This window comes from Vibrio sp. VGrn 2 (assembly GCF_009361695.1).
GTDB lineage: Bacteria > Pseudomonadota > Gammaproteobacteria > Enterobacterales > Vibrionaceae > Vibrio > Vibrio diabolicus.
Genome location: NZ_RBWD01000010.1, coordinates 1 through 196987, shown reverse-complemented (window position 1 = coordinate 196987; position 196987 = coordinate 1). Strand labels below are relative to the sequence as shown.

The 196987-nt window shown below is 44.1% G+C and carries 170 protein-coding genes, 6 tRNA genes and 2 pseudogenes; 116 read left to right on the top strand and 62 right to left on the bottom strand.

The window, feature by feature from the left end; translation table 11 throughout:
- Positions 1–7: 7 nt before the first annotated feature.
- Positions 8–6238: pseudogene (locus tag D8S93_RS17045) on the top strand (VCBS domain-containing protein); the annotation flags it as partial.
- A 161-nt stretch (positions 6239–6399) separates the two neighbouring features.
- Here the strand turns inward: D8S93_RS17045 and D8S93_RS17040 are convergent.
- Positions 6400–8061 (bottom strand): electron transfer flavoprotein-ubiquinone oxidoreductase, encoded by a 1662-nt coding sequence (locus D8S93_RS17040; RefSeq protein WP_152814416.1) that lies wholly within the window; start codon positions 8059–8061, stop codon positions 6400–6402.
- A gap of 138 nt (positions 8062–8199) precedes the next feature.
- On the opposite strand from D8S93_RS17040, the gene D8S93_RS17035 reads away from it, so the two are divergent.
- Positions 8200–9165: an electron transfer flavoprotein subunit alpha/FixB family protein gene (locus D8S93_RS17035; RefSeq protein ID WP_152814414.1), complete on the top strand. Its 966-nt coding sequence runs from the start codon at positions 8200–8202 to the stop codon at positions 9163–9165.
- A gap of 66 nt (positions 9166–9231) precedes the next feature.
- Here the strand turns inward: D8S93_RS17035 and D8S93_RS17030 are convergent, their stop codons facing one another.
- Genes D8S93_RS17030 through pdhA form a run of 3 tightly spaced genes read right to left on the bottom strand, consistent with a single transcriptional unit; the run spans position 9232 to position 12447 of the window.
- Positions 9232–10380 carry a dihydrolipoamide acetyltransferase family protein gene (locus tag D8S93_RS17030; RefSeq protein ID WP_047009272.1) on the bottom strand — a complete coding sequence of 383 codons (1149 nt, stop codon included), beginning with the start codon at positions 10378–10380 and terminating at the stop codon, positions 9232–9234.
- Positions 10377–11360, bottom strand: a complete 984-nt coding sequence (locus tag D8S93_RS17025) for an alpha-ketoacid dehydrogenase subunit beta (RefSeq protein ID WP_005395620.1) — start codon at positions 11358–11360, stop codon at positions 10377–10379. The genes D8S93_RS17030 and D8S93_RS17025 overlap by 4 nt, the downstream gene beginning before the upstream one ends.
- Positions 11353–12447 carry a pyruvate dehydrogenase (acetyl-transferring) E1 component subunit alpha gene (gene pdhA, locus D8S93_RS17020; protein ID WP_152814412.1) on the bottom strand — a complete coding sequence of 365 codons (1095 nt, stop codon included), beginning with the start codon at positions 12445–12447 and terminating at the stop codon, positions 11353–11355. Before pdhA ends, D8S93_RS17025 begins: the two co-directional genes overlap by 8 nt.
- A 657-nt stretch (positions 12448–13104) precedes the next feature.
- Here pdhA and D8S93_RS17015 point away from each other — a divergent pair.
- The 3 genes from D8S93_RS17015 to yegD all read left to right on the top strand — a co-directional run bounded on the left by D8S93_RS17015 (position 13105) and on the right by yegD (position 15839).
- Positions 13105–13425, top strand: a complete 321-nt coding sequence (locus D8S93_RS17015; RefSeq protein WP_005375836.1) for a DOPA 4,5-dioxygenase family protein — start codon at positions 13105–13107, stop codon at positions 13423–13425.
- Between the two features lie 325 nt (positions 13426–13750).
- Positions 13751–14374 carry a hypothetical protein gene (locus tag D8S93_RS17010; protein ID WP_005395624.1) on the top strand — a complete coding sequence of 208 codons (624 nt, stop codon included), beginning with the start codon at positions 13751–13753 and terminating at the stop codon, positions 14372–14374.
- 112 nt (positions 14375–14486) lie between these two features.
- Complete coding sequence (gene yegD / locus D8S93_RS17005) at positions 14487–15839, top strand: molecular chaperone (protein ID WP_152814410.1); 1353 nt, start codon at positions 14487–14489, stop codon at positions 15837–15839.
- A gap of 339 nt (positions 15840–16178) precedes the next feature.
- Here yegD and D8S93_RS17000 read toward each other — a convergent pair whose 3' ends face one another.
- Both D8S93_RS17000 and D8S93_RS16995 read right to left on the bottom strand, forming a co-directional pair.
- Positions 16179–16652, bottom strand: a complete 474-nt coding sequence (locus D8S93_RS17000; RefSeq protein WP_152814408.1) for a copper chaperone PCu(A)C — start codon at positions 16650–16652, stop codon at positions 16179–16181.
- A gap of 93 nt (positions 16653–16745) precedes the next feature.
- Complete coding sequence (locus D8S93_RS16995; protein ID WP_114322962.1) at positions 16746–17207, bottom strand: hypothetical protein; 462 nt, start codon at positions 17205–17207, stop codon at positions 16746–16748.
- 485 nt (positions 17208–17692) lie between these two features.
- Between D8S93_RS16995 and D8S93_RS16990 the strand changes: the two genes are divergently transcribed.
- Positions 17693–18742 (top strand): hypothetical protein, encoded by a 1050-nt coding sequence (locus tag D8S93_RS16990; RefSeq protein ID WP_047009268.1) that lies wholly within the window; start codon positions 17693–17695, stop codon positions 18740–18742.
- Positions 18743–18900: 158 nt separating this feature from the next.
- On the opposite strand, the gene D8S93_RS16985 is transcribed toward D8S93_RS16990, so the two are convergent.
- Entirely contained in the window at positions 18901–20100 is a 1200-nt protein-coding gene (locus tag D8S93_RS16985) for a DUF5666 domain-containing protein (RefSeq protein WP_152814406.1), read from the bottom strand.
- A gap of 90 nt (positions 20101–20190) precedes the next feature.
- Between D8S93_RS16985 and D8S93_RS16980 the strand changes: the two genes are divergently transcribed.
- The 3 genes from D8S93_RS16980 to D8S93_RS16970 all read left to right on the top strand — a co-directional run bounded on the left by D8S93_RS16980 (position 20191) and on the right by D8S93_RS16970 (position 23090).
- Positions 20191–20859 (top strand): response regulator transcription factor, encoded by a 669-nt coding sequence (locus D8S93_RS16980; protein ID WP_047009266.1) that lies wholly within the window; start codon positions 20191–20193, stop codon positions 20857–20859.
- Entirely contained in the window at positions 20831–22072 is a 1242-nt protein-coding gene (locus tag D8S93_RS16975; protein WP_152814404.1) for a sensor histidine kinase, read from the top strand. Before D8S93_RS16980 ends, D8S93_RS16975 begins: the two co-directional genes overlap by 29 nt.
- A gap of 88 nt (positions 22073–22160) precedes the next feature.
- Positions 22161–23090, top strand: coding sequence for an SRPBCC family protein (locus tag D8S93_RS16970; RefSeq protein ID WP_152814402.1), 930 nt, complete (start codon positions 22161–22163; stop codon positions 23088–23090).
- A 147-nt stretch (positions 23091–23237) separates the two neighbouring features.
- On the opposite strand, the gene D8S93_RS16965 is transcribed toward D8S93_RS16970, so the two are convergent.
- From D8S93_RS16965 to D8S93_RS16940, 5 genes are all read right to left on the bottom strand, one after another.
- Entirely contained in the window at positions 23238–23693 is a 456-nt protein-coding gene (locus tag D8S93_RS16965; protein ID WP_012842506.1) for a hypothetical protein, read from the bottom strand.
- 12 nt (positions 23694–23705) lie between these two features.
- Positions 23706–25484 (bottom strand): S8 family peptidase, encoded by a 1779-nt coding sequence (locus tag D8S93_RS16960; RefSeq protein WP_152814400.1) that lies wholly within the window; start codon positions 25482–25484, stop codon positions 23706–23708.
- 249 nt (positions 25485–25733) lie between these two features.
- Positions 25734–26075 carry a hypothetical protein gene (locus tag D8S93_RS16955; RefSeq protein ID WP_012842508.1) on the bottom strand — a complete coding sequence of 114 codons (342 nt, stop codon included), beginning with the start codon at positions 26073–26075 and terminating at the stop codon, positions 25734–25736.
- A gap of 7 nt (positions 26076–26082) precedes the next feature.
- Positions 26083–27996, bottom strand: a complete 1914-nt coding sequence (locus D8S93_RS16950; protein ID WP_152814398.1) for a tetratricopeptide repeat-containing diguanylate cyclase — start codon at positions 27994–27996, stop codon at positions 26083–26085.
- A 616-nt stretch (positions 27997–28612) separates the two neighbouring features.
- Positions 28613–29869: an aromatic amino acid transport family protein gene (locus D8S93_RS16940; RefSeq protein WP_319803031.1), complete on the bottom strand. Its 1257-nt coding sequence runs from the start codon at positions 29867–29869 to the stop codon at positions 28613–28615.
- Positions 29870–30250: 381 nt separating this feature from the next.
- Here D8S93_RS16940 and D8S93_RS16935 point away from each other — a divergent pair, with 381 nt between their 5' ends.
- The 11 genes from D8S93_RS16935 to nirD (D8S93_RS16880) all read left to right on the top strand — a co-directional run bounded on the left by D8S93_RS16935 (position 30251) and on the right by nirD (D8S93_RS16880) (position 43669).
- Entirely contained in the window at positions 30251–30685 is a 435-nt protein-coding gene (locus tag D8S93_RS16935; RefSeq protein WP_047009260.1) for a GNAT family N-acetyltransferase, read from the top strand.
- Between the two features lie 292 nt (positions 30686–30977).
- Positions 30978–33623 (top strand): nitrate reductase, encoded by a 2646-nt coding sequence (locus tag D8S93_RS16930; RefSeq protein WP_152814394.1) that lies wholly within the window; start codon positions 30978–30980, stop codon positions 33621–33623.
- Positions 33624–33643: 20 nt separating this feature from the next.
- Positions 33644–34549 carry a uroporphyrinogen-III C-methyltransferase gene (gene cobA / locus D8S93_RS16925; protein WP_152814392.1) on the top strand — a complete coding sequence of 302 codons (906 nt, stop codon included), beginning with the start codon at positions 33644–33646 and terminating at the stop codon, positions 34547–34549.
- Positions 34546–35499 carry a glycosyl transferase family protein gene (locus D8S93_RS16920; protein WP_152814389.1) on the top strand — a complete coding sequence of 318 codons (954 nt, stop codon included), beginning with the start codon at positions 34546–34548 and terminating at the stop codon, positions 35497–35499. The genes cobA (D8S93_RS16925) and D8S93_RS16920 overlap by 4 nt, the downstream gene beginning before the upstream one ends.
- Before the next feature lie 170 nt (positions 35500–35669).
- Positions 35670–36587 (top strand): dienelactone hydrolase family protein, encoded by a 918-nt coding sequence (locus D8S93_RS16915; RefSeq protein WP_193621633.1) that lies wholly within the window; start codon positions 35670–35672, stop codon positions 36585–36587.
- 74 nt (positions 36588–36661) lie between these two features.
- Positions 36662–37243 carry an ANTAR domain-containing response regulator gene (locus D8S93_RS16910; protein WP_193621632.1) on the top strand — a complete coding sequence of 194 codons (582 nt, stop codon included), beginning with the start codon at positions 36662–36664 and terminating at the stop codon, positions 37241–37243.
- A 265-nt stretch (positions 37244–37508) separates the two neighbouring features.
- Positions 37509–38873, top strand: a complete 1365-nt coding sequence (locus tag D8S93_RS16900; RefSeq protein ID WP_104970777.1) for a CmpA/NrtA family ABC transporter substrate-binding protein — start codon at positions 37509–37511, stop codon at positions 38871–38873.
- An 80-nt stretch (positions 38874–38953) separates the two neighbouring features.
- Positions 38954–39919: an ABC transporter permease gene (locus D8S93_RS16895; protein ID WP_134645734.1), complete on the top strand. Its 966-nt coding sequence runs from the start codon at positions 38954–38956 to the stop codon at positions 39917–39919.
- 11 nt (positions 39920–39930) lie between these two features.
- The gene (locus tag D8S93_RS16890) at positions 39931–40767 is read left to right on the top strand and encodes an ABC transporter ATP-binding protein (protein ID WP_104973758.1); all 837 of its coding nucleotides are present in this window, start codon (positions 39931–39933) and stop codon (positions 40765–40767) included.
- A 10-nt stretch (positions 40768–40777) separates the two neighbouring features.
- Complete coding sequence (gene nirB, locus D8S93_RS16885) at positions 40778–43306, top strand: nitrite reductase large subunit NirB (protein ID WP_152814383.1); 2529 nt, start codon at positions 40778–40780, stop codon at positions 43304–43306.
- The gene (gene nirD / locus D8S93_RS16880; RefSeq protein WP_152814381.1) at positions 43307–43669 is read left to right on the top strand and encodes a nitrite reductase small subunit NirD; all 363 of its coding nucleotides are present in this window, start codon (positions 43307–43309) and stop codon (positions 43667–43669) included.
- Between the two features lie 71 nt (positions 43670–43740).
- Here the strand turns inward: nirD (D8S93_RS16880) and D8S93_RS16875 are convergent, their stop codons facing one another.
- Positions 43741–44145 (bottom strand): PPC domain-containing DNA-binding protein, encoded by a 405-nt coding sequence (locus D8S93_RS16875; protein WP_152814379.1) that lies wholly within the window; start codon positions 44143–44145, stop codon positions 43741–43743.
- A 1-nt stretch (position 44146) separates the two neighbouring features.
- Positions 44147–44722: a TetR/AcrR family transcriptional regulator gene (locus D8S93_RS16870; RefSeq protein ID WP_140066583.1), complete on the bottom strand. Its 576-nt coding sequence runs from the start codon at positions 44720–44722 to the stop codon at positions 44147–44149.
- A gap of 145 nt (positions 44723–44867) precedes the next feature.
- Here D8S93_RS16870 and D8S93_RS16865 point away from each other — a divergent pair, with 145 nt between their 5' ends.
- The 4 genes from D8S93_RS16865 to D8S93_RS16850 all read left to right on the top strand — a co-directional run bounded on the left by D8S93_RS16865 (position 44868) and on the right by D8S93_RS16850 (position 47700).
- Complete coding sequence (locus D8S93_RS16865; RefSeq protein ID WP_145535219.1) at positions 44868–45482, top strand: glutathione S-transferase; 615 nt, start codon at positions 44868–44870, stop codon at positions 45480–45482.
- 213 nt (positions 45483–45695) lie between these two features.
- Positions 45696–45956: a hypothetical protein gene (locus D8S93_RS16860; RefSeq protein ID WP_005395662.1), complete on the top strand. Its 261-nt coding sequence runs from the start codon at positions 45696–45698 to the stop codon at positions 45954–45956.
- Positions 45957–45985: 29 nt separating this feature from the next.
- Positions 45986–47179 carry a PP2C family protein-serine/threonine phosphatase gene (locus D8S93_RS16855; RefSeq protein ID WP_152814377.1) on the top strand — a complete coding sequence of 398 codons (1194 nt, stop codon included), beginning with the start codon at positions 45986–45988 and terminating at the stop codon, positions 47177–47179.
- Positions 47180–47286: 107 nt separating this feature from the next.
- Complete coding sequence (locus tag D8S93_RS16850; protein WP_264674659.1) at positions 47287–47700, top strand: ATP-binding protein; 414 nt, start codon at positions 47287–47289, stop codon at positions 47698–47700.
- 50 nt (positions 47701–47750) lie between these two features.
- On the opposite strand, the gene D8S93_RS16845 is transcribed toward D8S93_RS16850, so the two are convergent.
- From D8S93_RS16845 to D8S93_RS16835, 3 genes are all read right to left on the bottom strand, one after another.
- On the bottom strand, positions 47751–47942 hold the full coding sequence (locus D8S93_RS16845) for a hypothetical protein (RefSeq protein ID WP_012842175.1): 192 nt from the start codon (positions 47940–47942) through the stop codon (positions 47751–47753).
- A 34-nt stretch (positions 47943–47976) separates the two neighbouring features.
- Complete coding sequence (locus D8S93_RS16840) at positions 47977–48312, bottom strand: Hpt domain-containing protein (RefSeq protein ID WP_005395669.1); 336 nt, start codon at positions 48310–48312, stop codon at positions 47977–47979.
- A gap of 429 nt (positions 48313–48741) precedes the next feature.
- Entirely contained in the window at positions 48742–50892 is a 2151-nt protein-coding gene (locus tag D8S93_RS16835; RefSeq protein ID WP_152814373.1) for a serine/threonine-protein kinase, read from the bottom strand.
- A gap of 312 nt (positions 50893–51204) precedes the next feature.
- Between D8S93_RS16835 and tagH the strand changes: the two genes are divergently transcribed.
- The 22 genes from tagH to D8S93_RS16725 all read left to right on the top strand — a co-directional run bounded on the left by tagH (position 51205) and on the right by D8S93_RS16725 (position 80121).
- Positions 51205–52398, top strand: a complete 1194-nt coding sequence (gene tagH, locus D8S93_RS16830) for a type VI secretion system-associated FHA domain protein TagH (RefSeq protein WP_152814371.1) — start codon at positions 51205–51207, stop codon at positions 52396–52398.
- An 11-nt stretch (positions 52399–52409) separates the two neighbouring features.
- Entirely contained in the window at positions 52410–52865 is a 456-nt protein-coding gene (gene tssJ / locus D8S93_RS16825) for a type VI secretion system lipoprotein TssJ (RefSeq protein ID WP_005395676.1), read from the top strand.
- Positions 52866–52886: 21 nt separating this feature from the next.
- Entirely contained in the window at positions 52887–54212 is a 1326-nt protein-coding gene (tssK, locus tag D8S93_RS16820; protein WP_152814369.1) for a type VI secretion system baseplate subunit TssK, read from the top strand.
- Between the two features lie 11 nt (positions 54213–54223).
- Positions 54224–55516, top strand: coding sequence for a type VI secretion system protein TssL, long form (tssL, locus tag D8S93_RS16815; protein ID WP_152814367.1), 1293 nt, complete (start codon positions 54224–54226; stop codon positions 55514–55516).
- Between the two features lie 16 nt (positions 55517–55532).
- Positions 55533–59051: a type VI secretion system membrane subunit TssM gene (gene tssM / locus D8S93_RS16810; protein ID WP_152814365.1), complete on the top strand. Its 3519-nt coding sequence runs from the start codon at positions 55533–55535 to the stop codon at positions 59049–59051.
- A complete protein-coding gene (gene tagF, locus D8S93_RS16805) occupies positions 59033–59728 on the top strand; it encodes a type VI secretion system-associated protein TagF (protein ID WP_048625112.1) in 696 nt (231 codons plus the stop codon). Before tssM ends, tagF begins: the two co-directional genes overlap by 19 nt.
- A 9-nt stretch (positions 59729–59737) precedes the next feature.
- Complete coding sequence (locus D8S93_RS16800; RefSeq protein WP_005398381.1) at positions 59738–60532, top strand: PP2C family protein-serine/threonine phosphatase; 795 nt, start codon at positions 59738–59740, stop codon at positions 60530–60532.
- Positions 60525–61643, top strand: a complete 1119-nt coding sequence (gene tssA, locus D8S93_RS16795) for a type VI secretion system protein TssA (protein WP_152814363.1) — start codon at positions 60525–60527, stop codon at positions 61641–61643. Before D8S93_RS16800 ends, tssA begins: the two co-directional genes overlap by 8 nt.
- A gap of 15 nt (positions 61644–61658) precedes the next feature.
- The gene (gene tssB / locus D8S93_RS16790; protein ID WP_005396385.1) at positions 61659–62189 is read left to right on the top strand and encodes a type VI secretion system contractile sheath small subunit; all 531 of its coding nucleotides are present in this window, start codon (positions 61659–61661) and stop codon (positions 62187–62189) included.
- The gene (gene tssC / locus D8S93_RS16785; RefSeq protein WP_005396386.1) at positions 62189–63682 is read left to right on the top strand and encodes a type VI secretion system contractile sheath large subunit; all 1494 of its coding nucleotides are present in this window, start codon (positions 62189–62191) and stop codon (positions 63680–63682) included. The genes tssB and tssC (D8S93_RS16785) overlap by 1 nt, the downstream gene beginning before the upstream one ends.
- 52 nt (positions 63683–63734) lie before the next feature.
- Complete coding sequence (gene tssC, locus D8S93_RS16780; RefSeq protein ID WP_152814361.1) at positions 63735–65246, top strand: type VI secretion system contractile sheath large subunit; 1512 nt, start codon at positions 63735–63737, stop codon at positions 65244–65246.
- Positions 65247–65256: 10 nt separating this feature from the next.
- Positions 65257–66051, top strand: a complete 795-nt coding sequence (locus tag D8S93_RS16775) for a type VI secretion system accessory protein TagJ (RefSeq protein ID WP_152814359.1) — start codon at positions 65257–65259, stop codon at positions 66049–66051.
- A gap of 7 nt (positions 66052–66058) precedes the next feature.
- Positions 66059–66523 carry a type VI secretion system baseplate subunit TssE gene (tssE, locus tag D8S93_RS16770; RefSeq protein ID WP_012842186.1) on the top strand — a complete coding sequence of 155 codons (465 nt, stop codon included), beginning with the start codon at positions 66059–66061 and terminating at the stop codon, positions 66521–66523.
- Positions 66520–68343, top strand: a complete 1824-nt coding sequence (gene tssF / locus D8S93_RS16765) for a type VI secretion system baseplate subunit TssF (RefSeq protein WP_012842187.1) — start codon at positions 66520–66522, stop codon at positions 68341–68343. The genes tssE and tssF overlap by 4 nt, the downstream gene beginning before the upstream one ends.
- Positions 68340–69305, top strand: coding sequence for a type VI secretion system baseplate subunit TssG (gene tssG, locus D8S93_RS16760; RefSeq protein ID WP_114322985.1), 966 nt, complete (start codon positions 68340–68342; stop codon positions 69303–69305). The genes tssF and tssG overlap by 4 nt, the downstream gene beginning before the upstream one ends.
- A 10-nt stretch (positions 69306–69315) precedes the next feature.
- Complete coding sequence (gene tssH / locus D8S93_RS16755; RefSeq protein ID WP_152814357.1) at positions 69316–71883, top strand: type VI secretion system ATPase TssH; 2568 nt, start codon at positions 69316–69318, stop codon at positions 71881–71883.
- Between the two features lie 208 nt (positions 71884–72091).
- Complete coding sequence (locus D8S93_RS16750) at positions 72092–72571, top strand: Hcp family type VI secretion system effector (RefSeq protein ID WP_005375967.1); 480 nt, start codon at positions 72092–72094, stop codon at positions 72569–72571.
- A 48-nt stretch (positions 72572–72619) separates the two neighbouring features.
- Positions 72620–74455 carry a type VI secretion system tip protein TssI/VgrG gene (gene tssI / locus D8S93_RS16745; RefSeq protein ID WP_104970760.1) on the top strand — a complete coding sequence of 612 codons (1836 nt, stop codon included), beginning with the start codon at positions 72620–72622 and terminating at the stop codon, positions 74453–74455.
- Between the two features lie 11 nt (positions 74456–74466).
- Positions 74467–74757 carry a PAAR domain-containing protein gene (locus D8S93_RS16740; protein WP_005375969.1) on the top strand — a complete coding sequence of 97 codons (291 nt, stop codon included), beginning with the start codon at positions 74467–74469 and terminating at the stop codon, positions 74755–74757.
- Positions 74758–75597 carry a hypothetical protein gene (locus D8S93_RS16735; RefSeq protein ID WP_046875363.1) on the top strand — a complete coding sequence of 280 codons (840 nt, stop codon included), beginning with the start codon at positions 74758–74760 and terminating at the stop codon, positions 75595–75597.
- Positions 75598–75921: 324 nt separating this feature from the next.
- A complete protein-coding gene (locus tag D8S93_RS16730) occupies positions 75922–77055 on the top strand; it encodes an exonuclease SbcCD subunit D (RefSeq protein WP_012842192.1) in 1134 nt (377 codons plus the stop codon).
- A gap of 9 nt (positions 77056–77064) precedes the next feature.
- Positions 77065–80121, top strand: a complete 3057-nt coding sequence (locus tag D8S93_RS16725) for an AAA family ATPase (protein ID WP_152814355.1) — start codon at positions 77065–77067, stop codon at positions 80119–80121.
- A 56-nt stretch (positions 80122–80177) separates the two neighbouring features.
- Here D8S93_RS16725 and D8S93_RS16720 read toward each other — a convergent pair whose 3' ends face one another.
- Positions 80178–80558, bottom strand: a complete 381-nt coding sequence (locus D8S93_RS16720) for a cystatin family protein (RefSeq protein WP_005396397.1) — start codon at positions 80556–80558, stop codon at positions 80178–80180.
- 315 nt (positions 80559–80873) lie between these two features.
- On the opposite strand from D8S93_RS16720, the gene D8S93_RS16715 reads away from it, so the two are divergent.
- The gene (locus tag D8S93_RS16715) at positions 80874–81407 is read left to right on the top strand and encodes a lipocalin family protein (protein ID WP_152814353.1); all 534 of its coding nucleotides are present in this window, start codon (positions 80874–80876) and stop codon (positions 81405–81407) included.
- A gap of 196 nt (positions 81408–81603) precedes the next feature.
- On the opposite strand, the gene D8S93_RS16710 is transcribed toward D8S93_RS16715, so the two are convergent.
- The 5 genes from D8S93_RS16710 to D8S93_RS16690 form a co-directional block, all read right to left on the bottom strand.
- On the bottom strand, positions 81604–82599 hold the full coding sequence (locus tag D8S93_RS16710) for a succinylglutamate desuccinylase/aspartoacylase family protein (protein WP_152814351.1): 996 nt from the start codon (positions 82597–82599) through the stop codon (positions 81604–81606).
- A gap of 108 nt (positions 82600–82707) precedes the next feature.
- Positions 82708–84240 (bottom strand): putative basic amino acid antiporter YfcC, encoded by a 1533-nt coding sequence (gene yfcC, locus D8S93_RS16705; RefSeq protein WP_152814349.1) that lies wholly within the window; start codon positions 84238–84240, stop codon positions 82708–82710.
- A gap of 203 nt (positions 84241–84443) precedes the next feature.
- Complete coding sequence (locus D8S93_RS16700) at positions 84444–84764, bottom strand: c-type cytochrome (RefSeq protein WP_005396401.1); 321 nt, start codon at positions 84762–84764, stop codon at positions 84444–84446.
- Positions 84765–84843: 79 nt separating this feature from the next.
- Positions 84844–85848 (bottom strand): low-specificity L-threonine aldolase, encoded by a 1005-nt coding sequence (gene ltaE / locus D8S93_RS16695; protein WP_152814347.1) that lies wholly within the window; start codon positions 85846–85848, stop codon positions 84844–84846.
- Between the two features lie 22 nt (positions 85849–85870).
- Positions 85871–86386 carry an NUDIX hydrolase gene (locus tag D8S93_RS16690; protein ID WP_152814345.1) on the bottom strand — a complete coding sequence of 172 codons (516 nt, stop codon included), beginning with the start codon at positions 86384–86386 and terminating at the stop codon, positions 85871–85873.
- Positions 86387–86654: 268 nt separating this feature from the next.
- On the opposite strand from D8S93_RS16690, the gene D8S93_RS16685 reads away from it, so the two are divergent.
- The 6 genes from D8S93_RS16685 (at position 86655) to dld (ending at position 93403) form a co-directional block, all read left to right on the top strand.
- A complete protein-coding gene (locus D8S93_RS16685) occupies positions 86655–88316 on the top strand; it encodes an ATPase RavA domain-containing protein (RefSeq protein ID WP_152814343.1) in 1662 nt (553 codons plus the stop codon).
- A 9-nt stretch (positions 88317–88325) separates the two neighbouring features.
- Positions 88326–89780, top strand: coding sequence for an ATPase RavA stimulator ViaA (gene viaA, locus D8S93_RS16680; protein ID WP_046875377.1), 1455 nt, complete (start codon positions 88326–88328; stop codon positions 89778–89780).
- 206 nt (positions 89781–89986) lie between these two features.
- A tRNA-Cys gene (locus D8S93_RS16675) sits at positions 89987–90060 on the top strand.
- A 37-nt stretch (positions 90061–90097) separates the two neighbouring features.
- Positions 90098–90173, top strand: a tRNA-Gly gene (locus tag D8S93_RS16670).
- A gap of 236 nt (positions 90174–90409) precedes the next feature.
- Positions 90410–91312: a LysR family transcriptional regulator gene (locus D8S93_RS16665; protein WP_046875378.1), complete on the top strand. Its 903-nt coding sequence runs from the start codon at positions 90410–90412 to the stop codon at positions 91310–91312.
- 384 nt (positions 91313–91696) lie between these two features.
- Positions 91697–93403 carry a D-lactate dehydrogenase gene (dld, locus tag D8S93_RS16660; RefSeq protein ID WP_046875379.1) on the top strand — a complete coding sequence of 569 codons (1707 nt, stop codon included), beginning with the start codon at positions 91697–91699 and terminating at the stop codon, positions 93401–93403.
- Between the two features lie 60 nt (positions 93404–93463).
- Here the strand turns inward: dld and D8S93_RS16655 are convergent, their stop codons facing one another.
- The 3 genes from D8S93_RS16655 to D8S93_RS16645 are packed head-to-tail and all read right to left on the bottom strand — an operon-like array spanning position 93464 to position 96007.
- On the bottom strand, positions 93464–93937 hold the full coding sequence (locus D8S93_RS16655) for a GNAT family N-acetyltransferase (protein WP_046875380.1): 474 nt from the start codon (positions 93935–93937) through the stop codon (positions 93464–93466).
- Positions 93930–94853, bottom strand: coding sequence for an ornithine cyclodeaminase family protein (locus D8S93_RS16650; RefSeq protein ID WP_046875381.1), 924 nt, complete (start codon positions 94851–94853; stop codon positions 93930–93932). Before D8S93_RS16650 ends, D8S93_RS16655 begins: the two co-directional genes overlap by 8 nt.
- Positions 94854–94855: 2 nt before the next feature.
- Complete coding sequence (locus D8S93_RS16645) at positions 94856–96007, bottom strand: alanine racemase (protein WP_046875382.1); 1152 nt, start codon at positions 96005–96007, stop codon at positions 94856–94858.
- Between the two features lie 112 nt (positions 96008–96119).
- Between D8S93_RS16645 and D8S93_RS16640 the strand changes: the two genes are divergently transcribed.
- Positions 96120–97031 (top strand): LysR family transcriptional regulator, encoded by a 912-nt coding sequence (locus D8S93_RS16640; protein ID WP_046875383.1) that lies wholly within the window; start codon positions 96120–96122, stop codon positions 97029–97031.
- Positions 97032–97118: 87 nt separating this feature from the next.
- Here the strand turns inward: D8S93_RS16640 and D8S93_RS16635 are convergent, their stop codons facing one another.
- The 4 genes from D8S93_RS16635 to D8S93_RS16620 form a co-directional block, all read right to left on the bottom strand.
- Positions 97119–97427 carry an AzlD family protein gene (locus D8S93_RS16635; protein WP_012842209.1) on the bottom strand — a complete coding sequence of 103 codons (309 nt, stop codon included), beginning with the start codon at positions 97425–97427 and terminating at the stop codon, positions 97119–97121.
- Positions 97424–98155 (bottom strand): AzlC family ABC transporter permease, encoded by a 732-nt coding sequence (locus tag D8S93_RS16630; RefSeq protein ID WP_046875384.1) that lies wholly within the window; start codon positions 98153–98155, stop codon positions 97424–97426. Before D8S93_RS16630 ends, D8S93_RS16635 begins: the two co-directional genes overlap by 4 nt.
- 317 nt (positions 98156–98472) lie before the next feature.
- Positions 98473–99702 carry an alanine racemase gene (gene alr / locus D8S93_RS16625; protein ID WP_046875385.1) on the bottom strand — a complete coding sequence of 410 codons (1230 nt, stop codon included), beginning with the start codon at positions 99700–99702 and terminating at the stop codon, positions 98473–98475.
- A gap of 199 nt (positions 99703–99901) precedes the next feature.
- Complete coding sequence (locus tag D8S93_RS16620) at positions 99902–101533, bottom strand: methyl-accepting chemotaxis protein (RefSeq protein WP_152814341.1); 1632 nt, start codon at positions 101531–101533, stop codon at positions 99902–99904.
- Positions 101534–102094: 561 nt separating this feature from the next.
- Here D8S93_RS16620 and D8S93_RS16615 point away from each other — a divergent pair.
- The 4 genes from D8S93_RS16615 to D8S93_RS16600 all read left to right on the top strand — a co-directional run bounded on the left by D8S93_RS16615 (position 102095) and on the right by D8S93_RS16600 (position 104509).
- Positions 102095–102181 (top strand) — tRNA-Leu (locus D8S93_RS16615).
- 37 nt (positions 102182–102218) lie between these two features.
- Positions 102219–102292, top strand: a tRNA-Cys gene (locus tag D8S93_RS16610).
- Positions 102293–102600: 308 nt separating this feature from the next.
- Positions 102601–104124, top strand: a complete 1524-nt coding sequence (amyS, locus tag D8S93_RS16605) for an alpha-amylase (RefSeq protein WP_152814339.1) — start codon at positions 102601–102603, stop codon at positions 104122–104124.
- Positions 104125–104254: 130 nt separating this feature from the next.
- Complete coding sequence (locus tag D8S93_RS16600) at positions 104255–104509, top strand: hypothetical protein (RefSeq protein WP_012842214.1); 255 nt, start codon at positions 104255–104257, stop codon at positions 104507–104509.
- 74 nt (positions 104510–104583) lie between these two features.
- Here D8S93_RS16600 and D8S93_RS16595 read toward each other — a convergent pair whose 3' ends face one another.
- Both D8S93_RS16595 and D8S93_RS16590 read right to left on the bottom strand, forming a co-directional pair.
- Positions 104584–105372: a lipase family protein gene (locus D8S93_RS16595; protein ID WP_005396419.1), complete on the bottom strand. Its 789-nt coding sequence runs from the start codon at positions 105370–105372 to the stop codon at positions 104584–104586.
- 68 nt (positions 105373–105440) lie between these two features.
- Positions 105441–106370, bottom strand: a complete 930-nt coding sequence (locus D8S93_RS16590; RefSeq protein WP_152814337.1) for a CHAD domain-containing protein — start codon at positions 106368–106370, stop codon at positions 105441–105443.
- 301 nt (positions 106371–106671) lie between these two features.
- On the opposite strand from D8S93_RS16590, the gene D8S93_RS16580 reads away from it, so the two are divergent.
- The 3 genes from D8S93_RS16580 to D8S93_RS16570 all read left to right on the top strand — a co-directional run bounded on the left by D8S93_RS16580 (position 106672) and on the right by D8S93_RS16570 (position 109533).
- A tRNA-Leu gene (locus tag D8S93_RS16580) sits at positions 106672–106758 on the top strand.
- 36 nt (positions 106759–106794) lie between these two features.
- Positions 106795–106868 (top strand) — tRNA-Cys (locus tag D8S93_RS16575).
- A 982-nt stretch (positions 106869–107850) separates the two neighbouring features.
- Positions 107851–109533, top strand: coding sequence for an Ig-like domain-containing protein (locus D8S93_RS16570; RefSeq protein ID WP_152814434.1), 1683 nt, complete (start codon positions 107851–107853; stop codon positions 109531–109533).
- Between the two features lie 77 nt (positions 109534–109610).
- On the opposite strand, the gene D8S93_RS16565 is transcribed toward D8S93_RS16570, so the two are convergent.
- The gene (locus tag D8S93_RS16565; protein ID WP_227484000.1) at positions 109611–110897 is read right to left on the bottom strand and encodes a DUF11 domain-containing protein; all 1287 of its coding nucleotides are present in this window, start codon (positions 110895–110897) and stop codon (positions 109611–109613) included.
- Positions 110898–111577: 680 nt separating this feature from the next.
- Between D8S93_RS16565 and D8S93_RS16560 the strand changes: the two genes are divergently transcribed.
- A complete protein-coding gene (locus D8S93_RS16560) occupies positions 111578–113173 on the top strand; it encodes a DUF11 domain-containing protein (RefSeq protein ID WP_152814335.1) in 1596 nt (531 codons plus the stop codon).
- 64 nt (positions 113174–113237) lie between these two features.
- Here D8S93_RS16560 and D8S93_RS16555 read toward each other — a convergent pair whose 3' ends face one another.
- From D8S93_RS16555 to rnk, 3 genes are all read right to left on the bottom strand, one after another.
- On the bottom strand, positions 113238–115022 hold the full coding sequence (locus D8S93_RS16555) for an Ig-like domain-containing protein (RefSeq protein WP_152814333.1): 1785 nt from the start codon (positions 115020–115022) through the stop codon (positions 113238–113240).
- A 479-nt stretch (positions 115023–115501) separates the two neighbouring features.
- Positions 115502–116455 carry a diguanylate cyclase domain-containing protein gene (locus D8S93_RS16550; RefSeq protein WP_104970831.1) on the bottom strand — a complete coding sequence of 318 codons (954 nt, stop codon included), beginning with the start codon at positions 116453–116455 and terminating at the stop codon, positions 115502–115504.
- Between the two features lie 238 nt (positions 116456–116693).
- The gene (gene rnk, locus D8S93_RS16540; protein ID WP_005394604.1) at positions 116694–117101 is read right to left on the bottom strand and encodes a nucleoside diphosphate kinase regulator; all 408 of its coding nucleotides are present in this window, start codon (positions 117099–117101) and stop codon (positions 116694–116696) included.
- 529 nt (positions 117102–117630) lie between these two features.
- On the opposite strand from rnk, the gene nirB (D8S93_RS16535) reads away from it, so the two are divergent.
- From nirB (D8S93_RS16535) to cobA (D8S93_RS16520), 4 genes are all read left to right on the top strand, one after another.
- On the top strand, positions 117631–120195 hold the full coding sequence (nirB, locus tag D8S93_RS16535; protein WP_152814331.1) for a nitrite reductase large subunit NirB: 2565 nt from the start codon (positions 117631–117633) through the stop codon (positions 120193–120195).
- 13 nt (positions 120196–120208) lie between these two features.
- Positions 120209–120532, top strand: coding sequence for a nitrite reductase small subunit NirD (nirD, locus tag D8S93_RS16530; RefSeq protein WP_046875391.1), 324 nt, complete (start codon positions 120209–120211; stop codon positions 120530–120532).
- Positions 120533–120728: 196 nt separating this feature from the next.
- Entirely contained in the window at positions 120729–121580 is an 852-nt protein-coding gene (locus D8S93_RS16525) for a formate/nitrite transporter family protein (RefSeq protein ID WP_005394601.1), read from the top strand.
- 173 nt (positions 121581–121753) lie between these two features.
- On the top strand, positions 121754–122512 hold the full coding sequence (gene cobA, locus D8S93_RS16520; RefSeq protein ID WP_152814329.1) for a uroporphyrinogen-III C-methyltransferase: 759 nt from the start codon (positions 121754–121756) through the stop codon (positions 122510–122512).
- Positions 122513–122525: 13 nt separating this feature from the next.
- Here the strand turns inward: cobA (D8S93_RS16520) and D8S93_RS16515 are convergent, their stop codons facing one another.
- Positions 122526–122966, bottom strand: a complete 441-nt coding sequence (locus D8S93_RS16515) for a DUF4174 domain-containing protein (protein ID WP_012842228.1) — start codon at positions 122964–122966, stop codon at positions 122526–122528.
- Positions 122967–123083: 117 nt separating this feature from the next.
- Here D8S93_RS16515 and D8S93_RS16510 point away from each other — a divergent pair, with 117 nt between their 5' ends.
- Positions 123084–123572: an NYN domain-containing protein gene (locus D8S93_RS16510; protein ID WP_005394594.1), complete on the top strand. Its 489-nt coding sequence runs from the start codon at positions 123084–123086 to the stop codon at positions 123570–123572.
- A gap of 88 nt (positions 123573–123660) precedes the next feature.
- On the opposite strand, the gene D8S93_RS16505 is transcribed toward D8S93_RS16510, so the two are convergent.
- Complete coding sequence (locus tag D8S93_RS16505) at positions 123661–124992, bottom strand: anaerobic C4-dicarboxylate transporter (RefSeq protein WP_005394592.1); 1332 nt, start codon at positions 124990–124992, stop codon at positions 123661–123663.
- 423 nt (positions 124993–125415) lie between these two features.
- Here D8S93_RS16505 and D8S93_RS16495 point away from each other — a divergent pair, with 423 nt between their 5' ends.
- Positions 125416–126153, top strand: a complete 738-nt coding sequence (locus D8S93_RS16495) for a siderophore ferric iron reductase (RefSeq protein WP_104970740.1) — start codon at positions 125416–125418, stop codon at positions 126151–126153.
- 89 nt (positions 126154–126242) lie between these two features.
- Complete coding sequence (locus D8S93_RS16490; protein WP_152814327.1) at positions 126243–128414, top strand: TonB-dependent receptor; 2172 nt, start codon at positions 126243–126245, stop codon at positions 128412–128414.
- Positions 128415–128467: 53 nt separating this feature from the next.
- Here D8S93_RS16490 and D8S93_RS16485 read toward each other — a convergent pair whose 3' ends face one another.
- Complete coding sequence (locus D8S93_RS16485; protein ID WP_012842232.1) at positions 128468–128659, bottom strand: DUF2986 domain-containing protein; 192 nt, start codon at positions 128657–128659, stop codon at positions 128468–128470.
- A 136-nt stretch (positions 128660–128795) separates the two neighbouring features.
- On the opposite strand from D8S93_RS16485, the gene D8S93_RS16480 reads away from it, so the two are divergent.
- Both D8S93_RS16480 and D8S93_RS16475 read left to right on the top strand, forming a co-directional pair.
- Positions 128796–129305, top strand: a complete 510-nt coding sequence (locus D8S93_RS16480) for a GNAT family N-acetyltransferase (RefSeq protein WP_150916495.1) — start codon at positions 128796–128798, stop codon at positions 129303–129305.
- Between the two features lie 13 nt (positions 129306–129318).
- The gene (locus tag D8S93_RS16475) at positions 129319–129708 is read left to right on the top strand and encodes a nitrous oxide-stimulated promoter family protein (RefSeq protein ID WP_152814325.1); all 390 of its coding nucleotides are present in this window, start codon (positions 129319–129321) and stop codon (positions 129706–129708) included.
- Between the two features lie 48 nt (positions 129709–129756).
- Here the strand turns inward: D8S93_RS16475 and D8S93_RS16470 are convergent, their stop codons facing one another.
- A complete protein-coding gene (locus tag D8S93_RS16470) occupies positions 129757–130917 on the bottom strand; it encodes an MFS transporter (protein WP_012842235.1) in 1161 nt (386 codons plus the stop codon).
- 176 nt (positions 130918–131093) lie between these two features.
- A complete protein-coding gene (trxC, locus tag D8S93_RS16465) occupies positions 131094–131528 on the bottom strand; it encodes a thioredoxin TrxC (protein WP_152814323.1) in 435 nt (144 codons plus the stop codon).
- 162 nt (positions 131529–131690) lie between these two features.
- On the opposite strand from trxC, the gene D8S93_RS16460 reads away from it, so the two are divergent.
- Positions 131691–132785 (top strand): ketoacyl-ACP synthase III, encoded by a 1095-nt coding sequence (locus D8S93_RS16460; protein WP_152814321.1) that lies wholly within the window; start codon positions 131691–131693, stop codon positions 132783–132785.
- A gap of 86 nt (positions 132786–132871) precedes the next feature.
- Here the strand turns inward: D8S93_RS16460 and D8S93_RS16455 are convergent, their stop codons facing one another.
- The 10 genes from D8S93_RS16455 to D8S93_RS16410 all read right to left on the bottom strand — a co-directional run bounded on the left by D8S93_RS16455 (position 132872) and on the right by D8S93_RS16410 (position 146306).
- Positions 132872–134197 (bottom strand): DUF1501 domain-containing protein, encoded by a 1326-nt coding sequence (locus D8S93_RS16455; RefSeq protein WP_152814319.1) that lies wholly within the window; start codon positions 134195–134197, stop codon positions 132872–132874.
- Between the two features lie 9 nt (positions 134198–134206).
- A complete protein-coding gene (locus D8S93_RS16450) occupies positions 134207–135775 on the bottom strand; it encodes a DUF1800 domain-containing protein (protein WP_152814317.1) in 1569 nt (522 codons plus the stop codon).
- Between the two features lie 407 nt (positions 135776–136182).
- On the bottom strand, positions 136183–137445 hold the full coding sequence (locus D8S93_RS16445; protein WP_152814315.1) for a hydroxymethylglutaryl-CoA reductase: 1263 nt from the start codon (positions 137443–137445) through the stop codon (positions 136183–136185).
- Positions 137446–137799: 354 nt separating this feature from the next.
- A complete protein-coding gene (gene manA / locus D8S93_RS16440; protein WP_152814313.1) occupies positions 137800–139017 on the bottom strand; it encodes a mannose-6-phosphate isomerase, class I in 1218 nt (405 codons plus the stop codon).
- A gap of 124 nt (positions 139018–139141) precedes the next feature.
- Positions 139142–140482, bottom strand: a complete 1341-nt coding sequence (locus D8S93_RS16435) for an MFS transporter (RefSeq protein ID WP_069489007.1) — start codon at positions 140480–140482, stop codon at positions 139142–139144.
- A gap of 6 nt (positions 140483–140488) precedes the next feature.
- Positions 140489–141991 carry a signal transduction histidine-protein kinase/phosphatase UhpB gene (gene uhpB, locus D8S93_RS16430; RefSeq protein ID WP_152814311.1) on the bottom strand — a complete coding sequence of 501 codons (1503 nt, stop codon included), beginning with the start codon at positions 141989–141991 and terminating at the stop codon, positions 140489–140491.
- Entirely contained in the window at positions 141991–142599 is a 609-nt protein-coding gene (uhpA, locus tag D8S93_RS16425) for a transcriptional regulator UhpA (RefSeq protein ID WP_152814310.1), read from the bottom strand. Before uhpA ends, uhpB begins: the two co-directional genes overlap by 1 nt.
- 138 nt (positions 142600–142737) lie before the next feature.
- A complete protein-coding gene (gene uhpT, locus D8S93_RS16420) occupies positions 142738–144132 on the bottom strand; it encodes a hexose-6-phosphate:phosphate antiporter (protein WP_152814308.1) in 1395 nt (464 codons plus the stop codon).
- A gap of 405 nt (positions 144133–144537) precedes the next feature.
- The gene (fdhD, locus tag D8S93_RS16415) at positions 144538–145368 is read right to left on the bottom strand and encodes a formate dehydrogenase accessory sulfurtransferase FdhD (protein ID WP_074545336.1); all 831 of its coding nucleotides are present in this window, start codon (positions 145366–145368) and stop codon (positions 144538–144540) included.
- Between the two features lie 53 nt (positions 145369–145421).
- Positions 145422–146306, bottom strand: coding sequence for a LysR family transcriptional regulator (locus D8S93_RS16410; protein WP_046875405.1), 885 nt, complete (start codon positions 146304–146306; stop codon positions 145422–145424).
- Between the two features lie 667 nt (positions 146307–146973).
- Between D8S93_RS16410 and D8S93_RS16400 the strand changes: the two genes are divergently transcribed.
- From D8S93_RS16400 to D8S93_RS16385, 4 genes and pseudogenes are all read left to right on the top strand, one after another.
- Complete coding sequence (locus D8S93_RS16400; protein WP_319803024.1) at positions 146974–149298, top strand: FdhF/YdeP family oxidoreductase; 2325 nt, start codon at positions 146974–146976, stop codon at positions 149296–149298.
- A 297-nt stretch (positions 149299–149595) separates the two neighbouring features.
- Positions 149596–150072 (top strand): DM13 domain-containing protein, encoded by a 477-nt coding sequence (locus D8S93_RS16395; RefSeq protein ID WP_046875407.1) that lies wholly within the window; start codon positions 149596–149598, stop codon positions 150070–150072.
- A gap of 155 nt (positions 150073–150227) precedes the next feature.
- A pseudogene (locus D8S93_RS16390) lies at positions 150228–151013 on the top strand (PhzF family phenazine biosynthesis protein); the annotation flags it as partial.
- Positions 151014–151144: 131 nt separating this feature from the next.
- Positions 151145–151840, top strand: coding sequence for an aspartate/glutamate racemase family protein (locus D8S93_RS16385; RefSeq protein ID WP_047009206.1), 696 nt, complete (start codon positions 151145–151147; stop codon positions 151838–151840).
- Between the two features lie 76 nt (positions 151841–151916).
- Here the strand turns inward: D8S93_RS16385 and D8S93_RS16380 are convergent, their stop codons facing one another.
- On the bottom strand, positions 151917–153620 hold the full coding sequence (locus tag D8S93_RS16380) for an FAD-dependent oxidoreductase (protein ID WP_152814304.1): 1704 nt from the start codon (positions 153618–153620) through the stop codon (positions 151917–151919).
- Positions 153621–153690: 70 nt separating this feature from the next.
- Positions 153691–153876: a DUF2892 domain-containing protein gene (locus D8S93_RS16375; RefSeq protein WP_193621631.1), complete on the bottom strand. Its 186-nt coding sequence runs from the start codon at positions 153874–153876 to the stop codon at positions 153691–153693.
- A 178-nt stretch (positions 153877–154054) separates the two neighbouring features.
- Here D8S93_RS16375 and D8S93_RS16370 point away from each other — a divergent pair, with 178 nt between their 5' ends.
- Genes D8S93_RS16370 through D8S93_RS16350 form a run of 5 tightly spaced genes read left to right on the top strand, consistent with a single transcriptional unit; the run spans position 154055 to position 159669 of the window.
- Positions 154055–154363 carry an ArsR/SmtB family transcription factor gene (locus D8S93_RS16370; RefSeq protein ID WP_012842251.1) on the top strand — a complete coding sequence of 103 codons (309 nt, stop codon included), beginning with the start codon at positions 154055–154057 and terminating at the stop codon, positions 154361–154363.
- Positions 154364–154391: 28 nt separating this feature from the next.
- Positions 154392–154811 carry a YeeE/YedE family protein gene (locus tag D8S93_RS16365; protein ID WP_047725566.1) on the top strand — a complete coding sequence of 140 codons (420 nt, stop codon included), beginning with the start codon at positions 154392–154394 and terminating at the stop codon, positions 154809–154811.
- Between the two features lie 10 nt (positions 154812–154821).
- The gene (locus D8S93_RS16360) at positions 154822–155280 is read left to right on the top strand and encodes a YeeE/YedE family protein (RefSeq protein WP_152814300.1); all 459 of its coding nucleotides are present in this window, start codon (positions 154822–154824) and stop codon (positions 155278–155280) included.
- Positions 155281–155308: 28 nt separating this feature from the next.
- Positions 155309–158617, top strand: a complete 3309-nt coding sequence (locus D8S93_RS16355; protein WP_152814298.1) for an efflux RND transporter permease subunit — start codon at positions 155309–155311, stop codon at positions 158615–158617.
- Entirely contained in the window at positions 158614–159669 is a 1056-nt protein-coding gene (locus D8S93_RS16350; protein WP_152814296.1) for an efflux RND transporter periplasmic adaptor subunit, read from the top strand. Before D8S93_RS16355 ends, D8S93_RS16350 begins: the two co-directional genes overlap by 4 nt.
- A gap of 88 nt (positions 159670–159757) precedes the next feature.
- On the opposite strand, the gene D8S93_RS16345 is transcribed toward D8S93_RS16350, so the two are convergent.
- Positions 159758–160624 carry an endonuclease/exonuclease/phosphatase family protein gene (locus tag D8S93_RS16345; RefSeq protein ID WP_152814293.1) on the bottom strand — a complete coding sequence of 289 codons (867 nt, stop codon included), beginning with the start codon at positions 160622–160624 and terminating at the stop codon, positions 159758–159760.
- Between the two features lie 309 nt (positions 160625–160933).
- On the opposite strand from D8S93_RS16345, the gene nrdD reads away from it, so the two are divergent.
- Positions 160934–163054: an anaerobic ribonucleoside-triphosphate reductase gene (gene nrdD, locus D8S93_RS16340; protein WP_319803023.1), complete on the top strand. Its 2121-nt coding sequence runs from the start codon at positions 160934–160936 to the stop codon at positions 163052–163054.
- Between the two features lie 84 nt (positions 163055–163138).
- Complete coding sequence (nrdG, locus tag D8S93_RS16335) at positions 163139–163609, top strand: anaerobic ribonucleoside-triphosphate reductase-activating protein (RefSeq protein WP_005394529.1); 471 nt, start codon at positions 163139–163141, stop codon at positions 163607–163609.
- An 84-nt stretch (positions 163610–163693) separates the two neighbouring features.
- Here nrdG and D8S93_RS16330 read toward each other — a convergent pair whose 3' ends face one another.
- Positions 163694–165079: an MATE family efflux transporter gene (locus D8S93_RS16330; protein WP_152814291.1), complete on the bottom strand. Its 1386-nt coding sequence runs from the start codon at positions 165077–165079 to the stop codon at positions 163694–163696.
- A 120-nt stretch (positions 165080–165199) separates the two neighbouring features.
- Here D8S93_RS16330 and D8S93_RS16325 point away from each other — a divergent pair, with 120 nt between their 5' ends.
- From D8S93_RS16325 to D8S93_RS16315, 3 genes are all read left to right on the top strand, one after another.
- The gene (locus D8S93_RS16325) at positions 165200–166057 is read left to right on the top strand and encodes an AraC family transcriptional regulator (RefSeq protein ID WP_152814289.1); all 858 of its coding nucleotides are present in this window, start codon (positions 165200–165202) and stop codon (positions 166055–166057) included.
- A gap of 155 nt (positions 166058–166212) precedes the next feature.
- Positions 166213–167400, top strand: a complete 1188-nt coding sequence (locus D8S93_RS16320; RefSeq protein WP_193621630.1) for an aromatic amino acid transaminase — start codon at positions 166213–166215, stop codon at positions 167398–167400.
- An 11-nt stretch (positions 167401–167411) separates the two neighbouring features.
- Positions 167412–168095, top strand: a complete 684-nt coding sequence (locus D8S93_RS16315; protein WP_152814285.1) for an ATP-dependent zinc protease — start codon at positions 167412–167414, stop codon at positions 168093–168095.
- Between the two features lie 113 nt (positions 168096–168208).
- Here D8S93_RS16315 and D8S93_RS16310 read toward each other — a convergent pair whose 3' ends face one another.
- Both D8S93_RS16310 and D8S93_RS16305 read right to left on the bottom strand, forming a co-directional pair.
- The gene (locus D8S93_RS16310) at positions 168209–168745 is read right to left on the bottom strand and encodes a hypothetical protein (RefSeq protein WP_005394515.1); all 537 of its coding nucleotides are present in this window, start codon (positions 168743–168745) and stop codon (positions 168209–168211) included.
- Positions 168746–168898: 153 nt separating this feature from the next.
- On the bottom strand, positions 168899–169273 hold the full coding sequence (locus D8S93_RS16305; protein ID WP_012842261.1) for a YgiW/YdeI family stress tolerance OB fold protein: 375 nt from the start codon (positions 169271–169273) through the stop codon (positions 168899–168901).
- Between the two features lie 155 nt (positions 169274–169428).
- On the opposite strand from D8S93_RS16305, the gene D8S93_RS16300 reads away from it, so the two are divergent.
- The 4 genes from D8S93_RS16300 (at position 169429) to modC (ending at position 173525) form a co-directional block, all read left to right on the top strand.
- On the top strand, positions 169429–170880 hold the full coding sequence (locus D8S93_RS16300; protein WP_152814283.1) for a cobyric acid synthase: 1452 nt from the start codon (positions 169429–169431) through the stop codon (positions 170878–170880).
- A gap of 69 nt (positions 170881–170949) precedes the next feature.
- The gene (gene modA / locus D8S93_RS16295) at positions 170950–171705 is read left to right on the top strand and encodes a molybdate ABC transporter substrate-binding protein (RefSeq protein ID WP_005394502.1); all 756 of its coding nucleotides are present in this window, start codon (positions 170950–170952) and stop codon (positions 171703–171705) included.
- A gap of 27 nt (positions 171706–171732) precedes the next feature.
- Positions 171733–172419 carry a molybdate ABC transporter permease subunit gene (gene modB / locus D8S93_RS16290; RefSeq protein ID WP_046875453.1) on the top strand — a complete coding sequence of 229 codons (687 nt, stop codon included), beginning with the start codon at positions 171733–171735 and terminating at the stop codon, positions 172417–172419.
- Positions 172419–173525, top strand: coding sequence for a molybdenum ABC transporter ATP-binding protein ModC (modC, locus tag D8S93_RS16285; RefSeq protein WP_152814280.1), 1107 nt, complete (start codon positions 172419–172421; stop codon positions 173523–173525). The genes modB and modC overlap by 1 nt, the downstream gene beginning before the upstream one ends.
- A 71-nt stretch (positions 173526–173596) precedes the next feature.
- Here modC and D8S93_RS16280 read toward each other — a convergent pair whose 3' ends face one another.
- Complete coding sequence (locus tag D8S93_RS16280) at positions 173597–174034, bottom strand: DUF3069 domain-containing protein (protein ID WP_005394495.1); 438 nt, start codon at positions 174032–174034, stop codon at positions 173597–173599.
- 273 nt (positions 174035–174307) lie between these two features.
- Between D8S93_RS16280 and D8S93_RS16275 the strand changes: the two genes are divergently transcribed.
- Together D8S93_RS16275 and D8S93_RS16270 are read left to right on the top strand one after the other, a co-directional pair.
- Positions 174308–175267 (top strand): diguanylate cyclase, encoded by a 960-nt coding sequence (locus D8S93_RS16275; protein WP_193621634.1) that lies wholly within the window; start codon positions 174308–174310, stop codon positions 175265–175267.
- Entirely contained in the window at positions 175264–176256 is a 993-nt protein-coding gene (locus D8S93_RS16270; RefSeq protein WP_047009190.1) for a Solitary outer membrane autotransporter beta-barrel domain, read from the top strand. The genes D8S93_RS16275 and D8S93_RS16270 overlap by 4 nt, the downstream gene beginning before the upstream one ends.
- Positions 176257–176280: 24 nt before the next feature.
- On the opposite strand, the gene D8S93_RS16265 is transcribed toward D8S93_RS16270, so the two are convergent.
- Positions 176281–177519: a GGDEF domain-containing protein gene (locus tag D8S93_RS16265; RefSeq protein ID WP_053808401.1), complete on the bottom strand. Its 1239-nt coding sequence runs from the start codon at positions 177517–177519 to the stop codon at positions 176281–176283.
- A 254-nt stretch (positions 177520–177773) separates the two neighbouring features.
- Between D8S93_RS16265 and D8S93_RS16260 the strand changes: the two genes are divergently transcribed.
- From D8S93_RS16260 to D8S93_RS16215, 10 genes are all read left to right on the top strand, one after another.
- Positions 177774–178142 carry a late competence development ComFB family protein gene (locus tag D8S93_RS16260; RefSeq protein WP_005394489.1) on the top strand — a complete coding sequence of 123 codons (369 nt, stop codon included), beginning with the start codon at positions 177774–177776 and terminating at the stop codon, positions 178140–178142.
- 41 nt (positions 178143–178183) lie between these two features.
- Entirely contained in the window at positions 178184–178465 is a 282-nt protein-coding gene (locus D8S93_RS16255) for an HlyU family transcriptional regulator (RefSeq protein ID WP_005394488.1), read from the top strand.
- A 435-nt stretch (positions 178466–178900) separates the two neighbouring features.
- Positions 178901–180457, top strand: coding sequence for a Re/Si-specific NAD(P)(+) transhydrogenase subunit alpha (locus D8S93_RS16250; RefSeq protein WP_152814276.1), 1557 nt, complete (start codon positions 178901–178903; stop codon positions 180455–180457).
- A gap of 8 nt (positions 180458–180465) precedes the next feature.
- The gene (gene pntB / locus D8S93_RS16245; RefSeq protein WP_134645671.1) at positions 180466–181842 is read left to right on the top strand and encodes a Re/Si-specific NAD(P)(+) transhydrogenase subunit beta; all 1377 of its coding nucleotides are present in this window, start codon (positions 180466–180468) and stop codon (positions 181840–181842) included.
- A 155-nt stretch (positions 181843–181997) separates the two neighbouring features.
- The gene (gene vxrA, locus D8S93_RS16240; protein ID WP_005394482.1) at positions 181998–183452 is read left to right on the top strand and encodes a sensor histidine kinase VxrA; all 1455 of its coding nucleotides are present in this window, start codon (positions 181998–182000) and stop codon (positions 183450–183452) included.
- Entirely contained in the window at positions 183427–184089 is a 663-nt protein-coding gene (vxrB, locus tag D8S93_RS16235) for a response regulator transcription factor VxrB (protein ID WP_005394480.1), read from the top strand. The genes vxrA and vxrB overlap by 26 nt, the downstream gene beginning before the upstream one ends.
- Before the next feature lie 6 nt (positions 184090–184095).
- Positions 184096–184977, top strand: a complete 882-nt coding sequence (locus D8S93_RS16230) for a DUF2861 family protein (protein WP_005394478.1) — start codon at positions 184096–184098, stop codon at positions 184975–184977.
- 60 nt (positions 184978–185037) lie between these two features.
- On the top strand, positions 185038–186159 hold the full coding sequence (locus D8S93_RS16225; RefSeq protein ID WP_012842270.1) for a conjugal transfer protein TraF: 1122 nt from the start codon (positions 185038–185040) through the stop codon (positions 186157–186159).
- A gap of 42 nt (positions 186160–186201) precedes the next feature.
- Complete coding sequence (locus D8S93_RS16220) at positions 186202–186363, top strand: YoaH family protein (protein ID WP_005394474.1); 162 nt, start codon at positions 186202–186204, stop codon at positions 186361–186363.
- 926 nt (positions 186364–187289) lie between these two features.
- Entirely contained in the window at positions 187290–187679 is a 390-nt protein-coding gene (locus D8S93_RS16215; protein ID WP_012842271.1) for a universal stress protein, read from the top strand.
- Positions 187680–187781: 102 nt separating this feature from the next.
- Here the strand turns inward: D8S93_RS16215 and D8S93_RS16210 are convergent, their stop codons facing one another.
- On the bottom strand, positions 187782–187994 hold the full coding sequence (locus tag D8S93_RS16210) for a hypothetical protein (protein ID WP_152814274.1): 213 nt from the start codon (positions 187992–187994) through the stop codon (positions 187782–187784).
- A gap of 306 nt (positions 187995–188300) precedes the next feature.
- Positions 188301–189140, bottom strand: coding sequence for a LysR family transcriptional regulator (locus D8S93_RS16205; protein WP_152814272.1), 840 nt, complete (start codon positions 189138–189140; stop codon positions 188301–188303).
- An 81-nt stretch (positions 189141–189221) separates the two neighbouring features.
- Here D8S93_RS16205 and D8S93_RS16200 point away from each other — a divergent pair, with 81 nt between their 5' ends.
- Positions 189222–189578 (top strand): hypothetical protein, encoded by a 357-nt coding sequence (locus D8S93_RS16200; protein ID WP_152814270.1) that lies wholly within the window; start codon positions 189222–189224, stop codon positions 189576–189578.
- A gap of 467 nt (positions 189579–190045) precedes the next feature.
- Positions 190046–190306 (top strand): hypothetical protein, encoded by a 261-nt coding sequence (locus D8S93_RS16190; RefSeq protein WP_152814268.1) that lies wholly within the window; start codon positions 190046–190048, stop codon positions 190304–190306.
- 40 nt (positions 190307–190346) lie between these two features.
- Here D8S93_RS16190 and D8S93_RS16185 read toward each other — a convergent pair whose 3' ends face one another.
- The gene (locus D8S93_RS16185) at positions 190347–190613 is read right to left on the bottom strand and encodes a helix-turn-helix domain-containing protein (RefSeq protein WP_005388732.1); all 267 of its coding nucleotides are present in this window, start codon (positions 190611–190613) and stop codon (positions 190347–190349) included.
- Positions 190614–190755: 142 nt separating this feature from the next.
- Here D8S93_RS16185 and D8S93_RS16180 point away from each other — a divergent pair, with 142 nt between their 5' ends.
- The 12 genes from D8S93_RS16180 to D8S93_RS16125 form a co-directional block, all read left to right on the top strand.
- On the top strand, positions 190756–190947 hold the full coding sequence (locus tag D8S93_RS16180) for a hypothetical protein (protein ID WP_005457445.1): 192 nt from the start codon (positions 190756–190758) through the stop codon (positions 190945–190947).
- The gene (locus D8S93_RS16175; RefSeq protein ID WP_140367336.1) at positions 190944–191240 is read left to right on the top strand and encodes a hypothetical protein; all 297 of its coding nucleotides are present in this window, start codon (positions 190944–190946) and stop codon (positions 191238–191240) included. Before D8S93_RS16180 ends, D8S93_RS16175 begins: the two co-directional genes overlap by 4 nt.
- 13 nt (positions 191241–191253) lie before the next feature.
- Positions 191254–191604 carry a hypothetical protein gene (locus D8S93_RS16170; RefSeq protein WP_140367337.1) on the top strand — a complete coding sequence of 117 codons (351 nt, stop codon included), beginning with the start codon at positions 191254–191256 and terminating at the stop codon, positions 191602–191604.
- The gene (locus tag D8S93_RS16165; protein WP_152814266.1) at positions 191601–193457 is read left to right on the top strand and encodes a hypothetical protein; all 1857 of its coding nucleotides are present in this window, start codon (positions 191601–191603) and stop codon (positions 193455–193457) included. Before D8S93_RS16170 ends, D8S93_RS16165 begins: the two co-directional genes overlap by 4 nt.
- The gene (locus tag D8S93_RS24845) at positions 193432–193668 is read left to right on the top strand and encodes a hypothetical protein (RefSeq protein ID WP_162564178.1); all 237 of its coding nucleotides are present in this window, start codon (positions 193432–193434) and stop codon (positions 193666–193668) included. Before D8S93_RS16165 ends, D8S93_RS24845 begins: the two co-directional genes overlap by 26 nt.
- Before the next feature lie 3 nt (positions 193669–193671).
- Positions 193672–193983, top strand: coding sequence for a hypothetical protein (locus D8S93_RS16155; protein ID WP_152814264.1), 312 nt, complete (start codon positions 193672–193674; stop codon positions 193981–193983).
- A complete protein-coding gene (locus D8S93_RS16150) occupies positions 193976–194521 on the top strand; it encodes a hypothetical protein (RefSeq protein ID WP_152814263.1) in 546 nt (181 codons plus the stop codon). Before D8S93_RS16155 ends, D8S93_RS16150 begins: the two co-directional genes overlap by 8 nt.
- On the top strand, positions 194511–194966 hold the full coding sequence (locus D8S93_RS16145) for a hypothetical protein (protein WP_140094434.1): 456 nt from the start codon (positions 194511–194513) through the stop codon (positions 194964–194966). The genes D8S93_RS16150 and D8S93_RS16145 overlap by 11 nt, the downstream gene beginning before the upstream one ends.
- On the top strand, positions 194938–195696 hold the full coding sequence (locus D8S93_RS16140) for a hypothetical protein (protein ID WP_031380913.1): 759 nt from the start codon (positions 194938–194940) through the stop codon (positions 195694–195696). The genes D8S93_RS16145 and D8S93_RS16140 overlap by 29 nt, the downstream gene beginning before the upstream one ends.
- 112 nt (positions 195697–195808) lie before the next feature.
- On the top strand, positions 195809–195937 hold the full coding sequence (locus D8S93_RS25290) for a hypothetical protein (RefSeq protein WP_005457441.1): 129 nt from the start codon (positions 195809–195811) through the stop codon (positions 195935–195937).
- Entirely contained in the window at positions 195937–196764 is an 828-nt protein-coding gene (locus D8S93_RS16130; protein WP_152814261.1) for a major capsid protein P2, read from the top strand. The genes D8S93_RS25290 and D8S93_RS16130 overlap by 1 nt, the downstream gene beginning before the upstream one ends.
- Before the next feature lie 9 nt (positions 196765–196773).
- A partial coding sequence (locus D8S93_RS16125; RefSeq protein ID WP_152814259.1) for a hypothetical protein occupies positions 196774–196987 on the top strand: 214 nt, incomplete at its 3' end.

Genomic DNA, 196987 nt, shown 5'->3' with positions numbered 1-196987 from the left:
CGGCAAGGTGATCGAAGGCAATCTCGGTGATGTCGCGACCGCAACCGGCACCCTTGCTATCTCTGATGTTGATAATGGTGATGAGCCAGTGTTCAGCAACACTACCGTTACGGGCACCTATGGTGAGTTGGTGTTGGTGGATGGAAAGTGGACGTATACGCTGGATCAAAGCCAGGTTCAGCAGTTGGACGAGGGTGAGCAGGTACAAGACACCATCACCCTGACGGCAACCGATGGCACCCAACAAAAGATCGTGATTGATATTACGGGCACCGAAGACATGCCAGCCGTGACGGGCACGTTCACCGGCAAGGTGACTGAAGGCAATCTCGGTGATGTCGCGACCGCAACAGGCACCATCACCATCTCTGATGTTGATAATGGTGACGATCCGATTTTTGCAAACACCACCGTTACGGGCACCTATGGTGAGCTAGCATTGGTGGACGGGAAGTGGACGTATACGCTGGACCAAAGTCTGGTTCAACAGCTGGACGAGGGTGAGCAGGTGCAAGACACCATCACCCTGACGGCGACCGATGGCACCCAACAAAAGATCGTGATTGATATTACGGGCACCGAAGACACGCCTATTGTTGACGGTACGTTCACGGGGTCGGTGACCGAAGGCAACCTCGGTGATGTCGCGACCGCAACAGGAACCATCACCATCTCTGATGTTGATAATGGCGACGACCCGATTTTTGCAAACACCACCGTTACGGGCACCTATGGTGAGCTAGTATTGGTGGATGGGAAGTGGACGTATACGCTGGATCAAAGCCAGGTCCAACAGTTGGACGAGGGTGATCAGGTGCAAGACACCATCACTCTCACGGCGACCGATGGCACTCAACAAAACATCGTGATTGATATTACGGGCACCGAAGACGCGCCAGTCGTGACGGGCACGTTCACGGGCAAGGTGACCGAAGGCAATCTCGGTGATGTCGCGACCGCAACAGGCACCATCACCATCTCTGATGTTGATAACGGCGACGATCCGATTTTTGCAAACACTACCGTTACGGGCACCTATGGTGAGCTAGCATTGGTGGATGGGAAGTGGACGTATACGCTGGACCAAAGCCAGGTTCAACAGCTGGACGAGGGTGAGCAGGTGCAAGACACCATCACCCTGACGGCAACCGATGGCACCCAACAAAAGATCGTGATTGATATTACGGGCACCGAAGACACGCCTATTGTTGACGGTACGTTTACTGGCAAGGTGAGCGAAGGCAACCTCGGTGATGTCGCGACCGCAACAGGCACCATCACTATCTCTGATGTTGATAATGGCGATGAGCCAGTGTTCAGCAACACTACCGTTACGGGCACCTACGGTGAGCTAGTATTGGTGGATGGGAAGTGGACGTATACGCTGGATCAAAGCCAGGTTCAGCAGCTGGACGAGGGTGACCAGGTACAAGACACCATCACTCTCACTGCGACCGATGGCACCCAACAAAACATCGTGATTGATATTACGGGCACTAATGATGTTCCTGAATTTGTTAGTGGGAGTAATGACAACTTTGGTCTGGATGCCCAAGGTAAAACCGACATCGATAGTTACCAGTTTAGCGTTGATGAAAACAGTCAATCGGGTGTAATTGGAAAAGTAAATGCATTCGATGTCGATCAGGATGGTCAGATAACGTATCACTTAAACGGTCATAGCGAACTGTTTGAAATCAACAGTCTTACCGGTGAGATCAGTGTCAAAAATGGTGCAAATCTGGACCATGAATCTATCGATAACTACCAGCTAGAAGTAGAAGCTCGTGACCAATTTGGCGGTAAAGACACAGCTCAGGTCGAAGTGTTGGTTCGCGATATTAATGAAGCCCCTATTGCTGAAGATGATAAGGGCATTGAAAAAACAACCAAGACACTTGACCAGAGCAACTGGGATGACAGTGCTGATATCACAGTTGATTATTATGTGATTGATACTCGATCTGGAAACAAGGTTTCTGATGCATCGAAAGCTGATTATGTTGGTGACGGCGACCACAAATATGGCATTAGTTCTGCGCTAGACAGCGGCTCTGACCGGGTTCAAGATGGTCAGATTCGATATGATGATGCAACTGGACAAAGTGAAGCAATGCGCTTCTCCTTCGCTAATGGTCAGGTTGCCGATCATGCTGAAGTTGAAGTGAAAAACCTATGGACAGACACTTCGAACGGTAGCTGGGAGCCTGGTATTGAGCGCGGTGTTTGGAAGGCTTACTACAAAGGTGACTTGATTGCGACAGGTGTGTTTGAAGGTACCCGTGGTGGTAATCAAGTAGTCAACATCAATGCAGATGGGCGTTTCTTCGATAGTATTGAAATGTCTACTACCAGCTATAAAGACGGTGTCATTGATCCTAAAGGCTCAGAGTACTTTATTACTCAGGTATCAGCGGACCTGACGACCTTTGATGAAGCTTACCAGACCAACGGCTCAGGCACTTTAGAGCTGGATGTTCTAGCGAATGACAGCGACCCGGATGGTGACGCTCTGACTATTATCGACTATCCATCAGAAAGCTTCCTTAGTCTGCAAGATGGTAAATTGGTCTTTGATGCGGCCAAGTACCTAGAGTCACTGCCAGCTGATCAACAAACCCTGAAAACGGGTGAAGTGAAAGATTATACTTTCGAATACACCATCCGTGATGACGACGGCCTGACTGATAAAGCAGAAGTTACCGTTAGTGTGATGGGTGAGCCTATGTCGCTCAGTGATGCACACGCAGCATTGGATGAATCTCAAGTTGGTACGGATACTGGCGTACATGCTGAAGGCAACTTTATCGCAAACCTCGGGTCTGCAACGGAGGCTGAATATCACTTCAACGCCGAGCAAAACCTAGGTGGTTTCACCAGCGATGGTAAAGAGGTCGTGTTTGAAGTGAGTGCAGATCAGAGCACTCTAACTGGTTATACTGGAACAGGTGCCGACCGCATCAAAGTGGTTCAAGCCAACATAGATAGCAAAACGGGTCATTTCACAGTTGATCAACATATGCCTCTTGATCATGCGGAGCAGGGGGCGGACATGCTGGATATCCGCGCTAGCGTCGAGGTGGATGCCGGAGGTCAGTCTGAGAGTGCCACCTTGCATCTGAATGTAACGGATTCATTACCGTCATCGTCTTCAGCTCACTACGAAATAAATGATGTTGATTCACAAAGTAATAGTGTTGTGATTGCACTTGATGCGTCAGAATCAATGCTCGACTGGGTAACAGATGCAGACGGACAATATGTTACTCGCTGGCAACTTGCTCAGGACTCTATTAAGTCAATGTTTGAGCAATACCAAGATTTGGGTCCAGTAAGTTTTAGAATTGCAACTTACAGCGGACAACCATCTGGCCAGATTTCTGAGTGGCTAGATTCTGCCGAGGCCATTGATGCCTTTATCTCTGGTATACATCCATATGCATCGACGCCATATAACCAGGCCGTTGACCAAATAAATGAAATACTTAGTGATCCAGAAGATGACGCATTGCTTAGTAATACCGATACCCAGCTTTACTTTATCTCAGATGGTCGACCTTCCGATTTTACCTATTGGACAAATCAAACGAACGTGGGAGAAATTCAAACCCGTGAAAACTTGATTAAGTGGTCAACATCAGATGATTTTGAAAGTGAACAGCGTTATCAGGACATAGTGAATGGTCGGGTTCAGCCTACTTCTGAAGAAGAGGGCATCATTCTGCAAAATGCGATGGAAAATGGCATCAGCAGTAGCGGTCAGGATGTTGAAAATATCTGGTCTGTCGGTATCGGTAATGGTGCGTCTCTGGAACATCTGGAGTCGATCGCGACAGATAAAGGTAGTGCTATTGTCGTTGTAGATGATTCTCAGATTGGGGATTTGCTTAGTAAAACGGTCTCAGGCCAGTTGCAAGGCAACCTTCTGGATGACAATGGCGGTGATGCTCAGTGGGTAGATCACATCACTATCGATGGCGAGATATATTACTACAACAAAGTAAACGGTGATGTCACTACCAGCGATGGCACGAAAATATCGGATCATTCTCTGGCGCAGATTGATACCAACCACGGCAAGCTGACCATTAACTTTGAAAATGGTCACTACGACTATCAAGCGAGTAATGTTGTAGGTCATCAACAAGAGAAGCTTGACGTTACGGTTATCGATGCTGACGGTGATACTACAAATAGTGAAGTTACCATTGATATCCGAGATCGCGCACCAGAATTCATCAGTGTCGGTGATACAGACCAAACCCATGGCACCGATGCCAACGGTATGCCAACAGAAGATACAGCAAGCTTTGACGTCGCTGAGCAAGAAGTTGGGGTATTAGTCGGCCAGGTGGAAGCGTTTGATCCGGATGGCAGTGACACCATAAAGTATGAATTGAGTGGTGGTGATGCTGATCTATTCCGTGTTGACTCGAATAGCGGTGAGATTTGGCTGAAAGATGGTGTAAAACTGGATCACTCGACTCAGCAAACGTATCAGTTGGAAGTGTCTGCAAGCGATGGTGTTGATACCGATACAACTCAGGTTATCCTGAATGTCACTGAGAACCATGCCCCAACCTCATCTCCAGTTCAGGGCTTTGCTCAGATGGAAGACTTACCGATCAATAAAGTGACGGTAGTGTTCGACCACTCGAACAGCATGACCCGTACCTTTGACGGTGAGAATACCGTGGGTCGTGATGCAACCGCACCGAAAACTGAATCGAGAGCTTACAAAGCAGCAGCAGCGTTACATTCCATGGTTGAAAACATGATTGCCGATGGAGGAGAATCAAATACCTATATCCGCCTGGTACGTTTCGACGGAGATACATCCACACATAGCTGGCTGACCTTGAGTGAAGTTGAGTTGATGACACGCCCACCAGAGATGAATGGCCGTGATCCAAACGATTTAAGTTTCCAAAATGAAGTGTCAGAATATGTGCGCAACTGGTGTGACGTAGAATACGGTACCAATACGGATTACGATAAAGCTTTAGAGGCTGTAATGGAGCCTGGTGAGGCAAGTAATGCCGTTTACCCTTGGCAGGATGGTTGGGACTATTTCGGTCCAGAAAAACCGTCAGAGAGTAAGGACACCATATTCTTTATCTCAGATGGCGAACCCAACCCTAGCGTGGGCGCTGTTACTTCTCCTGATCTAGACGAGCGCTGGGAGGATTACAAACAGACTCATGACGCCAAGGTATATGGGATTGGTATTGCTCTCTCTGATAATGTCAAAGCCGCAGAGGCTCTAGATGAGCTTAGCGACAAAGTGGTGTTTATCGACTCAGGTGAAGACTTGGGGCAGTACCTAAACCAGTTCTCTCCCGATCCAATTGCCGGCGAGTTACTGGCGGGAAGCCAGGACGCTGATGGTGATAGCATGACCATTTCTTTGGCAGAAGGCGATTTCACTCTGTTGGGCGCAGATCTGCACGGTGTAACCGTAAATCAGCCGTTAGTTTCTTCAACCAGTGACGTAGATGGTCAACTTCATATCCAGACAGCGTTCGGTACTTTGGAAGTGTCATCCAATGGCAGTTATAGCTTTACTCAAAGCGATGAACTTACTCTACAGGGTGACCAGCAGGCGGATATGCATTTCTTGTTTAAAGTGTCTGATGGTAAAGGTGGCATAAGTGAAAACGTCTTTACACTTACATTGAACGATTCTGGCACCGATATTGTGCAAACTGAGCGCCATGCGTCGGTGGGAGATGAGTTTGCGAATAGCATCACTGGTGGCGAAAGCATTGATATTTTGCTAGGACAAGCAGGTGAAGATACGTTGAGTGGTGGCGCAGGCGATGACATTCTGGTTGGTGGGCTCGGAAACGATATCCTGACGGGAGGTCTAGGCAGTGACATCTTGACAGGTGGAGAGGGTATTGACACCTTCACCTTTACTCAAGAATCACTGGACATGACGTCATCAAGAGATGTGATTAAAGACTTTAGGCTGGATGAAGACAAGTTGGATTTGAGTGACATTCTTGAGTTTGTCGGTGACGACACAACGGATATGGATAATCTGTTGGAACACGTAAGCGCAGACTACGATAGTGCCCAAGATACTCTGAACTTGACGATTACTGGAGAAGGCAGCAACACAATGTCCGTGGCATTAGAGAACTTTGATTTATCAGGGTTGGAGCTAGGGTCGTCAGCGACATCTCATGAAATCGTTGATCAGCTGTTCCATCACCAAGTTTTTAGCGTGGATTAATATTACCTGAAGATAAAGTTATTTTAGTAAATAGCACCTGATTGAATCATCAGGTGCTGTTTTTCTTTATCTGCCGCTGTTAGCTACCGACTTTTTGCTTAACCACTTTACAAATTAGCAGTAGTAAATGCACTGCTTCTGCACTTTAAGTGGTTCTTTGGTTACATGTTTTGATAGCTTGGTCCGCCACCACCTTCTGGCGCTTTCCATGTGATGTTCTGTGAAGGATCTTTGATGTCACAGGTTTTGCAATGCACGCAGTTGGCGGCATTTATCTGAAACTTCAACTTACTCTCAACTTCCACCACTTCGTAAACCCCTGCAGGGCAATAGCGCTGGCTCGGCTCGTCATACATACCCAAATTCACATCAATTGGAATGTGAGGATAAGTCAGAACAAGGTGGCAAGGTTGGTTCTCTTCGTGCTGTGTTCCTGATAAAAATACCGACGAAGGCTTATCAAAACTGATTTCACCATCTGGTTTTGGGTATGCAATTGGTTGGCACTCTTGTTTAGGTTTTAACTGTTCGTGATCGTACGAATAGTCCTTGATAGTCCAAGGTAACGGCTTCTTAACCAGTGGTTGCCATAGGTTATGCTCAAAGGTCGAAAGTGCACCGCCCAGTATGCTGCCAAACTTGTGGATGTTCGCACCAAAGTTACGTGTTTCGGCGAGCTCGTCATACAACCATGATGATTCAAATAATGACTGGTAGCCTGGCTCAGAAGCCCCAGTTTGTAGGGCAGTATGTACTGCTTCTGCTGCAATGATTCCGGACTTCATGGCTGTGTGGCTGCCTTTAATTTTAGCGACATTCAAAGTCCCTGCATCACAACCAATCAATAAACCGCCGGGGAATTGCTGTTTCGGCAGAGAAGAAAGTCCACCTTTTGCAATGGCTCTTGCGCCATATGCGATACGTTGGGCACCTTTAAGATGTTGCTTGATAGCTGGATGGTGCTTAAAGCGTTGAAACTCGTCAAACGGGCTTAAGTAAGGGTTGCTGTAGTTTAAATCTACGATCAAACCGACCGCGATTTGGTTGTTCTCCATGTGATAGAGAAAACCGCCGCCAGTGGTATTTGTTTCGCTCAAGGGCCAACCAGCGGAGTGGATAACACTTCCAGATACATCCTTACTGTCAGTGGGTAATTCCCATATCTCTTTTAGGCCAAGCGCGTAGTGCTGAGGTTGCTTGCCTGCGTCTAGGTCGAACCTTTGAATAAGTTCTTTACCCAGATGTCCGCGACAACCTTCAGCAAAAAGGGTGTATTTTGCCTTTAGCTCGATACCTGGCTCAAAGTTAGGTTTGGCTTGGCCGTTCTTATCTAGTCCCATGTCGCTCGTATTAATGCCTGTCACGGCGCCAGTCTGATCATAATTGATGCTTGCAGCGGCAAAGCCAGGAAAAACTTCCACCCCAAGACTTTCTGCTTGGTTAGCGAGCCAACGGCAAAGGTTGGCAAGGCTAATTACATAATTATTTTCGCCATTTATCATTGGACGTGGCGTAAGGAAATGAGGGACGCAAATATGGTTTTGCTCAGTAGTAAGATAAAGGAAATGGTCTTGCTGAACTGAGGCTGATAGCGGGGCATCCATTTCTTTCCAATCGGGGAAAAGTTCATCCAAGGCATTGGTTTCAAAAACAGCGCCAGATAAAATATGTGCGCCCACTTCTGAGCCTTTTTCTACAACGCAAATTGAAAGTGCGTCACCTTCACTATCTTGGTTGAGTTGAGCTAGGCGACAAGCGGCACTTAAGCCCGCAGGTCCGGCTCCCACGATCACGACATCAAACTCCATGCATTCTCGTTCCATCTATCTGCTTCCTTTCTATTATCGTCATCTGCGTGACAGGTTTTTGGTTTCTATACAGAAAACTATAGCTCAGTTGACGTTAACGTGAAGTGAACTAAGCTCAAGTAATGGATCTGACGTGTTATACGAGGCATGACCATGGACGACCGACCATTTGCAACACTTGTCATTGCGGAACATGACAACCAGTCGTTGGCTGTAGGGACGCTGTGTGCAATTAAAGCGGCATTTGATATCAAGGATGATGCTAAATCGCTTCCTATTTCTGTATTGCTTATTGGTTATCAGTGCCAATCGGTTTTGGATGAGTTGAAGTGCGTTAAGGGCGTTGCAGAAATTATCTGGGTTGACGCGAAGGAATACGAGCATGGGTTAGCGGAAAATATCGCGTCTTTGATCTCACAAGTAGCCAAAAATTACTCACACATTCTTTCTCCTGCCAGTACGTTTGGTAAGAATGTGATGCCTCGCGTGGCGGCGTTGCTCGATGTAGGGCAACTTTCGGACGTGATGACCATCGAGTCTATCGATACGGTGATTCGTCCAATTTATGCCGGGAATGCATTGGCGAGAGTCACGTCGAACGACCCCTTTAAAGTGATGACCATACGAAGTACGGCTTTTGATGCCCAAGAGCTGTCAGATACGCCAGTTGTCCCTAAGGTTACTCAAGTCGATACAGTGATTATCAACAAACTTAATGAGTTTATTTCGCAGCAAACGCCAGAAAGTGAGCGACCAGAATTGCCAGCGGCTAGAGTGGTGGTATCGGGTGGTCGTGCATTCGGGAGTAAAGAGAAGTTTGCTTTAGTCGAACAATTGGCTGATAAGCTAGGTGGAGCGGTAGGAGCGTCCCGAGCGGCGGTCGATGCGGGTTATGTGTCTAATGACCATCAAGTCGGGCAAACCGGTAAAATTGTTGCACCTGAATTATACATTGCCGTCGGAATTTCTGGTGCTATTCAACATTTAGCGGGAATGAAAGACTCAAAGGTGATTGTCGCAATTAACAGCGATCCCGATGCGCCTATTTTTGATATCGCTGACTATGGGTTGGTCGGCGATTTATTTGAGGTGATGCCGGAGTTGCTAGAGAAGCTGTAGATATAATCTGTTCTCTCAAACAAAAGGCTTCCGAACTGGAAGCCTTTATCATTTGGTTTTTACCAGTTACTTTTCGCTCGGGCGTTGCAGGTGCTCTGCAAGTACTTTCGTAAACCTTGCAGCTTCACCACCAGTACAAGCGCGATGATCAAACGTTACTGATAGCGGCATTGCTTTCACCGAAATTGCTTGACCATTTCTTATCACCACTCGGTCGAGTATTCGACCAGCACCAACAATAGCGACTTGCGGAGGTGTGACGACAGGTGTCGCGTAAATGCCAGCAATCGCCCCGAAGTTGGAAAGCGTAATCGTCGCGTGCTGTAATTGCTCTCGACCGATTTTTCTCTCTCTGATCCCTTCAACAGTTTGATCGAGCCAACGACGAACATCTTGTGGCTCGTATTCATCTGCGTGGCGCAATACGGGTACGTACAAGCCATGACGGCTATCTACAGCAATACCAAGGTTAACCGTATTGTGCACGCAACGCGTCATGGTTTCTGCATCAAACCAAGCATTTAAAGCGGGCTCTTCCTGACACGCATGAACAATCGCTTGAACTAGACGGATACTGATGTCTTCGTTCGGCAGCCAGTCTTCCAGCAACGCTTCTTCTGTAATGGTCACGGCAGCAACGTGCTCGTGTGACTCAGTCATCGACGACACCATGGTGCGTCGAGCACCTTTCAATACTTCTGTGCCCGGACGCTGTTTTCCGGCTTCGTCGTAAATGTCGGCATCAACGATAAGACCGTTTGGACCACTGCCTGACACGAGATTAAGATCTACTCCAAGTTTTTGTGCCAATAGACGAGCCGACGGTAGAGCAGTAACTAGATTACTCTCAGTCGTGTTGTGATTGCCTCCAATCCAGAAGTCATCGACGTTAACGTGATGCGCTTGATGAGAAACGTTGCCGACAACGGTCGCGGCGTCAGCGGTCTCTTTTTTCTCTACCGTAGCCCCGCGCTCTGCGCCAGTTTCGTCAATTTCGAGTAGCAATGCGCCAATATTGACGATATCACCTTCTTCCCCATGGCGGCTGACTACACGGCCCGAGTAGGGGGCGGGAACATCGACCGTCGCTTTTGCTGTCTCGACAGTTAAGATCACTTGATCCAACTTAACCATGTCACCGACATTAACGTGCCATTTTACAATTTCTGATTCAGCGAGGCCTTCGCCGAGATCGGGTAAGTTAAACGTCTTCATTTCCAATCCTCCACGAGTTCGCGCGCTGCGGTCACAATGTCTTCTTCCTGAACCATGAAATAATCTTCGTTACGGTAATAAGGCATAATGGTGTCCATTCCAGTTACTCGTTTAGGCGGGGCTTTTAGTAAGCACATGGCGTGTTCGGCTGTTCGAGCTAAAAGCTCAGAGCCCACACCACAAGTTTTACTCGCTTCATGAACAACGAGTAAACGTCCGGTTTTTTCTAGTGAGCTGAAAATCGTTGCGGTATCAATTGGCTTAATGCTCGCCAAATCAATCACCTCGACTTCAATCCCTTGACTAGATAAGGTCTGTGCGGCTTGAAGTGACTCTACGACGCATGCGCCCCAAGTAACAAGCGTGATATCGCGCCCCTTACGTAAGGTGAAGCAGGTGTCGAGTGGAAGTGCTTCGCCATTATCAACGACTTCAGATTTTACGGTTCGATAAATGCGTTTCGGTTCGAAGAACATGACAGGATCATTACTTCGAATCGCGGCGAGAAGCAGGCCGTATGCGCGTTGAGGTGAAGAAGGAATCACTACTTTAAAGCCAGCAGTGTGCGCAAATAGCGCTTCTACACTTTCTGAGTGGTGCTCTGGAGCGTGAATACCGCCACCAAATGGCGCACGAAAAACCGCAGGGCAAGTGAGGCGACCGCGAGTTCGGTTACGCATGCGTGCCGCGTGGCACATTAAGTGCTCCATTGCAGGAAAAACGAAACCTTGAAATTGAAATTCGGCGACAGGTCGTAATCCTTGCGTTGCCATACCGACCGCAACACCGCCGATTAACGCTTCAGCGAGTGGCGTATCGATCACTCGTTTGAGACCAAACTCTTGTTTGAGCCCTACGGTGGCACGGAATACGCCACCATTATCACCTACGTCCTCACCTAACACGACAACATTTTGGTCTTGTTGCATTTCGTGGTGCAGAGCGAGGTTTACTGCTTCAACTAACGTTAGCTCAGCCATGTTTGCCTCCCTGCATTCGCATTGCTTTGTTGATGAGTTCATCTCTTTGAGCGTGAAGCTCTTGGGGAAGCGATTCATACAAATAATCGAACCCAGTTTCAGGTGCTTGTGACGGTAAGCTGAGGTAGCGCTCAACTGCCAGTTCCACTTGTTCCTTGCAGTATTCTAGCCATTGTTGCTCTTGTTCATCGCTCCAAGCCCCTTGATTAAGGAGATACGTTTTAAGACGTGCTATAGGTTCGTATTGCCATGCGGTTTGAACATCGTCCTCTTTACGATAACGAGTCGCATCATCGGCCGTAGTGTGGTCACTTAATCTGTAACTGACCGCTTCGATGAGTGTTGCGCCTTTCCCTTTTCTCGCTCTCTCAAGTGCGGTCTTAGTTGCATCATAAATGGCGACTACATCGTTACCATCTACCGTAATGCCCGGGATGCCAGCGCCTTGCGCTTTTTCTGATAAGAAATCGGCAGCACATTGAAGGCTACGCGGCACTGAAATTGCCCACTGGTTGTTATTCACAACGAAAACAAGTGGAATATTCCAAGCACCCGCACAGTTTATTGACTCTAGAAAATCCCCTTTGGATGTACCGCCATCGCCACACATGACTAGCGCAGCTTCATGGTTACCTTGAATTTTCAGTGCGGAAGCCACCCCGACAGCGTGCGTACATTGCGTCGCAATGGGGACACAGAATGGAAGATCTCGGCTAGGAATTGGGCTGCCCTCAGGCGCAAAATCACTACCGCGCTCATCACCGCCCCAGTATTGAAGATTCTTCTCCATGCCAATACCACGACACCACATTGCAGGCATATCGCGATAATAAGGGACAAATACATCATCGGCTTTCAGCGCTCTGCCGACCGCAATACCGATGGCTTCAGCACCTAGGTGCGAAGGGTAGGTCCCTAACTTGCCGGTGCGTTGCAACGCAACGGCTTTGTTGTCGTAAGTGCGAGTTAATACCATGTCTCGGTAAAACCCGACCAAAGTTTCAGTGTCAGCCCAGTTGGGTAGTTGGCCGACTAGGTCCCCATGATGGTCGATAAACCGATGCATGGGTAATGCCTGAACGTTCATCTCAAGCTCCTTTTGACGCTGCGTGTCTTTTGGACTGCAGCTGTTCATATCAAACCAGAGTTTGTATGGGTACTCAAACTCTGATATCAGCGCAAAGGCCATACCTAAGGTTGCTTGTGTTTTCTATAGCTGTAGGCATCTGTACGTCCTTTAAACTATTTTTCGATAACACCGCTGCGGCTATTTCATCGCAAGACACAGAGAAACATTTTTTCTGCATCTAACCCTCTAACTAAATCGTGGTATAGCCAGATACAATAAGTGTAAACAAATTGTTAAATTGTGCTTCATTTTGACTTTTGACCAGTAGTAAAGTTTTGCTTGCACCCTAATTTGGCAGAGTAATGTGCTGTTATTTTGCTATTGGTATTTTTAAATTCGAATTTAATTACTGGTTAATGAAACATATTTGCAACAAAATTTGGCTGTAAAATTTGACAAAGTGAGTCATTATTAATGAATCAACTCAAGTAGTTGTTATGTGTTGTATTGAGATTTTTTGTTGTGCCCGAAATTCCGGCCTTATGAGAATACATAACTTCTTCCCAACAGATTGGAATCAGGGTAGGGTGACGGCATTACAAATGTATACCCTCGGCGGTCCTTGAGCTTATCAACAGTAGAAGGTGCTCAAGTCGAAGTGATTATGGAGAAATTATGTATCACGCTCATGTTTATTTTCCTTTAAGAGAACAAGATAAAGCGCAAGCCTTGAACGAGATCATCCGTCAAGAGCGTCAAGATGTGCTGCGTGTGTTTCCTTTGGTTGGAAGATTGGTTGGCCCACATAAAATGCCGATGTTTGAAATTCACCTAGAGTCATTGAGTGAAGAGTTTTTGGCTTGGCTCGATACGATTCGAGGTGATTTTTCTGTGCTTATCCATCCTGTGAGTGAAGAAGAGTTGCTCGATCATACGGAACGCGCGATTTGGCTGGGTAGAGAGATTGGTGTATTTGAAGAGAAGCTAGAGAAATAGCTGTTCCTCCCGCATGTATGACCGCTTTGAATGCTTCTCCCCTCATCGCGGTCACCGTAGCAAGTTAGCGTCTTCATGTTCGTTAATAAGTTGCGGTTTCCTTTTCTCCATTCTGCAGGCCCTGTTTTTGTGTGCTAAACCTACAAGTAGGCTTTTGAGCTTAAACATCAAGTGAGACCATGTTTCTGTTTAGCATGTCGTTAAATAAGTTTTGGCAGCAATAAAATAATAAGTTCAGATAAATGAAATAGGTATAGCAGGGAAGTGCAGTTTACGACCCCAACGCCATTGGCAGTGGAGCCGATAATTTCTGAGGGGGAAGGGTATGTTTTCGATACTCTTGGTCATACTTTCACTGTATATATTTTGGTTGTTGTTTCGCAACGGACCTGCATTCGCCGAGCGCGTCGCTCATCAAAAACGTAACTGGGTTGGACCTACCGCCAACAAAGAAGAATGGCGAGGATATTGTACGGATGTATTTCAGCCGTTCAGTTCTCAAACGACTTTTTACGCCATCGCTTATTTTGCGAATTATATTGCAGCAGCAAATGCGATATCTTGGTCAACAGTATATGAAGGGGATTACCCGATCATCATAAGCCGATTTGGTAGCTACTTTATTTTAAATACTCACGATTCACTAGTGGTTGCTGGGTTTATTGCGCTTGCTTTCTTTATCATCAATTGGCAGCTTGCCATGCACTGTTCTGGTATTCTTAGTCAGTATCTAGTGCGGATTCTTATTATCAATCGAACGCGCTTTGTTGCAATTAGCTTAGTATTTTGCAGTTACTTTGCGTATCTCTTGACTGTTGGTATTTTCTGGTTGTTCCATGACGGTTATTCGATCTGGCACGGGTTAACGCTTACTCCTGTATTCTTATTATTAGCGTTATTGGTTGCGGTTGTTTTGCCATCTATGAAAAAAGAGAGCAATAAACCTTAGATAGACTTGCCACGTTAAATTACACACGATTTTAGGATAGTAATTCCTATGCCATTAAGTTAGCATTGCCGGCTTTTTAACGGTCTACAGGCCCTTATTAGTGGGAGGAACTATGTTTATCGGCTTTGACTATGGCACTGCAAACTGTTCAGTGGCAAAAATGGAATCGGGTGAGCCAGTAATGCTTAACCTAGAAGGGAACAGTCCATTTATTCCTTCCACCCTTGCTGCACCGACTCGTGAATCGGTATCCGAGCACTTATTTCGCCATCGAGATATTAAACCATTAGATCAAGTTGGTGAGCAGGTTTTACGCCGGGCAATCAATTTAAACCGAGAAGAAAGTATTGATCTCGAATCTGACGACATTGCATTTGGTCAGGCGGCGCTTAATCTCTATTTGGAAGATCCTCGTGATATCTATTACGTAAAGTCGCCGAAGTCTTTTCTTGGCGCTTCTGGCTTGCGTGACGTGCAATTGGCTTTCTTTGAAGATCTTGTCTGCGCGATGATGGACAATATTAAGTCGCAAGCCGAAAACGATGCGCAGCAAAGTATTACCGATGCTGTTATCGGCCGGCCAATTAACTTCCATGGGCGTGGCGGTGAAACGGCTAACATTCAGGCTGAACGCATTTTGTTGCGGGCAGCGAAACGTGCGGGCTTCCAAAATGTGGAGTTTCAGTTTGAGCCTGTCGCGGCGGGCCTAGAGTATGAAGCGACACTCAGCGAAGACAAAACCATTCTAGTGGTCGATATTGGCGGTGGTACAACGGACTGCTCGTTGATTCAAATGGGGCCGTCTTGGCGTGGCAAAGCGGATAGGACCGCAAGCTTGTTAGCTCATAGTGGCCAGCGCGTCGGCGGGAATGATCTTGATATCGCGTTAGCATTTAAGCAGCTCATGTTCCCGTTTGGCATGGAAAGCAAAATGGAGTCAGGTATTGTGATGCCGACCACCCAATTCTGGAACCCGATAGCAATCAACAATGTAGAAGCGCAGAGTGATTTCTATTCGCGAGAGAACCTATCCGCGTTGAAGTTGCTTCAAAAGCAGGCTCAAGAGCCAGAAAAGCTTGCTCGTTTGCTAGAGGTGTATCATGAGTCTTTAGGCTACAACATTGTTCGCCGTGCCGAAGAAGCGAAAGTGGCGCTTTCAGAACAAGCTTCTTACCGAACTGGCATCAACTTACTGTCAGAGCTGATTGAAGTCGATGTGCAACGAGACGAAATGATCGAAGCGATTCAGTCGCCGAAGAATAAAATGACGGCGTTGGTGACAGAAGCGGTAGAGCAAGCTGGGGTGAAACCCGATGCTATCTTTATGACTGGTGGTTCGGCACGCTCGCCAATTTTGCGCGATGCGGTGCAAACCGTACTGCCAAATATTCCGGTCGTCAGTGGAAATTATTTTGGCTCGGTAACTGCTGGCCTAGCTCGTTGGGCTGAGGTCTGTTTCAAGTAGAAAGAAAACTAATTGCGCTATGGGCATTGTTACCAAATTTATGACTTCGCTTAGGCTTATCAAATGATGGTTGGAAGACTTCGCTGAGAGATTGAGTTTCATGCGAGTAGGGAACCTTGTTAGGGTTCTTAAATCTTTCAATGTCATTCTGAACAATGAGGGACGAGCGTGATTCAGATCTATTGTCCGAGCATGCTGTTATGTATATGACTTCGTCTCGCTAAGCGCAACTCGCTGCCATTATTCTCAAGAATCGGGTTATGATCTATCGGAATAATGATTTTTACTAAGCTGAAATAAAAATGCCCGCTAAATCAGCGGGCATTTTTGTTTACGTCATTAATGGTGCATGTGTTTTTCCATGTGACCTTGTTTTTCAACCGCCATTTCTACTTCCACTTTACCCGCGTTTTTGAATGTTAACGTCATAGGGAAGCGGTCACCTTCTTTGAGCGCTTGTGTTGGATTGAAAATCATTAAATGGAAGCTGCCTGGCTTAAACAACACTGAGTCATTGGCGGGAACGCGCACTTCGTCAATCTTAATCATTTTCATCACACCATCTTCTTTCTTATGCGTGTGAATTTCGACATGTCCTGCGATTGGGCTTTCTGCTGCGATCAATGCATCTTCACTGTTACCGTGGTTGGTTAATTGAAAAAAACCACCGATAACAGGTGCGTTTGGTGGCGCTTCGCGGCTCCATGGATGGTCGATATGAATTTTCCCTGCTTCATAATCGTGCGCTAAACTCAGCGGGCTAGCGATGACAGCAATAAGCGCGATAGCGGCGGTTTTTAATGATTTAAGCATGTGTTTTTCCTTTTGAATGAATAGCTTCTCTGAATGGACAACAAACAGAGTCATCGTTATTTTTGAATAAAGTTGTTAATGATTAGATGCCTGTTAGGCAGGAAAAACACTCGGCGGAGAGTGCTTAGGCGCGATGTGTTTGTAAACGAGCTTATCGCATTTTGAAAATCGGTAAGGCGTCAGAGCTTTCTTGACTCGGCGCTGCCAATGGATGGTAGTCAGGTATAGCCCAATCGCAACCAAAAGAAAGAATTGAACCGCTTGAAGAAGCGGACACTCAAACTGAAAGCCTTCATGTAAATTAAGATTTTGAATGAGCGTAGAAGAAGGTTGAGCGTTAGCTTCAATCAGCGTATTGATATCCACCCATTTGAAACCATCTGCGGTACACAGTAAGACCTTTTCACTTTGAACTTTGTTAAGCCAGGTTGTGCTGTGAACTTGTGTTGGGTTAAGAGTCGCTGTGGACGCTAAATACAACTGAAACAACACCGCGATAATAACCGCAATAGCGTGCAAGCGATGGTGTTTATGCTGTATTAGAGTGTTTTCCATACAATTGAGTGCTTATCTTCTTCGGCGCGGGATACTAACAAATTAACCAAACAATGTAATTATCAGTTTACTAAAAGGTGATGCAAGTGTGCATTATTTGTTTTGTTGCCTATTTTTAACGCTTTAATAGCTTGGCTCTTTACGATTTAAAGCAACGTGTTACGGCAGATGGCATGTCTTGATTAGGCTGGCATTCATAACCTCCAATTCAGCTTGTCTGTCTTGCCTAGTCGCTTTTGAAGATATTGAATAAATCTCTCTTATATGTCACTGAAGCTTCGGTTAGTGGGTGTCGTGGTGGTGTTTTTACGTGCTAGATTTGGCTGATATCGATTCAAAGTGCACACCGAATCTTCACTTGTTTTCCATTAACGGAATTATGACAGTAATTTAATAAAGGATACGGTATTCTGCGCTCCTTTGTACATGCCAGAACGTCCGTCCTACTTAGTCGGAGGGGCGATTAATCTTAAGAAATTTCTCAAATGAAATACGAACAACAGATTGGATATCGATACCCTAAAGGTCGATTTGCCATGGTGAGTGTATACGCATTCACTGGTGCTGCGATTTTAGCATCGACTATTTTTTCTCTATTGCTGTTTTTGTCGATCGACGAAAACCCGATGATGCAAACCTTATTTGGTGGTTTAGCGATTATTTTTGAAGCGGGTAAGTTCTACGCTTGGTATGAATACGGTGAGCGCCGAGCCCATCGCAACTATACAGGGGCGGCAACCGCTCTCGTGTTTTATTTAGTCTTAGCTGCGATCTCCATTGGCGGTAGTATTGGTGGCATTAACAGTGCAACAAACAGCGCACAAAGCCATATTTCGGTAGAGCAGGCGAAAGTGGAAGCGTTTAATCGCCAAATTGCGGCAATCGATAAACAGATTGAGCTCAACAATATGGCAGCGCAGAAATACATCGAGATGGAGCGTATCGCGACTGGTGTAACTCGCATTCAGGAGCAAAACAAAACCTTACGCGAAGAGCAGCAACGCTTGGCTATGGAACGTGATAGTTTGCCACCGGTCACGCAAGGCTCAGTGATTGGTTTGATTGATAGCCTAGCCAACGCATTTGGTACCACCTCTCAGCAAGCTCAGCTTGGCTTAGTTGTATTTCTTTCGATTCTGTTGGATTTCTTTGCTGCATTTTTTGTCGGCCTGATTGGTGAAGAGCAACGGTTCAGACATTTCTATCGCCGAAATGAGGGCATGATACTGAAAACGGTTCGCGATATCGATCCAGAGCCAGCGGGATATCTTCCTCATATCAAAGAGGAGGAAGAGCAAGAAATACCAGTAACGCCGGAGCCTGAAGAGCCAAAAGAACCGAAAACTCTGTTAGAGCAAGTTAGCGATGCACTTAAAACGCATCAAATTACGTGCACAAAAAAAGCCGTTGCCAAACAATTTAGGCTATCTGCGGAAGAGGTAGACAAGGTGTTTGAGGAATTGGCAGAGCTCGGTTTAGTGGGTAAAAAAGCCAACCACCATTATCATTGGATAGGTCAGACAGAGGCCGCATAATTGGTTATCAATTAGAGATCGGAAAGAGCGTCAATCGGCGCTCTTTTTTTACTGTAAGGTTTCGCTACTAAAGTAAGCCAAAAGAAGAGAGAGGATTTAAAAATAGAAAAACAAAAAAGTGCCACCGAAGTGACACTTTTTCTTTAGCGTAGAAGGGATCAGTTGTCGTAAACGTCCAACTCCACTTCACGGGCAATATTTTGGTCGTTGATGATTACACCATCGACTTCGACACGAGCACCATTTAGGTTAAGTTCTTCGATACCTTGGAAGCGTGTGTGTGCATCAATTACAACGGTCGTGTTGTTTAGCAATTGATCTGCGTCGTTTTCGCAACGCTCGATGTCAAATGTTCTTGCTTCAGCATCGTAGTTTGATACGTATCCTTCACATTCAAATTCTTTACCTTGCCATTGGTTGTTATCGTCAAAGTCTGGTTGCTCAAACTCAATAACGGTAGCGATGCGTTTGCCATTTTTCATGACAGACGTTACTTCCACTTCTTGGCCTTGTTTTAGGTTCGCTTTGCTGCCATCTTCAAATCGTGTTGCGTTATCGATGAAGAATGCACCTCGGTAGTTTAATGAAAACTCACTGTAATCATTTGCAACCCAAGTCACGATGCCTTCCACATCGCTGTCATTGCTTATGACGTCGTAGCCTTCAACTTCTACCTCATTTGCCATGAAGACGCCGTTTTGCATTTCACCTTCTACTTCCACCCATTGGCCGATGCTAAGTTGGCTAATGTTGTCGTAAGATACGGTTATATTTGTACCAAGCTTAAACGTGCCAGCATTTTCATCGATACTAGTAATGCGACCTTCCAGTTCGTAGTAGCTTTCAAGAGTTGGGTAATCGTTATCTACGTCGATTTCGACCACAGACAACACTCGATAACCCGCATCAGCAGTCGGCAAGGATGACACCATCACCCAGTCGTTGATCTCTATATCATCACTTAAACCGTCAAACTGCAGATCTACGCCGTTTACCGTAAATGTTTTCTTCACATAATCAATTGCTGTAACACGTCCGGTAATGGTTGGCTCAAGTGTTACTAAGAAGCCATCGTCAGACGCTTTACGAACATCTGTTCCTACTTGAACCATCATTTTGGGTTCTACATCGGCTAATTGCATTGATGTATCGCCATAAACCACCCCAGACACATGGTATGTATATCCATTGACGGTTAACGTGTTTTCTTCAGCGTTGACCGCTTCAACAGAGCCAATCGCTACACTTGGTTTCACTACTGGTTGAGTTGGTGTGCTATCGCTATTGCTGCCACCACCTGAACCACCACAACCAGACAATGCCAAACCTACTACAGAAATAAGAGCGAGTTTTTTCATTGTATTAACCTCAATTTACGAGCTAGTTTAGGAAATTGCCTGTATCTTATTGGGCATATCGTGAAGAGATCGTGAAGAAATGTGATTTTTATGAAAATTTTAATTGTAGATGACAACCACAATGTCTCGGAGACGATTGCGGACTATCTTGAGCTTGAAGGCATGATTATCGATTGTGCGTATCATGGTGAGGCCGCACTGAAGTTAATCGAGGATAATCATTACGATGTAATCATCATGGATATCATGATGCCTAAGCTCGATGGCATTAGTACGGTACAGAAACTGCGACAAGATGAGCTCTGTGGAACGCCAATCCTCTTCCTAACCGCAAAAGATACGTTAGATGACAAAATCGCGGCATTTAAAGCGGGAGGCGATGATTATTTAATGAAGCCATTTGCGATGGAAGAGCTTAGTTTGCGTGTTCATGCTTTGGCTAATCGCGGTCCAAGGCAAGATATTGGCACGCTCAAGTTTGCGGACATTTGTTTAGATGCGCGCACAGGCAAAGTGACGAGAAAAGACAAAGAAATTAAGCTGAGCCGAATTCAAACCAAGATTTTAAAGTTACTTCTCCAACGTGCTCCAGCATCGGTTTCGCGCACAGAAGTGATCGATAGTGTGTGGGGAGACGAACCACCCGGAAGTGATGCACTTCGTAGCCATATTTATGGTTTAAGAACCGCGTTAGACAAAGGTTTTGAAGAATCACGATTAGAGACTATTCATGGACAAGGTTACCGACTTAAAGCATAACGAATATCCAAGTATTTATCGCAAGATCCGTTGGGGTTTTGGGGGCATGACGTTTGTGATGTTTACTCTTTTTTGGTCGCTGATTTATGTGGCAGAAAACAAACTCGAAGTGCTGAGTTTACATCACTGGCTTGATACTGAAGCTGCGCTTTATAGTGAAAATTTCGAGAAACAGGGCTGGGATGCGCCATTGCCAAACGTATTGGAGTTCAACTCATATTGGAGTGAAGCACCGACACCGGATTGGTTGCTCTCTTTTACTTCGCCCGGTTTTTACGAATATCTGCTTGGTGAAGAAGACAAACACTTTGTCGTATTGAAACACCCCTCAGGGAAGGGGCTTATGTACATTGTGTTTCAAGATGACTCCGATGATTACCTCGACGAATACGAAAGCTCGCTGCATCAGTTTACGCTACTGCTCGGTGGCTTATTTTCATTTGTTATGGTCGGGTATGGCATTTATATGGTGCGAATATTGTCTCGACCACTAGCGCAAATCGAAGACAAAATCAGCCAAATGTCACCGGATCAACCCGCTTTCCAAGTTGAAACCAAGTTCAGCGAGACACGCCAAATAGAGCAAACTTTGCTGGATAATAAAAACGATATCGCGGGCTATTTCAAACGAGAACAAGAATTTAGTCGTTTTGCATCGCATGAGTTGAGAACGCCAATCATGGTGATCAAAGGCTCAACAGACATTCTAACGCGTATTCCAGAACAACCTCGAGTCGCGCAAAAAGCCATCGCGAGAATGCAGTCAGCTTGTGAAGACATGCGCGTACTAACAGAAGCGTTTCTCTTGCTCGGTAAAGAGAAAATAGAGCCTCAGCATTACGGAGAGCATCAGCTTCTCACTTGTTTACAAAAACAGTTGGAAGAGCTAGCTCCTTTATTTGCCAAGCAAGATTCGAATTACGCTTTGCACGAACAACATAGTGGTGTAGTGACGGCTCCAGAGAGTTTTGTGACCATTGTTATCAACAATCTGATTAAAAACGCCTTTAGCTATAGTGTAGGGGATATTGAAATTGAGTTGAAAGGTCATGCTCTTAAGATCCTGAATCGTCACGATGGTAACGAGACGTACAACGCCGGCTACGGTTGTGGTCTTGTTATCGTACAACGCATATGTGAACGGATGGGATGGGCGTTAATACTGGACGATGATGGTGTTCGATTTAGTGCGAAAGTGGAATTCTGTTCCTAGCTTTGTGCGTCTAACCCACAGTCAAACAAGAAAAAACCGGAATTTGAATTAGACTGAAGTTAGTGACGCGGAAACTTGAGGAACCGTTATGCTTTCTTATCAGGTCAGCAGAAGTATTGAAATTAATAAGAATCAAAGCGAGATTATTGGCTATCTCAAGGATTTTAATAACTGGCCTGATTGGTCACCTTGGATCATTCTTGAACCGAGTTGCGAGCTGACATTCAGCGATAATCAAGGTCACGTTGGAGCCGGTTACCAATGGAATGGTCAGCGTATTGGGACTGGTGCCATCGTACTTGAAAGCACTCAAGAACATCGGTTAGATATGGAGCTTCATTTCTTTCGCCCAATCAAGAGTCACGGAAAGGTGACTCTAATAGTGACACCGTCACAAGATGGTTGTTTAGTCGAATGGCAAATGCAATCACGCGTTCCTTGGTATCTGTTCTTTTTGAAAAGTATGTTTAAGTTGATGATAGAGATGGATTATCAACGTGGGCTGCGCATGCTCAAAAGCAAACTTGAAACCGGGCAAGTGCTCTCAGACTTGGTTGAAATTGGTAATCGAACCCTGCCTCAGGTTCACTACATCGGAATAAAAGGCGAGGCCACCATTCCAGAATTAGGTCCGGTAATAGAAGAACAAGTTCACAAGTTAAAGCAGATAGTTGATGACAAGGGCTTATCTGTGAACGGCGAGTTATTTTGTTATTACCAGTCGATGGATATGCAGAAAGGCACGTTTGAGTTTATCACTTGCTTGCCACTTGATAATGCAGTAACTGCGCCAGAGGGAGCGGTTTCCGGTACCATACCTGAGAGTGAAACATTTGTCGTCGAGCACCGTGGGGAATATCAGTTTTTGGGAAATGCATGGGCTTTAGCGATGAACTTGGTTCGTCAGAGTGGTATGAAAGCCAAAACCAATCCATTAGGGATTGAGCGCTACTTAGATAACCCGCAAGAAACCACGCAGGATAAACTAAGAACCGAAGTTATTTTATTTAAGAAATGACAGGCGTTGCCGGACACGCTCCCCTAAATATCATGCTAGTTCCGTCGTAATCTACAAAAGAAAAAGAGGGTTTCTATACTCACCTATAAAAATGCCTCAGCAATTGCCGAGGCATGGTTTTATCAGCCAACTTCTCTTGCTAGAGAATTATTGTGCACGGTACTTACCGCTGTTTAGTTCAATTTTAGACGCTTTTACCCGGCTGTCTGCGTTTAGATAGTCGCTAATGCTCAGTAGATCTTGATCTTGAGATGCTTTTAACACCGCAGACTCTCCCTCTGCGAAGACAACTTCCAGCTTTAGCTCTTTGGCGACCGCTTTCGCTTCGTTAGGGTTGTTTACCGTGATGTAAACCAGTCCAGTGGCCTTGGATACATTGCTAAACGCATTCTTAAACACTTCATCACCGGCTTGAAGTTTTACTTCTTCGGATAGGCTCCTAGCTGTACCTGTTTGCACCTTGCGATAATCTTGGCCATTAATCTCAACCGCTTCTGAAGGCACGAACAGTTCAGGTGCGGGTTGTTGAGAAAGTTGTTGCTCAGCGTATGCGCTAGCTGTCATCATAGAAAGAGCCAGCATAGAAAATGATATGTATTTCATGTAATTGACTCCTTAGTGTCCAAAGATGCGCATCGACCAGTTCTTAATAGCACCTGGCTGAGCGTTGTTTGCCATCGGAACGTCATAGCTGGTTGAAGAGTTAAAATATGCAATGTAAGAAAAGACTTCGTCGCCATTCGTATCGATTGCTCGTAATGTCCATTCGCCTTTTGCATCTTCGCCATAGAATTGGTTAGACAACATTAATTGGTCTTTGTAGCCAGTAATCGTTGGGTCAAGAGATTGACCAACAAGACCATTACGTGGTGTTTGCAAAACGGAACGAGTCCCTGATGGCGAAACGAGCTCGATAGCTAAGTCGGGCAGGCGAGAGTGGTCTAATGTCAATTTTACTTGAACGGATTCTACCTTCAGATCATCGGCAATAGCGATACTTGATGAACCGCCAGCCAGACTTGCATCGGGTACACTTACTTCTTTAGCATTATTAACCCAAGGCGTAATAACTTGAGGCGGTAAAACACGATTCGTCATGCGAGCACGTTGCATTGCTTCATCCAAATCGACAGCGCCGAAGCCATAAAAAGTATGGAAATCTACGCCTGCAGCGTTTTTCTGCCAAGGAGAAATGGCCTCGTAGCTAACCTGTTCACCTTTGTGGTTAGTAAATTCAAGTTGTACGCCTGAATGCGTTTTATCCGTTACTTTTGCTGTCTCTGCTAGCAAAGCACGTACATCACGAGCAGAAAGTGCATGATTCGTGGACATAATTGCCGCTATGGCACCGGACGTATTTGGCGCAGCCGACGAGGTTCCGTTCATTGTACTGGTATAGTTACAGTTCGGGTCTAGCTCCGTACCGCCGTGTAAGCCATTGATACCAAGGCCGTCGCGGGTATTTTGCCCTTCTTCACAACCCATCAAATCGGTGGTGACCATGGCAGGGAAGTCTTGCCCATATTCACCTGCTGGTGCGGCAACCCATACGTTAGATCCCACCGATGAGTAACTCGCTCGCGTGCCATCCGCACGTAGTGCACTGGTGATTAAATTAAAGTAGTTGGCGTTGTCATAAGACTGAGCGGAGTTGTGCATCGGCAAGCCTTGGTTGTCTCCACCAGCAAAGAAGTTACTTGGCAACACGAAGAATCTTCCCGCATTGAAATAGCGATAACCATTGCCGGCTGACTTAACAAATACAGCACCGCGTCCCCATGAGTTACTCTCGCTGACATTTTTTATCACGTCCATTTCAAGTTTAAGTTGAGGATCACTTTCATCAAAAGTTATTGGGTTGATCGGGCTGAAACCGTAGCTTTGGTTAAATACACGAACATCGCGTGTGGCAGGGTCCATGCCGTGAGAGATTAGCCAGCCTTCTAATGTCTGGTTGGCTAACCAGTTAAAACCAATAAGAGAAGAGTGAGAAGCAACACCGCGTCCACCTTCACCATTGTTGCCGACTGCGCTGATCAAACCGGCTACAGCAGTGCCGTGACCATTGGTATCAACCGGATAACTTAATGGGAAAGAAGAGTCTTCGACGAAATTTCTGCTACCTGTAACTATATTACCTGCAAGATCTGGGTGATCGATCTGCACTCCAGAATCAATGACCGCGACTTTTACACCAATACCCGCAATACCCATTGCTTGAGTGAGCTTGGTGTTTAGGTCGTTCCCAGCAACAGCTGGGTTAGCTGCAAAAGCAGTTTGCCCTGTGTTGTCTAAGTGCCATTGTTCAGAATAGAGTGGATCAAACGCCGAGACGGCAGGTGCAATGCCTACTGCCAACATAGCAGCAAATAGGCGGTTAATGCGTATTTCCATTTTTGACCTCATGTCTTTGTTTGGAATTTTTTAGCTCCTGTTTCATATTCCTCTAACAGGAATAAACAAAGCTAACGACAAATAATAAGGACGAAAACCATTTACAACTTGTTTACATCAAAAGTTCGACGAACAACATGAGTCAGTGTTAATTCACTGAAATTATAGGGTTTTTTAATGTCGAATAGCGCACGCATGAAAAGTAAAAAGCAGAAAATACGGTCGTACTGTCTGCTTTGAGAGGAAGGATTATTTAGTTGAAGCGGGTTGAATTGTCGCCATTGGTTTCTTCGGTTTGGCCTTTTCTTTGGGTAACACGTTATCAATCCACTTTTTGATGTATAGCTTATTGAACTCACTATCACACCACTTCTTGTTTAAACCACGTCGGTTAAACTCAGCGCCAATCGCAACTTTGGTTTGGTTGGTTGCACGGTTGTAGTAGAGGGTCTCGCACAACTGAGTGTTACTCATTTGCTGGGCATATACGTTAACACTGCTGCTGCGCATTCCCAGTTGAGAGGCTTGATGGTTACTACACGCAGTGAGAAGTGCAGGCGCAAAAATAGCGATGGTTAGGATTTTTTTCATTTTGCTCTTATGACGTCGGGTGAATAACGAAGCGATTTCTTCCTGCTTGCTTTGCGTCATACAAAGCTTGATCTGCGAAGAAAAACCATTGATCCCATTCTTGTTGAATAGCTTTTACGGACAGTCTGTCGACAGCCCCGAGAGAAATTGTCGCGTTTAATGACTTAGAGTCAACCACTAGTGGCGTGTTTTCCACGATATATCTCAATCGATCCAAGAATTTAGCGCAATCTTCAGTTCTGTTTACTTCAAATAATAAGACAAACTCCTCTCCACCCCAACGGATGAGTAGGTCCCCAGAGCGAGTCGATTCATTAAATAACCTGGCAATATGAATTAACATCTTGTCGCCAATATCATGCCCATATTCATCGTTAAACGTTTTAAAATGATCGATATCTAATACGGCTAAGGCAAACGTTCTATCTGGGCTTCTACGAGCCATTTTATCCAGCCAAATGGGAAGGTAGCGACGGTTGTGCAATTGAGTTAATGGATCGGTAGTATTTTCTTGAGTGAGTGCTTTATTAATACGCCTAACGCGCAGTACGTAACGAAAGCCAACGACACCAATCGCTGCGATAGCGATAAAGTAGAACATTTCTCTATAGCGTTGTGAACGCAGCTCTGAAGCTTGCAACGCATTTTTCGTTTCTAGTAGCTTGAGTTCTTTCTGGGCTAACTTAGCTTCGAGGTCAAACTTAATGTTAATCATCTCTTCGCCGTGAATATGATGAGAAAATTCAGCTTCTAGCTCTCTTAATTGAGTTAAGTAACGAAAAGCCGCTTCAAAATTATTAAGGGTTTGATTCGCGTTTACTAGGACCGACAGCATATCAATGCGCTGTCGTATTTCTAGCTCATCGGTTGATTTAGTTTGCTCAAGTACGTTGATAGCTGTCGAAATAGCTTTATCGTATTGTTCATCTGCGAGGTATGCTTCTGCATATGCTTCATAACAAGGCATTTTCTTCGCCTCTACGTTTCCCGTGATAGGGAGAGCTACGCAACGCTGTGCAACCATCAACGCTTCATCAATTTTCCCTATCGAACTTAACATTTGTGAGAAGCTGGATAATGAATAATGTTTGATGACGTCTGACCCCGTTTGCATTGATAGTCGGATCGCTTCATTAAAATAGTATTCTGCCTTTTCGCTATCTCCACTGCTTAAGTGAACAATACTTAAGTTTGCGTAGATAACTCCAATGAAAAGGCTGTTGTCATATTGATATTTGCTGTTTAAATAGGTATCGAGTGCTTGCGTAAGGTAGCTACTGGCGCGAGCCCAATCGGATGCATCGATATAGACGGTACCGATATTATTCAGCGTCATGGCAACTTGCATTTCAAATACGGTTCTCTCTAACAACTCATAGGCGGTTCGGTAATACTTGAGTCCGCTACGTAGTTGATTCCGTGAGACCTCTAAGTTCCCTAGCCAGCGATATGCTCTTCCTTCTAGCGCTAAGTAGCCGAGATCGCGGGCTTCAGCGATGATGTCATGGAGTACAAGTTCTGCATTCCAATTGTCGTCTAGTTCAATCATGGTTACCGCTTTATTAAGCTGTGCTTCAGCGACTACCCACGGTAAATGATGCTCTGTCCCAAACTCAATTAAATCAGGCATATCTTTGGGCAGCGGAACGCCTTCGTAGCGCTTTAGGTAAAGGCGCGCAAAGTAATAAAGCGCAAGAGATTCCGCTGACGCATTCTGTGGCGCAACTAATTCATCTTCTTCAATTGAGCGCGGCTTACCCATTGAACGAAAATAGAGATTGAGCATGGAGCTGCTTTGAGGAGAAATGTGTTCTTCCAGATAGCTCTGTTTTAATGTGTTGGCAAGTACATGGGTTGGATGGAAGAAGAATCCAAGTACTGAGAACAGCGCGCAAGTTAGCGTTTTAATCGGAAAGTGCATGAGCTTATTAATAAAATGTGATCTCGTTTAACCCTAATACTAGGTAAGTCTATCACTTCTTATTGGCTAAGTGCGGATGGATTCCGAGTTACAAACGGCTTGTGAAGAAAGTTTCGCGAAAGGTGAGGCTAATATTATGATTTATAATGATAAATATGCTCAAAAGTGGAAAGATTGATTTAACGACAAGATAAACAGTGCGACGAATCTAGTGTGTCGAACATTGTTAGTGGTGTAAATTTCATCATTTAGTCGGTGCGATTCGCATCTCGAAAGATGGCTGGTTCGCTAAAAAATTATCTTTCTGTCATAAATATTTAATGTTTGTATGGGTTGTTAAAAAACTCGATATTAGACATAGTGTTATTAAGCCAATAAAAAATGGCTTTTATAATAAACAGGAGATTAACTATGCATAATGAAATGATTCAACCTTTACACTTCGGTATTATTGGCCGCACTTGTATCGCTTCAGTACTTATGATTGCGGGCGTTTTTGCTCTTATTTAAGAGTCAATGGTAACGATGGTTACCCGCTTAAGAGTAAGAAAATTCAGGGAATCACCTTAATCTCGTATAAGGTATTCCCCTGAAAATCCAACCTAATAACTACTTTTTAGCTGAAGAAGCTAAAAATCAATGCACTTACCGCTACAATGCCCGCAGTTAAAACAAAGTAAGTTGAGCCATTCCCACGATATTGTTTCAATGCATCGATTTTGTATACCGCTAACATTGGCATAATAAATAAGATCATCGCGATAACAGGCCCTGACAACGCTTCCATCATACCAAGAATGCTTGGGTTCATGATCGCTGCTGCCCAGATTGAAAAGAAAAGTACTGCAACGCTGATACGATCAACTCGCTTTTCAGACAGTTTAGAGTGTTTAGTAATTAAACCATTTAAGCTTTCGCGTGCACCTAAAAAGTGCCCAAGAAAAGAGGAAGTGATAGCAACAAAAGCCACCAAAGGACCAAGCGTTGCGATAAATGGGTTGTCTGTTGCATTGGCTAAATAAGACAGCACCGACACGTTTTGTTCTTTAGCTTGAGCCAATTGCTCTGGTGACAGCGCTAATACACACGAAAAGACAAAAATAAGCACAAACGCAATTAACATGATGCTAGTGCGTCGAAGAATTATTTCGGATTTCGCATCCGCTTGATCGCCATAATGGCGACGTTGCACATTTGCAAAGCTTGAAATCGCAGCAGCGTGACTAAACGAGAAAATAACCACAGGAACCGCTAACCACATAGTGCTAGCAAAAGCAGACGCTTCAGGGGCGTCCATGATTGGCATGGTCCAGTTTGGTATCAAGTAAAATGAAAGAAAGGCAAGAATAGCCACTAATGGGTAAACCATAATGGCAAAAGCCCGTAGCATGACTTTTTCGCCCGCCATCATAATGGCAATTAATGCAAACACCAGTACACCTGAAAGCAGAGGGCGAGGCAAAGAAGCCATATCAGCTTGGTTAACCATAAAACTGTCTACGGTATTGGTAATACCGACACCGTAAATTAACAGGATCGGGAAGATCGAAAGAAAATACAGCAGTGAAATAGAGCGACCCGCTTTTGCGCCAAAGTGCTCTTCTACTACATCAGTAAAGTCTGCATTTTTGATCTTGGAAGACAGTACAAAGCGAGCTAAACCACGGTGGGCAAGATAAGTCATTGGGAAAGCAAGCACAGCCATTGCGACTAACGGCCAAAACCCGCCAATACCAAGGTTGATCGGCAGAAATAGAATGCCTGCACCAACGGCTGTTCCAAACAGACTAAGGACCCAATGTGTATCGTGTTTTGACCAAGATGTTGTTGTGTTTAATTCACTGGAATTTAACGCATTTCGAGATTCTTTCACTTAAAACTCGCTTTTATAAAAATAATAATGCGGAGAATGGTATAGGTTTTGGTGTTTGTTATCACATCGGAAGTGTGGTGAATCATGCTGAATATAAGGGGGGGGTGTAACTTATCAAACTATGAATTTTTTTAAAAACTAGAATTTTAATCTAAAAATTAAGCAATAAATCGGTGTTATATTTCAAATTTTTACTAATGGGTGGTTTTTGATTTTGTGGTTAAAACTTAATCATGGATGTATATGCTAAAGAAGCGTGCTCTTACTTAATGAGCCATGGTGCATATTGGAGGGCTAGCAAGTGGCAGGTCTATGAGTCCTGCATTTAGATGAGTTTTAGGTATATACTGCCGCCACAAATGTTAAAGGAGGAATCATTGAATGGACATTCTGTCTGCACATAAAGACGACTTATTGGCTGTGTATACGCTTGAAAATACTTTATTTGGAGAACATGCCTATCCTCAATTTTTCTTTCGACAAGCTTTTGATTGTTGGGGGGAAAGCTTACTAGTGGCGAAAGAGGGGGAGCAAGTCGCAGGATATATTTTGCTGACGACAAGCACAAATGCGCAGCAATATTGGATCATGTCACTGGCTGTCGATACTCAACATCGTGGTAAGGGTATTGCGCGTTCTCTGATTGAAAGTGCCATCGCGCCGTTGAAGTTGGGCTCAAGTGTGAAGTTGACGGTCGATCCGAATAATCAGCCTGCATTGTCTTTGTATCTCTCCCTTGGCTTCAAAGTATTAAAAGAAGAAGCGCATTATTTCGGTGACGACGAGTCTAGATTGGTCATGGAATTAGTAAAGTAACCCTGCACGATAATGAACGAAACTTGCACTCAATCAGTGCGCGGTATTACTTTGCAATAGTTGTTTACGTTCTAACGTTTTGTAAATTAAAGATTTTCAATCTTGGCACCTCGTTTGCTTTGATATAAATGTTCATCGTTAACTCGATGCACCGCTCTCTATAGCAGGCGAGAGCGGGATAGGGTATTACTTTTGAAAATGTACTAACAGCGTTAAAGGCATTGCTGCCTCTCTCGATTCGGGAGAGGCTTTTTTTTGCCTGTAATTTAGGATTAGTCGCGCAGGAGGCGTTATGTCACAAGGGTGTAGAAAGACAACTTGTCCGTATTGCGGAGTAGGCTGCGGAATTGAAATCAGCAATAACAAGATTATTGGAGATGCGCTTCATCCGGCCAATTCCGGTTCACTGTGTGTAAAGGGTGTCGCATTAGCAGAAAGCTTACAAATGCCTTCAAGATTGCTCTACCCCAAGCTAAGGGAAAAAGAAGTGTCATGGCAGTCGGTCACAGACTTAATTGCACAAGAGATCCATCAAGCAAAAGCGGAGTTTGGACCTGATTCTGTCGCGATGTATGTTTCTGGTCAGTTGTTGACGGAAGACTATTACGTCGCCAACAAACTCATGAAAGGTTATGTTGGCAGCGCAAACATCGATACTAACTCCCGTTTGTGTATGTCTTCGGCGGTTGCGGCTCATGTACGAGCATTTGGTGAAGATGTCGTTCCCGTCAATTACGATGACATTGATAAGACTGAGCTATTGATCATTTGTGGTGCCAATACCGCTTGGACGCACCCTGTTCTATTTCGACGTATTCAACAAGCGAGAGAAAACAATCCTAACCTCAAGCTGGTGGTCATTGACCCGCGTGAAACGGTCACAGCGCAGCAAGCGGATTTGCATCTACCGATTAAAAACGATGGGGATGTGTCACTTTTTAATGGGCTGCTCAAGTTTCTTATCGAGCAGCAATGTATTGATTCTGAATATATAAATTCCCATACCGAAGGGTTTGCTGCGCTTGCAGAAGAAGCTACTGATTTTCGTTACGATGTCACTAATCTAACGTCTTCCATTGGCATTTCAGAAGAAAAGCTGACCACCTTCTTCCAATGGTTTGCACAAAGCCCAAGCGCAATCACGCTGTTTTGCCAAGGGGTTAACCAAGCCGAAAATGGTGTTGATAAAGGCAATGCCATTATTAATGCACATTTGGCGTCAGGTAAAATTGCCAAGTCAGGTTGTGGGCCGTTTTCTATTACAGGTCAGCCGAATGCGATGGGTGGGCGAGAAGTCGGTGGTTTGGCAAACCAACTAGCGGTTCATCGCGCTTTTGACGCAGATTCTATCAAGCAAGTGCAGGCGTTTTGGGATTCACCAGAAATTGCCACTCAGCCCGGTTTAAAAGCCGTTGAACTGTTTGAGGCGGTAGAACGTGGGGAGATTAAAGTTCTGTGGATCATGGCAACCAATCCCGTGGTTTCTTTGCCTGATAATCAGATGGTTAAGCGCGCGTTAGAGGCTTGTCCTTTTGTGATTGTGTCTGATATTACTGCGGAGTCGGACGTTGCTAAATATGCAGATGTTCTACTGCCAGCAGCTGGTTGGGGTGAAAAGCAAGGGATGGTGACTAACTCTGAACGTAGAATGTCTCGTCAACGTCAGTTTCAAATACCACCTGGTGAAGCAAAACCAGATTGGTGGGCGATAAGCCAAGTCGGACAAGCTCTGTGTACATTGGAAAAAATACAAAATGGCTTTGCGTTTACTTCTGAGCGGGCGGTATTCAGGGAATATGCGGCGATGACAGGCATGAATACTGATTCGCCATTGAAGCTCGACCTGTCTCAACACGCAAACTTAACCGAGCAAGAATACGAAGAGTGGGTGCCGACACAATGGGGAGGAGAGCGCCCTTTTGCTGATGGAATCTATTCGCACCCAGATGGTAAAGCGCGTTTTGTCGTGACCAGTGAATTGCCTCAACGCTTAGAGAGAGCAAAAGGCTGGTGGCTCAATACGGGTAGACAACGCGACCAATGGCATACAATGACGCGTACAGGGCATATCGCACACCTTGCCGCCTCTGAGTTAGAGCCAACCGTGTACATGAACACACTCTCCGCCACTCAAAATCGCTTAAAATCCGGACAGCTCATCAAGCTGTTCCAGCCTACTTCAAACACTGGTATTTATGCCAAAGTTGCCATTGATGAAGGTTTGGGGTTTCAGGAGCTGTTTATGTCAATGCACTGGGCTGGTCGATATGGAGGTGAAAGCAGTGTTAACGCGATAGTAAACAGCGTAAAAGACCCTATTTCTGGGCAGCCTGCGTTTAAGTCGTCTTATGTTGAAGTGCAAGACGCGGCGGTAAAAACCTACGGTATGTTTATCGGTACACAGTTTGATTCTGGCAAGTTTCTCTACAGCGCATTTCAAGCAGAAAGTAATTTGGGCATCTGGCGCTTTGCACACGATAAACGACCAAAAAAGCAGAGTTTTTGTCGAACGGAAAAGAGTCGCAGGATTACGATAGATATTGCCCTAGGTTGGCTAGCGGTGGATTACGACCTTGTTGGAGACGTTCGTATCATTCGTTCTGTTTTGGTGGTGTCTAGTGAACCGATTCAAACCGACTACACCAACTTTACGCACTTGATTGGCAAGCCGATGGAGTTATCGCAACTGCTTACCATCACTCAATCGCAAAGCAGCGCCAAACTGGTTTGTAGTTGTTTCCGTGTCACCGATAAACAAATACATGACGCGATGGAGAAACAAGACTGCACTTCACTGACCCAACTTCAAAACAAACTCAAATGCGGTACCAACTGTGGCTCATGCGTCTCTCAAATCAAACAAATGGTCGACAGCCATCAGCATCAAAAGGGCAAACAGCAAGCGAGCCAGCAAAGTCTGGCGATGCAAATAAAGTAAATCATTAAGAGGATAAGCACATGGAAGCGCCTTATCAAAAGTCTTGGTTTAAGAAAGGACAAGCGGACCAGAATCAAGATCGCTCGTCTCGCTTTTCTAAGCATGACCAAGCAAGCAAACTGAACCAACTTTTAGAAGACCACTCAGTAGACCTCGACGCGAACCACAAAGGTTTTGTGTCGATTGTCGGAGCAGGACCGCACGATCCAGACTTGTTAACCGTGAAGGCAGTGAAAGCGATTATGTCGGCAGAGGTGCTGTTGTACGACCGTCTGGTAAACAAAGATATTTTGGAGTTGGCCTCGCCACAAGCCGATTGGATTTACGTGGGCAAACGATGCGGACAACCTAGTATTGGTCAGGAAGAAATCTGTGATTTGTTGGTGTCGCTCGCTCAGCAAGGAAAGCGAGTTGTGCGCTTAAAAGGGGGAGATCCTTTTGTATTTGGTCGTGGAGGCGAAGAAGCATTAGCACTCGTCAAACACTCTATCGCTTACGAAGTCATCCCCGGTATTACTGCTGCGATTGGATGTTCAGCAAACAGCTTGATTCCGCTGACTCATCGTGGCGTTGCTCGCAGCGTTACCTTTGTTACAGGGCAAGTGGTAACAGGCGCATTTGAAGCGTGGAGCCAACTGATGCAAAGCGGACAAACATTGGTGTTCTACATGGGATTAGAAAAATCGGAAGACATACAAATCGGTTTAGTCGGCGCTGGTTTGAACCAAGATTTCCCTGTTGCGGTCATCACTCATGGTTGCAGCCCTCAGCAACAAGTTCATGTTACCCAACTCAATCAGCTCAATGAGTTATCGATTGCACTTAAACGCATCAGCCCAGCATTGATTGTGATGGGAGAAGTTGTCAAACTGCGCGAACAACTAATAGAAACCGTACAGTCAGTGACGGAATACGAGGGAATATGAGCAGCATTTTGGAGTGTATCAGAACAGTCGGTCGTGGCGAACGTGGTAGAAAACCACTGAACTTTGACCAAGCGTTTCGAGTTATGGATGAATACCTAAACGGAGAGTGCGATGATGATCAAATGGCAATGCTGCTGATGCTGATCCGCGTACAAAACGAGACTCAACAAGAAATCGCTGGCTTTGTGAAAGCATTCCAATCCCGCATGCCTGCTATTGGTGCAGACATCGACTGGCCATGTTACGCAGGCAAACGTGAAGCGGCAGGTCAGCCTTGGCACCTGTTGGCAGCGAAGATCCTTGCCGATAATGGTCATAAAGTGCTGATGCATGGTTATCACGACCGTCAATCTGGACGTTTACACGCCGAAGATTACCTCGACAAGTTTGCTATCGAGAAAGCGGAATCAGCAGAAGACGCAAAACGTGTGTTAGAAACACAAAACATCGTTTATCTACCGCTGAGTGCGTTTGCTCCACAAGCAGAAACCATGATCGGTTGGAAGAATCGTTATGGGCTTAGAACGCCGATTAATACCGTGGTTCGAGCATTGAATCCGGGGCAAGCAACGGTTGGTATTCGTGGTAGCTTCCATCCTGGTTTCCAACAACTTCATGCAGAAGTCGAATATGAAATCGGTCAAACCGCTCACGCCGTTGTGTCATTCAAAGGGCAATCGGGCGAATCAGAATACAACCCGAAAGTAAGCCAAACAGTATGGTTAAGCCAAACAAGCGGCGTGACATCGCACTACTGGACGGAGCAAATGCTGTCTGAGGTGCCAATGCCTACGAACTGTCCGTTTGGGACGTCAGAAGATGACATGAACCAAATGGCGAATACGGTTTTGGCAACGATGACCGTTGTGCTCTTTGCTCAAGTGCACGATAGGGAACAGGCCTTTGAACGTGCGTTTGCTTATTGGGAAAACTATTGTTGTGGCAGTTAATCCTGTGACGAGCTAACCGCGAAACGTTGTTGGATCGGAATCCTTTATCTATTGTTTGTTTAAGCTTGTCAGTGATGTATTTATCACTTGAAGTGTCTCACAGCTGGTTGGGGCAAACATCAGTGAGGCCTGATGAGTTTACTTTTCGATAAGAAATGAGGACAAGGATAATGGTTCTAAAGCACTCAAATTCTAAAAACAAGGCGTCACATCCCATTCCACAAGAAGCTTTCGATTGGTATGACGAATACGCGCATGGCAAAATCTCTCGCCGAGAGTTTCTCAACCGTCTTGGTGGCCTCGCTGTTTTAGGTTTTAGTATGACGGCCCTGGTTGATGCCCTGACTCCAAATTATGCGCTCGCAGAGCAAGTTTCCTTTAATGATCCTGAGATCAAAGCAACCTATGAAACCTTTGCCTCGCCCAATGGACATGGGGAAGGTAGCGGCTATTTGGTTGTGCCACAAAAGAAGACCTTAAAATCGCCGACCGTGTTGGTGATTCATGAAAATCGAGGTCTAAACCCATACATCAAAGATGTCGCCAGGCGACTCGCGAAAGATGGCTTTATTGCTTTTGCTCCTGACGCGCTTTATCCACTCGGTGGCTATCCGGGGAACGACGATGAAGGTCGCGCCATGCAGAAAGAGATGAACAGAGCCAAGATCGAACAAGATTTTATTGCTGCTGCTAATTTCATTAAACACTACGAGGGTGGGAACGGTAAATTGGGCGCAGTTGGGTTCTGCTTCGGTGGATACATCGTCAATATGCTTGCAGCGGTAATGCCAGAAGAGCTGGATGCAGGTGTGCCTTTCTACGGAACACCAGCGGCGCAAGAGATTCAAAAGCAGGTCAAAGGGCCGTTGATGATTCACTTCGCAGGGCTCGATAAGCGCGTCAACGACACATGGCCTGCCTATGAGCAGCAATTGATCGCGAACGATGCGCAATATCAGGCGTTAATGTATGAAAACGTCAACCATGGCTTTCATAACGACTCAACGGCTCGCTACGCACCAGAAGAAGCGGCGCTCGCGTGGGAACGCACACTAGGTTTCTTCAAAGAACATCTCGCCTCTAGTTAAAACGCTTCAACTTTAATTGGCACATTCCTTGTTTATGTCTCTCTTAGTGAGTGAGATATAAACAAGGAATGTGCATGACTCGATCAACGTCAAAAACACCCATCATAGTGTGCTGTGATAGCCTTCAAGAGCAGGCTCGACTGTCCGGCTTGTTGAGCAAAGATTACGACAACATCGTTGGCTGCCAATTGGCACAACTAGAAAAGCTGATGCAGAGAGAGAGCACTGCAAGCGTTGTAGTCGGATGGCAGCAGCCGACGGCGGAACTGCGTTTGATTGTCGATTTCTGTCGCAGAAAATCGGCACCACTCCTTATCGTGCTGAAGCAACTATCATCCAATGATATCACTCGGTTATCAGAAAAAATGGACTATGTTCTCATGCCACATGATAGTGAGTTTGCACTTCAACCCTGGATTGAACATGCGACATTAGTGAGAGCGAAATTCGAAAGTATGCAATCGGAAATTGAATCGCTGACCCACAAGATTGAAGAGCGCAAGCTGGTGGAAAAAGCCAAAGGTCTGCTGATGAAGATGCACAGTGTTGATGAAGATCAGGCTTATAAAGCGCTTAGAAATTCAGCCATGCAATCGAGCCAAACGCTCTCACAAGTGGCGAAGAATCTGATTACGGCATTGCAGTTAATGGATTAACTTCTCTACTACTTTGGGGTTATGGCAGAAATTCTACCGTGGTGCGTGTTGCACTAACAGCAAGCAAAAACAGTTGCTTGGTTACGAGGGTAGACTCTAATATGCTGTATTTAAAGTAGAAAATAAGTTGGCACAGTACTTGGATTAGTTAAAACGGGTTTATTGTTGAATCGCTTATCTCAATTATCAACGGCGGTAATTGTAGACTTAGCAACGGCGCTACTGCTCTTCGGAGTAGTGGCGCTTTTTTTATGGGAGCAAACCAATGAAATGGAGTTCGATGCTGAAAGTGTCAGCAATTTCGTTATCGGTATTCACCACGGTCAGCGTAAAGGCAGAGTTGGGTGAGCCAGAAATTGAAGACCTGAAGTTTGGTTTTATTAAGTTAACCGATATGGCACCGCTGGCGGTTGCTTATGAGAAAGGCTTTTTTGAAGACGAAGGCTTGTATGTAACTTTAGAGGCGCAAGCAAACTGGAAGGTGCTTTTAGACCGAGTTATCGATGGTGAGCTTGCTGGTGCGCACATGCTTGCTGGTCAGCCATTGGGCGCAACGATTGGTGTCGGCACAAAAGCGGAAGTGATTACCGCGTTCAGTATGGATTTGAACGGCAACGCAATCACGGTTTCCAAGGATACTTGGGAGCAGATGAAGCAATACATTCCAAAACAACCAGATGGCAAACCTGTTCACCCAATCAAAGCGGATGCCTTAAAACCAGTTGTGGACAGCTATCTGGATAAAGGTAAACCGTTCAACATGGGTATGGTGTTCCCTGTATCGACGCACAACTATGAGTTGCGATACTGGTTAGCAGCAGGTGGGATTCATCCAGGCTTTTATGCTCCAGAATCCGGTGACAACAGTGGCCAGTTGGATGCTGACGTTCTTTTGAGTGTTACACCGCCACCACAAATGCCAGCGACAATGGAAGCGGGCACGATCAAAGGGTACTGCGTAGGCGAACCATGGAACCAACAAGCCGTATTCAAAGGCATTGGTACGCCCGTCGTGACCGACTACGAAATCTGGAAGAACAACCCAGAGAAAGTATTTGGTGTTTCCAAAGCTTGGGCTGAGAAGTATCCAAACACGCACATTCGCGTAGTGAAAGCCTTGATTCGAGCTGCACATTGGTTGGATGAAAATGACAATGCCAACCGCCAAGAAGCAGTGAAGATGCTATCAAAAAGCGAGTATGTGGGAGCCGATGCCGAAGTTATCGCTAACTCAATGACCGGCACATTTGAATACGAGAAAGGTGATAAACGCGACGTGCCAGACTTCAACGTGTTCTTCCGTCATAACGCCACGTATCCGTATTACAGCGATGCGATTTGGTACCTGACCCAAATGCGTCGCTGGGGACAGATCTCAAGCGAGAAATCCGATGATTGGTACATGGATGTGGCAAAAGAGGTTTACCGTCCAGATATCTACCAACAAGCAGCTCAAGCGCTAATTGAAGATGGTGTGTTGAGCAAAAAAGACTTCCCAGATTTCAGTGCTGAAGATGGTTTTCGTGCGCCACAAACACACTTTATCGACAACATCGTTTATGACGGTCGCGAGCCAAACAAATATCTAGAGAAGTTCTCTATTGGGCTTAAAGGAAAAGACAAAGTTTAGGATGAGCAGTCCTACTAAAAATACAGCGGGCAGGAGAGTCTGCCCGCAATAACAAGGATGTAAATTTCTTAGGAGTGAGTATGTCTAGTAATGTCATTTCCCTTTTTCCTGCAAAGCAGGTAGTGAACCGAAGTCGGCTGGTGCTTTTGCCCGTCATTGGCTTGCTGATCTTTTTGGCAATGTGGCACTTAGCGGCGAGAGAAGTGCAAACCTCATTAGGTACGCTACCGGGACCTGTGCAAACTTTTCAGCAGTTCAGCAACCTTGTCGATGACCATTGGCAAGAGCGAGAAAAAGAACAAGCGTTTATCGAGCGTCAGGAAAAGCGCAATGCTGCGAAGTTAGCCAAGAATCCGGACGCGGAAGTGAAGATTCGTCCTTACACAGGTAAGCCGACGTTCTTCGATCAAATCATAACAAGCTTAGTGACTGTGACTGCGGGCTTTTTGCTGGCGACGGTCATTGCGATTCCGCTTGGTATCGTGCTTGGTCTTAATCAAGGGCTGTATCAAGCGTTCAACCCAATCATTCAATTGCTCAAGCCTGTATCACCTTTGGCTTGGCTGCCTATCGTTACCATGGTGGTGAGTGCCACTTATGTGAGTGATGATCCGATGTTTGCTAAGTCGTTCATTAACTCTCTGATCACAGTGGCGCTGTGTAGCTTGTGGCCGACGCTGATTAACACCGCTGTGGGTGTGACGAGCGTTGATAAAGACTTAATCAACGTGAGTAAAGTGCTTCAACTTTCGTGGTGGCAGCACATTCGTACCATCGTTTTACCTTCTGCCATTCCAATGATTTTTACCGGCTTACGTCTCTCTTTGGGTATCGCTTGGATGGTGTTGATTGCGGCAGAGATGCTCGCGCAGAACCCTGGGTTAGGCAAGTTTGTTTGGGATGAGTTCCAGAACGGCAGTTCAGCATCATTGGGTCGCATCATGGTGGCAGTCATCACTATTGGTTTTATCGGTTTGATGCTCGATAGAGGCATGCTGCAACTTCAAAAGGGGCTGTCTTGGAATAAACAACAAGCATTGAGATAAAGGAAAAGATCATGGAAAAAGCATTATTAGATCTAACGCGTTTAGGGATGCGATTCCCAACGCCAGATGGCGAGTTCATCGCGCTTAAGAACGTCGATTTACAAATCAATAAAGGTGAGTTTGTATCTCTGATTGGCCACTCTGGCTGCGGTAAATCAACGGTATTGAACTTAGTTGCGGGTCTGCACATGCCAACAGACGGCGGCGTGATCGTCGATGGACGAGAGGTGGCAGGGCCGGGGCCTGACCGCGCAGTGGTGTTCCAAAACCATTCATTATTGCCTTGGTTAACCGTGTATCAAAACGTTGAGCTCGCAGTAAAACAAATCGCCGGCAAAAAGGGCAAAGCGTGGATTCAGGAACAAGTGAATCACTATTTGGAGTTGATTCAAATGCAGCATGCCGCGCACAAAAAGCCGGATGAAATCTCTGGTGGTATGAAGCAGCGAGTCGGCATCGCCAGAGCACTGGCACTTCAACCAAAGGTTTTATTGATGGATGAACCATTTGGCGCGTTGGATGCGTTAACACGTGCGCACTTACAGGATGCACTGATGAAGATTCAAGCCGAGCTAAACAATACCGTCATCATGATTACCCATGACGTGGATGAAGCGGTGCTGCTATCTGACAAAATCGTGATGATGACTAACGGACCGGCAGCAACCGTTGGTGAAGTGTTAGAAGTGAATCTACCGCGTCCTCGTGAGCGTGTAGCACTGGCGGATGATGCGCAGTATCAGAAGTGTCGACAAGCGGTGTTGAAGTTCCTTTACGAGAAGCAATCCAAAGTCGAGATTCCTGCTTCGAAAGAAGACAAACCCAAAACCGCAGCGCAAACGGCATAAGGAGGCAGCAATGAACAGTCCTTTAACGATCCCAGTAAAGAACGCATTGAGTCACATCGTTGTGGTAGGTAACGGTATGGTCGGGCAGCATCTCGTCGAGCAATTAGTGCAGAAAAACGCGCATATGGAGCACAGAATTACCGTGATTGGTGCAGAGCGTTTTATCGCGTATGACCGTGTACAGTTGTCCTCTTTGTTTGCGGGTAAGTCTCATGATGATTTGATGCTGAGTAACCAAGAATGGTACGACATGCATGGCATCCAACTCGTACTTGGCAGCCAAGTAACAGACATCAACAGAGAGCAAAAGCGCATTCTGCTTGATGGTGAAGATGTGCTGGGTTACGACCAACTCGTGCTCGCGACCGGTTCGTACCCATTTGTGCCGCCAATTGAAGGTAAAGACCGAGACAACGTGTTTGTCTACCGCACGCTTGATGACCTTTCACAAATCAAAAAAGCATGTGAAGGCGCAAGAACAGGCGCAGTAATTGGCGGTGGCTTGTTGGGTTTAGAGGCGGCAAACGCACTCAAACTATTGGGGGTAGAAACTCACGTTATTGAATTTGCACCCCGCCTGATGCCCGTGCAGTTAGACGATGGTGCTGGCTTAGTGCTAAAAGAGAAGATTGAAGCGCTAGGGCTAACCGTGCATACCTCAACGGGGACGGAGCGAATCTGCGATGGTGAAACGGCTAAGCATCGTATGGTTTTTAAAGACAAAGATCCTCTCGAAGTGGATGTGATTGTCTTTTCCGCAGGTATTCGCCCTCAAGATGAGTTGGCACGGCTGGCTGAGCTAGAAGTAGGCGAGCGAGGCGGCATTGTGATTAATAACCAATGCCAAACCAGCGATGAGAACATATACGCGATTGGCGAATGTGCGCTGTGGGAACAGAAGATCTTTGGTTTGGTCGCTCCCGGTTACACCATGGCGAGAACCACTGCCGATGTTTTGACTGGTATGCCGAGCGAAGGTTTTAAAGGTGCTGACATGAGCACCAAACTCAAACTACTTGGGGGAGATGTGGCGTCTATCGGCGATGCACAAATGCAAACCGAAGGCGCACAAGAAATGGTCTTGCAAGATTCGGTTGCAGGCATCTACAAAAAGCTGGTGGTTAATGCGAGCGGCACCCAATTGCTTGGTGCGATTCTCGTTGGTGACAACAGTGACTACGATGCGCTTTTGCAGTGTTATTTGAACAAAACGGTCCTGCCAGACCACGCCGCGAACCTGCTGTTTGATACCGGAATGCTGGATGGAGAGATGCCAGACAGCGCCATTATCTGTTCTTGTCACAACGTCACAAAAGGCGACTTAGTTGCCGAGATACAAGCTGGCACCACCAACCTGACGGACCTTAAAGCAAACACCAAAGCCGGTACTGGCTGTGGTGGGTGTAGCAATATGGTGAAGTCGGTGTTGGATACTCAACTGGCAGCTATGGGGGTAGAGGTTAACAACCACCTTTGTGAGCACTTTGAGTTAAGTCGCCAAGAGATGTTCCATATTTGCCAAGTGGAACAAATCAAAGACTTTGACACCTTAATTGCACTGCATGGCAAAGGGCATGGGTGTGATATCTGTAAGCCGACAGCAGCATCTGTATTTGCTTCTTTGTGGAATGAACACATCATGGAGCCACAGCATCAATCTCTGCAAGATTCCAACGATGCTTTTATGGCGAACCTGCAAAAAGATGGTTCTTACTCTATTGTACCTCGTGTTCCGGGCGGCGAAATCACACCAGACAAACTTATCGTACTAGGTGAAGTCGCTCAGCAGTACGATCTGTACACCAAGATCACTGGCGGTCAGCGCGTGGATTTATTTGGTGCGCAGTTAGAACAGCTTCCTGAAATCTGGCAAACCTTAATTGATGCTGGTTTTGAAACAGGGCACGCCTACGGCAAATCGGTGCGCACCGTGAAATCGTGCGTGGGTTCTACTTGGTGTCGCTATGGTGTTGATGATTCAGTTGGATTAGCCATTGAGTTAGAGAACCGCTACAAAGGATTGCGAGCGCCCCATAAGCTTAAGTTTGCCGTATCGGGCTGTACTCGCGAGTGTGCAGAAGCGCAAAGTAAAGACATTGGGGTGATCGCCACTGAAAACGGCTGGAATCTATATGTGTGTGGTAATGGCGGCATGAGACCAAGACACGCTGATTTGTTTGCATCCGACTTATCTAAATCAGAGTTGATCACCATGATCGACCGAGTATTGATGTTCTACGTCAGCACCGCAGATCGCTTGCAGCGTACGTCGGTGTGGATGGAGAACATGGAGAACATGGAAGGGGGCTTAGATTACCTTAAAAAAGTGATTTTGGATGACTCTCTGAATCTATGTGATTCTTTGGATGAACAAATGGCGCGAGTCGTAGATACCTACCAATGTGAGTGGAAGAGTACGTTGGATAACCCTCAGAAACTGCAACGCTTCCGTCCTTTCTTGAACAGCACGTCGGGCAGTAAAGTCTTGCCGTACCAACGTGTGCGCGGTCAGCGTATTCCCGTGAAACAGGAGGTGTAAATGGCAGCTTTAACCAAAGTGAAATTGTGTCAGCTTGATGACTTAATGCCGTTTATCGGTGCCACGGTGTTGATTGAAGGCGAGCATGTCGCGTTATTCTACATTCCAGATAGCGGTGTTTACGCCGTTCAAGATTGGGATCCAATTGGTAAGGCTTATGTGATGAGTCGAGGGATTGTCGGTGATATCGATGGTGAGATGTGTGTTGCGTCACCACTGTACAAACAGCATTTCAGCCTAAAGAGCGGGCAGTGTTTGGAAGACGAAGCGCACTGTCTAAAAACGTGGCAAGTAACGGTCGACGATAATCAGGTTTGTTACTTAGTCGAAGAATGTTCCTCGAAATTAGCTTGCTCGATATGAATAAATTCTTGGCGTAAGAGACAAGCGAATAAAGCTCCAGAGGCAGCACAGTAAGGCTCTGGAGCTTTTTGCTATTTGGAAGGGTTCACTTGTAGTTCGGTATAGCCAGTCGAGTCGTCCATCGTTCTGGTGAACTCAAGTTCTGAGTAAGAATGGATGATCAATTCTGCGGTAGTATCAATCACTGTGCCTTCCAGCAAATGCCCACCCCAAACTAGTCCATCACGATCAGACACCGAGATATGAACGTGTTGATGTTCAGGCGTTAGGGTTCCCATCATAGAGACGATTTCAAATGGCTCTTGTTTGGTTAACGTACTCTCTGCACCTGCCAAACGAAGGTTGAGGTCAGAGATACAGCCAACGCATGAAGCAATTGAACCCGCTTTGATACCGTGCTGCTCGACCAATTTCGCTAGGCTCAGCTTTAAGTCCATGCCTTTGGTAAGACGTACTGCTATCACTTCAATCGACATGTCACTTCCTAATCAAAACCAGCAAGCAGGAAAGCGCCGTATCCAAGTCGGCATAACGTTTGGCTTTACCAAGTACGCGCATGCCTTGCATGTTGTTGAGAACAAAACGAGCAAGCTCTTCTGGTTTCAGCGTTTTTGGCACTAAGGTTTCTTTTTGCGCATTGGTCAGCGCATCTGCAATGATGTCGATAAGATGGTCAAACAAAAAATGCCCTTTACGCAGTACATCATCGTCTTCACCAGCGTGCTCAATCAACGCATTTTGGATAAAACACCCACAGCTGCGTTTGCGTTGGAGCTCAGCAAAAGATTTGAGGAACGATTCCAACTCAGGTAAGGACGCGTCGTCTTTTTCCAAATCATTCAGTGACGGTAGCGAGACCTTTTTCAAGTAGGTATCGAGCGCTTCGTAGTAGAGCTGTTGCTTGTCACCATAGGTGTTGTAAAGACTGAAGCGGTTGATGTTCAACTCGTCGGTGAGATCAGAAATGGATGTATTAGCGAAACCTTTGCGCCAAAAAACGTCCATAGCGACTAATAGTTTTTCTTCTCGATCGAAGTTGGCTTTTCTTGCCATATGCGTACCTACCTGAGCGGTTTTTCTCAAACCACTCCTAAACTTATTGAACAACTTTTGGGAAATGAAGTTCTTGACTGATCGTTTATAAACTGGCTACAGTATATCCTAACCAATCGGTTAGAAAAAGAAAAAAGGATATAAAATGAAGCTCTACGAAACCGCGATAACTCCAAGTTGTAAGCGAGTTAGCATTTTTTTAAAGGAAATTGGTGGCGATGTTGAACGCATCGCTTTAAATGTGCGTGACGGCGAAAATCTAGCGGAAGATTTCAAGCAAAAAAGCGTCAATGGAAAAGTGCCATTGCTTGAGCTTGAAGATGGCACGACGATTTGTGAGAGCGTAGCAATTTGCCGCTATCTCGATGAAGCGTTTGAAAACGATTTGGCGTTGTTTGGGGCAAACCAACTTGAGCGTGCGCAAGTGGAAATGTGGCATCGCGTGGTGGAGTTTCAAGGTCTGTATGCTGCTTTTCAAGCATTTAGAAACATCACAGCTATCTACGAAGATAGAGAGCGTTGCGTTAAAGAGTGGGGTGAAGAGTCCAAGCAACGCGTGCAAGAGTTTTTACCGTTGTTAGATAAGCGACTTGGTGAAAGCGAGTTCATTGCCGCTGACCATTTTACTATCGTCGATATTACAGGCTTTATTTTGATTGGTTTTGCAATTAAAGGCCTAGAAATCGATGTGTTTACTACTGCACCAAACATTGCGCGTTGGTATGAGCAAGTTTCAGCTCGGCCTGCATTTCTAAGTTGATGTACCAGCAGCGAGTAGATCATTGCTCGCTGCTATTGCCTTTCGAATTCACAAGGATATTCAAATTCTTCAGCTTTTTTCTTATTTTGTCTCCTATCGCCTATAATTGGAAAAACAACCTCAATGGGCTTCAATGCGTTTTAGAGCCTAGCGCTCTTAGTCTGTAGACGTTCTTTTCATAGTGGGAAGTCTATTAATAGACAAGGAGAGGTCATGCGTATTCAAGTTAAAACTATCAATAATGTTCTTATTGCTCTTTTAATGGTTTCGGTCTTTGGTCTCGTCGCGCTGTACCTCAATAACACACAGCAGAATGAACAGATTGAAAAACTGCAAAGTCAGTTAATAGAGAAAGAGCATCAGATATTAATCTCCAATGAGGCGCTGTCTTACACTCGATATCAACACCAGTTATTAGCTGAAGATTATAGTCGTTTTAGAAATGAGCAATCAGTGACTAGTGTTCTACGTTAGCGTGCCCGACTACCGTCTTAAGGAGGCGAATGAAATCCATTCTTTTGGTCGATGACAGTAAAACAGTACTACTTTATATCAGCAGTGCATTAGAAAAGCAGGGATATGAAGTTATTGCTGTTGAAGACGGACAATCCGCACTTGAAGTGCTGACTTATCGCAAAGATATTCAGTTTGTACTTAGTGACTTAATGATGCCTGGCATTAATGGTATTGAGCTGTGTCGGCAATTAAAATCACAAGTTAGCGAACGTTACATTTTCTTTGTTTTATTGTCCTCTAGAAATGACCAAAGCTCGATCGTGAAAGGCATCGATGCTGGCGCAGATGACTTTGTGGATAAGAAGACGTCTGTAGAGGAACTTCAGGCCAGAATCCGCGCGGGGTTTCGTACTTTAGAACTGCACAACAAACTCGTTGAGAGAAATAAAGAGTTAGATGCAGCCTATCGAATGATCCATCAAGATTTACAGTCTGCTAGTCACCTGATGGAGCAACTACTCCCAGCGGAGTCGTCGATCCAGAACATGCAATTTAGTTACGCCTACAAACCGTGCTCCCAGATTGGTGGTGACATGTTGGGGTATTTTGAGCTTGATGAACAACATGTCGCATTTTATGTTTTCGATGTTTCAGGTCATGGTGTTTCGTCTGCTTTGATGGCTTTTTCTATCCAACAGACGTTATCTCAAAATCTGGGACCTGATTCGATAACCATGGAGCTAAGAGATGGCGACTACTGTATCAGTGAACCAGCAGCCGTTATTGATCGGCTAAACCGACGGTATCAGCAAACTAGGAACAGTCAGCTTTATTTCACCATGGTTTATGCCATTCTTAATACAGAATCAGGACAACTTCGCTATTGTACTGCTGGTCATCCTAAGTTCCTTGTTTGGCGAGCGAGCACCGAAACTACAGAGCTGGCGGGTGAAGACAACTTTATGATTGGCGCTTTGCAGCCGATGGAGTACGTTGGTAATCAAATTATTCTGAGTGAGGGAGATGTAGTATGGCTTTATTCGGATGGTTTGATAGAAGCAAGGAGAGGTGAGGAGATGTTTTCAGTACAAAGGTTGGCATCAAGTATAAAAGCTGTTTGTTCTTCGCAATTAGAAGTAGAAGTGCAGGCTAGATGTGTCTTTGAACAAGTACAATCTTGGCAGAACAAAGATGAGTTTGATGATGATGCGAGTCTTTTACAAGTAAGGTGGCGTGGCTGATAGCCTAGGGATAAAGGAAAAGAATGTTCCAGAGCGAGTTTAAACGAACTTACGGTGGATCCCTTACTCACTCTCGAAGTGCGAGCAAAGAGGTTGCTAAGTTTTTAATGGATAATCAAGTATCGTTAAGTACGGTTCAGTCGTTGGAGCTTTGTGTTGTTGAGCTTATGAACAATGCTTACATCCATTCTTACAGTGAAATTGAAGGCAAGCCGATAGACGTGGAGTGTAGGATTAGATGTGACCCAATGTCAGATTTCATTGAACTTAGGGTTTCTGACTACGGAGCGTCAATCAATGAAATGACATTCAACCAACATAAAAATAAACAGATTGAGGCTCCTAACTTAATGGATGATGATAGTTGGTCTGCTTCAGGTCGTGGACTGATGTTAGTCGCTCAATTATCTGATCAGTTCAAGTTAGAAAAAGAGATTGGAAAAAACACGTTTGTTTTAGTGAAGAGGAACGGCGAAAAACTAACAACCAAGCAAGATCTATTCACCCCACCTGGTCCCTAGCGTTAATCTGACGGTTACGTTGTATGTTATTGTTACGTTGTATGTTATTGTTATTTTGTATTTGTGGTTGGTGCAGGCGACAATAATGCTTCCAACTCTTCTGGTGTCAGTATATCACTGATGTTTAGCATATTGCTCTCATCATCTAACGCCATCTTTGTACGACTAAGCAAGTACCTCTTTTGAGTTGGCGTTAAGTCTTTGAGAGACTCAATCAGCTCCTTGAAATTGCTATTGTTCATTGCCATATTTCCCCCAGTTAAGCCTTAATTTGTTTTATTGCATATTCTTCAAGTAAGCAAAGATTTGTTGATTAATGGCAGCTAGCTCTTTAGTAACTATAGCTATATCTGAGCTATCTGGCTCGTTATCGTTTCTTGTTTCTGCTTCTATTTTTGTGAAAACAATGACAGCGGTTTCTTCCCCAAAGCTTTCTAGAATGCCCTTTAGACTGTGAGCCAATAAGTAGAGTTCCGGCCAACATTTGTTTGCGTACAACTCATTGATACGCTGTATGTCATTGGCGTGGTCTTCTAAGTATGTGGAAAAAACGGTGACGATAAGATCTACGTCGTTCTCCATGTATTTATTGAGAACATCAAAATTAATCATGTTTACCTCTGACTAACCGCGAGGTAGAAAAATGTATCGGATAGGAACGTTGAAGTGGGGGGAGTTGAGCGCTGAACAGTGTGCTTATCACTTGAGCTAGACTCATAAAAACAAAGTTATTGTTCGGTACACTTTGACTTATATACAAGTGTCTATGATCTAATCTTTTGTGCAAAGCATTTTGCACTCGTGTCGTGGCAACACAAGTTACGTGATAGTGGGTTACAAATAAAATGCTGGGTTGGGAACAGTCTTGTCTACCTAGTTTAAAGCAATCATCAAACAAGTAAGCCAAGCGCTCGCCAACTTTGACTATTCCTTCAGTCAAGGTTAACTCTCCTAATCGAGTACAAATACAAGTTAGCAACCTAGTTGCATAATGGCAAGTAGCTTGACGCAAAAAAGGGGCCTTGCGCCCCTTTTGTACAATTAGCTTTGCTTGGAGTCCTGTTCTACCTGCCTCATTAACTCGTTCGCTTTCTTCATTGCGCGCCTTGCGCTTGTGGTCCTTCTCTTATTGAGCAGTATGTCGGAGAAGCGCAGGTATTTATCTGCAGTTTTGAATCTCAAATCGTTAATATCTTGAAAACCGATAGGAAAGTTCTTCGAAAACTGATCAACATCTTTCACTAAGTTATCGAGGTGAGTTGTTGTTCTTGCCTTTTCTAGGCGGTAATAGAAGTTTTCAAATTCCTCTTGGAACAAAATTCGAGCAGCCTCGTCCGGAAATGGTAGAGGATCCTTAGAGTCTAGCGCGGTCTCATACAGTTTCATTTCGAGAACTGCATCTTTCATCGCGTTGCTTATTTTTAAGTTGTTTTGATGCTCTTCAACGTTTGAGAAGAAAGTATTCCCAACCTTAATTAGCGCAACAAGTGCTGCAGCATCTTTATTTTTGAGTGCTTCAGTTAGGTGTTTACCAAAAATATCGCTAGATAATGAGCTTGGTGTAAATGGGTAATCCTGATGAATTTGATTTAACTCATCTTTCAGTTCATAGATGGACTTACTGTCTTCTTCTTTACTGTATCGAGACTTTTCCAGTTGGCTATTGATTTGTCTGGCTATCGAAAGCAATGTGGAGTGCTTGCTTGATTGAATATCTAACGCCAGAACTTCAATTTTATGTGAGTCAGGGTAGTAGGCTTTTGCTTTGTTTAGTACAGACTCGATTTCATCATAATTTGGATAGTTGTTAGCATCAGAATTCAGAACCTGATCAATTTCAGATTCAAACTCACTTAGAAGGTAGCTCTTGTGCTGACGTAGTAAGCCAGCTTTAATCACCGGGTGTAAGTTTTTCTCACTATTAATCAGTGACAAGCTTTTTTCTGGCGGTGTATCAAGCAACCATTCCTGCCCATTAATCTGATCATTTTGCTTGTTAATCGCTATTTCTAAATCAGAGATGGTTTCTTGTTGTTGTTGATAGCCAAATACGATTCCGGTAACCAATAGTACGCTTGCAGCTACACCGCTAACGATAGGCCAATATCGCATGTTCAACTTTTGTTTTAACTGCTCTGGGGTAAGGTCTTTGGGGATGATGCCAGTTGAAAACACGCGTGCAAAGATAGGCCACTTAGATGCTGGCATATTAGCAGGTTTCGAGACCTTCATTTTCTTTTTGAGAGCTTCATTAACAGGAGTTCTTGAATAAGGATGCTTGCAACTCAATAACTCGTAAGCAATACAAAATAGCGCAAACATATCGTCGCTTAAGTTTGGTTCTTTACCCGACAACAAGTTGAGCGATGCGTAGTTTGGAGTATAACCAAGAGTCTCCACATTTTCGGATTTACGTTTAGCTGCGTATTGATCTTGCTTTAATTGATGAGTTTTAGATACACCAAAGTCGAGTAATTTAACATTACCTTCAGACGTTAAAATGACGTTAGCGGGCTTTAAATCGGCATGCACGACACCAAGTGAATGGGCGTAAGACAGCGCGTCAAATACCTGATTTAGAATCGATAAAGTTGCATTAAACTTCAGCCCATGCGGCCTAGAGCGTTGTATTAAATTCTCTAATGTTTCCCCATTAATATATTCCATCACTAAGAAATATATTTCGCCATCGACACCAAAATCAAAAACCCTAATAATATTAGGGTGACTTAATCTTTGTGTTTGCTGAGCTTCACGTATCAACATGCGTGCAGTCTCTGGTTGAGATGCAAACTCTTTTTGTAAAATCTTTAATGCTACGTAAGGGGTTTCTGAACCTGAAGATTCTAATATCTTATCTTTTGCCAAATAAACATCACAAAGTCCGCCATGGCCAAGAACCGACTCGATTTCATATCGATTTTTGACAGTTGTGCCTATTAAATTCTCATTAATAACATCTTTGTCATTATTTGATGTGTTATTTTTATTGTTTATTTTCTTATTAACTAACGGAGTGTTTTCTTTTTGAGACAGTTTTGTATTTGTTTCATTTTTATTTTGAACGGAGCCTTCATTGCTAGCAACTTTATTTGATTGAATTGCATTGTCTCGTTTTTGAGTCTTTACAATTTTAGTTTTGTCTCCGCTATCTTTATTATTTATAGAATTGTTTTTATTGCTGTCTTCCATCACAAGAACTCCGTATAAATGATGGGGGAATATATACCTTTCTGCTCAATGAAAAGTCATTATGTTAGAATTTCGCGGCCAAACTAACATTCGTTTTTTTATTGATGAAAGTCTAAGTGTCAAAAATTTGAACTTGGTTGGATAATTAAAATTGTTGAACATTACGTGATTGCTTTGATAAAAAAATGATTCATTATTCCGTGCATGATTTTCAATGGCAGGTTTAAGGTTTTTATTAATCTTACTGTTAATAAGAAAGTGACTAATAATAAAATTAAAAATAATATTTAGCAGGTCTTTGGCGAGGTTTACATGAAGTTGGTTTTAACCATAACAAGTTTTCACAAATTTACTCCAGAGATTGAGAGTGAGTTTGTGTTTGAATCAAGTGATGAGCATGCCAAAGTTACGTTTGGTCGGTCTGAGCAATGTGATTGGACACTGCCAGACCCTGAAAGAGTAGTATCCGGAACTCACGGAGAGCTCATCAAGTTTGGTGATAAATACTTGATAAAAGACTTATCAACTAATGGCACGTTTGTTAATAACGCTGTGACACCTGTGGGCCAAGGAAATGAGATTGCACTAAGTGACGACGATACGGTTAGTTTAGGGGATTACCAAATTTCAGTAAGTATTCAAACTAGCACTGAGGCATTCAATAATCAGGAAAGTAACTTTCGTTCCAGTTCAGAACCTGAAGCATTCTCGAGTTCATCTGAAGCAGAGTTTGTAGACCTCGGCCTTAGTGCCAGTGAGCTTTTGAATGAGAGTGTTCCTTCTGACTTTCAATTAGATATTGGATTAGTCGATGATTTTATTGATATCCCCAAACCAGAAAAACAGAGTGTAGATTCTACACCTGTACCGGAAACCCCACGACAGCTAGAACGTCAACCAACTCCCAAATTTGATAGTAAAGGGAGCGAGCTTACGGCGTTCATTAAAGGAGCTGGTATTGATCCAACGATGATTCCCAGCGATAACAGAGAGCAATGGTTTGAACAGCTGGGGGAATCATTTTCTTTGATGTTAGTTGGTTTAATGGAAACGCTGCACAATCGCGCGGTATTTAAACAAACAAATCGACTTAGTCATACTGCGTTTCGGAAGTCAGAAAATAATCCTCTGAAGTTCTCTGCGAATTTAGAAGATGCAATTCATAACTTATATAACCGTCAAACTGCAAGTTTCCTAAAGCCAAGTGCAGCCATTAAAGAAGCGTTTAGTGATATAAAAAGTCATGAACAAGCGTTAATGAAAGGTGTTGAGGGTACGGTTTCAAGTGTTATGTCGCTTGTTGAACCTACGTCGATATACTCAGAAGCTTTAGCTAAAGACACGGTTATTAATAAGGTTATTCCAGCAAGGAAATATGCTCAAAGTTGGAAGCGGTTTGAGGATATTCATGAAAAGCTATCCGATGACATTGTCAATAAAGAATCTCCATTTTATTTAGAAGATTTCGCTAAACACTATGAGTTAGCATTAAAAAATAAAAGCTAGGAAATAGGGTGATGAAAAGAGTTTATCAGTACATTTTGTTATTAATTTCAATGGTTTTATTTGGATGCTCAGCAGCCAATTTAGTTGTTGACCCATATTCAGATTTAGAAATAACAGCAAATCACAATATTAACCCTGACTCCAATGGTAGGCCATCCCCTGTAGTAGTGTATGTTTTTGAGTTAACATCAAATACCCTTTTTGAAAGTCAGGATTTTTTTTCAATTTATGAAGAAAGTGAAAAAGTATTAGGCCCTGATTTAGTGAATAAATATGAAATATCATTAACTCCAGGTCAGAAAGAAACATATCAGGCAAGTATGTCTCCAAAGACTGAATACTTAGGCATTGTGGCAGCGTTTCGAGATATTGAAAATTCAAATTGGCGACAAGTCATTGAAGTGGATAAGACCGGTTACAACACCTATCAAATTCTGTTAGAAGATCTGTCTTTGGTCGTAAAATAACGTTTAGTTGGCTAATTATAAATGACGCAATACTCCAAGACGGCTTGGTGCGAAGGGATGTTTTTACGTCCCCAGCACTTTCAACAACATGAACGCGCAACCTCTCTAGAATTCAAAGGCTTACATCAGTTTGGTGGGGCTTATAATTGGGGGGTTTGGAAATGTCGAGTAAAAGAACATGCATTAAAAGATGGTCTGATTGAATTAGATCACTTTGAGGCAGTTTTGCCAGATATGACTCTGGTTAATACCTTAACAGCCAGCGATTCGGTTGTGCCTTTATTTATTGATAAAGACGTAGAAAATACGTTAGTAAAAATCACTCTTCCCCTTTCAAATGTCAAAGGTAAAAATGTATCTGATGTAAGTGAGGCGATCGTTTCTCGTTATGTACTTAAAGACGTTGACGTTATAGATAATCTCACTGGGCAGGATGAAGAAACGATTCAAGTCGCAGCCCTAAACCTGGAACTGAAAGCCAGCAATGACAAATTAGCGGGTTATGTTGAGTTACCGATTTTGAAAATAAAAGAGGTAACGGCAGAAGGCGAAGTAATACTAGACGATTCGTATGTTCCACCGCTTATCAATTTACTTAGCGACAAAGTTATGTCGGCTTACTTGCGTAACGTTATTGCGATGACAAAGATGCGTGCCGACGTTATTGCGCAGCGATTGATTAAGGGCAAAGCCGCATCTGCATCTGCTGTTGATTTCATCATGCTACAAATGTTGAACAGGTATGAGGCGATGTTAAAGCACTTTAGTGACCTAGACAGGCTACATCCATTGGAATTAGCTACGACCCTGAAAGGTTATATTGGTGAATTAGCTACGTTTTCTGACAAAACCAAGAGGATGCCAAGCTTACTTACATACGATCACTTAGATGTATCAAGTGTTTATAGCGAATTGAATCAAGTTCTGAGTCAATATCTGAGCGTTGTCCTTGATCAAACAGCAAGCAAACTTCCTTTGGAGCCACGACAATATGGAATTCAAGTGACGCCACTTCCAGATAAGCGTTTACTTGAATCATGCCAGTTTGTGCTTGCGGTCAAAGCTGATACGACAACAGATGAAATCAGACGTTTAGTCCCGGCGCAGCTCAAGTTTGGACCAGCGGAGCAGATTCGTGATCTGATCAACAATCAGATTAATGGCATAAACGTAGCGCCATTGAGTGTAGTACCGAGGCAGATCCCTTACCAAACGGGTTATGTCTACTTCGAAGTAGTCAAGAAAGGCCCGTTTTGGATGAGGCTGAAAGACAGTGGTGGTATTGCGCTGCATTTATCGGGGCATTTTCCGAATGCTGACCTTGAGCTGTGGAGTATTAGTCAATAGGTGTGCTCAGTATGGAACAAACGATCATAAAACCAACACCGGGTGGAAGAGCACCCGCACCGAAACCACAATCAGAAAAGTCAGCAGATAATACGGTAGTTATCTCAAAAAGTCCTGAATTGGTGAATAACGATTCAGTGGTTGCTTATGGGAACAACCCTTTATTGGCAGAAGCGAATGGTCTTTTATCCATTATTGGTCAAATTCGAGCGACAGCGACTCATTCTGACCCGTTGTTTCTAAAAGAGACGTTGGCACAAAAACTTAGAGATTATGAGAACCGACTACGCCACCACGACGTTGATTTGGACACTATTGATACGGCTCGTTACTGTTTGTGTTGCTCGTTAGATGAAGCGGTGCTCAATACTAATTGGGGGGGGCATTCATTTTGGAGCCATGACTCATTGCTTAGTTCTTTCTATGCCAGCAGCCAGGGTGGGGAAGCGTTCTTTAAGTACCTTGATAAGTGCATGGCACAACCAGATACAAATTTAGATTTGCTTGAATTGATGTACGTGTGCCTATCGCTTGGGTTTCTCGGCCAATATCGTTTGGAAAAAAACGGACTGGAGTCTCACCGAAAACTGAGAAGGCAGATTATCGCTATTCTTAAGTCTTACGGAAGAGGGATACCTCAAGAGCTAAGCAATAGTATCGAACAACACATTTTGAATGGCTCTAAGGCTTCCGACAGAGCTCCTCTCTGGGTTGTGTGCTCCGTAACGGCTGCATTATTGGTTTGTATATTTATGTATTTTAGCTATGAGCTAAACAAGGCTTCCAACCGCACCTTTTCTCAATTAGTCAATTTGGTTCAACCGCAACAGCTTAACCAAGATACAACGTCAGAATCAAAATCAGCGCCAATTGCAGAAAGGATCTCTATGTATCTGGCAACCGAGATCGGGAAGGGGCTAATTAACGTCGAGCCGTTGCAAGACAGGGTAAGAATTTCGTTAAAGTCGCAAGATCTATTTGAATCAGGTAGTGCTGATGTTGTTGCGTATATCCAACCCGTAATTTCTAAACTCGCTAGAACGTTGGAGTCGACCCAAGGCAAGATCATTGTGACAGGTCATACCGATGATAGGCCAATTTTCACGAGTAAATATCCTTCGAACTGGCATCTATCACTAGCTCGAGCTACTGCTATGTCTGAACAACTTATCTCGAATAGCGCACTAGAAGGTCGAGTCATACCAGAAGGTCTGGGTGATGCAAGACCATTGGTTGAAAACAATAGTGACGAAAACCGAGCTATTAACCGTCGAATTGAAATCGACCTCCTTGTCGCGAATTAATAACAGGTAGATAGAGATGCGTATTAAAGAAATTGGCAGAATATTTACTCAAAGGTGGTTTCTCGGTCTTATCGGTGTCGCTGCTTGTTCAATTTTTATTTGGGTTGTTGGTCCACTTATCACGATAGCGGGATATGAGCCACTAAAGAGCGACTTCCAACGACTCGTCACGATTTTGGTGCTGGTGTTTGTGTGGGCTTTATTCAACGTGACTAAGCAGCACAAGCAAAAAGTTAAAGAAGACGAAAGTATTCAAACGTTACTTGAGGTTGATAGTCAGTCAGATAAAGAAGCGGCGAGTGAAATTGACTTAATGCGCGAGCGTATTGAGCAAGCTGTCAAAGTAGTAACGAAAACACATAAAGGAAAGCGAAGCTTATATGACTTGCCTTGGTATGTGTTGATCGGCCCTCCAGGGACAGGGAAAACAACAGTGCTAAAGCAGTCAGGGCTGGAGTTTCCGTTAGTGGATAGCCTTGGTTCTGACTCTATTGCTGGTGTCGGTGGAACTCGTCATTGTGATTGGTGGTTTGCAAATAAAGCCGTTCTGATTGATACGGCCGGTCGATACACGACACAAGACAGTCAAGAAAAAGTCGACTCTAAAGCATGGCACGGTTTCTTAGGGTTGTTGAAAAAATATAGAACGCAAAGGCCAATTAATGGTGCAATTGTCACGATCAGTTTAGCCAGTGTGATGTCGCAGACAAGAACCGAGCGAAGCCTTCATGCCCGAGCTATCAAGTCGCGCCTTCAAGAACTGAAGAATCAGTTAGGGATGCAATTTCCTATTTACGTACTACTGACCAAAATGGATTTAGTTGCGGGTTTCAATGAGTTCTTCTCTGATCTAAGTAAGGAAGAGCGTGAGGAATTGTTCGGTTTCATGTTTCCGCGTGAAGTGGCTGATGAAAGAGGGGTTATTTCTTTATTCAATAAAGAATTTCATGGCATGTTGGAGCGCCTTGATGCTCGAATGCTGAGAATCCTTGAAACTGAAGATGATTTAGAGAAGCGAGCACTTATTTTTGAATTTCCTAAACAGCTAAGGGTATTGCAAGCTAACCTTGATGAATTTTTAGCGGAAATATTTGCACAAAATAGTTTTGAAGAGCCAGCCTTGATTCGTGGTGTGTTTATGTTGAGCTCGGTCCAAGAAGGCTTACCAGTCGATAAGTTAATGAATGAATCGACCAATGGACTTGGACTAAATCGCCTCGCTCTAGCAAAGAGCCCAACAGGGTCTCATAGTTATTTCGTGAAGAACTTGTTTGATAAGGTTATTTTCAAGGAACAACTGTTAGGAACGGTTAATCGTCACTATCAAAAGCAGTCAGGGTGGATGCGCCGAGGTGTTTACATTGGCTGTACTTCTCTACTGCTAGGTGCGTCTGCACTTTGGCTTATGAGCTACAAGTGGAATTCTCAGTTGATTGTCGATACCAATGAGCAAGCCGGCCATATTGAAGCAATGATTGGTGCTGAGAGCCTAGATTTTGAGGCGGATATTATTTCAGCCGTAGAGACATTAGATCGATTGATGACGCTTCCTCTAGGAAAGCAAAGCAACTACGGCGATGCTGATTCCGTAAAAAGGTTTGGTCTCTATCAAGGAGATAAAGTCTCACAGGCGGCAAACAATGCATATTCTGATGCGTTGACCCAATATTACGCTCCCTTGCTTCTTGATAGCTTGGTGACGGAAATGGAAAGTAATCAACAGCATCGAGAGTATTTGTATGAAACGTTGAAAACTTATTTGATGTTATTTAATCCAGACAAATACCAACAAGATGAAGTGTTGGCTTGGTTTAACTTCTATTTTGAACGTCAATATCCGGGTGAACTAAATATAGACTTAAGAAAAGGTCTGTTACAGCACACTCAAAATTTATTAGAGAATGATGGACAAGGCTTTTCTTATAATACTGCTGCCGTGACTAATGCTCGCGAGGTTTTGACACAAATGTCTCTACCAGAACGTGCTTACCAGCGAATGAAGATACAATTTTCGAAGAGTCATGTTCCTTCATTTCGTTTGACTGATGTCTTGGGACCTAAAGGGCTTGAGCAGTTTGAACGAGCGAGTGGAAAGCCGTTATCACAAGGCATTTCGGGCTTTTATACGTACAATGGCTTTCATAGCATTTTTCAGATTCAGATCAACCGTACAGTAAAAAGCCTAATGGAAGAGAACTGGGTTTATGGTGACGATCTTAAGGCTCATGAAATTGATCAAGATAGCGCTATTCAAGGAGTCCAATCTCGATACTATCAAGATTATGTGAATGAATGGAAAACTCTGATCGAAGATATTCAACTTAAGCAGGCTCCGAGCCTAGAGCTTGCAACAGAACAAGCTAGAGTTCTATCTGGAGTTGAAAGGCCAATCGAATCGTTGTTGAAGGCAATCCAAAAAGAAGTTGGTTTGTCGAAAGTATCATTGTCAGAAAATCAGAAGGCCACTTCTGAAGTCGCAGGTAAGGTTGCCAAAGTTAAATTTTCGAATACGGCAGATAGACTAGACATGTACTTGCCTGAAGAAAATGGTTTCAATGTTGCACTGCCAGGTAAAGAAGTCGAATCTCATTTTTCGGAGATCTTACGTCTCGGCGAACAAGACTTTGATGATATTCAACAAGCTATGGTTAACTTGCGCTCGTATTTAAGCGATTTATCAAGCTCAGGTAATAATCAGAAAATTGCTTACAAAAGTATTTTAGATGGGACCGTTACACAAGATGTGGCTGCTTCCTTTGCTCGCGCTAAAGAACTTTTGCCTAGGCCATTTAATCAATGGCTAGGTGAACTTTCTCAAGAGTCAGTTAAGTTTGCGGAGAGCGGGTCGAAAGATCATCTAAATCAGCTTTGGGTAACGCAAGTGGTGCGCCCTTATCAGCGGACGATTGCGGGTAGATACCCATTCGAGCCAAATGCGAGCAGAGAAGTAAGGCTGAAGGACTTCAAACGTTTCTTTGGTTATGGAGGTACGCTTGACTCATTCTTCCAAGAGTATCTTGAACCGTTTGTCGATACGTCGAAAAGTCGTTGGCGATTAGAAAAGGAAATTGGAGTTCGTCCAGAAACGCTGATGGTCTTTCAAAGAGCGAAGCGTATCAGGCAGTCTTTCTTTGAATCTGATAATTCATTGCGCGTAGAGTTCGGTATGAAACCAGTGTATCTGGATCAGCACATTACTCGGTTTGTTCTAGAGTTAGGTAAGCAAGATTTGGTTTATAAGCATGGACCAGCACGAGCTAAATCCTTGACCTGGCCTGCGGGTCAAGACCAGACTCGAATAGTGTTCACACCACCTGAATCTAAACGAGAGATTGCCCATACTTATGAAGGTGAGTGGGGCATATTCAAACTGCTAGATCAATCACTTAAAGCAAGACCAGAATCACGTAAAGACAACATAGTTATGATTGATTTAAAGGGAAATAAGGTGCAACTAGAGCTTATTCCGTCTAGTGCTATTAATCCGTTTTGGTCAAATGAAATGGAGAGGTTCAGATGTCCACGAACCTTGTAACATCAGCCTGGGGTTATATCGGTAAAATGCCTGCAAAAGGCGACTTTGTGAAAGATGGCTTATCACAAGACTTTTCAGAGCGCTGGCATGACTGGCTGCAGGCTGTTATTGCAGTCAGCAGAGAACAATTGGGTGAAAGTTGGAATGAGCACTTTTTAACCGCGCCTGTGTGGCACTTTGCTCTGGATGTTAGTTACTTAGAAGACTCGACATACATTGGTAGCATGATTCCTAGTGTAGATGCATGCGGTAGATACTTTTTCTTTACTATAGCTCGTGCCGTAAAAGGTGAAGCTGCGCAATATTGGGAGGACAAAGCTTGGACCGAGGACAGTGCATCTCTTGCCCTAGCAGTACTTGAGGACGACTTTGTATTTGATGTTTGGCATAAGAGCATGCAAGAAAAAAACGATTTAGTGGCGAATGTAAAAAGTGAAGTGCGGCCTCTTAAGTTTCTTTATCAAAGCCAAATATCTACGATTTTTCATGATCAAGGTGGAGCAGATCAAAGCGCACTTTTGAATTACCTCATTAAAGAAAAATTGAGTAAGCCATGCTTTTGGTGGACTGAAGGCTCTACTCTAGTTGAACCATGTATGTTTATGACCAGCGGTTTCCCTTCTATTGGTCAATTTTCTGCCATGCTTGATGGCGGTTGGAAAAAGTGGAATTGGTAGGATAGAAGAATGAATTGGAACTATTTTACCTTTGCTAAATCGCACGCAGGAAAAGTACGCCCTTATAACGAGGATGCTCTTTTAGATATGACAGAGCAGCATATTTGGGTTGTAGCCGATGGAATGGGTGGGCATAGTGCTGGCGACATAGCAAGCCAGATGCTAGTGGATAGAATCGCGCGCCATATGCAGGATGTCCCAAATACCAATATCGATGATATCCGGAGTGTGGTTCAAGCCGCGAATTTAGAAATTTATCAATACGCACAAAATCACTTAGACGGTAAAACGATGGGAACAACTCTCGTTTTGTTGTTTATCCAGGACGGGTATTACCACTGTCTTTGGGTCGGTGATAGCCGAATTTACCAGCTTAGAAATGGTCATTTTTCTCAAAAAACACGCGATCATAGTCAAGTTATGGATTTAGTCGATCAAGGGTTATTGGCATTTGAAGATGCTGAGTCACATCCTCTCGCAAATGTTATTACCAGAGCTGTTGGGGTAGATGAGAGTATCACTATTGATCAAGTTTCGGGGCAGTTGGCTGACGGAGATCAATTTCTTCTGTGTAGTGATGGGCTTTCTAAAGAATTAACGAGTGATGAAATTCACCGGACATTGTATGCGGACTCAGTAAATCAAGCAGGATTAGCGCTCATGCATTCGGCGTTAGTGAGAGGTGCAAGTGATAACGTTACTTGTGCGTTAGTCAAAGTTCGCCAAGCGCAGACAGAATTTGAAGCAGTAACGAGAGAAGACGCGACGATCCCCGTTTTTCTTAGAGGGAGGTCTTATGAATAGTGAGATGTTCGATTGGTATGAACAAGCGTTGGCTCCGATATCTCAAGAGAATCCCACAGGTGTTGACCCTAGAGAGGATGTATCGCCACAGTCTGCTTATTACCGATTAAAAGATCAGCGTATGGCTGCGCGAAATGCAGAGCGCAATGCACTTATAGAAGAAGAAAGTATTTATACCCACAGTAACTTATGGCGGGTATTTATAGAAGAAGTACCAGAGATACTTACGAATCAATCTAAAGATTTAGAGTTTGTTGCTTGGCTTATAGAGGCTCTAACTCGATTGTATGGTTTTCGCGGTATGGGCGTTGGGTACAAACTCGCTACTGAGTTCATCGAGAAGTTTTGGGATGATCTCTATCCAATGCCTGATGAGGATGGCATTGAAACAAGAATATCGGCGATTACTGGCCTCAATGGTATCGATAGCGAAGGAACACTTATTTTCCCTATTGCTTGTATCCCGCTTACTGACGTAGGCGTTGAGCAAGCGTATGCCTACTGGGAATATCAGCAAGCTATTGAGTTGGAGCGTTTAGATGAAGATAAGCGCCGAAATCGAGTCGATCTTGGCGCTACAGAGTTATCTGATATTACAACTACAGTTAAATCTACCTCTGATGCTTTTTATCGTGAGCTAATCGCTGATCTGGAGTTCGCCACAGAGTCATTTAATGAATTCAGTCAGCGATTAGATGAAGCGGTAGGTGATGTTACTCCTAGCTCTTATATATCAAAAAGGCTTGAATCAATACACTCGGCATTAAAGCATCTCCTTGGAGAGCGTTTTAATCAACCACAAGCTGTGTTTGAAGAACTGGAGGAGGTGGATGAATCTACTTCTTCGGAACAACAAGTGAGTTCACAAAGTTCTGATGCACTATTAGCGACAAACATGAAATCACGAGAGCAGGCGATTAGACAATTGCAGCAAGTGGCTGATTTCTTCAGAGAGAGTGAGCCTCACTCACCAGTTTCTTACTCCATCGAACAGATCATTCGTTGGTGTGGAATGCCTCTGCCGGAGTTACTGGCGGAACTTATCTCCGACGGAGATGCAAAGAAAAGCTACTTCCGTTTGGTTGGCATAGCAGAACAAAATGAAAATTAATAAAGGGAGAATGGTATGACGAGTATCCACTCGAAACTGTCACGAGTACGGAAGCCTCGTGTCCACATTACCTATGATGTTGAAACTGAAGGTACAACTCTTAAGAAAGAGCTACCTTTTGTTGTAGGTGTAATGGGTGACTTCGCTGGTCAAAACACTGAAGCGTTGAAGCCTTTGAAAGACCGCCGTTTTATTCAGATCGATCGAGACAACTTCGATGATGTGCTCAAAAAGATGAACCCATCGGTTAAGTTCAAAGTTGCGAACAAGCTTGCGAACGACGATTCACAGTTTGAGGTGGATTTGAACTTTAAATCAATGCAAGACTTTGAGCCCGCTGCGATCGTAAATCAAGTTGATCCACTGCGCCAACTGATGGAAACGCGTAATAAACTGCGTGATTTGATGACAAAAGTTGACCGTTCTGAAGAGCTTGAAAACATCTTAGAGGATGTTTTGAACAACACGGACAATCTGGCAAAACTTGCGGGCGAGTTAGATCTTGGCAAGAAAGCGAAGTCAGACAGTACTGAAGGAGCGGAATAATGACGACTGAAGCTGAAAAGCAGTTAGATCCAACTGTTAATGAACAAACAACTTCATTTTTAGATCAAGCTATTGGTGCAACTAAGCAGACAGAAGCCTCTCGTGCTGAAGAGCTAATTAAAACGCTCACTGAAGAAGCGATGAAAGGGACGGTTACTTGGAACAAAAACCTAACGGTAACTTTTCGTGAAGCGATTAATTTACTTGATAAACAGATTTCTGATCAGTTGTCTGAAGTAATGCATCATCCTGAATTACAGAAACTTGAAGGTTCTTGGCGTGGTTTAAATTATCTAGTGATGAACTCAGAGACGAGCTCTACTCTGAAAATTCGCATGATGAGTATGACCAAGAAAGAGTTACATAAAGACTTGAGTAAAGCGGTTGAATTTGACCAAAGCCAGATCTTTAAGAAAGTTTACGAGTCTGAGTTTGGCAGTGCAGGTGGTGAACCTTATGGTGCATTAATTGGTGACTATGAGTTTACCAACCACCCAGAGGATATTGAGTCGCTGCGCCTAATGTCAAATGTAGCCGCTTCAGGCTTCTCCCCATTCTTGTCCGCGGCCTCACCAGCACTATTTGGTTTTGATGAGTGGACTGAACTGTCAAAACCACGCGATCTAGACAAGGTCTTTGAGTCTTTAGAATACGCTCAATGGCGTTCGTTCCGTGAGAGTGCTGATTCACGTTTTGTTAGCCTGACTATGCCGAAAGTTCTGGCTCGTTTGCCATACGGACAAGCCACTGCTCCAGTTGAGGAATTTGGATTTGAAGAGTTCGAAGTAGATCCAGTGTCAGGTATTGCTGTCAATGCTGAGCATAATGACTACTGTTGGATGAACTCTTCGTATGTTCTTGGTGTTAAGTTAACAGACGCCTTCTCAAAATATGGATTCTGTACAGCTATCCGTGGTGCAGAAGGTGGTGGTCGAGTGGATAATTTGCCAACACATTTCTTCATGAGTGATGATGGCGATCCTGATATGAAGTGTCCAACAGAGATTGGTATTACCGACCGACGTGAGGCAGAGCTGGGTAAACTTGGTTTCTTACCGCTTTGTCACTACAAAAACACAAACTATGCGGTGTTCTTTGGTGCGCAAACCTGTCAAAAACCGGCGAACCACGAATCTCCAGAAGCAACGGCTAATGCGGCGATTTCAGCACGTCTACCTTACATGATGGCGACATCTCGTTTTGCGCATTATTTGAAGGTAATGGCTCGAGATAAAATCGGTAGCTTTATGGAAGCAGAAGACGTTGAGTCTTGGTTGAACCGCTGGATTCTAGGCTATGTAAATGCTTCAGAGGGTGGTGGTCAAGAGATCCGAGCGAAATACCCTCTAGCAGATGCTCGTGTCCAGGTTAAGGAAATCCCTGGCGCACCAGGTTCTTACAATGCTGTAGCATGGCTTAAGCCTTGGCTGCAAATGGAAGAATTGACGACATCTTTGCGACTTGTTGCAAAGATCCCTCAGTCGGGTGGATAAGAAATGAATTGGCTGGTCGTAGGGCCAGCCATACCAAATCGTTATGTTCTAGATGGAAATAGCAGTGTCACTTAACTTTCGCGATCCCAGTAAGCTAAAGCATGAATTCAGCACAGGAGGCTATGCTGAGCTTGATAGCCCGTGGTTGACTCGATTCAATGAATCTTCTGATCTTTTAGAGTCAGCTCGAATTTGGCTAGAAGGTACGCGTTCAAGAGATTTGGACAGTTTTCGTCATAGTGTGATGAACACGATAAACCGAATTGATGAGCTATTAGAATCTCAATTAAACGAAATAATACATCATCCTGAGTTTCAACAACTCGAAAGAGGTTGGATCGGCGTGAGGTATTTATGCGAACAGGTCGACACTCGCTCATCAGACTCCGTCAAAGTCAAGGTGTTGGCGGCAACATGGAATGAAGTCAGTAAAGATGCACTAAAAGCCATCGAGTTTGACCAATCAGCACTATTTAAGCTGCTCTATCAAAATGAATATGGCATGGCCGGGGGAGAACCCTTTGGCGTGGTAGTTGGCGATTATCAACTTCGTTGTGATGCGAGTAAAAATTATTTTGATAGAGATCTGTCTGTGCTCAGCAAGATCTCTCAGTCTGCAGCGGCAGCATTCAGCCCGTTCATTATGTCAGCATCGCCGGAGATGTTTGGTGTTGACAGTTTTTCACAGCTTTCTGCGATAAGAGATATTGCGGCCCAATTTGAACAGGCAGATTACGCAAAATGGCGCAGTTTGAGAGACAACGATGATACCAAATTTATTGGCCTGACTGCGCCGAATGTTTTATTCCGTCAGCCATATAAAAGTGATGGTTCACGCAACGATCAGTTCGACTTTCAAGAGCATGTCTACGACTCTAATCGCGATTTGCTATGGGGGAGTAGCGCGTATTGTTTTGCGGCCGTATCAATTAGAGCGTTTCAGGAGCATGGGTGGTTTACGCACATGCGAGGCATTAAGCAAGGGGATTATAGTCAGGGTATTATCGTTGCTCCTACTAGGAACAAAATGCGTGTTAATGGCAAGAATGACCGTGAAAGATGTCCTTTAAACTTAAAGATCTCTGAGAGAAAAGAACAAGAGTTGTCTGAATGCGGTTTCATTTCTATTTCTCCTGTACCTGAAACCGATATGGTAGGGATGACCTCGAATGTATCTCTCTACAAGCCTAAGCAATATGCAGAAAAACACATTTCAACGAATGCAAAGCTCACGTCGATGTTGCAATACACGTTGTGTGTGTCGCGAGTCGCACATTATCTCAAGGTTATGGGGCGTGACAAGATTGGTGGATATCAAGATGCAGAAAGCCTTGAGCGAGACTTTCAACGATGGTTGCATCAGTACACTACCGCGTCGGATGAAGCATCTGATGAACTTAGGGCGAAGTACCCCTTAAATGAAGCGAAAATTACGGTTCGAGAGAAAAGAGAAACTCCAGGACACTATTACTCTGTTATCCATTTGCGACCGCACTTCCAGCTCGATCAAATGGTATCTAGCATTAAATTAATTACTGAATTATCACCAGAGCACTTGGTGTAAGGAAATAACAATGACCCAATGGAAAAATGCTTTGTCCCAAGGCCAATTGCAACAAGCTCTAGAGCTATTAATTGATGAAATTAAAGCGGCGCCTAAAGATGCAAGCTTGAGAAGCTCGTTCATTGAGCTGCTTTGCATTGATGGAGACTTCGAGCGTGCGGATGAGCAACTTATGCAATCGATCAAATTGTTTCCTGAGTATCTACCTGGTGCAAGTCAGTTGCGACATTTAGTGAAAGCGGCCCAGGCTAGAAAAGATTTTATCGACGGTGCGGCTAGTGCCAAGGTATTAGGTGACGAGGAATTCACTAAAGAGCTTGTTCGCTTTAACCTCGCTCTCAAAAATCAAGACTATGCAGAAGCGTCACACCTAGCGCATAGCATTGAAGAGCATCGTACTATTAAAGGCTTTTACATAAACGGTACAAACTATGAAGATGCTAGGGATATTGATGATCGTTTAGGTGGTTACATTGAACTGTTTTCCACCGCGGGTAACTATTTTCTTGTTCCAATTTCTAGCATTCAAGCGCTAGAAATAAAAGCACCTACCTCTTTATTAGAAAGTATTTGGCGACCTGTAGAGTTTGATATTGACGGACTTGGCGAAGGAGAAGGCCATATGCCATTGACCTATGTTGACTCAGAAACTGACGCACAAAAGCTAGGTCGAGAAACAGATTGGAAACAGCTTGGTGAGCAAGAATCCTTCGTGGGTTTAGGCCAAAAATGTTGGCTAGTTGGTGATTCAGCCCTCCCAATCTGTGACTTGATTACATTGTTAGAGTCGAAACAAATAGCGTAACAATAACATGTCTTTAACCGTTTCTCTGCTCGACAAATTGATGGATAGTGATCCTTCAACTAGAGATGAAAAAGACTTCCCTACGAGCCAACAACAGATGTTGAACAGCTTGCTTAGAGATCTGGAGTCTATGTTAAATAGTCGTATCGGATGGAAAAACATTCCTGATGACCTTTTAGAGGTTCGCTATTCAATATTGAATTATGGTCTGCCAGATTTTTCCTCGATGCCTTATAGCAGCCAAGAGGGGCAGAATCAGCTTTGTGACATTGTTCATGATGCAATTAAAGAGTTCGAGCCTAGGTTAAGGAATCCTTATGTCCAGATTTCGGACGAGAAAAACGCTATTGATAGGGTGTTGAGGTTACAAATTAGCGCCACTTGCTTAATCGATAACAGCATTCATGAAGTGCGATTCAATTCTGAAGTAGAGCCGGTAAATTTAGGTATGAAACTGAGTAGAGCGAAATGAGTGAAGAGTTTCTCAAATACTATAATCGCGAGTTAGCTTATTTACGTCACAAAGGACAAGAGTTTGGGGAGCAGTATCCTAAGATCGCTGCGAGACTCCGTATCAGTGAGGAGCAGGTTGACGATCCACATGTAGAAAGATTGCTAGAAGGCTGTGCATTTCTAACGGCAAGGATTAGACAAAGTTTAGACAATAGTTATCCTCAGTTCACTGAATCTTTGATGGGGCAATTATATCCGGATTTTCACGCACCAATTCCATCAATGTCCGTCATTAAGATGAACTGCTCTAGCTCCACTTCCTCTTTTTTTGACGTAGAAGAAGGTGAGCGAGTCGTTATCGGTGCTCCTGGATACCACGAATGCGAGTTTAGAACCTGTTATCCGGTCAGAATGTACCCTGTTGATGTGACCTCTGGCGCTTTCAAAAACGCACCGCTTAAATCGGTGGGCTCCCAATGGGAAAGCCATGCTCATTCAGTTTTGAAAATCCAGCTCACCGCCCAAGATGAAGAGACATCTCTGAGTGACATGGGATTAGAACGGTTGCGCTTTTATTTAAACGGGCACTCTCAGTTGACGTTTAAACTTTACCAAATGCTATTTCAAAATCTAATTGGTTTATCTGTCGTTGCGGGTGGCAAAGAAGTTCGTTCTTTAACGAAAAGGCATCTTATTGAAGTGGGATTTTCAGAAGATGAGAAGGTTGTTCCATACAGTAAGAGAAGCTTTTCGGGAGCAAGATTACTTGTTGAGTATCTGCACTTTCCTGAGAAGTTCATGTTCTTTGATATCACTGAACTCGGATTATCAGAACTAGCTCTTGGAGAGCAAGCTGAACTGTATTTTTACTTTGATACCAATGATGATTGGCTTCCTAAGCAAGTGGATGAAGAGAGCTTGATGGTTGGTTGTGTACCAGTGGTCAACTTATTTAAAAGTGTTATGGAGCCCAAGCGTATTCTACCAACCGAGTACGATTACCACTTATCACCGCAATACCAGGAAGCCGAGAGTAACGAGGTTGTCTCTATTTCTGACGTAACATTGAGAAACTGGAACAAAACGTATCACAACCTGCCATGTTATCACGCTGGTGAGCACACGCATTATATGAACGCCAGTGAAATTTATTGGTTGATGAGACGTGAGGATAAAAACTGGGCTGGTGGATACGATGAGCCGGGCAGGGAAACTTACATTTCTTTTGTTGATAAAAGGCATCAATTGTTCAGTCCAGAGAGCCGAGAAAACTGGTTAATGTACGTTGAAGCTGAGTGCTGCAATCGTAATTTAGCGCAGAAGCTTCCATTTGGAGGCGGTCTTCCAAAAGTCTCTTTGCCGGAAGTAAATGACAACTTCGAGTCAGTTCGTTGTTTAGTTTCTATATCAGAAACCCTCCGGCCAGAAATGGATGAAAGTACACGATGGCAGCTAACTAAGCTTCTAACTTTAAACCACTTTACCGAAGAAGATGGATTAACAACTTTGAAGCAAACTCTGAATCTCTACGCGTTTTCTGGGACCGCAGAAACGAAAGCGGTAATTGATGCTTTAGCGAAGCTAGAGTTCGAGCCGACTACAGGTAGAGTCAGTCAGAAAGGTAAAGTTGGTTTTGCGCACGGTATAAAAATCATTTTGACGGTTTCTGATCAAATTTTACCTAAAGAGCAAATCTTCCTCCTAGGTAGTGTGCTATCCGTTTACTTTGCACAATATGCTGAAATTAACATTTTTACGCAGCTAGAAATAAGACTTAAGTCAACGGGAAAGCCCTTCCACTTATGGCCTGCATTAACTGGCGATAAGGTGTTGCTATGAGCGCGGAGCAATTTTATCGAGATCTAAAGCAACATCCGTTGTTTGAAGCAATTCACCTTATCGAACACGAGATCTTGCAAGCCGAGGCACAAATAGGGACAGATGCTCTACCGAAGCATGAAAAACTAAACTTAAAGGTCAATCCATCGTTAGGTTTTGAAAATGCGCAGCTTTGCGATCTAAAACATATTGATAGCCACAAGCTAGCACTTGAAACCAATTTAATAGGCCTAACGGGTGAGCAGGGGGTGCTTCCTCAGCACTACAGCGAGTTAGCTTTGCATCGTCAAAAAGAAGGCGATACGGCAATGGTGGACTTCTACGATATTTTTAACCATCGTTTACTGTCTCTTTACTATCGATGCTGGCAACTGAGTCAATTGACCGTTCAGTCTCGTGCTCATGCACAGGGATTACGTTCACCTTTAGAAGATTGTAAGTCGGCATTAACTGGCCAGGGTAGTTCGTTGTCCCTGCACTATGGTGGTGTTTTTGCTTCACCGACGAGAAGCAAAGCTGGACTAAAAAGTGTTCTTGAATGTTTATCTGGATGCCAAGTAAAGATTCATGAGTTTCAAGGGCAGTGGCTACATCTTGCAAAAGAAGAGCAAACACGTCTTTCATCTCGAACTATGCCTGAAGGGCAGTTTGCTCAACTTGGTTCCGGAGCATCCTTAGGCTCGAAAGCTTGGAATATAAACGCAGGAACAACGATCGAGTTTCTGCCAAAGCACAAAGATCTGGTTAGTAAATTACTGCCTAACCATCCAAATGTAGAAATTATTAAACGTGCGGCTTATGAATTTATTGGTAAGCATAAGCAAGTGAAATGGCAGCTCACCACCAAACATAGTTTATTACCTCAAGTTTGTTTATCAAAAAAACATGGTCAGTTAGGTGTTGGTTCTGTACTTAAAAAACATAAACGCACAAAAGATCGAACCATAACAATTACTATTTAAAGGAAACATAATGGCTTCACTCTCACTTTCAGCGTTGGTCGAAAGATTGTCTCCTCAGGCTAAGGAAACACTTGAACAAGCAGCTGCGATGGCAAGCTCTCGAACCCATCACAGTATTGAAATGTCTCACTGGTTAATGACGATTATTCAACATCCTGCCGATATTTATTCAGAAGTTTTCGACGAATTTGATGTCGATAAAATCAAGGTTGAAACTGATCTTCAAAAGACACTTGAAAAATACAAAACGGGATGTCAATCGGTCCCAGGTCTTTCAGCTCACACAGTGACTGTGATGCAAAATGCTTTGCTATCGGCAACGATTGAATTCAATCAGGAGCAGTTGAATTGCATTCATCTTTTATTTGCCTACTTGTCCGATGATACGTTAGTCAACATGGCTGGTTCGATTAGCCCTGAGCTAAACAAGATAGAACCATCTCGGTTATTGAACTTTAAAGAAAGTAATACGCGTCAATCAGGATCGAATGATCTAGGGAAATCAAACGCGAACTCTGCGCTGAATCAATTTACAACAGATCTTACTGAGCAGGCTAGGGAAGGTAAGATAGATCCGGTTATTGGTAGAGACAATGAAATCCGCTTAATGATCGACATCTTATTAAGACGTCGACAAAACAACCCGATTTTAACTGGTGAAGCTGGCGTTGGAAAAACAGCCGTTGTTGAAGGCTTGGCGCAAAAGATTATTGATGGCGATGTACCTCCTGCTCTACAAAATGTAGCGATTAAGTCTTTGGATCTGGCGTTATTGCAAGCTGGTGCTGGCATGAAAGGTGAGTTTGAAAACAGACTTAAAAACCTTGTGAAAGAAGTTAACGACGCACCACAACCCATTATTTTGTTTATCGATGAAGCACATGGTCTGATTGGTGGTGGGGGACAAGCTGGACAAGGTGATGCAGCGAATATTCTAAAGCCAGCGTTAGCGAGAGGTGAACTCAGAACGATCGCAGCAACAACTTGGGCAGAATATAAAAAGTATTTTGAAAAAGACGCGGCTCTTACCAGACGCTTTCAAGTAGTGAAGGTCGACGAGCCAGCGCCGGATCTAGCGATCGAGATGTTACGTGGTTTACTTGACGTAATGGCACAACACCATGACGTCCACATCACTAGCCAGGCCCTCAATGCTGCCGTTCAACTCTCAGCTCGATACATTAATGGCCGACAACTGCCAGATAAGGCTGTGTCTGTTTTAGACACAGCCTGCTCGCGAGTCGCGTTAAGTCAATCGTCTACACCGGGAGGTCTAGATGCGAAAAGGAATAAACTAAAAGCCAAGCAAGCTGAATATGAGCACCTAAGCCAAGAAAGTCAGCTAGGTGCACCTCTTGATATGCAGTTGCAAGATGTCAGAAAAGAGATTGATGTTCTATCTAGTGAAATAGTTGAACTAGAGACGCTGTGGGAGAAAGAAAAAGAGTGGGTAAGTGAAGCTAAGTCACTTAGAGCTCAAATAATCAAGGAGGGTTCTGAGACTGCTAGGGACAAGTTACAGGAGCTCGAAAGTAGCCTCTCCGCTAACTCGCAGCCATTAGTATTTTCGCATGTCAATGAAGCGCTTATTGCAGAAGTAATTTCAGATTGGACCGGGATACCACTGGGCAAACTCCAGGATGATGAAATCCAAGCAGTACTGAGTTTGAAAGAGAGTTTGTGTAAACGAGTTGTCGGACAGGAGCACGCTTTGGAAGTCATGTCTGAAGTGATAAAAACTGCCAGTGCACAGCTCACGGATGAGACACGACCAAATGGTGTATTTCTTCTCACGGGACCAAGTGGAGTGGGTAAAACTGAATCTGCTTTAGCTATTGCAGAGAAAGTGTACGGCAGTGAAGAGAATGTCACAACTATCAATATGTCCGAGTTTAAAGAAGAGCACAAAGTTTCCTTATTATTAGGCTCGCCTCCAGGTTATGTTGGGTATGGCGAAGGTGGTGTACTTACTGAAGCCGTCAGACGCAAACCTTATAGTGTGATTCTCTTGGATGAAATGGAAAAAGCACACCCTGGAGTTCAAGATATTTTTTATCAGGTATTCGATAAAGGCTCAATTAAAGATGGTGAAGGTCGCGATATAGATTTTAAAAACACTATTATTATTATGACCGCGAATACAGGGACCGAAACGACGATGTCGTTGTATTCTGATCCTGATTTATCTCCAGAACCTTCAGCACTAAAAGATGCTTTGCGTGACGATTTGTTGGTTGACTTTAAACCTGCATTTTTAGGACGTGTTAATGTATTACCTTATTTGCCTCTATCAAGAGAAGTATTGATAGAAATAACAAAATTAAAATTAGCCAAAGTTACGAATCGCATTCGTAAAAATTACGGCGCTGACCTATTTTTTGATGAAGAACTAATTAATGATATTGTAGACAATAGTAATGAGTCGGGGAGCGGTGCACGTGTGGTACAGACAACCATAGAAAACACATTACTTCCTAAGATTTCTCATGAAATATTGCATGCAATTCTTAATGATAAGACGTTTGATGAAATTATTGTTAAAGGTACAACTAGTGGACTTGATGTCTCAATAGTTTAACATCCTTTACACTCTCAATAATAATTGGGAGTTGGTTCATATTAACTATTATTTTTTATAAAAAACGCTTAAATTAAGTCTTATTTAAAGATATAACAGGGCGTATTTAAAATGAAGTTTTTGATACATTAATCACTAATTATCATCAAACGTCAGATAATTAAATTACTACGATATATGTCAATTAATAATGCTATAGGAGATTAGCATGCAGTCTAATACGTATCTTAAATACGCAGATATTAAGGGTGAGGCAACTGCCGAGCAATATAAAGATTTGATTACACTACTATCTGTAGATTGGAGTGTAGGTCGTGAGATCTCATCATACACTGGTACAGCGATGGACCGTGAAGCGAGCGCTACTCGTCTATATGATTTGACTATCACTAAACTTCAAGACCGTTCTTCTCCTGACTTATTTAAAGAAGCGACAATTGGTAAAGGTAAACCTGCGGTTTTCCATATTACTAAGCAGGGTGAGAAAGTTGAAGAAATCATGAAGATCGAACTGACTGATGCGATGATTTCTAACTACTCAGTTTCTATCCAGGATGATCGTCCAGTTGAAACCATCACTATTTCTTACACTGAAATGATGATGACAGTGACTCCTACTGACGATAAAAACAACACTTCTGCGCCATTGGTATACGGCTACAGCGGTGTTAAAGGTCAACAAATGTAATTTTTATGCGGGGGAATATTCCCCCGCATTTTTTGAAAGAAGTATTTAATGAAAAGAGCAACTCAAGATAACAATTTCATCCGAATTTCCTCTCCATTCGGAAAAGATGCCATCATACTAAACTCATTTGAGTATAGAGAAGAGATCTCAGAACTTTTTTCATTGCGTGCTAAAGCTTACTTTAATGATCAACGAAGTGAGTTAAACGAAATAATTGGTAAAGAAGTAACAATTACCCTTGAAAATAGTGAGGATGTTTCTTCAAAACCTCGTTATATACATGGTTATGTATCTGCTGCAAGATTAGAAGGGCAACGAGTTTCTAATACTCATAATGGTGAGAATTATAAAAATATAGAGTTATTAATAGAGCCTAAATTACGTTTCGCCGATTACAGAAAAAATTGCAGAATATTTCAGCATAAAGATATAAAAGAAATTATCTCCGAAGTACTCTCGGAGCATAGTGTCGCCTTTAGTTTTGAGTTAACTAAGTCGTACCCTAAATACACATACAAAGTGCAATATGAAGAGTCAGACCTTGAATTTGTCCGACGCTTATTGTCAGAAGAAGGGCTATCGTTCTGTTTCACACACACTAAGTCTGTCCACACGCTTAAGATTTTTGACGACATCAGTTTCTATAAGCCGGGTACAGAGTTTTTAGTCGATTTTGATACAGGTACAGCTAAGTCTAGCCATATTTCTTCTTGGCATGAAACCCAAGTTTTGACGACTAAAGCAAGCCAAAAGTCTGGCTATAACATGCTTAAGCCTTCGTCTAATCCTAAAAATACTGCCAAGGGTGAAAGTGATTTTTTTACCGTGCCTGAAAGCGAGTATTTTGAATACATGGGTGAAACGGAAAGTGATGACCAATACGCACTTAGAAACACGCACGCTATAGAAGCACTACAGCAAAACGCATATCTGTGCCGTGGCGAGGCAACGTGTCGAACGTTCAGTGTGGGAAAGTGCTTTAAGTTTAAAAAGCATGAAGATAAGTCTCGAGTCGGCAAAGAATACGTACTGTCCTCCGTTTTTTTATCTGCGGCTGTTTATAATCAGACTGGTCAAGGTGGCACTGCTGCGCAAGGTGTTAAAGTATCATTTAGTTGTGTTGACTCAAAAACAATCCTTCGCCCTTCAGTGAACTATCCGAAACCTCAGATGAAAGGTTTGCAAACCGCAGTGGTAACGGGAAACAAAGATGGCGAAATTTACATAGACAAACACGGTCGTATTAAAGTTCAGTTTCACTGGGATCGTGTTGGTAAATACGATGTAAACAGCTCATGTTGGATTCGTGTTGCGCAAAATATCGCGGGTAACGGATGGGGCTCGGTGTTTCATCCTAGAGTAGGACAAGAGGTCATCGTCGAGTTTGTCAATGGCGATCCTGACCAGCCAATTGTTACGGGGTCACTGTACAATGGTAGTCAACTCCCTCCCTACACGTTACCAGAGCAAAGCTCTCAAAGTGGTTATAAATCGCGTTCTGTACAAAAAGGCACATCTAATTTTAATGAGTTGCGCTTTGATGACAAACCCGGTGAAGAACACATCTATCTTCATGCTGAAAAACTTTTCCAAATGCTAGTTGAAGACTGTGTTGATATTGCCGTTGAAAACAGTAAAACCGAAAAAGTGACGAATGATGTCAATCAAGAGATTGGCAAGAATGCGACCTTGAAAGTAGGTAAAAACTTTTCTAATGAAACGGGTGAAGTGTTGTCTTTTAATGCAGGAAAGAGTATCGAGATCAAAGTCGGTGGCGCTTCGATTCAGATGTCTAGTTCCGGAGAAATCAACATCAAAGGCAATAAAATATCTATTAACGGCTCTGCTATCGCTCTTAAAGCTGGGCAAATTTCATTGAACTAAGGTGATTTAAAGTGGGTAAACCAGCCGCGATATTGGGCAGCTTTCATCTTTGTCCTAAAAAAACAGGAAAAATTCCTCATGTAGGTGGCCCCGTCGTAGTTGGCTCGCCAAACGTGACAATTGGCGGCATTCCAGCGGCTAGGCAGGGAGATAAGCTTATATGTATAGGTCCTCCGGATAGCATCTCAGCAGGCTCTTCTAGCGTTACAATCAACGGTAAGCCAGCTGCAAGGGTCGGGGATTCAACGTCTCATGGTGGTAAAATTCTGTCTGGCATGCCTACGGTTTTAATCGGAGGCTAGATGCCACTCGCATTTCAAACTCATCTTCTTGCTATTAATGGCAGGCCATACACTGTTCGTGAGATAGCTAACGAATGTTTTAGATTGCCCGCAGAAACACCAAGATCCTATCCTGATCAATCACTGTATGAGCAGATATTAAATCTTGTGCGCTCTAAGCGCGAGATACTGGAGCAAAGTGATATCAAAGGGAATATCTGCGTTCTTTTACCGTCTTCGGTAGATAAAAGCTTGCTTAAGGCATTGATAAACGAGTTTTCTCTTATCCTTGGTAACTCTGCCAATAGAGAAATTTATTTTTATCCTTATGGTCAAGCGGCTTTCTTGATGGCGCTAAACCGGATAAACCGTGAAGTTAACGAAACACAAGCAACTTGGATACTGGCTATAGAAATTGCTCGCGATGCAGAAGAGCATGCCAAATCTCAAAACTCGATCATTTTGACGAAGTGCTTTTTTCAACAGTCCGGCCTTGTTACTGATGATGTTAGAATTGATTTAGATACCAAACAACAAAGCATTGCTGTCGATAAAGTGTTTAAACAACTTGGAGTAGGGTGTGATCACTCACTTAGTGAGTTGCATTTATCCATTGATGGAGATGAGCCTCGATGGTTAAATGCTATGCAACTCTTGTCTCCCTGGGTGACCGATCAAACTCAGTATCAATTTATTGATGTTAAACTAGGAGGGCTGGGCGCATGCGGAGGTGTTTTAAAAGTGTTAATGATTGAGGAGCATCAAAGAAGTAGCCTCAACTCAGACTTCCACGTTTTGCAAGCTGATATCGAGCCAGATGGTTATACGGTGGGAGTTCTATACAATTGGCATAACGAGTAGTTCTGGATCTAGTTTGTCCCTTCTAAACGTTGGCTTTTAATGGTTTAAATGTGACGGTTATGTTTACTCGAGACCATCACTTAATGTTGCTTAAAAGGTGTTTATACAACGTTCTTCTCGCTTTCCGGTGAAATAATGAACCATAGAACATAAACTACATGAAAAGCTGTTCGACTCAAGATATCCTAACCCAAATTAAATAAATTGAGCTTTGGTTTGTGCCAGATTCAGCCAGTCACGTAATACTCTGATGTTTACACGGCTGAAATTCGGATTATTGCAGGAGCAAACCTTGCTTAAAGATTTGGCGGAAAGTGAATTCGAATGAAGTTTATCCACACCTCAGATTGGCATCTTGGTCGACAATTCCACAATGTATCACTACTCGAAGATCAACAAGCAGTACTCGAACAACTGATTAACTATATTGAACACAACCCCGTCGATGCCGTTGTAGTGGCGGGAGATATTTATGACCGTTCGGTGCCACCAACGGTTGCAATAGAACTGCTAAATCGAGTCGTGAAGCGTATTTGTACTGAACTGAAAACACCGATGATATTGATATCTGGCAACCATGATGGTGCAGAACGATTAGGTTTTGGCTCAGAGCAAATGAAGAATGCAGGCCTTCATATTGTTAGTAACTTTGAAGATATGCTAACTCCCATCATCATAAAAACGGACTCTGCGGGTGAGGTAGCGTTTTATGGCATGCCTTATAACGACCCTGAACAGGTCAGATTTGCCTACAAAACCTCGGTATCAACTCATGATGAGGCACATCAACTGCTTGTAGAGCAAATAAGAGAGCATTTCATTTCAGAGCAAAGGCGTGTTCTCGTTAGCCACTGTTTTGTTGATGGTGCTATTGAGTCTGACTCTGAACGACCACTATCTATTGGTGGCTCTGATCGCGTAAGTCATGAGCATTTCTTAGATTTCGACTACGTCGCACTTGGTCATTTACATCAGCCTCAGAAGAAAGGCGCAGAGCATATCCGTTATTCTGGTTCACTTATGAAGTACAGTTTTGGTGAACAGAACCAGAAGAAAGGCTTCACGTTAGTCGAACTAGACAAGAAAGGATTTGTCTCTGCTAAACATATTGAGCTAATTGCCCCTCATGAAATGCGCATTGTTGAGGGAGAGCTAGATAAAGTCATAGAGCAGGGCAAGACTGACCCTAAAAATGAAGATTATTTGTTAGTTCGTTTGATGGATAAACATGCGATTTTAAATCCAATGGAAAAGCTTCGTTCGGTGTATCCAAACGTTTTACATCTTGAGAAACCGGGTATGTTAATTGGGGTAGAGCAGGAAATGGCGCAAGCAAAGTTGGCCCGAAGCGAAATTGATATGTTCCGAGACTTTTTTATTGAGGCACAAGATAGTCAATTATCCCAAGAGCAAGAACAAGCCGTTACTGACATTATTAAGCAATTATCACAGCAATAGGGACCAAAGATGAAACCAATTAAACTTACCATGCAAGCCTTTGGTCCGTTTGCAAAAACAGAAGTCATTGACTTTGAAAAGCTTGGCCGTAACCCTCTGTTTTTGATTAATGGTCCTACAGGCTCAGGTAAAACGTCGATCTTAGATGCCATTTGCTTTGCCCTTTACGGTGAAACTACCGGTAATGAGCGGCAAGGCATCCAGATGCGATGTGACTTATCGGCGCAAGACTTACCAACCGAAGTCGCTCTAGAGTTTTCGTTACATGGCAAACAATACCGAGTTGTGCGATCTCCAGAGCAGGAAGCGCCCAAAGCGCGTGGTGAAGGGATGACGGTAAAAAAGCACACTGCGGCTCTTTATGAACTCGGCGAGACCGAAAAGCTCATCACTAGCAAGACGACTCAGGTTAAAACTGAAGTGAGCAATATTATTGGTTTGAATGAAACGCAATTTCGCCAAGTAATGGTATTGCCTCAAGGAAAGTTCCGAGAGCTGTTGCTTGCTAGTTCTAAAGAGCGCGAAGAAATTTTTGGTCAGCTCTTTCAAACGGACATATATAAAAAAATTGAGTACGCGCTCAAGGATAAAGCGAGCGCAATCAGTAAAGCGAAAGATGAATTTGATAATCAAATTCGAGGCGCTTTACAAGTTGCAGGAGTGAGTTCAGAGCAGGAATTATTACACCAGCTTGAACAAGCAGCTGAGCAGCTAGAGGTCGATAGAAAGAATGAACAATCTTCGTTAGATAAGCTAAATGTTGCTAAATCTGAATTACAAAAAGCGGAAACTATTAATGGAGAGTTTTCGAAACGAGAGCAAGCAGAAAACGCACTCAAGCTGCATCTAGAACATTCAGACTCGATAAAAGTTCGTCAACAGCAATTAGAAAACGCTAAAAATGCCAATAAGATAGAATTACCCTACGTTTCATTACAAAATGCAAAAGCTCAAACTCAAGAGCTCAGACAAAAAATAGTTGCTTTGAAAGAGAGCCTTGATAAAGCCAATGCTGTTACGAAAGAAAAAGAAAACTTGCAGCAAAGTGCAAAAGAAGCTGCGGCAAAAGTCCCACAGTTAACGCAGCTGCAGTATAAACTTGAAAGCATGAAAGACAAGTTGGTTGAAAAAGCCAACTTGGAAAGCAAAATAACGGCAGGTCATCAACAAAAACAACAATTTGAAGCAACGTTAAAACAGTACATAGAGCTGAAAGACAAGTTAGCGTTTCAGGCGCAACAGGGCCAGAAAGAGCTAGAGCAAGCCCGAGTAGATGTTGCGCTTGTTGGCAGCATCGATGCGGAAATAAAACAAAAACAACGACTACTACAGGATCTACAAAAGCTGCATGGTCTTACTTTGGAGCTCTCTAAACTTACGGCGTTAACCGTAAGCAAGCAGCAGTCATTACAGGAAGCTAGTCAGCGCTATATGCAGTGTCAACAAGCCGCTGATACGATAGAGCTTAAGTGGCACAACGCTCAAGCGGCAGTATTAGCGCAGCGACTAAAGTCAGGGGAAGCATGTCCGGTATGTGGTAGCCAAGCGCATCCTAACCTTGCAACGTTTGTTGAAGAAATCGTTACAAAAGAGCAAGTTCAGGCGGCTAGAGCGAAAGAAAGAGAAGCTCAAACCTCACTGAACCAGCTAAGTAATCAGCTAGAGCAACATAACGTTGTCATTAGTCAGTATCAGAATCAATGTAACCAGTTGAAAGAAGAGCTTGGTGAGCATGCAGCATCTGAGATCTCGACGGCTCAAACTGAGTTGCAGGCGCTTAATGATCAACTTCTACGTCTACAATCTATTGATATTGAAAAGCTAGAAAAGAACGTTGAACAGCTTAATCAACGCTGCTTAGTGGGTGAAAATAAAATTCATGAGCTGCAGAATCAAATGGCGGCAAATGAATCAACCGTTCAAGCAAACCAAGAACAATTGAATCAATTACAAGCTTCCATTGATCCGAAATACAGTTCCGTTGATGCGCTTGAGCGTGACATTTCGCTCACAAGAGAGCAAATTCTGACCTTGAATACAGGTTTAGAAAAGGCGCAAAACGCTTTGCAGCAAGCGGTAATAGCGCAATCGAATGCTGAAAGTCAGTTAGTGACGAACAAGCAGTGGCTATCTGAGTCAGAACAAAAGCTTAGCCAAGCAGAATTAGCGTGGAATGAGGCATTACAGGCGAGTAAATTTGAGGATGAAAGCAGTTATCTAAATAGCAGAGTGACAGATGATGAGCTTCAAGCGTGGCAGAAAGAAATAGACAACTTCAAACAGACACAAACCAAGCTGGAACAAACACTACATGATTTAAACCATGCATTGAAAGCGCTTGAAAGACCGGACTTGGATTTGCTTAACGACAGCTTAACCACTCTGCAAGCGCAGTATATTGAAGTAAGGAATCAGCTCGATACCACGCGCTCAACCTTTGAGCGAATTGAAAAAGTTCGTAAAGATATTGCTACGCTGCATGAGAAAAATAGCAAGTTAGAAGAAGAGTACAAAGTGTTTGGTACGTTATACGATGTTGCCAGCGGTAAAACAGGCAGCAGGGTTAGCCTGCATCGCTTTGTTCTTGGTGTACTGTTGGATGATGTTTTAATTCAGGCCTCTCAACGTTTAAGCCTCATGAGTAAAGGGCGCTATATTCTTGCTCGAAAAACAGAGGGCTTCAAAGGCGCTGCGGGTCGCGGCTTAGATTTAATGGTTGAAGATGGCTACACAGGAAAAACACGTGATGTTGCGACACTTTCCGGTGGTGAATCATTTATGGCAGCGCTTGCTTTGGCGCTTGGCTTGTCGGATGTTGTGCAATCCTATAGTGGTGGTATCCGTTTAGACACTTTATTCATTGATGAGGGGTTCGGTAGTTTAGACCCAGAATCTTTGGATCTCGCCATTCAAACGCTAGTGGATTTACAACAGACTGGACGCATGATCGGTGTTATTTCTCACGTTTCTGAGTTAAAAGAACAAATGGCGCAGAGGATTGATGTTGAACCATCAAGAGTCGGTTCGACAGTATCGGTCAAATCTCAATGTAGCTTCGCTGTCTAATTCAGTTGCTATCACAAAACCCAAAGCCCCTATCTAGGGGCTTTCTTACTTAATCGCTACTGTTCGCAAAAGTGGCCTTCTTTTGGCGACTGGGTAATCGCATACTCACCATCTAGGTTGCGATAAACAACTGTATTCCAAATAGAGCCATCATCCAATTCAAACTCAATGGCATAGTTGACGCCGCTAACGATTTGCGCGTGAACGTTCAGTATTTGTTTGAACGACGCTATTGTGTCCATTCTTTTCAAAACAAAAGCCATTGCCTTTTGTGCATCAGGGGTAGCATTAAACTCATTCCACCCACCTGGCATGTTTCCTTGTGTATTACATACATCTGCCGAGGTTGTTAATTGTGTCGCTTGGCTTGGGTTTTCCTGCTGGCAACCTGCAAGCAATACCAAAAGTGCACAAACTGACACTGTTTTTAATTTCATAACAATAACCTCTGTCTATATCGCGACGTATTATAGGAGGGTGATATGACAGCGTATGTCTATATTGTGCAAAGTTTCTATATGCATACGGTTAAGTGCTGACAAAATATACAAGTATGACCAACTTGTAAGTAAAACATAGAACAATATTGTTAGGGAATTGCTGACATAACGAGGTTTTGGTGTTCAGCAATGCTATTGATAATGAAGAACTGTGATGTGTAGCTACGTACCTTTGGGACAGTAGTGCGACTTAGTGATCGATTTGCTACCTTCTACAGTAAAATCAATCACTAAATCAAATTTAGGTGTTGTATGAAATCGCTAAAAACATTATTACTTTTATCACTTGTTACTTTATTTGGCTGTACCTCTAAACCTGATGGGGTGGAGCCAGTTAACAATTTTGATTTAGAGCCTTATCTAGGCAAGTGGTACGAAATCGCACGGCTCGATCATTCGTTTGAGCGTGGTCTATCCAACGTTACGGCCGAGTATCGGCTTCGCGAGGATGGTGGGGTTAAGGTGACAAACCGCGGATATTCAGAAGAAGATCAACAGTGGTCCGAAGCTGAAGGTAAAGCTTATTTTGTTGAAGACGAAACGGTTGGGCACTTAAAAGTCTCCTTTTTTGGGCCAATCTATTCTTCTTACATTGTGTTTGAGCTAGGTGAAAACTACGACTATGCGTTTGTCTCCGGTTACAACCACGACTACTTGTGGCTATTGTCTAGAACACCCAACGTTGATGAGAAAATCCTGGAGCGTTTTAAGCAGGTTGCTAAAGAGAAAGGTTTCGCGTTAGATAAGCTAATTCTCGTTGATCAAGAGAGTGGACGACAGTTTTAAGTTCATCAATGTGACTTCTAAAATCAACAGAAGCGAAGTTTCTGTATAGCGGTTTTGAGTTTTGCTTGGAATATTTTTGTTACCTTGTAACCTCATGTAAAAAAATATAGCCCCATCATTTGTGATTACTCGTGATGGGGCCTATATAAATTTGAGTGAGCATCGAAAGGTAGATCTATCGACAAACGGTTATGGTTTACTTAATCAAACGAACGATCAGAGAGCCAGGCGCCCGAATAGATTCGACATTGTGGCTGAGCACTGTACCACTTGTAGGGGCGGTGTAGCGCTCAACTTCAGTGCCAAAGCTGTCGTATTGAATCGCAACCAGTTGGCCTTGCTCGACAAAATCCATCAAACCAACATGAGGTAGTACAAAGCCGCCATGTGTCGCTTTCATACTGACTATCTCGTTTCCTTCCAAGCATGAAGTGATAGGCTCTATCTCACCTTCTACGACGTTATGCTGCTTCAACACATTAAAAATGCCTGATACGGTTCGACTAATGAGTTTTTGCTCTGTGTAGCGCCCCATACCCACTTCAACCGTAATGCTTGGGACACCATGGTTATTCCAAACTGTTTCAAGGACGCCAGCATCTCCAGGATCATTTAAAATCGCATCAGGATTAATGAGACGAGCCATTTCTAATGATTGCTCAATTCGGAAGTCTGCAAACACGTATAGTGGATAGGCCGCACCACTGGTTTGAGTGTGAAGGTCAATGGCTAAATCAGCATTTGGCTTGAGCAGATCATTCCACAATGCATATAAGTAGCGTTGTGCCTCATTGCCGTTTTGGTCACCAGGGAAAAAACGGTTTAAGTTTGCAGGAGACGCATCCGGGTCTGCGGAATAGAAATCGCGGCTGTGGTTTAGCATACCTGGCATGTTAATGGTTGGAACAATAGTGACAGTACCAGCGACTTCAGTGCCAATGAGTTCTCTAGCGGTCTTCTGCGCTGCTAACACACCATTATATTCATCACCATGAACCCCTGCGGTGATCATGATTTTCTTGCCAGGTTTTTCACCTTTGAATACTAAAACAGGAAGATATTGCCACTGAGAGAGCGCGTTGGTTGCGATGCGGAACCAAAACTTATGCTCACCCGGACCTAGGTCTGCTACATTGAGAGATTGAATCACTTGATGACCTTGAATCATGTCATCGAGAAGTTGTGTTGCCATTAAAGTTACCACTCCAAAACCATAAGCCAATCTAAAACCTTAACGTCGCCATACGAAGAGTATTAATAAGGCGAGAACGTGTCTCGCCTTGTGCCAATTGATTTCGTTTTACGCAAACCCCATTATGTGAGCTGCGATAACGACGACACTCGACAGGGTAAAGAGTAATAGGATAAATCGCCAGCAGAATTTTGCCCAGTCACCCCAGTCGATGCGGCAGACACCAAGTGTTGCCATCAAGGATGCTGAAGTAGGGACGATAACGTTGGTAAAACCATCTCCAAGTTGGAATGACAAAACGGCAACTTGGCGCGTGACACCTGCAATATCCGCCAATGGCGCTAATAAAGGCATCGTCAGTGCCGCTTGTCCAGATCCGGAAGTAACGAAGAAGTTGAAGATAGATTGGAATACATACATTAACCATGCCGCAGCTACGTCAGGAAGCCCACTGATCACGCCGCCAGCACTGTTCAGAATAGAATTCAGTACACTCGCTTCATCGGTCGTACCGCCACCTAGGATAAGTAACACACCTTTCGCACAACCAACCAATAGAGCAGGAGCAAGCATAATAGCCGCCCCCTCTTTAAACGCATCGGCTGCGCAGTTGAGCGTCATACCGTTTAAGCGAAAAATCGTACCGATGATCGCGACAACAAAGCCCATAGTGAAAAATTGAGAAGCGATTTCTGGGATGTACCATGCGTTAGCGACTACGCCCCAAACAACCCATACTGTGGTCGCGATGACCGTAAGAATGACGAGTGTATCGCCGATATTCCAACGAGAATCTTGATTGCCAAGCTCTTGCTGACGGAAGTATTTGTCTGTGCGGTGACTGTAAGAAAGTTCTGGGTTTGACTTCACTCGAGCGGCGTAGAGCATTGTGAAAGCGATACCGATTAACGTAAAGCCAACCCATAACCCCATGCGCACAGTCATGCCGGATAAAACAGGTACACCTGCAATGCCTTGTGCAATAGCGACGGAGAAAGGGTTCATCCAAGAAGTAGCGAAGCCAATTTGAGTCGCAACATAGGTCACCATTACCGTAGTGATACCATCATAACCAAGGCGAACCATAAGCGGAGCGATAATAATCGCAAATGCTACGGCTTCTTCACCCATACCAAATACCGCACCGCCCAGAGAGAACAGCAAAAATAGCACTGGAATGAATAGCGCTTCGTTACCTTTGGTCTTATCGATAAGGCGCAAGATACCGTTGTCGATGGTGCCTGTTCGCATTACAACGCCGAAAGCACCACCGATAACCAACATGAACATAATCACGCCGATCGCGCTGCCCCATTTAGAGCCTGAAACTAGCCCTTCGAAAGGGAAGTTCATGAGACCAATGCCACCACCAGAAGCAAACAGGCCAACCTTGTTGTAAACCAATTCACCGTTTTCGTCGGTTGCATAAGAGAAAGAAGATGGATCGATAACCGTGCGAGTTTTTTCTGCACCATCGACCATATAAGTCACTTGCTGACTGTCAAAATGGCCAGCAGGAATTAAGTAGGTAAGAATCGCAGCGAGAATACCAACAATGAAGATCAAAATGAGGGTATCTGGCATCTGCCATGATTTGGGTGTAGCAACCGAGTCCGTTGGTTGCGCATGTGTGTGAGACATAACTTACTTCACGTTAAATTCAATGAAGCATGAAATATCAATAAACCAGAATAAAAAGTCAATATTAATGGGAATATTGAACTATAAATTCATCAAATATTTGAAGTGAAGTCATTGTGATTATTTTACAAGCAAAGTTTGGTTAAATGTTTTGGCTCGGGTCGAGGGCTCACAAGCTCTTGTTGTGAGCCGAGATAAATAAATCATTTGTCTTGCGTCTGTTCTGCATAAAATGCAGCGACATCACGAAGATCCTCATCATTTAACATTCTTAATTGTGCGCCCATCATTTCGGCAAGCGGCCCTTTACGTTCGCCTGCTTGGTAAGACTTCATCGCATCGTATAGATACTGGGCATTTTGACCTGCAAGATTTGGATAGGCATCATTACCTGCGACGCCTGTTGCACCATGACAATAGACGCAGCTAGGGGATTTGATTTTACCTTTATCAGCATCACCAAAAGGCGCGGCATGGCTAGCGGAAGAGAAAATAAGAGAGGTTAGAAGTACAAATCTGAACATGAAGATTGTCTATTCGCTAAAAAGTCATATCGATACAATAAAGCTTCCCCTTAGGGGAAGCTCAATGATCAAAATCAAACTAAAGCAGAGATTTAATGCTTGATAAGAAATTGTCGATATCTTGCACTGAAATGTCTTTATGAGTCACGAAACGAATGGGGTTTCCAGGTGTTATCGTAATATTTTGTTCCTTCAGTTTCGCAGCGATACTTACTATGTCCACTTGAGGATCAAGCTTCGCGAACACGATGTTCGTTTGAATAAAATCAGGGTTGACTGAAAAACCAGGCAGTTCTGCTAAACCTTCTGCTAAATTTTTTGCGTTGATATGATCTTGTTTTAGCTGTTCCACTTGTTCGGTAAGGGCAAGTTTGCCTGCTGCGGCAAGAATACCCGCTTGACGCATACCACCGCCGACCATCTTTCTTAAGCGACGTGCTTTTGCGATGTACTCTTTGCTACCAAGCAGTAACGAACCAACAGGGGCAGCCAAACCTTTCGACAGACAAATCGTCATTGAATCAAAATACTGACCGATTTCTTTTACCGGAACATCTAAAGCAACCGCTGCATTGAATACTCTTGCGCCATCTAGATGCATCTGCAAGTTATGTTTATTCACGAAGTCACGAGTTTCTGCTAAGTAAGACAGAGGCAGCACTTTGCCATTAATAGTGTTTTCTAAGCTGAGCAGCTTGGTACGAGCAAAGTGACAATCATCTGGCTTAATCGCCGCTGCCAGTTTATCAAATGGGAGTGTGCCATCTGGGTTATTTTCGACTGGTTGAGGTTGAATTGACCCAAGTACTGCTGCGCCGCCAGCTTCGTACTTGTAGTTATGTGCTTGCTGCCCACACAGATATTCATCTCCGCGTTCACAATGCGCCATTAGGCCGAGCAGATTGGCTTGCGTGCCTGAAGTAGTAAACAAAGCCGCTTCGAATCCTGCAAGCTCTGCGGCAAACTCCTCAAGCTCATTGACCGTAGGGTCATCACCATAAACATCATCCCCAACGGGGGCCTTAAACATGGCCTCTCGCATGGCTTGGGTAGGCTGTGTAACGGTATCTGATCGAAAATCCATGAATGTCTCCTTGGTCAAAGTCCTAAATATATCCGCAAAGGCGCGCTTTGCTTAAACAAGCGATCGTTTTGGCATCGGTAATTGTGTCATCAATAATCTTGTCTTCGAGTTGTTGGAGTGACAAGGTAACAACCTCAATCACTTCATCTTCATCACATTCGTAACGGTTGGTTTGGCTGAGCTTCTCAGCAACAAATAGGTACTGTATCTCATCACAAAATCCGGCAAGGGGAGTGACTTGGCCGAGAGAAGTGAATTTTTCTGCACTATAGCCCGTTTCTTCCTCTAGCTCTCTTTTCGCGCAGCAGAGAGGGTCTTCATTGCCTTCTCTTGTACCAGCAGGAAGCTCCAAAAGCCATTTATTAAGTGAAGGGCGAAATTGATGGACAAGGACTATCTCTCCTTCCGTTGTAATAGGGAGAATCACCGCAGCGCCCGGATGATGGATTGTGGTGTGCGTAATTGCCTGTCCTGTAGGAAGCATAACCTCTTCTTCAATCAGAGAAATTTGCTTCCATTTATGAATTATTTTGCTCATGCAGTTATTAACCCTAGCTGTTACCGCATTTTGACGTTTTTCGACATTAACCACAAATGGTGGGAAACAAAAGCAAAAAATGTTGCAACACAACGAAAGCGTTTGCACTTTCAGTGAGCTGTATCTCATAAATGGAAACTTTGATTGCTGGCTAAAGAAGGGGGTAAGCATCTGCTATAAGGGGAATTCAACAAAATACATTTGTAACAAAGTTATAACAAGTGTATAAAAATGTTAACGCAATACCAGTTCAGCAGCCGGAGAACGTATGACACAAACCTTATTTGCCTCAAATGCCGAAAAAGCGCTTCTCTCAGAACGCATCAACAAGTTGGCTAAAGCGTTAACGGATGGCGTTTATGAACGCGAACATACCATCAAGCTCTGCCTCCTTGCGGCACTTGCTGGTGAAAGTGTTTTTCTTTTAGGCCCACCTGGCATTGCAAAAAGCTTAATTGCCAAGCGACTTATCCAAGCGTTCGATAATAGCAGTTACTTTGAATACCTGATGACGCGATTCTCAACACCTGAAGAAGTTTTTGGGCCACTGAGTATTCAAGAACTCAAAGATAACGGTCGTTATGTTCGCTTAACTAAAGGGTATTTGCCAACCGCACAAGTCGTATTTTTAGATGAAATCTGGAAGGCGGGCCCCGCCATTCTGAATACATTGCTGACAGTGGTCAATGAGAAAACGTTCAAAAATGGCAGCGATATTGAGCGTGTGCCAATGCGTTTGTTGGTATCGGCGTCCAATGAACTGCCAGATGAAGACAGCGGTTTGGATGCACTCTATGACCGCATGTTGGTGCGCGTGTTTGTGAATCGAATTCAGAATAAACAAAACTTTAAGTCGATGTTGACGGTAGGCACGTCACAAGAGGCACAAGTGCCAGAAGGGCTAGCAATAACAGATGAAGAATATCATCAATGGCAACAGCAGCTCGACAAGCTGACGTTAACCGATAATGCATTCGATAAGCTTTTCCAGCTTAAAACGATGTTAGAAAGCAAAGTCGAAGCTCAGTTTGGCGATGTCGCTAATACCGACATGTATGTGTCTGACCGCCGCTGGAAGAAAGCCGTGAAATTGCTAAAAGCGAGCGCGTTTTTTAATGGACGCGATGAAATCAACCCACTTGATCTACTGTTGCTGCAAGATTGTTTATGGAACAGCCCTGAATCGCGAGATGTGGTACGTGAAGTGGTACAAGAGTTCGCCCTAAAACATGCATTTGACCAACAAGACGCCGAACAGGAAATTGAATACTGTCGCGAGTCTTTGGTCGATGTTCAGCATGAGCTTGAAGATGCCTACCGCATGACGTTAACGTCTGAAGCGGCAACGGGTATTCTGCGCAAAGAAACCATGCGTTTTGATACCTCTAAAGCTAAGACCTACAAAGTTGGCGCAGCCGTTAACTTAGTTAAACTGGTTATTTTGCAAAGCAACATGTCGGTTTCAGAATCAGAGAAAGGCGATAGCCGCTGGGTTTACGTGCCAAAAGATGAACTAGACCGAGTCATCAAAGAAGGACACGGTGATGTGTATGGCTACGTCAATCAAAACACCAACATGTGCCGTTTACGATTTGATGTTGATGCTGCAAATAACCTAGTTATCCGTGATATCGCAAACCGAGGCATTCTGGTGAGCTTAGTGACTCAAGAGGGCTTGGATGTAGAGCTTTACCAAAAATGGTTAACGCAGAGTGAAAAAGCCGTAAATCAACTCAGTGAAGCAGAACACCATATGCGCAAGGTAAAAGCGAATTTCCATGATGCGCTTCCGCATAGCTTTGTTGATCCTGAATTACCACGCCTAATGGAGTCGAGTCTGCAGCAGGTCAGTCAGAGACTTGAGTCTATCCAAGCTGAAAGCGAGAAAGTTATCCAACGCTTTAAAAACTTACATCAGTTTTTCTCATAAGGAGACGACATGCTAGGTGCAGACGGACTTAACCTTGCGCTGATGGTAGCCGACTCTGGCATCATCGATAGCGCAGTTAATGATTTAATGGCGCGTTCACAAGTCATGATGATGGCAGAAAACCGAGGCGTTAAATCTTCGGTCAAAGGCCACTTATTAAAGTGGCGAGGCAGTGTTAAAAAACGGATTACCAAGGTATGTGAGACAGAGCGTTTCCAACAAGAGCTGTCTTTATATCAAGAAGTCATTCACTGGGATGAAGAGGCGTTTTTCGAAAACATCGAAGATGTGATTAAAAAGCTTGAGTGGCACTCCGCTTTTTATATGCAGGCTCGCCGAATGATGGAGAAGAACAAGGGGATGAATAATCCCATGTTCCCACATTACTTCTGTGATCAATGGTACCAAAGTCTAGCCGATGCGATTAAGCAAGCGCAAGTAAGCGAGCTTGAGGCCAATAAAGAGAAAGTGCTGAATGACCTGTATCAGCGTATGGAGACCATGCGTAATATGGATAAGGTCACGGAGTCGGGTGATGCTGAAAGTGTAGGGCGCTTATGGGATATGGCATCTGCCAAGTTGAGCAAAACTGACTTAACAGTGATGAAACGCCATGCGGAGTTTCTGAAGAAGCACCAAGGCTTGCAAGAAATAGCCGAGCAACTTGGCCGTATGGCGGGGCAAGTGAATGATCCCGAACTTAACCGCGCGCCTACTGAAGAGCTACAAATGATCGAAGAGAAGAGTGATGAAGCGACAGATGATATTGTCGGCATTCACGAAAGCGATGATTTAAATAAGCTACTTCCCAACGAAACGATGTTTTTGGCGTATCCTGAACTCGAGGTCGTGTTCTATAAACACTTAGTCGATAAACGACTTATGAACTACCGTACACAGGGCAAATCGCGCACGTTACGTAAAGTTAAAGCTCACCGACCTGACAACAAAGCGGTAGATATCGAAAAAGGACCGTTTATTGTGTGTGTGGACGCGTCCGGCTCAATGAGCGGGTTTCCTGAACAATGCGCCAAAGCCATGGCTTATGCGCTGATGCAAATTGCATTAGCGGAGCAACGTGATTGCTATGTCATTATTTTTTCGACGGAACACATTACGTATGAGCTAACCAAACAAGATGGTCTGCGCGAGGCGGCGGACTTTTTAACTTATAGCTTCCATGGTGGTACAGACTTAGAGCCAACTTTGATCAAATCTATCGACTTGATGAGCGGTGATAAGTACAAAAATGCCGATATGGTGGTCATTTCCGACTTTATCGCGCCAAAACAACAAGACGAGTTGCTTGCCAAAGTGGATGCGCTTAAAGCGAAGAAAAACCGTTTTCACGCGATCAGCCTATCTAAATACGGAAACCCGGCATTAATGTCGATGTTTGATCACACGTGGTCTTATTATCCTAATGTTGTGGGCAGGTTGCTTAAACGGGTCGGTAATTACTAAGTGGCATTGAAATTCTATTGAGTAAAACGTACAGAAAGCTAGATTTATATTGCTTCGTTTTAAGCCGATAAGATCGAACTTTGGTCTAATTGGCTTAAAAGAAATCAAACAAACAGAAAATGAAAGATTTTTGTTTGACTATCTTCTCTCAATCCGTAAAGTAGCCACCAACGCAACGGGGAAGAGCCCTGAAGCGAAGTAAAAAAGGCGCCTTGGCAGAGTGGCTATGCAGCGGATTGCAAATCCGTGGACCTCGGTTCGACTCCGGGAGGCGCCTCCATTATTCTTTTGAGAGTGAATGGCTTTCGAGAATCAATGCGACACTAGCTCAGTTGGTAGAGCGCAACCTTGCCAAGGTTGAGGTCACGAGTTCGAACCTCGTGTGTCGCTCCAAATTATTCAGATATGGCAATTGCGATATCTCGATGCCAAGCGCATCAACTTAAAACCAGCGAAAGCTGGTTTTTTTGTATCTGAATATTGATAAATTTACGCCATCTCAATTTCTTGAACTGTTGGTATAACCCTTGTTTCTTTCGCGAGTTATGCTGTTAAGTGTGATCCGATATTTCGTAGATTGACCAATATCCGTTTACAATATCGGTCTACAAAGGATTTGACGAAGACGCATGAGAAATACCGACGATTACATCATTTTCTATCACCTGATCGAGCAAGGCTCATTCAGTGCTGCTGCAAGACACATGTCATTGACCAAATCGGTTGTCAGTAAACGCATCGCGAAGCTTGAGCAAGAGCTTGGTGTACAGCTTCTTTACCGAACAACGCGAACGTTAACGTTGACGGAGGCAGGGCGAGCGTTCTTTACTCATGCAAAAGCCGTTTATCAAGCGGTGGCAACGGCAGAAGAATCCATTGTGGGGTTAGGTAAGAATTTATCTGGAAACATTAAAGTTTCTGTACCCACTATCTCTGGTGAGTTAATTCTTCCTCAAGTGATCAATGAGTTTAATCAGAAATACCCTGACATCAATATCGATATGGATCTAGATAATCGTTTCGTCGATATCGTGAATGAACGTTTTGATCTGGCAATTAGAACGGGTGTGTTGCCAGATTCTAGTCTGATTGCAAGAAAGCTGGTGGATGCGAATTGGATTGTTTGTGCGTCACCTCAATACCTTGCTAAACATGGCATTCCTAAGCAACCTCAAGCCTTGGATAAGCACAATTGTTTGGTTTATTCCTACCAAGAAACCGGGGCGCGTGAGTGGGCGTTTAAAGACGGAGACGAGGTGTATCAAATTACAGTCGACGGTAACCTCTGTACCAACAACTCTTCGGTATTGAGAAACGTCGCACTGTTGGGGCAGGGAATCATCTATGTGCCACGTGTCTTGGTTTATGAAGACTTAAAGCAAGGCCGCCTGATTCAATTGTTCAAAGACGAAACCGCCAAATGTTTGGGTATTTATGCAGTGTATCCTTACACTCGTCAACAGCCAGAAAAAATTAAGATCTTCATTGATCATCTATACATCAGCTTTCAAAGTCAAAATCATCGATTTTAAGACAATAACTCAACACCAATCGTTATGTTGGTGTTGAGTTATTGTTTCCATCTTCATTTCTAATAATTCTTATAAATTTAGAAGCTTAAGCTTTCTCCTTGTTTTATCACTAATATTGATAACAAGATGCTGCGCACAACTGTTAACAAATGGTTTTGCTATTGTTTCTTTTAAGAAACGGTCTGTTTCTTGCGTTAAATTTTCTGAATGTGAAAGATAAGTGACAGAAAAATAAAAGAATTATTTTGTTTGTTGTCTGTGGGTTAAGTGTTGCTCGCCTGCCTGACATAGACGCCGAGAAATGGACTGCTTATAGTGGCTCAAACGCCCATTACCGTCACTAAACGGTGATGTGAGCGAAGTACAATAACTAGAGATGCAGATATGAAACAAAAGCAGCTGATTGACGAATTTAAAACTATCGTTGGGGAAGAAAATGTCCTAACCGACGAGGTTAAAACAAAATACTACCGCTCGGGTTTTCGCTCAGGTAGTGGCACTGCGCTTGCTATCGTGTTTCCTAATACTCTTGTAGAACAATGGAAGATCATTAAACAGTGCGTTGAAGCAAACTGCATTATTATTATGCAGGCTGCCAAAACAGGTTTAACAGAAGGCTCAGCTCCAAGTGGTAATGATTATGACCGTGATGTGGTCGTGATCAATATTACCAAAATCAAGAAGATTCACTTATTAGATGGCGGTAAGCAGGCGGTATGCTTGCCAGGTGCAAGTTTGCACTCATTGGAAAAAGAATTGAAGGCGGTGAACCGAGCGCCGCACTCTATCATCGGTTCTTCATCATTAGGTGCCACTGTGGTTGGTGGTATCGCCAATAACTCAGGCGGTGCGTTAGTCAAGCGTGGTCCTGCTTACACGGAGCTGGCGATTTATGCGCAGGTCGATAAACAAGGCCAGTTACACCTGGTTAATCACCTTGGTATTGAAGGGTTAGGTGAAACGCCAGAAGAAATTCTGACAAACCTGCAAGAAGGAAACTTTGACCCAGCGAAGATCATTCATGACGAGCGAATGGCATCAGACAAAGAATACGATGAACGTGTTCGAGACGTGACTTCTGACATTCCTTCTCGCTTTAATGCCGATGAACGTCGATTATTTGAAGCCAGTGGCTGCGCTGGTAAATTGGGTGTTTTCGCCGTTCGAGTTGATAGCTACCCAGTACCCGAAAAAGAGCAGGTTTTTTACCTTGGCACCAATGATCCTGCGAAACTGACGAAGCTGCGAAAAGATTTCTTATCTACGTTTGAGAACTTGCCTGAGATGGGAGAATACTTGCATCGAGATATCTTCAACATGGCAGAGAAGTACGGCAAAGACGTCTTTTTATCCATCGACTTGCTAGGCACAGATAAGCTGCCAAAAATGTTTGCACTTAAAGCTAAAGTAGAAAATGTCTTAGAGCGCGTCCCGTTTGTTAGTAAATACCTGCCAGACACCATTTTGTACTACGCGAGTAAGTTGTTCCCACAACATTTACCAGAACGAATGCTGGATTTCCGCGACAAGTATGAGCATCACCTGGTATTAAAAATGAGTGATAGTGGTATTGCTGAGGCGCAAAAATACCTCAATGAAGTTTGGGCTGTTGAAGATGACTGTGATTTCTTCGAGTGTACGCCGGAAGAGGGTAAAAAAGCTTATTTACATCGCTTTGCAGCAGCAGGTGCAGCAATTCGTTACGAGACGATTCACCGAAAAGACGTAGAAGACATCGTTGCACTTGATATCGCTTTGCGACGTAATGATGAAGAGTGGCTAGAAACTTTACCGGAAGAGGTGAGTAAGAACCTTGTTCAAGCGCTCTATTATGGTCACTTTATGTGTTATGTATTCCATCAAGATTACATTTTCAAAAAAGGGACCGACACGAAGTTGATGAAAAAGCTGATGCTAGAACACCTCAATAGCCGTGGTGCTAAATACCCAGCAGAACATAATGTGGGTCACTTGTACGAAGCTGAAAATTCGCTGCAGAAGTTTTACCACGAGCTAGATCCAACCAACACCTTTAACCCTGGTATTGGCAAAATGGACAAATACAAGCGCAATTGTAACTGCTGTGCGTAAACATTGAATATTCATCAAGTCAACCTGGTGGAACACTATATGGCCGACCAGGTTGGCTTTTTACTCTTTGACGCTAAAAATCAACTCTATTTCATCATCAAGTCTTCTTCCTGTTGGGGTAAAACCAAGCTTTTGGTAAATATGGAGAGCATTCCCTTCCTCTTTATCCATTGTGGTTAGGGACACGCCTTGTAAACCGATAATGGAAGCGTATCGCTTGCTAAAGTTAATCGCTTGATTTCCCAATCCCTTTCCTTGAAAACGATGGTCAATCATGACGCGCCACACGTACAAATGATCCTTTTGAAAGTGATCATCGAACTTGTCGAGTAGTCTTGGATCGATAAGAGAGATGAGCCCTGCTGGCTTGTCGTCTAAATAAATGCCGTAACTGACGCTATCGTCGTTGAAACTCGCCTCTGCAAGCCATTCTGCATTATTAGCAATGAGATGTTTTTGGGACTCTTCCACGGAGAGGTCGATAATGTCATCGATGGTGTTACCGTTTATTTTTAAAAAGCTAACGTTATTCATGGTAATCTTCCTTGGATAGGTATTTATCTAAAACCATTTGCGCAACATAAAGATCTTGATAGGCAATTCCTGAGCTATCAAAAATAGTAATGTCGTTTTTGTTCCTTTCTTTTAATTGAAGCTTGTCACCGATCTGATAGATCTCTTTATCTGGCGCATGCTGGAACTCACCAATCGTTTTGGACTGAGATAAATAGTCACAGTAGAGGGTGGCGTTCTCAAATAGCGATGGTGGAAGTTCCTGTTTTCCTATTTTATCTGCTCCCATTGCAGAAATATGAGTTCCAGGTTTTACCCATGAAGATTCAAACAAAGGAGCGGTGGACGCTGTAACGGTAACAATAATATCTGCGCTTTCACAGGCTTCTTGAGCGGATTTGATGTCTGTTGTTAACCCTTCTTTGCTTAGCTCTTGCGCTAATTGGTTGGCGTTAGTCTGATTTCTACCAACAATCAGGACTTTAGATAGATTCCTAACTTTTGAAATGGCAAGCGCTTCGTATTTAGCTTGATGACCTGTGCCAAATAACGCGAGTACAGATGAATCTTGTCTCGCCAGTAGATCAACAGCGATGGCATCAGCTGCTGCAGTTCGGTAGGCATTGACCAAACTTGCTGACAAAATGGCTTTCATTTCCCCCGTATCCGGTGAAAGAAGAAAGATATGAGTGCCATGGTTTGGTCGCCCAAACTGATTATTACAAGGCCAATAGCTTCCCATTTTCCAACCAAGTAATTGATTTGTGCATGCTGATTTGAGTGAAAACATTGAGCCTTCGATCGGGCCTGATGCGTTAACGACCGGAAATATTGATGAGTGCTGATCTTGTACTGAAGAAAATGCCGCTTTGACCGCTTTGTATGCCAGTTCGTGAGAAATCAACGCTGCAGTCGTTTTTTCATCTAGATAAATCATGCTTACCACCCTGAAACACGTTTCCATTGCTCAATTTGACCCTCTACCAAGTCAAAGACATAGTATTTACTGTGCATCGCGCTTGTAGAACATGCATGATTTGGGACGATGTGTACTCTAGAACCAATGGGAAAACATTCGAAGTCGATCTCGCTTCCAGAAGCCGCTTCGAGTATGCCGTGCTCTTGATTTACCTGCACGACTTTCAGTATTTGATTCTCTTGGCCGTTCGGTTGGAGAACCACGCCATAACATTGTTCGTCATGGCCTTTATCTAAAGAAAGAGCCATCCAACCAGCATCAACAAATATTTGCCCCCTCGATTTGTTGTGTCCAATAACACTACTTACTACTGAGATTGCGATATCGTTTAAGGTACACACTCCGAGCCGATGCATCACTAAGTCAAACAATGAATAGACGCCAGCTCTGACTTCTGTGATTCCACTTGTGTTTGTGTATGAGCATGCCGTCGGGGTAGACCCCACGCTGACTATTTCGCAGTAAATCCCAACCGACTCGAGGCGTTTCGCTGCAAGTTGTGCAGTCGCTACTTCATTACTGGCGGATTGGTTTAATGCTTCTCGAGACTTACAGTGGTAAGACTCACCTGCGTGGAGCATCACCCCTTTAAAATCGGCCAAACCCATATCTAAGCTCTTAGCCATTGCAATTAGGGCTTCGGAATCTGCACTTACACCACCTCGGTGTCCGTCGCAATCAATCTCTATCAGGCAGCTAATGACACACCCACGTTCTTGACAGTAGGTGTTAACGAAATCGATTTGTTCCATGCTATCAAGTAAAACCACAATACTCATACCGCGTTTCAGTAGCAGTTCGACTCGCAATAGCTTTTCTTTTGATATGCCAACAGCATAGAGAATGTTTTTACAACCATAACTGGCAAGCTGTTCTGCTTCCTCAAGGGTGGATACAGTGATTGGGTCCTCTATAGAGTCAATTAAGTAAGGAAGCGCATCTAACGATTTTACTGTCTTAAAGTGGGGCCTTAGTGGTGTGCCTAGTTTCGACATATGGCTGCGCATTTGAGTAAGGTTGCTCAAAAATTTTTGTTTGTCCAAATAGAGAAATGGTGTGCCAATAGCATTGTATTGTTTTTCTAAATTAGGGTGTTCTGTATGCTTAATCATTTCATTTACCTAAGCTTGCAAAGTGAAATTAACTATTGATGAAATGATTATGAAGTAGGAAGAAGTTGAATTATATTAACAAAAATCTACTTATACATTAGGTTGAAAGTTAATGTTAACGACAGAAGATATTCGATTTCTTGTGGTTGTTTCTAACCATAGAACATTGGCAGATGCGGCTCGTGCGCTCAATATAACGCCTCCATCAGTCACTCAGCGTATTCAACATATCGAAAAGAAGCTATCGCTTAAGTTACTTCAACGGCCTTCGCGCATAGTTAGCTTAACAGAAGAAGGGCGCGTTTTAGTCGATACAGGTAGTTCTATCCTTGAGGATTTGGATGAACTCACCGATAAACTCAATGAAAGCAGAGGGGATGTCAGTGGTCGTCTAAGAGTATTGGCGCCCCTTGGCTTTGGCAACGATGTGATAGCACCTTTATTAGGTGAGTATAAAAAAGCTCATCCGCGCCTAGAAGTGGAGCTAGAGTTATCAGATAAGCCAAACTGGGCCAACCATCATAAATGGGACATTATCATCTACATTGGTCACCTGGCGGATTCCAGCCTTAAGATGGTGAGTTTAGCCCCAAACAAGCGCTTTGTTTGCGCTTCGCCGGAGTATTTATCACGTTATGGACAGCCTGAAACTCCGCAAGATCTTAAGAGGCATCAATGTATTGCGTTGAGAGAAAATAATGAAGATGTCACGTTGTGGAGCTTTACTCATACAGTCTCAGGAGCCATAGAAAATGTTCGAATTCGTCCTTCACTTGCAGGTAATGAGGGCAGAGTGATTAAAGACTGGGCCTTAAGAGACTTAGGGGTCATCATGCGATCTGAATGGGATATTCAGTCACAGATTGATAGTGGTAAATTAGTGCGATTATTACCAGATTACGAGCTTCCAAATGCCGATATTGTTGCCCTCGTGAGTTCTGCTGCGCATGAGAGGTCAGCGCGAGTCACTGGCTTTTTATCTCTACTAAAAGAGCAATGCCAAAAAGCACCGTGGTTAAGTTGAGACTAAGTTGTTATGGTTAGTTTATAAGGCTCGGTTAAGCTCACAATCGAAGAATGTGAGCTTAAGTAATTATCTAGCTGAGGACGGTTAAAGAGCACGTACCGCGGCGGCTGCGATGATGCCAGCTGCAATTGCGGGCAGAGGCTTTTTCACGATGAACATAACGACGGCAGTAGAAAACAGTGCTGCTCTAGCACCGTTATCACCTTCAACCGCTAGTGGGGCTAAAAGGGCAACTAATACGGAACCTGACATCGCAGTGATGAAACGTTGAACCCGTTCGCTAATTGGAATAAATGACATAACATACACTCCGCCCCAGCGGGTTATGAGCGTGACTAACGCCATAGCGATGATGATAAGCAGTGTGCCACCTACGCTCGTTTCGATGTTCATGCTTTTTTCTCCTTCCAACAAGCACCTAAGACTCCACCAGTAATGGCGCCAACCACTACGTGGCTATTCTCTGGTAAATACCAATACGCCAACATAGAAGAGGCTGCTGCTGTGGCCCAAATCGCAAAGATCCTTAAGTCTTTCGGCCCTGCCACCACCATAGACAGCAGGAAGCACCCCATAACCATATCGAGTCCGAGGCTCACCGGATCTTTGATTGCGTTACCAAAATAAATGCCGAACCAGGTGCCAACAATCCAAAACGACCACATCGCTAAGCCGCCACCAACAAGCAAACCAAAACCTGGTTCTTTTCTACCAAATGCATTGAGTGCCATTGCCCAGTTTGCGTCTGATGCTACCAGCATTACGCCGTAACGTTTTGTCGGTGGGAGTTGTCGTAACCATGGATAAAGCGTAGCGCCCATCAAGAGGTGACGAGCATTAATAGCAAATACAGTAATAAGCACTGGAATCAGAGGTACTTCTGCTCCCCACATTTCTAGCGTGGCAAATTGTGAAGCACCGGCGAAGACCAGTGTGCTCATCAACATAGTGGGAAATACATCTAGTCCAGTTTGTACGGCGGCAACACCGAATGCGAGGCCAAATATGACCACAAACATGGACAGAGGTAAAAGTTGGGTGAAACCGTTCCACACGTCGATCCGAGTAAATTCGTGCAACTCAGATGAGGAACGCTGAAGATGTTGAGTATTTTCTGTCATAGAGATACCTAGCCAGCAGGCAAAAAGGGCAGTGCCATATGAATGCGTTTGTTATTCTTTTGTAAACTTCATGTTTAACATCAATTGAAAGGGCTTTCAAACACTAAGTGCTATATAAAAAAACAAGTATACCTGAACGATTTTAAGATGAAGGGGTTAGAGGATTTGTCACTTGCCAGGGCTCAAGGAAAGTAACGCAACGCAAATAGCAAGCTCTGCTCAATTGAGAAGAGCACGGATTGTTACAGATTAGTATATGAGTAGGAAAGCGAGCACGAGGCTCGCTTTTTCGTTCTGTTACGAATAACTGAAAGGGTTTATTTTACGTAGACACGAGGGTTCGCAGTACCCCAAACCGTGTATAGTTCTGGGAAGATGACCTCTGCATGTTTTTCCATTTCTGCTGCCGAAATCGTTTTGCCTTGCTGAGAGCCAAACAGTACAACTTCAGAACCAGGCTCAACATCTTTGATACCTGTAATATCAACCATGGTGGTGTTCATTGAAGCCACACCTGCCACTTTTGCTCGTTGGCCCTTGATCAGTACTTCTGCCGTATTGCCCATTTTTCGTGGGTAGCCATCAGAGTAACCAACAGGAATGTTCGCCATTAGGCTTTCTTTGCTCGTTTTGTAGCTGCTGTCGTAACCGACAGTGCTATTTTTTGGCAGGTGGTGAACGGATGCCACGCGTGTTTTGAAAGACACGATAGAAGGGTACTCAGGGTTGGTTGGCAGATCACCATATAAAACGCCACCAGGACGAACCATATCAAGCTGTGCTTCAGGAACATTAAGTGCAGTGTAAGAGTTTGCCACGTGCAGCAAAATATCTTCGCGTTTTAGGCCCGCTTCTTTAATCAGCCATGCAGAGCTGTCTTTGAACGAAGATAACTTTTGACGAACTTCGTCTGCATTGTAGTTAGGGAAATGAGTCATGATGCCAACAATATTAACGCCAGCTTGTTGAGCGATTTCTAGCGCTTCTTGCTTGCCCGCTTTTGTTGTCATATCAACGCCATTTCGTCCCATACCACCATCGTTAAGAGCAAGGTGAACTTTGATTTCTTTATCCACTTTCTCTGCTAGCTTAGACAGTGCTTTGGCTTGCTCTGCAGTACCAATCAGCTCTTCGATATTTAGGCCGATTGCGGCTTCGATCTCGCCAATATCCGCCGAGCGTACACGCATAAGTTGACCTTTAAAGCCACTGTCGCGAACGGTCTGTGCTTCGGCGTTACTTGCAACGGCAACGCAAGGGATTTGTTGTTCGATAATAGTCGGCATCAGGCCCGCGATGCCATTACCGTATGCGTCGGCTTTCATCACGGCGCAGATTTTCGTTTTGCCATCCATGTGCGATTTAAACTGCTCAATATTATCGCGGAATTGACCTAAGTTTATTTCCAGCCAAGCGTTAGCGCCTTGAACTTGTTCTGCTTTTACTACAGTGTTGCTAATTTGAAGAGGGGCAGCAGTAGCTTGCATCGCAGGAGCAACGGTTGCAGCAGCGATAGTCAGTGATAGTAAGGTTTTATTTAAGCGCATAAAGTCTCCGTACGCGTTTTTTGTATTGGTTATGTTATTGAGTACTTGGGGAAAGTACCTGACGAAGTAAAACGCTCCAAGTAGTGCTTTGGAGCGTTTTTGAAGATCATGATTCAATATACCTAAATATATCTCAGTGATTGCACTCAATTTGCGCAAATCGAGTTTGATTCAATATCAACTAAGGTATCAACTGAGTTTAACTCAGTTTAAAGCGGCTCATTACATCTTTAAGAGAAATTGACAGCTGGCTTAGCTCACGACAAGCCTGTGCGGTTTGCTCTGAGCCCTGTGATACTTCTTGAGATGCCAAGTGTATGTTTTCAATGCTGCGGTTAAGCTCTTCTGCAACAGAGTCTTGCTGGTTACAAGCCGTGGCGATTTGGGTGCCCATGTCTGAGATATCAGAAATCGAGTGTTCAATGTCGCTCATCAGCTGTTTTGATTGAATGCCTTGCTCTGCACATTCTGAGATACTGGTTCTAGAAAGTTCTGTCGCAGATTTCGCGTCTTTTGCAAGCGATTGTAGCTGTTCAATGATCGACGTAATTTCGCTGGTTGAATCTTGCGTACGGCCTGCAAGCGTTCGAACCTCGTCCGCAACCACGGCAAAACCGCGACCAGACTCACCAGCACGCGCAGCTTCAATGGCTGCATTAAGCGCAAGTAGGTTGGTTTGATCGGCAATGTCGCGGATAACATCAACAATAACGTTAATTTTATTCGATTGCTGTTCAAGCTCTGCCACAGTATCGCCCGCAGCACCAATTACGTTTGAAACTTCATGAATCGCGTCAACCATGCCTTGCGTTTCACGAACACCGTGTTGTGTACGACGGTTTGCTTCGTTAGCTTGGTTCGCTGAATCTTCAGTATTACGTGCAACATCGGCTACTGCTGCTTTCATTTCTGTCATTGCTGTAGCAATGTGTGTAATTTGCAGTTGTTGATCCTTCATACCAGATGCAGAAATGTCGGAGATTTGATTCATCTCTTCTACTGCACTGCTTAACTGTGTGACCGCAGCAATCACGTTGTCGATAACTTGGCGCAAGTCATCTTGCATCTTAGTGGTCGCATCTGCCAGCTCACCTAGCTCGTCATTGCCGATGGCTTTACGATCGATGTCGTTTGATAGGTCACCTGTTGCGATGGCATTTGCTTGCTCGACAACAAGTTTTAGTGGGCCACAAATAAGGCGTGTCAGCACGCACGTCATGCCTACCATGATAAGCAGAATAATCACGTTGCTTGCAATTGACGAGTTACTCAATCCATTTACAGAAGAAAGAATATGAGTTTTGTTACTGTCCATAGCATTTTTAAGTAGACGGATCAGTTCACCGAGCTCAGAGTCAACCGCTTCGAAAGCAGGTAAAGAGTTCGCCAAAATAGGGTGGGCTTTGCTTTTGTCGTTGGCTAGCATCGCTTCGTTGTACTGATCCATAGTAACCAAGTACTTTTTCCACTGACGCATAAGGCGCTGGTAAGTTTGTTGCTCTTCACCTGGCCAAATCGTTTCACCGTAAGAATCGAGCTCTTTGCTGATCTTTTCACGTTCGCGAATGTTGCTGGCAATTTTGTTTCTGATTTGGTCTGCGTCTTCATAAGTGTATGTCGCAAACTGAGCACGGCGCCAGCGAGACAAGTGATCTCGGATCGAATCTACTCTTTCCATAGCAGGAAGCGTATCATCGGTATAGTTTAAAAGCTCAGATTTAATGCTTTTGAGCTCTGTAGATAAAAATACGCCAAACGCAATGTTGACGATGGCAATGAGTAAAAACGATAGCGATATCTTTTTCGCTATAGAAAGATTCTTGATAGACATTAGTGATATACCTTGTTTTTCTTATGGTGTGTCGCCAAAGTAAACCACGTCCTTATATGTGATATATGTCCATTAAATTACTGCAACGAGTGTAAGCTATCATTGTTTATTGATATTTTCGATAATGAATTGAGCTTTTTTTGAAAATAAAAAATGTCAATGATTTTATAAAGGTACGACCACATTCGATGCAAAGTTATCGGTAACAAAATATGATATTTCGTGTGAAACAGTGCCAAGAGTAGGGACTCCAATTGTTACGGATGTTACAGATGTTACAGAGCTGAAGAGAGTGGTGACTACGATCCGCGTTAGTCAGGCGTTTACAAGCTAAGCTGTTACGGGCATCAACATGTGTGTGACTTAGAGTTGATGAAAGCTAACGAGTGTTTCTTGGCCTAATTGAATGCCAATTGTACCGTCTGGATCGCTTTTTAAGCACTTAAATCAAAAAGATAAAATTTATTGTTGACCAGATAAATTAATCCGTTAAAGTACGCCTCGTTCTCACGGCAAAGGTCGCTGAGACAGATGGTGTCTAACCCATCGCATGATTGCGTTGCCCTGGTGGTGGAATTGGTAGACACAAGGGATTTAAAATCCCTCGGCGTTCGCGCTGTGCCGGTTCAAGTCCGGCCCGGGGCACCATCAAAATATTTGGTAACAGAGATATAAAAATCAGAAAGGCGCCTTGGCAGAGTGGCTATGCAGCGGATTGCAAATCCGTGGACCTCGGTTCGACTCCGGGAGGCGCCTCCACTATTTCGAAAGCCAGTCTTAAATGACTGGCTTTCTTCGTTTTAAATCCATCATTCTATACTTGTCCACGCTTCTCTAAATTCCTCCCATGTTTTGATCACCATTCAATATTTTCAATGCACTAGTCATTGATTTTATAAATGTTAAATAACTCAATAATTGTATAGGGTGATTGGTGCTAATTTCTCTTCGATTGTAATCCGAACTTTTTGTATCACAGGCAGCAACTTGGCTAGCGTGACCGTTGGCAATGCTTGGTGTGTATGAGCAGAAAGGAGGATTTTAGTCCTTAACGTGAGAGAAAAATAATGAAAACATTTAAATTAAAACGCACTATTTTACCTTTAACCTTGTTGCTAAGTTCATCTGCATTGGCTGCTGGGAATGGCACAATGATGCAGTATTTCCATTGGTATGTGCCTAACGATGGCACACTGTGGACTCAAGTGGAAAATAACGCTCCAACGCTAGCAGAAAACGGATTCACAGCGCTCTGGCTACCACCTGCATACAAAGGAGCGGGTGGCAGTAATGATGTCGGCTACGGCGTTTATGACATGTACGACTTGGGGGAGTTTGATCAAAAAGGATCAGTGCGCACCAAATACGGCACGAAAGATCAGTATCTTAGTGCTATCAATGCCGCTCACAATAACAATATCCAGGTTTATGGTGACGTGGTGTTTAACCACCGTGGTGGTGCAGATGGGAAATCTTGGGTTGATACTAAGCGGGTAGATTGGAACAACCGCAACATTGAACTTGGTGATAAATGGATTGAAGCGTGGGTGGAGTTTGATTTCCCTGGACGCAACGACAAGTACTCTAACTTCCATTGGACTTGGTACCATTTTGATGGCGTGGACTGGGACGATGCAGGTAAAGAAAAAGCCATTTTTAAATTCAAAGGTGAAGGTAAGGCATGGGATTGGGAAGTCAGTTCTGAAAAGGGGAATTACGACTACCTTATGTATGCTGACTTGGACATGGATCATCCTGAAGTTAAACAAGAACTGAAAGATTGGGGTGAGTGGTACATCAACATGACTGGTGTTGATGGCTTTAGAATGGATGCGGTGAAGCACATCAAATATCAATATCTTCAAGAATGGATTGATCACCTACGTTGGAAAACAGGGAAAGAACTATTCACGGTCGGAGAGTACTGGAACTACGATGTGAATCAGCTGCATAACTTTATCACCAAAACTTCTGGCAGCATGTCTCTATTCGACGCACCGTTACATATGAACTTCTACAATGCGTCTAAATCGGGTGGTAGCTACGATATGCGTCAAATCATGGATGGTACGCTGATGAAGGACAATCCGGTCAAAGCGGTAACCTTAGTAGAAAACCATGATACTCAACCTTTGCAGGCGTTGGAGTCGACGGTCGATTGGTGGTTTAAGCCGCTCGCTTACGCGTTTATCTTATTGCGTGAAGAAGGTTATCCATCTGTGTTTTATGCAGATTACTACGGCGCGCAGTACAGTGATAAAGGGCATGACATCAATATGGTCAAAGTGCCTTACATCGAAGAGCTCGTAACACTGCGTAAAGACTATGCGTATGGTAAACAACATTCTTATCTCGACCATTGGGATGTAATTGGCTGGACTCGCGAGGGCGATGCAGAACATCCACATTCAATGGCAGTGATCATGAGCGATGGAGCAGGTGGCTCGAAGTGGATGTATACGGGCAAGCCAAGTACACGCTATGTCGACAAGTTGGGCATCCGAACTGAAGACATTTGGACAGATGCGAACGGGTGGGCTGAGTTCCCTGTAAATGGTGGATCTGTCTCGGTTTGGGTTAGCGTTGAGTAAGTCATTCTTGTGATTTTGATACAGAACAGGCAAATTTTGATGAAACTTTGCAGTGAATCAATACGTTATTTGATATTCATATAACAAATGAGTAACTTATATTTGAGCATTATCTAGAGGAAGATGAAGAATGGAATCTATTGCTGATGTATTGGTTGTGGCTATTGTGTTCGGTGCCATATTTGGGGGCGGGATAATTAAGTTAATCTTGAATCATCGTAAAGAAGTAAGAGCCTTGGAGATATCTGAACGTAATACAATGAGCCAAGAAGAACAAGATAACCTTAACAAGCAAATTGGTGACTTGAAGCGACGCGTTGAAGTGTTAGAGCGCATAGTCACAGATAGCAAATATCAACTTGAAAAAGAAATTGCCTCTCTGTAATTCACTACAAAAACGTAAAGCCGGCTGAGTCCGGCTTTTTAGTGCCTGTACATCATAGTTTTAGGGTACTTAGCTCAGCGTTCGTCAAAGAAGTCTTTATCGCGGATGTATTTACTCATAAAGTGATAAGAGAATGGTCGCATCAACCAACTAAATAGAGAACGTCCAAGTCGAATGAACGTTGGCGTATTCTCGTATATTCTCCCGTTATACAACCATAACATTTTGCCTACATGCCAATAGAGAAAAGGCACTGGCGGCATGAATGTCACGATGTCGATGTCGCAACAAATCCGGTAAGTTTTGTGCCCCAAACGGTAGCGTTTTTTAAAGGTCCAATCTCCAACTGCGGGCTGACCGAAAGTCACGACGCGTTTAATGCTCTTTGGGTATTTTTTCTCAATATAGTCGGCAAAAACACTGCCAATCGCGCCACCTGAAGAGTGACCAGTAATGGTGATTCTTTTTCCCCTAAGAATGAGCGGTACAACGATACCTTCGAGGCGTTCGATCACGGTCAACCCCAACCGATCTTCATTTCGGCTCGGTAAACTTTCTTGAAACAGAAGATGATAGAAACCCGCGTGAATGCGGTAATTTAGTCCCAACCTTCGACAGCTTCTCGTCCACATCGCGAAGTTTAACAACCAATCACTGATACTGTGTGAGCCTTTAATCACTACGACCACTTCACTCTGTTTTTTACTCCAGAGCACACGAATCATAATCTTACCGTGTTCATTTCTAATGACTCGTTGCCCATTAGGATCGAATCCGTATTGAGTTTGTCTGAAGACGCGAGGATAGGCGAGATTACAGAGTACGGCATAGCGCTCATATTGGTATCGTTTTAATGGTTTCACGTTATCTTTCTTTATGGAGCCTAACGACTGACTGTAATTAATGAATATTAAAAATACGTGAACCTAGGTTAGTGCTGGTAGAGACTTTGTGTATTGGTATCGTGGATGAAAGCCTCAAATTGGTCTAAGTGCGTTAAGATGGTCTGGCGCGAAGTATCGTGATGTTCACTAAGCACGTTAAGCAGCTTTTTCAGGGTCTTACGATCTTTTTTATTGAGGTTTACTGCCTCTTTGAGCTGTGTGAAAAATTCAATTTGACTTGAAGTGTCGTTAAAATCACCGAGCTTGTCTTGTAATAGTTTTAATTGTTTCACGTTGTTTTTGTGCTGTGGGGAAGGGTAGAGTGCGGAAAACCCTTCTAACAAATAACGCAGCGCTTTGCACTTTATCCTCATTGAGTGGATCACGCTGTCACGACTTTTGTCCGAGATCTTGCTCCGTGCTTTGCCGACCTTTTTAAGTTGCTCAGAGACTTTTTGGCTTGCGAAGAGTAACGCAGGTACGTTGTTATCCACTCGTTCGTGTTGTGTACTTCGCAGCAGACTATTCCTGACCAAAGTGCAGTGCATAGTGTATTCTTTTGTCGCTAGCCAACGCGCAACTTTTGCCTGTTCGTAAGCACGTTCGGATTCTATAAAGCCAAAAAGCGGCTCAAGAGAGGGTTTGTGGTTTGGGAGCATTTCAATGTATTGGCTTTTGTCCAAGATAAATACGTCCAAATCACGCAGCTTATTTGTTTTCTTCATCATTATTTTTAAATGAGGTTTCAAAATACGCTGTTCAAAAGGAGGTATCAGTTCGCGAAGTAGTACGCATAGTGAGCGTATGCGCCTCAGTGTGACGCGATACTGGTGTGTATATTCAGGATCCAAGTCTTGGACGATCCCCTGTTCCAGAGAGCGTGCGTAATCAAATTCAGTAAGTAAGAAGTGGGGCACTACGAAGTCGAGTTCGGAATCAGTATGTAGCGGTAATTGAAATGATGATTTTCGAAACATGATGAGCGCTTATTTGTCCCCTGCAGTACGAGTTAAGTTTATACCCATATTGTCTATTTGTGCGACTTGTCGATTCCTCGTTGACATGAAGTGATGAAGCAAAGCAAACGAGAGCAAAGCATGCTGATGTTCTTGTGAGCAAAATGATCGCCCTTTGTTCGTTTGAGTTGGCTTTTTAACCATTTGAATAAAAAAGACTAATTTTTTGTTGACCAGATAAATTAATCCGTTAAAGTACGCCTCGTTCTCACGGCAAAGGCCGCTGAGACAGATGGTGTCTAACCCATCGCATGATTGCGTTGCCCTGGTGGTGGAATTGGTAGACACAAGGGATTTAAAATCCCTCGGCGTTCGCGCTGTGCCGGTTCAAGTCCGGCCCGGGGCACCATCAAAATCTTTGGTATCAGAGATACAAAATCAGAAAGGCGCCTTGGCAGAGTGGCTATGCAGCGGATTGCAAATCCGTGGACCTCGGTTCGACTCCGGGAGGCGCCTCCACTATTTCTAAAAACCGGCCTAGTGCCGGTTTTTTAGTATCTGGTATTGTCAAACTATTCTAATACACATTTTTTATTGAATAATTAATTTTTGTACAAATACCAACCTCAATTATCAGTTAATCACCCTTTAACTAGTTTTCCCGAATTGCTATCTATAGCGTCATATTGTCACGTGATTTTAGTTCAATACTGAAAATAAAGTTGCACATATATCCTGCTTGTTTCTCTATATGTCTCTAGTTGATATTGCACTGTATCGCTCAGTCTGTCTTTTAATCGAGTATAAAACTAGGTGAGCAAAAAAATTTTCCACCACTTTAATTTAACGTAAATTTAACAATTAAAGATGGATAATATTACTCATGAGTTGTTGAGGTATATTATTCGAATGACTCGTTATTAAGTTAATGAATTTAAAAGTTATAACTTTATGCGATGAAATTGAGGTTGTTTTAGTTAAATTTCTAATTGTTTGATTTTTAATGATTTAAATTGGCTGTAGTGCAAGTGATTTATTAAAGTCATTGTTGAATACAAAGGTTGTTCATATAAAACAATCATAAGGTTATTTTAAGTAACTGACAAAAATGGATAAATTTATTATTACACAAACTTAACCTAAATTACTTATCGCTCTGGTTGAATTTTGACCGGTTGCTTTGCTATGATTCCGGCTCTTATATTTTTGGTGGTTATATTTTTATAACCATGTTGATGTATATAGGAATATATTTGGCTTTATAGGCTAGGGCATTTTATTGCCTAAAATTTATATTATTTTACCCTACCATTTCTGCTTATATTGGCGGGAAGGTGAACTAGTTATTAATTTAAAATTAGGTGAAGCAGTGATAAAAAATATTAAAATAAATAGAACAATCCTAAATAAAGGGTTGTCATTTTTATTAGTAATATTCGCTTGTTTACAGAGCATCCATTACGCCAGTGCAGCAGGAAGTACGACGGGACAGCAAAATACATTGGTTATCCTGCTGAACTTCAAAGAAAACCCAAATGAGCAGCCATTAACTTTGTCAGAGGCAAATAATCTAATTTTTGGCACAGTAAATGACTTCTACCGTGAAAGCTCTTTTGAGCAAATGTGGCTATCTGGGAAAGTCGTGGGTTGGTTTAATCTACCGTTGTCTAATCAGGTTTGTGATTTTACCGCTGTTCAAGATGCAGCGGATCAAGAAGCCATCGCTGCGGGAGTGAAGCTTGAAGAGTACGATCGTATTGTTTACTTGATGACAAAAACGGCATGTGGTGTCGCTGGATCGGCAACTATTGATGGCATGCCTTCACGCGCGCACATCAATGGTGATTTTTCTCCGATGAACATCGCTCATGAGCTTGGACATAACTTTGGTTTGCATCACTCTCGTGCACTTGATTGCGGCGAACATACGCTTTCAGACAACTGTACGTTGCGTGAATACGGTGATACCTATGATGTAATGGGTGGTCCAGACATCGGCTATTTGAATACTTTCCAGCGCGAGCGACTAGGATGGCTAGAGGGAGAGCACGCTTCAAAGACACTGGAAGTTACTCAAAATGGTACTTACTCCATCGCGAATTACGAGACGACTAGTGATCAGCCAGTTACGATAAAAGTACCTCGTGGTACTGATCCTTCTACAGGTGCAAAAAAATGGTTTTACATTGAATACCGCCAGTCTATTGGGTTTGACGACTTTTTAGATGCTCGTTCTTACTCGTTCTATCGTGGGGACGTTACGGATGGCATCATCATTCGAAGTGCTGTAGAAGGCGATGGGCGCAGCAGTAATTTGCTTCACTTTAAAACTGATTCTGAATATCGTGCGGTTTTTGGCCGAAATGACTGGTTTGACCCATCTATGCCGGTCGGTGGTAGCTATACTGACCCAGACTCAGGTGTAACATTGAGTTTGGTGAGTGCAGCGAACGGCATCGCCGAAGTAAGCGTTGTCTTTGACGGCTCTGACAACGGTAATATCGGGACTTGTACTGTTAATGCTCCATCAGTAACTGCGAAAGCTGCAACAAACAACTCGGTTGCAGCCGGCGATGAGGTTCAATATCAGGTCACTATTACTAACAAAGATAGTGCAGATTGTTCAGCGAGCAGTTTTTCTGTAAACGCGTCAGTGCCAACTGGTTGGAAAGCAAGCAGCAATGCAATCACGCTAGCAGCAGGTGAAACCGGACAAGTAATGATATCAGTCGTATCTTCGGTTGACGCTAGTGATAAAGACTATGCTTTGAATATGATCGTGACGCACGGAGAGGACTCAAGTCTGCAAACCGCAGCATCCGTGAATTACTCTGTAACCAATGAAATCTCACCATCACCAGAGCTCGTTGCTGTTGATGATCAGGTGACTATGTCTTCGAAACAGTCGGTGACTATCGATGTGATGGCAAACGATATTGTTGGAGAGCAAAACTCTGCAAGCGTGGTTTCTTTTACTAGACCAAGCAAGGGGCGACTAGAGCTGTTATCAGATGGCACCCTACGTTACACACCTGAAAAGAAATTCAAAAATAACGACAGCTTTACCTATACCATAGGTGATGGTCAAAGCAGCTCGACCGCTCAGGTCTCAGTGAAGTTAGAGTCCTCATCCGGTTTCGATTCTGGCAACTCTGGTAACAATGGGAAAGGTAAGAATAAATAGAACGATAACGATATAGTTCGAAAGAAAACGCCTGGCGAGTTAACGTCAGGCGTTGTTTTATTAAGTTGTAAGAGACTTTATTCAGGGCAGCTAACTGGCTCTGGACAAGTTGGACATAGCGTACATTCTGCAGACGCTGTTATCGCTTCTACGACAACATTACCGAAGATAGTTTCACCACTCGCATCCACAGTATCTGTAAACGCTCTGACTTCTTCACCCGGTAATGGAAGGCCTTCACCATCTCCTGGGATTGGCTCGTAGTTACCAGTAAAGTCGTAACACTCAGCAGGCGCAAGCATACCAACCTGGATTGGATTCGAGTCTTTGTTGTCGATTACGACAATGCCGTCAATGGTGACATTGGAGGTATTACATACACTACCACTGTAATTGACTTGAAGACCGTATTCATTAATACCAGTATCTTCAAATCGATTCACGACGACGACACTACAGTCTTTCTCTAGAGACAATGAACCAGGGATGTTTTGGCTTGGGCATTCCCAATCTGCGTTGTCAGAAACCGCAACACCACCACCAGTTTCAAGTGCTGCGCTTACTTCTACGTAGTTAGTGATACCGTTTTGGTCAATAATAAACGAACCATTAAACTCTTGCGTTTGTCCAACGGCGAGCATCGCTAAATTGAACACTTGGTCACCAGCAGCCATATCGTTGTCAACGGCTGTAGTGTCTGTTGCCACAACATCATACAATGCAAAGTCACCGGTGTTTTCTACAGTGAGTTTATAGTTGTATTTCAAAGTGTTACCATTGACAATATCACCAAATGTACAAGTTTTAGTGATTTTAATGTCTGGTACGCCTGGTGTGTAACAGAATGAAATATGACTTAAGCCATAGTATCTACCATTGTTACCCACAGGTGCATGTAGTAAGGCATCATCTTGATACAATAATCCATCTGTAAAGTAGTTATATAGGTTTCCGTCAGGACCACCTTTTACGAAGATAGCTTGCATAATCACAGGGCTATCACCTTGATCCCAACTGAAGGTTTTTTCCCCAGGTTGTTGATCAATAACCACTTCAAGCATGCCATCACCGAAAGTGTCGTCTGTAACTGGCTCAAGCTTGTATTCTATCAAACCATCGATCCCTGGAAGTAATTGTTGACAGGTGTTATTCCCTTCAACAAATATTGGTTGCACGCCTCGGCTTGAAGGGTCGCCAGCGGATGCGTAAACAATTTGAGAGCTCAGCACTAAGCTAACCGCTATGACCCAAGTAAACAGCTTAAACATGCTGCTGATATTGATCGCTGTAAGTATATTCTGGCTACATAAAGTGGAACAACGGTAACTCTTATTGCCCCACCAAGAGTTAAATATGGTTTTCATAAAACCTCCTTGTGTAAGTGGGCTCGCTACGTCCTTGAGCCCACATACGTGATAGTTTTCTCACAGAGTTAAACTGCGCCAGTTGACTAGCATAGAGTGTTCCATATTTAACCTTTTGTATTTGTTGATTATTTTTTATTTTTGTACAGAGGGGTGAACAGTTTGTTTATATTTTCATAAATGGTTGAGCTAAAACTTATTCGCTAAACGACTGAATATGTTTTAGTTAAATGAGTATTCAATTAGATGTGTAAAGGATGTAACACTATGCAAACAGGTGTTACACATCACCTTCACATTATTGGGAGTAGGTGAGTAAGCGTCTATTTCATATTCATAGTGGACAGTTTCAATACTGTCGCTTTTGCGCATCTGTCACAGGTGTAAACAATAAAGTGTCAATCTGTAACATTATCCTAGAACACGTATATATCTTTGTTATCGTAGGTTTTTTTGTCTCTTTTGTTTTCTTTCTCTTTCTTTAAAATTGAACACTCTGTTCATTCTCTTCGCTGTTGAAAATATTTAGTTTAATAAAATCATAACCTTAAGTAGTGGCATGCTCTATGCGTTATAGGAGCTCGAAACGAAAGTTGTATCTCGCTTTCACTCTTTCTTAAAAGGCAATTAATGACATAGGGACCTTCGTCTAGCTTTAGAAGCGTTCTAAGGAGTAGGTTATGAATTCTTGTAAGTCAGGTATCTGGCATACGATGAAGAGCTTTCTTTATGCAATATTTACAAGCTTGCTAATAGGTAGCTCTGCATTTGCAACACCAACAGATGGCGTATTTGAGTTAGAAGCAAATGCTAATGCGATAGATGACTCTGGAGTAGGTGCTCCAGATGACTGGTCAACGCCGCCAAACAGTGGTGGAGCATTAGTATTTAGCTTTGAGAATGACACGGCAACACCGGATACAATCTTTACTGGTGGTAATAAAGACATCAAAGACATACCGGAACTTGGTTGGAAGACTGGTACGGTACTTGATAAAGGGGACATTCTTCATGCGTATGCAGCGGCATACAACATTAATAATGACCTTGTACTCACCTTTGGTGCAGACCGTTTTGGTAACAGCGGTGATGCCTTCTTAGGTTTTTGGTTTTATCAAGACTCAGTCAGTACAAGCCCAGACGGTACATTCACTGGTCAACATATTGCTGGTGACCTTTTGATTCAGGTGAATTATTTGCAAGGGGCAAATGAGGGGCCAGAAATTTTGGTTCTTGAATGGGACACAACTTGTGCGAAAGCTGATAACAATAATCCACAAGATGGTCAGTGTGCTGCGACAAACTTACGTTTGAAAGTTAAGACAAATGCACTGTGTTCACCAGGCGCGCAAGATGTGTGTGCTTCAACCAATACAACTGACTCACCTGCACCATGGGCGTATACGCCAAAAAGTGGTGTCGAAAATGTCTTCCCTCCAGAAACCTTCTTTGAAGGTGGTGTAAACCTTACTGAACTTCTACAAACAGACACCTGTTTTAGCTCGTTTGCAGCCGAAACAAGAGCATCAAGCAGTATTACCGCTCAGTTGAAAGACTTTGTGGTTGGTGACTTTGAGTTGTGTAGTGTTGATATCACCAAAACATGTAATCAAGCGGTTGTGAATGAAACAGAAGATGGTTACGTTTACTCATACAGCGGCGACGTGATTAATGATGGTGTCGGTACGCTCTACGATGTTGTTGTAGAGGATTTAGAAGCAGGTACTACACATAGCCTAGGTGCCATTGCTTCAGGTGATAGTGCTTCATACAGCGGCAGTTTTGAAAGTACAAGCAATGGTCTAACTAATACGGTGAAAGTCACAGCAGCTGCGACTCCGGGTGGCCAAGCGACCATTAGTGATACCGCAAGTGATCCATGTGAGTCATTGAGCTTGTCTCCAATGATTAGTGTAACGAAATCATGTGAAAGCGGCTTCAAGCTTACTGAAAATGGTATCATTGCTGAAGTGAGCTTCTCGGGAATGGTATGTAACACAACGCCTGGACTTACTTTAGTGAATGTTTCTGTTGTGGATGACTCAGGTACGCCTGAGGATGCTTCTGATGACGTGACAGTAGTGGATAATATCGAACTCGCTTCGGATCAATGTCAGTCTTATACTGGTAGTTATATCCCAACGGCATTTAGCAATGCAGAAACACAATCTTTCCGTGATACTGTGACGGCGGTTGGTTTCTTGAAAATCGATAATACTCAAGCGACGAATACAGCTTCTGCAGACTGTGATATTTGTCCTGCACCAAGCAACTAATTGACGTCTTGTGAATAAAAAGCCTGGAGTATTCTCCAGGCTTTTTCATATTGAATTGCGTGATTTAGTTCGGTTTCCCTTTACCGTTTCCACCACCATTCCCACCAGAAGTCGATTGTAAGGTGATACTAATCGTCGCGGTTGAAGAAGATTGACCGTCACTGATCGTATAAGTAAATGAATCATTATTCTTAAACTTCTTCGAAGGTGTGTATTCAATGGAGCCATCACTCAGTACACGGGCGCTGCCTTTGTTTGGCTTAGCGACCGTAATCGCAAGAGAGGTCGATTGTTCAAACGAGTCATTATTTAACTGTTGGATGCGAACGACGGATTTATCGCTGATCGTTACGCTATCATTCACCGCTTCAAGTGGTGACGTTGACTCAGACAACACTGTGTAAGATAGCTCGGTTTTGGCTGATTGTTCATTTTCAGCATCTATAACGTCAACGGTTATGCTGTAAGAGTTCGGCTGAGCATCGCTGTTTGACGTAACCATGACCGTCGTTTCTGCACTCATGCCGGAAGGAACCGTCAACGCGCTTGCGTCATAATTCCATTCGTCAGGAACGCTTAAAGCCGTTGTATAAGTCGCGTCTGCACATTCTGTATTGTTCTGGTTCGTCACTTTAAGATTATACGCTAACGTTTCTCCAGCATTTGCATCAGAACCTGATAGTGGGGTTAGAGAGAGTAGAGGCGATGTCGCAACGCATTGCCCGGATTCACCACCAAATATGACACTGACCTGTGCGTTTTGACCATTAGCACTTTCCAAAGTAATCGACACGCCTGTTTTTGTATCGGTGAATGTTCCACCAATTGGAAGAGCAGGGTCTTCCCAGTCATTACTCCCAAATAATTGTTTGAAAGTGGAGTCAGGCTTCATGTGTAGCAAGCGGCTACTTTTAAGATCACCGTCTGTCGCTAGGCGCACAACCACACCTTCTGTCACATCTTGGCGGTATACGATGTACGAACGGTCACGTAAAAAGCTGTCGTAGCCAAGAGCTTGTCGATATTCAACGTAAAACCATTGGCGCTGACCTGTAATTGGATCGGTACCTCTTGGGATTTTTAAAACTTTTGATGAAGTACTTTCAAAGTCTTCATAGGCATCAATAGAGTAAACACCATCACTAGAAATGATTTGAGCAGGGGAGGTCTGCCACCCTAAGTTTTCCAATTGGAAGGCGCTAAAGTAACCCATATCGTAGTTACCCATTGTATCGTAGCTATCACCGTACTCTATGACACGGCAATCACCAGCTAAAGTACCGTCTTTACAGTTGAGTGCGGAAGCGTGATGCAATCCAAAATTATGTCCTAATTCATGGGCGATAACTCGAGGCTCGAAAACCGCATTTATTGACGCTCTAGAGGGAGTTACTCCTTGACTACCAGAGCCTTCTGATGCACATCCAGTTTTGGTTGTTAAGTAGATAAAACGGTCATAGTTTGATAGTTGATATCCCGCAGTTTCAGCCATTTTGTTGGCTTCCGCTGCTACAGCATCATCATCGCAAATTTGGTTTGATATCGGTAAGGTGAATGTTCCAGCAACATCACCAGATAGCCAAAGTTGCCCCTGGGACATTTGCGAATAGAAGTCGCTAACGGTATTAAAAACAACATGATGGGCGTCTTCTTTAGAGATCGGGATCTCTTGAGGGTTTTCTTGGAAATTGACGAGTACAACTAATGTTTTTTGTTCACCACTAGCCACTTGCTCAGCATAAACCTCTGATGAAAAAGAATATGCTGACACGAGGGTTACAAAGCCAAGAGCTAGCAAGCGTAAATTTGACGCAACAAAGCCCAATTGAGGGAGGATAACCTTCTTCAATTTATATACCTACTTAATATTTTGATATTAAATGAAATTACAAATTCATAATGTTTTAAATAAAATAAATACCGAGCTCTACCCAAATAGAACCAGTAATTATCAAGTGTGCATTATGTTTTATAAAGTTTGTTTTATATTTGTGTGTGTTTATTACTTTTAAACACGAGGCGAGATATTAGTAGAAGGGGTGGTTAAAATTCAACCATGCATTTCGGTTTTTATAAGTTTATGAATTATAATGTTTAACTACTTTTTACTAGTGGTTTTTATAAAAATAATAAGAAATAATATTGTATGCAACAAAAGCAGTCACAAAGACAGTAATAATATTACACCGTGTAGTATGCAACTCTCTTAATTGTTTGTTATTTCTTTTGTTTCCTATATGAATGACTTATTAAAAATAAGACGCTATCAATTCCATAGAGAACATTGTCAAATTAAAGAAATATTAATTTCAAAAAACAAGAGACTTATTATATCTGGATATAGGCAACGCCATTTTTGCCATTTTTCTTTATCTCATACATTGCATGATCGGCTTTTTGATAAACTTCATTAAACTGTTGTTTTCCTTTATCAAATAGACAAACACCGATGCTCATTCCAATCGTTACTTTATTTAAGTCCTGATTTATCGCAGGAATGATGGAACTTAAGAGTCGATCACAAAGTTGAGATATTTCTTCTTGATTTGAATAAGAGCTTAAAACGACAAACTCATCTCCTCCTATGCGTCCGACTTGAGACTTGCTTGGCGCAAGCTCTGTTAAGCTATTGGCGATATTAATGAGGAGAGTATCACCAGTATGATGGCCTAGCTGGTCGTTAACTGCTTTAAAATTATCTATATCAACAAACACTAAGGCAGACTGCTGAGACGGCTTGGTTTGAGGTTGATGATTAAAGTTTTCCTCAATTGCTTTTCTATTTAACAGTCCGGTCAATGGATCACTCGAAGCTAACTTAGCCAGTTGCTGCTCATATCGCTTTTCTTTTGTAATATCGATATGAGTGCCCATCATGCGTAGTGGTTCGCCATCAGAACCATACTCGACGATGCGCCCTCGATCGTAGACCCAACTATCACTGCCGTCTTTATGAATCATGCGATGAACTACCTCATAAAGGTCGGTTTTGCCAGCTAGGTGATCTTCAAATGCACCCACCGCAAGATCATAATCTTCAGGGTGGAGATTGTTTTTCCACGTTTCAACCGTCGCGGTTAACTCATGGGGCTGATAACCTAGCATTTTGCCCCACTGCATATTGAATATCGTCAAAGTACCTGAAGGAATATGCTGCTCCCACAAACACAGTCCATTACTGTCGAGTGCAGCATTCAACTTTTCTTGTAGTCGCGCATTCTTCCGCTTCAGCTCTTCATTTTCTTTTTCTAAGACGGCAATTCGAGTTAGATATTCTTCCATTTTGCGCATAATTTACGTCGTTTTCGGAGCGACAATATACGAAAAATACTTTGCAATTTCTATGATTGAGCTTGGAGATATAGGCATTGAATATGCGGTAAATAATAAAGAATCGGTGATGTTACTTAAGAGCAGCAAAGTAAATGCTTGGAAAAACAAAGAAGGAAATAGGGGACAAGCGAGGGGCTCTCCTGGTGCAAAGTCATAAATGAGGCCTTTGCACCGGGACTACTGAGGGTTAGCGGTTTAGTGCACCACAACGCTCAGGCTGGTAGGTGATATCGACAATTTCAATTGTCTTCACTTGATTATTTGGCATTGGCCATTCAAGCTTTTGACCAACAGACAAACCGATCAGTGCGCTGCCTACGGGCGCAAAAATGGAAATATCATCACTGCTTTTCAGCTCAGATGGGTAAACCAGTGTCTTTGTCATGGTTCTATCTTCACCTGCAAATTTAAACTCTACAGTTGAGTTCATCGTGACCACATTATCTGGCATTTGTTCTGGCTCAAGAACCGTCGCACGGTCTAGCTCTGCTTCTAGCTCAACAAGCTCCGCCGCGATGTTTGGCATTTTATCCAACAAAGCCGTGATTCGGTTCATATCTAAGCTTGAAATGTAGATAGAATTGTTTTCTGACATTTTATGACTCCCAAATAAAAGGCCGCCTCACAAACATGGGACGGCACTCTATATGTCAATTACGGTATCAATCATATGGATTTTATTCCATATGAACTAAATCAGATTCTAGTCTTTATAGTGCGACTTAGCTAGTAAAAGATTTTTGTTGTGAGACTTGATTTTTCTAAAACTTTCAGTCACTTCAGTTGTTCACCTTTAATAGCCTTGAAACGGCTAGGTTAAAACGAATGCTTTGTTTTTAAACAAAGCAGGGTTTATCGTTAGCGTGGTTTAACTCGACAATCATTGCCATTCTGTAAAAGCCAAAACTGTATAGCCCTTTGTGAGCATGACTGCGGTTATCTCATTTTTTAAAAACTACCAACATCCGTTAATAAATTACCTTTTATTCTTCAATATCAAGATAAAAACGTTCATCTACCCCTTTAGGGTAGTTTGAAATTGTAATTGATTTACATCATGTATTAATTTTCTTTCACAATTAACAATGAGCTCAGTGATAAGAACCTAACCCTTAGGAATTATAATGAGCAAGTTGAAGCTAGTAGTCATCGGTAACGGTATGGTAGGGCACCGTTATATTGAAGACTTAGTCGAGAAAGCTGATATCTCTAATATGGAGATTACCGTTTTCTGTGAAGAACCTCGTGTCGCATACGACCGTGTGCACCTTTCCTCTTACTTTTCTCACCACACTGCAGATGAACTTTCTTTAGTGAAAGAAGGCTTCTACGAGAAACACGGCATCAATATGTTGATCGGTGAACGTGCGATTAACATTAACCGTGAAAACCGCATTGTTTACTCAAGCACTGGCCGTGAAGTTCAATACGACAAGCTGATTCTTGCTACAGGCTCATTCCCATTTGTCCCGCCTATCAAAGGTCATGAAAGCAAAGACTGTTTTGTTTACCGCACGATCGAAGATCTAAAAGCGATTGAAGCGTGTGCGAAAAACAGCAAATCAGGCGTGGTTATCGGTGGTGGTCTACTCGGTCTTGAAGCGGCAGGCGCACTAAAAGCATTGGGTGTAGAAACACACGTTGTTGAGTTCGCACCAAAGCTGATGGCTGAGCAACTTGACCTTGCTGGTGGTAACCAACTTCGTCAAAAGATCGAGCGTATGGGCGTGAACGTTCACACTAGCAAAAATACGCTTGAGATTGCAGCAGAAGGTAAAAATGCTCGTAACGTCATGCGTTTCGCTGACGGCACTGAGTTAGAGACAGACTTCATTGTATTTTCAGCGGGTATTCGTCCACAAGACAAACTGGCTCGCCAAATGGAGCTAGAACTTGGCCCTCGTGGCGGTGTTGCTATCAACGACCATTGTCAGACTTCTGATGAGAACATCTACGCTATCGGTGAGTGTGCGTCTTGGAACGAAATGTTCTACGGTCTTGTTGCTCCGGGTTACAAGATGGCGACGGTTGCCGTTGATCACCTACTGGGTAACACAGAAAGCAAATTCGAAGGCGCTGACATGTCTGCGAAGCTGAAATTGTTGGGCGTGAAAGTAGGTTCTATCGGTGATGCGAACGGTCGTACTGAAGGCTGTAAGAGTTACGTTTACCAGAACGAAGAGCAAGAAGTTTACAAACGTCTTATCGTTTCTGAAGACAACAAGAAGCTGCTAGGTGCAGTACTCGTGGGTGATACGTCTGACTACGGCGATCTGCTTCAATTGATGTTGAACGAAATCGACCTACCAGAACACCCAGACGCATTGATCCTTCCTGCACACGCAGGCGCTGAGAAACCAGCACTAGGTGCAGACGCTCTACCAGAAAGCGCAGTGATCTGTTCATGTTTCGATGTAACCAAAGGCAAGATCGCACAAGCGGTTGCTGATGGCCACCATACATTGGGCGACATCAAAGCAGTGACTGGCGCTGGCACAGGCTGTGGTGGTTGTATTCCTCTAGTCACTTCTGTTCTAAACGCAGAGCTTGCTAAATCTGGTATTGAAGTGAAGAACGACGTTTGTGAGCACTTTGCTTACTCACGCCAAGAGTTGTTCCACCTAATCCGTATCGAAGAGATCAAAACGTTTGATGAGCTTTTAGAGAAATACGGTAAAGGTTACGGCTGTGAAGTTTGTAAACCACTGGCTGGTTCTATCTTGGCTTCTTGCTGGGGTGAGCACATTCTTAAGCCACAACTGGTTAAGCTGCACGACACCAACGATAACTTCCTAGGTAACATTCAAAAAGATGGTACTTACTCCGTAATCCCACGTATGGCGGGTGGTGAAGTTACACCTCAAGCACTGGGTGCACTAGCGAACGTTGCTGCAGAATACAACCTATACACCAAAGTAACCGGTGCTCAACGTATTGGTCTGTTCGGTGCTCAAAAAGACGATCTTCCAGAGATCTGGCGCAAGCTTATCGACGCTGGCTTCGAAACAGGTCAAGCGTACGCAAAAGCACTTCGTATGGCGAAGACATGTGTTGGCTCAACGTGGTGTCGTTACGGCGTTCAAGATTCTGTTGGTTTAGGCTCTTATATTGAGAACCGTTACAAAGGCATTCGTACACCTCATAAGATGAAGTTCGGTGTTTCTGGCTGTACTCGTGAGTGTGCGGAAGCACAAGGTAAAGACCTTGGTATCATCGCGACTGACGCAGGTTGGAACATGTACGTATGTGGTAACGGCGGCATGAAACCTCGTCACGCAGACCTACTTGCAAGTGACCTAGATAAAGAAACGCTAATCAAGTATATCGACCGCTTCATGATGTTCTACATCCGTACTGCTGCACCACTACAACGTACATCGGTTTGGATGGAAAACATGGAAGGTGGCGTTGACTACCTACGCGAAGTGATTGTTGAAGACAAACTTGGCATTAACGCTCAACTAGAAGCAGACGTAGCGAAGCTTGTAGATGAGTACGAATGTGAGTGGACTGCAACCATCAATGACGAATCACAACTGACTCGTTTCGCACACTTCATCAACTCTGACAAGCGCGATGACAATGTTGTGTTTGTTCAAGAGCGCGAACAGCACCGTCCAGCGACCTTCACGGAGAAACATCCTGAAGCGAAAGGCGACATCCTACACGTAGCGATCACTGAAGCATAAGGGAAGGTTGAACATGTCATTTGAAAAGATTTGCCAAATCAACGACATCGTACCGGGCACTGGCGTTTGTGCACTGGTTGATGGTCAGCAAGTTGCGGTATTCCGCCCAACACAAGCAGAAGAAGTGCTGGCGATCAGCAACACAGACCCGTTCTTCCAATCAAACGTGCTTTCTCGCGGTTTGATTTGTGAGCACCAAGGCGAACTTTGGGTAGCAAGCCCACTTAAAAAGCAACGCTTTAACCTGACAACAGGTGCGTGCATGGAAGACGAGCGTTTTAACGTGAAAGCGTATAAAACGCGCGTAACCAACGGTGAAGTAGAAATTTCTGCATAAGCTTGGTTTGCATTCCCTCCTCCTTAAGGGGAGGGAATGCACCGAGTACTTAGATTCAATAGACAAAGGCTTTCCAAGCGTCATCTTGGGGGAACAGGGAAGCGAGATGATGTCGACAGCAGTGGGTGTCAACGGGAAGCCTTTCTCTATTCAATCTTTAACTTTTTAACTTTCAATTTTGAATAAGGACACATTCATGTCTACAGACTTTAAACCTGCTGAATTCGTGCAAACCATGATCAACGTGGGTGAAGCGAAAATTAATACCAGCACTCGAGATCTTCTGCTTCGCGGCACGATGGCAGGCGTTATTCTGTCTCTTGCAGTGGTGGTTGCTATTACCGCGATTGTACAAACAGGCATTGGCCTTGTGGGGGCGCTTGTTTTCCCTGTGGGCTTTGTGATTCTCAGTGTGATGGGTTACGACCTTGTCACAGGTGTTTTTGGTCTTGCTCCTTTGGCTAAGTTTGCTAACCGTCCGGGTATCACTTGGGGTCGTATTTTCCGTTGCTGGGGATTGGTAGGTTTGGGTAACCTGATTGGTTCTCTAATTGTGGCTTACCTAGTGGCAATCTCTCTAACCGGTAACTTCTCTCTAGAGCTCAACGCGGTAGCGAAGAAGTTTGTCGCTGTATCGACTGCCCGTAGCCTTGGTTTCGAAAACATGGGTATGGACGGATGGATCACGTGTTTTGTACGCGCTATCTTCTGTAACTTAATGGTGTGCCTAGGCGTGATCGGCAACATGACGGCACGTTCAGTGTCTGGTCGTGTAGCGATGATGTGGTTCCCAATCTTCATCTTCTTCGCGCTAGTATTCGAGCACACCGTGGTAAACATGTTCCTATTCCCACTGGGTATGATCTTAGGTGCGGATTTTGGTATCGCGACTTGGTTGAACTTCAACCTTATCCCAACCATTCTAGGTAACATTGTTGGTGGTCTCGTAATGACTTGTCTGCCACTGTACCTAACTCATGCGAAAACAGCGCCTTCTATCAACGTAGTTGAAGAAGAAGTAAAAGCAGAGCCTGCAATCGCAAAATAAACTGCTTTTATCTGGCCCTACCTGTGGTAGGTAGGGCTACTTAACTCATTTAACTTTCAATAGATATTGTATTGATTTGGCTATAAAAAGTAATAACTCCTTGGAGTAGTTTGAACCTTAAGTTAATAACGTGAGTGTTACTCTTTATATCCAAATTTCCGATAGGCGTTGATATGACTACTGCGAACTCATCTTTAAACAGCGGCTTTGTTTCTCTAGTTGGTGCGGGGCCGGGCGATCCAGACTTGCTGACGGTCAAAGGTTTGAAAGCCATTCAAGCGGCTGAAGTTGTGGTGTATGACCGATTGGTATCTAAAGAGATTCTAGAGTTAGCACACGTATCCGCCGAGATGATTTATGTCGGGAAAAAGCTCGATTTTCACTGCGTACCACAAGACCAGATCAACCAAATTTTGGTGGAAAAAGCACAAGAAGGGAAACGCGTTGTGCGCCTAAAAGGTGGAGATTCATTTATCTTTGGACGCGGCGGTGAAGAGTTGGAAGAGCTTGCAGAATACGGTATTCAATACGAAGTGGTGCCGGGGATCACCGCTGCGGCTGGCGCGACGGCTTACGCAGGTATTCCACTAACGCACCGTGATCATGCGCAAAGCGTTCAATTCATCACGGGTCACGTGCAAAAAGACGGTCGCGAAATTGAATGGCGCTCGTTAGCGCAATCAAACAACACGCTTGTGTTCTACATGGGGTTGAAGCAAAGCGGCCACATTATGGACAAGCTCATCACGCACGGCTTAGATCCAGAAATGTCATGCGCAATCATCGAAAATGGGACGCGAGCAGAGCAACGCGTGTTCCAAGGTAAACTAAATGAACTTTCTGAAATGGCTGAGAAAGCGATCAGTCCAGCATTGATCGTCGTTGGCAGCGTGACTCAGTTGCACAACAAACTAGACTGGTTTAGAAAATAAGTTCGTCTAATGGTTAGATTTTGCAGGGGCTGTGACGTCTCTGCATTTCTTGCTTACGCATTGGCATTTGATCAATCAAGTTGTTGATAAATGGCCAATCCGTTTCTGCGCCCCATCGGTATTTCTCTTGGCCATCTTTACCCAGTAAAATTGCGGTATGTGAACCTTTTTCAATTTCATACAGCTTGGCAAGCATTTTCAAATCAAATTCTTCTTTGAGCCAAGCTGGAGACGTATAGCCTTGTTCTGTAATGACTAATGTGACCACATCTCTGTCTTCCAACTCACACTCATTCATGAGTGTTTCTAGCAAGAATTGTTTGACGTATTCATCGTTTTCTGGAGCGAAGTAAAGCACACTCCGATGCGGCCAGTACTTTGAATGTGCTGGATAACCGAATGCTGTCGATGACAAGATACAAGAAAGTAGTATCACTAGTAACTTTCCGCCCATGACAGTTCCCCTAGAAACCCAAATACCGTTTATACGTTAAGTTTAGTGGAATTGGCTCATTGTGCTTTTTCCAAAACTGACTTAGGGTAGGCAGCAAATAAATCAAGCGTAGAAAAGATGAATTCAGAAAGAAAACAAAAGATCGCCATTTTGGTTGATGTACAGAATGTGTATTACACCTGTCGCGAAGCGTATCGCAGTAATTTTGATTACAACCAGTTTTGGTATGTTGCGACGCAAGGGAAAGAGGTGGTGAGTGCTCGTGCTTATGCCATCGCGAGTAACGATCCAAAACAGCGTCAGTTTCATCACATTTTACGCGGTGTTGGGTTCGAGGTAATGCTTAAACCCTATATTCAGCGTCGTGACGGCAGCTCGAAAGGCGACTGGGATGTCGGTATTACTCTTGATGCGATTGAAATTGCCCCTGAAGTTGAGGAAGTGATTCTCGTTTCTGGAGATGGGGACTTTAGTCTTCTGGTGGAACGAATTCAGCAGCGCTTCAATAAAACGGTGACTGTTTATGGTGTGCCTAAGCTAACATCCCAAACTCTGATTGATTGTGCCGATAACTTTGTCGCGATTGATGATGACTTCTTACTGTAATCACTAGCGTGACAAAGAAAAGGCGAGTCATTCAGGCTGTACGCTAACGTACAATGACTCGCCTCTAATTTATTGTTGATTTGGCTAATTATGAAGGAATGATCATTTGTCCTAACAAGTAGCCCAGACAGCAGGCACCAATCACACCAATCAAACCTACCGACATAAATGAATGGTTGAAGTACCACTTACCAATCTTAGTGGTACCTGACGTATCGAAGTTCACTGTCGCGATGTCTGAAGGGTAGTTCGGAATAAAGAAGTAACCGTATACCGCAGGCATTAGGCCGATAAGCAGTGCAGGATCTAGACCCAAGCCAAGACCGACAGGCAACATCATACGTGCAGTCGCTGCTTGAGAATTCACTACAACCGACACAATGAACAACGCAAGCGCGAACGTCCAAGGGTAGTTGGTTACCATCTCAACGATGCCAGATTTGAACTGAGGCATTGCGTATTGGAAGTAAGTATCTGACATCCAGGCGATACCGAAGATCGCAATGGCAGCCACCATACCTGATTTGAATACTACGCCGTTTGGTACGTCACGTGGGTCAGTTTTGGTTGCAAGCAAAATGATACCGCCGAAGCAGAGCATCATCATTTGAATCACAACGGCCATGCTGATTGGTTTCGCGCCATCCACTATGGTACGAATGTCCGGCCACATCGCGATAACGACGATAACCAAGATAGAAGCGATGAACAGCAACACAGAGTTACGAGCACTTGTTGGTAGCACTTCATCAAGAGACGTTGCAGTGGTGTTGAGGATCTTTTCACGCCACACCGGATCTTTTAAACGCTCTTGGTATTCTTCATCGTCTTCCAGTTCTTTACCGCGTTTTAGGCTGTAAAGTGACATCAGCAACGTACCGAATAGCGTCGCTGGAACAGTAACGAGCAGAATAGAAAGCAGAGTGATCTCGTGTTGAATATCGGACAGCTGGGCTAAGTAGTAAACCACTGCCGCTGAAATTGGAGAGGCCGTAATCGCGATTTGCGAAGCGACGGAAGCGGCTGCCATTGGACGTTCTGGACGAATGCCGTTTTTCAGTGCAACGTCGCCAATGATTGGCATGATGGAGTAAACCGCGTGACCTGTACCGAGCAAGAAGGTCATAAAGTAAGTAACAAAAGGAGCGATCAGGGTGACGCGTTTTGGGTTTTTACGAAGCACACGTTCGGCAACTTGCAGCATGTATTTCAAACCACCAGCCGCTTCAAGAATGGATGCACATGTTACCACCGCTAAGATGATCAACATAACGGTGACAGGAGGGGAGGTTGGTGGCATCTTAAAGATGAAGACTTCAATCACCAAACCAATACCAGATACGACCCCAAGGCCTATACCACCATAACGTGAGCCGATATACAGCATCACGAGCAAAAATAGAAACTCAAGATACAACATGATGTGGATTTCCTTATTCAAAACAGGGGGCTATATAGCCAAATTACTTAATTACATTGTCCCGATATTCAGAAAGAAAATACTTCATGTTGTTCACACTCCTTTGGATAAGAAACAGCAATATTCAATTATTGGCAATAACTCACGCTACACAGGGAAACTGTTAACACAGTTTTATCAGGGTGTTTTTATGCTGTGTATTTTTGCGATCATGTCAGCGCTAAATGCGAAGAGGTTTAAGAGTTTGTTGCTATTCATCGCATACGTAACCAGACCTTACGGGCGCAAAGAGCTTGAAAATAAAGACAGAGACCACAGATGAGAATAGGCTCTTGTTATGTGAACGCAAAGGATAATAGTTTGCATTGCGATTAGTGCTTGGGTATAAAGGTGTCAGAATGACTACACCAACAATAAAACATCATGTCTGAGCAATTTTTCCCGCAACTATTTCAAACTTCGAGTGAGATTACGCCTTACCTGCACGGTGATATTGGCGAAATAGGGCAAGAAGTTATTCATATCGAAAATGATATCAATCCGATCATTCAAGGCCTTTACCAACAGTTGTCTGAGGCTCATCCGGAAGCGGGAAAAGCGTATTGGTTGACGAGAACGTGGGATTTGTTGTGTTGGCAGCCTGTTTATGTTGCGTTCATTTCTATTTACGGTTTCCACACGTTGCCAAACATTCGTGAGATGGCGCAGCAACTCAAGCCTTGTTTTGTGTCTGGATATCGATTCGCTGACGAAACACATATACATGGTAAGCCAGAAGAATTAATAAAAGAGGCCGGACGTCAAATTCGAGAGTTGTTCGATTTCTACCAACAAGAAATGAGTCAATGGACGCGCATTCGCCCAGGCTTCACTCATCAATTGATGTCGGATGGGATCATGGCTTGTTTGATTCGTCTTCAACAGCGTTTTCCGCAAATGACCAACACGACATTGCGTGAGCATGCCATCTTGTGGTTACAGGCATTGGGTTTAGATGCCAACAATAGTCATTCACTTTATGAGACATCACTGGATCAGCCGCTAAAATTGGTCAGAAAAAGCTGTTGTTTAGTCTATAAGTGTGAAGGCAGAAAGCTTTGTGAAGATTGTCCTCGTTTAGAAAAAAATCGACAGCTTATGAGCAAGCATAATCCTAATTAACATTTGGTTAACTTATGTAACAGTGCTCGATTTGAGAGTGAGAATAAGTATCATTGCACGCTCTTGTTGACAACAAAAAGATAAATACAATGATAAAAAGGACGTTTTCTCTTAATCTCATCGTACTTGCGATGAGCAGTGGATACGCAGTTAGCTCAATAGCTGCGGAAGAACTTCAACAAACATCAACACCAAGTGATGAACAAATGGTGGTCGTGGGTAGTGTGATGCCGAAGTCGATCTCTGATATTCCAGGAACGGTTTGGTTTGTAGGGCAAGAGGAAATTGCTCAGCAATATCGCGCGGGCAAGACACTTGGTGACATTCTTTCTGCAACCATTCCTTCGTTAGACGTTGGTACGGGTGGTCGAACTAACTACGGCCAGAACCTGCGTGGCAGAGCGATGTTGGTGATGATTGATGGTGTCTCACTGCAGTCTTCTCGCCCAATTAGTCGTCAGCTTGATGCAATTGACCCATTCAACATCGAGCGAATTGAAGTACTATCTGGTGCAACCTCCATTTATGGTGCTGGCGCTACAGGTGGTGTTATCAACATTATCACCAAGAAAGCTTACTCCGATGACTTGTCATTTGAATCGTATGTCAGTGGGACTTCAGGCTTTAACAGCAGCGATGACTTTGATTACAAACTAGCTCAGTCTATCTCAGGTGGTAATGAGCGAATTGCCGCTAGGGGTTCGGTTGTGTACACCGAGACACAAGGTGCATTTGACACAAATGGCGACATTGTCACCCCAGATATTTCCCAAGGTTCTCTGCAATACAACTCGACGCTTGATGTGATGGGATCTACAGAGATTCAAATCTCCGATGCCAGCAAGTTAAACCTTGTCGCACAATACTATGACAGCCAGCAAGATTCGCCATACGGCTTGTACATTGTTAACAATAAATTTGTTGATGTACGAGAGGGATTCGATTCCGATCGTGAACACGGTACAGAGCGAGTTCTCTTAAGTGCGAACTACGCTCACGACAGCGTATTCGGCCATCAACTGATTGGCGAGTTGTCTTACCGAAGTGAAGACCAAACGTTTACTCCTTATTACCAAGGTGCTTCTCAGCAAAAGACAGAGGTTTTTGCTGGACGTTTGGCACTGGCAAAAAACTGGGAATCATTCAACCTTGTTTATGGTGTTGATGCGTATTTAGACCGTTTTGAGAGCAATCAAGCTCTATTCGATCCAAGCATTGCAAACAACTCTGGAAACTTGATTAATAAAACGTACGCCGAAGTTGGTCGTTACCCAGGTGTAGATGTAACGTCTTACGCAATGTTTGTTCAAGGTGACTATCAAATTAATCAAGATTGGTCCGTTCAAGCAGGTTACCGCTATCAATACATGGACAATAAGATTGATGACTTTGTTGCCTATAGCGTACAAAAGAAGATTGCCTCGGGTAAGGGGGTGTCAGCGGATGCGGTACCAGGTGGCAGCACCGACTACTCTGTAAGTCTGTTTAATTTGGGCACCATTTATCAGCTTAATGATGAATCTCAACTTTGGGCAAACTTCTCCCAAGGTTTCGAACTTGCTGACCCTGCGAAGTACTATGGTCAAGGCAGCTATGATGCTGTGGATGCAAACGGTCATTATGCGTTGAACAACAGCATTAATGTGTCTGACTCAAAAATGTCAGGTATTAAAACGGACAGCTATGAGATCGGTTACCGTCTTGATACCAACTCTCTTGCGCTTCAGGCGGCAGGCTATTACTCGCTTTCAGACAACTCCATCAAGTATGATAGAAAAACGTTGTTGATTACGAATGTTGACGACGAGCAGCGTGTTTACGGTGCAGAAGCAAACATCAATTACTGGGTGACCCGCGATATCCTGTTAGGGGCATCAGGACACTACGTAGTTTCTGAGCTGAAAACTGATGGTAAATGGGAAGATTTGAGCGCAGGTAAAGCCAGTACGTCTAAGGCTAATGCATGGGCTGCATACTACCAAGATTCGTACTCGATTCGTCTACAAAGTCAGACGATGTTTGATTACGAAGATGACGCCAACAATAAGTTGGAGGGCTACACCACGTTTGATCTTCTGGGTAATGTAACACTACCTGTTGGGCAGTTAGGCTTTGGTATTCAAAACCTATTTGACGAAGACTACACAACCGCTTGGGGTCAACGTGCGCAGATTCTTTACGCGGCACACTACGATGCAGCAGCTTACGACTACAAAGGAAGAGGTCGCACATTCACACTGAACTACAGTGTTGAATATTAGAGTCAATTCTCCTCGTACAACAAACAAAAAAGCCGCATAAAGCGGCTTTTCTTTTAGGCTTGATCTGTCGGCACTGTGTCTACAACATTTTCCGTGCTTTCCGAAGCTTGGTTTTGCTCTTCAGCTTCCATTTTTGCACGTTCAGCTTTGGAGATATAACGCGGCTTGTTGCTCTTATGTAGCTTAGCGTTATGCTTCTTCTGCTTCGCTTTTAAGATCTGATTGATTTTCTTCTTGCGGTTCATGGTGGTGGTCCTTTAATTTAGCGGGGCAGGATAGTTATTTTTTTATCAAGTTACAACTAAATAAGCCCTTACGTCGGTCGCAAGATCCAAGTACGTTTCTATGCCCAATCATCTCTCGCGTTTTAATGGAGTCCAAATGAAAACACTGATCACTGAACGTTTGATACTACGTCTTGTGAGTGTAGATGATGCACCATTCATATTAGAACTTTATAACCACCCAGACTTTTATCGTTTTGTCGGAGATAAACAAATTCGTACTGAATATGAAGCGGCGCGTTATATAAAAGAAAACATGCTACGCATGCAAAAAGTTAAAGGTGTGAGTTTACTCGTAGTAGAGAAAAAAGACGATGGACAACCGATCGGTATTTGTGGGCTAGTTAAACGTGACACATTGCAACACTACGATCTTGGGTATGGTTTTTTACCTTCTGCTTATGGTTGCGGCTACGGAGTCGAGTCGGCAACCGCGGTGCTGGAATATGCTCGAGAGGAAATGAAACTCGATAAGTTGGCTGCCATCACCAACAATGACAATATTCGTAGTATAAGTTTGCTCAAAAAACTGGGCTTTGAGTTTGAACGAGTTGAGCAGCAATACGATAATGGCCGAACGTTAGAACTTTACACAATGACGTTGTGATTTTTGGAAGCTCATGAGCGATATTTTACTTGGCAAGCTCGCCACTGAATTTAAGACGGTAAAAGCCATGGTAGAGGTTTACTGTCACGATCACCATGGAACAAAAAGTGACTTGTGCTCAGAATGTCGTGAGCTGCTTGAATACGCAGAAGTTCGTCTCGATCGCTGTCCTTATGGAGAGAATAAACCTACGTGTAACAAGTGTCCGATTCACTGTTATAAACCGGACCCGAAAGAGCAAATGCGTTTAGTCATGCGTTACTCCGGCCCCAGAATGTTATTGAAACATCCCATCTTGGCGGTTCGTCATTTACTTCATGAAAAGCGCGCGGTACCGGAAAGACCTGCAGCGAACGCGTCAAATCGTCACAAACGTTTATCTAAACAAAAAAGCGAAGAATAAAAAACGAGGGCGACATGCCCTCGTTTTCGTTGAGTGGAAGTTGCGTGGTTAGAGGCCAGCCGCCATACGCTGCTTGGTTTTGCTTGCTGCAAGTAGCATGTATACGCCAGTCGCAACCAAAGCGGCAAACAAGTAGCCTAGTAAGCCATGCTCTTGGCCCATAAATTTATCAGCCACAACCGGGCCAGCAACAGAGCCAATGCTGTAGCTGAACAGCATGACTTGTGTGGCAGAGACAATAAAGCGCTCATCAAGTCCTTCACAACCTAAGTTGATCGCAATTGGGTACAAGGCAAAAGTAGCTGCACCTAAAAAGAATAAAGCAGCAGCTAATACCACGGCTGACGATGAAATAAAGGTCAAACCGATCGAAAAAATACCCAAAATACAGAAGAACGCCATTAGCACTGTGCGGCTCATGTATTTGTTCAATGTGGTCACCATTGGTTGAACCAACATGCCACCTAGGATCACTAGTGCCATCAATGTACCAATGTCTTGATGGTTGATTTTACGGTTAGTTAGCTCAACAGGCATTAATCCGTATATCGCGCCTAAGGTCAAACCTGATACAACACAACCAATAATTGCAGCATGGTTTAGCTTGGCAATTTGCTTAAATGACAAAGCGGTTGATTCATGGCTGTTTGGTTGTTCACACTCAATAAACATCAGCACCAACATCGCCATTAGGATCAGCGTTGTGATTGCAATGAACGGAACACCGCCACTTACGCCAAGTACACCAATGCCAAATTGGCCTAATGCAGAACCGCCATAAAGCGATAGCATGTACAAGCTCAAACGTTTTGCACGTGATGCTTCGTCGCCAGACATTAGCCAAGATTCAACAATGACAAAAACGCCCGCAACGGCAATACCTGCGATAAAACGAGCAGCAAGCCACACTAACCCATTAGCAAAAACGGGTAGCGTGACAATCGTTAGCGAGAATGCCGCTAAGCAGCCAATAAACGCTTTACGGTGACCCACTTGACGCACGACACGTTCAATAAACATCGCGCCGACCAATAAGCCGCCATAAAAAACACTCGCCAACCAACTCGCATAATCTGCTGAGATGTTGTATTCACCGAGCATGAGAGGGATCAAGCTCATTAAATAGCCCGAAGCCACCGCATAAAGAGACAGTGCGACGACTGGAACTGTAACTCGTGGTGATGCTGCAGGAACGACTGTGTTTTCCACTGTTTTGCGCCTATAAGTTAAATGAAATCTATGGGTTATTCGGCGCGAATATGAGGCTAATAGTTAGGCAAGTAAAATGATTAATTTAAGTCGTTTCGACAAATAATATTTGTTAAATAGATAGGTCGATAAGTTGCATAAAAACGCCAACCTACCAGTGAGGTTGGCGTGGAGAATTACTTATTAAGTGCTTGATTTAACCATTGATCAAACTGAGTTTTAGGTAGCGCACCATTGATCATATCAACGCGTTGACCGTTCTTGAAAACCATGATGGTAGGAATGCTTCGAATGCCAAATTGTGCAGCGAGCGCTTGTTGTGCTTCTGTATCAATCTTTACAAAACGAGCCGTTCCTGCTTGTTCATGAGCGACATCCGAGAAAACAGGGGCAAAACCGACGCACGGATTACACCAAGGGGCCCAAAAGTCGACGACAACAGGCGTATCACTTTGTAATAGGGCAGAAAAGTTATCTTGCGTTCCTTCGATAGGCGCGCCATCAAAAAGTGCACTTTTACATTTACCGCAAGTTGCAGACTCTGCAACACGCTCATTCGGGACACGATTTAGACCGCCGCATGAAGGGCAGCGAGTTTTAAACGATGACATGACTTCTTCCTTTATTACGTATTGATGAAAACATGACTTACCAGTCAGCCTCATTATTTGTATACTTATTTTTTAACCTGCCGAAATAACGCAGAGCAGGTTTGTATTTGAGCCTAAGGTTCTAAGAAATTTTATTAAAATACAACAATAAATAGGTCTGCGATGACAAATTACTACGCTGAAATTACAGGTTGGGGGAAATGTGTTCCTCCTGCCGTGCTCTCTAACGATGATCTTAGCACTTTCCTTGATACTTCAGATGAGTGGATTCGTACCCGCACCGGTATCGAAAACCGCCGTATTAGCCATGTAAATACTTCAGACATGGCAACCGTTGCTGCCAAACACGCATTGGCGCACGCGGGCGTTGACGCCAGCGACGTTGATTTAATCATTGTGGCGACTTGTTCTCCGGATTCACTTATTCCAAACATCGCATCTAAAATACAGCAGAACTTGAGCATTCGTTCTGCGGCGGCCTTTGATTTAAATGCCGCATGTACGGGATTTGTCTACGGCCTTGAAACGGGCACACGTTTGATTCAATCAGGTAACTATCGCAACGCGATCATTATTGGCGCGGAAAGATTGTCTTTCTACATCGATTGGGCCATGCGAGATACCGCTGTTCTATTTGGTGATGGCGCGGGCGCCGTTGTGTTATCAAGAACAGAAAAAGAAACGGGTCTACTGCAATCTCAAATTGGTTGTGACGCTAAAGGTCGCGATATTCTATCCGTGCCAAAGTTTGGTACTTGTATGGATCGCTTTGCGGAAGACAACGGTTACTGGGATTTCAACTTTGTAGGACAAGAAATTTTCAAACGTGCGGTAAAAGGCATGGGGCTAGCTGCGAAAACCGTGCTTAAAGCATCACAGTTAACTACTGACCAAATCGACGTTGTTATTCCTCATCAAGCGAATATTCGTATTATTCAAACCCTATGTGACCTATCTGGGATCCCACACGACAAAGCGTTTGTGAACATCCAAAACTACGGCAATACTTCTGCAGCGACGGTGCCAATTGCATTGTGTGAAGCGGTAGAGCAAGGCCGAGTTAACCCAGGTGATAACATGCTTCTTGCTGCATTTGGTGCAGGTTTGACATGGGGTGCGGCAGTATTGAAATGGGGTGACCGCGTAACGCCAATTGGTGAAAGTGATGCGGTTCTGCCTGAATGTGAGCAATCCGCGCTAGAATTGCTTGAGCGTGCCATTAAGCTGTGTAACGAGCGTCGTCGCGACGAAGCGTAACGGACATTCAGCGGAAATGATATTGAAAAGGGAGCGTAAATGCTCCCTTTTTCATGACAAGTTAATTAAGAGCTCATTAAAGCAGCTTAAGCCATAAAGCCAAGGTTTGAATTAGCGAAGTTGCGGATATTTGGGAACACGTATTCCAATGCCGCGTTATCACTCACGCCCATCCATTGCGCGAGGGTTGAGCCCACTTGATCAGCTGCAATTTGGGGTATGAGTCGACCTTGAGAATAGTCATCGTTTCCGCCCAATACTAGTTCAGGCCATGTACCGATAGCTCGCTGACCATTCACCGCGCCCCCAATCAATAGTTGATGACCACCCCAACCGTGATCGGTGCCGTTACCGTTGCTTGTCATCCGTCGACCAAAGTCAGACATTGTAAAAGAGGTGACTTGCTTGTTTAGCCCCAACCGTTCAATCGCACGATACATTGCTAAGAGGTTAGTCGCTAGATCTTCGAGTAGTACGGGGTGTCGAACTAATTGAGAATCGTGTAGGTCGTAGCCAGAGTGTTTAACGAAGAAGACTTGTCGTTGTTGCTTTAACACATCTTGGCTTGCGATCAATTTGTAGACGGTTTGCATCTGCTTGCCGAGTGTTGATGAGGTGAACAGCGGCGCGTCATCAATATGATTGAGTTGCTCGCTTAGCACGCGGCTCATCATCATCGACTCATCAACCATCAAATTAAAGTGACCACTAAACGGATTCTCTGTTTGATGAGAAAGCAGTTGGTCATAGATCCCCTTGTATAGCGGGTTATCAATCGCGGTAAGCTGAACCGCACGGTCTTTTTTCAGCACGGTTTGGCGGTGTTCCATCGCGCGTAACCAAAGCGAGTTCCCGTGCACACTGTATAGTGGGGTTATTTCTGATTCAGAAGTTAATACGTCCAACATTCTTCCTGCCCAACCCAAGTTGCTAGATTCTTGCATACCACCAAGTAACCAAGCGTCTGTTTGTGAATTGTGGGAAAATAGTTGCTCGGGAAGTGACGCTTCACCTAGCTCAATCGCTTGTTTTGTAACGGGATGGTTGAGAATGCCGCTATTGAGCACGATATTGGCATCGCCTTGTTCGAAAATTGAAGACAGCGCCTTTAGTTTGGGGTGTAAGCCAAGTTCTACCAGATTATCCGAGCTATCGGCGGTACGCAAATTGATAGGGAGTATGTCGTCTTTGGCGACAGAAAGAGCCCCTCTGACTTTGGCATATTGGTTATAGTGCGCGTCAGACAACGGCAGTACAGTGTTGAACGCATCGTTTCCACCTGCTAAATAGACACATATTAATGCTCGAAAGTCATTAGATGGCGCCGCGAGAGAATAACCTGGTAGACCAAGCGAAGCTAAAGCGCCCATCGATGCAGTGCTTTTTATAAAATGTCGTCGTGAAATATCCATAATCCACTCCTAATCCTGAATATAGAATTCATCGCCGGAAATGGCGGTAAAAATCACCAAGGCGAGCTTTGTTGTTGGCACATAGTCCTCACGATATTCATCTAACACGGTGAGCATGAGTTTTTTTAGTTCTGCCGAGGCCGTTCCAGCAAAGAAGCGTTCGTTAACCAGCTCGACTAAGGCATCGTGATCATCCAAAAGAAGATAAAACTCGCCGAGATCGAGAGTGTAGGAATCACCGCCGCCTCTGCGAGTGCTGGTCAACATATAGTTGACCAAATCGGTATAAACGGACCAGTTCAGTAGCTCATACTCCGGAGAGCTAATACCAGACTCCGTAAACTCGTTAGATGGTTGGTAATCAGGAGAGTAAAAATTAAATACGGAAGGAGAACGAAGAGGTCCTTGATTGGCGATATTCATCATCGTAGTAGCGTCTTCGTAACGTGTAGATTTGATAGTAAAACCCGCTGCTCGATGAAAATTAGTTAGGACCAGTATTGGCTCTTTCACTTTTATTGGAGGGGTATCTGTCATGCCTAGAGCCTCAGAATCGAGCAAGATGGCATGAATGACCGCGTTTAAATCTCCTTTTTCTCCTTTGCCATTGTTATTGAATACCGAAGCAACACGTGCGATGTACTCCGGACTTGGATTCGAAGTTACAAAACGTTGGATAAGTAGCTTAGAAACAAACGGCGCCATGTTTGGATGAGACATCAAAATATCGATCACTTTTGAAAGCTCTTCTTGCGCAGTTAAACCAGCAGGAATTGTGTTACCAAGCAATCGTTTCTCGCCATCATCGTGTCGGTGGCTGATGACTCGCATCGGTTCAACAAACGCTAAATCGGCATTTTTCCACCCGGTTAATGCTCGAGCGAGCTCTTGAATATCCGTTTGCGTATATGTGGGGATAGGCTTACCCGTTTTACGATCAAGCTTTTTACTGCCATCGATATTCAGTTCATACAAGCCTAGGGTGAACAACTGCATCAACTCTCGAGCGAAGTTCTCATCAGGTAATGCACCCGTCGTGTTGTTCTCTTTTGCGCTACCGAGCATGGACAAATAGCTGCCCATAACAGGATGAATGGAAACGTCATATAATAAATCTCGGTAGTTGCCAAAAGCGTTAGCAATCAATACATCATAGTAGTCGACTAGACCTGTGGGCTTACTGGAAAGAACACCGCCATAGCGAGAGACCACTAAGATCTGGCTTAATGCATACGCCATGCGTTGTCTGAGTTGATCATCAGCAGTAATAACAATTTGATACCAAGCGTTTTCGCGATTGGATTGTGCGCCTTTGGAAAAAGGTGTCCGATAGAGCGGTTGATGATAGGTGGCAGGAAGGTTGATTTGTTGAGATATCCAACTTTCCATCCCGACTTCTTCTACCTCATCAATTAATCTTGGTGTTGGCCCAAAAGTGCTCTGATAGAGGAAACGCGCAACGGTTTGATCGGAGGGCGTTAGTTCCATTTCTGCTGGTACTGAAGGGACGTAACTTAGTAATAAGATGATCAACCCTAGAACCCAACAAGAGGTTTCATTCTGTTTCTGACGTCTCATAGTTAACTCGCTTACCCGAGGGAACGACTTAAATCCATTTAACGGGAGTGATTAAGCTCATTTGAGCTAAATAATAAATTTAGAAAAATCAAGCAGCTGCAGGAACGAGTATAGTCTCTATAAGTGACTAACAAAAAACTCAATCTATGAATTTGGTACTTTAGTGCTAGATGTTTTTGATATTTATTTAGGTAACGTACTGATATTTAATATCGCGTGAGAATCGGGTCAAACAGTGATATAGCGAGGAATGTGTGGTGATACTGCAATAATGCGGTCAACGTGAGAGTGGTGTAATTATTAAGTCTGCAATATAACTTAAACTAATTTATGAGCTAATAAATAAAGTTGTTTTATTGGCACAAGAGAAAACCGCATGGGTGTTCTCTTGTACAAAGTAAAAAGGATTATTTTCTAGCAAGTTTATGGTGAGCCCGGGAGAAGTGATCGGCACAAAATGCGCCCACAATCGAGAGTTCGCCAGCCAGACAAAGCGCAGCTGCGACTTCGGCTAAGGCTTTCGCATTGCCGTTGCCGTGCAACCCCAAAATATCCAAACATGCTTTTTGTGTTGGAAGGCCAGTGCCCCCGCCAACCGTGCCAACCATGATGTTTGGCAAGGTAACGCTCGTGTACAAGTTGCCTTGAGCGTCCACATCCATACGAGTGATACCAATGGCAGACTCTGCAACGCAAGCGGCATCTTGACCGCAAGCAATGTACAGCGCGGCAAGGGCATTCGCGTAATGCGCGTTGACGCCAATCGCCCCGCTGAGTAAACCGCCCACCGTGGTCATTTTGCCAAATTGAACCATAGACTCTGGCGTGGTATGCAGATATTTTTCCACTAACTCAGCAGGAATGGTCACTTCGGCGGATACTTTCTTACCGCGTACCGAGCGCAGCGTGTGCGCGTTTGGTTTTTTGTCGCCTGATAAGTTGCCATCCAAGAATGCTTGAGTTGGTTTGATTGGGCTGGTCGCCAAAATATGATGGAACACTTCGTTTGTTGCGATGGTCACCATGTTTTGTCCGGAAGCGTCACCAGTCACGTATTCAAAGACCAAATAAACATGGTTTCCTTCGATATTTACATTGATGTCTTTGAGTTTGCCATGTGAGGTGGTGGATTCCGCAATTTGACGAAATACGTCAAACTGGGTCACAACCCAACTAACGAACTGGCCAGCGTCGGCAAGGTGATTAAAGGCGAACACTGGTGTTCGGCTCACCCCTTCACTCAGCAACAATGCGCTCGCGCCACCAGCGGCGGTAATAAGATTTGCGCCACGGTTGTAGGAAGCCACTAACGCGGCTTCTGTCGTTGCGAGCGGAACCAAAAAGTCATCGTTCGCATACAAACCGTTGACGCGCAAAGGGCCTGCGATGCCGACCGGCACATTGACAGTACCAATGAAGTGCTCAATGTTGTTGGAGTAAGCGTCGCAATGTGACTGTGTGAAAGGATCAAGAAGATGATCTTTATTGGTCACTTGTTCCAATACTTGCCAACGGCGCGCCAAATGCTTATCCGATAGGCCAGGGCTTAAGCAGAGACGTTTCTTTGGCTTGTGAAACTTCGGTTCTAATGCCGATTGAATCTTACTGCTGGTTTCGATATCGGAAAGGGCGGAGCTTTGAACAGGGTTATCTTGGTTTAACTTCGGCATACAAACGTTAACTGAAAAATCGAACCAGAGATTGTAGTGATTGGGGCTTTGATTACAACGTTGATTATACGTTTTGCAACAAATACCACTGTGTGAGCGCCTTTGTTATCCAAGTAATTTGATATTGGAGCGGAGGATTTACCGGAAATAAATGGGTTTTGACAATGAATGTTGCAGTGAATAGAGGAATCTATGGTTCTCAGAGAACTTAGATGGTTTAGACCGCAGCGGCTTTGAGTCGATAAGGTGTAAGAATGAGTGTCTTAAAACCGGACAGGCTCAATCTATGAGAGGAATAAATTGTCTAACCCAGTCCCTTGGGTCAGACGCTAGCTTGAATCTGTTATTCAGAAGTTAGTTAAATGCGCGAGCCACACGTCCCGCACTTTGAATACGGTAATGGCCAACGTAAGCAGGAACAAATACAGATTGTCCTTTCGCGGCGGTTAACGTCTCACCGTTATCACTGATGAGTGTCAGGTCGGCATCAATCGCCATCAAAATCTCTGCGCTGTTTGCCTCAACCACGTCGTGATTCGGTTGGTTAAGAATGCTGAAACTAAAGTCTTCCACTGGAACGGGGTAAAGGCTTTGGCAACCATTGGCATTGGGTTCTAGAACAAGGCTGTCAAAAGGCTTAGGTACAAAATCTGTACATTTAACCAGTTCTTCAACATCCATATGTTTCGGCGTGAGTCCTGCACGCAAAACGTTATCTGAGTTCGCCATGATCTCTAATCCCGTGCCTTTAATGTAAGCGTGTGGCGTTCTTGCGCTTAGGAACATCGCTTCGCCAGGTTGCAGCGTGATGACATTCAACAGTAATGGCGCAAACAAGCCGACATCGCCAGGGTATTGAGTGGATAGATCCAAGATGAGCTGGAAAACGTCGTTGTCAGTGCCTTGTTCCGATTGACGTGAAGCGTGGGCAATAAGCTGTTTCAGTGCTCGCTCTTTTGTTTCTCCTTCCATGGTCAGAATGTGCACAAAGAAATCTCGTAAACCTTGTGAGTTGATTTCGCGTTTGAATGTGTCAAGAGGCGCGCGTAGCTCATCGATATCGCAAAGGCTAAATGCCTCAATAATCTCGGCATACGAGCGAAAACCGTTCATGGCTTGGTAACTTGTCAGCGCGTACACCAATTCAGGTTTGTGGTTTGGATCTTTGTAGTTACGATGGCTCGCGTTTAGTGGGGTGCCAGCACTTTGCTCTTTTTCGAAGCCTATTTCGGCATCTTGTTTGCTTGGGTGAACTTGAATCGACAGTGCGTGTTCGGCCGCTAAGATCTTAAACAGAAAGGGCAGGTCGCCAAATTTCGCTGCGGTTTCTGCTGATAAGTAAGCGGGTTGGTTTTGTTTGATCAGTTCAGACAAAGGCAGCGTGTTTTGCTCAATCTGAACTTCAGAGCAGCCGTTTGGGTGAGTCCCCATCCATAATTCTGCTTGAGGCTCATTCGTTTCGTTAGAAAAGCCAAACAAATCGTGAATAGAAGAGGTGCTTCCCCAAGCGTAGTTTTGGATTTTGTTGTTCATTTGAAAGAAGCTATGCGATGAAATAGTGTTCAAATTCATGAATTTTTCCCATAGTTAACCCTCCGAACTGAATCGGAAGAAAAATTGAGCAGAGATACGTTAAATAAGGATGGCGAGCGCGGTTAGGTCACTCGCCAATTTGCCCGAAGGGCGATAAGTCGATTTACAACCGAGGTTTTGGTTCGAGTGGTTTTCGTGATGGTTGCGCTTGCAAAAATGGCAGCAACAAAAGGCCAATGACGGCTGCACAAACTGAAATGGTGATGAAGAAACCCGTCCAATGATATTCTTCAAGAATTAACGCCAGTGGATAGCCAGACAATGCTGCGCCCATGTAGGCGAACAAGCCCACGAATCCTGTTGCCGCGCCTGCAGAATCTTTGTGAGAGCACTCAGCCGCCGCCATACCGATCAGCATTTGTGGCCCAAAGACAAAGAAGCCGATGGAGAACAATCCCGCCGCTTGGAATGCAAAGTTGGTCAGAGGCATCAGCCAAAGCGCAGAGACAGATAAGAAAATCCCAATCGCGAACAGCAAGTTCATTGGCCCACGGTTACCGCCAAAGAGTTTGTCTGAGCCCCAACCCGCAACCAATGAACCAACAAAACCACCGATTTCAAACATCGACAGAGCAGCGTTGGCGTTAATCAGGCTATAGTGATGCTGCTCGGTTAAATACAGGTTTCCCCAGTCGTTTATTGCGGTTCGGACGATGTAAACCAACACATAACTGAACGCGAGCAGCCAGATGTATTTGTTGTTAAATACGTACGATTTCAGAATTTCGCGGTAGGTGAGGCCACGTCCGTAATTTTCTTGCGCAAGTTCTAGTGCGTCGTTGCGCCATTGTCCGACACTTGGTAAGCCCATTGTTGTGGGTTTGTCGCGCAATCGCCAACAAACGAATAGACCGAGTAATACACCGATGATGCCGGGTAGAATAAAGCCTTCACGCCAGCTGTAGTGCAACGTTAAATAGCCCACCCAAATAGGGATCAGCGCGCCACCAACGTTGTGTGCGGTGTTCCAAATCGCCCATAAGAAGCCACGCTCGGAGCGTGAATACCAAGTGGTTAACAGCTTGGAGCATGAAGGCCAGCCCCAGCCTTGGAACCAGGCGTTTAAGATCCACAGAGTAATGAAAGCCGCGAGTGAGCTAGAAAAACCAAACGCGATGTTGACCAGACCTGTCGCAATCAATCCTAATCCCATGAAATAACGCGGGTTAGAGCGATCCGAAATCGTACCGGAAATAAACTTCGAGCAGCCGTAAGTAATGTAGAAAAGCGTACCGATAAGACCTAAATCGCCTTTATCTAAGCCAAGATCGGTAATCATCGCTGGTGCGGCGTAGTTAAAGGTCTTACGGGTAAAGTAGAAACCTGCGTAGCCGATGTACATCCCCAACATAATGTGCAAACGCCAATGGCGGTAACGCTGGTCGATTTGCTCTTTGCTCAGACTCGGTTGAGTAAATTTAGGTGAACGTAAAAATCCAAACATCTTGAGTTACACCTTAGGTAAAGTAATGCTGATTTGTGTGCCAATCACTTGATCGCTGGTGGAGTAGATAACCATTTTTCCACCTAACGCGTGCACACGCTCTTGCATGCCGCGAACGCCCATGCCTTTCATGCTGTCCTGAACCTTGAAGCCGACACCATTATCGTGAATCATCAGTGACACCGCCGTTTCTCCGATCGTCAGCTCAATATTGATCAACTGCGCTTCTGCGTACTTGGCTGCGTTATTTAATGACTCTTGGCATAAACGGAATAGGGTTACTTTGAGCGTATCACTCAAGCTGGTGTAATCGCCTTGCCAGTTCAGTTGAACAGTCGTTCCGTGATTGGCGAATTCCATCTCTCGCGTCAGTTGCTCGACGGATTCTTTTAAGTCCAAATCATCCAGCATTTTTGGTCTTAGCTTGCTTAACAGTCGCTTAGTGGTGTCGTACACGTTGAGGGAAAGCCCTTCGATCATGTCGGCGCAACCCACGCTTGTTTCTGCGTTATTTACCCGCTTAATGATGTTGGCTTGTGTGCGGATCGCCGTGATGTTCTGGCCGATTTCGTCATGTAGCTCTCGCGCAATATCGCGTCTTACGGATTCTTCCGCTTTGATAAGCTGGCGAGACAAATTCTGATTGCGTGCAAGTTCGCCGCGCAGTTTGTGATTGAGGTCTTTTTGTTTCTGAACCCCTAAACCGAGCATAATGCCGGTGATGGTTTGCGCCGAGAGAGATAATAACAAATCGGTGATTTCTAGATTTGATACGCCGCTGCGAGCCGCAATCAGCGCAATGCTGTTGAGCATGGTGGCGAGTAGGGCACCTTGCCAGCCGTAACGCAGAGCAAGCACGATGATTGGAATCGCCATACAAAATGGCGCAAATCGTTTTAGCTCTTCAGGCAAACTGGTTTGCACCAAAATACTGCCGATCAAAAGCAGCGCATAAAGCACGATATGACGCACCTGAAATACAACGGCATTACTAAGTAGGAGAGAGCTAAGCGGAGACCAACGACTTTGGAACAAATAACTCCATAACAAGTAGCACATAGGCACCACGAGCAAGCCTCCAGAAATGCTAGCCAGCCACACCATGTAAACCGAAGGAACGTGAAAACCAACGGCCATCACATTAATAAACGCGCTAATGATAATGACAACGCTCATCACGGCTAAATGGCGGTTTTGATCTCCGTAGTAGTATTTTTTCGCAATCAGAGTGACCGGGATACTGGCAATGCTCGCAATCAGCACGGTAAGCCACTGCGGTTGACCCAGTAACATCGCAAGTGCGATGGAAAGCCCCCACTCTGAAAGATAAATCGTTGGCCAATAAGCGGTGCGAGTGTGCAGGGCGACACCTAATCGTAAAGCGAAAGGAAACAATAAGATCGCCAGCTCGGGATCATTGACAAAGTAATAGGCAATCACCCACAAGCAAAACCAAGCGCAAGCCATAACAAATAGTCCGCAAATGGTAGTAACAGCGTAAGCTCGCATTAAAAGGACTCTTGAGAAAATAGTTTGGCGAGCTCAACGTTGTTTTTCACGCCGAGTTTGTCGATGGCATTCGCACGATGCACATGCACGGTCTTGTGGCTCAAGCCAAGCTCTGCCGCGACAGACTTTACATCCAACCCGGTCGCAAGTAGCTGACATACCTCGTTTTCACGTTTTGTCAGTTGGCATAGAGAGGTGGTGCTGTCGCTAGGCGTTGCAAGTTTAAGTGCAATATCTGATGTGAGGTAACAGCCACCAGAAGCACTGGTTCTCACGGCTTGAATAAGTTCGTCTGGGCTACAGCGTTTACTAAGATAGCCTTTTGCACCTAGCTTTAGTGATTTTTCCACCATCGCAGGGGAGTCATGCACGCTAAGCATCACGCAGGCAATGCCAGTTGGTATTTCGCTAAGAAAGTTTAAGCCGCTTTCATCTGGCATGGAAATATCTAGGATGACGACGTGTGGGTGTACCGCAGGCAACCCTGTGCGTGCTTCTGCGACAGAGCCGAATTCACCAACAACGGTAATATCACTTTCTAAATTTAATAATTGTGCGAAACCCGAACGCACGATGACGTGATCATCAACTAGAGCAACATGAATCATTATTACAACCAAATAGAGCAGACGACTAACAACAATAAGCTCCAACAGGAGCCAATAGAAAAATCTTTAATGATACTGAATTGAACCATGCTTTTTAATGATCTTGCGCGCTTTACCGAAGTAAAGCGCGCAGAGAAGTTAGGCTTGGTTTTGTACAAGTTGAAGCTTCTTCGCGTGTCGAATCTTCTTCTCTTCCGCGATAGCGACGAAAGCAAGCAAAACAATACAAATCATGGCGGAGGTATCTAGGGCTGCGAAGGTACCTTTCCAACCTGTTAAGCCGAAGATAGGTGTACCGTCTGCAATCATACCCAAGCCTAGTTTTGCAAAGCTATCGCCGATTAGGTAAGCGAAAGTACCTTTTACGCCGTCAGCCACACTGATTGCTTTTTTAGGGACAAAACCAACCGCGGCAACACCGATAAGAAGTTGCGGGCCAAACACCAAGAAGCCCAATACAAATAGAGAGGCCAAGTACATGAACTCGCTAGTGGCGTGCTGGTAGAACTCAAGCGATACGATGATCAAACCAAGAGATACACAAGCAACCAATGCGCGGCGACCGTTTGCTAGGTCAGACAGGTAACCCCACATCAACGTACCCACAAGCGCACCGACTTCGAACAGAGTAAAGCCAGAGATTGCCGTTTCTTTTGACAGACCAAGCTCTTGGTACGCGTATACCGTTGACCATTGGTCGATGCCGATACGAACGATGTAAAGGAAGATGTTTGCAAAGCAAAGTAGCCAGATAACTTTGTTTTTAAGAACGTATTCAACAAAGATTTCTTTCTTGGTCATCTGGTTTTCTTCAGCAGCGGTGTCTTCTTCACTCACTGCTTCATCGAAAAGTTCTTCTACTTTACCTAGACCATAAGCTTCTGGAGAGTCGCTACCAAAGCGCATACCGATAAAGCCAACGATGATCGCGATGATAGAAGGGAACACGAACATGCCGATTACGTGGCCGTCGAATAGGTAGTTAGCACCGAAAAGAGCAACACCCGCTGCGCCCGCACCACCTACGTTGTGAGACATGTTCCACAAGCCTAGGTAAGAGCCGCGTTTGTTACGAGGTGTCCATTTTGTAATGGTTGAGTAACTAGAAGGGCCACCAGTACTTTGGAAGAAACCACTCAGAGCGTAGAAAGCCACCATCAAGAACAGGCTTGCACTACCGCCGCCCATGCTGAAGCTGAAACCAAGCATTGCAAGACCAGAAAGGATCAGCATAAAAGGGAGGAATTGCTTGGTGTTCTTACCGTCAGCGTAGTAAGACACAACGGTTTTACCGATGCCGTATGTGATGGAGAAGCCAAGGCCAATAAGACCTAGGTCTGTCATGCTCAAACCGTAAGTTGAGATCATGTCGTTTTGCGCGACATTGAAGTTCTTACGAATCAAGTACATGGTTAGGTAGCCGATGAATACGACCAAGTAAGATTGGATGAACGGTTTAAACCACATCTTTCTTCTAACTTCGACAGGAAGATCGAGGGTCGGCTTCCGCACCTGTTCGAGGAATTTTAACATGATGAACTCTCTTGTAATTGTTTTAGAAACACAACGGAGACCGTTATGCGCTCTTGTTACCTTTGACTGAGCGGAATTCTAGAGAGTGGTTTTGTGAGGCACATGAGATGGTTGCCTAGATCGGCTAGGAAAAATTCCTAGAAATGCCTAAGAAGGCGGAAAAGCGTGAAAAGAGTCACACAAAACCCTTACTAATATATGGGTTTTTGACTGAGTTTTTATCGATTGGAAAGCGTTCAAATGCAAACGGATTAATATGCGTAAGCTTAGTGGTGACAAGGGGTGAGCACGTTTGGTTGGAGAGAATAGTGTCTTGTCGCTAAGTATCAATTGGGAGTGAGAAGCAAACAAAAGAGACCCAGAGGTCTCCGTTAGAAATATTAGGAATTCGGCTAGGTCGACGTGTTAAGGCGCAGGGCTGTATAGACGCGGCGAGCCGTGTTTTGGCAAGTGAATTAGGTTCAAATGGTTTCTTCTTGCCCATTCGACGGTTAACGCTGTAGGTGCAGATAAGCAAACCAGTGTGGGGATGCGTGCGCGAACGGCTTTGTGGATCAACTCTAAGCTGCAACGGCTTGTCATGATTGCGAAGCCACTTTGAGGTTCGATGTGATTGTTGGCCAATGCGCCAATCAACTTATCTAGCGCGTTGTGACGGCCGATGTCCTCTCGGCACAACTTGATGTTGCCTTGTAAATCTGCAAATAAAGCGGCGTGTAACGCGCCAGATTCACGTGCGGCTTCTTGATGCTGTGCGACTTTGTCTCGCAGCCCTTCGAATACATCGGAGCGCGGAGGAAGAGACGGTGTTAGCGGCGCCAAATCAGGCAAAGCTTGTTCAAGAGCCTCGACGCCACAAATGCCGCATCCGGTTGTGCCAGCAAGATTTCGGCGTTGTGTTTTTAACGCCCAGAAAGCGCGGTTGCTGATTTCCACTTCCGCATAGTGAGATTCGTGATCGCCACCAATTTCAATGTCTTTGATCTCTTTGAAGTCGTGGACGATGCCTGTGCTTAAGCTAAACCCTTTCACGAAGTCTTCCAGATGGCCTGGCGTCACCATCATGACCGCTTGGCTAATGCCGTTGTAGCTGATAGCTAAAGCGGATTCACTCGCCAGCGACATTTGTTGCACTGGGCGGCCATCAATCAATTCTCGGTAATTGAACGCACTTGGTTGAGGTGGTGCTTGATTGAAATCGGACAGTTCAAAATAAGATTGAGTAGTACATCTCATGAAATCACCTCATAAGCCGTTATGTATGCCAAAAGTTGACGTGTGGATTGTTGTTATCGATTGAATATGCTTTTTGCTTCTGCGAAACACTGATCGGTTAGCGCGGAGAAGGGTTCTTGTTTTCGCTTTAACAAACCTAGCGGGGCGTGAACGGCGGCTTCTTCGATAGGAATAATGCGAAGCGTATCGTTCAGCTCTTCTAATCCACAATTCAGCGGCATAATGGCGCAACAAAGGCCACTGGTTACTGCTTGGATCAAGTGAAAGGTGGAGTTACTTTCAATGACGGTTTGCGGAACTAGCCCTTTGCTCACAAAGCTAAGATCAATCGAGTGGCGATAGTGCATGCCTTTCGAAAGCAGTCCTAGCGGAATGTTATTGAGTGACTCCCACAACACTTCAGATTCGGCAAAGTCAAAATGACGCTCATCGAATAAAACGCCAAGTTTGGTCGAGTCGAGCTCGATAACATCGAAGTAAGCGGTGTTAACTTGATCGACATAACACATGCCCAAATCAAGCTGATTGCGATTGAGTTGGTCTATGATCTGTTCGGTCGTCATGGAGAGTATTTGAAAACGTAACTCAGGGAACTGTTGAGCTAATGGTTTGAGCAATTGCATCGGGTTTTGGCTGGCGAGTGGCACCATTCCAAGCCGAAGTGAACCGACCAACTGACCACGGCAGTTAGCAGCCTCGGCTTGCAATCCATCATGAGCGGCTAAGACGGTTTTCGCCCAAGCTAAAATGCGTTCTCCGGCTTCAGTAAATCCTTCAAATCGTTGACTTCTTTGGATTAATTCGAGGTCGAGTTCTTCCTCTAAGCTTCGGATTCTCATGGACAAGGTAGGCTGCGTAATGTGGCACAATGCGGCGGCTTGACCAAAGTGTTTGGTCTGTTCAAGTGCGATGAGATATTTAAGTTGTTTGATATCCATAATGGCTTGTTAACCTTGCGTTGTGAGTCACATGTACGGGTGACCTCCCTAAATAAGGGCACAGCACTACCGTACTTTTTAAGCGCTGGAGCGTTTTAACTGGGAAATGGAAAACCAAAACCAAGTCAAGAATAAAATCACACTCAAAATTGATCTGAATCAAGGCTATTCCTGATATTAATTAGGGTCAAATTTAAAGTATCTATAGTGTGATAGATACTATCTATTATCAAGAGTGCCGATTTTATTGAGTTCGTTAAGCGAACTAGGTGGAATCGAATGGGAAAACGATTAACCTCATAAACTGTATTGATTAAAAATGTGATGAGCGTCAGTGGAAAAATTCGTCATAGATTTTGTTTATCACTCGGTCAGGATTATCAATTGGACGCATATTGAATAACGACTTAATCTTTGATTTAGATCAAGGCGCAACAATGCGAATTGAATCTAACAGTCTTAGAAACAGTAGGCGGGTATCCGATATCAAGAATCTAGATAAGTAAACGCTCGGACAAGCGAGAGCATGTTGAGTGGTTACTTATTTGGATTAAAAAATACATGGATTAGAAACTAAGCCCTTCAATACTTCCGCATTATCTCAATAAATAACGCGCTTGTTTTCACGGGCACCCTGCTTGCTGGTATATCTGCGAGGAGTAAAGTCGTGAGCCAAAAAGAACAAATAAAAGCATACAAAGGTCCAGCTGGTGGTTGGGGTGCACTGAAAGCCGTAACCAGAAGTTGGTGGGGCAGTGAAAATGCAGTTAAAAACATTCGCACTATGCTCAAAACCAACCAAAATGGCGGTTTCGACTGCCCGGGATGTGCATGGGGTGAGTCGCCAGATAGTGGTAAAGTCAATTTCTGTGAGAATGGCGCGAAAGCGGTAAACTGGGAGGCGACCAATCGTTTGGTTGATCCTGATTTTTTTGCCAATCACAGCGTTTCTTCTCTCTCAACGCAAACCGATTACTGGTTGGAATACCAAGGCCGTATCACGCACCCAATGCGATACGATGCCGAGTCCGATCACTACGTGCCAGTCTCTTGGGATGAGGCTTTTGCTCTTGTCGCGAAACATCTCAATCAATTGGATTCACCGCACCAAGCGGAGTTTTATACCTCTGGTCGTGCAAGCAACGAAGCGGCGTTTTTGTATCAGCTATTTGTGCGTGCATTCGGTACCAACAACTTCCCAGATTGTTCCAATATGTGTCACGAAGCCAGTGCAATCGGGATGAAAGACACCATTGGCGTTGGTAAAGGCACAGTGATCTTTGATGATTTTGAAGAAGCCGACGCGATTTTTGTGATTGGTCAAAACCCGGGCACGAACCACCCACGAATGCTTGAACCTCTGCGCGAAGCGGTAAAACGTGGTGCGCAGGTTATCTGTCTAAACCCGCTGAAAGAGCGCGGATTAGAGCGTTTCCAAAACCCACAAATGCCGATTGAGATGTTGAGTAACGGCTCAGAGCCTACCAACACGGCGTACCTGCGTCCTGCTTTAGGTGGAGACATGGCAGTGTTTCGTGGCATCGCGAAATTCTTGTTGCAATGGGAACGCGAGGCATTGCAAAACGGTGGCAAAGCGGTATTTGACCGTGAATTCATCAAGCAACACACGATAGGTATTGATGAGTATTTGGCTGAAGTGGACGCAACCTCTTGGGAACACATCTCGGAACAATCGGGTCTTGATTTAAGTGAAATCGAGATGGTGGCGAGCATGTATCGACGTGCAGAACGTGTGATCATGTGTTGGGCAATGGGGTTGACTCAGCATCGTCACTCTGTGCCAACCATTAAAGAAGTCGCAAACGTGCAAATGTTACGAGGTAACGTTGGTAAGCCGGGCGCGGGTCTTTCACCAGTGCGTGGTCACAGTAACGTTCAGGGCGACCGTACGATGGGCATTGATGAAAAACCTTCAGATCTGTTGTTGGATCGCATTGAAAGTCGATTTAACTTTGCCGTCCCGCGTGGTGAAGGCCACAACACTGTGCAAGCCATTAAAGCGATGGAAGAAGGGCAAGCGAAAGTATTTATCGGTTTGGGCGGTAACTTTGCACAAGCAACGCCAGACACAGAACGTACGCACAACGCGATGCGAAACTGTAATTTAACCGTACACATTTCGACGAAGTTAAATCGTTCTCACCTTGTCACAGGTAAAGATGCGCTTATTCTTCCATGCTTAGGCCGTACTGAGATTGATCAGCAAGCGACGGGCCCACAAGGTGTGACGGTTGAAGATACTTTCAGCATGGTACATATCTCATTTGGTCAGCTAAAACCGCGTTCGGAGCATTTGCGTTCAGAACCAGCGATTATTGCCGGTATTGCCAATGCGACACTCGGGGCAAAACCAATTGATTGGTTGTGGGCGATTGAAGATTACGACCGTATTCGCGATTTGATTGCCGATACCATTCCGGGCTTTACCGACTTTAACCATAAGCTTAAACACCCGGGTGGATTCCACTTGGTAAACCCAGCAGCCGAGCGTCGATGGAATACACCAAGCGGCAAAGCACAGTTCAGCTCTAGCGAGTTGCCGAAGCAGTTGATCAGCGAAGCGATACTCGAAAAAGGCCAAAAGCCAGATTTGATTTTGCAAACCATGCGCTCACATGACCAATACAATACGACACTTTACGGCTTGAATGACCGTTATCGTGGAGTATTTGGTATGCGCGAAGTGCTGTTTATCAATGAAGCGGATATTCGTAAACTCGGTTTTGAACCAGGCGACAAAGTGGACATGGTGTCATTATGGGAAGATGGCGTAGAGCGTCGCGTAAGCGGATTTACGCTTGTTGCCTATGATGTGCCAGCAGGTCAGGCGGCGGCTTACTATCCAGAAACGAACCCATTGGTTCCTTTAGATAGTTATGGGGATAGAACGTTTACGCCAACCTCTAAGTTTATTGCGATCAAATTGGAAAAATCGACATCCGATAAGATCGCTTTGGTGGAAGCAGAATAGTTCCCAAACCAGCACAACGACATTCCCGATAAGCAAACGGCTGATATCAATTATCAGCCGTTTTTAATTGCTCACTTTGCATTTAGATCATTTCGTCGAAGGCGTGTAGGGGGCTGAATTAAAATAGTTATTTTCGTTAATAACGGGGTTATTGGATAGCACTCTAAAAGGCAGCAATTAAGGCGCATTGGTCCAGCTTGTGTATAATATTAATGAAATTGGGCTATTAGACGTATAACCTGACGGATGTCTGTATTTGATCCGAAATCTAAGCTGATGAAACTAACAAGAAGATAGATGACCTTGAAAAGTATAATTAAATTAACGTTAAGCCACTTAGTGGCTGTTGCGATTGGTATTGCGATAGGTATCTATACTTTACCGATTCTTATTGCACCGCCTGCGCCGACCGATGAGCAAGTTTCTGAGCGCATGCAAGGTGCAGAATACAGTGCAGTTGTCACGAGGGACCTCAAAGATAGCGACGCTTTTCATTGGGGAGAAGGTGAAATTCATTTGAGTTCCCAAGCTATTACGCTGGTAGGAAAACTCGCTCCCGGGCCTGACTATAAACTCTATTTATCTCCTAAATTTGTCGAGACTGAACAAGCGTTTAATGACCTTAAATCTGAGATGAGCTTGGTTGGTGATGTCAAAACATTCAATAACTTCGTTGTTGAGGTTCCTCAAGGGATTTCCATTTCTGAATACAATACTGTTGTTGTTTGGTGTGAAACATTCGGTGAGTTCATTACTTCGGCAAAATACCAATAAATCCCATCAGGAGAAAAAGTGGTTTCTTCTTAGTTAATAAAGGTTTACTGCTCAAATAACTGGTGCAATACATTACGTGGTACAAATGCACTAAGCGCTGCTAATGGTTCTACAGTGGTTGATAGAACTTAAGGATATTTTGTGGAAGTTAAAATTTTCAGGTCGACTCGTTTACATCAGATGTGTTCAAAGGCAATCCTGCAGGTGTGTGTATCACAGAATCAAGCCTTGATGAGGAAATGATGTTGGCCATAGCGGCAGAGATGTCACTATCTGAAACCGCGTTTCTGTCATTAAACACAATGCAACTTCGTTGGTTTACACCTGAAACGGAAGTCGCTTTGTGTGGACATGGCACATTGGCCACGGCGCACGTGCTGAGAGAGCAAGGGTTATATAGTACAGGTGATACCATTGAGTTTGCTACGCTATCCGGCGTTTTAACTGCACAACTTGATCATGACGACATTCATTTGGTGTTTCCTGCTCCTATTTTAGATATGCGAGCTAGTATTAACACAGACTTGCTTCACGGCTTAGGGCTCGATGTGGTTGATGTAATCGCTTATGGTCAGTTTAATAATAAGCAGTTGATCGTCATCAATGATGAGTCTTTGATAGAGCAACTCGAACCTGATTTTAGTACGTTACTTAAACAAAAAGGTCGTGGAGTTGTTATCACTGCTCAATCAAGCACTGACGCTGATTTTGTCTCTCGTTACTTTGCCCCTTGGGTTGGTGTTGATGAGGATCCAGTGACAGGTTCTGCTCATTGCGCTTTATGTGTTTACTGGGCTAAAGAGCTCGGTAAAGCGCAATTAAAAGGCTTTCAAGCATCCAAGAGAAGTGGAGTTGTTTATACAGAATTATTGAGTCCGGAATGCGTTAAGCTTTCTGGAAGTGCGGTAACAATGTTGCGAGGAGATATGAGAATCGCGTAGTCGTCCTTTTTCTGATTGCAGGTTTATCCAGTTCTCACTAGTGACAAAGCTAGAAGGCTGTCTATTCACGTAGTTGATTTTGTTTGTAAAAACACCCCTGCCATGGTGGTGTATAACGATTGGAGAGTTATATGAAAACTATCGGTCTTCTAGGCGGCATGAGTTGGGAGTCGACGCTTAGTTATTACAAATTGATCAACGAAGGAGTCAAAGAGGCGTTAGGCGGCCTAAATTCCGCAAAAATTTGTATGTATAGCGTGAATTTTTCAGAGATAGAGAAACTTCAACACCAAGGTAAATGGGAGGAAACGGCAAGTATTCTATCTGATGCTGCATCTTCAATAGAAAAAGGGGGCGCTGATTTTATTCTTATTTGTACGAACACAATGCACAAAGTTGCTCCTCAAATTGAAGCCAGCATTAATATCCCCATACTACATATCGCAGACGCGACTGCTGAGTTACTTCGTGAGAAAGGGGTTCAAAAGGTCGGACTCCTTGGTACTCAATTCACAATGGAGCAAGACTTTTACAAAGGACGGCTTTCCGACCTCTATGGGCTGGATGTCATAATTCCCGCTCAAGATGATCGCTCTATAGTGCATAACATTATTTATAAAGAGTTATGCCAAGGTGAAATCAAAGAAGAATCGAGAACGATATACCTGCAAATTATTGAAAAACTAAAAGAGCAGGGAGCTGAAGCCGTGATTCTCGGGTGCACTGAAATTGCCTTACTTGTAAACCAAAGTCACACAGATGTTACGCTACTTGATACCACTTCTATCCATGCTCAAGCAGCAGTCCGTTTGGCGATAGAAGGTTAATGAGTTAGATTTGAGTCCATGTAAATAAACAAAAGAGAAAACCAATTCCTCGGTTTTCTCTGTTTTTATTATCCCGTTATAAGCGCGAGAATTTGAGTGTTCTGTATCCACCAATCAAGTTACGAGCTTTGTAACCATTGTTGACCAATTGACGGTATGCCACGTTACCGCGCAAGCCTACTTGACAGTAAATCACAATCTCTTTGTCTTTTGGTAGTTCACCCATACGATGGCGTAACTGGTCAACCGGAATGTTGATTGCCCCTTTAAGATAACCAACAGACTCCAATTCACCCGGGTTACGGACGTCGAGGAGAATTTGATCTTCAGTCAGGTTGTCGATTTCATCGTAATGAATCGCCGCTGCGTCACCTTTGATGATGTTATTTGCCACAAACGCCGCTTGGTTGATCACATCTTTTGCACTGCCGTAAGGTGGCGCGTAAGTCAGTTCAAGATGCTGTAGTTGTTCAACCGTCATGCCAGCACGTTGTGCAACAGCCATAACGTCAATACGTTTGTCGATACCGTCTTTACCAACTGCTTGAGCACCTAAAATCTTGCCTGATTTTGGATCGAACAACATTTTGAACGACACCACTTCTGCACCAGGATAGTAGCTCGCGTGGCTTGCGGTATGCACGTACACTTTGTCGTATTCAATACCAGCGCGTTTCAATTGTTTCTCATTTTTACCTGTTGAAGCCACAGCAAGGTCAAAGATTTTACAAATCGCTGTCCCTTGTGTGCCTTGGTAAGTTTCTTTGCGGCTTAGCATATTGTCTGCTGCCATACGACCTTGACGGTTTGCCGGGCCTGCAAGTGGCACTAGAGTTTGCTCGCCAGTCACGAAGTCTTTCTCTTCTACCGCGTCACCGACAGCGTAGATAGATGGATCGCTGGTTTGCATGTGTTCGTTCGTGTAAATACCGCCTAGCGCGCCAATTTGAAGGCCGGCTTCTTGCGCCAGTTTTGTCTCAGGACGAACACCAATTGCCATAATCAAAATATCGGTGGTGAGTTTTTCACCGTTGTTCAGTGTTAACTCCAATTCACCTTCTAGGTGTTGGTGTTTCTCACTCTCACCAGAGTCGAAACTTGCAACGTGCTCGTTAGGTACGAATTTCACAGATTCAAGCGCGACGCCAAGTTTTAGGTCGACACCTTTGTCACGAATTTCTGCATGAGCAAAACCTGCCATTTCACGGTCTACTGGCGTCATGACTTGGTCTGCCATTTCGATCAGAGAGGTTTTAATGCCAAGTTGGTGGAAGGCTTCCATCATTTCTAAACCGATGAAACCGCCGCCAACAACCGTCGCATGCTCTGGTTTGTTCATTTGGATCGTTTCGATGATGCGATCCATATCTGGAATGTTACGTAGCGAGTGGGTGAGCGGGTTATCGAGACCTGGGATTGGCGGAACAATAGGGCCTGCACCTGGGCTAAGCAGTAGGAAGTCGTATGATTCTACGTATTCAGACTCATCCAACAGGTTTTTGATCGTAACGGTTTTGTCCTGTCGGTTAATAGAAACTACTTCATTCATCACGCGAACATCAACGTTAAAACGTGCTAAAAAGCTTTCTGGCGTTTGTAGTAGTAACTTACTGCGTTCTTGGATATCGCCGCCGATGTGATAAGGCAAGCCACAGTTGGCAAATGAAACAAACGGGCCACGTTCAAACATGATGATTTCGGCATCTTCGCTCAGACGACGAGCACGCGCCGCCGCAGATGCACCACCTGCAACACCACCGACGATTAAGATCTTAGTCATTTTTAACTCCAAGTTTTAGGGCGAGCTGACCTTCACGAATAGCCAGTGTGAAAGGTCACTACGCTCTAGATTATCTAAAACCAAATTTCTTTAAAAAATAAGCAGCAGGGCAGATTCCCGTGTAAGCACTTTGAATAAGATTAACGCCGATAAACACGGTGAACCAAATGAAGTTACTGTGAACGAACACGGTTAGTATGACCGAGATCAATATCATCGTGCCTGCAAAAATTCGTACTGCATTTTCTAACGTCATAACTCTTCTCCTTCGTACTCTCAAACTGAGAACGCCATCCTTTGATATTCATCACTATAATTATCTAAATTAGAAATGTCTAATGTTAATTTATCTAAATTCACAATTGCTAATTTAGCGTTGACTAAATGTTTTGTTTTAGTAATATCTAATTTAGTTTTTAATGTAGAGGTTAGTCATGAGCTATACAGATATGGATGTAGCAGCAATGAAAGGCAATGCCAATGAAGCTGCTGATCTCCTAAAAGTAATGGCACATCCGGAAAGGCTAATGGTGTTGTGCCAACTGACCCAAGGTGAGGTTGGTGTTGGGGAGCTGCAAAAGAACTCGTTCCTTAGCCAATCCGCCTTTTCACAGCACTTGACGGTGCTTCGCAAACACAAATTGATCAAGGCTCGTAAGGCATCACAGCAAGTGTTTTATTCGTTGTCAGAACCGAGAGTTGAGTCATTAATCAAGGCGCTTCATAGCGTTTTCTGTAACTAATTCGTAGCTAAGATTTTAGAGGTAAATAATGTTAAACGTTATTCCATGGGAATCGTTGTTTGGTGGCATTTTGTTAGGGATCTCCGCCACTATATTGTTGTTGGTTAACGGGAAAATTGCCGGAATCAGTGGAATTATGAATGGCATTATGTCACCGAAAAAAGGCGATTATTCGTGGCGATTGCTTTTTGCGGTTGGAATGATAGCTGGTGGCTTGATTAGCGTTCTGATGTTGGGCGTTGCGGTTCCTAGTACCGTGAACCTTTCTTTAGGGATGGTGATTGCCGCTGGTTTATTGGTAGGAATCGGAACCAGACTGGGTAACGGATGTACTAGTGGGCACGGCATTTGTGGCATGGGCCGTTTGTCTAAGCGCTCTATTGTGGCGACCTGTGTCTTTATGGCTGTCGCTGGCCTAACGGTATTCGTTCGACTTCACCTAGTTTAAGAGAGATTCCATGAACAAGACTATTTTTCGTTTTTCTGCTCTTTTGAGCGGTGTGTTATTCGGTATGGGCATGGCGGTGTCTGGCATGATCGACCCAGCTAAAGTCATTGGATTTTTAGATATTTATGGCAGTTGGGATCCAAGTTTGGCTTTTGTGATGGGCGGCGCACTCGCGGTATTCATGCCAAGCTATTTTTTAATCATCAAGCCGAGAAAACAATCAGTTAGCGGGAAAGCGTTTTGCACACCAACCAATAAGAACATCGACGGACGCTTGTTATCTGGTGCGGCGATCTTTGGTTTAGGTTGGGGGTTGGCAGGTATTTGCCCTGGCCCTGCGGTTGCGAGTCTGGCATTAGGCAACGTGAGCATTGTGGTGTTCTTCCTTGCGATGTTAGTTGGATCTCTGTTCGCGAAGGCGATCATTACTCACCGTAACGCGAAGAAGATGAAAACCGCGAACGCGTAAACAATCAATCTAATATGGAGGGGAAAGGATGCCCGACAAACTAAAGCGAAGTTTTGTTCAATCTGTGATGAACAGCTTTTTCCCTCCGATCATGATCTTACTCGCGCTTGTGGTCGGTACTGCGGCCTTGTGGTTGACCCCGAAAGAGGAAGATCCACAAATCGTTGTGCCGATGGCAGATGTACTGGTTTCGGCTCCCGGACTAAGTGCTTCTCAAGTCGAAAATCAAATCACTGAACCATTAGAAAAGCTTGTTAGCCAAATTGACGGTGTGGAATACGTTTATTCTTCGTCAATGGAAGGTGCTGCGCAAGTCATCGTTCGTTTCTATGTCGGCGAAAACCGCGAAGATGCTCTGGTTAAGCTGTATAACAAACTCTATTCCAACCAAGACAAAGTTCCTCCTTCTGTCACTAACTGGCTTGTAAAGCCTGTTGAAATCGATGATGTACCCATTGTTGTTGCCGCAATTTATTCCACCGATCCAGACATTCTCGATCGCCATCAGCTGAGACGTATTGCAGACCAAGCCACGTTAGGCATTAAATCATTGGATGCCACCAACAAGGTGGAAGTGATTGGCGGTGAGCCGAGAAAAATCCAGATAGAGCTTGATTCCGTTGCGATGGCAAACTTCAAAGTGACCATCGATGACCTCGAACAGGCCATTCAGCTCAGTAATAGCAAAACCCAAGGCAAGAACGTTCGCGTAAACGGGCAAAATTACACATTGGAGTCGGGACGGTTTCTGAACAACGCCGAAGAGGTTGGCGATCTTGTTATCGCGGTGCTCAATGGCAAACCCGTTTACTTGAAAGATGTCGCGCGTATTTACGACGGTGAAGGTGAGGCAACATCCGATACTTGGTATCGCGATAAAAACTACGATGAAGCATACCCTGCGGTGTTCATTTCTGTCGCTAAACAAAAAGGCTCGAACGCGGTTAACGTCGCTGAGTCTGTTCGGGATAAACTGGCGGAGCTTCAATCCGAGCAATTTCCTCCACAAGTTCAAGTTGCAGTCATTCGTGACTATGGCGAAACGGCGAATGCGAAAGTGAACAACTTGGTATCAAGCCTTGGCATCTCTATTCTAACGGTCGTGGTGTTTGTCGGTTTGTTCTTGAACTGGCGAAGCGCATTGGTGGTTGGTATCGCGATTCCGATTAGCTATGGCGCCGCGCTCGGGATGGACTTGGCATTTGGCTATTCCATCAACCGAGTCACACTCTTTGCGTTGATTTTGGCGCTAGGTTTGATCGTGGACGATCCGATCGCGAGTATCGATAACATTGAACGCTACCTCAAACGAAAAAATCTAACACGAACCAATGCGATTGTTCTCGCCATGGCAGAAATTCGTAGCGCTTTGCTGATGTCGACGGTCGCGATTGTTATCGTGTTTACGCCGATGTTTTTTATCACTGGGATGATGGGGCCTTACATGGCGCCACTGGCGTTCAACGTTCCGATCAGCGTTATCTTTAGTACCGTTGTCGCGTTTATGATCACGCCTTGGCTTGCCAAGAAGCTACTCAAAGGTGCTGAGGAAAACGGCCACTATGACATCCAATCTTCGCCGATGTATCGTTTGTATCGTGGTGTGTTGATTCCGCTACTTGAAAGCCGCAAGAAAGCATGGCTTTTCCTTGGTTTGGTTGCCTTGTTATTCGTCTTGGCAGCATTGTTGCCAGCACTTCGCTTAGTTCCACTCAAGTTGCTGCCTTATGACAATAAAAATGAGTTCCAATTGGTATTAAACATGCCAGAGTCTTCAAGCTTTGTGGATACGTCCAACGCGCTGTCGAGCTTTACGGACTATTTAATGACGGTGCCGGAAGTGACAAGTGTGTCGGGCTTTGCAGGCACCGCTTCCCCAATGGATTTCAACGGCATGGTGCGCCACTACTTTATGCGTAGCGAACCATACCAAGGCGAGCTTCGAGTCGTTCTTGCTGAGAAGAATCGCCGCGCAATGCAATCACACGAACTGGTGACACGACTCAGGGCGGATTTAGAGCAGATTGCAGATAAGTTTGACGCTGACGTGCAGCTAGTCGAAGTGCCGCCAGGCCCGCCTGTTATCGCCACCATTACGGCAGAAGTTTACGGTGATGAAGCGACATCTTATGAAGATCTGATGATTCAAGCAGAGAAAGTCGTGGATAGGCTTCGCAAAGAACAGTTGGTTTCTGAGGTGGATACCAGCATCCAAGGTGATTTAGAAACATGGCAGTTCATCGTTGATCAAGAAAAAGCGGCGCTGTCTGGTGTTTCTGTTGCTGATATCAATAACACGCTTATTACCGCCGCGAACGCCAAAGTGCTCGGTTATATCGCCGATCCAAGAGAAGTGGATCCATTACCTATCGAAGTGCAGCTCCGACGCGAAGACAGAGATAACCTGAATCAACTAGAGCAGCTTTATGTGCGAGGCCGTCCGGGCATTGCAAAAGTAGAATCTAATGGGGCGGTTGTGGATGCTCCTCAGCCTATCGTGCAGTTGTCTGAAGTCGGTCATTTTGTGAAACGCGCAGCGGACAAACCGATTTTCCATAAAAACCTCAAGCCTGTTGTGTATGTCTACGCCGAGGTAGTTGGGCGTGTTCCGGGTGAAGTGATTGCCGATGTGATGGCTGACCAAGATACAACTCACGCGGAAGATGTGCATCGTCACTGGCAAGATCGCACGTACTTGAGCAATGGCGCTGGTCTCACTTGGAGCGTGCTAGGCAACATCGAAGTGGTTTGGAGTGGTGAGGGGGAATGGAAAATCACAGTGGACGTATTCCGCGATTTAGGTATTGCTTATGGCGCTGCGCTGCTTGGCGTATTTGTGGTGATGTTGATTCAAACTGGTTTACCTGCGGTATCGGGCATCATCATGCTGGCGATACCTCTGACTGTGATTGGGATTATGCCGGGATTCTGGATTTTGAATGTGTTGAGCAGTGACATCGGTAATTACCCGAACCCGGCTCTGTTCACGGCGACCGCGATGATCGGCATGATTGCGCTAGCTGGGATTGTGGTGCGTAACTCACTCGTTTTGATTGAATTTGTTCAGCAATCGCTGGCTGAAGATCGTAGCCTACATGATGCGTTGATTGAATCTGGCGTTGTTCGTATGCGGCCAATATTGCTGACTGCGGGTACAACGTTACTGGGTAACGTCGTGATTACGTTGGACCCTATTTTTAACGGTTTGGCTTGGGCAATCATATTCGGTATTACCGCCTCGACCATCTTTACGCTGCTTGTGGTTCCGGTGGTTTACAACCTTGCATACCAAAACACCAAAGGACATGGATTACCTCAGATGGAGGAAGAGCAATGAAATTAGATACCAAATGGTTAGGCGTGATTCTGTTTGCCATACTCGCGCTTCTTTTTCTCTATATGGCTGGATTTTTTACAGAAAAGTTGCCGACAGAACATGACGCGAAAACCAACCAGATTGATGTAAATAACGCAGAGACACATCAACTGATGTTAACCAGCGAATCGGTTGTTCGAGAGTTTCCGGGCGTCGTCGTTGCAGAGCAGCACGCCGATATCGCGGCACGGTTAACGGCATCGGTGATGGAGGTATTGGTGAAGGTTGGCGATAGAGTGAAGCAAGGAGACGTGTTGGCGCGGCTAGAAAGCGATGATCTCGATGCGCGAGTTCGTCAAAGTGAGCAGGCTTTATCCTCTGCACAAGCGCAGCTCAATACGGCGAGAAAGGAGTTTTCTCGTGTCAGAGCGCTTTTAAACAAAAAACTGATCCCTCAATCGCAATTTGACCAAGCGGAAAGTGCGTTGCAAACCGCGCAAGCCAACTTCAATAAAGCTCAGGCGGCGGTCTCTGAGGCGGAAACGACCTTTGGCTACAGCATTATTACTGCGCCGTTTGATGGCTTGATCACGCAAAAGCCCATCAACAAAGGTGATACTGCGACGCCGGGGGCTTTGCTTTTATCAATGTACAATCCAAACTCGTTGGAAATAGAAGTGAACTTTGCTGAGTCTGTCATGCCTTATGTGACTTACGATAAAGAAGTGGACGTTGTTTTTCCGTCTTACAGCCTCAACGCGCAAGCGGCTGTAAAAGAAGTGACGCCGTCGGCAGATGCCAACTCGCGCAGTTATACCGTAAAGCTTCAATTTGAGCCGCTAACGGCTATCTATCCAGGTACATACGCCAAAGTCGCGTTGACCTTGACCGACGATGTTGTACTTCGCGTGCCAAAAGAGGCGGTTTACCAAGTTGGTCAATTGGACTACGTAAAAGTGTTGCAAGACAGCGGTGAGGTAGAAACTCGACTTATCCAGCTTGGAGAGTTGGGGAGAGTGCGAACGGGGTTGAAGCAGGGTGACGTCGTACTGCTGAATCCAAGAGCGCTTTGATAGAACGGTTTCTTTTGTTAACTAGTTAAACGTCTATCTAACAAACAACATAAAACAGCCCAGCATGATGCTGGGCTGTTTTGTTCGTTCAGTTAAGCGTTAACGTTGCGTTTACAGGACAATGGTCACTCAGTTTGTAATCCAAAACATCTTGTGAGCTGAACAGCGTTTGATGCGCGTTTTTCGCTTTTATTTGCGGGCTAACAATAATGTGATCAATCAAAGAGCGGAATTGGTGTGTTTTTCTTGGGTTCTTATTTGAGCGAACCTTGCAATCCGCTTTGGTATCTCGCGTTACCAATTGTGCATCGTTACCAAGCGTCATGATCGCCCACAGCCAATCACGTTGATACGACAAGTTGTGATTGAAATCGCCCATTACGGCGTACTGCTGCTTTTTCTTTTCTCTCTCACTCATCCATTTCGCAAGAGCTTCTCCTTGTTGGCTCAGTGTTTGGCAATTGCGGTTGTTTTTGTATGCTCCGCTGCATCCTGCTTTTAAATGCACAGAGAGCAGGTGAAGCTCGTCCTTTTGGTTTTGGTTAACGACGATGTAGCTGGCAAAGCGCAACTTGCTATTACCACGCGTGATTGAGAAGTCTGCTGGATCAGACACTTCAATGTCTTTGCGCACAGCAAAACCAGTGTACTGATTGGTATCAGAAAACTGAAGGTGCTTATTGTTTGATTGAGCTCGATCAGAGAGGTAAATCGCGTAGCCATCGCCTACGGCTTTTTGAACCGCGGCTTTGGAGTCGACCTCCTGAAAGGCGATGATGTCGGCTTGAGTTTTATCCACATATTGGTTGAGTTTGACGAAATCGTCACTGGTTCTAGAAACCTTACCTCCATTTATAGACAGCCATTCTATATTCCAACTGGTTAAGTTGATGGAGTTTTGAGCAAGTGACGTTGAACTAAAAATTAATAAGGCAGTAACAAATAGTGATCGCATATTGGCTTGTTTCACTCCTGGATTTTAGCGTATTCCTTTCCAACCTTTATCCTATAAGCGCTCTAAAAAAAGCAAGTAGATTTCGTACCAATTTTGCAATTTTCATGGTTTTCTTCGCAACTGAGATCAGTACCAATAAGATCGATTTGTTCTTGTCCGCTAGCCGATCTTTATTGATCAAAATCAATGTTTTCAAGTGGTGCTTTTCGTTAAATACGCCACAATATATTGTGTTAGCAGAATAAAAAATAACCCCATATAGTGTGTTTGTGGATAACTCTGTGAGTATGCTGGGGTAAGGAGAAGAAAGTGAAACCAATCGTAATCAAGCGTGACGGCTCAAGGGCTCCGTTCAACAGGGATCGTATCCAAGCAGCAGTTGAAGCGGCAGCGGAAAACAAAGATAAAGATGTCGCCATTTATGCTCTTAATGTCGCTCTTGCTGTCGAGTTACAGCTAAAAGATCACGATGAAGTTCACATCCATGAGATTCAAGACCTAGTCGAGAATGAACTCATGCAAGGTCCTTACAAAGCCCTAGCACGTTCTTATATTGAATACCGCCATGACCGCGACATCGCACGTGAAAAGCAAAGTGCACTAACTCGTGAAATCGAGGGTTTGATTGAAGAAAGTAACCTTGATTTGATCAACGAAAACGCGAACAAAGACGGCAAAGTTATCCCAACTCAGCGTGACTTGTTGGCTGGTATCGTGGCGAAGCACTACGCGAAAACACACATCCTGCCTCGTGATGTGGTTCAAGCACACGAAGTGGGTGACATTCACTACCACGATCTGGATTACGCACCATTCTTCCCGATGTTTAACTGTATGCTTATCGATTTGAAAGGCATGCTAACGCACGGCTTCAAAATGGGTAATGCAGAAATCGATACGCCTAAATCGATTTCAACTGCGACTGCCGTAACGGCGCAAATTATTGCTCAAGTGGCTAGCCATATTTATGGCGGTACAACCATCAACCGTATTGACGAAGTGCTAGAACCTTACGTCATCACGAGCTATGAAAAGCATTTAGAAATCGCGAAAGAGTGGAACATTGCTGAGCCAGAAGAGTTTGCTAAAGCGCGCACAGAGAAAGAGTGTTACGACGCATTCCAATCTCTTGAATACGAAGTAAACACACTACACACGGCAAATGGTCAAACGCCATTCGTTACGTTTGGTTTTGGTCTTGGTACAAGCTGGGCGTCTCGTCTTATTCAGCAATCGATTTTGAAAAACCGTATCGCTGGTCTTGGCAAAAACCGTAAAACCGCCGTATTCCCTAAATTGGTGTTCGGTATTAAAGACGGTCTAAACCACAAGGCAGAAGATCCTAACTACGACATTAAGAAGCTTGCACTTGAGTGTGCTTCAAAACGTATGTACCCAGACATTCTTAACTACGACAAAGTCGTGGAAGTAACGGGTTCATTCAAAACACCTATGGGTTGTCGTAGCTTCCTAGGTACTTACGAAGAGGATGGCGAACTTATCCATGAAGGTCGTAACAACCTTGGTGTAGTTAGCTTGAACTTGCCACGTATCGCGCTTCGTGCAAAAGGCAGCGAAGAGAAGTTCTATGAACTGCTTGATGATCGTCTACGTCTTGCTCGTAAAGCACTAGAAACGCGTATTTCTCGTCTAGAGAACGTAAAAGCGCGCGTTGCCCCAATTCTATATATGGAAGGTGCATGTGGTGTGCGTTTGAAAGCGGACGATTCGATTTCAGAAATCTTCAAAAACGGCCGTGCATCAATTTCTCTAGGTTACATTGGCGTGCATGAAACTATCAACGCGTTGTTTGGTACTGAAGCGCACGTTTACGATGATACCGTATTGCGTGAAAAAGCGGTCGCGATCATCAAACATCTAAAAGATGCGGTGAATCAATGGGCTGACGAAACTGGCTATGGCTTTAGCTTGTACGCAACGCCAAGTGAAAACCTATGTAGTCGTTTCTGCCGCATCGACACCAAAGAGTTTGGTTTGATTGAAGGCGTAACAGACAAAGGTTACTACACCAACAGCTTCCACTTGGATGTTGAGAAGAAGGTTAACCCTTACGACAAGATCGACTTCGAGATGCCTTACCCAGAAATCTCAAGCGGTGGCTTCATCTGTTACGGTGAGTTCCCGAACATGCAACGTAACGTAGAAGCGCTAGAAAACGTGTGGGACTACAGTTACACCCGCGTTCCTTACTACGGAACCAACACTCCGATTGATGAGTGTTACGAATGTGGTTACACCGGCGAGTTTGAATGTACAAGCAAAGGCTTTACTTGCCCAAGTTGTGGCAACCACGATTCAACCAAAGTATCGGTGACACGTCGCGTATGTGGCTACTTGGGCAGCCCAGATGCACGTCCGTTTAACTTCGGCAAACAAGAAGAAGTGAAACGTCGAGTGAAACACCTATAAGGTTAATTACCACTCGATTCAACACTTTGAAAATCAACCTGCTTTAGGTTGATTTTCTTTTTCGCGATAACAAAGAGACGCATTATGAACTACCACCAATATTATCCAATTGACGTTGTTAACGGACCGGGTACGCGCTGCACATTGTTTGTGTCGGGGTGCGTACATCAGTGTCGTGGCTGTTATAACCAGTCGACGCAACGATTGGATTCGGGTGTGTTGTTTACGCAAGAAGCGGAAGACAAAATCATCAATGACTTGAATGACACGCGCATTAAACGTCGCGGTTTGTCGTTGTCGGGCGGAGACCCGCTTCATCCTGCTAATGTGCCTCATATTTTAAAGATCGTGAAAAGGGTGAGAGAAGAGTGTCCCGGTAAAGACATCTGGGTTTGGACAGGCTACACGCTGGCTGAACTGGATGACGCGCAAAGAGAAGTGGTGCAATACATCGATGTTTTGATTGATGGTAAGTTTGAACAAGACAAGAAAGACCTCAATCTCGAGTGGCGTGGTAGTTCAAACCAAATCATTCATCGCTTTACAGACATCTAACCAAGTACTCTCCAAACATAAAAAGGGCTCACGCGTGCATAACGGGTGAGCCCTTTTGGTGTGAGTTCGTCAGTGCATATTCAGTTACGCTGTCACCGTTTGGTCATCTTCGACCATATTGTTTATCCAACGTTTAGATTGGATACGATAAGTCGTCAGTACGCCTTTCACAAATTCTTCAGCTAGCAGAGACATCAAGACAAAATGCAAAGGCAACCCGAGTACCATACCAGTGTAATAGGTAAGGGGAATACCAATAGCCCACTGACCGAACGTATCAATAAAAATGCTGTAGCGAATATCTGCACCACTCTTTAGTACGCCGCCAATCCCTACCATGTTAAACACTCTCAAAATCATACCCAGCGCCATGACTAAGCATACGTTAAGTGCCATTTTTGCATCGGTTAATGGGCTTAGTACCAATAGATGATGAATCAAAGGCGAGCTCAACCACACTAGGAAAAACAGTAAGGTGGCTAAGATTGCGCTGGTTAACACATACCACCATGCCGTTTTCTCGACCCGGTCATAATGTTTTGCGCCAATATCATTACCAAGAAGAACGGATGCAGCGACCGCAAATCCCATAAAGGTTGAAATCAGTACACCTTCAATTGGTGATAAGAATGAGATGATCGCAAGTTCTGAAACGCCCAATTGACCATAGATGATGCTGTAAACGATCAGTCCACCAGTCCAGAGCGCATCGTGGACCAGCATGGGTAGAGAAACCTTAAAGTATTTTTGACGATACTGCTTTAAACGGCCTTGTGCCCAATCGAATTTGGTCGGAATCAGGTGCGCATAACGTTTGCAGAAAAAGTAAATCAATACCGCAGTTTGGAAAAATCGAGAAACAAAGCTGCCAACGGCTGCACCAAATACGCCCCATTGAGGGAAGCCGAATAAACCGAAAATCAAAACATAATTAAGCACGACGTTCACGACAATCGCGGAGATACTAACTTTGGTTGCCATTTTGGTTTGGCCTACGGAGCGCAATACCGCTTCTATCGGCACCACTATCGCGGTTGCAATGAGGCTAAAGCCCGTAATCACAAGATAATCACGCGCATAAGCGACGTATTCAGGATCGTCTGACATGAAAGAGACGATCTCTTTATCAAAAATCGCATAAAGAACAATAAACGGCAGCGTCACTAAAATGGAAATAAACCAAGATTGCGCCAGTGTTCTGCGGATTCCTGCCAGGTTCCCTGAGCCGTAATATTGAGAAGCCAGCACCGTTACTGCACCGCAAAGACCGAAAATGACTGCAAGGTTAAAGAAAAAGATGCGGTTTCCGACACCGACTGCAGCCGTTGCGGATTCGCCGAGTTGGCTCACCATGAAAATATCCACGACGCCGAGTAACGCAAAAAGCATGGATTGAAGTGAAACAGGAAGGCCAATCGAAATCAGCTTTTGCCAAAATGCTTTATCGATGTATTCGCGTGTTAAGAGCATCGCATTTCTCCTTAAAGATTAATGCGAGTAGTTTATCCCTATGATTTGGCGGTGTATTTTTCAAAGGCATCCAAAACCTTTGTAAAACTCTCCACTAGTGTATATGTGAGCCAATAAATCATGGAAGATAAACAAGAACGCTACGCGATTTCAGAAAAAACCTATCAAGAGTTTATTGATCACAGTCGAGTACTGGCATTGGAGGAGAGAGGCATTGTGCAGTGCGGAATTGCAACCTGTCGTGACTTCTTCTCTGTTTATCGTAAAAACCAAAAAAAACACATGCTGCTTTACACCGTGCGCGGTAAAGGTTGGTTAGAAAGTGGGACGTGTCGATATGATTTGGAGCCTGGCTCGTTGATCACGGTGCCAGCAGGTGTTGAAAACGGTTTTGGTATGGAAGAGGAACCCTGGCAGATCGCATGGCTTTTTCTTACTCCTGATAGAGCATGGCCAATGATAGAGAGTAATATTAGTTACCAGCTCACATCTGCACCTGAAGTGATGTATGCGTGTATCCAAACGTTGTTACGCAGTATTAATCTTCCTATTGATTATGGTGGTGCGGTTGGTGCACATAGCGTGGCTCAGTTAGAGCTGATGTTAAACATGCCGCCCTCAGAGTCGATATCACGCAGCCAATTGAGGCTTCGGCGCGTATTCGATCTTGTCCAGCGTCAGCTGCATAAGGATTGGAGTGTCGAGCAAGTGGCAGCTTTATATCCATGTTCGGAGCCACATTTGCACCGTCTGACTCAAAAGCAGTTTGGTCGAAGCCCGATGGCACATTTAACACGTATGCGCATGGAATATGCTGCTAGGCTACTTCGTTCAACAGAATGGCCGATTCAACATATTGGAGAGATAGTCGGATATCCAACTAGTGCCAACTTTAGTACACGTTTTAAAGCGTGGTCGAGCATGACGCCAAGAGAATTTAGGAAAAACGGAAGAGTGGATTGGTATATTGAGGAGTGAATCGTTCTTTTTATAACCGATAGAGCGCACAAAACTTATCGCAACCCAGAATTTTGTTCTCTAATTGATGAAATAAGTGAAAAATCATTTCGCCATTTTTTGCGATGGTGTTAACGTGAGGTTCGGTACTTGAATTTCAAAGGGTTATGACTTTCATGTTTTCTAATCTCCCAACTCCCGTATTAGATCCTATTTTATCTCTATCCGTTGCATACCGTAACGATGACCGTCCAAACAAGGTTGACCTTGGTATTGGCGTCTATAAGAACAGCGCAGGTGAAACGCCGATCATGAAAGCCATTCAAATGGCGCAGGATGTCGTTGTTGAAACTCAAAAAACCAAATCGTACGTTGGTCTTGCGGGTTGCGAAGAATTTAATAAAAGCATGATCGATTTGCTACTGACGGGAACGTCAGCAATGGATCGTGTTGCTGCCATTCAAACGCCAGGTGCAAGTGGTGCGCTGCGTATGTTAGGTGACCTGATGAAGGTCGCACAGCCAGATACGACGGTTTGGATTTCAAACCCTAGCTACGTAAACCATAAACCAGTGATGGAAGCGGCAGGTCTTAAAGTTAAGTTCTACCATTACTTTTCTCCAGAAACGAAACAAGTAGACAGAGCAAAAATGATGGATGATCTTGCGAAAGCAGGGCCTTCTGATGTTGTATTACTGCATGGTTGTTGTCACAACCCAACAGGCGCAGATATCGATTTTTCTGCTTGGCAAGTCATTACGGAATTGTCACAGAAGAACGGTTTCACACCATTTGTTGATATTGCCTACCAAGGCTTTGGTGATGGCCTAGAGGAAGACGCAAAAGGGCTTCGCTTCATGGCAGATAACGTTGAAGAGATGTTAATTACGACATCATGTTCGAAGAACTTTGGCCTATATCGCGAGCGCACAGGTGCGGCGATTGTCGTTGGTAAGAACATGCAAGACGTGGCCAACGCAAAAGGCAAGTTACTTACGTTAGCGCGTTCTACTTACACGATGCCACCCGATCATGGAGCGGCTTTGGTTAAGACGATTCTTCAAGATGACAACCTGACTTCCGTTTGGAAGCAAGAGTTGAGTGAAATGCAACATCGTTTGGTTAGTCTTCGTCAAAGTTTGTGTAACGAATTGAGAAACAACCATAATACCGATCAATTTGACTTCATTGAGGGTCACAAAGGCATGTTTACTGTGCTAGGCTTTAGTGAAAACCAAATGGCGCAACTGCGTGAAGATTATGGCATTTATGGTGTTGGCGATGGTCGAATTAACATCGCTGGACTTACCGAAACTCATATTCCATACGTAGCGGACGCAATTAAGAAAGTATCTCAAGCTTAATTGGAGTGTGGATGAAAAACTGGAAACTGATTCTGCCGCTTATGATGAGCGGCAGTTTAATTGCTTGTACGTCAACTCAAACGACGCAGGAACCTGTTGAGCCTGAGTCGCCGAGGGTCGAAGAACCTGTCAAAATAGAGCCAGAAGTGAAACCAGAGGTTGATCCAACGCCTGAGGTTGAGCCTAAGCCTGAAGTAAAACCTGAGAAAAAGCCCGAGCCAAAACCGACAAAACCAGCCAAAGTGACAAAGACACCAGACGGCATGTTGATTCTTGGTTCTGAAGAGTGGGTTTACGTTCCTGAAATTGATCAAACCTTCAAAGCTAGGGTTGATACAGGGGCGACAACATCATCAATTAGCGCGACAGACATTGTTCCGTTTGAGCGTGATGGTAAAGATTGGGTTCAGTTTAAGATCGACTTGGGCGATAAAGAAACTAAAGAGTTTAAAGTACCTGTAGAGCGCTGGGCTAAAATCAAGCAGTCATCGTCAGAAGAGGTGGATAAACGAGCGGTAGTAAAAGCGTATATTACCGTCGGTGACCACAAAGAAAAGACTGAGTTTACGTTAGCTGAGCGTGGGCATATGAAGTTTCCAATTTTACTAGGTCGAAGCTTTTTTAGAGATATCGCCGTTGTGGATGTATCGAAAAAGTATGTCCAAGATAAACCTAAAAAATCCGGCAAAAATTAAAGCCTTGTTACTAGTTCCTGCTAACAATCGGTATTTAACAAAAATGGCCTCCGAAACCGGAGGCCATTTTTATTGAATCACACACTTATTAATGCAACTGCTTAGTTACTTAATTAAAATGCAAAACGAGCAGACATCACAATTTGTTGGCCATAGACACCATTATTTTTGAAATCCGCGCCAAGTGATAGTTGCTGTGTAGAGTGGAATCTTGCGCCAAAATTATAAACGGTATTGGAATCGTCGTTATCCATTATTTGACCGATACGGGCATGTAGCTCAACATTTTGCATGAACCAAATACGAGTACCAATATTCACCTCAGTGCGCCACTCGTCACCCACTTTATCACTGCCGTTTTCTTTAATGTTGTGTACCAACATTTGGCCATAAATATCTGCAAATTGGCCTGCTGGGCCGTTAAAGCCAATACCACCAGCAATGTCCCAGTCTCCGCTGAATTCACTGTCTGCGCGAGCAATGAAGTGGGTGTTTTCCGTAAAGTAGGTATTGAACTCGCCACCAAATGTACCAGGGCTAGTGCCCATGCGAAATTCCATCGTGTTGTAGTTGAAATTATTTGCATGTGCGGAAAGTGGCAAAACAGCGCACAAACCAAAGGCTGCAACCTTTAGAGCTTTACCTAGCATGGTGTCTCCGGGCAAGATGATTAAAATGAACAAAAAAATGGTCTGCAAAAAGCAGACCAAGATTGATAAAGCTATCATTTTAAGTGCTTGCCGTCACCATTTAGCTGTAATGGTCACCACATCATGCTGATATCCAAAGCAATCGGGGTTGTTTTACATGATCACCAGTTGCTCGACTTCAATTTCTGGCTTATTTCCGCCTTCAAATTCGCCAAACAGACGGACTTTAGTCGTGTGATCAATCGGAGAGTTTAGTCGGATATCGTCATCCAGTTCGACCATGACTTCACCGGAACCATCGCTAAAGACAAACTTATCCGCGCGAACTTGACGTAATAAGTTACCTTCAACGACTACATCTTTTTCAGTAAACATATTGGAGTCGTTTAGCAAGGCGTCCAATTTTTCCACAGTGACAGGACCATTAAACTGCAAGTTTGATTGGTTTTGAGCGTGATCTTTCGCGAACGCGATAGAAGGAGCAATAACTAAGGCGGCGATTGTTGCGATAATTGTATTCTTTTTCATGTTACATCCTCATCGGTTTGTTTTGATGGGTTCATTAAAACAGAGCTTGTTTGAACCAATGATGATTTCAACATTCATATTCTATTCATTTGCTTGAGTAAGTGGGGACGATGACGTTATGATTGTTCATCTTCCTCTATTCCTTACAAATGTTCATGAAATCAGCGATCCCATCTTTAATGGTTCAAGGCACCACTTCGGATGCCGGAAAAAGTGTCCTTGTGGCAGGTTTATGCCGTGTATTAGCGAGAAAAGGGATAAACGTTGCCCCATTTAAGCCACAAAACATGGCACTAAATAGTGCAGTAACCAGAGATGGCGGTGAAATAGGTCGAGCTCATGCAGTTCAGGCACAGGCGTGTAATATTGAGCCAACCGTGCATATGAATCCGGTTTTGATTAAACCCAATAGTGATACAGGTGCTCAGATCATTTTGCAGGGCAAGGCAATTTCCAATATGGATGCGGCTGGTTTTCATGATTACAAGAAAGTTGCGATGGACACGGTGTTAGATTCCTTCTCTCGTCTGACTCAAGAATTTGATTCGATCATGATCGAGGGTGCAGGGAGTCCTGCTGAAATCAATTTACGTGAAGGCGATATCGCGAACATGGGTTTTGCGGAGGCCGCTGATGTTCCGGTGATCATTGTTGCTGATATTGATCGTGGTGGTGTGTTTGCACATTTGTACGGAACACTCGCGTTACTTTCTGAATCTGAACAAGCGCGAGTAAAAGGATTTGTTATCAACCGTTTTCGAGGTGATATTCGTTTATTGCAATCGGGCCTCGACTGGCTAGAAGAAAAAACAGGCAAACCTGTACTCGGCGTGCTTCCTTTTCTTCATGGTTTGAATTTAGAAGCAGAAGACGCGATCACCGCGCAGCAAGAGTTGCACTCTGAGGTAAAACTGAATGTCGTTGTGCCTGTTTTAACCCGGATTAGTAATCATACTGATTTTGATGTGTTGCGATTGAATCCCGACATCAATCTACGTTATGTAGGCAAAGGCGAGAAAATAGATAAAGCCGACCTTGTTATTTTGCCTGGGACCAAATCAGTTAGAGACGACTTAGAGTATCTAAGAAGCCAAGGGTGGGATAAAGATATCTTACGTCATATTCGTCTTGGTGGAAAAGTGATTGGTATCTGCGGTGGCTACCAGATGCTTGGAAACTTGATTGATGACCCAAATGGCGTCGAAGGCCAGCCGGGTCAAAGCGAAGGGCTTGGCTTACTAGACATCACCACGACGCTAACTAACAGCAAACAGCTTACAAATACACAAGCACAGCTTTCTCTTAATGGCAAAACAGCCAATGTAAAGGGGTATGAAATCCACGTAGGACAAAGTGAAGTGCAGGGCGTTCAACCTCTTACATTGAGTTCCGGTGAAGCTGAGGGGGCTATCAGCAAGTGTGGCCAAATCATGGGAACCTACCTTCACGGGTTCTTTGATGAGGCAGATGTCTTAAGCCTGGTGTCAGAATGGGTAAACGGCACTCAAATCAAACAACAAGACTTTGAAGAGTTAAAGGAACAAGGAATTAATCGTATTGCAGATGCGATAGAACAACATATGAACCTTGATTTTTTGTTTAAATAGCACATTAACTGATTGAACTTTCTACCCAAATAACCAGTTCTTTCGCTTGCCTTGTATTGGAGTTTCTCTATGAAAGCATGGAAAACGCATGCTTGCCTCGCGGCAATATTAAGCATTTCATTTTCAGCTAACGCAGCTACGAACCTCAAAGTGTATGCGGCGTCTTCGATGACGAATGCGATCGACGAAATCGCACAAAACTTTGAAGAAAAGTATGACGTTTCTATCACTCCCGTTTATGGTGGTTCTTCTTCTATCGCTCGACAAATTATCAACGGCGCACCAGCGGATATATTCATTTCTGCGAATACTAAATGGATGGATTATTTGGTCGATAAAGACGTTATTTCTCGTGACAATGTCACAAGCTTGGTGCGCAATAGCTTAGTGTTGATTGCTCCTCAGTCTTCAGAATTAACCTCATTTAACTTCTCTGATGCAACAGCATGGGAAAAGGCATTGCATGGAAATCGCCTTGCGTTAGGCAATCCGACGTCAGTGCCTGCTGGTATGTACGCGAAAGAATCACTGACTACACTGGGTGTATGGAAAGAGATTCAAACTCAAATCGCACCAGCAAAGAATGTGCGCCTAGCTTTGGCGTTGGTTGAACGTGGAGAAGCACCTTTAGGCGTGGTCTACAAAACCGATGCGCAGTTAACCGACAAAGTCAAAATTGTCGGTGAATTTACGAGTGATACGCATGCGGCTATTGTTTATCCGGCTGCGGTTGTGAATGATTCTACTGAGTCCGAGCAGTTCTTCCAGTACCTAAAATCGGACGAAGCCGCACGCGTTTTTGCTCAATATGGCTTTCAGCAATAAACCGGCTTTCAATAATAGGAACGAAGCGTGACAGAACTGGAATACCAAGCCTTAATGTTAAGCCTCAAAGTGGGCGCGTACGCAGTACTTTGGCTCATTCCTCTCGGCGTTTTTCTTGCTTGGCTACTTTCTCGAAAAACGTTCTTCGGTAAATCGATTCTAGATAGCTTAATTCATTTACCACTGGTATTGCCGCCAGTGGTTATCGGTTATTTGTTGTTGGTTTCTCTAGGGCGGCAAGGATTTCTTGGCAAGTGGCTCTATGAACATGTAGGGCTAGTCTTTAGCTTTAATTGGAAAGGAGCTGTAGTCGCTTGTATTGTGGTGGCCTTGCCTTTGATGGTTCGGTCTGTGCGGTTAAGTTTAGAGAACGTTGACCCTAAACTGGAACATGCCGCTTCAACGTTAGGCGCTTCTCCTTTAAAAGTTTTTCTCACCATTACGTTACCACTGACCATTCCAGGAATTATTACTGGGACGATGCTGTCTTTTGCTCGTAGTCTTGGTGAGTTCGGGGCGACGATCAGTTTCGTCTCTAACATTCCGGGAGAGACCCAAACGATTCCACTGGCAATGTACAACTTTATTGAAACGCCAGGTGCGGAAATGCAGGCGGCTCGCCTATGTATCATTTCTATCGCGTTAGCTTTGTCTACATTAATGATCTCTGAATGGTTAAATCGTAAAGCGGCAAGTCGATTGGGTGCGAAGTAATGACGATTAAAGTTCAATTTAAACAAATGCTTGGTGATACTGACTTCGATATTAAGCTTGAGTTACCGTGTAATGGAATTAGCGCTTTGTTTGGGCGATCTGGTGCGGGAAAAACCACGTTAATTAATATCATCAGCGGATTAGTTGCACCAAAGCAGGGACATGTTGCGATTGGTGATCACGTTTTGTTTGATAGTGAAAAGGGGATCAACTTACCAACACACAAGCGCGGCATTGGTTACGTGTTTCAGGATTCACGTTTATTTCCTCACTATTCGGTTCAAGGCAATTTGTTGTATGGCGTTAAAGAAAAAGATGACGAGTACTTTGATGCAGTCACCGAACTCTTGTCTATCAAACCGTTACTAACGCGCTTCCCGATCTCACTGTCTGGTGGTGAAAAGCAACGTGTTGCGATTGCGCGCGCATTACTATCAAAACCCAACTTGCTTTTGATGGATGAACCACTTGCGTCGCTTGATATGCCGAGAAAACGTGAGGTGATGCCATTTCTGGAGGAATTGTCGGATAAGGTTAATATTCCGATTATCTATGTCACGCATAGCCTGCAGGAGATCTTAAGGCTCGCTCAACACCTCGCTATTATCGATCAAGGTAGAATTACGAGTTCAGGTAAGCTTGAAGATGTGTGGGCTTCTCATGCGATGCGTCCATGGCAGTCTTTCTCGGATCAAAGCAGCTTATTTGAAGGCCGAATTGCTGAACATCATGAGCGTTATGCGCTGACTTGTGTCAGCCTTGCACCTAATGCATCACTATGGGTGCAAAAGATTGATGGTGAGCCAGAGACGCCAATTCGCTTACAAGTGCGTGCCAACGACGTTTCTATTACGCTAGAGCAACCTAAGGCGACTTCTATTCGAAATATCCTGCCTGCGACTGTCGATTCAATCGAGGTGTTTAACGCGGCTGATGATAAACAGAGTATTAATGTATCGCTAAAGCTAGATGAGGGATGTTATTTGTGGGCAACAATAACACCTTGGGCGCTTGATGATCTCGACTTAAAGGCAGGTGATAGTGTATTCGCACAAATTAAAGGTGTCAGTGTCACGCAAAAAGACGTGGCATTAGCGCCGCATTAATCATTTAAAGCTACGCACGCTTAATGATCAAAAAAGGCCGCAAACGCGGCCTTTATTTTGTCGGAAAAACGTTATTTTGCGAACACTTCTTTGAATTCGCGTTTAAGAAGTGGGTCGCGACGTGCTTTCTTAAGTTGCTTAACCATGTCTTTCACGCAGTTGTGAAGCACATTATCAAGTAACTGAGCGCGGTATTCTTCTTTATCTTCATCTGTCATGTTTTCTGGCAGATTAAGAGTAGGGAATTCTTCCATCACGTTGATACCAGCAAATGCTTGGCCAACAGAAACTAGAGCATGAAATTGCTCGAAGTTATCTAGAATGTTCTGAGCACTTGCAGGCATTTCGTCCCAAGACTCACGCACTGCTTCTTCAGACACTTCATGGATAGAGGTAACCATTTCGAACATTTGCTCTGGAACTTCGTCAAACTCAATAACTTTACGTAGTTCAGGAGAAATGGTTGCTAGATCGATTTTTTTGCTTTCGCTGTTAGTTGCTTCTGACATGGTGTGTCTCTCATTACAAAAAGGCGGGAATATTAATACCAAATGCATCAAATAGCTATACCCATGTGTCCGCAAGATGACCAGAACACGTGAGTTTGTTGAACTAACGTTCGTTGGTCATGTTTTGGTAGGGCAATTTTCAGTGTAATCGTTATAGACAATTGATTCCGTGATATTTAAACAAAAATATAGCACTTAATTATGAGTCGAATGCAACAACTCTATGAGTATGGTATATGTTTAATAAAGACAAAATAAGAAATGGAACGCGTTATGCAACCGACAGGGACATCAATGCGAATCCTCCTGGTTGACGATGTTCAGCTAGATAGGATGCAGTTGGCTATTCGTCTTAAGCAACTTGGACATATTGTAAAAGCGGTGGGTAGTGGGCTAGAAGCACTAAACACCTACGAGAGTTTTGATCCTGAACTGGTATTACTCGATATATCGATGCCAGATATGAACGGTTTTGAAGTCTCTCTTCATATCAGAGAAACCTTTCCCGACTGGATCCCAATAATTTTCCTGAGCAGTCACGAAGAACCAGAAATGATTGCAAAAGCCATAGAGGCCGGCGGTGATGATTATTTAATTAAACCTGTAGATAAACTCGTACTGAACTCTAAGCTTATCGCAATGCAGCGTATTGCTCATATGAGACGAGAGCTTAAACAAGCGACAGCTCAATTGGAGAAAGTGAACCAACTTTTGACCCAGCAAGCGAATGAAGATGGCTTAACCAAGCTCTATAACCGTCGTTATATCGATCATAAGTTAGAATCGATGGTTGCATGGCATGGCCGTCACAACATGCCAATGGCTTTGATTTTATTAGACGTCGATTTTTTCAAACCGTTTAATGATAATTACGGTCATATAGAAGGAGATCGTTGCTTGCAAGCCATTGCGAACCAACTTAAAGCAACATTTTGTCGCTCTGGTGAATACGTAGGGCGTTATGGCGGAGAAGAGTTTGTGGTGTTACTGGGTTGCACAGACGCCCAAACCGCAGAAAGAGAAGCAGAACGTATACAAGAGGCCATGTATTTTCTGGATTACCCACATGAGTATTCTAGTGTGTCTAATAGAGTGACAGTGTCACAAGGTGTTTTTGTTTTTCAACCGACGGGAAAAGAGCAGCAGTCTGATTTGTATGCGACGGTGGATAGAGCGCTGTATACCTCAAAATCTTTAGGAAGAAATACACATACGGTGGTAAATACAAGTTGAAACAAGCTGTTATCAATAGTTATGCCTTAGCTACACTGTCACTTTTTTCATTATGTTCTAAGGCTAATTCGATTCAAGATCAAATACAAAAAGAGTATGAAAGGAACTTTGCTATTGGGATCGTTCTGTCAGATAGCGATGTCTTTACGGTAGGATTTCATGATTTCGATCCGAACGAATACTTCAACATAGATAACGAAGACATTGGTACTCAAGATTCGGTTGATCTCAGAAAGAAGATCGCTGTATCAACGCTACCATTTAGTTTTGATTTGTTTGAACAAGAGGGAATACAAACTCACTACCTATTAAATGGCCGAGTTTATGCCTTAAGTACAGAGCAAGATGTGTATGTAGACCAAAAAGGACAGATTCCAGATAAAAGTAAAGAGTTAGTCATGGGCGGATATATTGAGTTTGCTGGAGAAAAACACCTCACAGACAAACTAACGCTTAGTGGCGCAATCGGCTCACACTTAATGTACTATCAAAACGATTATAGTTATCGTAGTAATGCACTGAATGACCTAAAACCATTTCTAGAAGGTGTATACCTAAACACCAGTGCTTGGGCCGTTGTTGGAGAAGTCAACACAAAGCTCAAATACCTAGAGCATGAATCGTGGGGGAAATGGTACCTCTGGTCGGCTCCTCACTATTTTTATGGCACTGGCTGGGGTAAAGCAAATAATGGTGATATTGGCAATCCGGAAGGCTGGTATTGGGTCAATGGAATAAAGGTGTTTTATGATTTTACCCACATCGGAGATACTGTGCAGTCAGTGTATTCGAGCTTCAATCGAGTTGATATTGGTGGTGATACAAGAAAACCCATGAATACTGTACACTACTACGAAGCTAGTGTTGGATGGTTAATGACACCACCATTTGACTCCGATTGGATAGATAATATCGGGATCGGATTAACGATCAATTATGGCAGTGCGTTAAAAGGAGGAAGCTTAGTCTTGTTCTTTAATCAAGATTAGTCAGCTAACTTTCGCTCTGGGGTATTAATGAAGCCTCACGCAATTGCGTCCAGCTTTTTTCGCTTTGTAAAGCGCTTCGTCCGCTAACTTAATCACGTCCTGAGGTGCTTGACCGTTTTTGCTGTCGGCCGCTCCGAAACTTGCGGTAACAAAGACTGACTTTCTCCTCGAACTGTCGTTACCACGCTTTTTTTGGCCTTGTTTATGGTTATCTGGGCGGGATTCTTCATCACGTAAAATCATCTCATACTCTGCGATGGATTTACGTGCTTCTTCTAAAAACTCTTTACACTCATCTGCGTACTTGCCTTTAAAGACGATGGTAAATTCTTCTCCGCCAAATCGATATACTTTTGCGCCACCGGGAGTTTTAGTTAGACGCGAAGCGACCATTTTTAATACGTCATCACCCGTATCGTGACCGTAGGTATCGTTAAACTTTTTAAAGTGATCAACATCAAGCATTGCGATCGTGAACTTTTTGCCCATGTGTTTTAAGTCAAGGTCGAGTGCACGTCTACTCGGGATCCGCGTTAAGCTATCTGTGAAAGCCAATTGATGGCTGGCAGAGGCAGCATAAATAATGATAAGCAACCCCGTTAGCGTAAACATGGTGCTAGATATGTATTGCACATCAAAGAAAATGAATGTTGCGGACGCCAGCACCATTGCAGAGTAGGTCATCGCATGGATGATTTCATTCTTCTTTAAAACAAGAATACCGAGGAAGCAGACAATACCCACACAATATAAAACTAGAATAAAAGGCAGTTTAGAAACCGTAGGTACGATAAATAAAATGCCGCTTGTCCATTGTTCAAACCCACCTTCAACGTAATACGCTAACGTAAGATAAGACCAAAGAACGAACATCGTTAACATCAAGAGGTAAGTAAACATGGCTCTTGAGTCGAAACCGTCTTTGCTAAACAAAAATACCGCAAGAAAAGAAACAGGAAGTAGCGTGGCTAAAATGGTCAGCTCAAGTAAGGCTGTACCACTTTGAAGTGGAACTTGTAGCCTGTGCTGTATCACGAAATAGGCCAGTAACGTCGCTAAGCACACCATTGACTCCCGACCTTGCTTAAATGAATAGCAAAGGAGCAGTGCACAGCCTAACAGTATGTACGGCAAATTTGCGGCAATACCCCAGTTTGACTGAGTCATCTGAATGATGTTGTTCATGCTCGAACTCACTAATCCCAGCAACATAAATGGGAAAAGGAATCGAAAGCCTGATGAAGTCATTGATGATGAGGACATCTATTACAAATTGCCTGAAAATAGTTGATTATATAATTGGTTAGGTTAAGCGTTTCATCAATATAGATATTAATCTGCTATCGATTTTCATGCTTCGAGAACTAGCAAGAATACGTCTATTTGTTCATTTTCCCAAGTATTTTGGGAGACATTACGACAAAAAGAGAGAGATTGATTAAATTAAGAGCAATCAATAAGTTGTTATAAACAAGTCGTTGCTATACTTGTTTTCATAGAACAAGGGAGATTTGCCAATGCAGATAAGTTCAGATGTGCATAACTACATGGAAACACTTGTTGGACAAGTGCTCAGTTTGCCTCAGTTTGTAGAGCAGTATGACAACGAGCAGCTCGCAGATATTGCGTGCCTTGCACTTATTCAGCTTAAACCTGTCTATATTCGTCATGATATTGATTTTTTATCTTCGCTTCCGGAACAAAAGCTCACCCAATTTAAGCAAAGTGCGGATATAGCGGTGAAGAACGCGGCAGAAATGGTGAAAGAAGACCGGCGTAAAAACCGAGATCATGATGTACCTGTAATTTTTACCCATACCAGTTATGATGAAGACAAAGAATTGGACTGGTATGAAAAACCAATCCTCAATGTCAATATTAAGTGATACAAGCTTAATCTATCGATGAGCTTACCCAAGGAGGAACCGTGGGATTTTTTTCGCGTTTGTTTGGTGGTAGTGAAAAAACTGCTGAAGTAAAAACTGTGGAACCAGTTGAGTACAAAGGTTTCCTTATTTACCAAGAGAGCCTTTCAGAGGGTGGGCAATACCGCATTGCTGGTCGAATAGAAAAGCAATACGACGATGAGGTAAAAACGCATCGATTTATTCGTTCAGATTTGCTCGGCTCGGAACAAGATGCCAATGAACTTATGTTGAAGAAATCTCAAATGTTTATCGATCAAATGGGCGACAAAATCTTCGACTAACAATTCACCGCAACTTGATTCCAATCATCTTAAAAAGAGCCATTAGTGTATATGCTGATGGCTCTTTCTTTTTTAGAGCTTAAATGTTTGTTAAGTCAGCATTTAATTATGATCTGGTTAGACCTCAGTCTAGTAAGGCATGGTGTTGTTATTTTTCGTGCTCAGAGCGACAATCATTCATTACTTAGCGTTATATGTAATGAAATTTAGTATTTAAATTACAAAACACTTGAAGTAATGAGACGCGTTCGATACAAACAGAATAATAACAGGGCTGTTAGTCAAGGTGTTATTGTGCAAATGGGTGGCCCCAAACACCATCTTTCGTTTGCAATTGTCTTGCGTGGTAAACAGATAGAAATAAAAAAGAGTTAGAGTAGAGCGACGCTCTGTTTTGGGACTAATTTATTGATATGTATACAAGGAGTATGCGTTTTGCAAATCGGTGTACCTAAAGAGATACTTGCGGGTGAATCGCGAGTAGCTGCATCGCCGAAGTCGGTTGAGCAGTTAATAAAGTTGGGATTCGATATCGCGATTGAATCCCAAGCGGGGGTGCTTGCGAGTTTCGATGATGCTGCTTATGAAGCTGCTGGTGCGAAAATCGTTTCTAGTGAAGAAGTTTGGGCATCTGGTCTTATTCTAAAAGTTAATGCGCCAATCGTAGATGAAGAACAAGGCATTGACGAAATCGCACTACTACAAGATGGTGCAACACTTGTTAGCTTTATTTGGCCTGCTCAAAACGCAGAGTTGATGGAACAACTTTCAAGTAAGAACATTAACGTTCTTGCCATGGATTCTGTTCCTCGTATCTCTCGTGCACAAGCCTTAGACGCGCTCTCTTCGATGGCTAACATCGCTGGGTATCGTGCGGTTGTTGAAGCAGCTCATGAGTTTGGTCGTTTCTTTACAGGTCAAATAACGGCTGCCGGTAAAGTACCACCAGCGAAAGTATTGGTCGCTGGTGCGGGTGTGGCTGGTTTGGCTGCAATCGGTGCTGCGGGTAGCTTAGGAGCTATTGTTCGTGCATTTGACGTTCGCCCAGAAGTAAAAGAACAAGTTGAGTCCATGGGAGCAGAGTTCCTGACCGTGGATTTCCAAGAAGACTCTGGTTTTGGTGACGGCTACGCAAAAGAAATGTCCGATGACTTCAACAAAAAAGCGGCAGAGTTATACGCAGAGCAAGCTAAAGATGTTGATATCATCATTACAACGGCACTAATCCCTGGCAAACCTGCTCCGAAGCTGATCACCAAGGAAATGGTCGACAGCATGAAAGCGGGCAGTGTCATTGTTGACTTGGCAGCTGCTAATGGCGGTAACTGTGAATACACAGTGAAAGACCAAGTTATCATGACAGATAACGGCGTAAAAATTGTTGGTTACACTGACATGGTCGGCCGTTTGCCAACGCAATCTTCTCAACTTTACGCGACAAACCTTGTTAACCTTCTAAAACTGCTGTGTAAAGAAAAAGACGGTAACATCAATATTGATTTCGAAGATGTTGTTATCCGTGGTGTCACCGTGGTTAAAGAAGGTGAAATTACATGGCCTGCGCCACCAATCCAGGTTTCAGCGCAGCCGCAAGTGAAACAAGAGCAACCTGCGAAACCAGAGCCTAAAGTAGAAGAACCTACCTCTCCAACGAAGAAGATTATTGGTGTAGCCGCGGCAGTAGGTGCTTTTGCTTGGATTGCATCGGTTGCGCCGGCAGCGTTCCTTTCTCACTTTACTGTATTTGTTTTAGCTTGTGTTGTCGGCTACTACGTGGTTTGGAATGTTACCCATGCACTTCATACTCCGCTTATGTCGGTAACGAATGCTATCTCCGGCATTATTGTGGTTGGTGCATTACTGCAAATTGGGCAAGGTAATGGGGTCGTTTCATTCCTATCCTTTATTGCTGTATTGATCGCCAGCATCAATATCTTCGGTGGTTTCACCGTCACCAAGCGTATGCTTGAAATGTTCCGCAAAGATAAATAGGAGTTACAATGTCTGCAGGATTAGTACAAGCAGCTTACATTGTTGCTGCATTATTTTTCATCATGAGTTTGGCGGGGCTTTCAAAGCAAGAGTCCGCTCGTAATGGTAACTACTATGGTATCGCAGGTATGACGATCGCGCTGATCGCGACGATCTTCAGCCCTGATGCTCAAGGCTTTGGGTGGATCATTATTGCGATGGCGATCGGTGGGGCGATCGGTATTTTCTATGCGAAGAAAGTAGAAATGACCGAAATGCCAGAACTGGTTGCGATACTGCACAGCTTTGTAGGTTTAGCTGCGGTTTTAGTTGGCTACAACAGTTACCTTGATGCGCCAGAAGCAGCAACTCATGCTGAACATGTTATCCACCTTGTAGAAGTATTCTTGGGTGTTTTCATTGGTGCCGTAACCTTCACGGGTTCAATTGTTGCATTTGGTAAGTTACGTGGTGTGATTTCTTCTTCGCCGCTTAACCTTCCTCACAAGCACAAAATGAACCTTGCAGCGGTTGTGATTTCTACGCTTCTTATGATCTACTTCGTAAATGCAGATGGCAGCATGTTCGCTCTGATTGTGATGACACTGATTGCGTTCGCGTTCGGTTACCACTTAGTTGCTTCAATTGGTGGTGCTGATATGCCAGTTGTCGTTTCAATGCTGAACTCATATTCAGGTTGGGCAGCAGCAGCAGCAGGTTTCATGCTCGCAAATGACCTATTAATCGTAACAGGTGCGTTGGTTGGTTCTTCAGGTGCGATTCTTTCTTACATCATGTGTAAAGCCATGAACCGTTCGTTTATCAGTGTTATTGCTGGTGGCTTTGGTCAAGAGATTGTAATTTCAGGTGACGAAGAGCAGGGCGAACACCGCGAAACAACGGCAGAAGAAGTCGCTGAAATGCTGAAGAACTCAAAATCAGTAATCATCACCCCAGGATATGGTATGGCTGTAGCGCAAGCGCAGTATCCAGTGCATGAAATTACTGACGTACTTCGTTCAAAAGGTATTGAGGTTCGCTTTGGTATTCACCCAGTAGCAGGTCGTCTTCCGGGACATATGAACGTGTTACTTGCTGAAGCGAAAGTACCGTATGATATCGTTCTTGAAATGGATGAAATCAATGATGACTTCGCTGAAACAGATACAGTACTGGTTATCGGCGCTAACGATACGGTAAACCCAGCAGCTCTGGAAGATCCGAACAGCCCGATTGCTGGTATGCCTGTACTGGAGGTTTGGAACGCGAAAAATGTAGTGGTATTCAAGCGTTCAATGAATACTGGTTACGCAGGTGTACAGAACCCACTGTTCTTCAAAGAAAATACATCAATGCTATTTGGTGATGCGAAGGAAAGTGTCGAGTCTATTTTTAAAGCACTCTAACCATTCTTGATTTAAAACTATACAGGGTCAGCAATCGCTGGCCCTTTTTTGTTCCGTTTCAATGTTATAGTAATGCAAATCCTTCTGTTAGCAGATGTCAATTGCTTGTAGATTGATGTATAGTTTTGGCTAATGTAACAAGTGACGGTAACAGTTTGATTAAAAAGTTTTTGCTCGGTTTTGCAACTGTATTGCCGCTTTTTTCGGCACCTGCATTTTCCGATTCACTACCAGAAAGAATAGATACGTTTACAGAGCTATTTAATTATGAAGTAGCTCTTAAATCGTATGATATTCGTATTCTGCAATCAAATTATCCTACCAAGTTACTTGCGCCAGATTCGCTTCTGCCGCAAACGTCTGACTATCCGTTAAAAGATATACAACAGCTTTACAGCTTAGCGAATACTTGTCGTGGTAAATTGCCACTAAGTCCTTTAATTACTGAGCCGTTAGTATTTACAAGAGCTATCTGTAAAGGGACGCAACTGACACCACGTTGGTTTTCGCGTAGTGGCCTCATTCACCCTGGTGGTGGGACTTATGCTGCACGCTATGTGGATAAGTATCCAGAACTCAAACCCAAGCTTGCTCAATACATGCATATTAAAGAGCGTGACAATGAGGAAGGGGATGAGTTGTTAGAAAGCTTGAAAAACATGGACGACGACGCCATTAATGCTTTGATTGCAGGCGCGAGCATGTTTATCGAAGGTAACGAACTTTGGTTACGACGTGGTGACCGTTACTTTGTTTTCGAGAAAGATATCTGGGAAGAAAACGTCGCTAATGCGGGCCTGTCGTACGCTCTAGCGTCTCAAAGCAAAAGTTGCTTTGTTAAACGAGGCAATATTTGTTGGGATGTAGAAGATCACTCACAAGTTTTGCGGATCAGTATGATCATACTGGTAATCGCAAATATTCTTCTAGTGATTGGTTGGGCTGTATACCGCTGGAATAGTAAGCGAGAAGAGCTCCGTAGTAGAATGCTTGTATTGCAAATTTTAACGCATGAGCTCAGAACACCGATTGCATCTCTATCACTGACGGTTGAGGGCTTTCGCCGAGAGTTCGAGCATCTACCTGAAAGCGTATATGACGAGTTCCGCAGATTGTGTGAAGATACACGTCGTTTGCGTCAATTGGCAGAAGCGAGTAAAGATTATTTGCAATCTGATAACCAAATGCTTGCAACAGACTGGGTTCCGTCTGTCGCAGACTGGTTAGAATTTAAGATCGAAGAAGAATTTGATAGTGCCGTGCTTTTCAACATCAATGAAGATGTGGCTGCTAAAGTTAATGTGTACTGGTTAGGAACTTGTATCGATAACTTGCTTCGTAATGCGCTCAAGTACGGTATTGCACCAGTTGAATTGGATGTTTCAACTAGTGAAGAAAAAATAGTATTCCAAGTCCGAGATGCTGGTGGCCTAACGGCTAAAGATTGGGCAAATTTGAAGAAACCGTTCGTCAGTAAGAGCGGGTTAGGACTTGGGTTAACAATCGTTGAATCTATGGTAGGCCGCATGGGCGGAAAAATGTCCCTGATGGGACCACCTACAACCTTTATATTGGAGATACCTTGTGAAACAGACACTGCTTCTCGTTGAGGACGATAAAAACTTGGCTGATGGCCTGTTAGTAAGCCTGGAACAAGCAGGATATGAGTGTTTACATGTGGAACGTATTGCAGACGTAGAACCACAATGGAAAAAAGCTGACTTGGTTATTCTCGATCGCCAACTCCCAGATGGTGACTCTGTACAATGTCTCCCAGAATGGAAACAGATTAAAGACGTACCAGTTATCTTGCTAACGGCACTTGTTACCGTAAAAGATAAAGTTGCAGGCCTTGATTCCGGCGCGAACGACTACTTAACGAAGCCTTTTGCTGAAGCGGAACTCTTTGCGAGAATCCGTGCACAGCTACGAGCACCGGATTCAGCAGAGCAAAGCAGCGCTGATAAAGTGATCACAAAAGACTTAGAAATTGATCGTTCAACTCGTGAAGTTACCTATAAAGATGAGCTAATTACGTTAACTCGTACAGAGTTTGATCTACTGCTATTTTTAGCGTCGAACCTAGGTCGCGTGTTTACTCGTGATGAGCTACTTGACCACGTTTGGGGTTATAATCACTTCCCAACAACACGTACTGTGGATACGCACGTATTGCAGCTTCGTCAAAAACTGCCAGGACTGGAAATTGAAACACTTCGCGGTGTTGGCTACAAGATGAAAGCATAAGTCATAATGAAAACACTACTCCCCGTAGTTCTCTCATTAGCGTTAGTGAAACCAGTCCATGCAATGGACTGGTTTCAAACTAACACGCCTTTAACGCAGGCACATCAACACTTACTTGAAGATGATCTTGCCGGTATGTTCAACTCTCTTGTTGAACTGTGGCAAACGGAACCAAGTAAAGATTTGACTCCTCATCTCAATGACCTTCTTGGTCAGTCACTATCTAAAAACTGTGGCAAGTCTCTCACTGGTGTAACGCTGCCTGAATGGATAAGTGGCGTGAACGTTATTCGTCAGACCATCCAAAGCCCTGGGCGAGATACATTTAGGTTAGTGATCAAGCTAAGAGCTACAACTGACATCGAAAATATTTCATTTAATCGATGGGTGGATGATTCTATATCCGCAGACAGTTCATTCAGTTATGAAGAACAGCCGAGCGGTACGGAATTAGCCAATGAGCGTAGTTATTCGAAACGCTATAACCTCACGGGTAAGCTTGAAGCAGGCTTGTATCACTTAACTATTGTTTCTAAAGATAAACAAGAGTATCGAACTTGGGTAATATTAGGAGATTCCAATTCTTCGCAATATGTTCGTTGGACATCTAAAGAGAATTGGAAAGTAGAAAAGAGCGCACTTCGTAATCCCCATTGTCCATTACCGCAACTTGAAGTTGGTTTATATGACTACATTGATGGTCAATACGAGCAAATGTGGAAAAAGACTTACGAGTCTAACTATCCCAATTCACTAGAGCTTGCGGGTGTCCCAAATGATAGATACGTGCTAGCAGTGAGTATCAACAGTCGTCGTTGGCAGGGCGATATAATTGTTGAGCAAGCTCAAACTATTAGCCGAACCTATGATCTTTCCCAAGAAGAATAGTTAAAGAAATACCATTTGTGCCGATAAAGGTTCAGGAAGAACCAAAATCACAAGTGTAGTATGAAAACCAAATATAAAATTCTAGCCACCTCTGTTGCCACCACACTTTTCGCAAACGTTGCTTCGGCTGCCACTTATGCGATAGAAGCTCGTAGCGATGCGATGGGTGGCGTTGGTACGGTATCAGCAACTTATCTGACTGCTCCTTTTTTCAACCCCGCACTTACTGCAATTTATCGCCGAAACGATGATGCAGGAATGATCGTGCCAAGTTTTGGTGGTAACTACGATGATCAATATGATCTTGTCGATGAAATCGAACGCATCAGCAAATTGACTGATGTCGATGAAATCAAAAAATCGATGAATGCCATAGATGGAAAAAAAACTGACTTTGATCTTGGTGGCGTTGTCGCTATAGGTATTCCTAATAAATTTTTATCTGCAACTGCATACGGTAAGTTATACACTGAATCATTCGTGCAACCAAAAGTAGATACGTCAGGTACTAATCCGTTAGACGATAGCTACGTACAAGGTGTTTCTATTGGTGTTGCTGAAGCAGGTGTATCACTTGCTAAATACACCAACTTTATGAATCAACACCTTTCATTTGGTGTTACGCCTAAACTTCAGCGTATTTATACGTACTCTTACGCCACGAGTTTTCAGAATTTCGATACTAAAGACTTACGTGAACATGAAACAGCGGAAACGATGTTTAACTTGGATGCGGGCGCGCTTTGGTTCTTTGGCCCATATCGTGTCGGTATTTCAGCAAAAAACTTGATCGGAAGAGATGTTAAAACAAAATCGTTCATGTATGGCAGTGATACGATTAAATCATACGAATACAGCATGCGTCCCGTATATACGGTCGGGGCAGGGATTGTTGCCGATTACTTTACTATGAGTGTCGACTACGATCTTAATGAGGAAAAACGTTTTTCATCCTTCGATGATAATACGCAAATGATTCGAGCTGGTATTGAATTTGATATCTTGCGTCAAATGGCGTTGCGAGCGGGTTATATGAAAAACTTAGCTCGAAGTAGCGACGAAGGTACCATTACTGCGGGTATTGGACTGTCTCCACTTAAGTTGATCGAATTAGATATTGCTGCTCAGTACACGAACGAGAACGCAATGGGGGCATCAATTAATTTCCTTGCGACCTATTAATTGAATCGTTATAGTCTGCTCCTCAAAATGAGGAGCTTTTTTATGTTTGACGATTTACCCCCTCTATCTCACCAAGAGCAACAACAAGCTGTAGAGAAAATTCAAGAATTGATGGCGAAGGGCACAAGTACAGCAGAAGCCATCAAAATTGTTGCCGAACAGATTCGATCTGAGTACGCAGAAAAACAACAGCAACAAAACTAATTAATTCATATCAGGGCTTTGGCCCTGTTTTTTTGGTCTCATATTATCCTCAAATATTTTCACACCTTAACGTAGTTACGTCGTAACGCTATCTCTATACCTTTCAATTTATTCAACTTCCTCTATTCTGTACTAATTAATTGGTAAAATTTTACTTGTTTAAGTTAACCTTGATGCGTTCTGGCTTGAACGAATATGGGGTGAAATACTGTTTTTAAATTAAAATGAATAAATTCAGTGAGTTGTGTTGGTTTTTTGTATTGTGCTTATATTTCGGTCATGCTTTTGTGTAATTAAATTACAAGGCGGTGATTGGGCATTTTTTCAAGTAGAGGATTATGCTGAAAAGATAAAAAAGACACGTTGTAACAGAAAAATAAAATCTGAATATAGTTATATAGTTGACGTTATAGAGACAGTAAGTGCTCGCAGACGTATGTCGGTCTTAGGTTGAACATAGGAGTGTTGGACTCTGTTTTAACTCTAAATCTTGTCTTTAATTCAGTGTTGTCTATGAAAATGACTCTTAATCTTGATCGATGGATTACACGAAGAAATTACTTATTGCCAAGTGGTTTTACTAAACTAGGCGACGTTGTAATTAGGAATATAAAACAAGCTGCAATAGAAATTGACAGGGTTTAGAAGCATAGTGACGGCGTAACGTGGGTTTGTTTGCGTTAGTTACATAGTTATGTACATCTTAAGGAGGGAGAACAAAATGGGCCACATATCAATAACCGGTTCCTAAGTCACTAGTTGACTTCACGAGCCTTCAATGGCTATTAGATAGCTGATCGCTCGGCTGTTTCCACATTCTTATATCAAACTCCAATATTTTCATGAAATATGAGTTTAGACATTGCATTCGCTCTTAGTGAACTAGACTTACTATAAGCACATGAAAACTAACTAGGAGAGAAAGAATGAGTTACAAGCACGTTTTAGTCGCTGTTGATTTATCTCAATCTAGCCAAGTCGTTATCGAAAAAGCAATAACTCAAGCAAAGAACTCGAACGCCAAACTTTCATTCGTTTATGTGGATGTTGATCGTGTGATCATGGAGCCGAAAGAAGAACAAAAGTTGCAAAAGGAGCTACAAGAACTCGCTGATAAATGCCTATATCCAGTACACGAGACGATGGCAGTTATCGGTGACCTTCATATCAAATTGTCGGGAATCGTAAAAAAAGAGGGAATAGACCTAGTTGTCTGCGGTCATCATCATAATTTATTGAGCCGTTTCTTTTCATCGGTACCAAGGGTAGCGAATGAGGTTGAAGCGGATTTATTGATTGTTTACTTGGATGAGTGACAGTAACGCAGGTTTGTGCCGCATCTTTTGTAATCGCGTTTTTCGCATATTAAAAAGCCGAACGTTTGCGTTCGGCTTTGCGTATGATTGATAACAAAATAATTAACCAGGAATGGCAGATGCCTCTTGGGATAAAACAGATGCAGACTCTGCGTTTGACTGCAAATCAAAATGTACGTTAACTTGCACACCTTCTCGCTCAAAAGTGACATCATCAAAATCGGTCATAGCGATTTTGAATCCATTTCTAGCAAAAAAGCCAGTCACCATAGTTCGCTGCTTAATTTCTAGTGCAGACGCGAGTAGCTTATCCATGGCATTCTCCTTGGTTATTGTGGGGATATGGGTAGAAGATACACGCAGAACGGTATGAAATCAATTTAATATAAAGCTGCTTTCGATTAAATTTTTAATGTAAGTCAATCTATTGTTTAACCCACGTGATTTATTCCACGCAAAGCCTTGATAATGAAACGGTATAGCATCTCATGTTGTGATAACAAGCATAAAGATGAGGATTTTCATAAATGCCTAACGAGGCTCTTTGAAACAATACGTTACAAAGCTTCTCGCTAGGCCTCATGAGTTATCAAAGGAAAATTATTAGCCTGAAAAGCCATCCTAAAGTGATTCATTTTTCAATATTTTTGATAACTCAGACCTAATAAAAGTAGATATTTCAGCTAGCGTTCTTGGTAAAGGGTTTTGATAAGGGTAGGCGATATACATGGAGCGTTCTATATCAAAATTTTGTGAAATTTGGATATTGTTGTCTATATGGTTACCTTTTACAAGGTAATTTGGAATGACGCCAACCCCAACCCCCTCAGAGACAAAGTTTATTAAAATAGAGGTGTTATCAACTTCGATAACGTCAGTGTACTGCTTTTTAATTGATTCCTTATTCGAGTGATTCTTGTAGATTAATAGCGTGTTGTTATTGGCATTGTTAACTGTAGATATTAAAACATCGTTATAATCACCGATTTTATGTGCAATCAGAGTGTCATCAATAATATTATTAAGCCTAATCGCTAAATCTACGTTGCTTTCTAATAAATTCTCAACATTGTTACTTGATGATATTTCAAAGTTCACTGCTGGATATCGCTCTTGTAAGCCTTTAAGAACAGAGCCAAAAATAGAAGAGGCTATAGAGTTGGGCATTGTAATTTTAAACTTTCCATTAATGCATTCACTCAACGAGCTAGCTCTGTAATTTAACTCCTGCAAGCTCTCTAACGTTTTGATGGCAAGCTCTCTAATGCTTTCACCATGATCAGTTAAAACGAGTTTTCTTGTTGTCCTGTGGACGAGTGTTACACCAAGTTGTTTTTCTAATGCCGCTAGCTGCCTGCTGACTTGAGCTTTCGACTTTCTAAGTTCTTTTGATGCCTCTGTAAGAGAGAGGTGTTTACAAATGGCTGCAAAGCAGATCAGCTCATTGTTCATCAATTCCATGATTGTTACCTTTTTGCAACTCTGAGTCACGTTGTCTTTTAACGGGAGGGAAAGTATAACTTGCATCAACGGAGGGGGACAATGATATTTAAAAGCCGTCATGAAATAATGGCAGACTACTATATTAATAAAACCATATTGGATATTAAGTTAAACAAATATCCTGAAAAAATTAACTCAATCGACTTAAATAACGAAACGGAAAATTTAAAAATAAAAATTCTCTCTCGTGAAATTACTAAGTTAGATTCAGGTGATTTAATTGTCGATTGCGCATCATTGATAATGACTCATTCAAAATCGACAAAAGCAATAATAAAGATCGAACTTGAAAATCATTCTTTAAATTATAAAGTTAAAAATGTGAGAATATTTAAATATGAAGACTGCAATACAAAATTCGAAAAGATCTGTTTATCAGAAAGGTACATTGTATAGAATAATAAATAATATTAGTGCTTTGTATACAAAATCGTTAGTAAAATTATTTGGTGAAGAGTTGAGAATCCATCATTGCAAACATAAAATTAATGTAAGAACCACTAGCGAGTTGAGTGAACATATGAAGAAAGATCTAGGTATAGATTGAAAAGTAGAGAGTTTACGTTCCTATAAAGCTAATGTAATAATTACACTTTTGGGGATGAACAATACGTGCCCATAAGTGAGAACATTGATTTTTCTTATCCTTTCGATAACTTAAAACATAAGTTATCGAAAGGATGTAATGAGATTTGAAGACAACGGTTTTAAGTAATCGTTAGGTTGCTTATCTGATATAACTTAAACACTAGCTCATGCCCAGCAGAGTTAGTATCAGAACTTCAAGAACGCCAGTTTGAACTGATAGAGCAAGTAAGTCACGGTTCAAAGATCTTTTTAACTCAGAAAGTTGCAGAGAAATTATGGAATATCCAATCCAACTGTTCGTCTACTTGAATGAGCAAGATGCAGAACCAACGTGCATGGTGTCGAACGTAACCAAAGATACAGTGCAGGAACTTAATCAGCTACACGGTTTTAAAGTTGATGACTGGTTCTTATCAAGTGGTCGCTGTGGTGAAATCGAAGTTCACGGACCATACAAGGCAGCTGATGAAGCTTGCAAAGCAGCAACAGCCAAATACGGTGTAACTAAACTGACTTCACCAATGCTAATCTTTTAACCCTTAAGTTCGTATTATGTATAAGCTGGTAAATGAGAGGTTAGGCTGGCGCCCCTGCTTGTAAGGCATTGATTAGGCGGGGGTTTATAGACTTATCTTCGAGTAAACCGTATACCACATCTTGATCATCTAACCCCAATAAGTCGGCGATTTTAAAGGCAATTTCCCAATCAAGAACACTGCGACCATTGCGGTAATTGCTAATTCTACTTGTGCCAACGTCCAAAACTTTAGCTAACTGATAGTCAGAGGTAAGCTCTAACTGGGTTTTCAGTCTATCTAAAAGCACATTTGTGTAATTAGTCATGTTCCCGCATCCTTTCGCAATATTGTTAAATTTTAGTGGATAGTCTGGCTTCTTTCACTACCGCAAGCCACTTGCGTGCTTAAAAAGATTTCCTTAACGTTATTTTTGAGACAGGAAATCAATAGCTTGCGGAGGCTACAACATGGAACGTATCGTTACCGACCCAATTCACTTACCTTGCCCAGATATGGCAGGGTGTACCAATCCTGACCCAGCTAAAACAGCAAACTCACTTCTTAAGATTGCACAATTACGAGAAAAGTTCGCTGAACAATTCCCAAAGAAGAAGCAAACCTACATTCCTACACGTTTTCGTCAGGGGGTTGTAGCATGAATTTGAGTATCTGGAAAACGCGCCGCAATCAGCGCCAACTTGTTGCATCACAGTGCAACGGAACTCATATTTACTTCGACAGTTTTGAGCTTGAAGCCGTTGAAGCCTCTCTTTGGCTTTATCAGGGTATGACGCTTGTTGCTTGTATTAAAGCGAAAGACGCCACGCTCGCTGATATTACTAGCGCCGCTCATCGCATGGCGACACTTGGCGCGCAAAACAACGGCCAACCACTACACGAAATCCGCAAGCAAGATGAAGCGCCCCAAGTGGGCGCGGATTCTTCCTTATAGGGAGACTTTGAGCATGAGTCTACCCCCTAAAGGACACCGCTACCTATGTTCTAGCTGCGGTCATGAATTCCTCAAGCACATTAAGATTTTTGATATTGCACCATGTACAACGACTTGTACTCAGTGCGATAGAAAAGCGGCTGAACTTGTTTTCGACACCATCAAAGAAAAGCACGAAGCACAACGCGTTAGTGTAAGGCGTGCAGGTAACTGCATTTCTGAAGCCTCGAAAGAAATAAGCGCTTGTATCTCAGTGGAGCAAGGCGCATTTGGGCAGAAAGTTCGTATTGATAAAACCAGTTTAGACATGGCACTAAACAAGCTTGCTCGCGCTGGTCAATCTTTGGAGAACTTACCAAAATGAGCCATCTTTATGACGTGCAATCGCCACGCGAATTTACCCAACTTTTAAGCCCGCATGATGTGGGCTTTATTACGGCGTTAGCGCAAGACGTTACCGTTACTGAGAAAAACATTGCCGCTGTCGAAAGCGGTTTTTTTAGTGCTCCAAACCGTGATTGGATGGAAAGTGAACTGCAAAAGTTCAAATCGTTTGACCAAATCCACCATTTACGCACCTTAAAAAGTGCTGAACTTGGGCGCGAAGCGCTGGACGAAGTCCAGAAAAGACTAGGCTCGTCAAAGGGCGCAAAAGTCGGACACGGAAAACGCAAGCAGATAGACCGCTTAATGACCCGTTCTCGACGTCTGCCGCCGCGCCATAAAACGAAATCGTTTTGTGGCGACAACGTGACCGATGAATATCGGGCACGCTCACAAGCGCAAACAGGTTGGATTCGTAACGAAAACAACCGCCTCGAATGGCAACCGATTGGCACTAGCCGAGCGTATTTGATGTCCCGTGGTTGGGCGCAACAGATGAAAATGCAGGTGAAATACCATCCAAGCCCGTCCGAAGCACCCGCGCCGCAAAGTGGTGAACGTTTCACTGACAAACTAAACCCTCGCGCTGTAAAGAAAATCTTTGAATCGGGCGCGTATGTCGCGGCGTGTCATGGTGGGTTTAGCACCTTTCTCACTCTGACGTTTACTCAAAAGCAACGCGACCGCATTTTTGGTGGCGAAGCGGTCACGGATGAGGGGCTGCCATATTGCCCAATCCAAACCACGATTGGTGCCGAGGTATCCCGTTTTCTAAATGGCCTCAAGAAAATGTACCAACGTGGGTTTGAATATTCCGCAAGCGAGGCGGGGTCACTTGGGTTAGACGGTGACAAAGTCAAAGTGAATGGCCGAATTGGCCGCCCGCTTAAAGCCGCTTGGAAAGATGACGACGGCATCAAGCACGTTAAAGAAATTCATGGACCAACCGCCAACCCGTTTGATTTTCATTACATTTGGGTCGCGGAATCTCCGGCGAATGAAGATGGTGAACCTAATCCCCATGTGCATGTGCTGCTGAATTGGCGAGTGGAACAGCACCACTTTGCAGGATGGGCGAACCGCATCGAGCAGCTTTGGGGCAATGGCATGGCACATCTGGAGAAAATCAAATTCAGCGAAGCGGCGGCGGGCTACCTCATCAAAGCCGTAGGTTACGCGGCCAAAGGCGATAACGCCGATCAAGGACTGATAAAAGGCAATCGCTACAACATCGCACGCTGTAGCCGTGCCCCTGATTGGGATGTATTGGCATCGTTCGAAGTGGACAACATGACGGGCATCATCAAAGAGTGCGGTTACATGTTGGAGCAATGGCGCAAGCCGATGCAGCGAGAAATCCGACGCAAAGAAACCAAAAAGCAAGATGCGATTCGCGCTATCGACATCAACCGCAAACAAGGCAATCACGATGCGGTTCAAAAGCTTAACCATTTGATTAAGAAGCTAGACCACGAAGCACGCCAGATTCGCAACCAAATCAAGAGTCGCGGCACGTTCGCCAGTAGCTTGAACCAATTTTCTATCGTGTTTGAGGGCGAAAAATCCAAACACAAGGCGGGGGCGTTTTTGTATTGGGCACGCGGTGCGCGTGGTTGGTCGATGAAGTGTACCGCCGAGCGTGATGGTAATGATTTGACGTTAACTCGTGACGACGCCACCGACCTTTACAAAGAACAGTTTGAACGATTTCAACTACGACAAGCCGACTGGAAAAATCAGTTAGCACAAGAGCGGCCGCCAGAGCCGGACATCAACTTAATCAAGAGCAATGATATGGCGATTTACCATGATTATTGCCACTACGTTCATTAGCCCGTTTGGGCATTGCTTGCGACAACGATTTCAGCAACTAGGTAAGGACAACCCAATGAGCAACATCGACAAAATCACCCAAGAAATGGAAGCCGAAGTGAAGCGCAGCAAAGGCGGCGTGTTTTGGCGTCTCATGTTGGTCTGGATGAAGGAAGTCAACAAACAGATTCAGAACAAACCAAACACCGATGAAGAACTAGCCGAGGCTTAAACAATGGAAATGCTATCTCTTAAAGAATGTCAGCAAGCAATGGCCGCGCTCGATGCGGCCGACAAACTCAACGCCAGTGTCGAAAAGGAGTTGAGCCAGTTTAAAAACATGGACACCAACGCGATTATCAAGCGCGCAAGCAAGATGCTCATGACGGGTAACTTTTCGCTTGAAGCGTTCGGGTTAAATCCGACGTTGTTCGACCAAATCGAGCAGCTTACCAAGCTCAACAACAAGGTGCGTGAAAAGTATCGCGGTTGTGTCAAAGGCAACATGCAGCAATTGGAAACAATCGAGGCGACCGCCGATGAGTAAACATCCCAACCCAATTCGCGGGCACGTATCGTGCCCCGTTTGTAGCTCGGCTTCAACCGTGCATCGCGTCGGTGAGGGCAAGCTCATTGCCGAGGGCGAGCCAACCAAAAACGGGCGTAATTTAGGACTGCTGTATTACAAGTGTCCGAGCTGTGGCAACAGCCCAATGAGCAAGAGCATTAACGCTTTTGTAGAAACCAACATGGTTGACTCGGTTGAACAGCTAGAAGTGAGTGACGCCGTCACAATTGAGGCTGAATCGCCAACGGTTGAACCAGTGGCCGAAACCGTTGCAAGCACTGATACGCCTAGCGTTGCGGCTGCTGACCCAGTGGAAGCGCCAAGCGTTGAAACCGAGTCACCAACCGAACCGGAAACCGTTCCAACGCCCGTTAAAAAGCCGCCGTTTCCGGTTAAAAAAGTCTTAGCGGGGATAGCCTTTGTCGCTTTGCTGATTTGGGCGATTCGTCAACTGATGCCAACCAAGAAACCAACCGAACCAGATACCGAGCAAGGGGAACCAATCAATGCAGGATGAAATTGAAAACCAACCAGAACTGGACGATTGGGGCGACTTTTCCGCGGTTATCAGCGGGCTGGAACAAACCGAAGTCAGCGAGTTAACCGACTTACCAACCGAAGCGGCCAACGACGACAACCACCAACCCGCGGGTGAAATGTTCGAGGGCGCATTGTCGGTGCTGTTCACCATTGCCGAACAAGCGACGTCGATTATTTCCGGTGTGGATTTTGAGTTTGACGAAAAAGGCAAAGCGGCGGTGATTGATGCGGCGTTGCCTGTGTTGGAAAAGCACAGTGATAGCGTGTCGTCGATGTTTGGTGATTACATGCAAGAGGCCGTTTTAGGTTTGGCGGTGTTGTCGCTGGTCTACAGTGCCAAGAAAACCATGGCATATCAAAAAGAACTATTAGCCATCGAGGAGGAAAAACAGCGTGAGCAAAAAGAAAAAGACGCCGCTTAAATTCCCCAATCCGGTCAACTCCAATCCGTCACACGATGCCGAGCATGTCATTTACGTGGCGGGCACGGGCGGGGGTAAAACCTCCGCAGTTAAGCACTTGGGTTTAGTGCCAAAAGCCGCGCAAGCGGTTTTTTTTGACCCATATCGCAACTACGCGGGGGCGAAATTCCGCGGCCAACAATGTCTTGAAACCAGTTCTCGCGTGGCGTTTGTCAAAGCGTTGGTGATGGCACGTAAACGCGGCAAGTCGTTCAAACTGGCGTACATTCCCAAAGATGGCGCGTGTAGTGAGGAACTCGAATTTTTCAGCGCGGCAGTGTGGGCGGTGGGTAATGGCGACGCCAAACAACTGCATGTGATCATCGAAGAGCTTGCAAGCTGCGTGGAAACGTCCGGCAAACTCAAAGGCAAGGCGGGCGAATTGTGGCGCGGTGGGCGTCAATATGGGCTTGTGCTGCATTCGATTTTCCAACGCGGGCAAGAAGTCCCCAAGACCGTCACCGAGCAATCGCCTGTTTGGTGGATTGGTGCGGTGAACTCAATGGCCGATGCACGATGGCTCGCGGATAAAAAAGGCTTGTGCGTCGATACCTTGGCGGGGTTGAAATCAGCCAAGAACAACAAAGCCGCAATTGGCAAACCCATTGCTGAATATTTATTGGTTCGTGACGGTATCGGCAACGTGGAAAAAGGCGCATTCAACTGTCTAACCGGAGCACTTCAACGTTAAATCCAACCTATAGGTTAACCACTTAACCTATAGGTTGCGTCCGCTTTCGCTTCCTCTCAAATCCCTGTTTCATGAAATCACTTTTTAACCGTGTACAACCGAAAGGGACAACATGAAACAGCAACACAAAAACCTACTGATGGCACTGATTATCACGTTAATCGTGATTGCCGCTATCAACAATATCAGCGTGCTAAACCCAGTGCGTGAAACTCTTAACGGCGAAAATGGGTGGTTCTAATGGAAGCACTAAAACAACCTTTTAACCCGCGTCCACGTGAGCTTGACCCTGTTGAGGGTGTGAACTGGGGCAACCAAGCCACACTGCGCTTGGTATCGGGTCCTACTTACCAAAACATTGAATTGGTGACGGACATTCTCGATGCGGCAGACATTGAGCGCATCACGGTGAAAGTGAACGGCCGTGAAATCGTCAACGTGACGGGTCAAGACCTTATCGACTTGCAAGAGCACAAGAAAGAATACGTGCAAGCGGGTCGCTACGTGCTGAACTTCTCCGATATGTCGATGCGTACCAAACTGGGTATCCGTACAGGTGAGCTTGTGACGCTGCAAGGCGAAATCTGGTTTATGTACATCCAGCTAAAAGCCAAAACGGGTACCGCGGCACCAATGATTCGTGCTCGTGCTCATACCACGGCGGCGCAAAGCCAACGCATTTACATGCCGCGCATCTATTCCCAAACGTGGTACGCCGCATCGAGTGGTCGCACGCCGTTTGATTTTGCCGAGCGTAGCGCGGCGCTGTCTATCAAGCGTTTGCACCTCAAAGACAACACGATTGAACGCGTTCGCGTCCTGCGTGATGAACGTGAAGAGCTCAACGTCAACAAGGCCGATAACGCCTACGACTTAGCCGCGGCAGGTCGTGAGCAGAATGCGGGCTTCTTCTCGATGGACTTCACGCGTTGCGGTTTTGGTAGCGAAGCACGTTTACCAACGGCGGCCATGAAACAACTGGCGTTTGAAGTGGAAAAAACGGCACCGGGTAGCATTCCGGTTCTGATTGAAGCCATCGAACAAGTGGCGGTGCCTACCGCGCAGTAAGGGGGCGTTATGGCGCAAGAGCAAAGCATGTGGGGTTCCATTTGGGACGGCGTCTTAGAAACGGGCGGCGAACTGATGACCGACGTTACCGACTTGGGCAAGGACTGGCTTGGCGTGAAGATTGAAAACGAAGCCGACCGCGTCCAGTCGAGTAACCCAGATGAACAGCGAAAGCACAATAACGACTACCAACAACCCACGGGTGAGCCTGTGTACACCTCCG

Coding starts and splice junctions, on each gene's coding strand:
- D8S93_RS17035 (WP_152814414.1), top strand. CDS start 8,200: ATGGACGACCGACCATTTGCAACACTTGTCATTGCGGAACATGACAAC.
- D8S93_RS16480 (WP_150916495.1), top strand. CDS start 128,796: ATGAAAACACTGATCACTGAACGTTTGATACTACGTCTTGTGAGTGTA.
- D8S93_RS16505 (WP_005394592.1), bottom strand. CDS start 124,992: ATGTTGTATCTTGAGTTTCTATTTTTGCTCGTGATGCTGTATATCGGC.
- D8S93_RS16495 (WP_104970740.1), top strand. CDS start 125,416: ATGTCTGAGCAATTTTTCCCGCAACTATTTCAAACTTCGAGTGAGATT.
- D8S93_RS16155 (WP_152814264.1), top strand. CDS start 193,672: ATGGAAATGCTATCTCTTAAAGAATGTCAGCAAGCAATGGCCGCGCTC.
- D8S93_RS25290 (WP_005457441.1), top strand. CDS start 195,809: ATGAAACAGCAACACAAAAACCTACTGATGGCACTGATTATCACGTTA.
- D8S93_RS16985 (WP_152814406.1), bottom strand. CDS start 20,100: ATGAAAAAACTCGCTCTTATTTCTGTAGTAGGTTTGGCATTGTCTGGT.
- D8S93_RS16445 (WP_152814315.1), bottom strand. CDS start 137,445: ATGCCGAAGTTAAACCAAGATAACCCTGTTCAAAGCTCCGCCCTTTCC.
- D8S93_RS16315 (WP_152814285.1), top strand. CDS start 167,412: ATGAAAAACTGGAAACTGATTCTGCCGCTTATGATGAGCGGCAGTTTA.
- D8S93_RS16560 (WP_152814335.1), top strand. CDS start 111,578: ATGAATTCTTGTAAGTCAGGTATCTGGCATACGATGAAGAGCTTTCTT.
- D8S93_RS16720 (WP_005396397.1), bottom strand. CDS start 80,558: ATGAAATTAAAAACAGTGTCAGTTTGTGCACTTTTGGTATTGCTTGCA.
- D8S93_RS16210 (WP_152814274.1), bottom strand. CDS start 187,994: ATGGATAAGCTACTCGCGTCTGCACTAGAAATTAAGCAGCGAACTATG.
- modC (WP_152814280.1), top strand. CDS start 172,419: ATGACGATTAAAGTTCAATTTAAACAAATGCTTGGTGATACTGACTTC.
- D8S93_RS16275 (WP_193621634.1), top strand. CDS start 174,308: ATGCAACCGACAGGGACATCAATGCGAATCCTCCTGGTTGACGATGTT.
- tssM (WP_152814365.1), top strand. CDS start 55,533: ATGCGTATTAAAGAAATTGGCAGAATATTTACTCAAAGGTGGTTTCTC.
- D8S93_RS16305 (WP_012842261.1), bottom strand. CDS start 169,273: ATGAAAAAGAATACAATTATCGCAACAATCGCCGCCTTAGTTATTGCT.
- D8S93_RS16640 (WP_046875383.1), top strand. CDS start 96,120: ATGTTAACGACAGAAGATATTCGATTTCTTGTGGTTGTTTCTAACCAT.
- D8S93_RS16620 (WP_152814341.1), bottom strand. CDS start 101,533: ATGTCTATCAAGAATCTTTCTATAGCGAAAAAGATATCGCTATCGTTT.
- D8S93_RS16995 (WP_114322962.1), bottom strand. CDS start 17,207: ATGGAAAACACTCTAATACAGCATAAACACCATCGCTTGCACGCTATT.
- nrdG (WP_005394529.1), top strand. CDS start 163,139: ATGAACTACCACCAATATTATCCAATTGACGTTGTTAACGGACCGGGT.
- D8S93_RS16600 (WP_012842214.1), top strand. CDS start 104,255: ATGGAATCTATTGCTGATGTATTGGTTGTGGCTATTGTGTTCGGTGCC.
- manA (WP_152814313.1), bottom strand. CDS start 139,017: ATGAATTTGAACACTATTTCATCGCATAGCTTCTTTCAAATGAACAAC.
- D8S93_RS16345 (WP_152814293.1), bottom strand. CDS start 160,624: ATGCGATCACTATTTGTTACTGCCTTATTAATTTTTAGTTCAACGTCA.
- D8S93_RS16665 (WP_046875378.1), top strand. CDS start 90,410: ATGAGAAATACCGACGATTACATCATTTTCTATCACCTGATCGAGCAA.
- D8S93_RS16410 (WP_046875405.1), bottom strand. CDS start 146,306: ATGGATATCAAACAACTTAAATATCTCATCGCACTTGAACAGACCAAA.
- D8S93_RS16955 (WP_012842508.1), bottom strand. CDS start 26,075: ATGAAAAAAATCCTAACCATCGCTATTTTTGCGCCTGCACTTCTCACT.
- D8S93_RS16895 (WP_134645734.1), top strand. CDS start 38,954: ATGTCTAGTAATGTCATTTCCCTTTTTCCTGCAAAGCAGGTAGTGAAC.
- D8S93_RS16365 (WP_047725566.1), top strand. CDS start 154,392: ATGTTAAACGTTATTCCATGGGAATCGTTGTTTGGTGGCATTTTGTTA.
- D8S93_RS16690 (WP_152814345.1), bottom strand. CDS start 86,386: ATGAGCAAAATAATTCATAAATGGAAGCAAATTTCTCTGATTGAAGAA.
- D8S93_RS16870 (WP_140066583.1), bottom strand. CDS start 44,722: ATGGCAAGAAAAGCCAACTTCGATCGAGAAGAAAAACTATTAGTCGCT.
- dld (WP_046875379.1), top strand. CDS start 91,697: ATGAAACAAAAGCAGCTGATTGACGAATTTAAAACTATCGTTGGGGAA.
- D8S93_RS16975 (WP_152814404.1), top strand. CDS start 20,831: ATGGACAAGGTTACCGACTTAAAGCATAACGAATATCCAAGTATTTAT.
- D8S93_RS16300 (WP_152814283.1), top strand. CDS start 169,429: ATGAAATCAGCGATCCCATCTTTAATGGTTCAAGGCACCACTTCGGAT.
- amyS (WP_152814339.1), top strand. CDS start 102,601: ATGAAAACATTTAAATTAAAACGCACTATTTTACCTTTAACCTTGTTG.
- D8S93_RS16685 (WP_152814343.1), top strand. CDS start 86,655: ATGACACAAACCTTATTTGCCTCAAATGCCGAAAAAGCGCTTCTCTCA.
- D8S93_RS16455 (WP_152814319.1), bottom strand. CDS start 134,197: ATGGATATTTCACGACGACATTTTATAAAAAGCACTGCATCGATGGGC.
- D8S93_RS16800 (WP_005398381.1), top strand. CDS start 59,738: ATGAATTGGAACTATTTTACCTTTGCTAAATCGCACGCAGGAAAAGTA.
- D8S93_RS16775 (WP_152814359.1), top strand. CDS start 65,257: ATGACCCAATGGAAAAATGCTTTGTCCCAAGGCCAATTGCAACAAGCT.
- nirB (WP_152814383.1), top strand. CDS start 40,778: ATGAACAGTCCTTTAACGATCCCAGTAAAGAACGCATTGAGTCACATC.
- D8S93_RS16185 (WP_005388732.1), bottom strand. CDS start 190,613: ATGACTAATTACACAAATGTGCTTTTAGATAGACTGAAAACCCAGTTA.
- tssA (WP_152814363.1), top strand. CDS start 60,525: ATGAATAGTGAGATGTTCGATTGGTATGAACAAGCGTTGGCTCCGATA.
- D8S93_RS16835 (WP_152814373.1), bottom strand. CDS start 50,892: ATGGAAGACAGCAATAAAAACAATTCTATAAATAATAAAGATAGCGGA.
- D8S93_RS16965 (WP_012842506.1), bottom strand. CDS start 23,693: ATGAAATACATATCATTTTCTATGCTGGCTCTTTCTATGATGACAGCT.
- D8S93_RS16450 (WP_152814317.1), bottom strand. CDS start 135,775: ATGAGACGTCAGAAACAGAATGAAACCTCTTGTTGGGTTCTAGGGTTG.
- nirB (WP_152814331.1), top strand. CDS start 117,631: ATGAGCAAGTTGAAGCTAGTAGTCATCGGTAACGGTATGGTAGGGCAC.
- D8S93_RS16175 (WP_140367336.1), top strand. CDS start 190,944: ATGAATTTGAGTATCTGGAAAACGCGCCGCAATCAGCGCCAACTTGTT.
- D8S93_RS16845 (WP_012842175.1), bottom strand. CDS start 47,942: ATGAACAATAGCAATTTCAAGGAGCTGATTGAGTCTCTCAAAGACTTA.
- tssI (WP_104970760.1), top strand. CDS start 72,620: ATGAAAAGAGCAACTCAAGATAACAATTTCATCCGAATTTCCTCTCCA.
- D8S93_RS16590 (WP_152814337.1), bottom strand. CDS start 106,370: ATGTTTCGAAAATCATCATTTCAATTACCGCTACATACTGATTCCGAA.
- D8S93_RS16395 (WP_046875407.1), top strand. CDS start 149,596: ATGACCTTGAAAAGTATAATTAAATTAACGTTAAGCCACTTAGTGGCT.
- tssC (WP_152814361.1), top strand. CDS start 63,735: ATGGAAATAGCAGTGTCACTTAACTTTCGCGATCCCAGTAAGCTAAAG.
- D8S93_RS16710 (WP_152814351.1), bottom strand. CDS start 82,599: ATGGCAACACAACTTCTCGATGACATGATTCAAGGTCATCAAGTGATT.
- D8S93_RS16265 (WP_053808401.1), bottom strand. CDS start 177,519: ATGTCCTCATCATCAATGACTTCATCAGGCTTTCGATTCCTTTTCCCA.
- D8S93_RS16930 (WP_152814394.1), top strand. CDS start 30,978: ATGTCACAAGGGTGTAGAAAGACAACTTGTCCGTATTGCGGAGTAGGC.
- D8S93_RS16630 (WP_046875384.1), bottom strand. CDS start 98,155: ATGACAGAAAATACTCAACATCTTCAGCGTTCCTCATCTGAGTTGCAC.
- D8S93_RS17010 (WP_005395624.1), top strand. CDS start 13,751: ATGTTTTCGATACTCTTGGTCATACTTTCACTGTATATATTTTGGTTG.
- D8S93_RS16490 (WP_152814327.1), top strand. CDS start 126,243: ATGATAAAAAGGACGTTTTCTCTTAATCTCATCGTACTTGCGATGAGC.
- D8S93_RS16370 (WP_012842251.1), top strand. CDS start 154,055: ATGAGCTATACAGATATGGATGTAGCAGCAATGAAAGGCAATGCCAAT.
- D8S93_RS16860 (WP_005395662.1), top strand. CDS start 45,696: ATGCGTATTCAAGTTAAAACTATCAATAATGTTCTTATTGCTCTTTTA.
- D8S93_RS16645 (WP_046875382.1), bottom strand. CDS start 96,007: ATGATTAAGCATACAGAACACCCTAATTTAGAAAAACAATACAATGCT.
- cobA (WP_152814392.1), top strand. CDS start 33,644: ATGGAAGCGCCTTATCAAAAGTCTTGGTTTAAGAAAGGACAAGCGGAC.
- D8S93_RS16915 (WP_193621633.1), top strand. CDS start 35,670: ATGGTTCTAAAGCACTCAAATTCTAAAAACAAGGCGTCACATCCCATT.
- D8S93_RS17025 (WP_005395620.1), bottom strand. CDS start 11,360: ATGGCTGAGCTAACGTTAGTTGAAGCAGTAAACCTCGCTCTGCACCAC.
- D8S93_RS16170 (WP_140367337.1), top strand. CDS start 191,254: ATGAGTCTACCCCCTAAAGGACACCGCTACCTATGTTCTAGCTGCGGT.
- D8S93_RS16650 (WP_046875381.1), bottom strand. CDS start 94,853: ATGATTTATCTAGATGAAAAAACGACTGCAGCGTTGATTTCTCACGAA.
- D8S93_RS16990 (WP_047009268.1), top strand. CDS start 17,693: ATGAAATACGAACAACAGATTGGATATCGATACCCTAAAGGTCGATTT.
- uhpT (WP_152814308.1), bottom strand. CDS start 144,132: ATGTTAAAATTCCTCGAACAGGTGCGGAAGCCGACCCTCGATCTTCCT.
- D8S93_RS16970 (WP_152814402.1), top strand. CDS start 22,161: ATGCTTTCTTATCAGGTCAGCAGAAGTATTGAAATTAATAAGAATCAA.
- D8S93_RS16330 (WP_152814291.1), bottom strand. CDS start 165,079: ATGCTCTTAACACGCGAATACATCGATAAAGCATTTTGGCAAAAGCTG.
- uhpB (WP_152814311.1), bottom strand. CDS start 141,991: ATGCGAGCTTACGCTGTTACTACCATTTGCGGACTATTTGTTATGGCT.
- rnk (WP_005394604.1), bottom strand. CDS start 117,101: ATGTCAGAAAACAATTCTATCTACATTTCAAGCTTAGATATGAACCGA.
- D8S93_RS16225 (WP_012842270.1), top strand. CDS start 185,038: ATGAAAACCAAATATAAAATTCTAGCCACCTCTGTTGCCACCACACTT.
- D8S93_RS16220 (WP_005394474.1), top strand. CDS start 186,202: ATGTTTGACGATTTACCCCCTCTATCTCACCAAGAGCAACAACAAGCT.
- D8S93_RS16565 (WP_227484000.1), bottom strand. CDS start 110,897: ATGAAAACCATATTTAACTCTTGGTGGGGCAATAAGAGTTACCGTTGT.
- tagH (WP_152814371.1), top strand. CDS start 51,205: ATGAAGTTGGTTTTAACCATAACAAGTTTTCACAAATTTACTCCAGAG.
- D8S93_RS17030 (WP_047009272.1), bottom strand. CDS start 10,380: ATGAAGACGTTTAACTTACCCGATCTCGGCGAAGGCCTCGCTGAATCA.
- D8S93_RS17000 (WP_152814408.1), bottom strand. CDS start 16,652: ATGCTTAAATCATTAAAAACCGCCGCTATCGCGCTTATTGCTGTCATC.
- D8S93_RS16165 (WP_152814266.1), top strand. CDS start 191,601: ATGAGCCATCTTTATGACGTGCAATCGCCACGCGAATTTACCCAACTT.
- D8S93_RS16280 (WP_005394495.1), bottom strand. CDS start 174,034: ATGTCAGAAGCAACTAACAGCGAAAGCAAAAAAATCGATCTAGCAACC.
- D8S93_RS16855 (WP_152814377.1), top strand. CDS start 45,986: ATGAAATCCATTCTTTTGGTCGATGACAGTAAAACAGTACTACTTTAT.
- tssB (WP_005396385.1), top strand. CDS start 61,659: ATGACGAGTATCCACTCGAAACTGTCACGAGTACGGAAGCCTCGTGTC.
- D8S93_RS16385 (WP_047009206.1), top strand. CDS start 151,145: ATGAAAACTATCGGTCTTCTAGGCGGCATGAGTTGGGAGTCGACGCTT.
- D8S93_RS16635 (WP_012842209.1), bottom strand. CDS start 97,427: ATGAACATCGAAACGAGCGTAGGTGGCACACTGCTTATCATCATCGCT.
- D8S93_RS16910 (WP_193621632.1), top strand. CDS start 36,662: ATGACTCGATCAACGTCAAAAACACCCATCATAGTGTGCTGTGATAGC.
- modA (WP_005394502.1), top strand. CDS start 170,950: ATGAAAGCATGGAAAACGCATGCTTGCCTCGCGGCAATATTAAGCATT.
- D8S93_RS16525 (WP_005394601.1), top strand. CDS start 120,729: ATGTCTACAGACTTTAAACCTGCTGAATTCGTGCAAACCATGATCAAC.
- D8S93_RS16950 (WP_152814398.1), bottom strand. CDS start 27,996: ATGCACTTTCCGATTAAAACGCTAACTTGCGCGCTGTTCTCAGTACTT.
- D8S93_RS16435 (WP_069489007.1), bottom strand. CDS start 140,482: ATGTTTGGATTTTTACGTTCACCTAAATTTACTCAACCGAGTCTGAGC.
- D8S93_RS16200 (WP_152814270.1), top strand. CDS start 189,222: ATGATATTTAAAAGCCGTCATGAAATAATGGCAGACTACTATATTAAT.
- D8S93_RS16840 (WP_005395669.1), bottom strand. CDS start 48,312: ATGATTAATTTTGATGTTCTCAATAAATACATGGAGAACGACGTAGAT.
- tssH (WP_152814357.1), top strand. CDS start 69,316: ATGGCTTCACTCTCACTTTCAGCGTTGGTCGAAAGATTGTCTCCTCAG.
- D8S93_RS16730 (WP_012842192.1), top strand. CDS start 75,922: ATGAAGTTTATCCACACCTCAGATTGGCATCTTGGTCGACAATTCCAC.
- D8S93_RS16355 (WP_152814298.1), top strand. CDS start 155,309: ATGCCCGACAAACTAAAGCGAAGTTTTGTTCAATCTGTGATGAACAGC.
- viaA (WP_046875377.1), top strand. CDS start 88,326: ATGCTAGGTGCAGACGGACTTAACCTTGCGCTGATGGTAGCCGACTCT.
- D8S93_RS16890 (WP_104973758.1), top strand. CDS start 39,931: ATGGAAAAAGCATTATTAGATCTAACGCGTTTAGGGATGCGATTCCCA.
- nirD (WP_152814381.1), top strand. CDS start 43,307: ATGGCAGCTTTAACCAAAGTGAAATTGTGTCAGCTTGATGACTTAATG.
- D8S93_RS16960 (WP_152814400.1), bottom strand. CDS start 25,484: ATGGAAATACGCATTAACCGCCTATTTGCTGCTATGTTGGCAGTAGGC.
- D8S93_RS16920 (WP_152814389.1), top strand. CDS start 34,546: ATGAGCAGCATTTTGGAGTGTATCAGAACAGTCGGTCGTGGCGAACGT.
- D8S93_RS16260 (WP_005394489.1), top strand. CDS start 177,774: ATGCAGATAAGTTCAGATGTGCATAACTACATGGAAACACTTGTTGGA.
- D8S93_RS17040 (WP_152814416.1), bottom strand. CDS start 8,061: ATGGAACGAGAATGCATGGAGTTTGATGTCGTGATCGTGGGAGCCGGA.
- D8S93_RS16145 (WP_140094434.1), top strand. CDS start 194,511: ATGCAGGATGAAATTGAAAACCAACCAGAACTGGACGATTGGGGCGAC.
- D8S93_RS16180 (WP_005457445.1), top strand. CDS start 190,756: ATGGAACGTATCGTTACCGACCCAATTCACTTACCTTGCCCAGATATG.
- pntB (WP_134645671.1), top strand. CDS start 180,466: ATGTCTGCAGGATTAGTACAAGCAGCTTACATTGTTGCTGCATTATTT.
- D8S93_RS16205 (WP_152814272.1), bottom strand. CDS start 189,140: ATGGAATTGATGAACAATGAGCTGATCTGCTTTGCAGCCATTTGTAAA.
- tssG (WP_114322985.1), top strand. CDS start 68,340: ATGAGCGCGGAGCAATTTTATCGAGATCTAAAGCAACATCCGTTGTTT.
- D8S93_RS16935 (WP_047009260.1), top strand. CDS start 30,251: ATGGACATTCTGTCTGCACATAAAGACGACTTATTGGCTGTGTATACG.
- D8S93_RS16980 (WP_047009266.1), top strand. CDS start 20,191: ATGAAAATTTTAATTGTAGATGACAACCACAATGTCTCGGAGACGATT.
- D8S93_RS16700 (WP_005396401.1), bottom strand. CDS start 84,764: ATGTTCAGATTTGTACTTCTAACCTCTCTTATTTTCTCTTCCGCTAGC.
- D8S93_RS16900 (WP_104970777.1), top strand. CDS start 37,509: ATGAAATGGAGTTCGATGCTGAAAGTGTCAGCAATTTCGTTATCGGTA.
- tssE (WP_012842186.1), top strand. CDS start 66,059: ATGTCTTTAACCGTTTCTCTGCTCGACAAATTGATGGATAGTGATCCT.
- tssL (WP_152814367.1), top strand. CDS start 54,224: ATGGAACAAACGATCATAAAACCAACACCGGGTGGAAGAGCACCCGCA.
- nirD (WP_046875391.1), top strand. CDS start 120,209: ATGTCATTTGAAAAGATTTGCCAAATCAACGACATCGTACCGGGCACT.
- cobA (WP_152814329.1), top strand. CDS start 121,754: ATGACTACTGCGAACTCATCTTTAAACAGCGGCTTTGTTTCTCTAGTT.
- trxC (WP_152814323.1), bottom strand. CDS start 131,528: ATGTCATCGTTTAAAACTCGCTGCCCTTCATGCGGCGGTCTAAATCGT.
- D8S93_RS16725 (WP_152814355.1), top strand. CDS start 77,065: ATGAAACCAATTAAACTTACCATGCAAGCCTTTGGTCCGTTTGCAAAA.
- D8S93_RS17015 (WP_005375836.1), top strand. CDS start 13,105: ATGTATCACGCTCATGTTTATTTTCCTTTAAGAGAACAAGATAAAGCG.
- D8S93_RS16715 (WP_152814353.1), top strand. CDS start 80,874: ATGAAATCGCTAAAAACATTATTACTTTTATCACTTGTTACTTTATTT.
- D8S93_RS16190 (WP_152814268.1), top strand. CDS start 190,046: ATGGAATATCCAATCCAACTGTTCGTCTACTTGAATGAGCAAGATGCA.
- D8S93_RS16550 (WP_104970831.1), bottom strand. CDS start 116,455: ATGGAAGAATATCTAACTCGAATTGCCGTCTTAGAAAAAGAAAATGAA.
- D8S93_RS16460 (WP_152814321.1), top strand. CDS start 131,691: ATGACAAATTACTACGCTGAAATTACAGGTTGGGGGAAATGTGTTCCT.
- D8S93_RS16875 (WP_152814379.1), bottom strand. CDS start 44,145: ATGTCGATTGAAGTGATAGCAGTACGTCTTACCAAAGGCATGGACTTA.
- D8S93_RS16375 (WP_193621631.1), bottom strand. CDS start 153,876: ATGACGTTAGAAAATGCAGTACGAATTTTTGCAGGCACGATGATATTG.
- D8S93_RS16655 (WP_046875380.1), bottom strand. CDS start 93,937: ATGAATAACGTTAGCTTTTTAAAAATAAACGGTAACACCATCGATGAC.
- fdhD (WP_074545336.1), bottom strand. CDS start 145,368: ATGAGATGTACTACTCAATCTTATTTTGAACTGTCCGATTTCAATCAA.
- pdhA (WP_152814412.1), bottom strand. CDS start 12,447: ATGAACGTTCAGGCATTACCCATGCATCGGTTTATCGACCATCATGGG.
- D8S93_RS24845 (WP_162564178.1), top strand. CDS start 193,432: ATGATTATTGCCACTACGTTCATTAGCCCGTTTGGGCATTGCTTGCGA.
- yegD (WP_152814410.1), top strand. CDS start 14,487: ATGTTTATCGGCTTTGACTATGGCACTGCAAACTGTTCAGTGGCAAAA.
- D8S93_RS16360 (WP_152814300.1), top strand. CDS start 154,822: ATGAACAAGACTATTTTTCGTTTTTCTGCTCTTTTGAGCGGTGTGTTA.
- D8S93_RS16485 (WP_012842232.1), bottom strand. CDS start 128,659: ATGAACCGCAAGAAGAAAATCAATCAGATCTTAAAAGCGAAGCAGAAG.
- D8S93_RS16380 (WP_152814304.1), bottom strand. CDS start 153,620: ATGACTAAGATCTTAATCGTCGGTGGTGTTGCAGGTGGTGCATCTGCG.
- D8S93_RS16515 (WP_012842228.1), bottom strand. CDS start 122,966: ATGGGCGGAAAGTTACTAGTGATACTACTTTCTTGTATCTTGTCATCG.
- D8S93_RS16320 (WP_193621630.1), top strand. CDS start 166,213: ATGTTTTCTAATCTCCCAACTCCCGTATTAGATCCTATTTTATCTCTA.
- D8S93_RS16510 (WP_005394594.1), top strand. CDS start 123,084: ATGAATTCAGAAAGAAAACAAAAGATCGCCATTTTGGTTGATGTACAG.
- D8S93_RS16850 (WP_264674659.1), top strand. CDS start 47,287: ATGGATAATCAAGTATCGTTAAGTACGGTTCAGTCGTTGGAGCTTTGT.
- D8S93_RS16130 (WP_152814261.1), top strand. CDS start 195,937: ATGGAAGCACTAAAACAACCTTTTAACCCGCGTCCACGTGAGCTTGAC.
- D8S93_RS16215 (WP_012842271.1), top strand. CDS start 187,290: ATGAGTTACAAGCACGTTTTAGTCGCTGTTGATTTATCTCAATCTAGC.
- alr (WP_046875385.1), bottom strand. CDS start 99,702: ATGCGCTTAAATAAAACCTTACTATCACTGACTATCGCTGCTGCAACC.
- yfcC (WP_152814349.1), bottom strand. CDS start 84,240: ATGTCTCACACACATGCGCAACCAACGGACTCGGTTGCTACACCCAAA.
- D8S93_RS16325 (WP_152814289.1), top strand. CDS start 165,200: ATGGAAGATAAACAAGAACGCTACGCGATTTCAGAAAAAACCTATCAA.
- D8S93_RS16475 (WP_152814325.1), top strand. CDS start 129,319: ATGAGCGATATTTTACTTGGCAAGCTCGCCACTGAATTTAAGACGGTA.
- D8S93_RS16310 (WP_005394515.1), bottom strand. CDS start 168,745: ATGCTAGGTAAAGCTCTAAAGGTTGCAGCCTTTGGTTTGTGCGCTGTT.
- ltaE (WP_152814347.1), bottom strand. CDS start 85,848: ATGGATTTTCGATCAGATACCGTTACACAGCCTACCCAAGCCATGCGA.
- D8S93_RS16150 (WP_152814263.1), top strand. CDS start 193,976: ATGAGTAAACATCCCAACCCAATTCGCGGGCACGTATCGTGCCCCGTT.
- tssC (WP_005396386.1), top strand. CDS start 62,189: ATGACGACTGAAGCTGAAAAGCAGTTAGATCCAACTGTTAATGAACAA.
- tssJ (WP_005395676.1), top strand. CDS start 52,410: ATGAAAAGAGTTTATCAGTACATTTTGTTATTAATTTCAATGGTTTTA.
- D8S93_RS16735 (WP_046875363.1), top strand. CDS start 74,758: ATGCCACTCGCATTTCAAACTCATCTTCTTGCTATTAATGGCAGGCCA.
- D8S93_RS16750 (WP_005375967.1), top strand. CDS start 72,092: ATGCAGTCTAATACGTATCTTAAATACGCAGATATTAAGGGTGAGGCA.
- uhpA (WP_152814310.1), bottom strand. CDS start 142,599: ATGATTCATGTTGCTCTAGTTGATGATCACGTCATCGTGCGTTCGGGT.
- D8S93_RS16350 (WP_152814296.1), top strand. CDS start 158,614: ATGAAATTAGATACCAAATGGTTAGGCGTGATTCTGTTTGCCATACTC.
- D8S93_RS16230 (WP_005394478.1), top strand. CDS start 184,096: ATGAAAACACTACTCCCCGTAGTTCTCTCATTAGCGTTAGTGAAACCA.
- tssF (WP_012842187.1), top strand. CDS start 66,520: ATGAGTGAAGAGTTTCTCAAATACTATAATCGCGAGTTAGCTTATTTA.
- tssK (WP_152814369.1), top strand. CDS start 52,887: ATGACGCAATACTCCAAGACGGCTTGGTGCGAAGGGATGTTTTTACGT.
- tagF (WP_048625112.1), top strand. CDS start 59,033: ATGTCCACGAACCTTGTAACATCAGCCTGGGGTTATATCGGTAAAATG.
- D8S93_RS16865 (WP_145535219.1), top strand. CDS start 44,868: ATGAAGCTCTACGAAACCGCGATAACTCCAAGTTGTAAGCGAGTTAGC.